This is a genomic window from Paenibacillus turicensis, from assembly GCF_050461185.1.
Lineage (GTDB): Bacteria > Bacillota > Bacilli > Paenibacillales > Paenibacillaceae > Fontibacillus > Fontibacillus turicensis_A.
Genome location: NZ_JBCMOR010000001.1, coordinates 1 through 230,686, shown reverse-complemented (window position 1 = coordinate 230,686; position 230,686 = coordinate 1). Strand labels below are relative to the sequence as shown.

Genomic DNA, 230,686 nt, shown 5'->3' with positions numbered 1-230,686 from the left:
AGCAGAGGACGATGATAAAATTGTAGGTTTTTCACATGTTATGATCCTTGAGCAAAAAGCAGTTAGTTGCTTAAAACCTCAATCATTACTTTATATTCAAGATTTAGAGGTTGCAGTTAATGAACGTAACAAGGGTATTGGGACACATCTTATGCAAGCAAGTAAAAGGTATGGTAAGGAAAGAAATGTTGATTTTATAAGAACTCAAGTCTTTCCTCAAAACATTGATGGCATGAGATTTTATGAGAGACATGGATTTTGTGAAATGATGAAAACAATTGAGTGTCAGCTTTGATCTAAGTAAATTAACTAAACTCAACAATTTTAAAAATAGCGGAGGTATCATGAAAACATTTAACGAAGAACAACTGGAAAATGCAGTCACCTTAATCTCTTCTACCATTACTAAATGTAAAAAAATGCAAGTTAAGTTTGTAGAGGGAACCTCTCAACACTCGCTCCTAAAAAACAGAATTAAAGCACTTTGCATTTCCAAAGCACTTATTTTAGGTGATAAAACAGATACAACAATAGCATATACAAATAAAGATTTGAGAGAAGCTTTACCACCTGTCGTTTCCATCATAAATAAGACTACTAAAGCACAAAGTAAATATGAACAAGGCACTTCACAATTTAACCGTCATGAACCTATAATTCAAGCTATGCTCATTGCAAAGGAATTTATAGAGAGCGAAATAAGTAACAATGAGGTAAACCATAGTTAAATATTATTTAGCTAGCAAGCTAGCAAGGTAAATTCGTTCATAGTTGGCCCCATGTTTGTTTTAACCATTGGGCAAATTGCTCCTTCTCCTCAAACTGTGGATAATGAGCAGAATTTTTATAAATGACAAACTCCTTTTTCGGCGCTTGGAGTGAGTCAAAGTATTCTTTTGCTACGTTTACAGATGTCATATAATCATATTGACCCATCACAAAATAGACAGGTATCTCTACTTTATCAACAATTCTGGTAATGTTATTTTTTGATTCTTCAGCTAACAAAATTTTCTGAGATAATGAAACGCCTTTTAGGTAGCGAATAACATCAAGCAAATTATACTCGGGATTAAAGAGAAACCCTTGGTAATAATCCATATTATCATCAATGAGTCTCGCCGCTCCGCCATATTTTCTAACCATATCTCTTGGCGTAAGCTGCTCCCCTTTTTCGATTGTGCCTCTAAGCTTTTCTAGTTGTTCTGCATCTTTTAGATTCCCTGCTAATGTTGCTTGTTCAATGGAATAATTCAAGCTATCTAACTCACTTTTTTGATGATCGGAAACCTGCCCAATTCCAATATAAGCAAAAAATTTGTCTGGTGATTTTTCAGCGGCCTTTATCCCAATATATGTACCAAAAGAATGGCCTATCAGTAGCACTTTTTTTTGTCCAAATTCCTTCGTAACATAATCTGTTAATGCCAATAAATCATCCACAAGCAAGTCTGAAGACAAGTTGGAATAATCCTCAAAAAAGTGATACGACTTCCCGCTTCCACGTTGATCATAGTGAACAATAGTAAAGTTTTTTTCAAGTAAATCTTGATATTTACGTACATAAGGAATTTCAGAGCTACCAGGACCACCATGAACAAAAATTACGATGGGATTCCGTCTATCCTCTCCTCTAATCATGACTTCATGATCAGTTCCATTAATCTTGATCTGCTTTAAAATACTTACGCTATGCTCTCCCGCAATTCGAGGTGTCCATGTTGGAAACACCAATCCAACTACGAGAAGTAAAATAATAATTAATAGAGTTAATTTGGTTATCTTTATATATTTTCTTTTTCTATCCAAATAGGACGACTCCTTAAACTAAACTAGTTAAAAATTTTAAATATACAGTTTATTTGGTTGGTTGGCTTATTAAATATTATATTGTTCTTATCAGAAAATCTACACCTAAAGGCACCTTCAAGGATCAAAGAACTCTTCTGCTCAGACCTCTATCCCATGTACAACCATCTCTACAATCACACCTTTCAAAACACGCTCATAGCAGAAACCACGCCAACAATCGTTGGCGTGGTTTCCATAGCTTCAATGGATTGCCATAATATACTAATCCCAGTAGGAATTTAGAGAATTCCTACTTGTTATACAGCCTATAAAGCAATACTGCAGCTTCTGCTTTGGTTGTGTATCCAGTCGGATTGATTTTACTATTGTTACCTTCAATCAATCCTTCCTTAACCATGGTCGTTACACTGTTCACTGCATAGGACGCAATTTGTGACTTATCGATAAATTTTTCTAATTCCTCTAGATTCGCCATCATACCTTGTCTATTCAACTTTTCTGCAATTTTCAAAGCTCTTTCTGTCAATACCATCATGTCTTGCCTTGTGATCTTGTTATTACTGCCAAATCTCTCGTTGTCTATTCCATTCGCAATACCAAGAGCTTTGGCAACAGCAATTTCATTATAGTAGTAAGCATTTTCCTGGACATCACTGAAGTTGCCATTTACTTTTGCAGTTAATCCAAGTGCCCTGACAAGGGAATAAAGGAAATCTGCTCTTGTAATATCAGATGACGGGTTAAACACATTGCCCTCTGTCTTAACGATATCCTTTGCTGCAAGTACTTCGATAGCATTTTTAGCCCATGCTACTTTTCCAAGATCCGTGAATGTTTTAGATACGTAAGCAACTCCATATTTATTGAAATGAGATGTTGTGAAGGTTACCGTATCAGTTTTGGAGTCATAGCGTCCGCTTGGTACTGTGGTTATATTTCCAACTTCATCAATGTACCCCACCACGATCCTTTCTGGATTCTTCAATTCGTCGTCCATAGTTGGCTTATATGGCAGGGATACAGTTACAGGCGCATTTGGATTGCTCCACACTGTTTCTTTTCCATCTACCTTAAGGGTTAACTTTATGAATGGTCTATCTCCGAGAGCCGCCTTCACCTTCGCTGAGAGTTTCGACTTGTCTCCCTTTTCCATTTCCAGTAGTACTTCCTTGCTGGTACTTTCAACAACACCACTCAACATGTTACCAGTTATTACGACTTTACCTAATTCAGTGGAAAGAGTGAGCTTATCCTCTTTTGTTCCACTTATCAGTGCGGCAACAGGCAAGTTTACTGCATATGAATTCACTCCTTGCTCCATAGGTATGTCTATGGTGGCTTTTTCCCGCAGTAATTCCTTTGCTTTTGCCAAATCCAGTGTCAAGAGTGATGTAGTTCCATTTTTCTTGGTCGGCTGAATAATTACCTTCTGATCCTGAACAACTGGTGCTGGTGGTGTTGGTGTAGGCGTTGAAGGTGTAGATGGATTTGAGGGATTGGACGGATTATCCGTCTTATTATTAGTTACTTTTATGGTGTAAGTTTTTACGATACCCTCCCCAACTGTTACCTCTATCTGGATATCGGTTACTGTACCAGGTGTCAATGAGATTGCTTCGGAAATTGCACCGCTGGCGACTATCCTACCGTTCACTTTAATCGTTGCCTTGCTGTTCGCCGCTGTGGCAGTCACATTAATGCTGTTAGCATCTTGTAGGGAAACATCGTATTGAGTATTTGTTGCGATAAAAGTCGGCTGGAGTGTTCCCTCACTCAGTGTCAAACCACTCAGGTTGGCATTCACACTACCGGGTGTATAGATTCCAAGATCGCCAAGATCAATTTCATTGCGCTGGATTTTTTCGTACTCACCTTCATAAAATTCATCTAAATATGAATGCCCAAGAATGAATCTGTCTGGATTCGCGGCTCCATAGTAGCCAGCATTGGCGTTGCTCTGGCTGTCAAACAGCACATAACTTCCCTGCCATCCCGAACCGTCTACACCCCAACTGATGATGTGATCAATATACGGGGCGAACTTGTCGAACATTTTATACAGCAATGCATACTGATAACCAAGGGCATCAGATTGTTTGACATTAAGCGTCGCGGGAGCAACTGCACCACCGCCAGGGGTCGTAGTCGGCATTTTAAGATCAAGCTCTGAATAGGCAATGCCGGACAAAAGCCCCTGGTCAACGAGAGAAGCATAGAGGGCTAGGGCATATTGGTTATCGCTTGCAAGGGTTTTTCCAATCGAATCATGTCCCTGAATCCCGATATCTTCGATCAGGGGTCTTCCGTCATATAGTGGATCGGAGAGCCAAGCGGTGTTAAGTGCATGAACCATATTGTATACAGTTCTCGCCTTCGTACGATTAGAAATGTCGTAATCGTTATAAGTCAGCTTGGGAGGAGTATTAACGATATAGGCGTCAATGCTGCCTTCGGTATCATTTCCATCCAGCTTCATATACTCGGGTAGATCAGCATAGTTGGCTTTATAAGCTGTAGCCATCTGGGCGTTTGGGGCCGCGATGTGCGCATATTTGAACAACAAATAAATGTAATGCTCAGAGATATCTCCACCAATTAAATCATCGGACATTGCAGCAAGCCAATTAGTATTTTTGAGTGTCTGTCTCCAACTGTTCGGGTCCTCAGGGATCGTTTCACTATGACGGCTTTCGTGAACCTCTTCATTGAGCACATCCCATGAATTGAAGGGGATTACACCTCGGGATACACTTGAGCCATATTTCGCATCTGTGGTCAGGAAGTGCCGCATCACATACATTGTGTGGTTAAATTGCACTCTTCTCGCCATTTCTTTGTCTACCTTAACCGTAGTTGTAACACCATTACCCAATCCGTAGTAATCCGTTGTGCCATTATATCCTAATGTAATGGTTGCAGGAACCATTTGCCTCATCCATGCAGGGGCCTGATTATACCATGCCAAAACATGGCCATGAGATTTGTATTGTCCAGGAGTTCCCGAATCCCTGATTGCTTGATAAGAGTTGGTCGGGAAACTGTATTCTCCTAGTCCAGGGGTGGTGGTTGCACCGCTCAGTGCCTCACCAGTGATGCTTTTTAGCCAGTTTGGTCCGCGAGGATGAGTGGCGTCAGCTTTGAGATTGTTACCATCAACAAAAATTTCATAGTGATTGGCTCTAGTTCCAGTTACTGCCCCGGTTCCAATCGTACCCACCATGAACTTGCCATTTTCCTTATTGTAAATATTTTTTAAAGGTGTTACAGCTCTTTGGTTATCCTTGTTGACTACACTAGGAAGTGGAATACCATTGGGATCAGGTTCCGTTATTTTGATATCGCCAACAAGAAGTGTACTGGTTTCTGCGGGGCGGCCGTTCTCGCCATGGAGCTCAAGAATAAAGTTAGAGGACATGCCTGCTGTAGCGGTAATACTGTGGTGCTTCCACAACCAGGTTTCACCCATATAGCTACCAGTCCAGTCGGGATTAAGGTTGTTGTACTCGTATTCTCTGAGGTAAGTATCCATATCAGTGCTTGCATTTCTGATTCTCCACCTCATAAATTTGCCTTGAGCACTCTTAGGATAGTACACATCAAAATCAATCGTTGCGCCTTCAGGGACATTTACACTTGGGGATAAAGGAGATTGAATGGACATTCCGCCGAAATTGCCTGTTCCGTTATGAACGTAATTGATCTGTAGCACATCAGCCTTGCCTTGGGAATCTGCAAAAGGATAAGGAATCATCTCGAACGTGCCACCAGCAAAGTCGACGGGAACACGGCTATCAAGTGGTGGGTTCTTTGCAGTCCAGTCATTGGTGGGCTCTGTAATTTTCACAGGTTGTTTACCAGAACCTGGATCAAGGCGGAAATAGGGATCTGAACCGTCAGATTTAATCCTACTAGTAAAAATCAGTATTGCGTCCTTAAGACTAGCTATAGCTTCTTCCGTGGGGGGAGTTGCATGACGTGCAAATTCAAGTGCATGATCAAGTTCCTTCAGCTCCTCAGCGCTCACCCAGGGGAAAGCTTGATTGACATCGGCGCCATCGTCAGACTGACTAACTTGAAGTGGGAATTCCTTGTTGCCAGCCTTTAGAGCCTCAGCTTGAGTAATGAGGTTATTTAGTTCAACTGACAGTGCATCTTCATCCGCAGTAGCCGCAGCAGGGATGGGAGCAAGCGTGAATATGGAGAGTAACATGATGACTACGAGAATGCGGGAGACGTTTATTAAACACTTTTCACCGTTCATCTTAGTTTTACTCCTTTTCTCAAGGCAACCTCTAAAATCTCACTTTAGAGCTACCCAATTTTTAATTTTCACCTTGTCTGACGATCAGTACACACCTCCCTCTGATGTTGAGAAATAGATTTTGTAAGCGCATTCATAAATAGAGTAGCTATGATGATTGATAATATGATATACAATCCTTATAATTAACTCCATGGATGGATTCCAGTTCCTTTGTATTTTTTTCGAAAGCGGTTACACCTCAATCTGTCTTGTCCAAGCTAAACAATGTTGCGTCTTTCCTTAAGTTGAAAAGGAAGTTTATCAAACTTGCAAAAATAACTTGGAGATGATTATGGACTACAAAGAAATCAATCCTCAAATACATTATTTCATCAACAGACGCTCTACTCCGTACTGGCTTATTGAAGATGCAACAACGAATTTTATTGATTTATCCTATTTCACAAGCGGGAAAGCTCTTTACAAAGTGAATGGCCAAGATGTTGAAGTCAATCAGGGCGATCTCATCTGCATTCCACAAAACAGTCGGCGAAGTGCAACTACGAATGCAAACAATCCGATAGAAAGCTTTGCTATTAATTTTCAATTGTATGATATTAAGGGGAATCATGTTGAGCTACCTTTCCCATTGGTAACCCATATTGGCTTCTCAGAAGAACTAATATCTTTATACACTGAACTGACAATGGTGTGGTTAAAAAAAGAACCAGGATTTGAAATCAAAGCTCGCGCATTGCTCTTGTTGATTCTTCATCAATATTTTAAGCGATTCTATTATAAAATTAACATTCAGAACATAGACAGCAGAATCCAGAAATCTATCAGATATATCCTGAACAATGTCCATAATCCGATCAAAGTAGAAGAACTTGCGAATATCGCAGGCGTAACACCCCCATATTTCGGGACACTTTTCAAAAAGTATACGGGTTCTTCTGTAAAGGAATATATTAATAAAATGAAGATTAGCAATGCGGAGAACATTCTTCTTAGCGGAGAGTTTTCTGTAATGGAAGCTGCATATAAATGCGGTTTTGAAGATATCTTCTATTTCAGCAAGCTATTTAAAAAAATCAAAGGATATCCTCCTTCCAAAATCCTATTGGAAAAAAAGATGACCAAATTGTCAGTGCCTCAACAAAACACTATATCTACTATGAAATAAAGAAGGTTGAAGTTCTCATAAATTTACTCATAAAAAGTCTAATAAGTAATAAGAAGATAACGCAATAACGTATCATACTTGATAATAATAATGCACCCTCGTTCACATAAAGGACTCAGTCCCATCAGTCTCTCAGCGAACAAAGGTGCTTTACTTTTATCTTCTAAGTCAGGAACAACTTAACTCTTTATTGAATTGAACTCATTAACTCATAAAAGTATTTGGATTCATGTGTCTTATTAAGATTATACCAAGCATCTAATGTGTTTGAAGAAAACACATCCAACGCTTTCAAGACATGCATACAAAATTCCAACGGAGCTATTCCAGATGCGGTAATCAGATTCCCATCTGTTACTGCTGACTCCATTTTGTAATACTTTTCGCCCTCATAATTGGGACAGATCATTTTAAGGTATTCCAAGTCATTGCTTGTATGCCAATGTGAATTTAACAAGCCTGACTGAGCAAGTCCCATTGTAGCCCCACAAATCGCTGCAACCAATATCCCTTCCTTTAAACACTTCTCAGCCATTTTTAAAATGGGTTGGTGCATTGCTTCTGTCCATGTATTTCCACCAGGTAAAATTAATACATCTGTACTTTCAATATTACATTCATCCAGTTTAATATCAGGCAAAATTTTTAATCCACCCATCGTGGTTACAGGCGTCTTATCAATTCCAACCGTCACTATTTTTGATGGAGCAAGTCCCTTTTTATAATATCGTCCTGAGTTCAGTTCGGCAGTTAAGTAGCCAATTTCCCAGTCTGACATAGTGTCAAACACATAAAGATATACCGTATTATTCATTTTTTCATTCATTGTTTCATTCGTTGTTTCATTCATTTTGTTAATTCTCCTTATAATCTATTTATCAAGGTATACCAACCCTCAGTCGATAATCAATGACTATCCTCAATATAAAACAACTTCACTGACACCTGCTGTCAGTGAAGTCATTAAAGTTGATAATATTCCATTAACTCTGATGCAATATCAGCAAGTTTTTCTCTCACACTCTGTGGTTCTATGACTTGAATGGATTTACCATAGGATAAGAGAAAATAGGGGACTTGATTATGAATTGATTTTTCCTCAAACAAAAAGATCGCTTGATCAGAAGTTCGCTCCTTCAGATGATGTCCTAAAAACCAATGCAAACCTAATTCATCCAACGCATCTGGTCTGCCTTTGATAATTAAAGAAATTAGCCCCTCCTTACCCACTAAATCAGGTAATAGGTTTTTCATAAAAAATTCTCGGGACGAAAAATTTTCGGGGCGCTTAAATATATTTTGCGTACACTTGATTGATAAAATCCGATCTACCCGAAAGCTTCTTATTCCATTTTTTAGGTGGCAATATGCAACCGTATACCATTTGTCGTTCCAGTAGACCATTCCATACGGGTCTATCATCCGATTTTTCGGTTGCTCATCATGACCCGAACGATAATCAATTTCTACCGACAATTCCTTTTCAATAGCCTGCTCTAATTCATTCCGCCAGCACCGGCTGAATAGAAGGGTTTATCGCATGGTTTATAACTTCAAAACCGGCTAAATGGTGGTTAAGTCTGCTCTCTTGTTCCTGATTCGAATACATTTTCAACTTTGTTGTTGCATTGTCTAATGCTTCACTCAAAGGGTATCCAGCTTCTTTTGCAAAAACAGCCGCTTGCAGGAGTGCCTTTTTTTCCTCCATATCAAATAGTAAAGGGGCTCTAATAAAATTATTAAGCAAAGTATACCCACCATTATGACCTGGGTCGGATATGATAGGCACTCCACTTGCACATAGCGCATCAATATGCCGATAAACCGTCCTTATATTGATTTCTAGCTTTTCAGAAATCTGCTTTGCAGTAATTTTCATGCCTGAATTCAGCATCCATAAAATTGCTAGCATATTATCGTTTTTAGCCATGACGTGCCCCCAAAAATCAAAATAGTTAATATAAAAATCTCGAGTAGCCGATAAAGTGGCAGCCCGAGATTATTACATACTTATATTTCATAGTGTCCATTTAATACACCACTGGGACTAGTATAGCATAATTTATATTATCAAAAATCAAGGGGGATTTAAATGATAATTGGAAATGAAGTTAATAGCGATGTAGTAAAAAGTTATCCGCAATATGTAAAAGAAGCAAATATAACACCGCTTATTTTATCCAAGATAGCCTTGCAGCAGTTAACGGCAACAGATTCCAGAGGAGATTCGCTCCAGATGGCAGCTACAAAGGCTGTCAATGCAATGAAAAATGAATATGGGCAAGGAGCCAGCACATTGGTAATGATATTTAATGCCAGCGGAGAGACACTAAGATATCAGGCCAATAAGGACTGGTCAGGCGAGACGGAAAAATATCCCTTTGATCTAACAATAGCTAATGGAGAATACAGCGTATTTTTGCATGTAAAGTCAGGAATCTTTACTGGCTCAGTGGGCTGCGTGGTTTTTAGAGGAGATTCAGGCTCAGACTTCTTGTTCGCTTGGGATAATCCATATATCGGAGACAATAGTTCTTATGTTGATGTTAAAAGCAAAGATTACTGGCCAGGTGTACAGCCATGGAGTGATGTGGAGAGCAAGCTGACATCATCAGGAATTAGTTCTAATACTGATAACGGCACGTTTGTTGTTAACTCGATGATAGGATTGGCTACGTCTCCCATCGCCCAATATACTGTTACTAGAAAAGCATAATTCTATTGAGGCACGAAAGACCTGCTATTTCTTAACTGAGGAATAGCAGAACCTTTCTTAAACTAAGGTCCATTTATACAGGAGTAATTTGCGCTTATAGATAATAAGAAAGGAATGGAACGAAGATGAACTATACCTTAGATTTTGATGATACTCAAGCACTGATTGATGCTCTGTATATCAATGAAGTGAACACCATAGAACGGTTCCGCTATAACAAACCACAGGCTCAGATTAATGATTTACAGAATTGTGCTAAGGCCTATGAAGAAGCTAACAATCTGCTGCAGATGGAGAAGCAACAGTCCGGGGAGAGCCAAGACAAACAAGACACACTGGTACAGGATATATGGAAGGCGGCTAGAGCAGGAGTTGTATTCTCCTATGAAACTATTAAGAATTTTAAACTTAGGGCGGAATATCTAAATAAAATAAGTCATTCAATTGAATTATTTGATTACCATCCTGAAACTGGGAGATTTAGAAATACCCATTTTGCTGATATTTTCGATCCAGAAGAGGACCTCTATGATATGATTAATAAATCTATCCAAGAGTGGGCGAAGAAAACATCAGATGTTTGGGGAAATGCGGCTGCATACAAGGAAAAAACATTTAATAATTTTATTGAAGGCAAGGAATATAACCTGGAATCGTATGTAGTGAGGTATGCAGGTAAGGATAAACTAAAGCTTTTATCATATATGCGGTATTTTGGTACTGCTGTAATTGTCTTCACACTAGGAGTTATCACCTGGCAATTAGTAGAAGCACAGGATAAAATACGAGCAGGAGCGGAGATTCTTGTAAGTGTGGGAGGAGCTTTAGGAGGAGGCCTTTTAGGAGAGGTGGGAGGTACTTTCGTATTTGGCTGGATCATGGAGGATCTCGGAGCTGTTATAGGCGGTATATTAGGGGGAATGGTTGGAGCCTTTGCAGGAGGAGTTGCGGCGGTATGCCTGTTTGATGCCATGATGGATGCCTTTTTTTACACACCTAAAGTTGGTAGGCTGACAGGCACTTTGTTCAGTGGTCCAATTATGTATGAACTCACACTGCCGGATAATACAACCTTATCTGGCAATTTAACAGGTAGCTTATGAGCTTAAGAGAGAAAACGGACAAATGCATCATGACAGATAGAATAAGCCAAATGCAAAGTGGACTGATTGGGCAACTGCATGTCTGATATGAATTTATAACCGGAAGTCCTTGGCACAACTTCTTTATCAGACGGATTGTCAAGCCAAGTTTTACAATCCGTCTCAAATAATAAGATCACCTAAATTAGAAATGGTAGACACTCAACAAAGTATCCTATTCGATTTCAGTTAAGAAACTATACCCATGAATTTTATACCCAATATTTTTATAAAACTCATGAGCACTTTCACGCTTTATATTGCTTGATAAGCTAACCTTATAACAAGATTTTTCCTTACATATCTCGATGGCATATTGCATCATTTTAGTACCAACCCCTTTGCCTTGAAGCTCAGATGATACAATCACATCCTCAATCAATCCGGTTTTTGAGCCCATATGTGCTAAATTGTCCATAATTGCAAGCGCAAAGGTTCCAACAATCTTGTTATCCAATTCAGCAACATAGATACTATAATCCGGGTATAATTTCATTTGCTCAAAAATTATCTTCGCCTCTTCCACAGACAATATCTTTCCGTTATCCATATCAGGCTGGGCGTATAACTGCAAAATTTGTGGTAAGTCAATAATCTCGGCTTTTCTAATAACCATGAGCTTCACTCCGTTTAATAATAAGATAATTTAATAATAAGATCGATGACCTGTCTTAATAGCTTCATTTATATTCCCTAGCAAGACCCTTAATATAAATTCTATCTTAAAATAGATTTTATTTAAAATAAAAGCACAGGTGTATTTTTATAAGACTAACTTCAAAATCAATTGAGAACATTTAAACGGATATCCCAACTTTGAGGGATTGAAGAGGGTTGACTTATATCATTATAATTCAGATATTGGATTGAGATTATAAATAGCGGCAGGGATGCCGAAAAGGAGGATGCATATGAATAACCAAACCTCAATGGCTCCGAAACGGCAAAAGGTCCGCTCTGACATAATAAATGAGTATGTACAATCGCCTGAGAAGCAGAGGAAGCTGTATAAAAAAACATTGTGGCTTGTTGTTGTCTCACAAATATTCGGAGGAGCGGGGCTAGCTGCGGGGCTTACCGTCGGAGCGCTACTGGCGCAGGACATGCTGGGCAACGACAGCCTTTCCGGACTTCCCGCAGCTTTGTTTACGCTGGGTTCCGCGGCAGCGGCGCTTATCGTGGGAAGGTTGTCACAGCGATTTGGGCGAAGAGTTGGGCTGGCAGCGGGATTTATAGCAGGTGGAGTCGGAGCGGCTGGCGTTGTGTTTTCTGCCCTTTGGGATCAAATAGCGCTGCTGTTTGTGTCCCTGTTGATTTATGGAGCAGGCACGGCTACTAATTTGCAAGCAAGATACGCGGGTACAGACCTGGCACTGCCACATCAGCGGGCTAAAGCAATCAGTACAGCGCTGGTGTTTACGACGATTGGCGCAGTAGCTGGTCCCAATCTGGTAGAGCCGACTGGCCGCATGGCGGCCTCCATCGGTCTTCCTGCTTTGTCGGGACCGTTTATTCTAGCGGCGGTTGCCTATTTGTTAGCGGGCCTGGTGCTACTACTGTTTCTTCACCCTGATCCGTTTATCGTTGCCAAGGCGATTGACGAAGGGGAAAGATTGAATAAAAGTTTGCAGGCGAAAGACGGAAAAGATCTTGGGGCGAAGGGAGGCCCAAGCCACCCTGAGAGTGCCCATAACCGAACAGGACTTATTGTGGGAACAACGGTTATGGTGCTGACCCAAATCGTAATGGTAGGTATTATGGTCATGACGCCCATTCATATGAAGCAGCATGACCATAGTCTTGGCGACGCGGGTCTGGTGATCGGTATCCATATCGCGTGCATGTATTTGCCTTCCCTGTTGACTGGCGTGCTGGTGGATAAGCTGGGTCGCACCTTTATGTCCTATGCGTCAGGCGTAACGCTACTACTGGCGGGCTTGACCGCGGCTTTTGCACCAGGCGAGTCCATGAGTTTACTTATTGTAGCGTTGGCGCTTCTCGGCTTAGGCTGGAACTTTGGCCTGATTAGCGGAACGGCGGCCATTATCGACTCCACAACGCCGAAGGTTCGTGCGAAGACACAAGGCACAGTCGATGTGCTGATTGCGCTAGCTGGGGCGTCTGGTGGCGCTTTATCTGGCATGGTCATGGCTGGCGTTGGTTATTCCATGCTTTCCCTAGCCGGAGGTTTGATGTCCCTGCTGCTTATTCCGGTCGTGGCCTGGTCATGGAGGAAAAACTCAGCTTCTCATTCTGAAAAGGGGTAAATGCTAATGTCCAAAATCAAAGGTGCGGTCAAAACAGAAATGCTCTGGATTCATTCTTCCCAGCATATCGTCAAGAGTCTTGCCCTTATCCTTGCCTGATACACATTTCTGACATTTACAGCCCTACCTCTAGAGTGGGGCGATATCACATAACCGCCTATAGCCAGCCACAACAAGCTGGTTATGGGCGGCACATATTCACGTTGCATTCATTTAAGGATGAAATAGCTAGCAGTTCATTTTTAAGGTGGGAAGCAAACATTTTATTTAGCTTTCGCTTTATTCGTAATGCTTTTCCATATAAGAAAGTGAGGAAGTATCATTGGTTGGTATCTTCATAACATTCTATTTCCTCTATGCTGCTCTCTTTTTACTATACTGCAATATACCAGTATACGCCGTAATTATCAACGACTTCAGCACAGCAGGAACTCCATGGAAGGGCCCCCAGCTCTAGTAGCACCGTTCCATCCTCCGCTAACATCTCATATGCCCTTTTTACTTCTTCTTCACTCTCAAAGTTAATCCCATAGCTCATAGTTGGGCGTGATCCTTCTAATGATGATGCCAGCATAATATTAACAAAGTTATCATTATGTGATTCACAGACAGCAAATATCTCCTGTCTATTTCTAAGTAATGAAGTATGCATGAATGTGCCATCAGGAAATTTCTCATAGTGTCCCAAGGTTAGTCCAAAAGCTTCTGTGTAAAGTGCTACATCTTCAATAGTATTTTTTATATATAAGGTTGCTCCTAGTTTCATCCTGTACATTCCTTCATTAATCAGATTTTAGATTTTATAAAAACGGACATATGAACCTAACTTGAATAAAGTTTCAAAGGTAATTCGTTGCTCTATCAGCCCTATTTTTTGTAAACGATTCCGAATTGGAATTTAGATACCTTCGTCATTTAGAACTGGAATTATACGACTACGTCAACTAGTTTAACAAGCATCGATTCATGAAGCGCTGGGATTCCTGACGCCTGTTCAATATCGCCAAGAAGCCCTTAAAAAAGTTGTCTGATTTAATGTTTACAATCCGCTTCTATTTGAAAAAGTGTTGAAGGAGTTGGAGAAAAAGCTCTCATTTCAATAAAAATATATCCGGATTGTATAAGGGAAAGAGGCATCTCCATGAGCATATCCCTCAGAGGAACGCCTGCAGATAATGCACCTTTATAAGTTTCGTTCCACTCTAAAGTCTGAAACGTTCTGACCTCAATGATCTTAAATGAAACAGACCTTACCATTCTCCATTAATATTATAACTCGATTCGCATTTAAACAAAACAAATGATCAGCTAGTAGCGAAGTAGTCCGTTATCTTTGATTGCCTTGACGCAATATTCAATCGAAAATGTCTTAGTGCTTGTAAATCATCATATATAGATTTTCGCTCAGCAGTTATTTCATAACGGTCAAGCTCTTCAAGCATATCATTTTATCATCATAGTATTTGTCTTCTCATTTAGCATTAAAGGATATTAAGTCTTACCTCCCCTAAAAAAGCTTTCCAAAATAACCACCTTAGCTTGGCAGCAAAAGTCACCTTCACTGAGGCCATTAAACCATAATATTTCTCCTTCATTGCTAACCTGATAGAAACATCCTTCATAATGGTCTTCTTTTGTAAATTTTTCTTATAAATAAATTTTGTATTTCAAATTCACCTCAATCGTTTATTATCTTAAAATATCTTCAAAAAACTCGACTGCGTATCGCCTTTTTATAATGTCATGGTGCTTTTGATTATAGTAATTACATAAGCAGCTATAACATGCAGAATCGCCATTACTATCATCACCACAATGACACTGCTTTACGATATCAAGTGATTTGTTTAACATATTTCTTAATTGGGTTTCATCCGCCTCGCCAATTCTTCTGACATGGCCAGCGCCTCCAGGTACTGTATCAAACAAGATGAAATTTGTCTCCCAAACACCATTATCTAGTTTATTGTAATGAAGTGTCCCTGATATATCATTACGTTCAATGCCTAAGTATTGGCTAACCCCCTCAAGAAGAGCATATACAATTGATAATGCCTTTTCCTTTTCTAAATAGCAGCTCAGAGACAAATAAGCTACATCTGTTTTGAATTTATGTCCAAGTGTTCGTCTATATAGTTTTTTATTTATACATGACTTGCCATAAGGATTGTTATGGTATTCCTTGTCAATAATAAAATTCTCTTCTTTATGTTTTTCATCAACCTTGGCATACCCACAAGTATCGCATACAAAGAAATTCGATGTATTGATAACAACCAACTCATCATTAGTTGTGGACTTAATTTTTATTATGTGATGATTAACCTTTAATTCTTTGTTCTCATTCTCAACAGTTTCTTTTTTATCACCAACGTAGTATATATCGCCTCTATAAGTACGCTCTGGTTTCTTTATAGTTGATTTATTAATCTGTGGACTAATGATAAAGCCGTATTCAGGAATGATAAAAGTATTATTCTTGTAGACTACTTCGCCACAGATCTCACATTTACCTATGAATCTGTTTTCATCTTCCGAAATATGACGTTTGATATTCAAGTGTCCACATTGCTTATTCGGACAAACCCCAAAATCATATAAATCCCAAACCTTGTTTTGTCCTGAAGGTCTCTTAACAAATTGACTCTTATAGATATCTCCATCAGCTATAACTTCTGATCCCGGTGCATACTCAGAAATGGCAATCATCAGATCTCTCTGCAATCTTAATTTTGATGATTTTCCAAAGCTATTACTGATTGCATTTTTATCAAAAGATGTAACCAACTCGACTGTATCAACTGGGAATCCGTATTTAGGGATAATGTTTTTCTTAGATAAGAAGGCCAGTATGTTCTCATTCTTTATTTTTTCAGTATAGTCATCAATCTTCTTAATATAGTCACCAACAGAATCTCCTTGTGCAGCTTTCTCAAGGGCTTCCTTTCGAAGTTTACCGAGTTCATCTAGTTCAATTATATATTGGCTGTAGACTCTTTCTAAAATACCGTCTTCCGATATCAACTCTTCCAACCAATTGGTAATTTCACCTTTAAGCTCAGCAGGCACAAACTCACAGATATATTCTTGAACGGTCTTTGGTAATTCTTTGATATACCTTAGTAAGAATTCATAATTTCCACCATCAAAGAATGTTCCTACATCTTTATATGTAGCTGAATAAGCCCTCCAGTATGATGCAATGATAGCTGCGTTCATATGGCGCTTCACGATTTTTTGATTTTCCGTCTTAAATTTTGGAGGATATATTCTTCCCTTTATCATTTTCACTGGTGCATTGAAATAAGTAAGATCATGAGAAGATAATCTGCAAAATGTAAGAGAATATGCAACAGAGTCTTTTCTACGACCCGCACGTCCTGCTCTCTGGGCATAATTCGCTGGCGTTGGTGGCATATTTTTCATAAAAACCGTTTCTAGTTCCCCAACATCGACGCCCATTTCAAACGTCGTAGAACAACTAAGTACATTAATATCTTTTTTAACAAACATTTCCTGATATTTTTTTGCAGTATCAGGGCTTAATTGAGCAGTATGTTCCTTTACTTTCATAGGGAAAATATCAAGTTCCAAATACTGTTTCCTGTAATGATTGTTTACAAAGTCTATTTCAAAATCGCATTCTGCAAGCAATCCGTTACATCGATTAGCTGGGCATGTATCACCAATATTGTTGGTCGTTAGTTTTCCACACTTGCTGCAAATATACCACCTTATTTCATGTGAGAATGACGTCTTGATTTTGAATCTTGAAATATCCATAACATATTGATCCGGTGCCTTTGCTACTAAGCAGCCTATCGAAATAAAAACACCGTCCCAAATTTTCTCTAGATATCTGTTCACCTCATCCTTTTCATCTTCTTTTAAGGTCTTTTTTATATAGTCAAATCTGACATTAGCATTGTTTGATGAAACCCATGATTTCCTGTAGCTTTTCTTCTTTTCTTCCTTGCTTAAGAACTTTGACATTGTGGACTCAATGCCTTTATAAATGTAATACTCTTTATCTGCTTTCAGCATGTCTTTAGCCAGCGGAAAATCGAACATACAATCTCTTTTAAAGCTGTTCGCCAATACTTTTTGTATTGTAATAGCATCTATCCCCTTGTATGCTCCTAATTGTGGGAATGCTTTTGCCTGATATTCAAACAAAATCAAGCCAACGCTTTCCAAACTATTCCTATCGTTGCTCGAAATTTCATATAGTATTGTCTTCCAAGCTTCCTTAAGTGAAGCATCTGCTTCAGTAATCTGATGATGCTCAAAGAGCCCTGCTAGTTTCTTTGCTGCTGCATTAATTTCTATTCCATCGGGCGATGCACGCTCCCCAATTTCTTTTAGCGCCTCTATAAACAACCTACGCCTAAGAATGTTGTTATAGGTAAAATCAAAATAGCTAGCAAAGTATGCTGCCTCTTGCCTACTATCGGAGAAAACCAATAATTGCTTCTCAACTCGATGTGTTAATACTTCTTTAACCGAGAGACTTCCACTTTCTCCAAAAAAATCGTCATCAATTTCATGAATAGCTTCTGATACTTCAACTGATTGTGCTGGAATTTCTTCATAAAGGCTTGAACCAATTACACTTGCAGCTGCTTCTTGGCCCAAATAAAACCCTCTCAAGACAGTTCCTTGGGTGTTGATCAAACCACAAGCTGCACATTTGTTAAGTACATTATTTCTTGGCACCAGTTCAACTACCTTAACAATATGCTCTTGTCCACAATCGCACATGTTTCCATTAACAATATTTGACTTCTCAATTTTCCCACATCTTCCGCAAAGATTGAAAATGTTTTCCTCATCATCGCCTATCGAGTCTTCGTCAATAAAGTTTTGATTTTTCACACTTTCAACCAGCATATAAAAGTCATTAATTCCTTTATTCTCATATTCCTTTTTTTGAACTAAATAGGAATCTTCGATTTTTGCTTCCAAATAAACATGCCCACAGTATTGGCATACAGCTATTTTATAACTCTTGAATTCCTTCCCACCAATATACGCCTTGTCTCTAGGAGTAATTGATAATTCTTTATTCAGGCCCAAAACAACATAAGCTCCTTCTAATGCCCTTATAAACATATGATATCTGGCATCGAGGAGCATTATATTCTTCTTTTCTGCCTTTCTTGCAACGGAAACAAAAGACACCAAATCTATTTCATTGACTTTTAACTCTTCTGATATTTTCTTAATGGTAACTGGCTCATTACTTAAGATCTCACGCATTCTGTAATAAAATTGATCTTGTATCAAAAAATCGTATAACAATTCTTGAACGCTGACAGCAGTACTTACAAATGAACTATCTATTGTCTGTAAAAGTGTTTGGATTTCATTGATAGTTGCTCCTCTATCAATTAGTTGATTGATTGAGATATAAATATCACTTCTATATTCCTTAGCTTCACTCGAAATAAATTTTGAAAATCTAAATGCACGCACAATGCTTTTCTCATCAAATGTAACTCCGGTACAAAGTCTTGTTGCAAAATCACAGATCTCTTTATTATCTTTCTCATCGCCGAGAGTAGCACTTGTTAAAATGAAGCGTATATTTTCACGAGTCGCCAATGTGTTTTTGAGTCTCCGAAGCAGCATCGCTACTTCTATCCCTGTTGCACCGGTATAAGTATGAGCTTCATCTAGAACAATGAATTTCCACTCATTTGAGTTATCTCCATGAAAAAAGACATTGTCTACCGGCCTTAACAGTAAATACTCCAGCATAGCATAGTTTGTAATCAAAATATGCGGTTGTCTTTCCTTCATTTGGTTTCTTGAGATTCTTTCATTAGGTAACGGCTTTTGTCCACTATTTAGAGACATGTACTTTGATAGTGCATTTTTATCTTCCTTTTCTGTTTCACCAGTATATGATCCAAAAGTAATTTCCTGATAATTCGCTAGCAATTCTCTCATTCTTTTTATCTGATCATTGGCGAGCGCATTCATGGGATAAATTATCAGCGCTCTTACACCATCGTTTAAAGAACCTTTTAGCTTTTGCTCCATTAGATAGTTGATGATAGGCAAAAGAAAAGATTCAGTCTTACCAGAACCCGTGCCAGTTGTAACAACAAGATTTCTTTCTTCCCGGATTTTTCTTATAGATAGCTCCTGATGTTTGTACAAGGCCCTTGTTAATAAATTCGGATTATCTCTATAAAGTGCTCTGAATTCATTGCTTAGTATATCTTCATCAATAAGTTGATTAATGCTATCACCAAATTCAAATGAGTCTGTGAAATCCAAGTATGGACCTTTTGCAAAAAAGTCTTTTTTCTCCAAATAGCTTTTAAATTGTTTCATGTAGTCGTTATCATCAATATAGAAAGTTGTTTCAATGTACCTTAGATATTTCTCAATAATATTCTCCGATGCAACCAGCGGGTTTAAGCCCATTTCACGCCACCTCACTATACAATTTCTAGTTCTACTGTATCAATTAATTTATAACGCTGCACATTATTCTCTTCTTCTCGTGGATTGATATATTTGGTTTTCACATCATATATCAGCCCGTCCTGGTCTTTATCTATAATCTCAAATGTCAGTTTGTCTGACTCCACATAAATTGGATTTAACAGGAACGGATTATGATTGGTGAAATACCATTCTCGCTCTTTGCCTGTATATTTATCTCTTATAAAATACATACCGGTAGCTTCATACAAACCTCTTTTTCTGGAAAACCTAATATCTTTCAGATAAAAATTTGATAGTTCGTATTTATCGTCCTCGATGTTACAATGCTTCCCTTTGAGCAGTTTATTCTTGGTGCATACAATAATGGGATCGCCAACGATGAAGGCTTCATGTGTCAATAAAATTCTTTCCGCATCTCCTCCAAAGAAATCATCCTCATTTAGCTGATAAATCTCAATTTCGTGTTCACTGTAATATAGTTTAATATCGCGATCCATGAGATGGTCATTATCTCGTTCTACATACTGCTTAATTACATTTCGCGTTGGTGTATGTATAATATCTACATGTAAATCGCCACTTCCAATGTATTTCCACTTAGCATATAGCCCTTGAATTACGTTAGTTTTATCATAGTAAGATACAAAAAAATCTTTTATGAATGGCTTGAAGTGAATTTCCGTAATACGTTCTTCTTTTCCATCTATTAGAACCCCAAGGGTCACGGGTTCTTGGTTTCTAACTTGAAAAAGGTGTTCAATTGAAAACTTATACTCGTCCCCAATCTTCTTACCTTGTAGCTTCTCATATGCTGCCCCTGTTATCACATGTAGTTGTTGTGATGAAAACTGGTGAGGGAACTTGACGTATAGCTTCTGCTCCTTTATCTCTTCCCACCAAACGTCATCATATCTACTTGAAACCGAGCTCAAGTCACCCAATCTCCACCTCAAGACAGGTATCTCTACAATTAGATGATAGACCACTGAATTATACTTAAATTTAATTCTAAAATTATCATCCAACCGGAGATTTACCTTTTGTGGGAACGAAGCACCTTGAAATTCTACGTTCTCCGCTTCAAGTCTGATTATATTAGCTACTTTCTCTTTATAGTAATACTTCTGGTCAAATTCATACCGCAGTGACCTTAAGATAAAAACTCTTTCATCTAGATAGATTCTATGACTACCTTTTTCTCGAATAACCACATGTGCCGGGATGTTGTCTTTTATTATGCAATCATTAATGCGAAAAAACCCAAGTTCATCTCCGCTGCCATCTGATACTAACTTCAGTTCACAATCAGCAATATCCTCCAATTGATAGTTCTTATTATTAATCGAGAGTATATAATCCTGTACAGTTTTCTTATATGGCATCCTCAACCTGATTTCGGGAATATCTAAATAAACGTCAAAAAGCGTCTTATTAGAGTCTTTTATTGTCACACCACAGTATTTCCTTTTAGTACATATCTCATTTCTCATAGCAGCAACATTCGTTGAAAGAATTTTGTCACCAATCAATAGCAACGATTCTTCATTAAGAAATACTGTCGATATTCTATAGTTCGCTACATAGGCAGTATCAATCTGAGCATCATCTGATAAAACCTCGGATTCAGCACTAGTAATGACCTTGATCGTATCATCTGTCAAATTTTTGGGCCGAACTTCATTTCCATCGAGATCAAAGATAATAAATTCTCTATTCAAGACATCATCAGATGAATAAATTATTTTACTGTCTGTGACAAGGCGAAATTCCAAATCTGAATAAAAGGCAGGCAAACAAACTGTAGCTTGTTCTGACTTGAAAAATAACCGACTTTTTGTCAATGACACCTTTTCTCTATGTATCACCGATCCATGGCCGAGAACCTCTAGGAAAATGTCCCTTTTAAAATAATCAGAATCTATAATTTGCTTTGGTATTTGCAAATATATCTTCCCTTGTTCGTAGTAATACTGAGCTTTATGGAATTTCTTAAATCGTTCAGCACTATGCTTTCTGCTTGCTGACCTTAGTAATCTCTCTTTAATTATGTAAATGTGTTTTTCAAAATGAATATCAAATCGGTCATTTTCTAAGTATTCAACAATATCACCATAATTCGATTGATTTATATAAAATAGAATTCTCTCAAAGATTGGTGCTACCACACTTGCAGCTTTAACAAATGCAATTCTGAACGCTTTGGGAAGATGTTGATTTGCAATCGTCATCTTTGAGCCCTGAACAATCAAGCTTATATCATCATCTTCTAAATATTTTGAGAACAGTCGATGCATATACTGAATAAGTTCCTCTACCTCTGCATCGATATAATCTTCTTCCAAGTCTCTAAAATACAAATCATGCAAGAATTCGAAAAACTTTGGCATACTTGCATTTGGTAGAATAGCGTGTGTAAAAATTGAGGTTACATAGCCTTTGTTCTTATTTCCGACATGAAAATATAAACCATTCTTCTTGCAAAAATTTTCGAATGAATTCTTACCAATTTTCATAGCATCAGATTCATCGATTTCAAGCCTTGTTGCAAACTCATTCCAAAACTGACCTTTTTGAAATTCATTAATGGCAAACCAAACAAGAGCAATCGAGATAATCGCTAATTTTTCATTTCTTGGAACGTAGACACTTTTATTAATGAGGTCTCCAGCAAAATTCATCAACTCACAATAAGATTCATCATCAATCTCAATGAGACCTATCAAGAACTCTTCTTTGTGATTTGATAACCCATCATTTATTTTGCTTATTAACCTTTCAACTTTCTCTGGTTTCACCATGTTATTCATCCCCTTTTAAAGTAGTGTATAGTACAGTAATTTCGCTATTATCATTCAGTAATAATCTTCTATATATTTTTACAAAAAAATAAGGGCACCCAAAATAAAACAATGCTTTATTCTACATGGGTGCCTTTCTATGTTGTCTATAAACTCAAGTTGTTCAAGATATCTCGCAATTTTATTAGTCATTCTTTAGAAAGTGTAATCTCCTCATACATCTTCTCACGTTGGATCCAACTCTTCATATCATACTTTAACTCCTTGTCATTCCAACTCGCAAGATTGATTTCTTTAGCCCGACCTTTTGCAAATTCTGATAACATACTGATATTTCCTTTAATTTCAAACTTATTTCTTTTACTCTAGCCTCTAAATTTTCGCTTGTCCTTGATAAACAGAGCCATCCGTGTTAAATGTCAGATTAAAGACCATATCTGATAGCCACTTTTTAAACGACGAATTGTCGTTAAATTGTTTAAATACTTCCATATTGTCTGACATGATATTGATGATAGCTTTGTTTAGGGCTTTGTCGCTTTCTATTTTTGCATTTTGCTTATCTGAGTTTTTCATAGCATTTTGATAATCTTTGTCCTTAGCAACCATTTCTGGAATCTCGGAGATACGCTTCTTGACTTGGTCGATGTCTTTCCATTCAATATTTCCAAATAGATCATTAAATTCTGAAAGGATATTGCTTAGCAAATCAAGCTCTGCTTCTCCCTTTCCACCACCTGCGCTAGTTGGAACCGGATCAATGTTATATTCCCCCTGATCTTCAAGAACAATAGACATAGCAGTCTGTGCCTCCACTCTGTAACTATCCAAGTCAATCGCTTCCAAAATCCCCGCAGACAAATCCTCTTCAATCGGCGCTGGTAGTTTGTGAACCAGTAGATTCAAGAAAATAGATAGTTTCTCCCAGTCTGCATTCCCATAAGGTAAAATGGCAGCTAAAAAACCATAGGTGCGAACAAAAACTTTGCACTTGCTCTTAAAATCAACTTGTCCATTTTCATCCAAATCTTTTTCATAGTTATGAGCACACGCATCAAGTATAGGATCCAATCGATCTCTATCTGCTCCATTAAGATACAGTTCAACCACTGAATTCACATGATAGTCCGTAAAAACATGATAGGTTCTAATGTCTGATTCCAAATCGTTCAATTTATCTGGATCCGTCACATCTGAAAGCACTGTGGTTGTATAGTACTTTTCAAAAGATTCCTTGATGGTATCCGTGTCGTTTGCAAAATCCAAAATGAACGTATCGTGTTTTTGAGGATGAGCCCTATTAAGCCTTGATAATGTTTGAACCGCTTTAATATCAGTCAATACTTTATCAACATACATCGTGTGAAGGAGTGGCTCATCATAACCGGTTTGGAATTTATTTGCCACTACCAAAATCCTATATGGATCTCTTTTCATACGCTTTTCAATTTCACTGCTGGCAAAACCATTGATAGAACTTTCAGTCACCTTTTTACCACCATAGTCATACTCTGCGGAGAAAGCTACAATGGCCTTGTAAGCGCTTCTACGTTTATGTAGATAGTTTTCAATTGCATAGTAATATTGAATCGCTCTTTCAATGCTACTTGTTACTACCATTGCTCTGGCTTGTCCACCAATTTTCCCTTTGGAAATCACATGGTCATAGAAGTGATCCATCATAATCTCGGCTTTAAGCTCAATGGCCTTTTCTTGTGATTCAACATACTTTCTCAGCTTCTTCTGAGCTTTCTTTTTATCGAAAAGAGGATCATCTTCAACGGTTTTTGCAATCTTATAATAGCTGTTGATTGGCGTGTAGTACTTAAGGACATCCAGAATAAAGCCCTCTTGCATTGCCTGCTTCATCGTATAGTTGTGAAACGGACTATGCTTGATTTTACTTTCTACTTCATAGGGTACACCAAACATTTCTAGCGTTTTATTTTTTGGCGTAGCTGTAAAAGCAAAGTAACTGGCATTCTTAAGCATCTTACGGCCTTCAAGAATACTATTAATCTTATCCTCCGTTGACTCTTCTTCTCCTTGCTCATAATCAGAAGAAAGAGCCATATTCATTTTGGCTGACATATTACCACTTTGGCTGGAGTGTGCTTCATCAATGATGATAGCAAAATTATTCTGACGATGAGCCGTCCCGATGTCATCAAGGATGTATGGAAATTTATGAACAATCGTTACGATGATCTTCTTACCATCTTGTAATAGCTTCCTCAAATCTCCGGACCTATCTGCATGGCCAACAGTATTAGCCACCTGCATAAATCCTTTGATGGTGTTTTTTATTTGCTTATCCAAGTTAATACGGTCTGTTACAACAATAATCGAATCAAAAACAGGCTTCCCAAATCGTTGCATAGAAACCAGTTGATGTGCCAACCATGCAATCGAGTTTGATTTTCCGCTACCGGCACTATGTTGTATCAAGTACTTATGCCCAACACCTTTCCCTAAAACATCCGCAAGCAGAGCTTTAACCACAGAAAGCTGATGATATCTCGGAAAAATCTGTGCGCGCTTGATTTTCTTTGTTTCCTCATCTTTTTCTTCGATGATTTGCGCAAAATTTTCAATGATATTTGAAAGTTCTAACTTGGTTAAGACTTCTTTCCATAGATAGTCTGTCTTTATCCCTGAAGGGTTAGGGGGATTACCCGCCCCTCCTTCATTACCTTTATTAAACGGAAGGAACCAAGATTTCTTACCATCTAGTTTCGTGCACATGGCTACTTGATTGTCATCCACTGCAAAATGGACCATACAACGGCCAAAGTTGAACAAAAGGTCTTTAGGATCCCTGTCCAACTTATATTGCAGAATGGCATCATCGATGTTTTGCTTAGTAAACCGATTCTTAAGTTCGAAGGTCATGAGCGGGAGGCCGTTTAAAAATATAGCAAAATCCAATGCCAATCTGGTACTATCCTTTGAGTACATTAACTGGCGTGTCACACTGAAAATATTCTTTTCATACAACACCTTCGCAGCTGGGTTATGTACCGATGGCGTCATATAATACATATCCAAAGTAACAGGGTAAATCTTAAACCCATTTCGCAAAACATCTATCACACCACTCTTAGCAATCTCACCTTGCAGTCGATTTAAAAACTTAATCTTGTTCGCTTCGATCCCCAAACCCAATTTCTCAAGCTTTTCATGCTGAGTTTCTTCAAGAAATCTAAACAATCTCGTTTCATCAACTGCATAGTCCCGATTATAGTCGCAATTTTTGCCTTCCTCATAACCAATAACTTCCGTCAAATGTCTGACAATAAGTGTTTCAAATCCTTTTTCTTTAACATTACTCGGCACTATTAATCACCATCCTCTGCTTCGAGAACTTCTTTGTCAATCAACTCTTCATCAAAATCTGTATTTTCAGCGATTTCATCTTTAGCCTCATCAATAACGATATTTCGAACATCTACTTTACCTGTTACTACATCTGAAATTAGGCTATTTTTGTATTCTTGGATTAACTCAATTTCCTTTTTGATTTTGACGATACTATTATCAAATGATGTGCTAATGTTACTTAAATAATCAACAATTCCATTCTGCTCACTTATCTGCGTTGGTAGATATATTTTTAGATTACCTATAAAGCTCCACTCTACCCTTGGCATTTTAGCACCATATGTAGAACTTGAGATTATATCAATTATTTTCTTTGATTTTAGAATATGCTCTATATACATAGGATTTATGTCTTTATTAGTTCTCAAAACTAGGAATTCTCCTGAGCAAACCCCATCAAAACAAGTAGTAATTACTTTTGCTAAGTATGGCCTCAATTTCCCAAATAGAATATCACCACACATAAATAGTTTTGCTTGGCTTTCAAACTGAAAATTTTCTTTTAAATTTATTAACCTACTTGACCAACTCTCAACATTTTCTAGTCCGATATATTGTAATCCATTATTATTAGCTGTATTTAAGCTAACATTTCTTACTATATTCTTAACTCTAAAACACTCCCAATGCTCAGGCACATTCCCAAACCATTCAATTCCAGATGGCTTCATCTTAACATTAGAATCTAAACCTTTTGTAACAGCTTCATTGATGATTACTTGTTTTTGCTCTTTTAGAACTGCAATGAGCTTTTTCTTTGCCTTGATGAATTTATTGATTTTTACCAATTGATGGTCAAGGTACTTTACAATCTGGTCTTGTTCTAGTTTAGGAGGAATAAAAAGATTTATCTTTTTAAAATCATCATATCTCATATCCCATTGTCCAACTCGAACACCATATGAAATTCGATTGTAAATTGTTTTATACTTTGGCGAGCGTAGTAATAAGTGTAAGTACTTAAAATTTATATTTCCTTTAATTTTACAAACTATATAAGCAGGACTGACAATGCCCTCATATTTTGAGATTCCAAGTGAACCCTGCCACATCTTCATTTTGTTTAAGACTAAGTAGCCTTTATCAACATATTTATAATTTGATAAATCTACGCTTTCAACATTATGGTTATCATCTCTAGAATTTTTTCTTACAACACCAAACTCTCTATAGACTGACAGTAATTCCAAATCATTACGAAGTCCGTATCTCTTATTGGACAATTCTGTAATTCCACGAAGGCTTATTTTCTCCCAATGTGCTGGGATAACTTCAAGCCAATCCATTCCAGTATCAATGTAACTTTCATAAGGTCTAAGCACATTATTTATCATCTTCTTAGCCCCCTATAATCTCATTCAATAAACCTTCAGTCTCAGCTTCTAAAATTTTAATATCTCTAACAATCTCATCCAACGATCTGAGCTTCACTGGTTTATAGAAATACTTTGTAAAACTGATTTCATAACCCACTTGTATTTTCGAAGAATCGATCCATGCATCTGGGGCGAATGTCAATACTTCATCCCTAAAGAACGCTTCTATGCCACCCTCGTGTAAAAGGGGTACCTGCTCTGTATCACGCAAATTGGTGTCAGGTTCATATTCAACAATCCCCTGATTAGTCTCGTATAGTCCGTAAAGAGGATTTGCTTCAACTTTAGCAGCTTTATGAATCTTCTTGATTACTCTCTCTGCGGATTCATCTACCTCAGCAAACTGGTTTTTAATAAAATTGATGCGCTTAGCTGGCAAATTCATGTTCAACTTATCGGCTGCCTCTTCTAAGGCTTTTACGAAAACATTGAAATCCATTACTGTACTGTAGTCAAACTGCTTCGCAACTTCATCAAGTAGTTTCATGACTAGCATATCATCTACTGCGCGACAACCTCCCATAAATTCCTCTAAATGTACTTGAGATAAATTCACCGAAAGTCTAAGCGGTCTTTCAACTGTAATCTTGGAGTATCCAAATTCCTCATTATTAAAAACCTTTGATTGTTCTGTTTCGTCAAAATTAAGCAGAATTTTCGTGATTTCAGCTCGTATTTCAGGTGTGAGTTCACAGTTTTTATTACCGAGATTTTTTCTGAGAGGAGATTTCATGGACGTTGCATCGATTAACTGTATTTTACCTTGTCTTTGGGCAGATTTTCGATTTGTAACAATCCAAATGAACGTAGCAATACCTGTGTTATAAAACATATTTTCTGGCAATGCCACTATAGCTTCTAACCAATCATTCTCGATAATATATCTTCTGAGATTACTTTCACCTTGCCCAGCGTCTCCTGTAAATAGAGAAGAGCCGTTATGAACTTCAACAATACGGCTTCCCAGCTCTGTATTGTGCTTCATCTTGCTAATCTTGTTGGCTAAGAACAGTAACTGTCCATCACTTGATCTTGGAATCATTTTCAACTCTGGTTCGTCTTTATGTGAAACTACAAAACGAGTATCAGAGATATCACCCTTTCCACCCAATCGATCCATATCCGTCTTCCAACTCTTCCCGTAAGGAGGATTTGAAAGCATAAAGTCAAAATACTTTGTTGCATGCTGATCATCTGATAACGTTGATCCCAGTTTAATGTTATCAGCCTGCTCGCCTTCACCTTTCAGAAGCATATCTGCTTTTGTTATGGCATACGTTTCAGGGTTGATTTCTTGTCCAAAAAGATTGATGGAAACCTGCTTATTGTGTTTCTCTGCAAGCTCTAGCAACCGATCTTCTGCGATGGTAAGCATTCCTCCAGTACCACAGGCACCATCATAGACAAGATAGGAGCCATCCTTTAGCTTGTCGACTACTGGCAAAATTGTCATATCTGCCATGAGCTCTACAACGTCTCTTGGCGTGAAGTGTTCTCCCGCTTCCTCGTTGTTTTCTTCATTGAATTTACGGATAAGTTCTTCAAAGATAACTCCCATTGTATGGTTATCAAGCCCAGGAAGCTTTACCTCGCCTTTGTCGTCTAAAACTGGATTAATACTGAGGTTCACAGTAGGACTAACAAACTTTTCAATGACAGCGCCCAGAATGTTTGCGTCAATCATGCGGTCGATTTGATTTCTGAACTCAAACTTCGAAAGGATTTCTTGTACATTCGGAGAGAAGCCATCTAGATAGGCGATAAAGTCTGCCTTTAACTGCTGATTTTTTGCTCTGGACGTAAGATCTCTTAATACAAATGGTGAAGAATTGCAAAAAGCTTGTCCTGCTGCACTGCACAAGCCAGCCGTCTGCTCAATAACCCCTGCAGCATCCAGCGCTTTTTTCATTTGAAGCACAGCTTCCTTAGTCGGTTCAAGCACAGCATCGAGCCTTCGAATAACCGTCATGGGTAGAATGATGTCTCTATATTTTCCTCTGACGTATACATCTCTTAAGCAATCGTCTGCAATACCCCAGATAAAATTCACAATTTGGTTGTAGGTTTGGTTATTCACTTGATTTCCTCCGTTAATCTATATATACATTTTCTTTTTTCAGTTTACATAATTTCCATAGTAGAATTATAACACGGCCACTGTCCTTTTGTATGGACAGTAACTTAAAATGCCAGTTCTTCCCCAATGTCGCCGCCAGTAATTTGATTTATGAATCTGGTTACATTTGATTTACAAATACTAAGTGATATTTTTATCTTCTCTTTTAAATACTCTTAGCCCTTCTTAATTTCTAGTTTCCTCTCTTTCTTAATTTGGGCATAAAAGAAGGTAATGTCATTAAGTCAATTAAGCGACTCAGAACATTACCGTCCGTCTTTATATATTAATCACTTACGATAGAATTCATTTTTGCCTTTTCTCTTTGTGTGTATGACCAAACATGATTTAATTCATAATCTAAATGTCTTAAAAAATCTAGATTCTTAATATGGATTTCTGTAGTAAGTTCTGAATGTTTCCACTCAGTGTATTAACCGCGTTGTCCAATGTCAAGTATGGATATTGTGTTGATCAGCAATAACTCTTATTTCATAAAACAGCGATCCGTTCCTCGCCAGTCGGAACAACTCTTTCGCCTTAGAATTTTGCAATGACGTTTAAATCGGTGGCGCTAATTGCTTCACATCCGTACTATACTCCTCTCCTGTAACATCAGATCGAGTATATTTCTCATCGAGTAAATCAATTAAATTCTCCACATGAATAAATGTATTCAAGACAATCTTGTCATTATTAAGTATAAATTTCCCTGACCATCGAGGTAATGTTTGTATTTTCTCCAATAAGATTTCGGCAGACAGTCTAAGAACAGCAGAATTCTTAATTCGCATCATCTTTTTAGCATATGTTAATTGGGTACGTTCTGCATATAGAGACAACTTTCCTAGGTTGTCTACCAAATCAATATTTTTAATCTTTTCAATAACGGTTATAGCGGAGTTCCTGATAAACGTTTCAAACCTGAAACTACGTTGCATTAATGAAATATCTTTAGTGACAATTTCATGCTCAATAATGAGTAAATGGACTTTCTTGGAAATCGGAAATAAAGGGAGGGGCATTTCTTTAAATACTTCTCCCTCCTGTACAGAAAGCCATCCTTTTCTTGATTTGTTGGGAACCGTAACCGCATATATATGTTGATAACCCCATATTTTAGTCTCATCTCGCTTAAACATAAACAAAAGTCCCTTTGCCTCTGGTCTATCATTCATACTAAATGTATCTAGACTATCAATAGAAGTATTTAGCATATTAAATGGGTGGTACGCATCAGTTTGCTCTATCACATAGTATTTATGCTGATTATCAGCAATTTTTTCTGCCATTGCATATTCCGCTTCGGGTGACAAAAACTCATTAATAATATACTCTGATATATCAGCCCTTATTATTTCCTTAAAATTTTCATGATTATTTAACCTTCTATTACGCGGGTCTCCTTCAAATAGTATCAAACGCTTCAATGCATCATTCTTCATAACTACAAATGCTTCAAATCCATATTCATTATTTTGGAATATTCGGTTGATGCTTTCAACCGTTCTTTCTCTAGGCATTATATCACTCTCCTTACTACAGATTTTTGTTGTAAATAAAATAGACATTATCTGCGATACGCTGATACTTAATTATCTTTTCCTCATCAATTTTTCCATAAGTAATACCTACAAGTTCACTATTTTTCATTGTAGAATCACTGTGTTCAGTAAACTTAAAATTAAATGTGCTGTATCCCAGCATAGCGATTACTGGATTTTGATAGTAAAGATTGGTTTTAAACATCAATACAATAATCATTAAAAATAAACAGATAAACACTAGAAAATTTCTCATTGAACCAACATCATCTAAAACAAGAGGCACAATAAAGGTGGTAAAAAAAATTAATCCCGCATCAGATGAATAGTGTACTATATTAATTTTATCTTCTATAAAATTTGCAAACTGTGCGCCTCTAAATAGATGCATTGAATACAAACTTACAAAAATCCATATTACACAAATAAAAATTACAATAAAAAGGAGAAATTTCTCATGTGTTACAGCCATTGAAATTGCAGTAAACTCCCGATTCCAAATCTGAATAAAGAACTTATGAATAAGAAAAATTAAGTCACTATCAAAATTTTTCAAAAGAAGTAAAACCATTAACGGCATAAATGACTGTAGAATCAATAAAAATCGTAATTTTTTATTCTCCTTCATTTGCCCCTCCCTCCTATGTACTAATGACTAGTTCTTTAGACTCATCATATCAAGTTTCTTAATTTTTTCCAATACTTCCAGAACAAAAGCTCTCATAAAAAAAGGCTAAGTCTCTTTAAAAAGACTCGCCATTAAATATCTCCACTATTAGTTTTTTTAATCCCTGACTAACAGTGAGCAGCACTCCACATGCATCGTATGCGGAAACATATCCACAGGCTGCGCCTCAAGTACCTTATATCCCCCATCCTCCAGCACACGCAAATCCCGTGCTAGCGTTGCAGGATTACAACTCACATACACAACTCGCTCTGGCTTCATTTCCAGAATCGTCTCTAGTAGCTTAGCATCACAACCCTTACGAGGTGGATCAACTACGATCACATCAGCTTCTACACCTTGTTCCTTCCAACGAGGGATAACATCCTCAGATGCACCAACTTCAAACTGCACATGGCTCATGCCATTTAACTCCGCATTCACGCGGGCATCCTCAATCGCCTCCGGCACAATTTCAACCCCATATACCTTTTTGGCATGTTGGGCTAAAAAGAGAGAGATCGTTCCGATCCCGCAATACGCATCAATGACGGTTTCATTACCAGTTAAACCAGCATATTCAACCGTTTTTTGATATAACAATTCTGTCTGTTCAGGATTAACTTGATAAAAGGAGCGAGCAGAAATGGCAAACTTCACGTTGCCAATATAATCATAGATCACTTCACGTCCCCATAAAACTTTTGTCACATCGCCAAAAATGACGTTAGTACGACGCGTATTCACGTTTTGGCATATACTTGTGATCTGCGGGATTTGCGAAGTTATCGCCTGTATCCATTCCTCTACCTTAGGAATCCGATCTCCATTGGTCACAAGCACCACCATGATTTCACCTGTCGTACGCCCTATCCGTACAACGACATGGCGCAGTAGTCCTTGTCCAGTTTCTTCATTATAAGGAGCGATACCGAGGTCTCTACCAATGTCTTTAATGTGAGCGATCACATCATCGTTTTGCTCATGTTGAATGAGACATGTGTCCATATCAATAATACGGTGTGAGCCTTTAGCGTAAAAACCACCAATAAGGGAGTTTTCTTGAGAGCTAAGAGAACTATGAGTACTACGCTCTGGTGCAACGCCAATCGGAACCTGTGCTTTATTGCGATAGCGCCAAGGCTCTGCCATACCAAGTGTAGGAAGGACCTTTATTCCCTTTGCCTCTTCTGAAGCTCCGTCTCCTAGTGATTCTTCTAATGATACGGTGGCTTCTAAAGTTAAACCCTTATCTGCGTCTTTACCTGTATCTAAATCTGTATCCAAATCCTTCGCCACAGATAGCTTCCCGATTCGCTCTAACGCATCAATCACATGCTGGCGTTTCCAGTCTAACTGGCCTTCATAACTTAAATGCTGAAGCTGACAACCTCCACATTGCTCATAGATATCACAAGGTGGAGTCACCCGTTCAGGGCTTGCTTGCAGTACATTAAGGAGCTTGGCATAACCATATTGCTTCTTCGTTTTAAGCACCTTAACCTCTACTTGCTCACCAGGTAGTGCACCTGATACAAATAACGTGTAACCCTCTACACGCCCTACACCTTCACCCTCATGATTCATCCCAATAATTTCAATAACACAGTTATCATTTTTAGCAACCGGTAAATCAGCAAGTACAGTATCAGAAACGTTAGAATTGTTAGAAACGCGGCTTGTCATCGTTTTAGCTTTATTTTTTACTTGAGCTTTCCCTTGAGTTTTCCCTTGAGTTTTCCCTTTAGTTTTTACTTTATCTTTTACTTTACCATTCGCCCTAGTTTTGGCCTTAGATTCTACTTTAGATGTAGCTTTCAAATTTTGTTCAGTATTTTGTCCCTGTCTTTTCGTAGCGTTTCCTGCATTTCCTACATTTCCTGTATTTCCAGCGTTTCTTTCGTTTCTAGAATTTCCTGAGTTCTCTGAGTTCCTTCTATTTCCTGCTTCATTTCCCCGGCGCTTATTCATGAAAAACTCTTCACTTCTTTCCTTAAATTAATTACATACAAAACCCCCGTCAAGCCTGACAGGGGATCATGTCATATTACTTCTATCATCTACACATCTATACGTGTATACATCTATACTATACAACGAGTGTTTTACTTCACCGTGTTAACCTTCAAGATATTAACTGATTCATTCAACCTTACATAAAAATACTTAAATGCCTAGGCAATACCTCAAATACAGCTGGCAACTCTCCACCTAGTTCCCCATCCACGTTGATTTCCACCTTATTAGGAGAGGAAACTTCCATACGATTAGTTTTAAGATAAATGACACGGTGATCATTAAAATGATCTCCACGCACAACCAAGGTGACAAGACGAATAAACTCTGCTAAATTACATTTTTTTACGGCGATGACATCAAAATAACCATCATCAATGGAAGCGTTTGGCGCAAGCTTCTCAAACCCACCAACAGAGTTACTATTGGCAATTAAGAAGAGCATAAATTCACCTGACATCTCTTCATAACCTTCTGCCTTAATAGTTAGATCAATCGGTGATAAATTGACCATTTTCTCAATGCCTTTCATGTAATAGGCATGTTGTCCAATCATCGTTTTCAAACGACTTGGCACCTCATAGCTAAGCTGAGTTAATGAGCCACCACCAGCAATATTTATAAAATAGCGATCATTAGCTTTACCAATGTCGATCGGTTTTGTATTGTTATTAATAATTAAATCACAAAAATCCTCCCATTTTTTCGGGATTCCTAATGCTCTTGCAAAGTCGTTTGTTGTGCCTAGCGGAAATACGCCTAGTGGAGGTGGGTTCTCTTTCCCTGCTAATCCATTAACGACTTCATTTAACGTTCCATCCCCACCCGCAGCGATAATAATATCGTACCCCCGCGCAACCGCAAGCTCTGCTTCTCGTGTCGCATCGCCTTCACTTGTCGTTGCATGACAAGATGTTTCAATTCCAGCTTGATCCAACTTCTCAAGAATATCTGGTAAGATCCGTCTCATTTCTTCTTTTCCTGAAGTTGGGTTATAAATCAACCTAGCTCTTTTCATATCCATATCATGCACGCCACCTGTTTTCAAAATATCAATGATTTAATTATATGAAATATTCGTACGAACATCCAGTCACATTACCAATTAATAAGAAATCAATTAATTTAGGCTCAAACTTGAAATTAGTTCTTGAACGCTAACCCAAACTAGCAAAGAGACAGAGCGATTCTGAAGGTTGTCTCTTAAAATCAAATTCCATCCATAAATAGACTTTAAAAAAGGAATATGATTTTAATACAATCGCAAGAACGCTCTGGATCGTAGCTACCAGACTCCTATCGTAGTCAAGTACTAATTTATAAATAGAGCCTTAATTTATATCCATATTATTTATATCCATATTATTTATCTCCATTAGTATTGTTAACCACTCCTAGCTATTTTGAGACATGATCAGCAATAAAAATATTAAAATATGATAAAACAATGAGCATAACAGTAATGCGGAAAACAAAGCAAACACACCTCAGCAGTAAGTGGAGAAAATCCCTTTTATACTTAGGTGTGTTATGTTTATACACTTTAGTTTAAATTTGCTCTATCTTTAATTCTTATTTCCTTCTTGCCCTTAATCTTAATGTTCTTAACGTCCCAAACGCTCCAACGTCATCTTGTACCCGTCATTTCCATAATTAAGACAACGCTTTACACGAGAAATAGTTGCTGTACTCGCACCCGTTTCCGCCTCAATCTGGTTGTAGGTATTCCCTTTACCAAGCATACGCGCAACCTCTAAGCGTTGGGATAAGGATTGAATTTCATTTACGGTACACAAATCATCAAAAAAAGTATAACACTCTTCAATATCCTTTAAGGTTAAAATGGCTTCAAATAATTGATCGATACTTTTATCATTTAGCTTCTTTAGCTGCACTGGATAATCATCCCCTATAAATAACTAGTACTATACCTCCATTGTACCTGAGCAGCATCCCCAATTTCAAGCATTAACGATTTCACGCTGTAAAGAATAACTGCCCAAATCCGCATTTGCCTAACAAAATCGGGTCATTCGTCCATACGTTTATCACTGCTCCAACATACAGTGTAATATACAAACGCCTATTCTATAGGAAAAGGACTGTGATAAAATGCCACATTATAATACGCCCTATCGCGGCGCAACACCACCATCCTATCCATCAGGTCAATATCCTGGAATTAATCATCCGGATGTGGGACTCGAGATGAAAGCTCAAGCTTCATCTATAACACCTTATTCACCTCAAGTGTATGGAAGTAGCTTTACCCCACCAAGCAGTGCACCTAATGCGGGAAAAAGCGGTGGCTTCTCCATGCCAAACATCAATGACATTAAAGGCTTTATTGAACGTATGGGTGGGGTTGAAGGAATCATTGCAACGATGGGAAAGGTTCAAAAGGTAATGCAGACTGTACAACAATTTGCTCCGATGGCAAAAATGCTTACAGGATTACTGCCAGGCGGTAGCAAAGGCTCTTCATCTGACGATGAAAGTGATTACTCAGAATACAAGCCACGTCGCAGACGTAAAAAAACGAAAAAAGGAGTGAAATCTAAAACGCCAGTAAAACGCAAAAAGCGGACTACTCCAGCAAAAAAGAAGCGTTAGAAATCTAAACCTTTCGTTTTTTTAAATCTAGGTATGCCACGTGTTTCACGTATTTCATGTATGCCCTAATATACTATGATTTACATGAATTACACCACTAGCATTATTTCGTTATCTACACAAAATATATTCATATGAGAATAGGGACGCCGCTCAAACTTTAAGAACGGTAGTCCCTATGTCATTTCATCCTATTTAAACCATCCACGACGAATAAACCACGTAATCATCCAAACCGTAAGCCCACCCATGATGGCAAGCACACTGACATAGCCATATTTCCACGTAAGTTCAGGCATATTGTAAAAGTTCATTCCATAAATCCCAGCGATTAGCGTCAAAGGCATAAAGATCGTTGTGATTACAGTGAGTGTTTTCATAATCGAATTCATTCGGTTTGAGTTTAAGGAGATATAGGAATCCCTTAGGTCTGCTGTCATTTCGCGATCACTATCAATCATCTCAGATAACTTCAGCAAATGATCGTAAATGTCTGAAAAATAGGCACGTTGTTCCTTTTCATTTTGGACATGCTGTGAATTTAATATTCGATACATCATATCGCGCATAGGGACAATCGTTCTGCGAAGCTTTAAAAGTCGCCCGCGTAGTTCAAAAACCTGCTTCATCAACAATTCAACAGACTCATGTGCGCCCCATTTTTCAAGCTCGTCCAGTTCATCTTCTATTCCATATACACAAGGAAAATATTGATCCACCAGTGCGTCTATAATCGTATAGGCCACGGTAAAGGGGCCATGGGTATGAAGCTTTTTATCATGACTCCGCTTCATCATTTCATTCCATGCCTCATTGACCTCCTTCACAGGAGCATGGTGATAAGACACAATAAAATTGTGACCAATAAACAAATTGACCTCAATGTTGGTTAATGAATCGGGCCTGATGGCATGAAGCACGAGGAATTGGTAGTCATCGTAATAATCAATTTTAGGTCTCTGCAAAACGTATAAGCAATCTTCAATGGCTAAAGGGTGGAAATTAAAAAAATCAGACAACAAGGCTGACTCTGACGGGGTAGGCTCACTAAAGTCTATCCAACTCCATAAGTATCGTGTTGTATCATGGATATCTTCAATCGGTACATCCATTTCAAGCTCATGCTTATGATTCATCGACAAAATTGAGATCACGCTTGCTCCTCCTCAGGCAATTCAGTTCAAAAATTTAATTCGATTTAATTCAGATTACATTCAAAAAAAGCCAATCGCTAGTCAATTGGCTTTCCCTTATAGGTTCTTAACTCTATTTTAGAATAATAACAAGTAAATTCCACCTGCTAATAAAGCAACAATTGGAATTGTAATTACCCATGCCACTACAATTCGACCTGCGACAGACCAACGAACTGCAGAGAATCGTTTTGCAGCACCTACACCCAAAATAGATGAAGTGATTGCATGTGTTGTACTTACTGGCAAATGAATCAATGTAGCACCAAAAATGACAGATGCCGCTGAGAGGTCCGCTGCAAAACCGTTAATCGGTTCAATCTTAAAGATTTTTGTCCCCATTGTTTTAATGATTTTCCAACCACCAATGGAGGTCCCTAACGCCATCGCTGTTGCAGCAGCTAGCTTAACCCACAAAGGAACATGCATCGTTTGCTGATAATTTGCGGTTACTAACGCAAAAGTAATGATCCCCATCGCTTTTTGCGCATCATTTGTACCGTGTGTAAACGATTGAAGTGCAGCCGTTACAACTTGCATGGAACGGAAACCTTTATTTACAGTATGCGGACTACGTGATGCGAAAATCCATTTAAGTAAGGTCATCACAATATAACCAATCCCAAACGCCAGAACTGGTGAAATAAGTAATGCTTCAATGATTGAAGTAAAACCGCTTAGATTTAGTTTTTCTACTCCAGCACCTACGTATACCGCCCCTGCCAATGCACCAATCAGTGCATGAGAAGAAGAGGAAGGAATTCCAAACCACCATGTGACTAAATTCCAAATAATTGCGGCTAACAAAGTTGCAATAAGAATCTCCAATCCATTATCAAGCTTTGTAGGGTCAGCGATACTTCCACCAATTGTTTCAGCCACACCTGTAAACATGATCGCCCCTAAAAAGTTCATCACTGCTGCTAGCATAATTGCTCGCCGAGGCTTCAGAGCTCTAGTTGAAACTGAGGTTGCAATTGCATTTGCTGTATCATGAAAACCGTTAATAAAGTCAAAACCAAGCGCCAACGTAATAACCAACAGTATAATAAATGTACTATCCATAACTATTTGCACAGATTGTTCTCTCTATAAAATCGATCCGCGCAATTCTATACCTCCCAAATAATTAAGAATTGCGCATGATGATGGACTCAAGCATATTTGCCACATGCTCACATGCGTCGGTTGTTGTTTCCAATCTTTCATAAATCTCTTTTTTCTTGATCAACAAAATTGGATCTGTCACTTTAGCGAATAATTCCGTAATGCACAGTCTTAACAGCTCGTCACCTTGGTTTTCAAGATCATTCAAACGGATTGTATATTCACGAATCGCTAGCAATTTCTTTTGAGACAATAAGTGAATTGCTTTTTGTATCTCATAAGCAGAAATACGCATAATTTCAGCGAATTTAGCGATATATTCATCAGGCTGGTCCAAATGATACATAACAAAACGTGTAGTTGTCGCCTCAAGTCCGTCAATGACATCATCTAGCGTGGTTGTCAAATTCATAATATCATCACGCTCAATTGGCGTAATAAACGTCTTATTCAATTCGACAATAATTGTGTGCGTATAGCTATCACATGTAGATTCAAACTCTTTCATTTGCTTGGCAAATTGCTCTACATCAGAAAAATCAGATACTTGTTGCGCGAAATAATCCGCAGCTTGTACAATCGTATCCGCCATATTTTCCAATGTTTGAAAGAAAATGTCCTTCTTCTTTGCTCGCATCTGGATAACCCCTTTACTTATGAGGATGTGGCTTCCAAAGCACTCTTCATCCTCTACTTAATTGTGTATGCTAACATGTGCTGTTAACATAACCTTGATTATCTTAACACATCTAGTTTACATAAAGACATAATGTCGTAAATATTTCACTTCATTTTGGCAAATTTTACGCTAGCACTATACAAAACATACTATAAAATAACAATATAATACAATATTTTTATATTTAAGTAATTATTGGATTTTGATATGACTGTTAAAATCAGGATTGTTCGGGACGATTAGGAAATGTGTTTTCCCAGGGTAAAGCGGCACCTCAACATTGTCTTTTACAAAACGAATCACATCATCAGCTTTGCGTATCCAGGTTCCTTTGTTAACCTTTCCATGCTGGAATAACATAGCATCTCCACCTAAATCAAGGTTTATACTTAATCTTCCAACATCATCCAATGTTTTATGATCTGCACCTAAGACGATAACATTCGTAGCACTTAACTGCTCTTTCGTATCTGCATCTTGGTGTGGCGCGTTATTAATAGATCGCTTATACGTTTTGCTTGCTTCATCATAGCTATAGCTAACTACATATTTTTTTAATTGAAACTTCACCTCAAATTGTTTTGCATATTCGCCTTGAATTTCCGTAGCTTCATCATGGAATTGATAAGTGGGGATTTCCTGATCCTCCATATCATATTTTCGGGAGTTTGCGCCTTCTATCAGCTTTTCCAAGCTAGTGTACAAATTATGCGGTGCCTTTCGTGATTTATCACGCCAAAAAAATTTGCTGGCATTATAGATCTCATCAAGATCAGCCTTTTTTTGCCTCTGTAAAATTGCATAAGCATCTTGACTACCACCGGCATGAGCAAGCACACCATGATAGCTTTCACCAAGCTCAATCATATAGGGACGAATGCTGCGCACTGGTCCAATTCTAGTGACCACATCCGCACTTTGATAAATCGCTATTAATCTTGTAAGCCCGCCTTCCGCTAATACTTCATAAATAATATCAGCCTCATTTAAACCCGCTTGTGGTCTAGCCTGAGGGGCATTATTCACCATGACCGTAATCGGACGACGGTGGGATGGCTCCGTGATGGATAACCCCGTTAAAGGGGCAGTATATGTAATTGGCGGTGGAGGCTCAGGCGTGTTAATCTGCGACTCTTCACTCGTATTATTAGGTGTTGGCGTAACGGGCTGAGATTTTTCATTGCTACTACAAGCAGGTATAAACAAAACACAGACCATCAGCGTCAACAAAATATATCCTTTTCCCTTAAACCATTTCAATATCATAATCCTCCATTATTGACATATTTGTTCCATTATACGATGTTTTGTCCTATTTTCCACGTAAAAAAACACAAGTTAATTAACTTGCGCGATTTTTAAAACTTTTTATAGTTTTTGTAAAGCCTTTAAAGGTATAACTTATCCTAAGACTCTAACAAAGAATAAAGGAATTAGGATAACTACTTAAGACTAACTAGTGCCTACCTCAGTTTAGGTGCTAAATCCTATAATTAGTGGGGACAACCAGCCCAGACTAGCGAAGGAACAGAGGGATTGCGGAGAAATGAAATGTGCGCCTTTAAAGTCCAATTACAACCTACATAAAATTAATTCTAAACAATTGGACTTTAACAGCGCTCGTAGCAACCCTCTGTTTCGTAGCAACCATCCCCACCGTTGTCAACCACTAACTTCCCTTATGGTTTCACCTCTAGCGAAGTGCTGAGGTAAAGTGTCCTGCGTAAGCATAACCTAAACTGTTTTTCTAAACTGTTGTTCCCCCCAGTTTAGGCGCTAAATCCTATAATTAGTGGGTGACAACCAACCCAGACTAGCGTAGGAACAGAGGGATTGCGGAGAAATGAAATGTGCGCCTTTAAAGTCCAATTGCAACCTACATAAAATTAATTCTAAACAATTGGACTTTAACAGCGCTCGTAGCAACCATCCCCATCGTTGTCAATTACTAACTTCCCTTATGGTTTCACCTCTAGCGAAGTGCCGAGGTAATCTTTCCTGCGTAAGCATAACCTAAACTGTTTTTCTAAACTGTTGTTCCCCCCAGTTTAGGCGCTAAATCTTATAATTAGTGGGTGACAACTAGCCCAGACTAGCGAAGGAACAGAGGGATTGCGGAGAAATGAAATGTGCGCCTTTAAAGTCCAATTGTACCTATACATAATTATTCAGAAACAATTGGACTTTAACAGCGCTCGTAGCAACCCTCTGTTTCGTAGCAACCATCTCCATCGTTGTCAACCACTAATTACGCATTTAGACCCTAAACTAAATCATCCAATTTTGCCACTCACTCTGCACCGACTCCAGCCCACCTAACCACGATTTTGTTTTATTAATCAATTGAGTACGATGTTCTGCAGCCGAATAAGTATGATCGCCTTGGAAAATAATCTCTTTATCACAACGTCCCTCTTGACGCATCCATAATACTTTTTGATACAAAAATGCATAATCAACTGGAATGTCCTCATCTGCTGTGCCGTGAACAACCAATACATCTCCAGCAAACTTTAGCGCTTCTTGTAGCGGCTGGTACATCCCTAAAGACTCAAAAAAAGTAGGAGTTAAATGATACCCTAAATAATCTGCACTGCCCTTTTTTATCGCTTGGTCATATACATCTCTGCCTGTGATTTTAACAATATCGTTAAACGGATAACCAACCGATGACCACAGCACTAAGTTTTTAACACGTTTATCTCGTGCCGCTGTGAGTAAGGCAATCATCCCCCCAAGGCTATGACCTATTAGGGAAACCTGTGTAGGATCGATGTCATCAATCCCTAGTCCATAATCGATGACCGATTTAGTTTGCGCAATCATAGAATCCACACTATGCTCCCCGTAGGAGCCACTGCTTTCGCCACAACCTATATAATCAAACCGAACAACTAAGCTTCCCTCTGCTGCTAGACTTCTTGCTGACTCGACAAACAGACGATTTACACCAATCCGACTCCCTACAAAGCCATGGCAAATGATAACGAGAGGAACACGTGCCTTACAACGTCTTTCAGTATGTCTCTTGTTAGTAGGATAATGAATACTAGCTGTAATTTGTTCTTCCTTATGTGCAATCACAATATGCCGTTCCATACTTTTTTCCTCCCTAACAGGACTCTATTATAATTAATCCGATAAATTTAATGTGAATTAGTTATAAGTAGTTTATCATCCTGAATAGGGAGGTGTCAATTCACTCATAATATTCCAAAAAATATTGTTTCGTTAAGCCTACGTCTTCTTTTCCATCTTCCCCTAAGTCCCCACTAAACTCAGTATCACTCTCAGCTTCAATCTCTTCCTCTTGGGTCACTAATTGTTCAACTTCACCTCTGCAATGACTATTTAACAAAAAGCGGCGAGTAGCTTCATTGTTTGGTTGCTCCATTTTATTTACTCCTTTCTAAGTTAAAGAAACTGCACAATCCTTCATTTCAGCCTCTTCTTAGTGTTGGAGTAAGTTAATGTTTTTATTCTTTCCTTTACTATCTCACCACCTTGCGTATACAACATTGTACCTATTTTGAGCTATCTTGTATTTTGAACTGTACCTGTGTTGGAGTTGTCTGGTTCATCTTGATAGTCTTGTCTTGATAGTCTTGTCTTGATATGTCTTGTATTGAATCGTATTGTCGTATGTATTTACTTTCATTGGCTTGTATCCCCTTGTAACCTTGTAATGATATAAACCCTGCATTATACTACTGCTAGTGCAATAAGCCATAATAAAGTCAATTAGGAGCGAAGCCTGTATGTCTCAATCCATGTCCATGCAAGATAAGATCACATTAATCACAGAAAAAATGTCTCCAGAAAATGTCGAACAATTTAATACGATTTCTGAATATATTCGGAACGCAGAAAGCAGTGTTACACCGCAACGACGCGAGAGTTTAATTTTAAGCATTGGTAAAGAAATCGTAAAATATCAAGCCAAGGGTAAATTAGCCACAGATTTATACGGTACTCATTTTGAGCAATTTGCTAAAACATTACTAGCAGATGTTGAACAGCGTAAGCCTCGAACGCTAAAGGATAAAATCAAATTTTATTTAATGATCCCTTGGGCAGCATTAACTATTTTATTTGCAATGTATACTGGGATGGGTTTCTTAAATAAATGGCGAAATGATGGAGGTTTAATTTCGATTAGCACTTCATTTTTATTTATGATTTGTGGGATTTCCGTGTTGCTTATATTAGTGGTCACTAAATTTTTGGAGCAACCTGTGGAAGAAAATGAAGAGGGTGAGCTTGCTCAGACTCCAGCAATAAAGCCATTTAATCTAAAAGCTTTAGGAACCTACATCGGAATAGCAGTCATTTTTGCTGGCGTAGGTTACTACCTATCAGCATGGTTACCAACCTTTACCCTTACACCATGGGCATGTCTAATGATATTCCTTGTGGGACTTTTAGGCTTTCGTATTTTTTTCCGTTTTAAATAACTAACATAGGGTTCTTGCGATCATGTTAAAACCAGATTTCTTATTATTTTATGACAGCTTGATGGTTGAAATCTGGATTTAAGAGATGAACGTTTCACTTCTCCAGAATCCCCCTGTCCCTCCGCTGTTTGGAGTATTGTCAACCACTAATTTTAATGACATACACCTCAAAAAAAACCCCTAACTACTGCAAACTCTTTTCAGAATTTAAAGTAGCTAGGGGTATATTTTATATATCTCTTACATCTCTAACTAGGTTAAATCTCTATATTATCCGTTTTTCGCGCCGGCCTGAAGCTTAACCATCACTTTACGACTGTATAATGCTAACACAAAGCATAACAATAGGACTGTAGCCGCCACAACATAAGGTAAATTAATATCGATATCAAATAAACCTCCAGCGATAATTGGTCCAATAATGTTACCTAAGCTCGTATACGCTGAATTCATGCCCGCCACGAAACCTTGATTTTCTCCTGCCATTCTCGACATTTGTGTTCCGACAGCAGGTCTTAAAATATCGATTGCTAAAAATACGGTAAAAGTCACAGCGACAATCATCCAAAAACCACTTACAAATAAAGTTAAGCAAATAAATAAGCCAGCTACTAGTAGGCAGGTTGCAATTACCTTGTGCTCCCCGAATTTATTAAGCAACCAACTAAATATGGTAAGCTGCACTACGGCACCACTAATTGAGCCAAAAGTAATAACAAACGCAATATCTGTGGGAGTAAAACCAAATTTATGATCCACAAACAACCCAAACACAGTTTCATATTCAGCCAAACCAAACGCCATAACAAAAACGATCACAAGGCTAATAAAATAAGGTTCACGATACGAACGTATTAACTGAGAAAATAAGCTTTCACTTTCACGAGTTGTATTTGAATTTGCTCTAATCTCCTCTCTCTTTGCCACAGTAAGCGATTCAGGCAAAATAAAGATCGTAATTAAAGCAGCCACAATACCTGCTACACCTGCAAAATAAAACGGAACACGAATACCAAACTCCGCTATATATCCACCAATTCCAGGCCCAATAATAAAGCCTGTCGTAATTGCAGCGTTGATAAAGCCCATCCCTTGAGCACGCTCTTCCCCAGTCGTTATATCCGCAACATAGGCCATAACCGCGGGCATAATAAATGCCGCACCGGCTCCCCCAAGGAACCTTGCAATAAACAACAACCAAGCATCATTAGCTAATCCAAACACAAATTCGGAAAGTGCAAAAATGAGTAAACCGATAATCATCATCTTTTTACGACCAATTTGGTCAGATAATCGACCAGACCATGGGGACACCAAAAATTGCGTTAATGAAAAGGCCGCAACTAGCAAGCCAACAATTTGACCACTGATGTGAAGCTCATTCATAAAGCTTGGCATAATCGGAATCACTAACCCTATTCCCATAAATGCGATAAAAATATTAAGCATGAGGAGCAGTAATGCGCCTCGATTTCTACGAAGTAAAGACATAAATTTCTATTCCCCCATTAATAAATTGCTAATTGGACTGACTAGACGGTCTACTTAAACTTAAAAAGAAACGCCGTTAAGAAGCTCCGGCGCGAATTCCATTTAATAATACAGACAAAGCTTGCCTATATTGCTGCTGCAATTGAGAAAGCGACATATTAGCCCTTGTCATTTCGTTCACCTTACCAATCCCTTCAAGCATCGCAGTAATTAATACCACATAATACTCAACCTCGTTAGGCGGAAAGTATTTTTCCTCCAGCGCTTCTTCAACGAGCTCACGACAAGCCTGTGAACCTAAATAACAAATTTCGAATAGACGTTGTTTAACATCTTCACTTATTTCTCGTCCACGTTCGAAATTTTCGATTTCACGAAGCAATGGATTTTGAAAATCACTAGCATAATATTGAGCAAATCCAAACCACTTTTCTTCAATGTTTGCAAAGCTGGTTTTCATTTGATTCCATTCATCAAGCCAACGCAACGTGTCATCCTTAATGACATAAAGGAATAGCTCCTCTTTGCTTGGGAAATGGTGATATAGACTCCCCTTGCTGACCTTTGCAGCTTCACATACCTCGTTCATCGTAAAGATACTATAGCCCTTTTGAATCACTAACTGAGAAGTTTTATCCAAAATTCTTCGCTTTGTTTCTTCTCCATCTGAACGTACCCGGTTCATACATACGCCCCCATAACTAGACCAATTGGTCCAATTATAACACAATATTTTTAATAGTGGAACATCCAATATCTACGATCTAAACTTTTCATATCTAATTTTATATTTATTTCTAGCGATAGCGTCCGCATTTAAAGTCCCACTTTTATCACTTCAAGATAAGTTATATAAAAAAGTAGGACTTTAACAGCGGTTGAAACCACTCTCTGCTACGTAGCCTCCCACCCCAAAGATTGTCAAGGACTGATTATTATATTGCGCCATATTATCTACCTATTTATGATCACTTTCAGCATTTTCTTTAAGCGGGGTAGGTGCTGAAACCTGATTTACAACAATAATCCCATCAAATTGTTCCTTTGGTACAAATCGCATCACATTTGAACTAATGACCTCAGCCGTTAACCCATCCTCAGATGCATAAATCGGCTCAAACATCCAAGCATTAAGTGCATCCTTTTGCTTATGTGCAGACAAATCTACAAATGTATTGTCATATCCACTTTGCATCATCGTATGTTCAAGACTACCCGTAGGACGAGGCTCAATCTTAAATGGCGTCATGGAAGTAATCGCAACGCTAGCTCCCTGATTCATAAAAAGCCCAACCACATACAATTGATCTTGAAGTTGATTATGCAATCGTTCTCCCAAACTGTTAAAGCTAGTGGTCCATTTTCCTTGCTCCAATATTTCGCCTTTAGATGTATTTTTAGATAAATGATCGTTATGTGCCCATAGTATGAATTTTTTGTCCTTATAAACGGTGTTCATTAAATATTGGAGATTGTTGAACATTAATTGATCACGGAATTCATAAGACGGCTTATCTTCTAAAGTGATCATACGTAAAAAGGAAATACGGTCATACATCGATCGAATCATGATATTAATCATATGTGGATTATCAGGATACAAGGCAGATAACTGCTTATGGTGATCCTTCATAAATTTAATACTTTTTTTGTACTCTGGTACATATTTGTTAATTAACTTTTTAGCTTCCTTAATGTAAGCTTGCTTATTTGAACTTTGCTCTAACGCACCGTTTTTATTAAGAATTGCATATAGCTCTTGTATAGCCTGCAAGTCCGTATCCATATAACTCTTTGCTTGCTGCTCATCCACCTTAGCTATGGTCTTACTAATAATATTAGTTAAAACGTAACTAGTAAATTGCATATCATAACCTGCTAAGTACAACGGATGATCGCCTTTAGCTTGCTCCTTGATATACTGGAACAACTCCAAAGTTTCTTCTGAATGCCATACAGGGAAAATAGAGCTACCCATCATTACATCTGCATCTAGCTGAGTGGCATTTTCAGATACAACCGCAGCATCTGCCATGCCCGATTCAAATGCAATAACATCATAACCAAGCTCCTCATGGAGGTACTTAATCATCGCAACCTTCACACTGCTATATTCCTTCACACGATGAAAGTTTTCTCCAAGGCTTACAACTCTTTTATCTTGCAAAATCGGCTTGAGAAAGCTAAAATCAACCGCTTCGTTAGCCTCAGTTATTGGAATGGGATGGGCATTTTTCTGCCACCATTCTGATGAAGCTTTGTCTTTATCTTGTGACGTCTGTTGTGCTTTTCCTAGTTCTTGTGTAGCTTGTGAAGTAGCTTGTTGTGTGACTTGGTTCTGATCTTGTGCTCCCTGTAGCTGATCCCTTGGGCTTGCAGAAACAACCAAAGGTGAAGACAGCAACGAAATACTTAAAATAGAACAAACAATAATTTTACTACTTATCCATTTGGAATTACTAAAAATCATAATTTAATAATCTCCTTTTCTGTTTCTCACCTCAACGTTCCTGATTAAATCTGCTCCTTGTGGCGAAGTAACCAAGATGTCGCATACAACATGCCAGCTATGAAGAAAAATTCTATAATAACCGAAGCCAAGCTTCCACTAAATTGACCATCAATAGTAAACACAGCGCGAGTGGTAGTACCTACTAGTTCAGAATCTCTTATAAAAAGGAATGGGGAGTCACTATCAAGTCCTAAGGCAGAAAGAATCATCATTTCTAATTTGTACAAAATGATTTGAATCACGAAAAATGCACCAATCCCTACCCATACACCGACTTTTCCTTTCATACTTGCTGCGATTGTAGTTGATAACACAATAGCGCAATACAAAAAGGTAAAAAATAAAATAAATTGTATTCCAATCGATACGCCACCCGAAAATGATATAGAAATGGAATTAAACACTCGGCTTAAGTCGCCAACATAGCTTAAATATATTAGAGTATGGATAAGCATAATAATTAGCAATACAAACTCAGCAGCGAGTCCTAATATTAAGCTAGATATCACATGCCAGATCGGTCTTTTTGGCACAAGTCTTCGGCTGTATGACTTAATATTTTTGCGATACGTATTCACACTCATAATCCCTAGCATCGCCCCAGTTAGCGCATATAACATCATGATAAGAAATACGATAATCACATCATCCCAATGACGTGTATTTCCGATGATTGTCACTGCACCCTGCAAAATGATAAGTAATGCAAATAGACTCGCAAATGTATTTAGATTACGTTTAAGGTCATATTTCAATAGCTTAAGCATTTTATGCAAATACCTCCTTGAACATATCATCCACACTTTTACCATGCTTAAGTCGTAAGCTCTCTACTTCCTCTTGCATGACAATACTGCCTTCACGAATAAATACAACCTCATCAAAAATCCGCTCAATATCCTTCACTAAATGTGTGGAAATAATCATGCTACTCTCTTCGTTATAAAACTCAAGGATCGCATCCAAAATCTTGTCCCTAGCGATCGGGTCAACGCCACCAATGGGTTCATCAAGCAAATATAGCTTCGCATCTCTAGACATCGCCAACGTAAGTTGTAAACGCTCATTCATCCCTTTAGATAGTGTACTCACCTTATCCATTAAATTTAAATTCATGAATTCAAGCATATTGGCTGCCTTTTCTTTATTAAAATCCTCATAAAAATCGTCGTAAAATGCGATGGCATCCTTTACTCTCATCCACGGTTCTGTTAACGGGTGGTCAGGCATAAATGAAATGCTTGATTTGGTTTCTAGCCCTACCTTAACTCCATTTGCATAAGCAGACCCGTTGGAAGGTTGAATCAGACCTGCTACTATTTTCATAAGCGTGCTTTTCCCGCTGCCATTTGTACCAAGCAGTCCAACAATTTTACCTGCTCCAATGCCTAAGTTGACGTCAGATAAGGCGTTTTTGCCCCGATACTTTTTGCTTATATTTTTTAGCTCTAACAAATGCTCTGCCATTTTTATCCCCCTCTTCAGAGAATCCTTCATTTCTCATTTTTCCTAATAAATTAATGGTTCAATTTTTCAGTTTTTCAATAGTCGAATCTTTGCGAGTTTATCCCGCATTTCTGTTTGTAGCAATCTCATCAGTACCTATCTCTGACCGACACTATCTTCTCTTAACGATCCTCCGCCGTACTTTCTGAAACAAGCTTCACAATCTCTTGCTCCGAAAAGCCCAAGTCCTTCATGCCATGAATAAAACCCTCTAACAATTCACTCGCCATTTCTTTTTTAATATTCATGATTTTATCTTCCTCACTTGTTACATATCTTCCTAATCCTCTTCTTGTCTCCACAATTTGCTCACGCTCCAACTCCTGAAATGTTCGCTGAATCGTATTTGGATTAATTTGTAGCTCTACTGCTAACTCTCTAACAGAAGGAATTTTATCTCCGGCTTTTAAGGTGCCCGTTACAATATCTCGTTTAATTTTGTTCATAATTTGCAAATAAATCGGTAGGTTATTATCAAATTCCATACTCACAATGCAGCTTGCTCCTTTCCTTGTGTAATGCTCCCATTACGAAACATCACGTTTTTTAAACGTAACAAAGCTTGCAGCAAGAAACAAGACAAGATATACAAATATTATTAATAAGGAGAAATTCAGTGACATCCCAGCAAAAACGGGTCTGGCGCCTTCTTTATACATACTTAAATCTAAGTTCGTCAGGATAAAAAATTTAGAGATTTCATATTTGGACAATAGGAGTAAAAATAAACCTTCGAAAGCAATTAAAGAAATACCTAACCCTATCGTAGCTGCTGAAGAGCGTGTTAAAATGCCGACCATAAAGGCGATTGTCGTATAAACTAATGTATAGACTAACGCATAACCTATCGTACTTCCGAGTGTACTCCATTGTACTGAACTTGTATTATAGTTTGTAAATAGAAATGCCGATGCCAACGTTAAGCCAAATGCAAATGCATATATAGAAAACATATAAAGCAACACAGTGACATATTTTGAAGCTAAAATTTTGGTACGACTTTGCGTGCGAATTAACAAAAATTTAATCGTGCCAGAGCTATATTCTGACGCCACAATGCCTGCAGTCCCAATAATAGTTAACATCGTTAAAAACGTGCCAAAGGTTTGTTTTGAAAAGGCACTACTCATATAAAAATGAAAATCAAGCTGTTTGCCCACTATAAAATAAGACACAATGCCTACAATGACAGTCACTATCGCATATGGAATAAAGAAGCTACGCTTTTTAAATAATTTGAGCCATTCATTAATGACTAAGTTGTTAAAATTAGACATGCATCTCACCTCCAGTCCATTTCAGGAACTCATCTTCCAACGTTTCCCGACTTTCTTGAATTCGATAAATGCCAATCCCTTGCGCCGCAAGCAAATGAACAAGCTTAGGAATTTCAGCATCTTGCATTTGAATCATGAGTTCACCATGCTCTGGGTCAACCTGTAGCACTGTCATATTTTGAGCACAATCAATTAATGTTTTTGTATTTACTAACTGATCTACACGTAAGCTTAGCTTAACATCTTCCCTTACTTGAGCTGCTTCACCTAACTGCTTCACCGTAACCAGCTTTCCTTGCTGAATTACAACAACCTCATTACACATAAGTTCGATTTCTGACAAAAGGTGGCTGGAGACTAACACCGCAAGTCCTTCTTCCTTTGCCGCTTTTTTCAAATAGTCTCTCATTTCACGAATTCCAGCAGGATCTAAACCATTCGTAGGTTCATCCAAAATAAGAATAGACGGTTTATGGAGTAAAGCTTGGGCAATTCCCAACCGCTGGCGCATTCCCAAGGAATACGTCTTTACTTTCTTATGCATCGCATCCTCAAGTCCCATTAATTTCAAAACTTCCTTGATTCTTAACTCTGTCACCCCTGGACTCATGCGCTGATATTGCTTCAAATTATCATACCCTGACATATAGCTATAAAACTCAGGATTTTCAATAATTCCTCCAACATAAGAAATTGCTTTTAAAAATGAGTTCCGTACACTATGACCATGAATGCGTACATCCCCTTCAGTCATTCCAATTAAACCAGCCATCATTCGAATCGTCGTTGTTTTCCCCGCCCCATTTGGACCTAACAAACCAACAATCTGTCCCTTCCTGATCTGAAAAGTCAAACGATCCACAATTTTACGTTTCCCAATTTGCTTCGATAACTGATCCACTTCAAGCACGATATCTGCATGATTAGCATGATGATGATCATTTACATTATTAACATTATTAATATCAATAGCACCATTTCGATGTCCATCATTGGCATTATTCACAAGCTTCAAATGGTTTGAATCACTTGATAACTTCCCAAACTCTAACTGTTTTTTCATACCTTCACCTCATTAGTATTACTGTTATAGTTAGATAGTACACTAGTATGTTGATATTGTAAAGTGAATAACATAAAAAAATCAATATTCAGGTGAAGAAAATTAAAGTATACTGTTTAAGGAAAATGAAGAGCGCATCTTATCACTCTACACTTCCACACACTATATTGCTTAAAGGATGCGTATGAAAGTTGAATGCTAACAAAGCTAGTTTACTTGTATTGCTCGTAACACTTGGATGGGGATCGTCCTACTTATTTATGAAGATGGGACTAGAATCTATGGGTGAATTTAACCTCATTGCTCTACGGTTTAGTCTCGCTTTTCTAATTGCTAGTGTTGTCTTCTGGAGACGTCTCAGACTACATTTTAACAAGCAAACGCTCCGGTATAGCGCATTACTAGGAATGATCTTATTTGGCGTCGTAGCCACTATTTTATTTGGTTTAAAGACAACTAGCACCTCCAATGCAGGTTTTTTAGTAGGCCTTACCGTTATTTTTACACCTCTCTTAAATAGGATTATGTTTCATAAGAAATTAGAGCAAAGTAAACTATTTGGTGTTGTATTAGCCATTGCTGGTATTGCACTGCTTACCTTAAACAATGAGTTAAGCATGCATCCCGGTGACATTTTATGTATCGCTGGTGGGATACTTAATGCGTTGTATATTTTAGTATCGGGGGAAGTGGTGAAGAAGACAGATTCGATTTCTGTAGGGCTTTTATCATTAGGCTTTACAGCGATTTACGGGCTTATCTTCTCATTGCTATTTGAGTCTCCAACCTTACCTCAGACATTGGATGGGTGGGTGGCTATATTAGCGCTCAGTGTCATATGTGGTGCGTTTTGCTTTATCGCTCAATCTATAGCATTACAATATATTAAGCCTGTTCAGCTTGGGATTATGTACGCCTTAGAGCCGTTATTTGCCGCAATATTTGCTTATAGCTTTGCTGGTGAGCGATTAACGCTACAAGGCTATTTCGGAGCATTACTCGTTATAACAGGGATATTAGCTTCAGAGTGGTTTGAACATAGAAAGAAACATAGGAAGGCAAAAACATATGTTATGGCTCCTTCCAACCTAGGTTCTGCAACTGTAGTCACAGGCGTAAAAAATGAATAATAAATGGTTTTAACTTACCTATTAATTAAAAAAACCAATACGACTGTCTTATCTAAAGGGACTGACCCCATAATAAGCTGTCTGTATTGGTTTTTTGTTACATCAGTACTTGACATTAACCCAAACTAGCGAAGAGACAGGGAGATTCTAAAGATTGTCTCTTAAAATCAAATTTTATAAGCAGAACCTTTAATTTCAACTAAATTAATAAGTTAAATAAGTTCAAGTCACGGTTCAGCTCTGTATAAGCAACACCGTATTTCTCCATTCGCTTAATTAGCGCAGCATAGTCATCCTTACATGAAAGCTCAATGCCAACCAGTGCAGGACCATTTTCCTTATTGTGCTTTTTCGTATATTCAAACCTTGCAATATCATCGTTAGGACCAAGCACCTTCTCCAAAAACTCACGAAGCGCCCCTGCACGTTGTGGGAAATTAACGACAAAATAATGTTTAAGCCCCTCGTAAATAAGAGAACGCTCCTTCATTTCCTGCATCCGATCGATGTCGTTATTGCCTCCACTAATGACGCATACGACTGTTTTACCTTCGATCTGCTCCTTAAATTGGTCTAGCGCAGAGACAGGCAATGCACCCGCAGGCTCAACAACGATCGCACTATCATTATACAATTCCAAAATCGTTGTACATGCTTTTCCTTCAGGTACAGTCACAACTTCATCTAATGTTTCCTTGCAAATTTCGTAATTCAACTGTCCTACACGCTTAACAGCCGCACCATCAACAAACTTATCTATTTGATCAAGGGTAACTACCTGTTTCTGTTTCAAAGCTTCCGTCATGGAAGCCGCACCTTCAGGCTCTACACCAATTACTTTGGTTGAAGGACTCATTGTTTTCATGTAACGTCCAACACCAGAAGCTAGTCCACCCCCGCCAATCGTCACAAATACATAATCCGCCGAACCTTCTAAGCTCTCCATAACTTCCATCGCAATCGTGCCGTTGCCCGCCACAATTTTAGGATCGTCAAACGGATGAATAAAGGCTTTGCCCCCTTCATCACACGCCTTCATCGCCTCCGCATAAGCATCATCAAACGTATCTCCAGTTAAAATCACTTCTACATTTTGCTGACCAAAACGTTTTACCTGCTTCACCTTTTGATTAGGAGTTGTACTTGGCATATAAATTGCTCCCTGAATACCAAGAGCATGACAGGATAATGCAACACCTTGGGCATGATTTCCCGCGCTCGCACATACAATGCCTTTTGCCAATTCTTCTGGCGTTAGACTCCGAATCATGTTGTATGCCCCTCTAATTTTAAAGGAACGTACCACCTGCAAATCCTCACGCTTTAAATACACTTTACAGTTATATTTTGCTGACAACGTCGCATCCAATTGCAAGGGAGTACGCTTTACAACCTCTTTAAGCACATGATGTGCCTTAATGATATCTTCCATTCCTACCGTAACATGTCCAGTCTGACTCATCTTCTCTGACTCCCTCACTTTTTATGCTGTATATGATTTATTGCTATATTGCCCATACTGTACAGTCAATTATAATTCCTTAAGTACAAAGGGATGAAGCCTCCTTACAATCGAGGCTCTCTTTATTTCTAGCTCTTCAGGTAACATAAGTTCCTTCCCTAGGTCACCAACCTCTTGATCACAGGTAAAGCCTGGTTGCTCTGAGGCAATTTGAAACAACAAACCACCTGGCTCCCTAAAGTACATCGCTTTAAAATAAACCTGATCCTCAATGCCAGTGTATTGCAAATGATTATGCTCAATCATAGCACAAAAATCCTCTTGCTCATATTGATTACTTGCTCGCCATGCCAAATGATGAACAACACCTGCCCCAAATCTACCCGCAGGCATGTTTTCCACATTGAGATCGATCACATTTCCTAATTCACCTTCTGCATAAAAACGAATAACCCCTTCTTCCTCGCCAATTAGCTGCAAGCCTAAAATCGAGGTTAACACTTCACTTGTTGCTTCACTATTTTTACTAAACAGCATCACGCCACCTAAGCCTTTAATGGCATGCTCCTGTGGAATACCACTAGTAGACCACCAGCTCACTGGACCTTGCTCACGTTCAACGATCTCAATAATAAGTCCAGAATTATCTGTAAAGGTAATATATTGCTCGCCAAAGCGTGTATTTTCCATGATTTTAATTTCAAACGATGCTAACCGCTTTCGCCAAAACAACAAACTACCAACAGGGACAGCAAAAACGGTCATCCCAACCTGTCCACCACCTAACATGCCTTGGGTGACCTGCTCCTGTGGCAAAAAACTAATGATCGTACCCGGACTACCTTCCTCATTCCCAAAAAATAAATGATACACATCAGGTGCATCATAATGAACCGTCCGCTTCACAAGTCTTAATCCAAGCATCCCTGCGTAAAAATCTACCGTTTCCTGAACATCATTCACCATTGCAGTAATATGATGTATTCCTAATGTAACTGGCACTTCCCTTTTCCCCCTGACTAACACAACTACTTTTATTATAAGGGAGTTTTGTGGAGATGTTAAACGGAGAAATAAAGCGGATGGAAAAAAACTACTATAACCACATAGCCTAAAAACAGCAAAATGTGATTATAAGTAGTCTTAGTCTTTTCCTTACTTTCTCTTCTTTTCCTTTTACACCAACGCCTTCAACGCAATATCACTACGCTGGTGCTTGCCCTCAAAGTTAATTTCCTTGGCAATCTGATACGCCTGCTCGCGTGCGGCTGTGATGTCCACACCTAATCCTACGACGCCTAGCACGCGTCCACCGTTAGTTACAAACTCACCCACATCATTTTTAGCTGTACCCGCGTGGAACACTAAACTAGCTGGATAAGCTTCCTTTACAGCTTCGAGTCCTTTAATCGGAACACCTGTTGGATAGGAAGCAGGGTAACCACCTGAGGCTAATACGACGCACACTGCGGCTTCTTTACTCCATTTAATTTCAACCTGATCTAATGTACCATTGATGGCAGCTAAGAAAATATCTACTAAGTCACTTTGTAATCTTGGCAAAACAACCTGTGTTTCTGGATCACCAAAACGCGCATTAAATTCAATCGTTTTAGGTGTGCCATCTGGCGAGATCATCAGACCAGCAAATAGTACTCCTCTAAATGGTCGACCTTCTGCAACCATTGCTTTTGCTGTAGGCTCGATAATGGTCTTAACTGCTTCTTCAATAATGAAATCGGAAATGTGCGGAAGTGGGGAATATGTCCCCATCCCTCCTGTATTTGGACCTTTATCCTCGTCATACACTTGCTTGTGGTCTTGCGCCGCTACCATGGGACGAACCGTTTCCCCATCCACAAAGGCTAAGATGGACATTTCTTGTCCCTCTAAAAACTCTTCGATCACGACTTGACTTCCAGACTCACCAAATACTTTATCAATCATAATATTGGATAAGGCTTGTTCAGCTTCCTCCATTGTAAAAGCGACCGTAACTCCTTTGCCCGCTGCCAAACCATCTGCTTTAATGACAACTGGCACAGGTCTTGTACGTAAATAAGCTAAAGCTTCCTCATACTGGTCGAACTTTTCATAAGCTGCCGTTGGAATGTTGTATTTCTTCAATAAATCCTTCATAAAGGTTTTGCTACCTTCAATATAAGCTGCATTTTTGCGAGGACCAAACACAGGAATACCTGCGGCCTCAAAGTGGTCTACAATCCCTTCAACTAAAGGATCATCGGGACCAATTACAACTAAGCCAATCCTTTTTTCTTGTGCAAATTCCACAAGCTTATCAAACTCTTTTACTTGAATTGGAACCAAGGTAGCAACTTCCGCGATTCCTGCATTTCCCGGTGCACAATAAATCGTATTTGCTTTAGGGCTCTTAGATAAAGCCCAGCAGATCGCATGTTCACGTCCACCGCCACCAACCACCAAAATATCCATAAGCGCCTCCTTATGATCAATCATACCTGCGAAAAAAGGCGCTAATAAGCGCCTTCCTGCCTGCCTACAGGTTAGCTTAATGCTTGAAATGTCTCACGCCTGTGAACACCATAGCAATCCCATGCTGATTAGCCATCGCAATCGATTCTTCATCCTTAATGGAGCCACCCGGTTGAATAATCGCAGTAATTCCTGCTTTTGCCGCCGCTTCCACCGTGTCACTCATTGGGAAAAAGGCATCGGAAGCCATTACACTTCCTGTAGCTTCTGCTCCAGCTTGCTCGATCGCAATTTTCGCTGCACCTACACGGTTCATTTGTCCTGCGCCAACACCGATGGTCATATTGTTTTTAGCTAATAAAATCGCATTTGATTTGACATGCTTCACTATTTTCCATCCAAATAAAAGCTGCTTCAACTCTTCCTCAGTCGGCTGACGATCGGTAACAACCTTTAAATCTTCCGCTTGAATCGAATGAATGTCGTTTTCTTGTACAATCATGCCACCATCGATTGAAGTCACAACAAATTGCGACTGACGATCCACTCCTGCTTGTAAATTTCCCATTTCAAGTAGACGAATATTTTTCTTTTTGGTTAAGACTGCTAATGCTTCCTCCGTAAAACCTGGTGCGATGACAATTTCCAAAAAAATATCTTTAAGCAAGTTTGCAGTATCTTCATCCACAATACGGTTTGCCGCTACGATACCACCAAAAATAGAGACAGGATCAGCAGCATATGCTTTTTCAAAAGCTTCTAATACACTTGCACCAACACCTACACCACATGGATTCATGTGCTTAACTGCAACTACAGCAGGCTCTGTAAATTCCTTCACGATTTGAAGCGCCGCATTTGCATCATTAATGTTGTTGTAAGACAACTCCTTACCGTGTAATTGCTTCGCATTGCTAAGTGTATCTTGTGCCGCTAACGGCTTACGATAAAATGCCGCTTTTTGGTGAGGGTTTTCACCATAACGCAAATCTTGTATTTTTTCATACGTAACTGTGTAACGTTCAGGTAGGGGATCACCGTTAACTTGTGACAAATAATCAGAGATTAATGCATCATAAGAGGCAGTATGACGGAACACCTTTGCCGCTAATGCTTTACGTGTATTTAAAGTCGTATCGCCGTCCGCTTTGATTTCCTCAAGCACCTTGCCATAATCTGCCGCATCCACCACAACACTAACAAAAGCATGGTTTTTAGCCGCAGAACGCAACATCGTTGGCCCACCAATATCAATATTTTCAATCGCATCCTCATAGGCTACGCCCGGTTTTGCAATTGTTTCTTGGAAAGGGTACAGGTTAACAACAACTAGATCGATGTAATCAAGCCCTAGCTCCTTCATCTGATTTTGATGCTCTTCGCTATCTCGAATGGCAAGTAGTCCACTATGAACCGCAGGGTGTAGCGTTTTAACACGACCATCTAAAATTTCAGGAAAACCTGTAACATCAGAAATGCCGATCACAGGCACGCCTTCTTTTGCAAGCAAGTTTTTTGTTCCTCCTGTAGAAATGACCTCTACACCTAGTTCTGCTAGACCACGACAAAATTCAACGATACCTGTTTTATCTGATACACTTACTAATGCTCTTTTGATTGCCACGCGACAAACGCCTCCCTAAAAAATCTAATTTAATCTATTATTTTGATTTAAAATGATTTATTTCCCGAGAAATATCGAAATGGACTACTTTTTGCTCTCATAAATACTTATCACTGCGAAATCAGTTGCAACGATAGACAAATTCACTGTTTTAATACTATTTTATGGCGTTAACTACTCACTTATTTTATCGTGACTTTACGCCCATCCAAGGTTACTCGTCCATCCGCAAACCATGACACCACTTTAGGATACAATGTCGTTTCAATGCTACGAATTTTTGATTCCAATGACGGCAACGTATCTTCGTCTTCAATCACAACCGCCTCTTGGGCAATAATCGCTCCAGTATCCATCCCGCCATCAACAAAATGAACAGTCACTCCGGTTAGCTTCACACCATAATCAAATGCTTGTCCAATTGCATTTAGCCCTGGAAAAGAAGGCAACAAGGATGGGTGAATGTTAATCATTTTCCCTGCATAACGCTCTACTAACACAGGGGTCACTAAGAGCATATATCCCGCTAAAACAATTAAATCAATCTCTCTACGCTCAAGCTCCGCCACAATTTCTAATTCATATTCACTACGATCTTTATAATCCTTTGGATTAAAAACAAAGCTATCTATATTTGCTTGGCGTGCTCGCTCCACTACGCGTGAATTTGGTTTATTGCTAACTAGCAAGCTTACCTCGCCGCGAATATTACCCTCTACCACAGCATTCACAATGTTTTGAAAATTACTGCCACTTCCTGAAGCAAACACGGCAATTTTGTAACGAGAACCCATTATATTTCAATCCCTGTGAAGGACACTTCACGATTTCCTTCTGTCACTTTGCCGATCACATATGGCGTTTCACCCGCATTAGTTAACACTTCAAGCGCTTTATCTACTTCATTTTCAGCGACGACAATAACAAGTCCAATTCCCATATTAAAGGTCGTAAACATATCCTTGTTGCTTACATTTCCCTTTTGTTGAAGTAAAGAGAAAATAGGTAGAATTGGCCATGTGCCATAGTCTACATTAACATTTACACCCTGGGGCAATACCCGTGGTATATTTTCGATAAAACCGCCACCTGTAATATGTGCCATCCCTTTTACGTTTACCTGCTCAAGCAAAGCCAAAACTGGCTTCACATATAGCTTCGTAGGTGTTAATAACACTTCACCTAATACTTCATTGTTAAGCTCTGGAATAGTATCGTGTAAGCTATAGCCATGATCCTCAAGCAACGTTTTACGAACAAGGGAAAATCCATTACTATGCACACCACTTGCAGCAAGCCCAATAACAACATCACCAGCACTAATTGTACTGCCATTCACGATTTTACTTTTATCAACTACACCTACTGTAAAGCCCGCAATATCATATTCCCCTTCGGCATACATGCCTGGCATTTCAGCAGTTTCGCCACCAATTAAGGCACAACCCGACTCTTGGCATCCGTCAGCGATCCCAGCTACGATAGCTTCAATTTTCGCAGGAATTACTTTATCGCAAGCTAGATAATCGAGGAAAAATAAAGGTTCAGCCCCTTGCACTACGATATCATTTACACACATCGCAACAGCATCAATGCCAATCGTATCGTGCTTATCCATCGCAAAAGCGATTTTCAGCTTTGTTCCTACTCCATCGGTTCCCGATACAAGTACAGGCTCTTCGTACTTTTTGTTGTTTAGTCCAAATAAAGCACCAAAGCCTCCTAAATCTGTCATGACCTCAGGTCTAAATGTCCGTTTGACATGGCTTTTCATCCGTTCTACAGCTTCATTTCCTGCTGCAATATCTACCCCGGCATTTTTATACGCTTCTGACACGAAAGGCACGCTCCTTTAGTTGGTTGAAAGTATTATCGAGACTTGATTAAAATGAGTGCTTACTACTGATAAGGAAGATGTTAGTAATCAGTACCTGACAATTTTTGTTGTACGTTGCTACGGTGCAGAGAGTGGCTTCAACCGCTGTTACGCTCCCATTTTCTTTTTAACAACTATTAAATTGATGAAAATGTGATCTTAAAGGCGGACGCTCTCGCTTCTCCACCATCTCTCTGCCCCTTCGCTAAGTTAGCTTATTTTCATGTACTTATTTTAATTAATCTTCTTATCCATTCAGATAAAAACCACTCATTTTAAATTCAAGTCTCTGTTACACTGATTGTGCTGTTATTATGCTTGATGGCAGTGAGTGTCTATGAGCATTATAATAAGAACTATTATTTCATCCCATTAACAACTACAGCCAAATTTTTCTTCTCCATCAAAATGGGTTTCGGTTGGGTACTCATTATCGAAGCAAGCCATACATAAGCCGCCTTTATAGTCACCCTTGTTTTCTCCACCCACGGCTTCGATCAAGCCTTCATTACTTAAAAACACCAAGGAATCTGCATTAATTTCTTTGCAAATCTCATCGATGCTTTTCGCAGAAGCGATGAGCTCCGCTCGATCTGGGGTATCAATCCCATAAAAGCATGGATTTTTAAATGGCGGTGAAGTAATACGTACATGCACTTCAGTTGCCCCTGCTTCTCGCAATAAATTTACAATACGACGAGAGGTTGTGCCTCTCACGATGGAATCATCAATCATGACGACCCGTTTGCCTTCAACGACACGACGTACTGCGCTCAGCTTCATTTTTACCCCTTGCTCTCGTAGCTCTTGGCTCGGTTGGATGAAGGTTCTGCCTGTATACTTATTTTTGATTAAACCAAGTTCATAAGGAATCCCCGTCTGTTCGGCATAACCGATTGCAGCGGAAATACTGGAGTCAGGCACACCTGTGACCACATCTGCATTCACAAATGATTCCTGTGCTAGCATTTGCCCCATCCGTTTACGCGCAGAATGTAAGTTAGAGCCATTCAATTCACTGTCAGGACGTGCAAAATAGATGTATTCCATCGCACACAACGCTTTACGACCTGCTTCAGTGTAACGATCTTCACGCATCCCATCCTTGTCGAGCACTAACATTTCACCTGGTAAAATATCTCGAATCGTTTCGGCACCTATCACTTCAAATGCACATGTCTCCGATGAAAATAAATAAGCATCGCCAAGTTTTCCTAGTGAGATTGGGCGTAAGCCGTTAGGATCGCTTGCTACAATGAGCTTGTCGTTAGTCATAATCAAGAAAGCAAAGCCACCTACAAGCTGACGAAGTGCATCCTTTGCCGCTTCCACAAAATCTTTAGATGATCTTGCAATTAAATGGGCAATGACCTCTGTATCACTTGTCGTCTGAAAAATGGAACCGTTTTGCTCTAATTCACGACGAATTTTAGGTGCATTTACGATATTTCCATTTGTCGCTACAGCTAAATCACCATCACGATATTTGAAAATAAGCGGTTGTGCATTTTGAACACGGCTGTCTCCGCTTGTTGAATAACGAACATGACCAATGGAACGGTTACCTTGGAGAGACGAAAGCTTATCACGGTCAAATACTTCCTTTACTAAGCCCATTTCCCGATGATAGTTAAAATTTACGCCATCCGATACACACATTCCAGCACTTTCTTCACCACGATGCTGTAAGGCATGTAGTCCATAATAAGACAACGAAGCGGCTTCGGGGTGACCAAACACCCCAAAAACGCCGCACTCCTCTTTTAACGTATCAAAAATATCGTCGCGCCCAGTACCTTCGTTGTAGTAATCACCAGTCCAGAGCGTATGTTTTACTTGATCAGACAGCGTGTGTTTTACTTCATGAGACATGGAATGACATCCTCCCAGACCTGCTTCAAGCCTGCAACTGGTCTGTTCAATGTAGCTGCACCGTTTACTTGTACCTCTAGTGTTGTCCCTGTCACTACACCAATGTTAGCAACTGGCACACCTCTGGAAGCAATAAATTGTTCAAGCTCTGCTGCCTGCGATGGGGATGCGGACAACAAAATACGGGACTGAGTTTCACTGAACAAAGCAACATCAGGACGAAGACTAGTTTCTAGTTGTACCTTAGCGCCAACATTGCCACTAATACAGCTCTCTGCAAGTGCAACAGCAAGTCCACCTTCTGCCAAATCATGAGCCGACTGCACAAGCCCTTGTTGAATTGCACCCAATACAGCTTCAAGTAGACGTTTTTCTGTATCCAAATCAATTTGTGGTGGACGACCTTCTGTTACCCCATGTACAACTGCTTGGAATTCAGAACCACCTAGCTCTGCCAAGGTATCACCCAATACCAAAATGACATCACCTTCGTTTTTAAAGCCTTGTGTCGTAATATGATTAACATCATGAACAAGTCCAACCATACCTACAACTGGAGTCGGGTAAATTGCACCCTTTGCATTTTCGTTATATAAGCTGACGTTACCGCCGATAACTGGTGTACTTAACACACGACAAGCCTCTGCCATACCGTCAACGGATTTTTCCATTTGCCAAAAAATATCACTTTTCTCAGGGCTACCAAAGTTTAAATTATCTGTAATCGCAAGTGGTTCTGCACCAGAGCAGACGATGTTACGAGCCGCTTCACTAACTGCAATTTTACCGCCCACCTCTGGATCAAGGTAAACAAAACGTCCGTTACAGTCCGTTGTCATCGCCAGCGCCTTGCGTGTGCCACGAATCGTCACAACCGCTGCATCCGAACCCGGCGCAACCGCTGTGCTCGTACGAACCATGTAGTCATATTGGTTATATACCCATGCTTTGCTTGCTACCGTTGGTGAAGATAACACTTGCTCAAGTGCTGTACCAAGGTCTTTAACTTCGTCATAACGAAGAGTATCTACCGTTGCATTTTGCTCATAGTATGCAGGCACTGTTGATGGTTTGTTATAGATCGGGCACTCATCTACAAGTGCAGTAACAGGCATGTCGCCTACAACCTCACCATGATGGATTAGCTTCAAGCGACCATCGTCCGTTACTTTACCCACCTTGGCACAAATGACACCCCAACGCTCAAAAATTTCTCTCGCTTGCGCTTCATCCTTTGGCTCAACTACAAACAACATGCGCTCTTGTGATTCAGACAACATCATCTCATAGGCAGTCATGCCTTCTTCACGTTGTGGCACTTGGTCAAGATATAACTCAAGACCGTTCCCTGCTTTACTTGCCATTTCAGCGCTAGAGCACGTTAAGCCCGCAGCACCCATATCTTGAATTCCGAGTACGATCCCTGTATCAATTAATTCAAGACAAGCTTCCATAACCAGCTTCTCCATAAATGGATCACCAACCTGTACCGCTGTACGTTTTGCTTCGGATTCTTCCGTTAATTCTTCAGAGGCAAAGGTTGCACCATGAATACCGTCACGTCCAGTAGGAGGACCTACGTAAAACACAGGATTACCTACCCCTTTTGCCACACCACGTTGGATTTTATCATGATCGATTAAACCTACGCACATCGCATTTACTAGCGGATTCCCTTCATAGCTCTCATCAAAGACAACCTCGCCACCTACAGTTGGAATCCCAATACAGTTCCCATAACCTGCAATCCCAGATACAACATGCTCGAACAAATATTTGGTACGTGGTTGATCTAGTTTCCCAAAACGAAGGGAGTTAAGAGATGCAATTGGTCTAGCTCCCATGGAGAAAATATCGCGAATGATTCCACCCACACCTGTCGCTGCACCTTGGTACGGCTCCACTGCGGACGGATGGTTGTGACTCTCGATTTTAAATACAACCGCTTGGTTGTCTCCAATATCCACAATCCCTGCGCCTTCACCTGGTCCCATGAGTACACGTTCACCTGTTACAGGGAAGCGACGAAGTAATGGTTTCGAGTTTTTGTAAGCACAATGCTCAGACCACATAACGCTAAATACACCAATTTCAGTGTAGTTGGGCTTGCGACCAAGGAATCCACAAATCAAATCATATTCGCTATCTGAAACACCCATTTGTTTGTAAATTTGTTGCTCCGCAATTTGCTCTGCTGTTGGTTCCTTAGCGGATACTTGCTGACTCATGGCGATCCCTCCAAGCTTGTAATATTGAAGTAAACATCAATTTTCCATCCTCTGATCCAAGCAGTGTATCGACTGCACGCTCAGGGTGAGGCATCATTCCTACTACGTTTCCTTGTTTATTTGAAATTCCTGCAATGTCCTCTAACGAACCATTAGGATTGTTTACATATTTAAAAAGAATTTGCTTGTTATCTTGCAATTCTTTTAATGTTGCGTCATCACAATAGTAATTGCCTTCTCCATGTGCAATCGGGATATTGATTTCTTGTCCTTTTGCATATTGAGAGGTAAACGGATTTTCATTGTTCTCCACACGAAGCACCGTATCATGACAACGGAACTTTAATGAAGTATTGCGAAGCAATGTTCCTGGCAAAAGCCCTGCTTCCGTCAAAATTTGGAATCCATTACAAATCCCTAAAATAAATTTGCCTTGCTCTGCCGCTTTAGCGACTTCATTCATAACAGGTGCAAATCTAGAAATCGCACCACAACGCAAGTAATCTCCGTAAGAAAAACCACCTGGAACTAAAATACAATCATAAGCTGACAAGTCAGTTGCTGTGTGCCATACATAATCAACGGGTTGTCCAACGGTGTCTTCTACTGCTTTGTAGCAGTCGATATCACAGTTGGAGCCGGGAAATACGAGTACTGCGAATTTCATGAATCAGCCCTCCAATTCAAAGCGATATTGTTCCACAACGGTGTTGGCAAGCAGCTTTTCGCACATTTCAGTGACTTTTGCTACTGCTTCTTCACGATTATCTGTATCTAAATTAATTTCTAGATATTTTCCGATACGAACACTGTCTACTTCATCAAATCCCATAGAATGAAGTGCTCCTTGTACAGCTACTCCTTGTGGATCTAAAACGCTTTGCTTGATCGTGACATAAACGGTCGCTTTAATCATAATCTCGTATTCCTCCTAGTAATGGGTGGTGGTTGCTGATATTACAAAATGATGGCTGAGAGTGCTGAGAGGGGGCTACGGGCAAAGGGTTGTTTCAAGTGCTCTTAAAAACTAATTTTTTATGATGGTATATATTAAGGTTAAAATTAGTTTTTTAAAGGCACCCGCTTCGCTTCTCCACAATCCCTTTGCCCTTCCGCCCCTTGCTTTCGCTCTCTCAGCAGAAACAACCTTTTTGTAAGCTCCAGCAGTTTATATGCTGTAGTTTATTTGGCTGTTGCTAGCGCAACCAGCAAGTGCAAGTTGCTGGTTGTGGCTGAGAGGGGGCTACGGGCAAAGGGTTGTTTCGAGTGCTCTTAAAAACTAATTTTTTATGATCGTATATGGATTAAGGATAAAATTAGTTTTTTAAAGGCACACGCTTCGCTTCTCCACAATCCCTTTGCCCTTCCGCCCCTTGCTTTCGCTCTCTCAGCAGAATCAATCTTTTGTATACTCCAGCAGTTTATATGCTGTAGTTAAGTTAGCATTTGCTACTAATTAATACCGCAAATGCTTCTGTAGCTTTCGCTTCAAGTTGCTTTACGCTGATGAGTGAGTTTACTTAACAACTGTAAACAAGCTTAATTTTCAGGTAGCTCTGTTTTAATTTTCTCTATCCTCAAACGTATCTAGCGGAGGGTCAATTGATTCTGGAAAAGCGTAGCGCTCGCCTTTATTCCCAGATTTCAACCCTGCTCAAACCATTAAGGAAATCTGGGAATAACAGCGATTGGAAGAACTTTTGACCTGACGCCCTTAGATTCCCTCTAGAGCTGCTCCCCTGTTAACCGCGCATAAATATCGCGATAGCGATTAGTCGTTTCCTCTACGACATGCGCTGGGAGTGGATCGGGCTTACTTTGCTTGTCCCAATCGCTACTTGCCAAGTATGCACGCACAGGCTCTTTATCCATGCTGTCAATTTCAACATCAAGTGCGTATTGCTCTCGCGCCCAGAAGCGGGAGGCATCTGGGGTGAAAATTTCGTCAATCAAAATGACTTTGCCATCAATAAGTCCAAATTCCAGCTTGCAATCGGCAAGAATGATGCCTCGTTTTTCACAGTAGCTACTAGCATATTGATACAACATGAGGCTTTGACTGCGAAGTTCCTCGGCAACGGCTAAGCCAACCATGTCAACCATAACTTCAAACGAAATGTCCTCGTCATGTCCAACATCATTTTTGGCAGCAGGTGTGAAGATTGGAGCTTCTAGCTTGTCGTTTTTGCGCAAGCCTGCAGGTAATGAAATCCCGTTAATTGCGCCCCCCTGCTGGTACTGACGCCAACCACCACCAGTAATGTAGCCGCGAACAACACACTCGATATCAATACGCTCTGCTTTACGGGTAACCATGATTCGATTTTTTAGTAGCTCTCGATATTGTGGCTTTATAATATGCTGTAGTTGGTCAATATCGGTATGAATGACGTGATTATCAATTAAATGCGTAGTTAGCTCAAACCAGTAAGCACTTAAGCGGTTAAGCACATTCCCCTTATCAGGGACAGCAGGGTCAAGCACGTAATCAAATGCAGAGATCCGATCACTTACAACAATTAAATAATGCTCTCCTAGATCATAAAGCTCACGTACCTTGCCCTTGTACAGCAATGGAGCATCGATCATACCTTCTGCTGTTGAAACTGCTTGTGAAGACAGCGACATCGTTAGGTTTCCTCCTTATGTTTTAAGCATGGATTAGAACATGGATGGGATACTTATGTTAAATTAAGCCTAACTTCTTGAAGATTGTATCCACATGCTTAAGGTGCCATGCAGGGTTAAAGGCATCCTCGATTTCTTCCTTGCTTAGTACCGAAGTAATCGCTTCGGTTTCTTCGACGATATCGCGGAACTGTCGACCTGTCTCCCATGCTTGCATCGCACGTGGTTGAACGGTGTCATATGCTTGTTCACGACTGTAACCTTTGTCGATCATTTTGGTCATTAGGCGTCCAGAGAATGGCACACCGAAAGTACGACCCATGTTCCGCTTCATGTTCTCAGGGAATACCGTTAAGTTTTTCACGATATTGCCAAAGCGGTTGAGCATGTAGTTCAACAGCATCGTTGCATCTGGTAAAATGATACGCTCTGCAGAAGAGTGGGAAATATCACGCTCATGCCACAGGTTCACACTTTCATAAGCAGACACCATATGCCCACGAATGATCCGAGATAAGCCTGAAATATTTTCACAGCCGATTGGGTTACGTTTGTGTGGCATCGCAGAAGATCCTTTTTGACCTTTTGCAAAACCTTCCTCAACCTCACGGAACTCACTTTTTTGTAATGCACGAATTTCTGTCGCAAATTTATCTAAGGAAGAAGCAATCAAAGCAAGCGTAGCTACATATTCAGCGTGACGGTCACGTTGTAATGTTTGGGTAGAGATTGGCGCTGCACTTGTGCCTAGCTTGCCACATACAAATTCTTCAACAAACGGATCGATGTTGGCATAAGTCCCCACCGCGCCAGAAATCTTACCGTATTGAACATTGTCAGCCGCTCTGCGGAAACGCTCCAAGTTACGTTTCATTTCCTCGTACCAAAGCGCCATTTTCAGTCCAAATGTAGTTGGCTCAGCATGAACACCATGTGTACGTCCCATCATTGGCGTGTCTTTGTAAGCAACTGCTTTTTCTTTTAAAATGGCTATAAAATTTACAATGTCTTTTTCCAAAATTTCATTAGCTTGCTTTAGTAGGTAACCTAGTGCTGTATCTACTACGTCCGTAGAGGTTAAACCGTAATGCACCCATTTACGTTCCTCGCCTAAGCTTTCAGATACCGCACGTGTAAAGGCGATCACATCATGACGTGTTTCTTGCTCAATTTCATAAATTCGATCCATATCAAATGTCGCTTTTTCTCTAAGTAATGCTACATCTGCTTTCGGGATTACACCTAGCTCTGCCCAAGCCTCACAAGCACAAATTTCAACCTCAAGCCATGCTTTAAATTTATTTTCTTCTGTCCAAATTGCTCTCATTTCCGGTCTGCTATAACGTTCGATCATTGGTTCTGATTCCTCCAAATGTTAGTTTGATGTATCCATAAAAGTGCTGCTTCTACATCTTTACACAGCAAGTTGATATGTCCCATTTTTCTTTTTGGGGCGGTTCCCTCTTTTCCATACAAATGAACCTTAGGTATAACGTCATCTAGCATTCCTACATGCTCAGTGTCTACAGAATGTAAAATTTCAGGTAGCCATTTTCCCGTTAGCAATCTAGCTTGAACTTCTTCCACATGCTCCCCAAGCACATTCACCATTACAACTGGGGTTAGCAATGCTGATTTTCCAAGTGGGAGATTACAAATGGCACGTACATGCTGCTCAAATTGTGACGTTGTACAAGCCTCCATCGTATAATGACCTGAATTGTGTGGGCGAGGTGCCAACTCGTTGACATATAGTTCCCCAGCTTCAGTCAGAAACAATTCGACGGCGAGTAATCCAACCATACCAAGCGATTCAGCAAGGTTAACTGCAAGTACATTTGCTTTTTCTAAAATATTTCCACTAACTCTAGCTGGAACAATCGAAGTATGCAAAATATTATTTATATGAATGTTTTCTGCAACAGGAAACGTTGAAATTTCACCATGTGGGCTACGCGCTGCAATGACGGATAACTCTTTAGTAAATGGTATAAATTGCTCTAGCACAAGGTCAGTCCCACTTTGGCTTAACTCTGTAAAGGCAGGTTCAATGTCTTCCTTTGCTCTAATCACCCATTGCCCTTTACCATCATAACCACCCGTCGCGGTCTTTAGCACAGAGGGTAAGCCAAGCTCATCCACAGCACTACGCAAATCCTGTAAATTTTGAATGACTGCATAAGGAGCAACCTTCACGCCTGCCGCTTCAATGGCTTGTTTTTCTCGAATCCGATGTTGCGTCGTATATAAAAGCTTACTACCTTGTGGCACATAAGACGACTGCTCTAGTAATTCAGCGACCTGAGCATCTACATTTTCAAATTCATACGTAATGACATCAGATACTTCTGCTAGCTTCTTAGCAGCGTCCTGATTGTGGTAAGCCGCTACAATCTGCCTCGCAACTTGTCCACAAGGTGACTCAGGTGTAGGATCTAAGGTCACAAAGCGATAACCTAAATTAGTTCCAGCTAGCGTCATCATACGGCCAAGCTGTCCACCACCTAATATGCCAATCGTAGAGCCAGATGGAATTGTTTTATGCTCTTTTTTTTCCTTTGTTTCCCTTGTCATACCGTTTCTCCTAACTGATCACTGCTGGCTAATACTTCACTCTTAATTTGCTCACGACGCGCATGTAGTCGCTTCATCACAGTTGGCTCAAACACACCAATCATTTGTGCCGCTAACAATCCTGCATTGATTGCACCAGCTTTGCCAATCGCAACCGTCGCAACAGGAACGCCACCAGGCATTTGCACAATAGAAAGCAGCGAATCTAATCCATTTAAAGCTGCGGATTTAACTGGTACACCAATGACGGGAACCATTGTTTTTGCCGCAACCATTCCTGGTAAATGCGCTGCACCTCCTGCACCTGCTATAATAACCTTCAGTCCTTTTTGTTCTGCCTGCTCTGCAAATTGAAACATTAAATCAGGGGTACGATGAGCAGAAACAACCTGCTTTTCATATGGGATTTCAAGCTCCTCTAATACTCGACAAGCATGGGACATCGTTTCCCAATCGGATGTACTGCCCATAATTACTGCAACCTGTGCTGACATGATTCAACCTACCTTTCGCTTCATTCAACCTGTAATGCTATTATGACCATCTCACGAACTGTCTTTTCTTTTAAAAGGCAACCAATAAAAAAATCCGGCAAGCTCTGAAAGATTTTATATTCTCAGAATTTCCGGATACGAATCGTTAATACGCAAGCTTTAACAGCCAAAGCTATAAAACTAAACAACTATACAGCCTATAGCTTTACATACGTATCAACTCGTAGTCCGAAAATTTACGGTAATCGGGTAGAGACTTCTGGGCCATATCCCCAGCTTTATACGAGGTACATAAAACGTTATACATCTTCACACATTAATATTAAAATAATGATCAGTATATAACATGTTATTATACATATTTTTTTGCATTTCGACTTTTTTCTTCTCTTATTCTAACAATTCCTTCCCGACTATGTCAACTAAAACACGAACATTTAACATACACATAACAATAATGTTCGTTTTTTCACCATGTATATTTTACTGCTGCAAAATAATGGGATTCCCTTTTACAGAGGGGGCTTGGTATACTTTATTAAATTAGCTAAACAATAAAATGAACTTTGATGGGTGGATCATAAATTATGAATGTAGTAGAGCAATATTGGAATGAGTATGCAAACAAAATGAATTTGAATATAGAGACGCCAGCGGCTTGGATGTTTGGAGATGGTTCAAAGGAAATGGGAGACGAGTTAGGACAGCTAGTTGTAAAAGGGCTAAAAACAGGCACCTGCTCTGCTCATTGTGTCTATGAATTAGAAAACGAAGAGCCACCTAAAGAAGGGCAATACGATATTGTATTAGATGGAAGTAACCAGCCATTAGCCATTATTCAATATACTAAGGTTGAACTAGTTAAAATGAATGAGGTCACCCCTGAGTTTGCCAAGTCGGAGGGTGAAGGTGATTTGAGCTATAAGTATTGGTATGAGGAGCATGTCAAATTTTTTACTTGGGAACTCGGGTTGTACAACCTTACCTTTAGTGACGATTTATTGCTTACTTGTCAGACGTTTAAAGTCGTAGATATTGCTAATCAGACAAGTCCAAGTAGTCCAAGTATCTAACTCTATTTAAAATCAGCACTTGACAATCTTTGGGGTGGGGAGGCTACGTACAGAGAGATTATTGAAGTATATTTTATGGATGTAACATGATTTTAAGAGACAACCTTCAGAATCTCTCTGTCTCTTCGCTAGTTTGGGTTAGCGTCAAAGTACTGATTCAGGACTGAGCCATAAATATTAAAGTAAATATGACTTTTAGAGACGACAGCAATGTCGTCTGTTTTATTTTTTGTGCCTTGACTTTCCCCTATAGGGGAAGCTCTATACTGCTAGTAGGTTATAAAAATAAGTTTAGATTACACTAGGGCGTGTCTGAAAACTCACTCAGGGTCATCTATTCCCGCCTTTTCGCCTCCTACTGCGTTACTTTTCCTTGACTTACCCCAGTAAGCCTGCGAAAAAGTGCCTTGTATGATGCGAAAATTCGCCAATATCTACTCCCTGCTGACTTTTAGACGCGCCCTAAATCAGATTGGATTGGAGGTTATATTGTGTTCAAAATCAGTGAGTTTTCTAGGTTGAGCAAGGTTTCCTTAAAAACGTTACGTTACTATGACCAGATTGGCATATTGAAGCCAAGTAAAGTCGATGACAATACAGGCTACCGTTATTATTCAGCAGAACAGCTGCTAGAGCTTAATCGGATTTTAATTTATAAGGAGTTAGGATTCACTTTGCCTCAAATTTCTCAGCTACTTCATGAGGATATTACGGTCGAACATATTCAAGGGATGTTTAGGCTCAAAAAAAGCGAAATTGAAACAATTATTGAGACGGAGCAAACCAAGCTTGCACGCATTGAGGAGCGTATGCTGCTGATTGAAAAAGAGGGGCAAGTGGAAACAGGGCAAGAAATTAGAATTAAAGCGGAAGAAGAAAAAAAATTCCTTTACCTAAAAGCACGCGGAAATGTAGATCATATTCCAACGTTGTTTGATGAATTTCAGCACTTGTTAAGCAATACGTACGAGCATTTAGCTCAGGGACCTCAGGTTGTTTTGTGGAGAGAAGTTGATGAAAAAGAGGATGAGTTTGAATTTGAGGTTGGTTATTTTGTAAGTGATTCCCTTACGTCCATCCCCCCTTCGCTTCAACTAAAAACACTTCCTGCTGAGCCGATGATGGCTACGATGGCATTTCCATCTAATGCAAATTTTGCAGGTACAGCTTGTGTTGATTTAGCGAAATGGATTCAGAAAAACAACTATCAGATCAAGGAAAATGAACCTGGACGAGAAATTTATTTACCGTTGTCTTCAATCCAAGATGCTCAGCTTATGGAAATACAAATTCCAATCAAAATTTAGGATTCAATATAATAATCAGTACTTGACAATCATTAGAAGGTTGGTAGCTACGATCCAGAGAGTTCTTACGATTGTTGTTAAAACCATATTCCTCTTTATTGAAGTCATTGTATAGGAGGAATCTGATTTTAAGAGACAATCTTCAGAATCTCTCTGTCTCTTCGCTAGTTTGGCTTAGTGGTCAAGAACCGATTTTAAGGTTGAGCCAAAATTTAATGATTAAAATTTTTATTGAAGTAATACAAAATAAAAAATATCTACTAGTTACTATTTATCTACGGAGGTATGGAGTGAATTGAAAAATAAAGGGATCATTTATATTTTGGCTTTAGCCATTTTTCTCATTGGAACGATAGAGTATATTATTACGGGTGTCATAGATATGATGGCAGTGGACATTGGTGTATCTACTTCAGAGATTGGATTATTTGTAACTGTATTTGCGCTTTCAGCAGCGATTATTGCACCAATTTTAATTACATTAACGATAAATATGGATCGAAAAAAGCTACTATTAATTACACTTGGTATATTTATTGCTAGTAACGCACTTATGCTAACAAATCTTTCTTACGAAACTGTATTGTGGGTGAGAATTATTCAAGGGGCTAGCGGGGGTATTACAACGGTAGTCGCTATGGCTGTTGCAACACGATTGGTAGAGCCAGAAAAAAGAGGGAATGCGATCGGTATTATTTTGATGGGGCTCAGTAGCTCGCTAGTGTTAGGTGTTCCAATCGGCACCTTTTTTAGTGAGATATTTGGATGGCGGTTATTATTTATTTTCATTGGCTTATTAAGCCTACTTCCATGGCTAATTATTTATAAAAAGGTACCTTCTATTAAAGAAGAGGAAAAATTTACGCTCAAAATGCAGCTAGCGATTTTAGGGAATCCCAAAATATTAACTGCTTTAGTGATTACATTATTATATATTGGTGGTTACGCTACACTGTTCACTTATATTACGCCTTTCCTGCAAGCGACATCCCAGCTTTCAATTACGCAAATTAGCGGCATTTTATTTTTAGCAGGTGTGTGTAGCTTTATAGGGTCAAAAATGGGTGGACAATTGGCTGATGCTAAAGGATCTAAGTTCACGATCATACTTGGATTACTGCTACAAGGCATAACACTGCTATTATTTGCAGTCGCAGGCTTTAATCTTGTTGTATTAATTATTGTCCTCATGATTTTTATGTTAGCAACTTGGAGTATTTCTCCTGCTCAACAGTTATATTTGGTTACACTAGCACCACAAAATCCAGACATTGCACTTAGCGTAAACACTTCATTTATCCAGTTTGGGTTTGCGTTAGGATCAGGTTTAGGCGGGCTTGTCATTAGTCAAACCTCTGTCCAATATTTGAATTGGGTAGGTTTAGCTGCGGTAGCTCTCTCTTTATTACTTGCGCTCTTGCTGTTCAAAAAAATGAGCAACACAGCTTCCGCAATCCAAAATTAAAGCTCTACCCAAACTGAAGACGCATAAATCCAAGCTTGACTGGGTTTCATAAATAAAATATACTAGCTTACATAAAGTAATTTAATTATATTTAGTTGGAGCGAGATATACCGTTTAACCCTTTATATGTTTTTATAGTGATCATCTAATTATTTGTTTAAATTACTTTTAGTTATGTAACAATAAGCTAGTTAAATTTTATTAACACATTCAATCTAATCCCTTTACGAAAGGTAGATGTTTTATGAAATTATTAGTCACTGGAGCAACGGGTCAGCTTGGATCCATTGTCGTCGAAACTTTACTTAAAACTGTTCCTGCGGATCAGCTTGCTGTAAGTGTACGTGATCCTAAAAAGGCAGAGCATCTGCAAGCTCGTGGTGTAGATGTACGTCAGGCTGATTTCACTTCTCCAACGTCTCTTGCTGCTGCCTTTGCAGGCATTGATAAGCTTTTACTTATTTCATCTTCAGATGGAGATCGTGTTGCACAACATACGGCGGCAATTGAAGCTGCTAAAACGGCCGGCGTTAGCTTCATCGTTTACACAAGTGCGCCAAATGCACAGGAAAGCTCATTTTTCCTCGTTAACGATCACCGTGCAACGGAAAATGCAATTATCGCTTCTGGCATTCCGTACTCCATTTTGCGTAACAACTGGTACTTAGAAAATGAAGCAGGCTCGATTAAAGGGGCTGCCGCAGGCGCACCATGGCTCACCATGGGTGGATCAGGCAAAGTAGGCTGGGCATTACGCCAGGATTATGCCGAAGCTGCCGCAAACGTGCTAACAGGCACAGGACATGAAAATAAAACTTATGAGCTTGCTGGGAAGCTTATTACGTATGATGAGCTTGCAGCAATTACCGCTAAAGTTTTAGGTAAAGATGTGCCAGTACAACACGTAGATGAAGCTACTTATTCCGAAGCAATGAAAGGGGCTGGCGTGCCAGAACCCGTCATTCCTTTCTTAGTTGGCGTTCAAACCGCAATTGCAAATGGATCACTTGCAGTGGATAGTAATGATCTTGAAGCATTACTTGGTCGCAAAGTAACTGCATTAAGTGAAGGTATCGCTGAAATTGTAAAAGGCTAAGACGGATACCCCCTCTAGCGAAATAATATAAATATAGCGGTTGCCCCAAGGAGATTCATTTCCAGGGGACAACCGCTTTTTCATGCCTTGAGCTCTATTTCACCACAAGGACAGGTACACGCGCATGCTGCACAACGTTATGGCTGACACTACCTAATACAAATTCACGAATTCCACCTAAACCACGACTACCAATAATAATGATATCATGACCTTTTTGCTTCGCATATTCTAAAATGGCTTCAGAAGGTGAGCCTTGAACAAGCTCTGTATGCCCGTTAATTCCCGCTTCCTCTATACGTCTAGTAGCATCATCTACCGTTTGCTGCGCCATGTCATAAAACTCCTGATGTACAGCTGGGGAAATGGGTACAAACCCTTCGGCTACATAAAATCTAGGGAAGTCATAGACATGGATTACGTCTAGCTTCACGCCGGGTGTTAGTTTGGTTAATTCCAACGCTTTATCTAGTGCCTTTTTACTCGCCTTTGAACCATCATATGCTACAAGGATTTTATCGAATAACATCGTAAACACCCCTTTTACAAAATTGAATCACTACTTCTTCACTATTACCCATAAATTCATTTTTTAAAGCATACCATCCTATGCAAGAAAACGACCCGATAACTCTTTACCATAAAAAGTATCCATATAAAATCGCGTTCAGTAGTAAAAGAAACGGAATCCCAATGCGAAAGCTAGCATGTTTTGTTTTATGCCTTTTGCTTTTCATGCCGATGAACGTGCCTGCTGCTCCACCAATCGCTGCTAGCAAAAATAGCGTTCGTTCAGGGATACGCTCTCGCCTTTGGCGAGCCCTTGTTTTGTCATCTGCCATCGCGATATAGGCAACTAGATTAATAAATATAAACCACAGAAGCAGACCCGTCTTCATGGCCTCCCCTCCTTTAGTTCTATTATAAATCGATCCTCTACTAAAATCGATGACATACTAACAAGAAAACACGCTATCATTCCAAACAAAACTGCTAGATTGAGTAATATTTTTATAATATATGAATCAATATCCTAATTATTGACAAAAATTTCTTTCTATGTTCCAATTAAATTGGATTCAAAATGCAGCTCTATTTAGAAATTAGTACTTGATAATGACTGGTAGCTACGATCCAGAGCGTTCTTGCGATTGTGTTAAAATCATATTCCTTTTATTGAAGTCTATTTATAGATGGAAGATGATTTTAAGAGACACTCTTCAGAATCGCTCTGTCTCTTCGGTAATTTGGGTTAGCGGTCAAGAACTAATTTCAAGATTGAGCCCAAAATACTAACTTAAAATATAAAAGATGGTTGGTGCATGTAGATGAAAAGGATATTTTTAGCCGCTCCATTTAAAAGTCTAGTAAACGAAGCCAACATTATGCAAGAAGAAGCCAAAGCTGAAATTTCAAATTTAATTGCTTATTTAGAGAACAGAGGCTATGAGGTTCATAATGCCCACAAACGTGAAGAATGGGGCAAGCAATTTATGACGCCACCACAATGTACAGAAATTGACTTTAATGAAATTAAGGCTTGTGATCTATTTATTGCTTTTCCTGGAAACCCAGCTTCCCCTGGTACACATATTGAAATTGGTTGGGCATCCGCATTACAAAAAAAGATTATTCTCCTTCTCCACAAAAATGAAGAGGATTATGCATACCTTATTCGTGGGTTACATACTGTAGCCAATGTCACTTACATTATCTATGACAATGCAGAACATTATTACGAGCAACTAAATAACTACGTTTAGGAGGTGTTTTCGTTGAAATACGCCAACCTTCAAGATGCTTATTTAGACAATCTACGAAATGTGTATGAACATCCTGAATTCATAAATAAGCCACGTGGAAACGTCAGCAAAGAAACATTAAATCTATCCTTTATCATTACGAACCCCATCGATCGATATTGCACAGTGAAGACAAGAAAAAGTAATATTATTTTTAACTTTGCCGAAGCATTATGGTACTTATCTGGTAGTAATGAGCTTAACTTCATTGAATATTACGCAAAAAATATGGCTAAATACTCCGCAGATGGATCGATATTAACTGGAACAGCGTATGGACCTAAAATATTTTCGTACGGCGAGCATCATATAAATCAATGGGCTAGATTAATAGAACTATTTAAAGAAGATAGAGACAGTAAAAGAGCATTTATTTCGATCTTTGATCCACATGAAGATTTGTCCCTTCATAATATCGATGTATCCTGCACAATTGGACTACAGTTTTTCATTAGAGAGGATGCCCTATTTTTATCCACCTTTATGAGAGCTAATGATGCCTATCGCGGACTGTTAAGTGATGTATTTTCATTTACTTTTCTCCAAGAGGTATTAGCTGCCCAGCTAGGGCTACAAGTAGGACACTATTGCCACAATGTAGCCACTACCCACATTTACGATACTGATTTTACAAGAGTTGAAGCCTTGTTAGCCACACCTCCCGAGGAGACTCACTCCTTTGAACTTCCAAGAATCCCCTCACAGCAAATATGGGAAAATATAAACACTGTTCTTCGTTATGAACAGCAATTAAGGGAAGGAAACATTACACTATCTTCAAAAGCAATCCATGACATCAGCGTTGCCCCCTATTGGAAACAGATTATTTTTTTATTTGCACTATATCAGCGTATTGTAAAAGAAAATTGTATAGATTTTGATCTGTTTCATAACTTGAACCCTTTATATCAATATTTGGTCCAAAATAAATGGGAAAATCTATTTAAGGAGATATCCAAAAATGGAAACGTCATGGAAAGATAAATCAGTTTCAGAACAATTTAATTTATACAACGATATGTTGGAGGATATTTTAGGCTTTCAATGTATTTTTAATCTCATTGAGCACAATCGAAATATACGTCACGTTTTAGATTATGGCTGTGGACCTGGGAAGGTTTCGGAAAGGTTAGCTCAGCGCAACCCACACTACAATATTTTTGCAGTAGATGAATCCCAAGAAATGATTGATATTGCTACATCTATAAGAAAACATGACAACATTAGCTATCACTGTATTCATAACAATAATCTAGCATTTATTGATTCTAATAGTATTGATTGCGCCATCATTTGCTTTGTCATTATTAATAACGCCCAGCGAAATCGAATTATTACGATGTTAGCTGAAGTTTATCGCGTGCTCAAACCAAAAGGGCAACTCATCCTACTAGATTCAAATCCAAATGCAACTGGCATTTCCTTCACTACCTTTACCAACGGAGAAAGGGGGATACGCTACCGCTCTGGGGATAAAAAGAAACAATTTCTTAAAGTGGAAGGTCAGCCTGATTTGATTTTGCACGATTGGTATTGGTCTAAGCAGGATTATATCGAATGGATATCGATGACTGGATTTGAATCTATTCATATTACAGAAGCAACCATTGGAAATCTACCACAAAAGGCAAGAGTCATGTATGAACAGCAATACCAATTTAATGATTGGGGAAATGAGATCACAGTACCCCCATTTATTGTGTTTCACGCCTTTAAATCTAGCTAAATCTAGTTAAATCTAGCTAATAAAATTTGAAAGGAGTCTATGTCATGAACAATAAAAAAATTCATTTATTTTTATTAAGTGTGGTAATGATTGTTTCGTTTGGTCTGTTTCCTTTTTCTGTTTTAGCCGCAAGTAACCAGCAGTCCCCAACTACGATTAACGTTGCATTATATGGGTATGTACCCGATACAGAGCGATTTGAGAAAACAGTGAAAAATGCTTGGAATGCGATCGAACCTAACGTCCAGCTTAACTTTGTCGATTGGGATTGCTATGAGGAAGAGCCTAATCAAAATTTAGATGTGTTTGTGTTTGATTCCATTTATTTGCAGCATTATGTGTCGGAAGGTTATTTATTACCCATCGCACCAAATGAAATTCAAAACAAGGATGATTTGCTTCCCTTTGCTCTATCAGGCACAACGATGAATGGTAACATTTATGCGCTCCCTCAAATCATATGTACGAATCTATTATATTATCGGAAAAATGATACTCAGATCCAAAACGTCAACACAGTGACTGATTTATATCAAATATTAGGAGATAGACAAAGCAATACAATTATTCCAGCTCCAAATGAAGGCTTATTATTTGATATGTCAGGTGGAACTACTAAAGTCTGCTTATATTTAGATGCACTCATCGATCAAACTGGACTTTATACCACTTATACGCAGCTCCCAACTACCTTTAAGCCACAGGTCGTTTCCTACTTGGAAATGTTCCAATCGATGGCTGGTAAAGCGCAAGCAAATTACTATCCAGATAACAATGATGCCTATATTAGAGGAAAATGGTTTTCAGAGGGGAAAGGTCGAACCTATCTAGGTTATACCGAAGCCATGTCTACGATGGGCGACTTTGTAAACGATATTGATTTTAAAACGATTTCATATAGCCGTTTTGACAATATTCCTATCTTTTACGGGGATGTGATTGGAATTAACGCAAATATTAGCACGGAAAAGAAAGACCTTGCAATTAAGTTAATGAACACAATTGGCGCGAAGGACACGATGGTAGACGCACTTTCTCCAGATCAAAACAACCTTTACCCTCAATATTTATTACCCGCTAGGGAAAGTGTATACGACACGATGAATGTAACTTATCCGATTTACGGTAAGCTTCGTACGATTGCAACCAATCCAGCAAATAAGCTGTTTTTAATCGGACCAGAAATTAACGAATGGATGCCAAATGCAAAATCAGTGATCAAGAATTTATTAAATCCAGCAAGCCCTGTCCCTACCTATTTGTCTAATCACGCGGCCTAATATTATACTATATTTTCCTTGATTTTAAATTATAGTATGATATTATCTAAGACAATTACAGATATGACACATGCGGGGGGACTACGTTGTAGTTGAGAAGGTAAAACCTGACCCTTTGAACCTGATGGTTAATACCAACGTAGGGAAGCAATCAAGTAACACTGTTACAGTGGCATAAGTGATACATTGTTATTTCTTATGTTGTCCTTGTATGTACAGGAGCTTCCATTTTCAATTTGGAGGCTCCTTTTTATTTTGTAAAACAAAGGAGGAAAAAAACATGAAAAAGGTGCTTAGTATCGCTGGGTCTGATTGTAGTGGTGGCGCAGGTATTCAGGCAGATTTGAAAACATTTTCCGCTCATGGTGTGTTTGGGATGAGTGTTATCGTGTCTGTGGTTGCCGAAAATACTAGCCGGGTCATTGATATTCAAGATGTATCCCCAGATATGATAAAGAAACAAATTGATGCTGTATTTGAGGATATTGATGTGGATGCTGTGAAAATAGGGATGTTGTCTACGGATGAATGTATGTTTGCTGTTGCTGAAAAGCTAAAGGAATATAAACCAGCTAACGTCGTTATTGACCCAGTGATGTACGCTAAAAATGGGAGTCCACTTATGGACCCCGCTGCCATTGATACGCTCATCAAAGTGATCATCCCACTTGCGGATGTGTTGACCCCCAACATTCCTGAGGCTGAAAAAATTGCAAATATGCAAATTTCATCGATTGCTGATATGGAAGCCGCTGCAAAAAAAATTTGTGAGATGGGCTGTAAAGGGATTGTTGTAAAAGGTGGACATGCCATTGGAAACGCGATTGATGTGCTATTTGATGGCAAGGAATTTCATTATTTTGAAACTGAACGGATTTCAACTAAAAACACACATGGCACAGGCTGTACGTTTTCATCTGCGATTGCATCACAGCTTGCTAATGGACACAGCATGAAGGATGCGGTAGCGCAAGCCAAGGCGTATGTAACCACTGCAATTGAACATTCGCTTAGCATCGGGAAAGGGCATGGCCCAACCCATCATTTCTATGACCTTTATAAGCATGGATTACGGAAAGAGTTAAAGAAAGAACTACAGCCTTTAGAAAAGGAATCAAAATGAGGAAATGATCATGCGGAATGAGAATGAGGGAATTAAAATGAACGTAGATTACACTCTTTATCTAGTAACAGATCGCAGGTTAATGAGCACACCAACCTTACCAGATGCGGTAGAGCAAGCGATTTTAGGCGGCTGTACGATGGTGCAATTAAGAGAAAAGGATGCATCGGCTTCTTCGTTTTTTAAGCTGGCAGAGGAAATTAAACAAATTACAGATCGTTATGAAGTTCCACTTATTATTAATGATCGGATTGATATCGCCTTAGCTGTTGGCGCGGCAGGGGTGCATGTTGGTCAAAACGATATCCCTGCCTCTGCTGTTCGTAACATCATTCCTCACAATATGCTGTTAGGTGTATCTGCTGCTTCAGTTGATGAGGCGATTCATGCACAACGTGATGGTGCGGATTATTTAGGGATTGGGGCAATGTTCCCTACAGGTACAAAGGACGATGCTAGAGCTGTGACGATGGACGAGTTACGTAAAATCAAACAAGCGGTAACGATCCCCATCGTTGCGATTGGTGGGATTAATAAACATAACATTGACTCCTTCCCCCCTATGAACATCGATGGTGTGGCGATTGTATCTGCGATTATAGCGGAGTCAGATATTAAAGGAGCGGCAACACAATTAAAGTGTCTCTTTCAACAGGAGGATCAGAATACACGATGAATTTTAAGGCAGCAATTTTTGATTTAGATGGGACTTTATTAGCATCCATGCAGGTATGGGAAAAAATCGACATCGCTTTTCTAACGAAAAGAGGTTTGCCTGTGCCTGACAATTATGTCAATGAGATTTGTGCACGTAGCTTTGAGGAAGCGGCGGAATATACGATTCATTTGTTTAATTTATCCGAAAGTGTAGAAGACATTGTAACAGAATGGAATGTGATGGCAGCGCATGAATATGCTCACAATGTTGGCTTGATGCCATTTACCCTTGATTATATTTTAAAATTAAAAGCCGCAGGGATTAAGATTGCTGCTGCAACTGGATTACCTGAAAAATTGTACAAACCTTGTCTTATTCAAAATGGAGTTTACGAGTTGTTTGATTTTACGTGTTCGGTTGATGACGTCAACCGTGGAAAACAGTACTCTGATATTTTTATTTACGCAGCTAAGCATTTGGGGGTGGAGCCCCAACACTGTATTGCGTTTGAGGACGTTTTACCTGCTGTACAAAGTGCAAAACGTGCAGGGATGATCACCTATGGTGTGTACGATCAATATTCCGCGCACCATGAGGAACAAATTAGAGCAATAGCAGATGGCTATCTGTATAGCTTCGAACATGCGCCGTTGCCAGCAAAATAAGTTTTGTAAAATATAAACGTTCTTGGATCTTAGGATTATCTCCTTAAATGAACCCAAGAACGTTTATTTCATTTGGCTTTCCCATTTTTAAAGTACGATTAGGTTATTTAGATTGTTTAGGTTATTGTGGTAGATACGGATAAATTATTTGTGTTTGATGTTGACGTAGATGTGACAACGAAGTTAACGACCTCTACCACAACAGATGCTCCAACGACTAATGCTGAATTGATCACTAAGCTAGTTGGGGTTAATGTGCTTAATCCCCCACGCTGCATAACGCCATTAATATACAAATTGTAATAGCCACTAGCAGTTGGAACAACAAGCCCTCCTGCTGGTACCGTTGTCCCACTATTATTCGTAAATCTAGTAGCAACAATCGTTGTGGTGGAGCCTAAAATATCACCAAGGACAATGCTAGCAATATAGCGATTCACTGTTGGTACCAAGGAAGTTGTGGTTGTTGTGCTCACACTACCGGTAATTGCACTCTGCACATTAAATTGCTGTCGTATAACCGGCATTCCAATTCCCCCTTACCAATAGCGTAATGATTATATATTATATGTGCTAAGAGGGCTATTCGCTTGGACTTTATACTAAAAATTACTAGATTAGTAGAAACGTTTAATAGCCAAATAAACAAATAAAAACAACTAGCCAGCCTTAGATGTAAGGTGACTAGTTGCTTGAAAATCATTAGGTTATATTAAGAACCTGTTAGATTAGTCGATACCCTGCTGGTAAAGTACCTGAGCTACGGATGTTACGAATCTGCTCTAAAGTTAGACGTTGGTTCGTAGAAATAATAGATTCTACATCATTACCTGAAATGAGATCATCCAAATCTGCTAGATTGGTGTTGCCACGATATACGCGGAAGTTACCTCTAAATCGAGTACGCGTAAACAAAACTAAAGTCGCGTTACTGCTTGTTGAGAAAAATCTTAAGCTTTCAATCCCATCTAAAATGTTATCTGTATCCCGAATTCCTAAGTTGCCTGTATAAATACGACTTGCCCCTCTAAAGTTTTCATCTGAATATACAGTAAGGCGTGGATAAGTTTGCGTACTAATTGCTTTTTTCTTCATAATGATTAAACTCCTCCTTGTCATGTTCTGAGATATCATATTAATCTCTTAATATCATTGTGTGAGGCAAACACTACCTTTCTTCCAAATTAAGTCATATGACTTCCCGAATCATGATAGGGAAATGTGTGATAAAATACACAATCGTAAGAACTCTCTGTATCGTAGCTACCACCCTTAAATATAAAAAGGGTTGCCTTCTATCACCTTAACGGTAATGAAAGCAACCCATCAAACGAGTCATCTTGACCCATCATTCATCATTTATCCTGTTTCTCTAACGCCGCCTTCAGCAAATCACCAAGATTAGAGCCAATTGTTTCTTTCTTAGCATATTGCTTCACAAGCTTTTGTTGCTCATGCTTGCTGACACGACCTGCGTCCTTTTTCATCGTTTCAATCACGCCACACGTTAAGCATTGCACATAAAGCCCTGCTTTGCCTTCCTTCATCTCCATCTTTTTATGGCATTGCGGGCAACGACGGTTAGATAATCGCTTCTCTCCAGAGCGCTTGTAGCCACAGTCATCCTTCGGACATACAAGCATTAAGCCTCGCTTCGATTTTTTCTCCAACATTCTAGTCCCACATTCAGGGCAAAAATGGTTTGAGACGTTATGTGCCTTATAGCTTGCATCACTTTGCTTCACACCAGCTACAAGCTCCTCTGCCATTTTACGAATACCTACAAGGAATGGCTCAGGTTTGCCTTGCCCCTTGGCAATCCGCTCAAGCTCTGCTTCCCATTTCGCCGTAAGCTGTGGTGTCCTTAAATCAGCAGGTGCAAGCTGAATTAATTGCTTTCCTTTCCCCGTTGGATGAAGCAGATTCCCTTGACGCTCAATCGTATCAGAATGAACCAATTTCTCAATAATATCTGCGCGTGTTGCTGGTGTGCCTAAACCATGCTTCTCCATTTGACCAAGCAAGGCTGCTTCTGTATAACGTTTTGGAGGTAATGTACGTCCTGGCTGTACCTGGCAACGTTTTACAACTACAGCCTCACCTTCACGAAGCTCAGGCAATAACCCAGCCTTTTCTTCCTCATCCTCGTTTTCATCGTCTTCCATCAACTGTCCGTCATAAACAACACGCCAACCACTTTCCTTCATCGTCGTACCTTTTGCATGGAGCTTTTCACCAGCAATTTCAAGCTCGACCGTAACCTGATCGTATTTTGCAGATGGATAAAATAGGCTTATAAAGCGACGCACGATGAGATCATACAGCTTGCGTTCTTCAGAGTTCAGGTTATTGAGAAGCACCGTTTGCTCTGTAGGAATAATGGCATGGTGATCGGTTACCTTGCTATCATCCACAACTCTTTTACCTAAAGCTATCGGCTTGCGTGCCACAGCCCCAGCACTTTTTGCATATGGACCAACAGATACACTTGTAAGTCGCTCCTTCAAGGTTCCCACCATATCAGAGGTCAAGTATCTGGAATCTGTACGTGGATACGTCACTAGCTTATGTTGTTCATAGAGCTTCTGTAGAACATTGGAGGTCATTTTAGCTGAAAAGCCTAATATACGGTTCGCATCACGTTGTAACTCCGTTAAATCATACGCTTGTGGAGGTGGCACAACCTTTTCATTTTTTTTCAGCTTTACAATTTTTCCGCTACGTCCATCTAACTTGCCTTTTAATGCTTGAACTTGTCCTTCATCAAAAATTCGTGCATCCCCATTACTGCCCCGCCATACCGCTTCAAAATTGTCCAGTTGGACGCGCAAAGTATGATACGGTTGGGATACGAAGCTTGTAATCTCCTGTTCACGTTGCATGATCATCCCTAAGGTTGGTGTCTGCACACGTCCTGCAGATAAAGGTGAGCCAAATTTACAGGTTAACGCTCTCGTTACATTTAAACCAATCATCCAGTCTGCCTCTGCGCGACAACGTGCGGAATGATATAGTCTTTCAAACTGCTGACCTGGTTTTAAGGAAGCAAAGCCATCCTTGATTGCTTTATCTGTCTGAGATGAAATCCATAGGCGCTTAAATGGTTTATTCCATTTGACCATATTCATGATCCATCTGGCTAATAGTTCCCCTTCTCTAGCCGCATCAGTTGCAACAATCAATTCACTAACATCTGCACGACGCATTAATTGACTTACTGCTTTAAATTGATGATTCGTTTCCCGAAGTACCTTGAGCTTCATATGCCCAGGTAAAATCGGTAAGTCCTCTAGTTCCCATTGTTTATATTTCTTATCGTAATCCTCAGGCTCTGCTAATCCAACCAAATGACCTAACGCCCAAGTGACGATATACTTTGGTCCTTCAAAATAACTTTTATGCTTTTCACGGCTACCCATGACACGGGCAATTTCTTTGGCAACCGACGGTTTTTCTGCTAACACTAAAATTTTCATGGATGTATTTGTGACACTCCCTTCATAAAGGTTTATTATATCATTTTTTGAGCTCTATTTAGAAATTAGTACTTGACTACGTTAGGAGTCTGGTACTACGCTCCAGAGCGTTCTTGAAGCTTATTATTTTCACTTTACAAAACAGGATTATGCATCCAATGAACCAAACCCATAAACATGCTAAAATAGTAAGAGAACTAATTCATTTATTATGCATTTTAGCTAGGAGGGCTTCGTATCGCTACAGTTAGACGGCTTGACACGGATTTAGATTTACAAGATGCACAAAATCGTAAGCTACCTATTCGGGTATTTGAAAATAACCACTATATAGAGTCAGGCAGTATTATATTGCGATTCACCACAGACACTGTCATTACCCAAAAAGGTGTGAGTGAGATCAGTTACCATAATCGGGATAGTTGTCAGTTTTTTGAGCTCAAAAGGAATTAAATTTACCCACCTTTAAAACGTTATGATCGTTTACGTGAAAGCTTTCTTCCGCTTGAAGGAGTTGTGTGAGCAGATGGGGGCGGTTTCCACTCCACTTCTCTTGTTTCAGGGGGCTGCTCTAATATCGTTTTTGCCTCCTCCCAATCTCTTTCCTTAAAATGATGAATGATATCATTAAGATCATCACGATCTAGCAACAATACATGATTAACCCCCGCCAAAATTCGGGCTGCCTCTGTGAACCTGCCTGACGTTAAAACAATCGCCCGTTGCGCCTTATAATAGCGCATTGAGCCATATATCTCTTGAACCGCACTAAGCCCAACTGGATTAGACACTGCATATCTTTTGGCTTGAATCACACATCGAAGTCCCCTCGTATCCTGAAATACAAGATCTGCCCCAAAATCTCTACTCGCCGTCGTTTTATATATTTCCTCATAGTCAAGCATAGTTAACAGACGGTATAAATATTGTTCAAACTCACTACCATCCTCCATCCGATCGATATCCTTAATGCTAATTTTATAGGGATTAGCGTCACTTAATTTACGCGCAAAATTAGATTTCCTCCACCTAAAAATAACATATACAAGTATAACCACACACACCAACAGCAATAAACCATAATAAAATAAAGGGTTGTCGTTAATCATCTGACGCTCCAATCGGAATTTATATATTTCATATATTTAATAAGGCTCTATTTATAAATCAGTACTTGCCAACGACTGGAGGCTAGAAGCTACAATCCAGATCGTTCTTACGATTGTGTTAAAATCATATTCCTTTGACTGGAGTATATAAATGGGAGAAATCTAATTTTAAAGACAATCTTCAGAATCGCTCTGTCTCTCCGCTAGTTTGGGCTCTGTTGTCAAGCACTGATTTCAAGATTGAGCCTTTAATAAATAGATTTATCTTTTCATTCTATTATATCTCGCTAACCTACTAAGCCAAAGCCACAACAAGCACAATGTACAACATAGCACAAACAACGCAACAATGATCAAATCAACCTCTATTAACTTTTCTACAATAAATAGGAATGAAATTCATGCTGTAGACCGAGAGTAAATCCTTCTGTGGCTGAATGTAACAGAACTTCTCACAATCTATACTCAATTTAAGAGAAAAAACGTGAGACAACGCTGAGAAAACATATAGAAATGAGGAGTGTATTATGATTTCATATTTTTTTAGAAGAAAGTACAATAAAAAGTACAATAAAACTAATGATGTAAATGTTGTGGAGCAGAATGCTAACCAAAAGATAGCTGACAAAAGCTTTGCTGAGCATCAGCTTCGCCTTTTAAACTACGAAACGTATTCAACTTCAAGAAAAATAATATAAACAATACTATAGGAGCCAATTTCGATGAAAACAAATAATTATAAGTTAATATTTCAGTATATATTATGGACCTTCCTCATCACTTATTGTTCATGGGGAATTCTAATCTTAGCTAGTCAAGTTGAATGGTTAAAATTCGGTTCACCTTTAGGCATGACGTTGTTAACACTTGGTGGGAACGCACCGCCAATTGTTACTTATTTTATTTTAAGACGGCAGGGTAAAATTACAGGCTTCAAAGCCTATATAAAGGAAGCCTTTGCAATTAAACAACCACTTCATGCATACATAGTCATATCTTTGCTCACCGCTACGTATTTTGGTATTCCTGCTCTTCTAGGAGGGATAACACCTAATTTCCCCGTCTACATTGCAATATTAACTATCCCTCTCATGATAATTGGAGGCGGATTAGAAGAATTAGGATGGCGTCTTCTCCTACAACCGCAACTTGAAAAGTCACTTGGATTCATAAAGTCAACACTTGTGACAGCTTGTATCTGGTCTGTATGGCATCTCCCCCTATTTTTTATTCAGGGCACAAGCCAATATAATTGGAATTTCGGGCTATTTAGCATTATGATTATAGGGATGTCATTTGCACTTGCCGTCATTTATCGAATGACTCAGAGTATCTGGTTATGTATTTTATTCCATAGTGTCATCAATGCTTTGTTATCCTCTTGGGAAATAGATGAAAGTTTTTTCATCAAATTAGCAACGACATTTGGTTTAACCCTAGTTGCCCTTAGCTTGTTATTGATAAGACGTAATAAAGCACGCTTAATACCCAAAAAATCCATCTAACGTATCGGAGAGATTATATATGTCATTTGCTGTTTCTATTAAATGGTTGCTAGCTCGTTTGTATGAACCAGATATCGTCATTATTGATTGTAGGTTTTGGATGAATGAACCCGCATTAGGACATCAAAAATATACTGAATCCCATCTCCCTCGTGCGGTTTACTTAGATTTAGACAAAGACCTATCTGCTCCAATCCAAGCACATGGCGGTCGTCACCCATTACCAGATGTAGCCTCTATGGTGAAAACATTTAGTAAAGCAGGGATTACACAGGAGCATCGGGTTGTCATTTATGATGATCAGCAAGGTATGGTTGCCGCTAGAGTATGGTGGATGCTTCAATATTTAGGACATGAAAAGACGTATTTGATGGAGCAAGGCTTCACGGCTTGGGAGCAGGCAAAGTTTCCTGTATCACAGGATCAGCCCATTGTTATTCCTGCCTCCTTTGAGCCAAAGGTTAACGATGAGTGGTTAGTAAGTATGAACGAGGTTGCTGATAACAACAACACATTTTCTGAGCAACAAGTTGTTCTTATTGATTCCAGAGAAAACCGCCGTTACCTTGGTCTAGAAGAACCAATCGATTCTAAAGCAGGTCATATCCCTGGGGCTATAAATTACTTTTGGAAGGATGTATTACAGGAGGATGGTAGCTTTAAAAGTAAAGAAGAGCTACAACAGCACTTTGCGGAGCTTATAGAAATAGTAAGAGCAAACTCATCAGACTCTAATGGCGATGTCTATGACACCCCAATTATCGTGTATTGTGGTTCAGGCGTGTCTGCATGCCCTAATATATTAGCGTTGAAGACTGTAGGATTCACGAATGTGAAGCTGTATGGTGGTAGCTGGAGTGATTGGATTTCGTATGAGGGGAATGAGGTGGTAGTTGGGGAAAAATGAAACTTAACGCGAGAATAAGTTAAACGCTTATCTTGGTTTGGATTAGAATCACCAAAAAAACAAAGGAGATACATAATGAAGAAACTAGCAATCCTACTCCTGACCTTTTCATTTATTTTAGCTGCTACTCCAGTCAATTCTATACAAGCAGCTTCAAAAACAACTAAAGTAAATAAAACTACTAAAGCAACTAAAAAGGCTGAGACGAGTATTTCCCCTGATACTGAGAAAGATAAGATCGTTACTACACCTGAATGGATCAAAGACATTGTTAATAAAAAGCCTATTGTAGTTAAAAATCCAGTAACCCGATCTCAGCTTGCCTCCCTTATAGTTAAGGCTACAAGTCAAACAGGAAGCAATACAACTAATACAATACAGGCTTTTAATGACGTAAATTCTACAAATCCAGTTAATACAGTTGTTGCACTTGGTTTTATTGATCCAAACAATTATCCAAATGGATTTAAGGGAAATACACCAGTAACTAGGTATGAATTGGCAACTTGGCTTTCTAATGGACTCGCTCAAGCAGATCAAAGTTTTGCAGAGGCATTAAAAGATATGACAGGAGACTTAGCTATCATTCCGCTTCGAGAATTTAACCTTGGTAAATTGGATAAGGGAATGTTTCCGGCAATTTCAGTTGTAATGGGTACTGGACTGATGAATGCAGATCAGAAAGGTGAATTTAGATGTGATGAAAAGCTATCAATAGAGGAAGTAACTAAGATTTTAGATAATTATAAAAAGGTAGCGACAAAAAAAGCGATGGACTTTTACGGTTTAAATGAACTTCGAGAAGTAGCACTAACTGGAACAAATATGGTAACCTCAGGCTATACATTATCTGTACATAATGTTGCAATGACAGGAAAGTTAGGTGGTAAATATAACCTCCCAATCTATTTTGACGATCCAGAGTGGACAGGTTTAGTCTCCAATCCAAATATTAAAGACTTTTATAATAAAAAAATAAAAGTTAGAAATAACATTGCTGATATATATGTACATAAGTTAATTTTTATAAATCATTATAGTGATACTTCTATATACCAAAATATGTTTTTTGGTAAAAAAATAGATATGGGCGGAACTTACGAGGACACCTGGTTATTCGCACAATACTCCTTTACATCTAATAAAGATAAGTTAAATCATAATAGTATAGGAGATTATACTACGCTTGATGCAGGATGGGGAATTTCAACAAAAGCTTCGGATATTTATGGGGTATTATCTTACCCACGTGATAGAGGATTAAATAACGTTATCATCCAAGGCGCAGGACCAACAAAACAAATTTATAATAAAGGGGAAGGCGAAACACAACTGTGGTCTAGGAACAGGGTTCATGGTGGTATAGGTATTTCCGTTCTCAGTGACAGGCCAAATTACGAGACGGTTTGGGGCTTTCAATCAAAGCATTTATATACAAAGTAAGCTTTAGACTAGATCGACCAGATGAACATAAATAAGCGCGAAGATAGGTCACATTGTCCCTCCTTCGCGCTTTATATTTATGAAAATCTTTAAAAGCTTGAAAGCTCATCTTGGTATCTTTGAGATATTTAACAGGATAACGATATCAAATAACGAAACGGCCGCTCCAAGTACATTCCAACGATTCATCCACGTAAAAGTAATGAACTCCAGTCCTAAGATAGAAAAAGCGGATAATTCAGCCAGGGGTACAGTCCACTGCAAACGTAGCAACAGGAATCAGGGGGCCAATACACCCGAAAAGATATTTATCGTATACAAAATTAACGGAATAACAGGATAATTGGAAAAATAGTTTTTCACCGCTTCCCCGTAATTTTTAGCCGTATAATAGTCCTCATTTAATCCAAGCATCATAAAATAATCATTGCATGATATAATAAGCCGCGGAATTACCCTCAAATACTAAAACATTCCCCTCTACTTTGTACCAGTTAACGTCATAATTACCAACATTGGTGGTCTGAGGTTTTCCATAAAGAGCAACAATATCTTTATATTTCCCAATATCGAAATTGAAATTCCGCAGGGTAAGCAAATATGAGTTTGGACCCGTAGCAATGTTAATAAGCTTACCATCCTTGAAAATTAAATAAACTCCGCCAGAAACATAAGCAGTTACTTCTTCTGATGAACGCTGTGTAGGCTTGCCATTTTCCATCACATAGTAATTACTCAGATTTGCTTTATTATCAGGAACAAAAATATCAGGTTGGGTGATAACATCTTTTTCTTCTAAATCTTTGGAGAAGAGATGTAAACTTCTCTCAGTATAACCTTCACTATCAATTATGTTCAGAAATCCACCTGCCATGCCTAGCTTTGTATTTAACATCTCCAATTGAACGAAGGTCTGCCCTGCCCAATTCAGCACAGTGGCATCCTTATTTGAGATTGTCATTATATATTTGTCTCTGTTTATGGTAAATCCATCTGAATTTTGAGTAACTTTGGCATCTACAGCTTTAGCAAAATCATTCACTTCTACGTACCATCTGGTGCCATACGTTAAAAACAGCCCTTGACCGGAATAATGAACCTGCTTTCCATTCACAAACATCTGTGGTGGAGTCTGCAAGGTGACTAGCTTGGACTGAGAACCCACATACCTACTCTCATCAGATTGAACTTGTTCAACAATATTCAAGTTACGCGTCACAATTCCTGTTGGTAAATGAAGATAATAATCTTTGTAGTCTTTAGAAAATAGGAAAATCGAATCACCAACTTCTTCAAAGAACCTTCCATCCATATCAGGAATCTTCCATACAACCTTCGCCGTTTTTGTATCCACAAATATAAGATTTTTTTCTTTACCCTTTTTTTCACGGATTAAAATATATTTTTTGTGCTTTGTGATTTCCATCGTACTCGAGACATCATTTCGAGACAGTACCTTGTAGCCCTTTGAAGTACGGTAGCCAACTAGATTTCCCTTACCGTTTGGATTAGGATATTCAACAAATGTAAATGCCCCAACTTTTTCCTCCTTAATCTTACTTGGCACAAATGAAAAGTAATCTTTAGTTCTAGTTCCATCCGGATGCAAAATCATAGATGCAGATATATAATTACCATTGGAAGTAGAAAAGTAAGACTCATTAGCTGCAAGTTTTTTAGGTTTACTAGGTACCTTAGTGTAATCTATATAGCTTATTGTCCCTTTTTCCATGTCCACCCTAGGAGGTTCAGCTGTACGAAGCAGTAATTTATTCCCACTCAGAGAATATATCTGATTTTGTTTTTTATCATAATCTCTATATGAATTCCTATCTATAATGGCATAACCGCCAAACTTCTGATAAAGGTAGAAACCCATATTGTCATTTCCATTTGTCTCAAATTTGTTCAAAATTGTCAGAAGGTTACGATTAATATCATATTTATATAAAATATTGTTTTTATGTACTTTATACTTCCCCTTCACATCCGGTTTCTTATCTCTTGTTACATTGCAATAAGTATTTAAAGCTTGGGGGCCATCCAAGTCTATAATATGAGTATCGTAACTACTTTGCGAGCAATTAAAAAAAGTTTTAGTCAAAGAAGGATCATCTTTTTCTTCTGCATCTTTTGAATCCTGTGCTTCTTTAGAGACCGATAATGCCTGCTCAGGAAATTCATGAACGATCTTTTCTATATTTCCATTGTCGAAATCAGTCTTTAACACGACAACTTGAGGAATTACTCTTGCTTTCTCCTGCTCATATTTAAATTGAAATTGAACTTCGGTACTATAGCGTTCCTGCGCTGCTTCTGTACGTTCTGCTATTTGGGGTATTAAATAGCTTAAGAGAATAACAGCGGTCATAATTGAAATTTTCCCCACAATACTTCTGATTTTCCTCATCATGCTTGTGCTCCTTCACATACTAGATTTCATAAAATTACCTTCTTTATTAGTATAAAGGAAGTTGATATAATTAAATATGAAAAATATAGATAATAACATAAAAAATCACATTTTAAAATAGTGAAATTTTTAAATCATCATGTGAGATCAAATATAAGTCTATGTATGGAGGAACAACCAGATGCCTGACATTATTTTAGAAAATGTTACAATTACTGCGGAGCAAAATGAAGACGACTATAATCAAGTTTGCAATAAATTATATGAATATAATGTTCGAGCAACAAACGGAATTTTAAAAATTCCAGGAAAAGATATCAATTTATATCTTAAAAATAGCTTAGGCGAAATTGTAGGTGGTTTATTTTGTGAGACATGGTCTTACGGCTTATATCTTGATGTTTTTTGGATAGCGGATGAATACAGAGGTAAAGGATACGGAAAGATTATGCTTTCAGAAGCTGAACGAATCGGACAAAAGCTTGGGTGTACATTTGCACACACATGCACTTTTTCCTATCAAGCTCCTGACTTTTATAAAAGCATGGGATACGAAGTTTTTGCCATTAACGATGAATATCCAGAAGATATAAAACAATTTTTTCTAAAAAAGAATTTTTAATAGCTAGTGCAATCAATATTTTTTAATGAACTAAAATAATTTAAGACCCTTTCGCGAACTGTCAAACAGTTGCAAAAGGGTCTATTTTTTAGGATTTATGCTATTTCTCAGCTTCCACAGCATTACCCGCCTGTACAACAGTCGCTGAGCCACCTGTAAAAATAGAATTAATATTCTCAAGTGAAGTAATGACCGCCTTGCTTCCTGGGCGACTCTCCACAAATGAAATTGCCGCTTCCACTTTAGGCAACATACTGCCTGGTGCAAATTGATCCTCGTTAATCCAATTTCTCAACTGGTCTACAGTAACTTCTTCTAGCTTCGCTTGGTTTGGTTGATTGTAGTTCACATATACGTTATCTACACCCGTTAAAATAAACAGATAATCCGCTTCAACCAAGTTCGCTAGCTTGGCGGATGCGAAGTCTTTATCGATCACCGCTTCAACACCTTCGTAACCATTGGCTACTTTTTTCACTGGAATACCGCCACCGCCGGCAGAGATCGTAACATAACTATTTTCGATCAATGTTTTGATAATCGGGTATTCTACGATCGTTTGTGGTTTCGGAGAGGGTACGACTTTTCGATAGCCACGACCAGCATCCTCCACATAAGTTTCTCCGTTTTCTGCAGCTGCTTTTTCTGCTTCCTCTTGGGAAAAAAATGGACCAATTGGCTTAGTTGGATTAGTGAAGGCTGGATCATTTTCATCCACCACAACTTGGGTGACAACAGATGCCACCTGCTTATTTAGTCCTGCTTCAACCATCGCTTCGTTCATCGTATTTTGTAGCCAATAACCGATGCTTCCTTGCGTCATGGCTACACATGTATCAAGTGAGAGCGCTGGGTTTTTGTCAGATTGAGCTATCGCTTGCTGCAAGAGCAAATTACCCACCTGAGGCCCGTTACCGTGGCTAATAATAAGCTCGTGTCCCTGCTTGATCAGTTCCACTAATTGCTTACTTGTATGACGTAATGCCTTCATTTGTCCTTCTGTTGATGGATCATCACTTAAAATTGCATTACCACCCAAAGCCACTACGATTCTTTTTCCCATCGCTACCCCCATCTTTCTTATTTACTCTTCTTCAACTTAAATACCTTATGAATTAGCGTAGGCAAAAAAGTCTCCTTTTAAAATTAGTATAAACGCTTTCATTTAGCCAAAAAATGAACACTGTATATAAAAACATCGAGACTTTTGTGCACTTTAAATAAAAGAGATGACCTTAGTTTGTGATATGTTAATAGTAAAGAGATGTAGGAGTTTATAATGAAAGGTGCTGAGAAAATTGAGTAAGGGTTTTGCCTATGAAAGCGCTACGATTCCCGTTAATGTAATTGATGGGCAACAATTGTATGGAACCTTTTATCACCCAAGTAAAAACGGAGCCTATAAAGGCACTATTCTTTATTTTCATGGTGGAGGAATGATTTTTGGACATAGGGAAGATTTGCCACAGCCTTATATATCTTTGCTGACTGAAAACGGCTATGGTCTACTCGCTCTCGATTATTTGCTCGCTCCTGAAAGCAAGCTTCCCGCAATTATGAAAGGGATTAGCCAATCCATTGATTGGTTCATTCAGGAAGGAGCAACTGCTTTAAACCTTGATCATGCCGAGTACTATCTCATGGGACGTTCCGCAGGCGGATATCTGGCACTGTATCATGCGGTACATGCAAGTACTAAACCACGTGGGGTCATTGCATTTTATGGTTACTATACACTAAACGATGCAAGCTTTAACGTACCTAGCCGCTATGCGCTCCAATATCCGCAGGTTTCCGATCAAATGATGGATAGCCTTATTATTAATCAACCAATTGCATCAGAGCCTTCTAAGCAACGTTATCTGCTCTATCTTGCAACACGTCAGCGTGGCAATTGGATTCCATTTATTTCTGGCAATCAACAGCAAAATAAAGATTATAATTTAACAAAGGAACAATTAGCTACACTACCAGCAACATTTATTACTGCTGCAACACAAGATCCCGATGTACCTGTCAGACAATCAAAAATGCTGCATAAATTTATACCTGAAAGTGAACTACATCTTGTGGAATCGATGGAACACGACTTTGATCGTACACAGGTGGATGGGCTAGGGATAGAGATCTATTCAACATTAGTGGAATGGCTAAATAAAAACTAATTGGATTCCGTTTTTTATAAAGAGATGGGGGACTTCATTAATGCAGATTGATTTTTTTCTCACTTTACAAAAGGTTTCTGTCTTATTTCTCTTGATTGTGATTGGATTTGTTGCGGGGCGGCTTAATTTAATTAGTGAAAAAGGCCAAAAGGATATTACGCAGTTGGTTCTTTACATTACAATGCCAGCGACAATATTTTCAGCAATGCAGCTTAAAATGAGCGAAGAACGTTTAAATACCTCTTTTACGATTGTTGGGATTATGATTTTTTGTTATTTCTTTATGTTCACTGTGGGATGGCTATTATCTAGGAAATTAGCGTTATCCAACGATAAAAAAGATGTCATTCTTACTGCCTTACTGTTATCTAACACTTCATTTATGGGATATCCTATCATTCAAAGCTTGTTAGGAAAAGAAGCGTTATTTTATGCAGTGATTGGTGCAGGGTTTATATTTGAAATCGTCTCATGGTCATTTGGCGTTTTTTTCATCTCCAGAAATGGAACGGGAACCGCTACATTTGATTTAAAAAAGGTTTTAATTAGTCCAGGAATTCTTGCCATTTTATTTGGTTTAGTCTTTTTTGCATTCCAGTTACCTGTTCCAGAGCCACTTGACAGTGTCATTCATATTGTAAGTCCAGCTACCTCTCCTTTAGCGATGATCGTAATTGGTTTAATGCTGTCTAGAAGCAACATTATGGAAGCATTTAAAAACAAATATTTATATTTAACCGCATTTTTTAAATTACTTTTTGTCCCACTTATATTGACGTTTGTTCTAAAAAGTATTGGCTTAACTGGCCCCGCGCTAATAATTCCTATCTTGGCAGTCTCAATGCCTACTGCGTCATATGTCGCTATGTTCAGCGGTAATTATGGCAACGATGCTAAGTTCGCAAGCCAAATTGTCTTTGTGTCGTCGTTAATGTCCATGATTTCCATTCCAATAGTCACCTTGTTCTTGTAATACTTGTAACAAGATAAAATTCTTTGAGAACAGTTAATGATATGGATAAAAAAGAGCCGAAGCGTAGGTTGTGAACTGTGTACGTAAGATGAACACTTTGCAAAAAAACACCCTCTTACAGGTCACATTTCATTGATCTTCCTTCGACTCTTTTATTATTATAGTTTTATTTTATTCTGGCTCAACACAGAAATCGGTTCTTGACAAGCTTTTTCATTATACCTGAATTTCATACCGATCACGAAGTACAGACAAGTGATGTAACTCATGTCCAGCGATAACACAGGCAATGGAACGAGCAGAGGCTGGATAATTGTTAACTATTCCTTTACATACCCATGCTTCAGGACTAAGATGACGAAGCATTACAATTGTAGAATGTCGCACAGCCTCATATTCTTCAGCAAGATCATCAATCGTGTATGCTTCGAAAGGATGCCCTGCCATAAATAGATTCTCTTCATAACCTGGAAGCGGTGTAGTATCCCCTCTTGCGATACGAAGTAAACGAGTACTCATAATCCGTTCATTATCAATAAGATGGCCAAAAACCTCTTTGACACTCCATTTTCCTTCGCCATAACGATAGTTCCCTTGTTCCTCTGTCAAAGAGCGAATAACTGCACTCACTTTGTCAGCTTGCTGCTCCAATATTTCAATGACATTACCTTCAGGGACAAGGCCAATGTAACCTTCATAGAAAGAAGCGTATTCTTCTTTATCTGGTCTTTCGTACATGTTTACCTCTCCTTTGCAATTAATTTTGATTTTTTAGTGTACTTAACCACGTCTTGGAGGCAGGTAGCTACGATCCAAAGAGTTCTTCTCATTGTTGTTAGAATCTCTTTGCTAGTTTGGGTTAGCGGTCAAGTACTGATTTCAAGATTGAGCCTTTATTTTACCATTCTTTTTTGACAAGCAGAAATAAGAAATCAATAAAAAATCAGAGCCTTAAATATTTTAAATTTTTAAAAGGAAATATGTGGAGTATGTTGAAGTTAATCGCTAGCATTTAATTCAAATTTTAAGGAGGAAGAGAATGAGCCTAAACGTAGAGCAATTACATCTACAAATGAAAGACATATCAGGATCAAAGTGGAAGGACGTCAGAGCTGAAGAGCTTGATATTGATAATGTCAGCTTGGCTAAAACCAAAATAAATAACGTAAATATGAGTGAACTGGCATTACATGATATTAATATGACTAAGAGTAAAATCTCGGATGCAAACTTAAGCCATATCGTTATAGATCATGTCCATCTGTTCGGAACAGAGTTCCATAATGTAGTTCTTCCTATGGAGGGTGATGGGAATTATAATTCTGAGGGACAATATAAACCGATAATCTTTCAAAATTGTAACCTTAAAAATACTCAATTAAAAAACTGCAATTTATCAAATGTTGAGATATCGGACTGTGATATTACTGGCTTAAAAATAAATGGGATTTTAATTTCCGATTTATTGAAGGATAAATAAATAACTAAAGGGGATGTCCTTAGCCATTTTTAATGACTCTGAGGACATCCCCTTCTCAATTCACTTTGTTTAATTCAGCTTATTTTTTATTTATCTATTTTATCTTACCTAATCATAAATCATTTTAATTTTTTAAATTATTAGCACTTCACGAACACGCCTGGGAATTCAGGTGTAACTTGATCTTTTTGAGAGTAGATGATGTGACCACGCAAAATAGTTGTATCAATCTGCGCACCAATCTCACGACCGATATAAGGACTAATTTTGTTGCGGTACTCTAGATCTTCCGCTTTAAGTGTATAAGGTGCATTTGGCTTAATCAAAACAATGTCGGCATCCTTGCCTACACTAATCCGTCCTTTATTCGTAATACCGAAGCGATCCGCTACATTACTTGCAATAATACCTGCAAATTGTTGAAGTGACATGCCACGTTTTTGAACACCTTCGTCAAATAGAACATCCACATTGTTTTGAAGTCCAGAGATTCCACCCCATGCTTCAAATGCATTTTCTTTATCTTTTAGATCAGGTGTACATGGAGAGTGGTCAGAAGTGACGAACTCAATTTCACCTGCCAACAATTTTTCCCACATACCATCTTGGTTTTGTTTATCACGAATTGGAGGAGAACATTTAACAACTGGACCGATACTATCCAATTCATCTGTATGGAAATACATATAATGTGTACAAGTTTCACATGTTACATCAACGCCTTCTTGTCTAGCTTTCGTTACAGCTTCAACGCCTTCTGGACAAGCAACGTGACAAATATGGATACGGCATCCTGTTTCTTTAGCGAAAAGAATTGCACGTTGAATTGGCTCAACTTCTGTAAATACTGGACGGGTTTCAACATATGCTTTTAGTGTTTTCTCACCATTTTTGTAAGCAATCTCACCTAATCTATCGGTAATTGCAGCATTTTCAGCGTGGATAGCTAAAACTTTTCCAGTTTTCGCAATTTGCTTCATACCTTCATACAACGAGTAGTCGTCCACGTTCATGAAGTCGCCATCAATCGAACGGTCACCACATGTTGCCATAAAACATTTATATGCGATTACGCCACCTTCATCTAGCTCTTGAATACCGCCTTTAGGAAGAGAGTAAGGCACTAATCCGCCAAAGGAATAAACGTCGGATCTCAACTTTCCTTCTCCAGCAGCATATTTAATTTTGAGAGACTCTCCATCTGTTGTAGCAGGAACTTGGTTTAAAGGCATTTCTAAAAATGAAGTTACTCCACCTTTTGCAGCGGAAGCTGTTCCAGTTGAATAGCCTTCCCATTCATCACGGTACCCGCCACCTGGCTCTGTAATATGAACGTGAGCATCAATCATTCCTGGGCTTACAATTAAGCCAGTAGCATCTATTACTTTGGAGCCTTCTAATTGAGAGCCGATTGCAGCAATCACGCCGTCTTGAATACCAATATCTGTTTTAACCTCTCCGCTATCCAAAATAACAAGACCGTTCTTAATCACTAGATCATAAGTCATCTCATATTCCTCCAATTTGATTGTAGTTTTTAAATCAATTACAGATCACAGATTTTGTATAACAGCATCTCAATTATTTGGCGATACTTTCATCAAAATCCAATATATAATAAATGCGGATACAAATCCTGCAATCCAAGCAATGTCAGAAAGGAACGAAAATGCTGGAACAAATTGTCCAATTAAGGATAAAACCAGTCCTGCAATCGTTGCAATATAAGCTTTAACGTTGACGCTATTGTAAATGCTACGATTAGTTGCTTGATCATTTTCATCATAATATAACTGATCCAAATCAATTTTTTGTCTTTGCACAAAATAATAATGAACGATCATTACACCTGCAACTGGACCAAGTAAAGCTCCAATTCCATTCAAGAATACGATAATTGCGCTACCGCCAGACATGAAACGCCATGGCATAATCAAAACACTGATCACTCCAGCAATAATTACACCCTTACGATAATTGATCGATTTTGGGAATAAAGCGGCTAACTGATAACCCGCAGGAATGATATTACCTGTAGCATTTGTTGAGATTGTTGTCATCAAAAACACTAAGGTTGTTAATAGTATGGCAGGAAGACTATCCCACTGATTAATGAAATCCAAAACACCATTACCTGAAGTAGGTGCTCCATAATGAATGGTTCCACCAATAATAATGAGAACAGCCATGATTGCGAATATGAAGTACCCAACAAAAAAGCTTCCGATTTGTCCAACAGTTTGTGCTTTCTGAGATTTTGCATTTTGTGTAAAGTCAGAAACGCTTACGCCCGGTGCTGCCCATACAGCAAGCACGGATGCAATTACAATTAAATATCCATAAACAGGATTAATTGCAGTGGCTTCATTCATTTTAAAATTTAAAATATTTCCGATACCGCCACCTACATTAACCGCCCATACAGTCATCGCGCCAAAAACGATATAAATAATTGGACTTAGTACAGCAGTAAACTTATTAAGAATTCCACCACCACCTAGACCAATTGCCATATTCGCTGCCCAGAAGATTACAAAGCTGATTAATTCAGGTACAGAAATACCAAGAATATTTGCACCCGATCCAATTTCCAAATATGCAGGCCAAATCTTACCTATCAAGATTGTTAATGCAGCAGCCCCTACGTAAGTCTGTACTCCAAACCAAGCTATTGCTGCCACACACCCCCGTAGAAATCCGGGTAGTTTAGCGCCCTTACTTCCATAAGCTGAACGTAGATGTATCGCAAAAGGAATTCCGTATTTAGTTCCTGCTCGGCCGTTAATAACCATAAACAAGGAAAGTACGATCCCACTAATAATCGTTGCAAAGATGACGTTAATCGGTGACAAGCCTAGCAATAAAAAACCGACTACAGCCGCATAATTAGGGATGTTATGAATAGAACCCATCCAGAGCGTAAAATAATTCATTGCGCCCATATTTCTTTTCTCTGGGGACTTAGGCAAAATGTCTTCGTTTTTATATCCCCGTTGCTGATACACTTCGATATTGGTCTCAATAACCTGATTCAAAATGTTGACCTCCCTAAAAACCAAATTTTACAGTAACCACAAACCTCTAAGTTGTAATGCGGCTTTCTGTTGGTATTACCCTATAATAACAGACCGTAAGCATTTTTTTCACTTAGATATTGGCTCACCTCTTATTTTGTCTTTAATTTTAATGTTCTATATTAAGTATAAATGAAACCGCTTACATCATCATTGTAAAATTGAACAAAACGTAAGTATGTTTTTGTTTAAACTGCACATCTACCTTTTGAAAAATAATTGATATAATTAAAAAATTTCGGTCAAATACGGTTAAAATCCGTATTTGACCGGGCATAACTTCCATTTCAGTTATGATAAACCATATTATAAAGTTTTATTTATTAGCGTGGTAAACATCCAGTGCTGCTTTAACCGCTTTGCCCACTTGAATAGGCGCATCAAAGTAAATGAGAGCTGCTTCTAATGCACCCAATACTTGCAGTACATTCTCTCTACGGCTGCTATATCCCATATTACCGATTCTCCAAATTTTCCCTTGTAAATCACCGAAGCTTCCAGCAATTTCAACCCCAAACTGCTCCAGCAAAAAGTCTTTAACACCATTAGCATCGATGCCTTCTGGAACAAGGATAGGTGTCACTGTAGGAATTTTTGAGTCTTCATTTCCATATATACCAAGCCCCATCGCCTTAACTCCAGCGACAATCGCTTTATTATTTAAGGTGTGGCGTGCATACACACGATCAAGACCTTCTTCAAGCAAAACACGTAAGCCTGTATGAATACCATAAATCATAGAGGTCGCCTCTGTATGATGGTTGATTCGATTATTGTTCCAATAATTAATCAACTGACTCAAATCCAAATAGTTACTTTGAATGAAACGCTCGTTACGTTCTACTTTACTAAGTCCTAATTCTTTCTGATAGCGTGATTCAATGATTGCTTGGGCACGCTTATTAAATGTAATAAGAGATAAACCAGACGGTACACTGACACATTTTTGTGAACCAGCAATGGCAACATCAATGTTCCATTCGTCCACTTTGATCTCCACGCCACCGTAAGTAGCTACCATATCCACCACAAATAAAACATCGTTTTGACGGCAATATGCCCCAATCTTTTCTAACTGTTGAATTTGAGCATTTGCTGTTTCTCCATGTACCATCGCAACAATTTTAGGCTGAACCTCTTTAATCTTGTCAATCACTTCCTGTTGATCAAAAGGGGTCTCCCAATCTTTTTCCAGCATAATAATATCTGCTTGTGCACGCTCTGCAATTTCAGCCAATAAATACGCAAAGCGGCCATAGGCGGGAATTAATACTTTATCACCTGGCTCAATTAAAGCAATCATAGCTGCTTCAATTCCAGATCGGGACGTTCCATCAATTGCAAATGCCTGCTCGTTAGTTGTACCGAACGGAGCTTTGATCATTTCTTTCACTTCGTCCATGATGGATAAGAAGGCTGGATCAAATTGTCCAAGGATCGTATGGCTCATTGCGCGTAACACTTTTGGGTGTGCTTCTACGGGTCCGGGTGTCATAATCGTTCTTTGTGGGATATCTATTTCTTTAAACATGTTAAAAATTCACCATCCATCCTCAATTTATTGACAGCCAACAATACAGCTCTGTGGCAGACATGTTATACTTAAATAATTGTTATACTTTATAATAATAAATACTTTGAATTCTATATAGGCTTACAGAAAGGATACAGATATGACGACAATAGCCGACATTCTAAAGCTTCCACGCTACTCAGATCTAAAATTACTAACGAATGCAAATTTAGTCGATACACATAAAACGATAGAAAGCGTAGAAATCTCTGAAACGCCTGATATCGAATTCTACATTCCTGCTAACGTTTTACTTCTAACTACAGCAATGACGTATGCAAACGATCAAGACGGATTAATTCCGTTAATTGATTCTTTAATTCGCGCCAAAACGATAGGTCTCGGGATTAAGACAGGGCGATTTCTTGGTAAAATAAAACCCGAAGTTATTGAATACGCGGAGAAGGTTAATTTCCCATTATTTGAAATTCCCAATACCTACTCTCTTGGCTCGCTGATGCATCAATTGTTAAATAAAATCTGGGGCACACGTTATGAAGAAATTTCCTTCGCCTTAGATATTCAAAAAAGATTTTTTAACTTATTGATCCAAAATGCGACGAATCAAATTGTAATTAACAAATTAAGCCAGATCGTCAAAACACCGATTATTTTGCTGAACCCATTTAAAGAAATCATGGATTACTCCAAACATTTCAATCTTTCCAGCAATCCTGCTCAGCATTATGTGAACGAGATTGTGCAAAAAATTGAGCAAATCCCTAAAGAACGAGATTCCTTTATAATCAAAAATCCAAAAGGACACGAAATTCAGGTTTCACTTGTCCCAATTCGGGTTCATACCTATTTTCCACATTATTTGGTGATTGTGAATCCTGAACAAATTCCTTATCCAATCTCCAGCTTTGCCATTGATCAGGCCGCAATGGTGTTATCGTTCGTTCTCTTTAAAAATGAGAAAGTATCAGAGTCACAACAGTCGATCGAAACCGAATACTTTAAAGAACTAATCGACTATCATTCCAGTTCAAATTCGCCAGTACGTGCTTTTGAGCTAAATGTAAAATATGGCTACGTGTTGTCCAATTACTATCAGGTTGTTCACGTGTTTGACGAAGCAGCACTAGATGATACATTGCTTAATCTAAATCAAGAGGAACGCTTAGTCCTTGCATCACAATGGCTGCAAAAACATATATCCGAATACTTTAGTAACGGATTAGTCATTTTCTTTAGCGTTACCAAGGAAACCCTCATTTTAATCCAACAAGAGGTTGAAGATTTAGACGAAAAATTATTAGATATTCGCAATCAGCTACATGAAACCTTAGATATTCAATTGATCTTTAGTGTCGCAAACCCGTACACCGATTGGAAACGAATTAACCAATCTTATACGGAAGCTAAGTTAGTCTTTGACGAACGTAGAAGTAAGCATCAAGCTCAACCGATCATCCATTATAAAGATAAGGGTATGGTTCAATTGTTCCATCACCTTGAAAAAAATGATGTGCGCTTTTTCTGTGAAAACATTCTGAAAGATTTCGCTTATCCTAAAGAACCTGTGTTAATTGAGTTACGCAAAACATTGTCAGTGTATTTAGGTGCACAATGCGAAATTGCTAGCGCAGCCTCTGCTTTATTCGTGCATCGTAATACCGTAAAATACCGGATTCTTCGTTGCGAGGAAATACTTGGTCACTCCGTCAATTCACCAAGTCATTCCCTGAACTTACGTCTTGCACTTGCCCTTAGCGAGGAAAGCTATTAAATAAAAAGCATTGAAGATTGAATCGCGAATAAGCTGTTGATAGCTATTACGATTCAACATTCAATGCTTTTATTCAGTTTGCAAACGCCCCAAGTCCTTCATAACGATTGTAATGAATATCGTCAGACTCAAGATAGCGGATAATGGATTCAGGAATGTCCACACCCTCCTTGAGATGCTTGCTATAACGCTCTTGACTACCTTGACCTGGGTATTGAACACGACTGAACCCAGATGCTGGCTTAATCTCATTTAACTCCTGCATTGTCTGAGAAATATATTTTTTAAATAATTCAAGACCAACAAAACGCTCAGGATCGATAAGAATGTAAATCTGACCCAAATTACGTCCCTCATGCAAATTATGATACATGGAGCTAACTTCCTTACCAAATGGCAATCCAAGCAACACACCAGATAAAATATCGACCATCATCATTAAGCCGTAACCTTTTGGTCCAGCGATTGGAAGAAGCCCATTTACTTCATTTGGATCTGTTGTTGGCGCGCCATCCTTATCGACCGCCCACGTATCAGGGATAGATTTCCCTTTGGAGCGTGCATCAAGAATTTTACCCCATGCTTGGACCGTTGTAGCCATATCAAAAACCAATGGCTGATCACCATCACTTGGCGCACCAAAAGCAATCGGATTTGTTCCGTAATATCTTTCCGCACCACCAAATGGTACAACCATCGGATCGGATTGACACATAGCAATCCCAACTAAATTTTCTTTAGCTATTTTGCGCATGTAATAAGAAAGCGTTCCAGTATGACCTACTTTGGAAACACCAACGACAGCTACGCCACTTTCCTTCGCCATCTTAATGGCAGGCTCCAACGCTAAATTTGCAGCATAATGCCCTTGCGTATTATCGCCATGATAAATCGCAGAGCTTGGACCTGTCTGCTCAAAATTAAGCTCAGGCGTAACATTAATCCCGCCTTTATTAATTCGCTCAGCATAATATTCAACACGAACAGCACCATGGGAATGGACACCACACAAATCAGCATACACGAGATGATTTGCGGTTTCTTCCGCCTGTTCGTCTTTTAATCCTGCTTTAACCAGCTTGTTTTTAATTAGTTCATGCAGTTGTTCACCGCTAACTCTAACTACTTTTTCTTCTGTATTTGACATTTTTACAGCCCCTTTCTCAGTGTTTACACACCTGGGTTACGATTTGCGTCTTTGGAATACACATAAGCCAACTTCTCTTTGCGATCTGTTGAATATGCAGCTTGAGGTACATAAGAGGCCATAAAGATATAGTCGCCTTTTTCAACAGGATACCAATTGTTGTCAAGGTTGTACATGCCTTTACCAGAAAGGATATATGCACCATGCTCCTGATAGTGTGTTTCAACATAACCGTGACTTGCAGCAGGTGAGAATTCTAAGATGTGCATATTCATATCGAAACCTAAATCATCGGTAGGTAGCAAATTCCAGAACAAAACATCACTCATACCTTCATATTCAATTGGTGTAATGTCAGCACGATTACCTACAACTTTGTGTGCTTTGTGTCCTTCGATTGGATCGTATTTACGTTGGTACAAAAATGCTTCAGTCATTTCAGTTTGCCCATTTTCGAAATACATCTTTTCATTGACTGGGAAAAACGCATAACCGCCATCTGTTAATTCATGTTTCTCATTGCTATCGCTTACAATTAATTTTCCAGAAATAACATATACAAAGGTTTCGATCCCTTCGCCACCAAAGCCTAATGTGTTTTTGCCGCCTTCTTGAAATTCAGCGATAAAATCAGAGAAGCTTGCTCCGATACGAGGTGAACCTAAAATACTAATTCTTGTGTTTTCAAAGCCTGGTACAACATTATTCACTAAACCATCATGTGGCAAAATAGCGTAATTATTTTTTTTAATGACTGCACGCGATGTTAACAAGCCGTCTAAATAACCGACATTATTATTTTTATAACCCATGTCTAATCGTTCCCTTTCTAAATAGGATTACAGCCAAAATTACTGCTTTAATTAATTGTAAGCACTTAACTGATAAGCGCCTAGTTTCAAAAGCTACAATTCTTGAAGCAAAGTTGTTGATGATGAACAAAGCATGAACAAATTTTTAGAAAATCACCTCTTATAAAAATGCCCATTTTATTAAAAAATTAATATAAATATAATTAAAAGTTGACCCTTCTACAATTTACTAAACGTAAATGCAAAAGGGTCTTTTTTTGATTTTGTGTATTATATTAGTTTACAGCTCCGACAGGGCTCGCCTGTACAACCGTTGCTGAACCACCAGTAAAGATGGAATTAATGTTTTCAAGTGAAGTAATGATCGCTTTGCTTCCTGGGCGACCTTCTACAAATGAAATTGCTGCTTCAACTTTAGGTAACATACTACCTGGTGCAAATTGTTCTTCGTCAATCCATTTATTCAATTGATCAACAGTTACTTCTTCTAGCTTTTCTTGGTCTGGTTTATTGTAGTTAACATACACGTTATCTACACCTGTCAAAATAAACAAGTAATCCGCTTCTACCAAGTTTGCAAGTTTCGCAGATGCGAAGTCTTTATCGATTACAGCTTCAACACCCTCGTAACCGTTGGTAACTTTCTTCACAGGAATACCGCCGCCACCTGCAGAGATCGTAACATATCCACTTTCAATCAATGTTTTAATGATTGGATATTCAACAATAGTTTGTGGTTTAGGAGATGCTACAACTTTACGATATCCGCGACCTGCATCCTCCACATACGTTTCTCCGTTTTCTGCTGCTGCTTTTTCTGCTTCCTCTTGAGAGAAAAATGGACCAATTGGCTTCGTTGGGTTAGTGAAAGCTGGGTCGTTTTCATCTACAACGACTTGGGTTACAACAGTTGCCACTTGCTTGTTTAGACCAGCTTCAACCATTGCTTCGTTCATTGTATTTTGTAGCCAGTAGCCAATGCTACCTTGTGTCATGGCTACACAAGTATCTAGTGACATTGACGGATTTTTGTCGGATTCAGCTGCAGCTTGTTGCAACAATAGATTACCAACTTGCGGGCCGTTACCATGGCTAATAATAAGCTCATGTCCCTGTTTAATTAATTCAACCAATTGCTTACTTGTATGACGTAATGCTTTCATTTGTCCTTCTGTCGTTGGATCATCAGTTAAAATTGCGTTACCACCTAATGCGACTACAATTCTTTTTCCCATAATTGCCTCCATTTTATCTTGTTGTCTGTTGTTTTAAAAATGTAAGAACACCAACTAAACTATCGTTTCCAGAAGTTGCTCCATAAGCTTGAATCTTTTTTATTGCTTCAATAAGCTGTTGCTCATTTTCGGTTAAAATCGCTGTGCAAAGTTTAATCCACTGCACATTAACATATCCATCAAACAGCGCCTCATAATAAGCCAAACTAACATCTGTTGTTGAACGGTGCTGCAACTGCTGCTTCACGAGGTTTTTCAAGAAGCTTCCACTCCCCGTGATGGCTTCAAACAATATCATTCCTTGTAATAAATCATCGCCAGAAGGTGTTAAACCAACTCCTGCACCAATTAAAGAAGAGACTGTGCTTGTGGAAATTAAACTAACAAAATTATTGTACAGTGGTGTTAATTGCGATGAAGCAAAACCTGACTGCGTCCAAACATCCGCTTCTTCAAGATGATGTAATAAACCACTTTTGCTTATTTGTTCTTGTGTTACATGTGGTATTGATAAATCTATACTTTGAATCGACGGGAATATTGCGGTTGTGACGAGAGGACGAGTATAACAGGTAAAAGTTAAACTAAGCTTTTCTTCTGAACTAGAAAAAAACGGGCTTATTTTGACTGGATCACCAACTGTCAATGCGGACTGAATAAGATCAAGATCAGCGGTGTTGATTGCAAACCCAATCGCGGATAAGCTCTCTTCATTTTTTCCAACGAACAGTAAAGAATCATTATATTTCAGGTTGAATCCATTCGAAAAAATCGAATGGATTCGTGCCTGAATACTTCCTTGTTGTAAAATCAATTGTCGTACATATGAGCTTATATAAGCTTTTTCAAATGTTAGACTGTGATTGTTCATCGTTTACTTGAATTATTCTTCAACTTGAATGCCTAAAGATTTTGCATAGGCAATCAAAGCTTTTTCGAAGCATACTAGTGGTGCTCTCACTGTACCTGCACCGATTTGACCCACACCTGCTTCTTTGTGCGCAATACCTGTATTGATGATTGGCGTAATGCCGGTTTCCACGACTTTACGAATATCGATACCTAGTGTTGCACCCTTGAAGTTCCAGTTCGGAATCGCCCAAGTTGGGTTATTTGTAATGGAAATACGTTGCATTTCTTCGGAAATCTTTTGTGCATCGTCTAAACCACTAAGTCCAACAAAGCGCGTTACCCCTGGTGCTGCGATCATGGCCATACCACCGACACCTACAGTTTCGGTAATGGCACTGTCCCCGATATCTGGGTTAGCCAATTCTGCGGAATAACCAGTGAAGTACAAGCCATCTGGTGTATTTACAGGGCCTGTAAACCATTCGTCACCTAATGCACTAATACGTACACCAAAGTTTTCGCCGTTACGTGCCATGGTTGTAACCACGCAACCTTCTTTTACTTTACGTGCATAATCAACCATTGCTTTACCGGTTGCCATCATAATATTCAAGAAGAACTGATCGGTATTCGCCAAGAACTGAATCACGTCTGCTTTACTTTGTTGATCGATATCAAGTGTTGTAATCGCAGGTGTAATTTCTTTTAAGAATACTAGGGAAGCTGCAATGTTACGTTGGTGGAACTCATCACCCATACCAATCGCACGTGCGATCATTACGTTTAGGTTCAAGCCTTCTTCAAACGTTCTTAACGCTTGACCAAGCACTGGACCTAACACATCACGCATCCATTTCAAGCGGTTAATTACATTTTCGTTATTTGCACCAAAACGAAGTACTTCGCCGATGCCTTCGTTCATGATGCAATAGCCTGTTGTACCGTCTGTTTTGTTTTCGACGATAAACACAGGGAAGTTTGCCGTTGTGATTCCGCCCATCGGTCCAACTGCACCCACATGGTGACATGGGATGAAGGTCACTTCGCCATTTTCAAGCTGACGACGTGCATCCTCTTGATCTGCTGCCCAACCTTCGAACAACATCGCACCAATTACAGAACCTTGCATTGGGCCTGTCATGTTTTCGTATTTAATTGGAGGTCCTGCATGAAGTACAACTTTTTCACCTGTGTTCAGTTCAGGAATAACTTCCTTCGCTAGACGTGCATCCACCAAGAACGGTTGAGATTCTAAGTAACGTGCAACGATTTTATCGTTTGCTGCGTTAATTTCTTCTTCACGTTTCTCAAGTTCATTTAAGATCCGGATCAATTTTTGGTTACCGCCTGCTTTTGGACGCCAGTTGAACTGCAATGCTTTACCACCAAAGTTCGTGATCGATTCCGTGAAGCTTGAAATCCCGATGTTGATCACTCTTGGTACAGTATTCAATAGCTCAAGCACTTTTTCGCTTGGTGTTGGTACAGCGATTTTAGCATCCGTGTAGTCCACGCGACCTTTATCTGCCACTTGAAGCTCATGTCCCATCAATTTAAGTGCCAAACGAATCGCACGTGCATTACTGCTTTCCACGATTACGCCAGCATCCTTCAAGGTTTGAACTGCTTGTGCATAGTTTTGCGGGTCACTTTCTGTCCCTACAACACTACCGATGACATACAATTGACGACCTGTCGCTTTTGCTTCGTCGAGTGCCGCTTTAATACTTGGAGCTAACGCGCCAGCCATGTCCGCATGTGCACCATAACCAAGCACCACGTCTACCAAGATGATGCCAGTCGTTTCGTCTTTTAATACTTCTTTTAATTTATTCACTCTGACTTCAGGGTCGATCATCGGGTGTGGTTTACCTTGAGTGTAAACATCGTCACCTAGATCCATCACTTGGAAGCCTTGGGTATTTAAAATGTAGCCTTCTTCGCCTTTCACGTTCGCAAGACCAAGTGCATCCGAAATCAAGGTTGCCGCTTCGCTCGCTAATGTACCGCCTGAATACAAGCCTTTAACTGTTTTTCCTTCAGGAAGGGCTTGATCCACTACGAATTCGATTGGCTCGTTATAGTTCGCTTTTACTTCGTCGCCGTTCGCAAGATCTACAGCAATTTTCGCTGCTTCTTCAAGCGTATACGCAAGAGATACGTTACCAACATGCGCTTCTGGTTTTTCGCCTAAGAACAATGCCACCACTGGTTTAGACAAGGATTGCAACAATTGCATCACATTGTCACGCACTTTTTTAGCTGGTGGTTTAGAGATGACCAAGATCACATCCGTTGGCGCATGTTGCTCAAGCGCAACCACTGCATCAATCATCGTCCGTGCTTGTACATCTTCCTTCAGGTCACGTCCACCTGTACCGATCGCATGCACCACACCGCCGCCTAAACGGTCGATAATTGTAGTTGCTTCTTGAATCCCTGTACCAGATGCTGCCACGATTCCGATGTTACCTGGGTTGGTTACGTTCGTGAACGCAAGTGGAATGCTGGACAATACGCCTGTACCACAGTCAGGACCCATCAATAGCAAGCCTTTTTCATGCGCTTTTTGTTTCAAACGCACTTCATCTTCAAGGCTTACGTTGTCACTGAATGAAAATACGTGTAGACCTGAGTCTAACGCTTTTTCAATTTCACCCGCAGCATAAATTCCTGGGATGGAGAATAACGCCAAGTTGGCATCTGGCATAGCATCTAGTGCATCCTTCCAGTTATCTACGCTAGATACGCCACCTTCTTTTTTGTTTGAAGCTAAGTTGCTGAGGAAGTGCTTCACTTCTTCAATTACAGCATCAAGTACGTCTGCATTGTCGGATTCAACGACAATCGCCATATCGTTAGCGCCTGCGCCTTGAACTTCATCCGTGAATAGGCCCGCTGCTTTTAAAATGTCTTTGTTGGCATCCGTCGCCATCATGACCTGACCTTGCTTCACGCCATCTAATTTATTAATGGAATTTGTTAACAACATTAAGTTAATTGAATCTTGATAATTATTTTTTTGAACTACAGAATGTAACATTAAAAAAGCCTCCTTTGTAACATTTAGTATAAACGCTTTCATCAGGCCAAAAAAGGAGCATTTTATATAAAAACGCTAATACCTTTTGTGCACTTTGAACAACACACACCTTAACATACTCTACTGTATTTTTCCCAAACACCATTTTTCAATCCATTAATAGCTTTAAAACCATAAAAGAAAACAGGACTATGGATTCTATTAGCTAGATCTTCTAGTCCTGCATCTTTATAAAAATTTTGATTAAGCGCGCTTAGCTTTCGCGGAAGAAGTAGCTACACTAATCATAAATACTATTGTACCTACTAACAAGATAATCGCACCGATATAAAATCCCCATGTGCCTGAACCTGTTTTATCGATAATGTAACCTGTTAAAGCTGGTGCCACAACAGAAGAAGACATACCGAAGAAGTTAAATACGCCAAGTGTAGATGCAACGGATTTAGAGTCTGCTTGGTCTGTAATGTAAGAAATCAATACAGGGTCAACAGCTAATTTACCTAAGAAACCGTAAAGTAACAACACGCCTGCAAGCAAGCCAGCATTTGGTACAAACACAGAAACTGCGATCAAAATAAAGGATGCAATTTCAAGGCCGATAATGATTTTTGGCTTGTTGTGCTTCATTTTGTCAGACAAGTTAGCAAAGAACAATGCACCCGGTACAGCAGCAACAGCGATCATAGAAGTGATCAAACCGATCATTGAACCTTGAATACCACGCTCTGACTCAAGGAATTTAGGCAACCAAGTTACGATCAAATAATATGCGTAGCATGTTGAGAAATACAGCAAATAGGAAGCCAATAATTCTTTACGGAACAAACCTTTTTTAGGAGCATCTGTTGAAATTGTAGGATTAACGGTTTGCTCATTTTTAGCAACTTTTGCTGCTTGAACATTTGGATTATGTTTTGGCGCATTGATAATCATCACTGCGAACCAGATTACCAAGAAGATAACTAGTCCAGAAGAGATGAATACCATTGTTTGCCAAGGCAAATTCAATTGTTTAACGATAAAGGAAGAACCTGTCATCCCTAAAATCAAACCTAGTGCAGAACCGGAGTTTACAATCGCTGTTGCAATCCCCTTTTTCTCAGGTGGAACGTGTTCAGCTGTAAGTGAGAATGCTGCACCATAATAAGTACCACAACCTACACCCGCTAAAACGGAACCTAAATAAATCATCGTTAAGTTACTAGCAAAACCAATGGATAATATCCCCATTGCAAATATAATAAAACCTGGAATTAATACTTTTTTCTGTCCAAATTTATCTACGAGGATACCGGACGGAATCTGCAATGCTGTATAACCAAAGAAATAACAAGAAGCAATCAAGCCCATAGCCGCATTTGTATGCGTTCCAATCGTACCTTGAATTTCAGAATAGATCGGAGAAAGCATGGACCGATAAATCCAGATGATTGCCCAACCCATACAGAATGTAAAGACGATTCTTTTCCAGTAATTTGGAGGGTATATGCTTGTATTTTGACTTTGAGACATCTTTACCCAACTCTCTATTTTAATATGCCAAACGTTTTAGTGCTTCAGCTAATGCTTGTACACCTTGTTGAATATCAACCGCTTCTGTATGCTCAGCAGGGTTGTGACTAATTCCATCAATAGAAGGAACAAAAATCATACCTGTTGGAACACGTGGAGCAAAGATTTGTGAATCATGTCCTGCACCAGAATGCATTACTTGATAATTCAAGTCATTATCTTTACATACACTTTCGATTGTATCAATAATTTTAGCGTCCATCGGAACTGGTTTCTCGTTCATCCAGTTATCGATTTCAATCTCGATGCCCATTTTGTCTGCAATTTCTTTCATATCAGCTTCAATTTCTTTAGTGAAACGAGCTAATACATCAGCATCCGTATGACGGCAGTCCATGGAGAACAATGTTTCACCTGGAACGACGTTTACTGTATTTGGCTTCGGCTCAACTCTACCGAAAGTTAATACAAGTGGATTACCTTCTGCTTTTGCTTTGTCAATACTTTGTGTAATGATACGAGCCATACATTCTACTGTATCTTTACGGTATTCCATCAAGGTAGTACCTGCATGGTTAGCTTGCCCTTTTAGCACAATTGTATACCGTTTTTGACCAACGATCGCATTCACGACGCCTACTTTTTTACCGGTATTCTCTAGGAAGTTACCTTGCTCAATATGCAGTTCAAGGAATGCAGCGATTTTATTATGCTGTGGTTCACCTTGCATAAAGTCAAATCCAGCTTCACGCATAGCATCAACAAATTTTACACCTTGAGCATCTGCGATACCTTCAACGTCTTTACGATCTGCAATCCCGAAAATATTTTTCGAACCCCAGAAAACATACGGAAAACGGGAACCTTCTTCTTCAGCCATCGAAATAATTTGCAATGACTTTTTAGGTTTCCCTTCGGTTTCTAGTAGTCCCTTCACTGCCATGTAGCCTGCCATAATGCCAAGCTGTCCGTCCAAACGGCCACCTTTAACAACCGTATCGACGTGAGAACCTGTAGCAATAATCTCTTCAGGCTGTTCAGTACCCTCAATGGTTGCAAATAGGTTACCTACCGCATCAAACTCAACCTTCATACCAAGCTCTTCAAACTTTTCTTTTAAAGCTTTTTGTGCTTCAATCCAAGATTTGCTATAAAGCAATCGAGTTGTCCCAGGACCTTCGACATCTGATATGCCCGAAATCCAGTCCATCAAGTCATCGATTGTTTGCGGTTCAATTCGGATCACAAAGACCACCTCATTTTTCAAAGTTTATATTTTTTAAGCTACTACCAGTATAAATATAACCGCTTTCAATATCATTGTTCATTTAAACAAAAGGTTACAGCTCTTTTGTTTAAAATGCACATGTAATATGTTAAAATATACGCATTTTCGACAAAAAAATATCCAGTCAAATGGGAGTAAAATTCCCCATTCAACTGGATCAAACGGATTAACACTTAAAATGCGCAAAAATTTATTGAAAACTGCGTTAAATCAGTCCATTACTGGATTAATTTGCAAACGCTCCAAGCCCTTCATAACGGTTGTAATGAATATCGTCTGACTCAAAATAAGAAATAATTGATTCAGGAATATCGATACCATCTTTAAGATTTTTCACATATTGCTCTTGGCTGATTTGTCCAGGATATAGGACGCGATCAAAACCTTTAGCAGGCTTAATTTCATTCAGTTCTTTCATGGAACGTGAAATATACTGTTTGAATAGTTCTGCACCTACAAAACGCTCAGGATCAATAATAATAAAAATCTGTCCTAAGTTACGTCCCTCATGCAAATTGTGATACATAGAGCTAACTTCTTTTCCAAATGGCAATCCAAGTAAGACGCCGGATAAAATATCGACCATCATCATCAAACCATAGCCCTTTGGTCCCGCAATTGGAAGAAGACCATTTACTTTGTTCGGGTCTGTGGTCGGAGCACCGTCTTTATCCACTGCCCAAGTATCAGGAATCGATTTTCCTTTGGAACGTGCATCAAGGATTTTACCCCAAGCTTGTACAGTTGTCGCCATATCAATGATCAATGGATTTTCACCATTGCTCGGAGCGCCAAATGCAATCGGATTTGTTCCGTAATAAGTTTCTGCACCACCAAATGGCACAACCATCGGATCAGACTGACACATAGAAATTGCGATTAAATTTTGTTCAGCAATTTTTTTAACATAATAGGATAACATGCCAGTGTGGCCTACTCTGGATAAACCAACGACTGCAACGCCACTTTCCTTCGCCATCTTAATCGTAGGCTCCAATGCTAAATTTGCAGCATAGTGTCCTTGCGTATTATCCCCATGGAAAATCGCGGTACTTGGACCTGTTTGTTCAAACTCAAGCTTAGGCTCCAAGTTAATTCCGCCTTTGTTAATTCGCTCTGCATAATATTCAACACGAACAGCACCATGTGAATGAATACCACTTAGATCAGCGAAAACAAGGTGATTTGCTGTTTCTTGAGCTTGTTCTTCTTTTAAGCCTGCTCTCATCAGCTTTTTTTTGATTAATTCATGTAGTTGTTCACTGCTTACTCTAACCATTTTTTCTTCGGTAATTGGCATTTCTATTTATCCCCTTTCTCTGCGTTTACACGCCTGGGTTACGATTTGCGTCTTTGGAATAAACGTAAGCTAATTTTTCTTTACGATCTGTTGAGTACGCAGCTTGTGGTACATAAGATGCCATAAAGATATAGTCGCCTTTTTCAACAGGATACCAATTATTATCGAGGTTATACATTCCTTTACCTGAAAGGATATAAGCCCCATGCTCCTGATAATGTGTTTCAACATAACCGTGACTTGCAGCAGGTGAGAATTCTAAAATATGCATATTCATATCGAAACCTAAATCATCAGTAGGTAGCAAATTCCAGAACAATACATCACTCATACCTTCATATTCGATTGGTGTAATGTCAGCACGATTACCTACAACTTTGTGTGCTTTGTGTCCTTCGATTTCATCGTATTTACGCTGATACAAAAATGCTTCGGTCATTTCAGTTTGCCCATTTTCGAAATACATCTTTTCGTTGACTGGGAAAAACGCATAACCGCCATCTGTCAATTCATGTTTCTCATTGCTATCGCTTACAATTAACTTTCCTGAAATAACATATACAAAGGTTTCGATCCCTTCGCCACCAAAGCCTAATGTGTTTTTGCCGCCTTCTTGAAATTCAGCGATAAAATCAGAGAAGCTTGCTCCGATACGAGGTGAACCTAAAATACTAATTCTTGTGTTTTCAAAGCCTGGTACAACATTATTCACTAAACCATCGTGTGGCAAAATAGCGTAATTATCTTTTTTAACAACTGCACGTGAAGTTAACAAACCATCCAAATAGCCAACATTATTATTTTTATAACCCATGTCTAATCGTTCCCTTTCCGTTAATAAGACTACAGCTCAAAAAACACTGTTCTTAATTAATTGTAGCACTTATCTGATAGGCGACTAGTTTCAAAAGCTACAATTCTTCTTATTTTATTGTTTAATGTGAACAAACACAGTTAGATATCTCGCACAAAATTTTAAATATTTAAATGCTAACCAGATTGGTTAGTCTGCTAAAAAATGTACATTTCTAAATGTTGTCAATTTGGGCATAAAGTTAAATGCATGACGGGAATTATACAAAAAGTTATATTAAATAGAGGAGTTTCAGAGGCATAGTAATTTCGAAGTTTGTTGTTAAATATTTTTAGATTCCTGCCAGTTTTAAAAGCTTTTTTGAAGTATTTGCATTTCTAATTGTAACTTTACTATTCACTGAAGAACTTGCAATTTTCGACCATCTTGTTTTGGAAAAATTTTTCAAAGAAGCAGACCAAAAAATGACATTTCCATAGTGACTTACTCTTTCATACTCTAATTTTGGATTACCAACTGCCTCATATACTTCTTCTACACTAGTGGGGGAGATTACAAAAATAGCATTGTCATATATATCTTTATTATCAGTATCCCACCAATCTGGGGAATTATTTAAGGTATCTGATAATTTTTTTGCTGATACAACTGTAACAGATATATTCAATTTAAATGTATTCGCTATTGCGAATTCACTTATTTTTTTCAATTCACTTTCATTATTTATATCGCTAGAAAAAATAACATTTCCACTGTTAATATAAGTAATAACATTTAAAAACCCAACTTCCTCAAAAGCAACTTTCAAGGCTGGCATAGATATTTTGTTTTTACCTCCTACATTTATTCCCCGTAAAAGTGCAATATATCTTTCCAACATTTCCGCCTTCTCCCTCTTTATTTATATGAAAATTATATCACATATACATAAATACCAGGTTACATATTATCTAAAGTAAGGAGTAAAATAAGGTATATATATGGCACGATTTACCCTTGCCTCATTAATTTTAATATGATATCATGAAGTAAGCGTTAACATATATAACATCTCCTTTAAGGATTGTTACTCATTGGAATCATTCTCTTTGAGGCATTACCTGTATGTATTAGGTATGTCTTCAAGGAGATTTTTGCGTTTACAACTCTAATAAGGAGCTACAATTATGAAAGCGACCAAGAAAATAAACAACAATGTAGCTATCTGCGTAGATAACAACAATAAGGAATTGATCGCCTTTGGTAAAGGAATCGGATTTCCGCCAATGCCTTATGAGATTAAAGACCTTAGCGCCTTGACCATGACCTTTTACCGAATTGATAAACGATTTTATGATTTGATCGAAGACATCCCTGAGCAAGTGCTTGAGGTGACAGCACTAATTGTTGATGAAGCCCGTAAAACGCTGCTCTCTCCCCTCAACCCCAATTTGCTAATTGGTTTGTCGGATCATATTAACTTCGCAGTAATTCGCTTAAGGAAATACAAAAAGATGCAGATGTTATTTTCTTATGATGTAGAGCAACTATATCCAAAGGAAACGGCATTAGGGCGTTTTGCAGTCCAATTAATTAAGCGAAAGCTTGGCATGGTTCTTCCAGAGAGTGAGATTACAAATATTGCGATGCATCTTGTTAATGCAAAGGAAGAAAAAGAGCCTGAAACCGAAGGCCCTGACACTGAAATGGTCATTTCTGAGGTTGCTAAAATGATTGAGGGATATTTTCAGATTGAGGTAGATCGTAACAGCTTTAATTACAATCGATTCGCGATGCATATGAGATATTATCTGAAACGTATCAAAGAAGAAGCACAGTTTATGAATGATAATAGTGCAATTTTTGATGCAATGAAGGAAAGCAATCCAGAGGTATACGATTGCGCTCTTATCATTAGCGATTTTATCGATAAAACTTTGCAAGCAGAGACAACAAAGGACGAGTTCCTATATTTGATGATGCATATTTATCGTATCACTAAAAATAACAACATCTAACTCTATCACTAACTTTAACATTTAAAATCTAACATTTAACTTTAGCATGTAACATTAAACATCTAAATATTGTGGATTGTTACCCAACTATGGGGCATTACCCAAAACTAATATGAGTGTATACTCGTATGGTTTTGGGTTTTTTTATAAAATTTATGACTTCTAAGGGAGGAACTACAGATGGCAAAGCAGGAGCAAATCAGAAAAACAGCAGAACAAATACTCAACGCCGTTGGTGGTAAAAACAATGTTGGGCATGTCACCCATTGCATGACAAGACTTAGATTTAATTTGAAGGATGAAAGCATCCCTAATCAGGAAGAAATCAAGAAAATCCCTGGTGTAATTGGTGTGATGGATGCTGGAGGACAATATCAAATTATTATTGGACAAACGGTGGAACAGGTCTATAACAATATTGTACAGATTGGAGACTTTAAACAAGATTCACTCCATACTGAGTTAGGTCAAGGTCAGAAGAAGAAAAAAACAATAGGTTCAATTGGAAAAGGTATTCTTGATGGACTCGCAGGGTGTTTAACACCACTCATCCCATTACTTATGGCTGCGTCTATGTTCAAGCTTCTCGTTGCTGTGCTTGGACCTTCTATGCTTAATGTGATTAGTGAAGGTAGTGATGTTAGTATATTGCTAACCTTTGTAGGCGATGCTGGTTTCTATTTCTTCCCTATCATCGTAGGTTACACCGCAGCTAAAAAGTTTGGAGCTACACCTGTTATTGCAATGTTCCTAGGAGGCATCATGCTTCATCCTACATTTGTAGACATGGCGCTAGAAGGGAAAGCATTTACTGTGTTTGGGATTCCTGCACAGGTTCAGAACTATGGTAGCAGCATTTTGCCGATTATCGCCTCTGTATGGGTAATGTCCTATATCGAGAAATTTTTCAAAAAATATTTACCTACAACGATAAAAACGATATTTGCACCTGCTTTAACCATCTTTGTCATGCTGCCTATCTCGTTAGTTGTTCTAGGTCCTGCTGGGGCTTGGGTTGGGGCTTATATTTCCAAAGGGTTGTTAGGCATGTCAGACCTTGGATTTGGTTTTGTCGCTGTCGCAATCATCGCTGCATTATGGCAATTTTTAGTTATTAGTGGTATGCATCTAGTGATGATTTCTACCTTGATTCTCGTTATGTCTCAAAATGGACAGGAATCACTAATTCTTCCAGCTGCGATCGCATCAAGTATGGCTGTAGCAGGAATGTGTCTTGGTGTAGCACTTCGTATGAAAAACAAGGAAGAGCGTGCTTTAAGTTTCAGTTATCTAATTGCTGGTGCGATCGGTGGAGTAACAGAGCCAGGAATGTATGGTCTTGCTATCCGCTTTAAACGTCCATTCATCGGGTTAATGATTGGATCGTTTGTGGGTGGACTATATGCAGGTCTTACTAAAGTAACAGCTTATGCTCTAATTCCAGTTGCTAACGTTCTATGTGGATTAAGCTTTGTAGGGGGACCAACAGGGAATCTTATTAATGGGATCATCTCCATGGTCATTGCCTTTATCGTAGCGGCTATAGCAAGTTACTTCTTAGGGGTTAAGGAAGAAAACCCATCTACTAAAGAGGATGATAAAAAGGAAAACATCGTTAATGCGGAACCAACAGCATCTGAATCAAATAATCATATTGAAGCTGTGCAGTTAATGAATACGAATTTAAATAGTAAGATGAATGACACAGCACTGTATGCTCCTTTATATGGGAAGGTCATCCCACTAAAGGAAATTGGAGATGGAGTATTTTCAGAAGGTGAGTTAGGACAAGGCTGTGGCATGGAGCCATCTAAAGGAGAGTTATATTCCCCTTTTGACGGAGAAGTTATGGTTATTGCTAAAACAAATCACGCCATTGCATTAAAGAGTGATCATGGGACCGAAGTTTTAATTCATGTTGGATTGGATACGGTAAAATTAAAGGGACAAGGCTTCCAGCCATTAGTCAAAGTTGGGGACAAAGTGAAGACTGGACAGTTACTCATGAAATTTTCAATTTCAGATATCGAAGCGGCTGGTTACTCCCCAACTACGGCGATTATTATTACGAATACTGACAGCAGTGTTGGAAATCCGATACTTTACAATGGGGAAAAAACACCCTCAGATCCTATCATGCATTACTAATAGAGGAGGTACATTACTTTGCAAAAACTACTAATACGTGCGGATGATCTTGGTTATTCCGAAGGTGTAAACTATGGCATAGCGAAAAGTGTCATTGATGGACTTATCGGAAGCGTTGGAATTATGACCAATATGCCTGCCATCGAGCATGGGCTTAAATTGTTGGAGGGTATTGAGGTTTGTTTGGGACAGCATACAAATATTTGTATTGGCAAGCCTTTGACTGATCCATCTTTAATTCCAAGCATTACGAATGAAAATGGCGAATTCAAAGCGTCCAAGGAATATCGTGAGGCAAAAGACGATTTTGTGGTGCTAGAAGAAGTCATTTTAGAAATTGAAGCTCAATATGAACGTTTCATCGAGTTAACAGGTCACCAGCCAAGCTATTTTGAAGGTCATGCCATTGCGAGTGATAACTTTTTTAAGGGCTTGGAGCTCGTGGCTCAAAAGTATAATTTGAAATATTCACCGTACTCATTAGGGGGCTTTATCCCGATCAATGGGAAACAAGTTGAAATTAGCATGGATGCCATGAAACCAAACTACGACCCGTTTGAAGCATTAAAGAATTTTGTAGAACAAAGAAGCACCGTTAACACCAACGACAACTACCTGATGTTTATCTGTCACCCTGGTTATTTGGACGGATACATTTTGAAAAACTCTTCCCTTACTATACCAAGAGCATTAGAAGTAGATATGTTATGCGATCCAGCCACATTACAGTGGTTACAAGAAAAGGGCGTTGAACTCATCACGTATCATGATCTTTAAAAGTAACGTCACTTAAAACACAAGGAGCCCAATCCACCAGCAACATGGTAGATGGGCTCCTTTGTTAATTCTAAACTTAATTACTTGCAGTTACATGAATATTGTCAATATTCGGTCCTTCTGTGCCTGTAGTCACTACCTTAAATGAGTTCATACCTTCATTCATTGGAACTTGGATGGTTGTTTCCCCCCATGTTCCCCAGTGTCCTGTTGCTGTAAATGGTGCATTATTAATCACTTTAGTTCCATTTACATAAACATCTAAATATCTTGTTCCTGTTTCTAAAGCATAACGGAAGCGAACATTTTTCGTTCCTGCTACCGCACAATAAATGTTATCCCATTGAATAGAAGCATCTGTAACACCAATAAAATTGACAAAACTAATAGGGTTAGCTTCATCTGTTTGTTCTACAATAGCATTCACTAATGTAGTATCCTTCTCGGCTTCGTAAGTTGTACCCGTATTACCCGGATTTCCAGGGTTTCCTGGGTTTGTATTTCCAGCGCCTAAGTCCGCTACAAATGTTGTTACACTTTGTGCAGGCAATTGTGCTGTAAAGCCATTATTAGTTACATTAATATTAGCATTTGCAGCTAAGTTTCTATTGCGATCAGTTACCCATGAAGATACGGTTGATGCTGAACCATTTTGCAATGTAATATTTTCAGAGGTAGCCCAAGTATTTCTATTAATTGCAACAATAACAACTTTGTTATCGCCTTTGTATGCAGATACAAAAACGTTGTTTTCAGGTGTTTTCGTTGCATCTACACGTTTGTAGCCTGGGCGAACAAATTTAGAGAAGTGTGCCATATTGTAGCCACGTTTAGTAATTGTGCCGTTTTCAGCCATTGGGCCATATCCTCTACGAATATACCACCATACATAAGCTTCAAAATCTGCTTCTACCATTGCATGGTGCATATGATAGGAAATATCTAATGCTTCTGGCCAACGGTTACCTGAATCCATATCACTATTAGGATAATAAACTTCTGTCATCCAAAGACCTTTACCTTGTCCTTTTTGTTTAAATAAAGGATAAGCAAAATCTTTAAATTGAGTTCCATACGTATGTGCACCAAGGATATCCATATTTTTCAATGCTTGAGGATCATTTAAAATTGGATCAGAGAAATTTTTTCTATATTGGAATGATTCAGGTGCAATTACGCGGTTATTAATAGACCCTGCATTTTCCTTCATAAAACGAAGAATTTCGTTTGGCGTCCACCATGTCCACTCATGTGCATAGTCAGGTTCATTTTGAACTGAAATTGCGTACAGGTTAACCCCGTTATTTTTCATAAAAGTGTCAAACTCATTTAAATATTGTGCATATGCAGCATATTTATCATATTTAAGACGTTTGGCATTTTGGCCATTCATATTAAAGTTTTCGACCATATCACTTGGCGGATTCCAAGGAGATGCAAATACAATTGCACCTTTCGCAATTGCTGCTTTGGCTGTAGCAACTTCTTGCTGCCAATTGCTTTTATTCTCATGAATCGGAATTCTTAGTATTGAAAATCCAAGCTGATTAGGCCCATTGCCAAACGCAGTTTCACGTTGTGCAGCGGTTAGATCTCCAATCCAAACCGAGTGGTTCATCCCTCCAAACCCCTGAATTCTTTGTTTCTCTGCCGCTAAATTAACGGTAACGTTCCCTGCCGCTTCTGCCTTAGGCGACATTGGGATGGTGACTAGCGGTAATAACGTAGCCACTGCTAACATTGTAATAAATGACTTTTTTATGCGAGAAAACATTAAAAATTCAACTCCCTTTTCTATTAATTTATTAAACTCGTAATGATAATATAATATTTTCCATTAAATATAAATAATTCCATAGAACTAAATAGGAATTATATTAAAGTAAAATTTTAGAAATAAAAGATTACTGGATATAAAAATAATCAAAATCTACAAGCCCACCTGTGGTCTTCGTAGCATAGTTAAACAAAGCAAATCGATATCCCATAAAATGTGGCATCGTATAGGACATTTGCAGGGTGTTGCCAATTGAAGTCCAATTTGTGCCGTTCAAGCTATAAGCAAAATAGGCTTTATCGGTTTGATTGGTGAAATCACACATCACTCTCAAATAAATTCGGTTTTGAGTTAATGGTACACTAGCCACCTCATTCATTGTCCCAGAGCTAGCATTTACCATTACAATCGACTTGGCATTGCCTGATACCTTCACACCAACAAATCCATACTTCGCTTGAAAAGCAGCAAGCCCTGCATAGTCTCCATCCTTCATTCCAGATGTCTCCATTGCGATGATGCCCGTGCTTTTTGGACCAAACGTTCTTTGTGTCAAAGTATTACGCGCTTCAAGGATGTTTTTGCTGACTTTCCCATTTTTAATACGCATAAAACCATTTCGCTCTGATAATGACCAATTTTGAGGGTCAGGATTATGGTTCCATTGCCAAACCTTAGAAAGCGTTGCACTATTAAAATCATCGGAAGCGTACACCTTCTTGGCTGGATAACCATCAGCAGGCATATTCATCGTAAGCGGAACCTTACCGTTAACTCCAAACACTGGCCATTGATCAGACCAGCTAACAGGGACCAAATACGGAATCCGCCCTACTGCACCACTGTCTCTAAATAGTAAGCCATACCATGTGCCATTTGGCGTATCAACAATACCACCTTGAGCAATCCCTGAGTCACGTAAGGCAACACGCCCTGTATAATGACCTGTTAAGCTATCGGCACGATAAACGAGCTGGGTACGCCCTTGTCCCGAAGGCCAAGCGATAAGAAACACGTAATATTTTCCGTTTATTTTCTGAATGTGCGCACCCTCAGCCTTAACGATCATGCTAGAACCTGCAACTTGACTTGCATTTGGAATTAGCACTTGATTCATTCCACCAGACTTCAGACCTTTCGCATCTGCAGTCAATTCAACGATACTAATATTGTCATTACCATGAACAAGGAAGGCGCGTCCTTGATCAAACAATAACGAAGGGTCATGATAATAACCGCCAATACTGTATGATGTCCATGGACCATTTTCAATATTGTTAGTTTGGTAAATGTACGTTTTTCCCGTTGATAATGAAGCAAAGACGACATAATAAATATTGTTATGATAACGCAAGCTACTCGCCCAAGAACCACGACCATATTCATTTTGTCCGTTACCTAAGTTAAAAGAATTCGTATTGGCAAGGGTATCATACACATAGTTCACCGTTTCCCAGTTCACTAAATCGTATGATTTCATAACAGGTAAACCTGGGCTTAGATGCATCGTAGTACTCGTCATATAATAGGCATTGCCAACTCGGATGACATCGCTATCTGGAACATCTGCATAAATAACAGGGTTGTTAAACGTTGCTGCGGAGGCGTGACCTGTTGGTAACGATGCCAAAATTAGTGGAAAAAGCATGAATAATATCGCAATTTTTTTCAAAGTCCTCTTCCTTTCTTGACTTTTCCTTCCGTATGCAGCAACTCAACATATTAGTAATTCAACACTCCATCAAAGAGTAAGCGCATACATAAATACTATAATGAGTACTCCAGATAGTCGATATATGCATCCCAAGTGCCATTATCTGTAGTTACAACCAACTTCACCTCTTGTGCACCTGTAAGATGCTTTACATTAGTTAAGGTTTGCACTGTTGGCGTTGTACCTGTGAAATAAAACGAGCCTACATTTTGTCCACCAATGAGTAGATCCACACGCGCTGTATTATTGTTGTTGGATGCACCACGTAGTGAAAATTGATGGGTATCAAAGGCATAATATTGATCATAGGCAACGCTATCATCATTTCCGTATAAAGCAACACCATTAAAAGGATTGCTAATTACGCCAGCATAAGTTCCACTGATTCTCATATTTTCCGCTTCCACTCTCGTTACGTCTGGATTCGGATTCGGGTTTGGATTAGGATTTGGATTTCCACCAGCTTCGTTAGAAAACTGCCAAGAATCAAAGTTAAATAAGTTTCCGCCGCCACTACCAGTAAATACAAGGAATAAACGGTGGACGCCTTTAGCATTAGAAATGTTAGTTTCAACTTCTCTCCAGTTTTGTGCACCACCAGTAGAAGGAACATTTAGAGTACCAACAAGTGGACCCGTAGGGCTATCCAAACGGACTTCAATTTTTCCTCCAGCTGTTGTTGCAGCAACATTAGCCTTAAATTTCGTTGCACCTGCAGAACCAAAATCAACATTACTAATTCCAACCCAATCCCCATTGTTAATATTTGTTACATTTTGGTTGTTGAACGGGCCACCAGTAGCACGACTATTTTCTGTTGTAATCCCTGCTTGCCAAGCAAATGTCTCCGCTTCAACTCTTGTATAAGGATTGAAGTTCGCAAGCTGAGCTACCCCTTGCATGTTCCCTTGTACTTCTTGGATCGTTCCGTTAGCATTATGCGTTAATTTATTAATGTGAGGAGAACGGTACCCTTTGCCATCACCCAATTGATTTTTAGCTACAATTTGTGAATGGTATACAACATACCACTGATTATTGAAGTTAAATACAGCGTGATGGTTATTACCGCCTACTCCAAAGAAAGCCCAAGGATTTTTAAGGAAATGACCTTCGTATCTAAATGGTCCCATCGGACTATCACTCACCATATATCCGATCTCACCAGCAGGATATTGAGGTGGGTGTGTGCCAGAGAAGTTAAAGCAGTAGGAGTAATAATATTTGCCGTTATACTTATGAATCCCTGAATCCTCAAACAGATATGGTGCATCAATCGTCACACCACTGCTTGCAAGGCTGATCATATCATTGCCTAATTTAATGACGCGTGCTGTTTTTGGATTTGCGATCGATGCTGGGTCTCTATCATTGGGTATACCACCACCCACATACAAATAACCTGTACCATCATCATCCACTAGCACTGCTGGATCAAACAACCAATGAACCCCTGACATTCCAGGCGTGCTGTGTGTAATAAGTGCGCGACCTAAAGGATCAGACCAAGGTCCAATCGGAGAATCGGCAGTTAAAACACCAATACCTCCACCGCTATTCGCAAAATACAAGAAAAACTTATCTTTACCATTTATGGTCTTCTTAGCTGCGGCAGGTGCCCATGAAAATGAAGCCCATTTTGCAATCCCTTGGCCGTTATTTAAATTGTTTGCTCCTGCGACTGGAATATCTCCATGATCCGTCCAATTCACCATATCTGCGGATGAAATGACACGTACCTTAACCAGCTTGCTAAAGTCATTATCCTTGATTGATCCATTGTTGTTATAAACAATATCATCACCAGACATGTACACATAAACTCTACCGTTATGCACCAAAGCATAAGGGTCCGCCCCAAACTTATGATCCATGAGCGGATTTGCATTACCAGGAGTTTTCGCAATAGGTTGATTAGCTGCATGTCCTATTCCCATAGGTAAGCCTGAAAATATGAGTACAAATGCTAATAAAGTTATCAATCGTTTACGAATCACACAAATCTCCTCCAATTTGGAATTTAACTACATTTCCAATTGCATAACGGTACAATTCATGATGGTAAGTGCTATTTTTTAAAATCTGTCTAGCTTAAAAGAAAGCGGTTACAAACTAATCATGCAAAGATTATTAATCTTATACGGACGTCCCCCTTCCAATAGTACTTCAAATAAAATCTATGGTTGAAGACAAGCCTGACCCTCACTTAAAAATTTAAATATTCAAGCTTGTTCATAAACCCTAACTAATTAGTAAACGTTTTCATAAATCAATATTTTTGTATGGTTAAAAAATTTTAACCTTATCACCTAATATAGTAACATATTTCCAAATTAATACAATCTATTTTTTTACATTTTATAAATTTTGTAGATTAATCGTATAATTTAGTACTAGACAAATAAAAAAGACCCCCGAAAATAGAATTTTCGACAGTCTCACTCTACTAAACAAATTATAAATAGTTTAGTCCTCAGACAAACCAATTAGTTCACTTATCGTAACAAAACGATAACCTTCAGCATGAAGTGCCTCCACCAAAATAGATACAGCCTCCACCGTGTTGGTGCGATCACCATATCCATCATGGAAAATAAATACACTACCGGCTTCAGTCACTTCCTTTGTTTGAGTCACCATGAAGTCAACACTTGGCTGTGGCTGTTCCCAATCTCTAGCCCCAGTGTTACAGGCGCTAACCATCGCATATCCAGCGTTTGTAGCTAGCTCAGCGATACTTGTATTGATTTGAAAAAAGGGAGGTCGGAAGCTAGACGGTGATTTCCCCGTTAATTTGCGGATACGATCATCCATCCGCTGTAGCTCTATAGTCGCTTCCTCCAGAGATAGTGTAGTTAAATCAGGATGGGAATACGTATGATTGCCAATTTCATGACCTGCCTCATACACCTCTCTAGCAATTTCTTCGTTTGCATCCATTTGCTCACCAACCATAAAAAATGTCGCCTTGCCATTCACTTTACTGAAAATATTTAAAATTTGTCTAGTAAACTGTGCATCTGGACCATCATCAAACGTAAATGCTACCACCTTATGCTTTGTAGGAATCTTCTCTATTAATTTTACCAATGTCGTTGTTCCTTTCTATATTCCTATTTCTTAAAAATTAATTGAACGAAATGATACAAATCATTTTTCCACACAGGCCAATCGTGTCCGCCCTGCTCTTCATACCAAATATGCGGAACATCATGAGCCGCCAAATATTCGTGAGTTCGATCACTAACATGCTTTAACTCATCATCCAATCCGCAAGACAACCACAGTAAATCAAGCTTTGTTGCTACTTCATGAGGCTTAGGTACAAGCTGCTCAGGTGGCAATGTATTAGGTGCAGATGAAAAAGCGCCAAGCCATGCAAATTGGTCAACGTGGTGAAGTCCAATATTTAAGGTTTGCCCACCGCCCATAGACAAGCCTGCTAAAGCACGATGTTTACGATCAGCAAGAACAGAATAATTAGCCTCTATATGTGGAATTAAATACTCTAGTAAATCACGTTCAAACCGACGAAAGCCTTCAATCTTATCTGGTGCAAAATGGTCCTCTTCTGCACGATCATTTTGCGCGGCACGTCCATTTGGTAACACAACAATCATAGGCTCGATAGCTTGCTTGGTATATAATTGATCCAAAATATGCTGTGGTGTGCCGTATTTATACCATTCCTCTTCATCCCCGCCAACTCCGTGCAGTAAGTAAAGCACATTATATTTTGTCTCACTATTGTAGTGTGGGGGTAAATAAATTTTAGCTGCGCGTTCCTTGTTTACTACGCCTGAAAAATACGTAAAGTCCACAACCTGCCCCTGCTCCAAATTACTTTGTGGCTTATCAAACCCCGCTGGGGCTGGATGTAGATGTGGATTATAGCTCATATTCAATTCGATACATCCTCCTTTTTTCTTAAAATGCCTCATACTTTAACGTTGTTTTGGCTTGCAACAATTACCTCTATGAATGCGATTACATAAAAAACTATATTTAGTTTACCACCATTTTCCTGAATTTGTTCAGGTTAAAAAAATAAAAGTAGGCTACCCCTAAATAGAGTAGCCCACCACATTTATCCTTTAATTGCGCCTGCAATCATACTATTTTGAACCTGCTTATTTAATAGTAAGTAAATGCCTACCGTTGGAATCGTGGTAATCATAAGTCCTGCCCCAATGATCCCCCATTGTGTAATATAAGTACCAACCATTGACATCATCCCTACTGTTAACGTCTGGAATTTAATGTCATTAATAAAAGTGACGGCAAACATAAGCTCATTCCAGCACGATAAGAAGGTGAAGATAGCTACTGTGGCGATCGCCGACTTAACGAGTGGCAGCACGATGAGCAGAAATGTTTTATACACCCCACAGCCATCAATTACAGCGGCTTCTTCTAGTTCGCGTGGTATCCCTTTAAAAAAGCTTCCTATAATAAAAACGCCCATCGGAATTCCAAATGCAACGTAAGGAATAATTAACGCCCAATAACTATTTAATAGGCTTAAATTTTTTAATACCATAAATAGTGGCAACAAAGCAGCATGGATTGGGACCATCATCCCAAGTAAAATCATCGTCATCGTGGCATTACTTAGCTTCCACTTCATTCGGGTAATGGCATAGCCCGTCATCGATGACAAAATTAAGACGAGTACAATCGAAACGGTGGTGACAAACACACTATTTAAAAAGTAACTGAACACATGCCCTTCCGACAACGCTCTACTATAATTGCTCCACAAAAATTGCTTAGGGAAACCTAACACACCACCGCCAAAAATTTCGCTATTGTCTTTGAGTGAGAAAAAAGCAAGCCAGATAAGCGGATAAACCTGAATAATGGCAACGATGATTAGAAAAATTTGTAGCAAAATACCGCCCACTGAGATCGATCGTTTTGGCAACACGCCTGTGGCTGAGTCTACTTTTGCATTTGTACTTACACTTGTATTTTTATTAGCAGTAGGATTAGTTTGTGTCTGTGTTTCTATATCTGGATTTGTACGCATGTCCCTCCCCCTATTCCGTCTTGAAAAATTTATTGATGAGGATTGTAAATACCAAACACTCTAAAATAATAAATACAGAGATGGCACTACCGTAGCCATATTTGTACGTATCAAAAATCGTCATATACATGAGGGTACTTGGCACCTCAGTCGTATAGAAAGGCCCGCCTGCGGTTAATACGTAAATCAAATCAAACACTTTAAAGGCACCTATTACAGAGAAAATGAGACATACTTTTAAAATAGGGCGCATCAGTGGGATCGTAATGGAAAAGGCGGTGCGAATACGTGAGGCGCCATCCATTTTTGCAGCTTCAAAAATATCTTTAGAGATCGACTTTGCCCCTGCATACATGAGCAGCATATGATAGCCGACATATTGCCATAGTGTAGGAATAAACGAAGCTGCAAGTGCGGTTTTCTTTTGCCCTAACCAATCCTGTGCCCAACTGGATAATCCGATATTTTCTAATAACGTGTTTAATAGACCATAATCTGCATTGTAAATTTTGCTCCATAGTTGCGCGATAACGACTGTCGAGATCAAAACAGGGATAAAGTAGACGGTCCGATAAAAGCCTTCCCCTTTAACCTGAGAGGCTAAAATTAATGCAAGCAACAAGGAGATCGGTAATTGAATAAAAATCGAAGCAGCTGCAAATAAAAGTGAATTTTTAATTGAGTTAATTACTCGCGGGTCCTTCATCATTGCTACGTAATTGTCTAACCCAATAAACGTGCCTTTGCCAACGCCATTCCAATCCAACAAGCTGTAATAACTAGATACAAAAATAGGAATAAGTACGATGGCAGAAAAAATGATGATCGTAGGCAATACAAAGATCGCTATCGTTGTTTTTTTTGAAAATACAGTATTCATGATTGTCCTCCTTTTCAAGAGAAAGCCAGGGACTTCTCCCTGACTTTACCCTTGCCCTAGCACGTTCTTTCCATAGAACTTACAGCGTATAGAGCTTGGCTTTTAGATTTTAGAGCTTCGAAATTACTGCTTAGGTTTTGGAGCTTACAGCTTCAGCTCCGTTGGCTTCGATTGTGCCATTTGCTCACAAAATTGCTCAGGCGTAATATCACCAGCTAATAGTTGTGCAATTAAGTTTTTATGTGCTTCGGCGGATTCGGCTGGAAGAATATTGTCCCACCACCCGATAAAGGAGGTTGCCGTTTTCATAATTTCTGCACTTGATAAATCAAGAGAAGATAAGCTTGATGTGTCTAATCCATCTGTTTTCCAACTCGGAAGACCTGCACCTGCTAAAAAGCCTTGTGTCCCTAACTGTTCGCTTAGATATTTCAAAAATTCAACAGCTTCTTTTGGATGTTTTGTTTTACTACTAATAAAAAATCCGTCTACCGCGCCACCAAATATTTCTGTGGCTGTTCCTTTACCATCTTCAAAAACAGGGAAAGGAATAACCTTTACATTCCCTTTGGACGCAGAGGCAGGGTCTTCAATCCCCGCATTAACCCAGTTTGCTTGGAACATCATGGCACCATTGCCTGCATTAAATGCACCTAACATTTCATCATAGCTCATACTAAACATACTCGTGTTAAATGCACCTGCCTTCGCAAGCTCCTGCATTTTTGTTGCCGCCGCCACGAAATCAGGTGAATTCCATTTTGACGGATCTTTGAACGCTTCGATTACTGCGGCATTTCCAGCTTGGCGCATCGCAATAATGTCATACCAATACATACCAGGCCAACGATCCTTTTCTCCTAGCAATGCAGGTGTAATTCCGGCTGCCTTGAGTTTTTCTACTGCATCTAGCAACTCTGAATAAGTTGTAGGTATTTTGGCGCCTGCCTTTTCAAATAACGCTGTATTTACATATAAATTTGCGATATGCGTGTACACAGGTAATGTATATATTTTTCCGTCTGTTTCTATCGCCTCTGCCATACCCGCACCCATTTTGCTCTTAATGTTATCATCTAGATAGCTTGTAATCTCCAATACATTTTGTGATTCGATATACGGCTGCATAAAGCTACCGCCACCCATACCATAAAATAAATCAGGGGCTTCACCTGCGGCAATTGAGGTTTTGATTTTTGTTTTATATTGCTCTCCCGTTGTTCCTACGCGTTCCACTTGAATATCAGGGTGGTCTTTATTCCATTGAGCAACGATCTCAGGCAATAATTTGGCTGAAGGATCTGTATTACCAACGGATTGATCCCACAGAGTCAAGCTTACCTTACCGCCACTATCCCCTTTTTTATCGTTGGAGGAGTTGGATGAGCATGCTGCTAGACTACCTACTAAACCCACCGCTAAAACTACAGTTAACGTCTTTCTTAATAGCGCTTTCATTTCTATATAACCTCCCTATTAAGTTTGCTAGCTCTAATGCCTATTGTAGGGAAGAGGGAACATCATCTCCATGCAAAATACGAACATCAACTTTTAAAATTCAAACATCTCAATGCGATGATCAACTTACTTTTACTTACATTCTCTTATAGTCATCGTTTTATTTAAAATTGCGCACACTGCGATACTCATTCATCGATCTGCCAATGCTTTTCTTGAACAAAACGCTAAAATAGTGTGGGTCTGGAATACCTACCTGTTCCCCAATCTCATATCCCCTTAAATCAGTTTGCTTTAGCAATAATTCCGCTTTTTTCATACGAATTTGCGTTAAATATTCTACAAAGGTCTGTCCTGTTTCCTTTTTCATCAGTCGTCCCAAATGACCTGGTGAAACATAAAAGTGTGCCGCAGTACTCGCCAAGCCTAAACTAGCATCACTCAAATGTGCCTCTAAATAGGTCTTCACCTGATGGATCAAATTATTTTCCTGTGGCTGAATTTTTTCAAAAATCGCATCCGCGACCTCTTTCACATACGCTTGCAAGGCTGGGAGCAGTTCTGCTAACTGATTAGCACTTAGAATCGATCCAATCATTTGCCTATCAAATGCAACCTCACTTATAAGCTGCTGTTCATTCGCTGCACGTTGGCATTCCATAATGATATCAATCGCTACCATTCGGAATTGAGCTACACTTATTATGGCGCTATCAAAAATAGAATGTAGCTGCTTTGTTGCTTGCTGCGAATCCCCCATTGAGATATGAAATTGGAGCTGCTCTAGTACTTTAGGGTCTGACTGATAGGAAGTGTCCATCACTTCCTGCAACTGCTTCAATTTGTGTTGATCTAGACGCTCTTTCTCTATTTTTTGACGTAATTTAGAAGTAACTTGAAGCAACTCATCAGGGCGAATCGGCTTTAAAATAAATTCAAACACCCCAATTTTAATGCTTCTTCTTGCATACTCAAACTCATCATGCCCTGTAACAACAACGATTTTAATATGAGGATATCTGGCAAGTACTTGTTCACTAAATTCGATACCATCCACCTTCGGCATATAAATATCAGTAAAAATAATGTCAGGTTGCAGCTGCTCCACAACTCCCATCGCTTCCTCAGCATTAGCTGCCTCACCAACAATTTCCATTCCTTGAGCTTCCCAATCAATCCTCATCCGTAGCAGGTTACGAATTAAATGCTCATCATCGACAATTAAAACTTTTAATTTCCCCATCAATTTTCCCATGACATATCTACTCCATTCGGAATCACTATCGTAATGGTTGTGCCTTGGTTATGTTCACTATCTATTAAAAACAGACCCTCATCCTTATAAAAAATACGTAAACGCTCCATCGTTCCCCATAAGCCAAAGCTTTGAATTTGTCCTTTTCGTTCTGTTTTTAAAATTTGTGTAATTTCAGGCTTTGACATGCCGATTCCATCATCACTAATACATAACTGTACACCTTCTTGCAACCCACTCTGCTTTCTATCTAAGGGCATCACTGTAATTCTAATCTTCCCTTTTCCCCCTTTAGGCCGAATTCCATGATAAATACTATTTTCAACTAAAGGCTGTAGGACAAGCTTAGGAATCAGTGCAGAGCTACAACGCGCATCAATATCAAATTCCACCTCGAACACATCTCGATAGCGCACCTGTTGAATTATTAAATAATTTCGTACCATTTCTATTTCTTCGCCGATTGTAATGACCTCGCGTCCTTTACTCACACTCAGGCGATAATAGCTCCCAAGTGCGTCAAGCAGCTCAACGACTTGATCATTTAAACCTGACAACGCTAATGAGGTAATCGAATCTAACGTGTTGTACAAAAAGTGTGGCTTAATTTGCGCCTGTAGTGCACCTAACTCTGCCCTGCGAATCGTATTTTGTTCCTCGATCATTTCGGCAACCATCTGTTCAATTTGCTGAATCATATCGTTATAGCCGATAAAAAGCTGTTCGAACTCGTAGCTACTTAACTCGACATTTACTTTTCTCAAATTACCGCTTGGTGCTTTATTCATCGCTCTCAATAGCTTATGAATCGGTTTAATAATGCTGTTGGAAATAATAAAGGAGCTTACAAAAAATACGGTTCCATTTACGATTAATAAAAGAAACATGACTAGCACAAGCATTTTATTTCTCGTATCTACAAAATCATAAGGATTTAAGCTAATAAACTTCCAATGATCACTCTCATCGATTAAAAAAGAGGCTGTGTATTGCTGTGTCTCCGTATTTAGCGAAAAAAAGCCAGAGTCACTTTGCTGGAGTTCTGCTTCTAAACGTGGTTTGTTTTCTGCAAGCACATCCTCAATCGGAGTGTGAATTTGCTTTTCATTTGAAGCATTCGCCACAATAAGCTCATTATTTTCATCTAGAATTGCCACCTGAAAAGAATCTTCGCCAAGTAAATTGGCATAAGCTTGGGCAAACGACTCTACTTTAATGTTTATGACAAGTACCCCTAATTGTGAAGTGTTATCTAAATCGCGAATTAAGCGAATAAAGGATACAAACTTATGATTGTCATCTCTCCCATTTAATTGCAAAAAATATTTTCCTTCATTCGCAATCGCACGCTTGTACCATGATGTCTCCTCTACATCCGCATCCACAAAGGTCGGTAATTGCTGTGTCCCTACAGAGAGGCGATGTCCACCATTATCAAACACATACACGGAGTCGATAATTGGAACCGCTTGCATTAGATTATAAATATAAGAGCTAACCTGACCTTGTGCCTGCAAATTACTATAAATGTCACCTTGCCTTAACAAGCCTTGTAAATTGGGATCAGAAAAAATCATTTTAGAATAATTGTTCACATTTTCAATCATTAGATTGATATTGGTCTGAATCGAGGTAATGGTCTGCAATGACGTCTCATTAATTTTCCTTTGGGCTGAATTTGTAGAGACCTTGTCTAACACAATATAGCTAACAACAACGGTAAATAAAATAATTAGAAAATAGGCAAATGGGATTTTAAATGACAGCTTTTTGAATTTACTTCCCATCCATAATTTAGCTCCTTTTAAGCTACGTACACTTTGCTTTTCATACGTTATCACCTAATCTTCTCACCCTCACTTGTTCCCTTTTATTTGCGTTACCTTCTATTTCCTGTTGTTTACGTTTATACATCCTTTATTTCATTTTAACAAGCTATGGTGATAGAAATTTTGGCACTAAATGAAAATTAGTGGTTGTCAACATACGAAAGAGGAGCTACGGTCCAGAGAGTGGCTTCAACCGCTGTTAAGATCCCATTTCTTTTTAACAGGTATCAGATTAGTTAGAAATGTGACCTTAAAGGCGGCCGCGTTCGCTTCTCCACCATCTCTCTGTCCCTTCGCTGACCTGGGGTGATTGACAACCACTAATTTAAAATAAAGAGCCAAAATTTTAGATGAAATTTTTTAGAGAAAGGGGTTGAAGTTGACGCGATGATAGCTGATACAATAAAGTTATAAATTTCACTTACTAAATCAGGAGGTGTATAAATGGCTGAGCTACTGCCCATTAATCAGGTATCAACCCTCACATCAGTTACGAGCCGAACTTTACGCCATTGGGAAAGTGCTGGACTATTTAAGGCGACACGCGATCCCCAATCTGGCTGGAGGTTATATGACAGCAATGCACGACAATGCATCCGAATTACAGACTTATTAAGACGACTAGATGTTCCTATTAAAGATATTAAGGAGGTGATCACAAACAAAACAACCGATGCCTTAAAGGAAGTTTTAGGCAAGCAGCTAGGTAAATTAGACACCATAGACGCAGATTTACAGATTCGCAAGCAATCTATCGCAGCAATAATAGAAATGTTAGATCAGGAACCCATTTTAACGCTAGACTCGATTGAAAACATTTTGCTCCCGAGTGCATTAGAACGAAAAAAGCATACGATGACTAAAATTCAAGGAGGATTAGAAATGGAAAATATGAAATCTAAATATGGCGAGGTACAATTCGTTAACCTGCCACCGATGAGAACTGCTGCTTATTCTTATGTAGGGGTTGAACCAGAAGATAAGGCGTCTGCACCCGTCCTTGCATGGATTAAGGAGAAGAGCTTAGAAGGGACGATGCGTTTGTTTGGCTTCAATACAGAGCCGTACCCAACAGAAAATAGTCCTGAATATGGCTTCGGATATTGTGCATCGATTCCAGAAGGCATTGAAATTCCAGCTCCGTTATATGAAATGAGATTACCTGGTGGGACTTATGTCGTCATTAGCGAATATGAAGGAGATCCTAGCTACGGCTGGAAAAAGGCACAGGTAATATTACAGGATGAAAAATTTGAATGGGAATATGATAACAGCAGACACCCTGGTTTAGAGGAGCATATCGCGCGTGGGGATGGTAAAGATACCTATTATATTCCAATATTAATTCCGGTTAAAAAAAGAAACTCCTAAATGGAGTTTAAACAAAAAATAAAATATATGTTTCAGCTGAATTAAAATTATAAAGGAAAAGAGCATGAAGATCAATCGACGCCTTTCACAGACTTCTCTTCCTGCTCTTTACTAATCTTATTTTAAACTTTTTTATTGCAAAACTACGACATCACCTGGCTTCAATCCACTAATAATCTCAGTTTTATCCCCTGACTCGATTCCCGTCTTAACTACACGTTGCTCTGACTGGCCATTTCCTTTATCAAGGAGAACATATGGCTCTTCTTGATCGCGCATAACTGCAAGACTAGAGACGACAATGACATCCTCCTTACGCAACGTCTCTATGTTTCCTTCTAGGCTAACTCCTCCAAATAGCTTAGGATCAGGCTTCAGATCAATCACGATATCAAATTGGGAGGCTTGCTTCAAATCTACATCTGAAGACTTACGTGCAAACTTAGAAATTTTGCTTACCCTGCCTGTAAACATAAGCTCCTTTTGTGCGGACATTTGAACCTGCGCAGGCATACCTACCTTCAGCTTAAACATTTCTTCTTCACCAACGATAGCAAGAAATTGTATTTTGGATGTATTGGTAACACTTCCGATCAGTTGCCCTTCATTTACCATACGTGTTTTATTGTCAATGTCAGTCAATTGAAACACACCTGCACTAGGGGCACGCATTACCGCTTTATTGAGCGTCTCTCTTTTTCGTTGTAGCTCCTCTTGCTTCAGCAAAATCGCTTGTTGGTTAAGTTCATTCGTAAGACGTTTCCCCTCACGATCGGCAAATGCCTTTTTACGCTCCTCCTCACTGCTGCCCAGTGCCTCACTATCACTATTTTGATTCAAGCTCACCTTAGTTAACTCATAATCTATTTTTGATTTCTTAATTTCACTTTCTAATTGCTTTAATTCGCTTTGCAGTGTCGTTGTGTCCAGCGTAAATAATACATCCCCTTTGTTCACCTGCTGACCGTTTTTCACATGCCATTTCTTAATGTTGCCTGAATAGGGCGCAACAATATCACTTAATTCCGTATATACCGATTTGCCTTTAACCTGTACAGTTTGTGTCAACGTTTCCTTCGTCACCTCAAACGTAATCGGTGCGTCAGCCTCTACCAGTGGCTCGGACGCAGGTTTTAGCTTCCCATACCCCCAATAGCCCACACCCGCAATCAGAACACCAGCGATCACAATTTTAATCCACTTTTTCATTGCTGTAGTTTCCCTTTCCGATAAAAAATTAATTTGATTTGATTACACTTAAAGCATTCGTACGCGAGGCGCTAATCGCGGGGTAGATCCCTGAAACGATCCCTACCAATACAGCAAACACAATGCCTAATGGAAGTACTGAAAACTGGATAATGACAGTCATTGGACCATTTTGCTGATCCGCCATTTGACTTGATAGGAGCGCATTTACACCCCCAATGGAGGCAAACGCAATTACTACGCCAACTACACCCCCAAATAGTCCTAACAACGCGGCTTCCGTAATAAACATATTGCGGATTTGCCATAAATTTGCACCCAGCACCTTCATCACACCAATCTGCTTACGTCGCTGATGCGTTGACATAATCATTGCCACAATAATCGAGAGGGAAGCAAGCAGCATGATAAAGCCCCCGATTCCAAATGCAGCCTTTTGATACATTGCTAGTTGACCTTTCATCGCTTCCTCTTGGAACAAATTCGTTTGTGTATTTAAGGTTAACTTTTTAATTTGTGCCTCTACCTGTGCAACATAACGCTTATCCGACACCTTTATCATTGCTGAATTATAGCGATTTGCAGCTTTACTATCTTGTTGCAGGCCTAATTCATATTGAAGTGTAAGTGCAGTTTCGATCGGTACATATATTTTTTTATCATATTGTGCATTTTCATCACTCATCGTCGAGGGTTTAGCTAACTCACCCGTTACACGCAAAGAGCCACTTAGCTTCCCTTTGCCTGGATTGGAGAAATCCTCATTACGAAACTGAATTCGTTGTGATAACAGGTTATCTTGCTGTGAGTTCATTTCAGTAAACTTCTGCAAGATTTCATTGTTATATGGATCACTATTTAATTGCTCCATCATTTTCATAACTTCCTTCTGATTAATCAATCCAAATCTCGATCCATAGTTGGCTACGGCTGTTCTACCATTACCAGAGCCACTTCCTTGCGTATATTTATTTCCGAACCCATGTAACGTTTCCAGCTCTGTTCCGATCACCTCAACATAACCGCTACGCCCATCTGCCAATACCATTTCCAATTGATCAAGCCTAAGCTGGGGAGAAACTGCGGCTACATGTGGAAGTCTACGAATGATTTTAATTTTTTCGGCTGTTAAAGCGCCGCGATCAAACTTCGAGCTCTGACTTTTACTGCCTGAACGTATCCCTTCATTTGGCGAGACCGTAATTTCATCCATTTTATAATTATCATTTAACGTTTTTTCACTATAGGTTTGTACAGATTGTCCGACACTTAGGGCAATGATCATGGCTGCTGAACCAATCGATAACCCAAGTAAACACAACAAGGTCACTATTTTTCTACGAATAATTTGACCCCAAGCCATACGTAATACATCCCAAATTCTCACGATCATTCTCCTTCGCTACGCGCTTACTCCGAGGTCTCCTCCTCAAATAATCGTCCTTGCTGTAATCTAATTATTTTTTGCATCTGCGCTGCCACCTCAGACTCATGTGTAACAATGACAAAGGTGGTGCCCATTTTTGCATTTAATTGCTGTAGGATTGAAATAATTTCTTCCTCTGTCTCCGTATCTAAATTCCCCGTTGGTTCATCTGCAAAAATAACCGAAGGCTCTGTAATAAGCGAACGCGCGATACTGACCCGCTGCTGTTGTCCCCCGGATAACTGTGAAGGGAACATTTCCGATTTTTCCATCAGTCCGACCTGCTCCAGCAATTCTAGCGCTTTACCTTTACGTTTAGCAGGACTAATCCCCATAAATACAAGCGGTAACTCCACATTTTCACGAATCGTTAAATTAGAAAGTAATTCATACGCCTGAAAAATAAAGCCAATATGACTTCGCCGAAATTCGGCTAACTGATTTTCACCAAACTTTACGATATCTTGGTCCGCGATCCATATTTCTCCCTGATCCGGCTTCATCAAGCCTGCCATCAAATTAAGCAAGGTGGACTTCCCTGACCCAGAGCTACCCAGCAAAGCTACCATTTGCCCCTTTTCAATCGTAATATTAATATTTTCAAGCACTGGTACGATCTCTTGTCCATTTTTAAAGGCATGATACAACTGTTTTACCCGAAGCATGGCTAGTTTTCTTCCCTTCCTGCTAGAGACATTTCATCTGCTATGTACAGGTTTATTATAGATTCGAAATGTTTCCGTCTTGCTCTAAGATGTATCCAACTTGTAACATGTCAGCATAAAAAAACTTGCACAAAAGCAATAAAGCTTCCATGCAAGTCAAGTTCTAATATTTAATTAATCTACTACCAGACTTTAAATGTAAAACGATATAGCTCACTCGCATCCATCGAGCTTCCACCTACGAATAGGTTATTATCGAACCAATTCATTTTAATAAAATCCTGAATGTTACGATAAATGACAGTATCTGCTTCGAAAGTATCGCCTTTCAAATAAGTAACATGAAGTTCATTACTTCCTTTTTGATTATCTAATATTTGCAGATACGCTAGACGTGAGGATTGGGCATCTAAATCAAAGCCTAAAATATTCCCCTTTTTAAGTAATTTCAATTGCTTTTCCCGTTTGTCATATAAATACAAGCCATAACTATTGTCCACTTCACCTAATAAAATAATATTGCCATCAGCTAGCAGTGAAACTTGATCGATTTGCTGCATATCCACCAACATTTTATCATCATCATTGTTATCTTGATTGGCTTGAATTGGCATCTGATATAGTTGTACATGGTTTTGGGCTGTATAAGCTGTGAAATACATTTGATATTGATTGCTATCGATAACAAAATGATCCGGCAGGAACATGTCCTCACTTATTTTAATATTTCCATTGTGCTTCGATATACGAGCTCTAATTTCTTCTATACTGGCTATGCTTTGTTCTTTCCCTGTAGTTAATTGAACTTCCTTAATGTATTTCTCATCAAAACCAATATAGGTATCGTTACGAATAAACTGTCTGTTGAAAAACTGTTCCTTCCCTAGCTGCTTCAGCTCATTGCTTTTCCAGTCATATGCATAGGCATGATAATCATGCTCACTCGATCCATATTTTGTAAATATAGCCTGTGTTCGATCTGGGGTAATCGTAATTCCATACCCTGTATTTTGGGTAATGTCCTTCACCTCATTATCATTCATCCGAAGCAAGGATAACTTAATTCCAGTAAAGGAATCCTGCATTCTATTTAGCAACACCGTGTTATCATCGGCGATAGAAAAGTTATAGATTGGAAAGGTGTTCCGTTGCTTCGTCACAGATTCAATACGAAAGGACGTATTTGGAGAAGCAATTAACGCTCCATTGTCACGTTTCTCTGACAGCACGACTAACCTCGTTTCATTGTCTCTTCCAAAGAATCGATTTACGCTATACAAACCTGCAACAAATATGATCAATAATCCTAACAACACCAGTGCATTCCGTTTAGCTCCAAGCTTATTGCAAAGCGTTCTCATATCCCATAGTTTCCTCATAATCGGCGCTCAGGTAAAGTCATTCTCACTTCACTACCTCGGTTTAAAATACTCGCCATTTTTACTTTACCTCCGTGCTGTTCAATTGTATTTCTAACAATCGACAAACCAAGCCCTGCACTGCCCTTTTCCTCTCGATTCACATCATTTTCCCGATAAAATGGCTCAAATATTCGCTCCAACGCCTCTTCACGAATGCCCTCACCTTGATCTCGTATGCTGATCACAATCTCATTACCTAACCGAAAGGCACTAACCTCAATCAACGAGTTAACGTATCCATACTTAATTGAATTATCGAGCACATTGATAAAAGCTTCTTTTAATTTATGGGCGTCTCCCGTTAAAAATAAGGGGCCTTCAATTTCACTAACAACTGTAATATTATATTTTGCAGCTTTAATCGACATATCATCACAGGTTTCCTGTAAAATGCTAGACACATCGATAGTTTCAAAGCGAAAGGTGTGCCCTGGTGCGGCAGCAGCCGACCTCTCTAAAATATCGACCACCATCGTGTTAAGACGACGACTTTCATTAATGATGTAATTAAGCCCCTTTTCAAAAAAAGCTTGATCACTAAAGCCGTTATCTCGCAAAATTTGTGCATACCCTAAAATCGTAGTGAGTGGCGTCTTTAGTTCATGTGTCACATTATCAAAAAAAACCTTGCTGCGTTCCTGAACCTGTTTAACCTCATCCCTTTCACGTTGAATGACATCAATCTGCGTTTTAATGTGTTGGATCATATTTGAATAGCTACCTGCTAATTGTCCGATTTCATCCCGTGTGTGCACTTGGATATCCGCGTTCAAGCTTCCTTGACCAACCAGCTTGGCATGCTGTGTTAGCACCCGAATTGGCTTAGTTATACGCCCTGAAATAAATATTGAGCCTAAAAACACAAAAATAAATATAACGATCGCAAACAAAGTAATCGTATCTTGAAATTTAGTGTGCTGTAGGAGTAATCCCGAATAATCCTTTTCTAAAGAGACAATCGCAATGACCTTACCCTCTTCTAGTAAAGGGACAGATAACCGCGCTGTAACATGTCCATTGTTCATCGTGGTACTATACGCCACCTTCGCCTTGGCTGCGGCTTCAAGATCCTCGCGATAGATCATGGCGTGCTTATTATCCCCTTTGCTATATTTGAAAGAGGAGGAATCTGGCCGATATACGTTTACCGCACCCCCAACGGAAATTCCGATCTGCTTTTCAATCTCATTCACTTCATTTTCAATACTATTTTCATTAATTCTTTTATTCAGTAAAAGGAAATATTGATTAATGGCAATATCCAAATTCACTTTGGACTGAACCATATCCTCATCCACTTCACGGTAAATATTTTTTTCACTCAATTGATTAAATGCAATCAGCATCGCCACAAAACCAATAAAAATAATGACCGAAAATAACACAACCATCTTAAATTGAATGGTCCATCTCATGTCTGCACCTTCGTATCCAGCTTATAACCGACCCCAAACACCGTTTCGATAATTGATGTCGCATGATGATCATGATCTAGCTTTTTCCGTATTCGCTGAACATGAATATCTACGGTACGTGTATCCCCTGCAAATTCAAAGCCCCATACTTTATCCAGTAGCTCTGAACGGGTAAATACTCTGCGATCATGATCCACTAAAAACAGAAGCAAGTCGTACTCTTTATTCGTTAATAAAATACGTTCTCCGTCCTTCCACACTTCACGTTCATCCCTATACACCTCAACATATTTGCCAATGCGCGTAACCTCTCGTTCAGGCTGTGGGGGAAGTTCAGTGAGTAACCCAATCCGACGGAAAATAGCACGAATACGTGCCACGACCTCGCGGATATCAAACGGCTTCGTAATATAGTCATCTGCCCCGATTTCCATGCCAAGCACCTTGTCTAACATATCTGATTTGGCCGTGATCATAATGACCGGTATTTTTGTTGTAAAGGAGAGCTGTCTGCATACATCAAATCCACTCATATCAGGCAACATCAAATCTAACAATACTAAGTCAGGCTTGTGCTGCTTAACGTAGTGAAGACCCCGTTCCCCATTCGCTGCTTCTATAACTAAAAACCCTTCTTTTCGTAATGAATAAGACAATATATCCCGAATTGATTCCTCATCTTCAATAATTAATATTTGTTTTGGTTTCATCGCTTTTGTCTATCTCCTGTCACTTAGGTTAAACCTACTCACCTATCATTTTGTATTCTAGCAAACAACTTGACTAGCCCTAACAGGTAAATGTTACAACTCCGATACAAGTAAGAGAGTTTTAGATACATCACCTACATAAAATAGAGTTCATATAGCATGTTCATATTTCTACACAATAGAGTAAGGGGTAGCATCTTAAATGAATCCACTTGATATTAAACAAGCCTATAGTCGATACAAATTTGAACTTAATCAATATATTTACGGTTTATTGAAACAGCAACAAGACGCTGAGGACCTAACTCAGGAGTGCTTTGTTCGTTTAATGCGATATAAATTAAATGTTCCAGAGGAACGTCTACTCTATTTTCTAAAAAGGGTTGCTCGTAATCTCGTTATTGATTTATATCGAAAAAGAAAGTATGAATTTCTACGTAATTATAAACTTCAAGTGCCGACCTATCATAGTGATATTTCCCAACTAGAGGTTGGGGAAGGCGTGACAGATTTAATGTCACATATAAGTAATATCGAGCACCAAAAAGTTTTAAAACTTCGTGTGATTGATGGCTACTCTATTAAAGAAACCGCTCAGCTTATGAACCGTAGCGAAGGCATGGTAAAATCATCTGTATTTCATGCAGTAAATAAAATTAAGGCAAACATAATTTAATCTTAGTAACAAGGATCTATCTAAAATTAGTAGGCTATAAAAAAAAGCATCTCTTAACTACTCTTGAAGAAAGAGAGTAAGGATGCTTTACAATTTTTCTCTATTTTCGCTACTTTTCGTTACTTTTCACTACTTAATCCTACACTACTTAACAACAACTAGAACCTGATTCGCACCCATACGCTCTAATACACGGTAACCTTCTTCTGACGCTGTAGCAATTCCGTCCCGATTCGGACGGCAAAAGCCATTTTCCACACAAGTGCCATCGTCCCGTACTAGTAGCTTTCCAAGCATTCCGACTGCCACCCATTCTGGTCGATCGATTCGGGAAGTATACGTCTGGGAAGCATCAAAATCAGGGTTGAGTACCGCCATTTTCATTATATTATGCTCCATAATCGTATGGCCCTGCTCATCCTTCTCTTCTGGGATTTGAACATCTTCATATTTGACTCTACCCCACTCATCTACAGCATATTTCCCCTGCCAATTTAAATGATAAGCCCCTCCAATCACGGACGGTCTTCCGCTAGTAATTCCCAAAATATAGTTGTCCTCATCTGTTGCTATTCGGATTTTTTGTTTGTCTGAAGTGACAAAATAACCTGGTTCCAAAGGGAGCCCGTCTACCGTCTCGAACATCTCGGCATAATCCGCTGCAGGGGACATCACTGTACCGTCAATATACAGGTTGCCTGTGGCGCCTTCTAATACTGCAGCGAGAGCAGGAACAGCTAATGTTCCGTTGGCAACATGCCATGATCTAGGATATAAGGTTTGACCAGAAAAACCCATAATGTGCGAGAATTCATGAGCAGCAGCAGCAATAGTACTAGCACCTTCCGTATGGGAGTATCCCCCTAAGGCTTGTGTAGATGCTCCTTCCGCATGAGAAGCCATTCCACTGGCAACACTAAATTGCCCCTCGGCATGGGAGTTTGTCCCAATAGCTTGGGTATTATAACCCTCTGAGTGAGAATCATTACCTATTGCCTGTGTACTCCACCCTTCTGCATGACTGGCAAGGCCTGAAGAGACTGTACCATAGCCCTCCCCATGGGAATAATCATTTGAAGCTGTTGTACTACCTCCTTCCGCATGGGAGGCACCTCCTGAGGCTGTTGTACTAATGCCCTCCGCATGGGAATAATACCATGAGGCTGTTGTTTTATAGCCCTCGGCATGAGATATGACGCCTGAGGCTATCGATAAAGATCCTTCGGCGTGAGACGCATCACCTGAAGCAGTCGTAAAGCTGCCTTCGGCATGCGAGGAACTACCACTTGCAGATGTGCTAACTCCTTCCGCATGAGAGACGTCCCCACTTGCAAAAGAATTCACACCTTCGGCATGCGCTCCCATACCCCCAGCGTTGCTTCGCAAGCCCTCCGCATGGGCACCTTGCCCCCCTGCAATCGTCAAAAACCCTTCAGCATGGGCACCAATTCCCGCGGCAATGGAAGCATTGCCTTCCGCATGGGAAGACTCCTCTGTCGCTTGTGTTTGGTACCCTTCCGCGTGCGAAGCCGCTCCCGATGCGTTACTAAAGCTTCCCTCTGCATGCGCTGAGGTCGCTAACGCATTAGTCTGGTAGCCCTCCGTATGTGAAGCCATACCTAATGCTGTTGTATCAATCCCCTCCGCAGTAGAGCCATATCCTGATGGATTATTATTGATATTATTTTCCATTATAATTCCTCCTTTTTCGTTTACTTTTTCAGTTTATTCTTAACGAAAACTGTCGGAACGGCATATTTACGCAGTTATTAGTCCAAGCATATGTACAAAAAACAAAAAACACTTAGCTTATTTTGCTCAAGCTTAAGTGTTTTTGAGTAGCCTATTTTTGCTCGTATTTGAGCTATTTTATAAAAAAGCCCTTCAACTCAATGAATTTATTGTTAAAGGAAAGTAGAATATTTCACTATTCTGACTACTTAACAGCAAATATAATTAAAATCTGATTCTCACCCATACGCTCCAATACCCGATATCCCTCTTTTGACGCTGTAGCAATTCCGTTTCCGTTTGGTCTGCAAAAGCCATTATCCACACAAGTGCCATCATCCCGCACTAGTAGTTTACCAAGCATTCCAACTGCCACCCATTCTGGGCGATCGATTCGGGAAGTGTACGTCTGGGAAGCATCATAAGCAGGATTAATGACTGCCCTTTTGATCACATTAGGCTCCATCTCCATCATAATATGACCTTGCTCATCCTTCTCTTCAGAGATTTGAACATTTTCATATTTGACTCTGCCCCACTCATCTACAGCATATTTGCCCTGCCAATTTAAATGGTAAGCCCCCCCAACTACAGAAGGTCTTCCGCTAGTAATCCCCAAAATATAGTCGTCCTCATCTGTTGCTATTCTGATTTTTTGTTTGTCTGAAGTCACAAAATAGCCCGGTTCCAAAGGGAGTCCATCTATAGTCTCGAACATTTCGGCATAATCCGCTGCGGGAGACATTACTGTGCCGTCAATATACAGGTTGCCCGTGGCACCTTCTAGGACTGCGGCGAGAGCAGGGGCAGGCTGTGTCCCGTTGGCAACGTGCCAAGAGTTTGGATATAAGCTTTGACCATAAGTGCCCATAATATGGGAATAAGGATGATTACTAGCAACTGTGGTATAAAACCCTTCGGCATGGGAGTAATTCCCTAATGCCTGTGTACCATCTCCCTCTGCATGGGATATAGCTCCTGAGGCTACGGAAAACTGTCCTTCTGCATGGGAAAAGTCTCCTGAGGCCACTGTACTGTTGCCTTCCGCATGTGCACCACTTCCTGATGCCTCTGTAACTATCCCCTCCGCATGGGCAGTATTTCCTGTTGCCTGTGATCTTCCTTCGGCATGGGAATATCCCCCTGAGGCTACTGAGAAATACCCCTCCGCATGTGAATAAATCCCTGAGGCTACGGTACTGAATCCCTCCACATGGGATATCGCTCCAGAAGCTAAGGATGACTGACCCTCTGCATGGGAAAATTCCCCTGAGGCCTCTGTACCGTATCCTTCTGAATGAGCTGCATATCCAGAGGCCTTTGTAACCACACCCTCCGCATGGGCAGTATCGCCTGATGCCTGTGATCTTCCCTCTGCATGGGAAAATCCCCCTGAGGCTACGGATAAATACCCCTCCGCATGAGAATAAATCCCTGAGGCTACGGTACTGAATCCCTCTGCATGAGATACTAAACCTGAGGCTACCGAGGATAGTCCCTCGGCATGAGAATACTCTCCTGATGCCTCTGTACCGTATCCCTCCGAATGGGATACAGATCCTGAGGCCGATGACTGTCCCTCGGCGTGGGAGGCAGATCCTAAGGCTACTGATGACCGTCCCTCGGCGTGGGAGGCATCTCCAATTGCTGATGAACTAATTCCTTCCGCATGCGCACCATTTCCTGAGGCTACGGATGACTGTCCCTCTGCATGGGATGCTACTCCTGAGGCTACGGATAGACTTCCTTCCGCATGCGAAAACGTTCCAGTTGCTCGGGTCTGACTTCCCTCCGCATGGGACGAATCGCCAATTGCAGTAGAACTCGTTCCTTCCGCATGTGCACCATTTCCTGAGGCCTGTGTACTGTTTCCTTCCGCATGGGATGCTACTCCTGATGATACGGATAGACTTCCTTCCGCATGTGAAGACGTTCCAGTTGCTCGGGTCTGATTTCCCTCCGCATGGGACGAATCACCAATTGCAGTAGAGCTCGTTCCTTCCGCATGCGCACCATTTCCTGAGGCCTGTGTACTGTTTCCTTCCGCATGGGATGCTGCTCCTGAAGCTACGGCTAAATGGCCTTCCACATGAGATGCATCACCTAGAGCAGTCGTAAAGCTACCTTCAGCGTGCGATGAACTTCCGCTTGCAGCCGCTCCCACACCTTCCGCATGGGACGCATCTCCACTTGCAGAGGAATTGGCACCTTCGGCATGAGCTCCCACACCCCCCGCATTGCTTCGCAAGCCCTCTGCATGAGCTCCTTGTCCCCCTGCAATTGTCAAAAATCCTTCGGCATGAGACCCAATCCCCGCAGCAATTGAGGCATTGCCTTCCGCATGGGAGGACGCCTCCGTCGCCTGCGTTTGATAACCTTCGGCGTGCGAAGCTGCACCTGAGGCATTACTAAAGCTCCCTTCCGCATGCGCCGAGGTAGCTATTGCATTAGTTTGATAGCCCTCTGTATGGGAGGCCATACCAATCGCTGAAGTTTCAATTCCCTCTGCGGTAGAACCATAACCTGAAGCATTATTATTGGTATTATTTTCCATTAAATTCCCTCCTTTTTCGCTTTCTTTTTCAGTTTATTCCTTACTAAAAATGTCGTAACGGCAAACATACGCGGTTATTAGTCCAAGCTTATGTACAAAAAAACAAAAAACACTTAGCTTATTTTGCTCAAGCCTAAGTGTTTTTGAGTAGCCTATTTTTGTTCATATTTGAGCTATTTTACAAAAAAAACCTTTTAACTCATTGAATTTATAGTTAAAGGAAAGTAGAATGTGTCACTATTTTGACTACTTAACCGCAAACATAATTAAAATTTGATTCACACCTGTACGCTCTAATACTCGATAGCCCTCTTCTGACGCTGTAGCAATTCCGTCCCGGTTTGGACGACAAAAGCCGTTTTCCATACAAGTACCATCATCTCGCACTAGTAGTTGACCTAATAATCCCACAGCCACCCATTCTGGGCGATCCATTCGGGAAGTATACGTCTGTGAAGCATCAAAATCAGGGTTGATTACTGCCCTTTTGATCAGAGTAGACTCCATCATCACACGGCCTTGTCCATCCTTCTCTTCAGGGGTTTGAACATCCTCATATTTGACTCTACCCCACTCATCTACAGCATATTTCCCCTGCCAATTCAGATGGTAAGCCCCTCCAACCATTGACGGTCTTCCGCTAGTAATTCCCAAAACATAGCTGTCCTCTTCTGTTGCTATTCGGATCTTTTTTTTGTCTAAAGTTACAAAATAGCCCGGTTCCAACGGGAGTCCGTCTATGGTCTCGAACATTTCAGCATAATCCGCAGCAGGTGACATTACTGTGCCGTCAATATAGAGGTTGCCTGTGGCGCCTTCGAGGACCGCGGCGAGTCCGAGCGCCGTAATTGCTGTTCCATTGGCAAGGTGCCATGAGTTTGGATATAAGCTATTACCGTAGGTACCCATAATATGAGAATAAGGATGATTATTAGTAACCGTGGTATAAACCCCGTTAGCATGAGAATAACCTGCATCAGCCACTGTAAAATATCCCTCGGCAAACGAACTAGTTCTTGTGGCAGCTGTAAGATAGCCTCTTGCATGAGAAAAGGCTCCTGATGCCACTGTTTGAAAGCCCTCCGCATGGGAATTATACCCTGATGCCACTGAAAAAATCCCCTCGGCATGAGACGCATGTCCTGATGCCACTGTATTACTGCCTTCCGCATGGGAAGCAACTCCTGATGCCACTGTATAACCGCTCTCTGCATGGGCAAAATTGCCTGAAGCCACTGAGCCAGAACCCTCGGCATGAGAATAGTTCCCTGATGCGACGGATAAATTACCTTCGGCATGAGAGATTTCGCCTGTAGCCCGTGTAGCATAGCCCTCGGCATGAGAGTAATTTCCTGAAGCCACCGTGTTATTTCCCTCTGCATGAGATACAACTCCTGAGGCAACGGATAAATGTCCTTCCGCATGTGACGTCTCACCTGATGCAGTCGTGAAGCTACCTTCGGCATGCGTGGAACTTCCACTTGCAGCCGCTCCTACTCCTTCCGCATGCGCGGCATCTCCACTTGCTGAGGAATTGACACCTTCTGCGTGGGCTCCCACACCGCCAGCATTGCTTCGTAAGCCCTCGGCATGAGCACCTCTTCCACCTGCAATCGTCAAAAATCCTTCCGCATGCGCGGCATTCCCAGCAGCAATCGACGCATTTCCTTCGGCATGGGAAGACTGCTCTGTCGCCTGCGTTTGATACCCTTCCGCGTGCGAGGCCGCACCCGATGCGTTACTGAAGCTCCCTTCCGCATGCGCCGAGGTAGCTATTGCATTAGTCTGATAGCCCTCCGCATGGGAAGCCATCCCTATTGCTGCTGTATCAAGTCCCTCCGCATTTGAGCCGTAGCCTGATGCGTTATTATTGGTATTGATATCCATATCATTTTCCATTATATTTCCTCCTTTTTCGTTTCTATCTTCAGTTTATTCGTAACGAAAAATGTCGGAACGGCATATACACGCGGTTATTTGACCAAGCTTATGTACATAAAAAATAAAAAAACACTTAGCGTATTTTGCTCAAGCTTAAGTGTTTTTGAGTAGCCTATTCTTAACAGCAAATACAATTAAAATCTGACTCTCACCCATACGCTTCAATACTTGATAGCCCTCTTCTGACGCTGTAGCAATTCCGTTTCCGTTTGGTCGGTAAAAGCCATTATCCAATTTCTAGTAATATACTCTATGAAAACGCTTTACTAGAGAACACGGATAATAGACTAAACTATAAAAAAATCCCTCGCCCAAATAAGAGAGCAAGGGATACCTTGATTTTATCTGAACAGCACCTTAATCTGATTGGCGCCTATTCTCTTAATGACTCGATAGCCCGACGAGGCAGCTGTTGCAATCCCGTCACGGTTAGGACGGCAATATCCATTTTTAACGCAAGTACCGTCGTCTCGCACTAATAGCTTACCAATTAATCCGACTGTCACCCATTCGGGACGCTCTATCCGAGGGACATAAGAACGAGAAGCATCAAATTCAGAGTTTAACACTGCGGCTTTTAGCTTAGTTCCTATTAACGTATCCCCTTGTTTATCCTTCTCATCCAACAGTGGTACTTCCTCATATTTGATACGTCCCCATTCATCTGTCACATATTTACCTTGCCAATTTAGATGATGTGCCTCTCCTACCACAGAGGATCTACCGCTAACAATACCCAATACATAGTCATCCTCCGCAGTCACTCTTCTAATCTTCTCTTCCTCCAACGTTACGAAATAGCCCGGTTCCAAAGGTAAACCGTCGATGGTCTCAAACATCTCCGCATAATCCGCAGCAGGTGACATCACTGTGCCGTCAATATACAGGTTACCTGTTGCACCTTCGAGGACTGCGGCAAGTCCAGGGGGATCAACTGGACCTCCATTGGCAAGATGCCAGGAGACTGGGTATAGGGTCTGACCATTACGTCCCATAATATGAGAAAAAGTATGCTCTGCCAATATCGTAGTTCCTTGCCCCTCTGCATGACTGGCAATAGAAGCAGCAGTGGTACCACTACCCTCTGCGTGTGAATATAATCCACTAGCAACACTGTATGATCCTTCGGCATGAGTGTGTCTTGCAGTAGCTTTTGTATTATATCCCTCAGCATGCGCTGATTCCTCACTTGCTTCAGTAGCTAAGCCTTCCGCATGGCTAGAATGACCAGTAGCTTTTGAGAGGTAGCCTTCTGCATGCGAAGCAACACCACTTGCTATAGTTATATGACCTTCTGCATGAGCATTTCTATCTGAAGCAATGGTACGATCACCCTCTGCATGAGAATAGATTGAACTTGCTGTAGTTTGAAATCCTTCCGCATGGCTAGATAAACCTGAAGCAACGGTCGCACTCCCCTCTGCATGAGAAAATAGCCCCGAAGCAGTTGTGCTGTTCCCCTCTGCGTGAGCCCCAATTTCAGCGGCTACTGTTAAATGTCCTTCGGCATGCGCACCATCACCTAGAGCAGTTGTAAAAGTGCCTTCAGCATGTGAAGCCTCACCACTTGCAGCTGCCCCCACGCCTTCCGCATGAGATGCATCTCCGCTTGCAGAGGAATTTGCACCTTCGGCATGAGCACCCTCTCCACCTGCATTGCTCTGCAAACCCTCCGCGTGCGCACCTCTTCCTCCTGCAATCGTCAAAAACCCTTCAGCATGAGACGCAATTCCCGCAGCAATAGCGGCATTGCCTTCGGCATGGGAGGATTCCTCCGTTGCCTGCGTTTGATAACCTTCCGAGTGCGAGGCTGAACCTGATGCATTACTAAAGCTCCCTTCGGCATGAGAAGAGGTGGCTAGCGAATTAGTCTGATACCCTTCTGAATGGGAGGCCATCCCTATTGCTGAAGTATCAAGTCCCTCCGCATTAGCACCATAACCTGAAGCATTATTATTGGTATCATTTTTCATTATTTTTCCTCCTTTTTCGTTTGTATCCTCAGTTTATTCCTAACGAAAAATGTCGGAACGGCATATATACGCGGTGATTTATCCAAGCTTATGTATAAAAAAACAAAAAACACTTAGCTTGTTTTTGACCAAGCTGAAGTGTTTTTTTGAGTAAATTATTTTAACCACAATCTGACCCTTTTTATAAAGAAGGCCTTCAACTGATTGGATTCTAGTGAAAATCTGATAGAATGCGAGGGTTTCTTGTGTGGAAATTCTAACTGATGACTATTTAATAACAAATATAATTAGAATTTGATTACTACCCGTTCGCTTCACGACACGGTAGCCCGACGAGGCAGCTGTTGCAATCCCGTCACGGTTAGGACGGCAATATCCATTTTTAACGCAAGTACCGTCGTCTCGCACTAATAGCTTTCCAATTAATCCGACTGTCACCCATTCAGGACGCTCTATCCGAGGGACATAAGAACGGGAAGCATCAAAATCTGAGTTTATCACTGCTGCTTTTATCGTAGTACCTATTACCGTATCCCCTTGTTCATCCTTCCCATCCAACATCGGTACTTCCTCATATTTAATACGTCCCCATTCATCCGTCACATACTTACCTTGCCAGTTTAAATGATGGGCTCCTCCTACCACAGAGGATCTACCGCTTACAATGCCCAATACATAGTCATCCTCTGTAGTCACTTTTCTAATCTTATCTTCCTCCAACGTTACAAAATAGCCCGGTTCCAAAGGTAAACCGTCGACAGTCTCGAACATTTCAGCATAATCCGCAGCAGGTGACATCACTGTGCCGTCAATATACAGGTTACCTGTTGCACCTTCGAGGACTGCGGCAAGTCCAGGGACACCACCAACCACATCTCCATTGGCTAAATGCCAGGAGATCGGGTATAAGGTTTGACCATAACGTCCCATAATATGAGAAAAATTATGCTCAGCCAATACGGTGGTTCCTTGCCCCTCTGCATGGCAGGCAGTAGAAGCAGCAGTAGTATTTCTCCCCTCTGCATGAGAATAATTCCCACTAGCAACAGAGAATGATCCTTCGGCATGTGCAGCATTCGCACTAGCTTTTGTCGAGAATCCTTCACTATGAGCATCTACCCCACTAGCTTCAGTGAATGCGCCTTCGGCATGAGATCCAACCCCACTGGCTTTAGTTCCTGTGCCTTCGGCATGGGTATATCTATTTGAGGCAATCGAAACCCAGCCCTCCGCATGAGCGTAATTTCCACTAGCTATCGTTTTTAATCCCTGCGCATGAGCGTACTCTCCACTAGCTACCGTTTGTAATCCTTCCGCATGGCTAGATGGACCTGAAGCCACTGTCGCATTCCCCTCTGCATGGGAAAATAGCCCTGAAGCAGTCGTGCTGTTTCCTTCGGCATGAGCCCCAATTTCAGCCGCTACCGTTAAATGGCCTTCTGCATGAGATGCATCCCCCAACGCGGTCGTGAAGGTACCTTCTGCGTGGGAGGAAATCCCGCTCGCAGCCGCTCCAACTCCTTCGGCATGGGCGGCATTGCCGCTTGCAGAGGAATTGGCGCCTTCCGCATGGGCACCCTCTCCCCCTGCATTGTTTTGTAATCCCTCTACATGTGCCGCTCTTCCTCCTGCAATCGTCAAAAAACCTTCCGCATGAGACGCGATTCCCGCAGCAATAGAGGCGTTACCTTCGGCATGGGAGGATTCCTCTGTCGCCTGTGTTTGATAACCTTCGGCATGAGCGGCTGAACCTGAAGCATTGCTAAAGCTCCCTTCGGCATGCGCCGAGGTGGCTAATGAATTAGTCTGATAGCCTTCTGTATGCGAGGCCATTCCAATTGCTGAAGTGTCAATTCCCTCTGCTGTTGCACCATAACCTGACGCATTATTATTGGTATCATTTTCCATTTCATTTCCTCCTTTTTCGTTTCTATCTTCAGTTTATTCGTAACGAAAAATGTCGGAACGGCAAACATACGCGATAAAATGTCCAAGCTTATAACAAAAAAACACTCAGCTTTTTATCGCGCAAGCTTAAGTGTTTTTTGAGTAACTATTTTTTCATGTCTAGTCTATTTTATAAAAAAATCTTTCAACTTAGTAGATTTGTAGTGAAAGTATAATTAAGATATTGGTGTATTTAGGTATTTGAATATTCTAACTACTTTACAGCAAACATAATTAGAATCTGATTAGCACCCGTTCGCTTTAATACTCTATAGCCCTCCTCTGACGCTGTGGCAATTCCGTCCGCATTGGGACGACAATATTCATCCTCCACACAAGTGCCATCATCCCGCACCAATAGCTTACCAAGTAATCCGACCGCTACCCATTCAGGACGATCCATACGAGAAATATAATCACGTGAGGCATCATATTCTGGATTGGAAACCGCTATTTTTCTTATAGTAGCCCCCATAATCGTGTTCCCTTGCTCATCCTTCTCTTCGGGGACTTCCATGTCTTCATATTTAACACGTCCCCATTCATCTACAGCATATCTACCTTGCCAATTCAAATGATAGGCGCCTCCAATTATAGAGGGTCTTGCACTAGTCACTCCTAAAATATAGCGGTCTCCTTCTGTTACTATCCTAATCTTATCTTTCTTGGAAGTGACAAAATAGCCCGGTTCCAAAGGTAAGCCGTCTACCGTCTCGAACATTTCGGCATAATCCGCAGCGGGTGACATCACGGTGCCGTCAATATACAGGTTTCCTGTGGCACCTTCTAGGACTGCTGCGAGAGCAGGAGCAGGCTGTGTTCCGTTGGCAAGGTGCCATGAGCCAGGGTATAAGGTTTGACCACTATATCCCATAATATGAGAAAAACTATGAGAAGGAGCAACAATTGTAAGACCACCTTCTGCGTGTGAATAAATCGCAAAAGTTTGCGTATAAATTCCCTCGGCATGACTAGCTGTACCTGATGCAACTGTTTGAAGGCCCTCTGCGTGGGCTGAATAACCTATAGCTTGTGTAGTTGCTCCTTCCGCATGCGCTGTCGTCCCATCCGCAATGGTAAGGTACCCCTCTGCATGGGAATAAATTCCGGATGCAATGGAAAAATTCCCTTCGGCATGGGACGCATCACCTGAAGCAGTCGTAAAGTTGCCTTCGGCGTGTGCATAGTTTCCGCTTGCAGCCGTCCCTACTCCCTCCGCATGAGACGCATTACCACTTGCAGAGGAATTAGCACCTTCGGCATGGGCACCCACGCCTCCAGCATTACTTTGCAAACCCTCCGAATGTGCGCCTCTTCCCCCTGCAATCGTAAGAAAACCTTCCGCATGTGCGGCATTTCCCGCAGCAATCGAAGCATTGCCTTCCGCATGGGAAGACGCCTCCGTTGCCTGCGTTTGATACCCTTCTGCGTGCGAGGCTGTACCCGAAGCGTTGCTAAAGCTCCCTTCGGCATGTGCCGAGGTGGCTAGCGCATTCGTCTGATAGCCTTCTGTATGCGAGGCCATTCCGATCGCAGAAGTTTCAATTCCCTCTGCTGTAGAACCATAACCTGATGCATTATTTTTGGTGTCATTTTCCATTACTTTTCCTCCTTTTTCATTTGTATTCTCAGTTTATTCCTCACGAAAAATGTCGTAACGGCATATATACGCGGTTAAATGTCCAAGCTTACAACAAAAAAACACTCAGCTTTTTTTGCTCAAGCTTAAGTGTTTATGAGAAAACTATTATTCCTATTTACGTGGCTATTATTTTTTGGGAAACTACTCTACTTCACAACAATCAAAATCTGATTCGCCCCCGTTCGCTTTAATACCCGATAACCCTCTTCTGATGCTGTTGCAATTCCATCCTCATTCGGACGGCAAAATCCGTTCTTTACACAAGTGCCATCATCTCGTACCAATAACTTACCAAGCATTCCAACTGCCACCCACTCTGGGCGATCCATTCGTGAAGTATACGTCTGAGAGGCATCATATTCTGAATTGACCACCGCTACTTTTCTTGTACTCGCCTTCATAATGATATTTCCCTGCTCATCCTTCTCTTCAGGTATCTCAACATCTTCATATTTGACGCTTCCCCACTCATCTACTTCATATCTACCTTGCCAATTCAAATGATAGGCACCACCAACTATAGAGGGTCTTGCACTAGTCACTCCCAAAATATAGCGATCCCCTTCTGTCGCTACCCTAATTTTGTCTCCATCAGAAGTAACGAAATAGCCCGGTTTTATAGGGAGTCCGTCTACCGTTTCAAACATTTCCGCATAATCCGCAGCAGGCGACATTACTGTGCCGTCAATATAAAGGTTGCCTGTGGCACCTTCGAGGACTGCGGCGAGTCCAAGCGCTGTAGTTGCTGTTCCGTTGGCAACATGCCAAGAGTTCGGATATAAGCTTTGACCATAGGCACCCATTATATGGGAATAAGAATGGTCAATAGTAACTGTCGTATTTCTACCCTCTGCATGGGAGTAGTCTCCTGAGGCTACTGTGCTTTCTCCCTCTGCGTGGGATACAACACCTGAAGCTAGGGATAGACGTCCCTCTGCATGAGAGTAATTCCCTGAGGCTGCTGTGCTTGCTCCCTCTGCATGGGAGTAATCCCCCGAGGCTACTGTTGCTCCCCCCTCTGCATGAGAATAAACTCCTGAAGCTGTTGTGATAGATCCCTCTGCATGGGAGTAACCTCCCGAGGCTACTGTGGTTTGCCCCTCCGCATGGGAATAACTCCCTGAGGCTACTGTGCTTTCTCCTTCTGCGTGGGATACAACACCTGAAGCTAGGGATAGACGTCCCTCTGCATGAGAGTAATTCCCTGAGGCTACTGTGCTTGCTCCCTCTGCATGGGAGTAATCCCCCGAGGCTATTGCTGCTCCTCCCTCTGCATGAGAATAAACTCCTGAGGCTCTTGTGATAGATCCCTCTGCATGGGAGTAGTCTCCAGAGGCTACTGTTGCTCCCCCCTCTGCATGGGAATAACTCCCTGAGGCTGCTGTGCTTTTTCCCTCTGCATGAGAGTAATCTCCCGAGGCTGCTGTGCTTTCTCCCTCTGCGTGGGATACAACACCTAAAGCTAGGGATAGACGTCCCTCTGCATGGGAAAACGTACCAGTCGCTCGGGTCTGATCTCCTTCGGCATGAGACGAATCTCCAATTGCAAATGAATTGGTTCCTTCCGCATGAGAAAACCTTCCTGAAGCGACCGTAGAAGCACCCTCTGCATGAGAAATATATCCTGAAGCAAGTGTACTAGAACCCTCCGCATGGGATGCATATCCTGAAGCCACTGTACTATAACCCTCTGCATGGGAAAAATCCCCTGAGGCCTGTGAGTTCACTCCCTCAGCATGGGCACAATATGATGAGGCTACTGTGCCTACCCCCTCCGCATGAGATCCTTCTCCTGAGGCCACTGTGCCACTGCCTTCTACATGAGAAGCGTTCCCTGAGGCCTCTCCACTTAAACCCTCCGCATGGGAGTAAATTCCTGATGCCTTTGTATTGTATCCCTCGGCATGGGAATAATCCCCTGATGCCGAGGTATTATTTCCCTCGGCGTGAGACACAACTCCTGAAGCTACCGATAAATGTCCCTCCGCATGCGCAGCGTCTCCTAAAGCAGTCGTAAAGCTACCTTCTGCGTGTGAAGCACTTCCACTTGCCGCCGCCCCAACTCCTTCTGCATGCGCAGCATCTCCGCTCGCAGAAGTAGAAGCGCCTTCCGCATGGGCGCCCACACCACCAGCATTGCTCCGCAAGCCCTCAGCATGAGCTCCCTGCCCCGCGGAAATCGTCAAAAACCCCTCCGCATGCGCACCAATCCCCGCAGCAATGGAGGCATTACCTTCCGCATGAGACGACTCCTCCGTTGCCTGCGTTTGATACCCTTCCGCGTGCGAGGCTGTACCCGATGCATTACTAAAACTCCCTTCGGCATGCGCCGAGGTGGCTATCGCATTAGTCTGGTAGCCCTCTGTATGGGAGGCCATACCAATCGCTGAAGTTTCAATTCCCTCGGCAGTCGAACCATAACCTGAAGCATTGTTATTAGTATTATTTTCCATAAAAATCCCCCTTTTTCGTTTTCTTTTTCAGTTTATTCCTTACTAAAAATGTCGTAACGGCAAACATACGCGGTTATTAGTCCAAGCTATGTATAAAACAAACAAAAAACACTTAGCTTATTTTTGCACAAGCTTAAGTGTTTTTAAGTAACTGTTATAAATAATTTATTTTATTGTCCCATTCTTATATTACTTACCGTCTTAGATTGTAATGAAAATTGGGAATACAATCGTTCGCCACCTTGACCTGACGGGGATTGGGGTACAAACCCGACTTTGACTGTATCTTGAACGGGTAAATGGAAGTATCGCACCATATCGTATTTCTTCCCATCTACAGAATAATGAAAAGCAAAGGATTGCCCTACTCGTGTCATTTGTAGCCACATTTCATTTCCCTCTACGTTGTTGCCATTGGCATCATCCGACATCCCATTAGTCACGACACTCACCACTGCATGTGTATCAAATTCGGTATATTCAAAGCATAACTTCGCCCACAACTCCAAATTATCCATTACCATAATGGTGGCTGAGTCATAGACATCCTTGAATTCAAGCTCCACCTTAACCTTCATTACAAAATCGCCCGTTACTTCTGTAAAGAAAAAAGGAGCATTTGTACGTGACTCAGGCGTTCCCGTCTGGGAAGATACTTTATGACTGCAAAAGAAGTCACTTTGCGGTGGGGCATACATCATCATTTTGTCATCTTCGAATCTAAGGTCACTTTCATTAAGCCACTTGAAATGCTCGAAATCGATTTTTTTCATAACAAGCTCCTCCTCTATAGCTACAAAGCTCTCTCGTAAAAAGATAGCACTACAAGGTATAATATACCATCAAATCTATGCCTCTAAAATATACTTCTAAGGTAAGAAACTATCAAGCTTGCAACAGATGCTCTAAAATTGCGAGCGTAGCTAGTTTTCTACGTTGCCATGCAAACATTAATTCATAAATATTTAATCGTTGAATCATTGGGTTTTATATCATATTAAGTTTTATTACTTTAAAATCGCTTACAAATATTGACTTTATTCTCATGGATCGTTTAAACTCTAGTTAATTGTAATTTATTACAAAAATACTAATATAATTATAGAAAGGTTGATTTTATGAAAAAGAGTACAATTTCTGCTGCAATCGCTTTCACGTTACTTCTCTCTGTCCCTGCTGCCATTTTACAGCCTGTTGGAACCGTTGTTGCCGCTGATGCATCAGGTACAACTGCTAGCATTTCGGATATTGTAAAAAACCAGCTTTCTAATGGGGGTTGGCGTAAGGATTACAAACAAACTAGTGGCGAATGGGCTAAAGCTACCATTGATAACAAAGCTACTTATACTGAGATTAGAAGACTAGCAGCTGAATTCAAAAAAACTAATAATAAAACATATTCTAACGCTGCAATAAAGGGAATCAATTTCCTTTTAAATATGCAATATTCTAATGGTGGCTGGCCACAAGTATATCAAGGCTCAGGTTATCATGCTCATATCACTTACAATGATCAAGCTATGATTAACGTCATGATTTTATTAGACGAGGTTGGTAATAGAAAAGGCGATTTCTCTTTTATCGATAGTAATTTAGCAAATAGAAGCAAACAAGCTGTCAATAAAGGCGTAGATTGTATCTTAAAAACACAAATTGTTTCCAAAGGTGTATTAACCGCATGGGGACAACAGCATAATGCTAGCAACCTTGCCCCAGCTGGTGCAAGAGCATATGAAGTACCATCCATCACCTCTTCTGAAAGCGTTAACATTGTTAAATTCCTTAAAACTAGACCAGCCAACAGCAGAATTACCGCTTCAATCAAGGCAGCGGAAAACTGGTTTAAATCTGTGCAAATTACAGGCATTCGTGTAGAAAAGAAAAATGGGGACGTTGTTGTAGTTAGCGATCCAAGCAATAAAACACCAATTTGGGCTAGATTTTATGAAATTAACACCCATCGCCCAATCTTTGTGGGACGTGACGGTGTCGTAAAATATAGACTCAGCGATATTGAAAAAGAACGTAGAACAGGTTATACGTGGTACGGAAATTGGCCTTCAAAACTGTAGAAGTCAGCTTAATATAAGTTTAATCTATTAGTGTAAAAATTTAGCACCTTGTAGTGGAATAGCATACAAGGGGCTAAATCATTTTCTGTATTTTCCTTCTCTTACTCTATATAAATTAATGGTTGGCAAAAGCCCAACTAGCGAAGGAACAGAGGGATTCTGGAGAAGACCTTAAAATCAGTACTTGACAGTAAGCAAACATAGCGGAGGGGCAGAGAGATGGTGGAAAAGCGATAGCGACCGCCTTTAAGGGCACATTTCTATCTATTCTCATACCTGTTATAAAAGAAATGGGACCTTAACAGCGGTTGAAGCCACTCTCTGCAACGTAGCCTCTTCCCTCATAAAACTGTCAAGCACTGTGCCAACCCCTAATTTACTCACTTCACTTGTATTTCCTTTTCACATAATCAAGATATTGTGATCGGGTTAAAGCTCCTGTCTCTTGGCAGAACTCATCGTACGTAATATCATCGGAAAAACCAAACTCTCTAAGTACTTGCTTCCACTCCTGTTCATACTGAGGATGAGTTAAGGCTTTTTCGTTTACCCGTTCAGAGGATGGGGCAAAACTCACTGGTGAGATGCCTGCAGATACACCATGATTAAGAAAATTCCAATCAGGTTTAAAGGTGGTTTGCTCCTCAGGCTTAAACACTGTACCTAGCCCCCAGCTTAATCGATACATACGTTCCTTGCCGTAGTTCAAGCTAGGTCCATATCCAACTGGAAAAACAATATCCTCTTCCTCTAGCTCTTTATGATAGATTCGTTCATATCTTCCACGTAAAAAGTAATCGTCCATTACGATTTTTGTTGACTCAGATAATGGAGCCGCAACAATGTCCTCTAATGAAGGTGAACGCTCCGTAGTTTTCCATAAATAAGGTCTCACGAACAGTGGCATCGTCATTACATTTTTCCAAATACTTTCTTCTATAAATAAGTTATCCTTCTCCATGTCACGCAGATTGCCAATCACTAATACATACCCATAAGTAAATAAATCAAGCTCCACTCTAAAAATATCTCCAGGCACAGCATGATAACCTTGATTTTTCATATGTTTTAAGCGGTTTAGCTTCTGCTCATAATCTGGAGGTACCGTTGTAGGAAAATGAGCTAACCATGCTACAATTTCTTCCTTACTGCTCAAATGCTCATATCCTGAAAAAGGCAAGTTCATACTATTCCGTGAATTATACGCAGTAATGTAGCCCTGACCATGATCCCTTGTTATTCCAGTCGAGAAGGTGACTCCATCTGCTTTGAAGCTAGACACACTTGTATAATTCAGTTTTTTTTCTTTGCCTCTGTTTGTTTTAGGCAACACAAAGGCGCGTTCTCGAACCTTGATGTCCACATCCTCTTCCTGATAAGATTCAGGTGAACTTGAAATTCGTTTACGGATCACATCGCCATCAAAATAAACATAATAACCTTTCTTTAGCTCTACTAAATCCCAAGAAGATTGAACCAATTCAAGACCTACAAATGGACGAATTTCATTACTAAGCCACTGCCACTGCTCCAACTCAACATCCCCTCTGGTAGTATGATTGATTTTGGTGTATGCCACCTAAGAAGCATAGTTAACAATGATCGCTTCTCTTGAGACCTCGTCATACGCAATCCAAATTTCATCCCCAACAGCAACGCCATAAACAGGTTCAATCGATTGCTCAATCGTGAACAAAATCCCTGCACGCTCGACTGTAATATGAGCATACGGCCGCTCTCCAATTGTGCCTGAATATGTCACATCCACAACCTTTGCCCCACCTTGCTTTCCTTTCAGCAAACGAACCTCTTTCCTGAAATCCTCATTTCTAAAGCTCACTGGCAATGGTAAACCTTCTTGTAATGGCATGCCTTGGGGTACAAACAAGCTGTTACTTTTATTTAAACGTACGGGTCCTTCTTCCACTAAGACATCCACTAACATCAACTGACGATTTTGAATCGTAATGGAGTACTTATCAATTCCTACAATTTTACCTTGTAGCTGAACCATGTTACTATCCTTGTTATATAAGGCACGACCGTAGCTACGAATTCGTGTTAATCCATTTACGATAAGGAGTGTCGCCTGCTCACCAATTCGATATTCAAATCCAATAGGCTGAACGACAGGCACAGCATACTTTTTACCTGCCGCATTAAAATGCAGGAGCAGTGCTCGCCCACGCCCAATCGAACCAAACTTCTCAATTTGCTCTAACACCGCATTATTAATTTGCTCACTTTGTTCACCCTGTGCAGCTTTCCCTCTTTGTGAATTACCTGAAGGCATTGTATCCTCGTCTGTGAGAAACATCGCACGATTTCGTTTACGATCATAGCTAATCACTACAGAATCGCCAATACTCCCCGCATTTAAGAAGGAAATGACTTGTTTAATCTCTACTGTTTTTAATATACCTTCATCCTCAAATTCAATTGTAAATAACACCTGTGGTCGTTCGTTGACGTATAAGCCCGTTTCCTTCATATTGATGATGGTCCCTTGGCATACGACACCTCTGGCTAGTCTTCTCATACGACTTCTTCTTGTTAATCCTGGTACTATAGCTATACCTAATACAAAAAATAGCGTTAGGGCAACCCAACCAACCCAATTAATAACCAAGGCATTCCAGCTAGATAAATAGTTTAAGAAGCTTTCTAAAGAAACACTCGCAACTTTATAATTAATCCACTTCTGAGCTTGCTGCTCTGTAACTTGCTGTGTTTGGTTATTTGCTACATTCATCACGCCCGCATTTTGCCCTTGAATGTTGTAATACAGCCATTCACTTTTATAATTTTTAAAGAAAGAAACCCCTGCTTTGTCTAAATCACTGTATGCAAGCGGAGCAACCAATGGAGTTACGTCTGTCATTGCTCCCGATTGTGTATTTACAATATAACCAAGTGACTTGCCCTCTAGTTTATCTTCAGTCGTCGATCCCAGCATTAAAACCTCATCTTGATTTAAAGTATAGATGATCGCATTATACAGCGGTTTTGGCGTAGCAACACGCGCTCCCCATTTCTGGGTCACTGTATTAAAATATTTAGGTTGTGATGGAAAACCTCCGTCCACCCCAATTCGTTTCGTCTGGTTTATTTTAAATTGTTTCTTAAACTCTGATTCTGCTCTCTCGCGCCCTGTAAAGGTATTTTCATTTTTTTTCTGCAAGGTGACTAACGGAACCTGCTTATCGTTTAAAATGCCACTTATGTATGCTACCTCATCATTGATTAAGCTAACTTCAAATATTGGAACCGTGGAGCCTTGATCCTGTAAACCATTTACTAGACGTATCCGTTCAGGTCGTACGGGTAGTAAATCCCCTTTTTTTAGAATCGCCTTCTCCAGCTTGCCATCCCTAATTTGTGCCACATACATTTCATTATTAACGGTATCTCCAGCCAGAAACAATCTATCCCGCCACGCTCTTATATCTGAGCCTAAAAAGGTTGGAATTAGAAGCTCTCCTTGTGAAATCGTAGCGATCTCCATACTAGGATCAATCGTTTTGACCACTAGCTTCTCTTCATCCCCATAAGTTGTAAGCACTAGTTTATTTTGCTGATATGCACCTACCACCTGTTTATGGACATTAGAAGGCATCGTTGTTGTTTTTAAAACTTCCCCACTTTTAGCGTCAATAATATTAAGATCAAGGGACCCATGTTCCCCAGCTCTCAACACCGCAAGTTTATTCCCTTCATCAAAATAATATATTCCACTTAAAGCTGGCGGTCTTTCATTCACGTTATTTATTTCAGAACTATAATCCCGCCATACCATAATGCTTAAAAATATTACAGGGAATAACAAAATAAATTTCATTAAAAAATTTCCAATATTTTTCATATTATTTTTCTCCTTCTCTCTAATCCAAAAACGATAGATACGTGAATAAACAAGGTAATTATACCCACTTTACATAAAACTAAAAATAGGAAAATGAAACAATAATGTGCTAATGCAATTTTTGTGTTCGTAATACTTTTACCATGTTCAGTATATTTTTCCTTTGCTAAAGTAAATGACAGGAAGCAGCACACGCTTCTTCTTATCATCAGGCTATTGCCATCCTTCCTTCTAATTAACCCTTAATCTAATAGGGTGGCAGACTTCCAGATGACGCAAGCAGGCTATCGCATTTCTTCCTTCTATAAAACATTAGGCGTTCAGAGATGCGGGTTTCCTGCTTGTGTATTACTTATTAAGGAGGTGGCCATATTGTCCACCAAATCAAACATGAATACGATGTACAATGAAATTTACTTACAACAGCAACTAAAATGGATCATTGAACCAAGTCAACATCATGTTCCTGTATCCTACTTAGCGTCTGCGATTAAAAATATAGAGGGACTTGGCTTTACCTTTTCTAAACCATTAATTGAAGCCTTACGAACATTATCTATTCCTAATTTTATAGCAAATTATCGTTCTATTGAAGCACAGCTTAAAAGGATGGTTAAGGCAAACTACAAATACAAGCCGATGTATCCAAATTTTCCTGAGCAAGTGATGGAGATGGATGAAGCCGAGCTTTACTTGAATGCAATCTATCATTACTATACGCTACTAATGCCAGATGAAGAAGCCATTGATCCGACATGTGCACACGAAATCAAAACAGCTAAAATCAATGATACAAAGGTACAAAACGCTCGTAATTCAGAAAATAAAGAAAATAATAAAGAGAAAGAGAAATTAACTAAAAAGAACTTACGTATGATTGATCTAGGCCATCTAGAGCAATTTTATGAAATGATTCAGCATTTAATGTCAGCTAAAACCTCCATTTCCCCAGGGGACAAGGAGCTTATAGAGCTTATTATTATGGAGGAACAAAATGTAGCGCAGCTATTACCTTCAGAGATTCCTTTAAAAGAAAATGTAGCCTTTATTGCAGGACTGTTATTAAAGTACGGGAAAGCCGATGTCGCTTATATTGGCTGCTATTTTAAAACAGCAACGGATGTGCTTCGCCTAGCGGTAGCCTTATCAGAGGGCGATGTCAGCTTAGCCGACAACACTAAATTCCGCAAATTCAAGCGCTCAGAGCGTAGACTGCTGTTAGGTTTATTGAATCAATGTCATGAGCCGCTAGAAGATATGCTTAGATATAAAGAGCGCTGGATTCGTTTAGGCGAAATTATCCATCCTTCGGAATATAAAAAGCAGTATCCACAAAGCGCAGAAGCCTTTGATTCTATTCGTAATGGACAAAAAATAGTAACGTTTCGTACTGAGGTTGAGCAGGCGCTTCGCTATCATAACACCGTAGGGGCAACCTATCTTTTAGCAGAACGTCCTGGTGAATTTGCTCGCCGTCTTGATCATTTGCTTCGTACACATCCTTCGCCAGATGAAGTCGTCTTTACCTTTAGCCTCATTGCTAAGGAGGTTTCTACACCTGTATTGCTGCAAGTTATGACCCACTTTAACCATAGAAATCATGCGCCTAAATGGCGTACCTTTTTCCCAAAAGGGAGTGTCGGTAAAGCGATAGCAATTCCCAATACATTACCTAAATTAACACAAGCGATCTGTTCAGAAATCGTTTCTTTATGCCAGCAGGTGCTTATTGAGCGCTTCAGTACGCTTGAGCCTTTAGGGAAGGTATTTATTGCAGATTCATTACAAAAACATCATGTTCCTTTCGGAATGCGTTCTGCAAGTAAATCGCTCCGCACATTAACGAGAGGAAGTCGCATTGCGATGCCTCAAGGTAATACGATTCGCTTTTTCTTGTGGTGGAAGGAAGGAAAAATCAATGGTACGCATAGTGGGCGTGTAGATATTGATTTGTCCGCCATTATGTATAATAAGAAATGGGAATATATGGAGCATATCTCTTATACCAACCTTCGTTCTTCCCAGTACAAGGCATATCATAGTGGGGATATCGTCTCTGCCCCTCAAGGCGCATGTGAATTTATTGATATCGATATTGATTCTGTTCTGCAATATGGTGGCCGTTATGTCGTATCCTATTTAAATTCATTTACACTCCAAGCATTTTGTGACTTGCCTGAATGCTTTGCTGGATGGATGATGCGAAGTAAAACGGACTCTAAAGAAGTGTTTGATCCTAAAACCGTCGTAGATGTGATTGATTTAGCGGCAGATACACAAATTGCAATTCCTGTTATTCTTGATTTGTTCAAGCGAGAAGTCATTTGGTGTGATCTTGCACTTCGTAGACATCCTGCTTATTACAACAATGTCGAGGGGAATTTAAAGGGAATGATGGCAATTGGGCAAGCGATGACGTCTGTGGTGAAGCCTAATTTATACGATTTGTTCCAGCTGCACGCTATAGCAAGAGGTGAGGTTACAAGCAATATTGAAGAAGCCAACACTATCTTTTCAATGGATGAGGGTATTACCCCTTTTGACACAGGTACTATTGTTGGGCAATATTTATAAGGAAGAGCTTCGTCATGAAGTTCTTCTTTTTTTGTTTTATATGTTTTGCACGTAAGGATGCAGACAAAAACACCAAGCGGCTCATACAAAGAGCCAAGATAATTCTCATGGAATCTCTTGGCTCTTCTTTATCTACTCATATTTTTTGCTTCTGTAAATAATGATACTATCTGACCTATAGATGGCTGCCACCCGTTGCGTCCAAATTGTGTCCCGTAATAAAGCTCGCCTTTTCGCTCGCCAGAAAAGAAACAATCTCTGCGATTTCTTCCGGCTGCCCTTCTCGTCCAAGTGCGCTCATTTCCGCTGCGTTCTTCTGGCCTTCAGCTGTATGGAGCCAGTCTGCAGTCGAATCCGTGTCGATGATCCCAGGCATCACCGAATTGACAGTTATCCCTCTCTTACCGACTTCTTTCGCTAGCGTAAATGTCATTGTATTGATTGCCCCTTTAGTCATGCTGTACAGCATCATGTGCGGAAAGGCAATTCGGGTGACACCTGAAGAGATGCTGATGATCCGCCCCTGGTCTTCCACCTTCTCCAGCAACGATTGGCTGATAAAGTATGGCGCTTTTACATTAGCATTGAAGAGCAGGTCGAACTCCTCAAAGTCCGCTTCCGCAAACCCGTTTGATGTTGCATGTCCGGCGTTATGGACGATGGTATGAAGAAGTATGCTTGTTTGTGCCAGTTTATCATTAACTCTCTCAATGAACTTCTGGATTTCTTGTGTGGTGTTGAAATTCCCTTGGATTAGGTCACTCTGTCTGCCTAAAGCATGAATGTTTCGTTGAACTTCTTGTATTTGTTCCAGGTTCTGATTATAATGCAACAGCAGGTGAAAGCCATCCCTCGCCAATTGGATGGCAATCGCTTTTCCTATCCCTCTTGAAGCACCGGTGACCAGTGCGTACTTCGTCTTTTTCATTCTCTATCGCCTCCTAGTAACGACTATAAGGTTTTCCCTAAGGGAAAGGTCAACTAGGATTAGCTGATTGGAATAATAAATTCGGAAAAACGGTTGGTAGAATACAGGAAATCGTCCGAATTCAAGATTCGTTCATAGACAAAAATGGTAGGAAATTCTCGTTGAGATTTTTCCATAAGATTCAAAATCTTTAGTGTAGATTCTTCCTGGTAAGGATTCACTTCGTATCGGAAAATCTGTGCGTTAAACCCAAAGTACAACAGGGGCACCCCCAGCTCAAAGTTTTGCCCCATTCCTTGAAAAGCCACTGCCACTGGAATTGCCTTCCCATCCTGTATCCGATACTTGATTATCCGCTCGTTTTGCGTTGCATTATTCTCAGCTAGTAATTTCTCTGCTTCATTAAGGATGACACAGATATTCTCATTCATTAACACCGGTAGTTCCGTTACCTCTATAGCAGGAACATAGCTAGTTTCCTCTGCAGCTAAACCATCCAGATCTCTTGTCAGTTGTTTTAATTGCTCGATTGCTCCCGTCGCCTGAATGATCTTCTGCTCTTCTGCTTTTATCTTCTGTTCAATTAGGGTTTGAATTTCATCCTTATCTAACTGTTCATCAAATACCTGTTTGATCTCTTTCAGTCCAAAACCAGCTTGTTTCAACAGCCGAATCCGTTTGGCAGTCAACAATTGATTCTGATGGTAGTAACGATAATCTGTTTCAGGGTGCACAAAAGCAGGAGATAAGAGGTTTTGTTCGTCGTAGAGGTACAACGCCTTTCTGGAGAGACCCGTTAACTTGCTGAAATCATTAATTAAAAGTAACCCTTCATGCATCAATTATTTCCTCCTCGTCATAGTTTCTACCTATTATATTGTTTGGAAAGGAATATATCAGTTTTCATCAATTAAACAAGCACAGGAGCACTTATATTATTATTTATTTTATTTTTTTAAGTGAAAGTTAAAATTTTTCTATGCTTAATACGTTATGTATATAACATCCTCTCATTCAGAATCCTAAAGGACGTGATTTTATGAAGAAGAAATTACTTTATTTGTTAATGACTTCGTTTATTATTGTGTTTGTGACTGTATCGTATTTTAAAGTTCAGGTTAATATGGAAAATAAAATTCAACAAAATATTGCGGAGCTTGAACAATCGATCTCTGATTTGGCGTCTACACCAGTTGGCTTAAGTTCTAGTCCCTATGACTATATTAAGGATAATCAAGCTTTTGAAAATATAGTTGAATTAGGAAAACCCGCATTACCTAAGCTAAAAAAATTACTTAAGCAATGTGATAAGCATGGTTTAATTGAAAATATTTATGCAATTGCAATTGATAAAATTAAAAATGAAACATGAGGCTAACAAGTATTTGTTAAGTCTTTATTAATGGTTGATAGCCTCATGTTCCCTGCTTTCCACTCATCCGCTCCTGATGGCGTACGCCCCATTCATGCATCGCTTCTAAAATTCCATTTAATGTTTTTCCGTATTCAGTAATTGAATATTCCACCTTTGGTGGGACTTCTGGATAAACCTTGCGGCTAATCAGTTCCTCTGCTTCAAGTTCTCTAAGCTGTTTGGTGAGCATTTTTTGTGTTATACCAGGTAATTTCCGTCTTAGCTCACCAAAACGCATGATCTCCTCCTCCATTAGATACAATAAAATAATTGGCTTCCACTTTCCGACTAACACCTCTAAAGCATTCTCGATTTTGCAGAACTCAGGATTTCTGTTGACCATATTAAGCACTCCCTCCTAATAGTTTCTTTAAGGATACTATAGCACATTTTTTATACTACTTACATTTTTATAGTTAATGAAGTATAATGAGTACATAAATAATTTCTGAAGGAAGTGTTAAGCATGACTTTCCCACAACAGCAAGCATTCGAGTTTGGTATATATACATTAGGGGATCATCTCCCACACCCTATTAGTGGTGAACGAATTTCAGTACAGGAACGAGTTAAGCAAATTATTGAAATGGCTAAGCTTGCCGAGCAAGCAGGTGTTGACTTTTTTAGCGTTGGTGAAAGCCATCAGGACTATTTTGCAACACAGGCTCATACTGTGGTGTTATCCGCGATTGCACAAGCGACTAGCAAAATTAAAATCGGTAGCTCGTCTACGATTATTAGTACGCTTGATCCTGTACGCTTGTATGAAGATTTTGCAACGATTGATTTAATTTCAGAAGGTCGAGCCGAGATCATTGCAGGACGTGCTTCGCGTGTTGGTTTATATAAATTACTTGGCTACAACTTAAACGATTACGAAGAGTTGTTTGAAGAAAAATTTGATTTATTGCTTAAAATAAATGAACAGGAGTATATCGACTGGAGTGGCTCTTTCCGTAAACCTTTAAGAAATGCACATGTGCTCCCTCGTCCTCAAGCTGGAAAGCTACCAATTTGGCGTGCTGTTGGTGGAAGTACAGAAAGTGCAATCAGAGCAGGGCAAGCAGGCGTACCGATGTTTATGGCTCATCTTGGCGGGCCTGCAGCAGTATTTAAACGCACCATTGATGCCTATCGGGAGGCAGCAGGTGAAGCAGGTCATGATGTGGCACAGCTTCCTATCGCCACTGCTGGATTTTTTTACGCCGCAGAGACCACACAACAGGCACTTCAGGAGTATTACCCTCATATTAATGAAGGAATGAAGCTCACGAATGGACGTGGCTTTCCGAAGCAAAATTTTGCCCAAGGTGCAGATTCACGTGACATCATTAACGTAGGTAGCCCGCAACAAATTATCGAAAAGCTACTCTACCAGCACGAGTTATTTGGCAATCAGCGGTATACAGGGCAATTAGATTTTGGTGGTGTACCATTTGATAAAATTATGAAAAATATCGAGATCATTGGAACAGATATTATTCCAGCTTTACGTAAATATACAGCTAAGGAGAATCAATAAATTTAAAATAAAGGAGAATGCGCGATGAAGATCACCTTGCTTGTAGGGACTGTTGTTGGCTCTAAGACAAATACAGCCCTTTCGATCATGAAGGAATATGTAGAAAAGCAATTTAGTGACGAGACCTCTCATGTTCAAGTTATTAATTTAGCAGATTATGAACTACAGTTTAGTGATGGACGGAACTATTTGGAATATGAAGGGGATACGGGTTATGTAACACAGCAGTTAATGGACTCTGATGTCATTATTTTTGGTACACCGGTATTTCAAGCCTCCTTACCAGGAACATTAAAAAATATTTTTGACCTGTTACCTCCACAGGCTTTGCTTGGTAAAGTGGTGGGGATCGTGGTTACCGCTGGTTCAAGCAAGCATTATCTCGTTGCAGAGCAACAGCTCAAACCTATTTTATCTTATATGAAGGCACAAATTGTGCAAACCTACGTATTTATCGAAGAGAAGGATTTTGCACAAAAAACGATTACTAACGATGATGTGTTGTTCCGAATGGAACGACTTGCAGAGGATATTAAGCTCCAAGCAGATTTGTACCAAGCGATTCAAGCAAAAAAAGATGAACAATATGGTTTTTAAGGAGTACAGTTTTTGATCATATTATTTAAAAAAGCACTGCTGAATGAAAAGATGAGACTCCATCTACTTCGTTAGCTGTGCTTTTTTATTTATCTTTTGCTACTTTTACTTTACCGAGAAATTGACATCAAAACTTCCGCTGGCATCTTCACCTATGACTTTTATTTGATATTTGCCACTTTGTTCTGCCTTAAACTCCACATCATCTGATGCGTTTGATTTAAAATCCTTAACAAGCTCTTTCTCAGGATTAAATAATTGAATAAACAACTTGCCACTTGTCACCTCGGAAGTATACTTTATTTTCAGTATCTCCCCTTGCTTTAAATTAACTTTTTTATCTTCAGTCCCAGTAAATAATTTAAACGAACCATTAATTGAATTTGAAGTGCTGTTACCTATATACAACAATCTTCGATCGCAACCAGTAATGACAATAACTAGGGTCAAAATCAGTAAACTAATCAACTTGCCTAATTTAATTTTTCTCATACACTATCCTCCCATATCAAAATCTTGATCCCCATTAAAATTTTTCTTGATTCCTTGGTTCCCCTAATTCCTTGTACTCCCTTACGTTTATGCATCTAAAGTTTTCATTTCAAAAAGAGATGATGAGAATACAATAGTATAAGTTCAATTTTTCACAAATAATAAAAATCACAAAAACCATTTATCTTTTAAGGTACTCCCTATTGTTTACCTCAATTGTTGGTGCTCTTTTTTAATTTTATTTTGGGCTTGGTTAGCATGTAACTATGAACAATCATCGCACAGATTTCTTCCTCTGGTACGGTACCATCTAAAATAATTGAATTCCAATGCTCTTTATTCATATGAAAAGCGGGGACTACTGCGGTGTACATTTGTCTGTGCAAGTCTAATAACTCAGGCTCACCCTTTACATTGATCCAAATATTCCCTTGTCTCTCAAAAATACATGCAAACATCTTTTTATTCATTCCATGACGTATGACAGCCCAATTACTATCATGAAATGGGTAGTCCTCATATGTATTTTCTAGGGTTAAGCAATATTCAATTACTTCTTTTCGTAGCTTCATCCTCATACATCCCTTAATTTTTTTAAAATACTTCAATGTAAGTATAGGTTAATTTCACTCCAAAAACAAACTGACGTTCGCATTTAATCTTTTATATTCATTTCAAAGATGGTAAACTTTTCATATCATTTAGGTGAGGAACTATTTAAAATCATATTCCTTTGACTGGAGTATATAAGGCTCTGTGTCAAGCACTGATTTCAAGATTGAGACCTTATAATTAAGCTAATTGAGACAAGGAGCAACCGTTATGAAAACCTTATATAGACCAGTAGGATCACAGGAAATGAAACTTATACTAGAGCTTGACCTAAAGGCGTTTCCTCCACGTTTGCCTGAACAGCCTATCTTCTATCCTGTACTGAATCAAAAATATGCTACACAAATTGCACGGGATTGGAATACTAAGGACCCTTTTTCAGGGTATGTTGGATTCGTTACTCGATTTGAGGTGGCTAGCCCATTCATTGATCAATATGAGGAGCAGATTGTAGGGTCGAAGCAACATCATGAATTATGGATTCCTGCAGAGGACCTAGCTGAGCTAAACCTCAATATTGTAGGGCGAATTCAAACTATAGATGCCTTCTACGGGGTACAGTATACAGGGCATGATACTAAGCCGCGTATCCCCATTTTTGAGAACAAAGGGGTTAATGAACAATTTTTAATTTGGAAAAACATCTTAGATTATAATGCTATGGATTTTTTTTGCGAAATTAGAGAACACAAGCATTCGATTTATATGAACTATCGCTATTGGCAACAAGCAGATTTTAGTCAACAAGGGGTGACAGAACAAGAGAAGCTAGATGTTCTTCATACGATGAAACAATATTGGGAAGAACATTTCCCTTCACAAAAACCACTTTAATCCCGATAATACTTTAGAACTAGTTTCGCGCTACTTTATAACTATCATCATGCAAAAGGAGATTCAAACAAATGAAGAAAAAGGTTTTGTCTGTTTTAAAAAAGGGAGGGTTAGCATTATGTGCAGCACTGCTCACTGTCACGCTAACAACTATTTCTTCGGGTTCAGCCCAAGCCGCTGCACCGATTAAGAAGCAAATTGGTTTATTGGATGCTAAAAGTAATCAAACCTTTATTCCAGTGGCTGCTTTAAACCAGTTTCCTGATGTAACGGTACAATGGATTGCTAAGCAGAAAAAAATTATTATTTCACAAAATGATAAGACCCTCACATTTACAGTCGGGAGCAAATCGGCACAAAATAATGAAGAAGCGATTACGCTCAAAGAAGCGCCATTTGTAGAAAATGGAGTTACCTACATACCTGTTGCACCATTAGGACAAGCATTTGGTTATTCCGTAGCATGGAGTAATACATCCTCCTCTATTTCTATCGGACTAGGCGATGCTAATGTAATATTACCCGTGGCTAAGAAGGGGCAATTTACGGCAAATAGTAAACCTATTACTAACGAGCGTAAAACATTCAAGGTGAAGTCCAAATCATTTTCTGTACAAATGGTTACCGTTTCATTATTACATCCTAAAATCCAGCTTGACATCGCTTTAGCAGGAAATGAGATTGGTAAGGTTGAGGATTTAAGCAGTATTGCTAAACGTAACAAAGCGATCGTAGCGATTAATGGCACATTTTTTGATGCATACACGAAGGAAAGCTTTAAAACCCCTTACGGATATATCGTTCAACAAGGGGAGCGCAAACATTATGGTGACAACCGATCTATTTTTACCTTTGATTACAATTCATTCGCTAACGTTATTCATGAAGATGAATATAAAGAGAAGATGGAAGCGGAACAAATCAACGGTGCAATTCAAGCAGGTCCTAGACTGATCGTGAACGGGAAAGTTGCCTTAGATGTGAAAAATGAAGGCTTTAAAGACCCCAAAATTTTAACAGGTGGTGGCGCTAGAAGTGCACTTGGGATTACAAAAGATCACAAGCTCATTTTGATCACGACAGGTGGGGCAACGATCCCTCAGCTTGCCGAAATCATGAAGCAGGCAGGCGCATATCAGGCGATGAACTTAGATGGTGGCGCTTCAAGTGGGCTGTATTATAACGGCAAATATTTAACAAGCCCTGGGCGTAAAATTAGTAATGCGATCATTGTGAAATATCAATAATAGTATAATGGATGGAACATAAAAAATTGAACATATAAAAACAGCAGACTACAAGGACCATTTCCCTAAGCCTGCTGTTTTTTTAACTGTAAAATAACTTATAAGAAGTACATATAAGACCTTATATTATTTTGCTTGAACATATTCCGCAGATTTGATTCCTGCTTGACGTCCAAAAATGATGATTTCAGCTACAGAGTTACCACCGATACGGTTTTCACCATGTAATCCACCAGTTACTTCCCCTGCTGCAAATAAACCAGCAATCGGTTGACCGTCTTTATTTAACACTTCTGTGTTTGTGTTGATTTTAATACCACCCATTGTATAGTGAATTCCTGGTGCGATTTTGATTGCATAATAAGGTGCACCAGATAAGTCATTATCCATTCCTGTTGTTCTATCAAATTCACTATCTTTTTTGTCCTTCACTGCTTTGTTCCAAGTGTCCATCGTTGCTTTTAATTGATCCGCAGGAACATTAATTGCTTTTGCTAAATCTTCAATTGTGTCACCTTTTACAACAAAGCCCATTTTGTCGTATTGCTCAATTGCTTTTACGCGAGATTTTACACCTGAATCAAACACTAAAGTTGCTGCTTTTTCAGGTAATGTATTAATAGCTGCTGTTACTTTATCACGTGTATTCAATTCATTTACAAAACGTTTACCTTCATTAGAAACCATAATTGCGCCTTCACCACGTACAGCTTCACCAATCAAATAAGACTTATCTTGTTGTACGGTTGGATGCACTTGAATTTGATCCATATCCACTGTAACCCCACCAAGCTTTTCAATCATTGTAATCCCGTCACCAGTGCTACCTACTTGGTTTGTAGTTACTAAGCCTTTTAGATCTGGTCTAACTTTAGCAATTAAATCAGCGTTTGAACCAAATCCACCTGTAGTCACTACTACTGCTTTTGCAGTAATCGTTTTTTCATCTTTTTGGTCAATAACGACTTTCACACCGTTTACTTTACCGTCTGCTTGTGTAATTTCTTTTACATCTGCATTTACAAACAATGGAATACTTTTTTCTTGTACATTTTTCACTAAACCAGTTACAAGATACTTACCTACTGCGGAACCATCTTCAGGACGGTGAGTACGTTTTTCCTTCATCCCACCTGTAATGGTAATGTTGTTTAATTTGATGCCGATTGAATCTAACCAGTCAATTGCGCTAGCAGAGTTGTCTACAAAGAAACGAAGCATTTCTTTATCGTTTGTATTGTGACCCCCAGCTAAAGTTTCTTCATAAAATAAATCGTTTTTATCTTCAATCCCTTGTTCTTTTTGGAATTTCGTTTGTGAAGCATTCATACCAGAAGAAGATTTTGTAGTATTCCCACCAGCTACTGGCATTTTTTCAAAAATAACAGGGTTTAATCCTTTTTCCTTTGCTTCAAGTGCAGCAGACATACCCGCACCACCTGCACCAACAATAATAATATCGTAATTATCTTTTAATTGGTCAATTGGAGTATATGAAGCTTGAGACGCACCTGCAACCGAATCTTCCTTTTTCTCCTCATTTTTCGTTTGTGGTTCATTAGCTTTCTTGTCGGTATTACTGCTACCACTATTTCCACATCCTGCAATAACAAGAATCATGGAAAGAAGGAGTGTAAATAGGACCGTTGTTTTCTTTTTCATTTTGTATTTGCCCCCTTGTGCATTATTTCACAATATTATTATAGTAATAAAGTTCACTATATTAATAGCTTATTTAATTAATAAAATAGTTTTTAAACTAATGTAAGCAAAGTCACTACGAAAACCCCTTAGCCAAACAATGACTAAGTGCTCCGTAACATCTTTAATGGCGACTTAGTTTTTGCTAATAGCTAAGGGGTTTTTGCTTTTGCCTACCTTCTTTTATCTATCTTTTTACGTCTACCTTTTATATCTCATTTCTGCTATTTTCTATCTCTATTGTTTCTATCTCTACTATTTCTCTTTCTCTACTTTATGTTTTATCTCATTGGTGCAAAGTCGCTAACCTCAGACAAAATAGTATCCATTGTTGCAACCACCTCTGGGGTTAAGTTTACCTCCAATGCCTTCACGTTTTCTTCAATTTGAGAAGGACGGCTTGAGCCGATAATAGCGGAGCTCACAACAGGTTGGCGTAATACCCAAGCTAGTGCTAGCTGTGACAAGGTGCATCCCATATTATTTGCTACATCCATTAGCTTAGCTACACAGTTCAACACATCTTCACGTAGGTAGCTGTTAATTACCCCATTCGTTTGCTCATTAGCCGCTCTACTATTTTGCGGAATTTCTTGCCCTGGCTTGTATTTACCCGTCAACACCCCTTGAGCAAGCGGTGAAAATACGACTAATCCAACACCATCCTGCTGACATTGTGTAATTACATTTTCCTTTTCAATGTAGCGTTCAAACATATTGTAGATTGGTTGATTCGAAATTAATGGGCGTAAGTGCAACCGCTTACTAATTGACGTTGCCTCTGCAATTTGCGACGCAGACCACTCGCTTACACCAGAATATAAAATTTTCCCCTGTATCTTGAGATCATCTAACGCTCGAAGTGTTTCTTCCATTGGTGTGTCAGCATCGAAGCGATGACATTGATATAAATCGATATAATCTGTGCCTAATCTTTTCAAGCTCGCTTCACATTGCTCCATAATATGCTTGCGTGACAATCCTCTGTCATTTGGTCCACTTCCTTGTGGAAAAAACAATTTTGTAGCAAGTACATAACTGCTGCGAGGGTAGGATTTTAAGGCGTTCCCCATTACCTTTTCCGCTCCAGCATATGAATTAGAGGTGTCGAAGAAATTAATGCCTAACTCATACGCCTTGTGAATACATGCCTGTGCCGTTTCCTCTGCGGTTGCCGAGCCATACGTTAACCAACTTCCTAGCCCAATTTCACTTACTTTAAGTCCACTGTTTCCTAGACGTCTATATTTCAATGCAATCACTCTCCTTCAGATTTTGTACCAAGTTATTTCATATACAGGTTTGCGTGTTAAAGTCGTACATTTGTATTGCTCAATCTAATAATAGGAGTTAAACTAAGCTTTAAGTCAAGCACCATTCTCTGTAGAGAGGAGAATTTCTGTGGAGTTTACAATTAAACAGGTTGCAGAACGTACAAAACTCCCCCCTTCAACCTTACGTTATTATGATAAAGAAGGGCTTATGCCTTTATTAAAAAAGACGGAATACGGTACACGCAAATACTCTGAAATGGACATCTGCTGGCTTGAATTAGTATGTTGTCTTAAGGATAGTGGCATGTCTTTAGATGAAATCAGAGCATTTATGACATTGTGCTTAGAGGGCTCAGCGACATGTGAAGAGCGGAAACATTTGCTAGAAGAGCATAAGGACAAAATTTTGGATCAAATTAATATGCTAAATCGTAGTTTGGGCATCATCAACTATAAACTAGAGCATTATCAAGAAATAGGTACGTTTCATATTGATACACATTAAGAGATTTAATTAATGATTTAAAATGTTGAGTAGTGGAAAGTGGGATATACATGCCTTGGTGCGAACCCCAAGCTCACATGAAAACCCGGCTCCTCCGCACCTCAAGCCCCATAAGGGATTGTAGCGTTTTGGTCATTTTTTAGGTATAATTAAAACGCTTACATATTTCCTTCGCGCTTTTGCGGCTTAAATCCCTTGTGGCACAAGGGGTGAAAAGTGCCGCTGTCGCACTCTATGTGAGTGCGTGGATTGAAATCTCCTAATCAATATCAATTAATTTAATCCACACAAGTCGCACTCTATGTGAGTGCGTGGATTGAAATAGGGTTTCGGCAGCTTGGCTATTTTGAGTCATAGTCGCACTCTATGTGAGTGCGTGGATTGAAATCTTTGAAAAAGTTAATCATGTCATCCCACATACTAAGTCGCACTCTATGTGAGTGCGTGGATTGAAATCTTTACCATTTCCTACTCTCGTGCTTATAGTGCTGTCGCACTCTATGTGAGTGCGTGGATTGAAATCCAATTTAAGCGGCGTAGTATGATTGCATCAGGCGCGTCGCACTCTATGTGAGTGCGTGGATTGAAATTGGTGTTGGTTTTTGATTGTTTTTTTCAACTCTAGTCGCACTCTATGTGAGTGCGTGGATTGAAATCGAGGATAACAAAGCCCTCTTTTACGTATTGTTTATGTCGCACTCTATGTGAGTGCGTGGATTGAAATATCATCTTACGCGGCTGAAACGTACCCGTCGGATGTCGCACTCTATGTGAGTGCGTGGATTGAAATATTATAATCACCATCCCAACATTATTAATAAATAGTCGCACTCTATGTGAGTGCGTGGATTGAAATAAAAGATATAGTTGCTCCTATTTTATTTGAGATGTCGTCGCACTCTATGTGAGTGCGTGGATTGAAATCTTAAATCGCTTATAGTCATAAGCTTTGGAGCATGTCGCACTCTATACGAGTGCACAAATTAAAATAGCAACAGCCTCCACTGAATCTCTCATGACAATTCAGTGGAGGTTGTTGCTATGAATTTCTGTACCCTATAAAGTTTAAAATCAATCTTCATTACATATTACTCACCACAATAACCGCTAGCACAACCACCATCAATGTTGTCCCAATCCCAGCAAGTACATTAATAAATCTCTGCGCTTTTAATCTATCTTTGAAAATTTTCACAAGCCCAAAGTAAATAAGTAAACCAACGATACCACCAACGGTATTGTTAATAATATCTGTAATATCAGATGCACCTACACGCAAAATATATTGGAAGACTTCACATAATAAGCTGACTAAAAAGAATAGGAAGATCTTACTCCCTGCCGACCATTTTGGACAAAGGATTCCTATGTAAATGCCAAGCGGCATAAAAATAATGACATTCATTATGATTTCACTGAAATCTAACTTGTTATTAAGTACAAGCGATTCGTTAAATGGGATTAGATTGATACTCCTCATGAGACCTAGATCCTCAAACGATAAGCTTAATTTAAATAAAATAATCCACACTAATGCAATTAAATAAATAGTAAAGAGAAGCTTGGTCACTTTCGTTACTTTGTCTTTCATTTTGCGCCTCCTACAGCTAATTAAATATAATCCCCTTAGATCACATCATAAAATAGGCTCTGTATAACAAGCGTATCTTGATGTTGAACATAAGGGGATTCCTTTTCATATCTCTAAATTTTATCTCTTTGTAACTCTTTCTATATCTCTATATTTTCTATCCGTTTTTTATTTTTTGCCCCTAATTAAACAATCCCTTTAAAGCTGTAGAGGCATTTTTTTCTCTTACCATCGTATATGCTTCTTGACCATTTTTAAGCTTTAGGGCTACATAAAATACTTGCTCACCACGGCTTTCAAATGTACGACTATTGCGGTTTAAAATCTCAGAAATAATAGCTTTATCCTCAACAGATATTTTTTTTATATCTTTCATTTTTACCTTTACATCATCTTTATGAGGATAAGTATATCCTGGCGTTTTTATAGAGACCAAAGCAATATCCGCAGACTCGACTTGTTCTGGTGTGACTTCAATACGCTCTGATAATCCTTTTTCCTTTAACCAAACACGGATCTTGTCAAAGCTAGACTTAATCTCACCTGACCAATCATTGCTATCATAACCATGACTCATTGAAATACGGGCTATTGGAGCAATATCATTTGATTTTAAACTTGCTGGCTGAGATAAAATCTCTTCCTTTAATAGCTTTTTAAACTCCTCCATTTCCTGCGGGTCACTGATTACAATTATACGTTCGGGTATCAACTCTGAGGTTAAAGTAATACTTCTAATTACATAATCAAATTCATACAATCGATTTTCATTATATTTGTAAGCATCTGTATTGTAGACTGCCAACAGCTCTTGTTCAAATTTGCTTGTTGGGAAATTATAATTTCTAATTAACTCTCCCCCATCCTTAAGCTTATAACGGATAGAGATCATCTCATTTCCTTTTGCCTCATATCTACGGCTAGGTGTTGGGAAATCAGTTTCAATCAGTTTCTCATGTAATTGATGAACTGCACTCATATACACTGGGTCATTAGAATATTGCTTTGCCTCCCTTCCCGTCCTTGTGTAATTATCCAAATAAAAATAAGGATGCCCCATACTTACACTCTCGATTTGCGCTAAAGCAGGAACTTTACTTGAGTAGCCATTCCAACTTGCAACAGGGATATACAACATCAGCACTGTTATAGTTCCGTAGATTAAAACTCCTTTGGATAAGACACGAAATGGAACTAGCCATGTTTTCAGAAGAATCATTTCCGCGAGTATTAATCCTATTAATCCACCAATGATAGAACCTACCACAGTCCAAGCAGATATCCAATTCGTCCACTGGATTGAAAAATATTCTTCCATAATTAACGCTGACCCAAGCATCATCACAATCCGAAATAGGGGCTTTAAAAATTTAAAAGCTATCGCTTGTGTCGCATTTTCAACCTGACGAAGCTTATATAAACCAAAAGATAGGGCTGTAAATAAAATAGTTAGACCAAAATAAATTAACAATAAAGTTAAGTCTGGCGCAGGATTCCCTAAATTAGTCATATAAATAAAGGGGGATATCACTGCATTGTCAAAGCCTAGTCTATCAGCTACATAATACCCTTTTAAATAGAAGGATAAATGCTCTTTAATTAAAGCACTCATTAATGCTGGAAAGATCAAAAACGCATAAGTAACAATTCCTTGTAGGATCGATTGCCCTATACATACACCTACAAATACGGTGAAGCTGAACATAAATAAAGTAAATATGCTAACAGCTAAACCCCATTCTAAAATGATTAAACCAGAAAATTCATAATATAATGTAGTGACGGATGATAATATGGCGGTAAATCCTGCAACAATCCAAATCGGGACTAACAGCATAATAATACCTGAAATTAGATTTGTGCTTAAAATATGCTGTCTCCGAAGGGGTAAACTATGAATTAAGATTGACTGCTTATTCGACTGAATATATCGAAGAATAAAAATACCCGCAAGTACAGGGAAAATTAGAATCATTAGCCCTTGGCCTGAACCATTTACTTCAAATAAACTTGAAATCGATATCCGATTTTCAGCTGTTCTCCCCAACATATATAAAGGCGAAACAAATAGTAAAGCTAGCAAGTATAAAACACTAATCCAGCCATGTTGCCTAAAATTTTGAATGAGGATGCTGCGATTACAATATAAGCGGTGTGACGTCATAACCTACATCCTCCATTTCATAAATGAATATTTCCTCTAACGTTAATGGTAAAATATCTAGCACATAAGGTTTATAGTTTTGAAATTGTGCTTTGATTTGTTCTCGCTCACCTTTTGCAATGTACAACACAATACTCCCCCTTCGCTCTGAATGTAGTAGGTTGAGCTGTCCTTGTATGGCATCTGCATCCTGTGGGTTACGAAAGGCAACTTGGATTTTGTGTGTATCTGCCTTGAGATCATCCAATTCCTTCTCCACAATCATTTTTCCCTTATGCATAATCCCGACATGGTCGCACAAATCTTCAATTTCCCGTAAATTATGTGAGGAGATGAGTACAGTGAGTTCTCGATCTGCTACCTCTTGGAACAATAAGTTTTTAATTTGCTGACGCATCACGGGGTCAAGTCCATCAATGGGCTCATCCATAATAAGCAATTCTGGATTACAGCTTAACGCTAACCAAAAAGCTGCTTGTCGTTGCATCCCTTTAGACATACGATGTAGTTTTTGCTTCGGATCCAGCTTAAATATTTGACCAAGCTCATGGAAACGTTGCTCACTCCAATGGGGGTAAATCTGCTTATAGAAACTACTCATTTGTAAAATTGATGACTGCGGAAAAAAGTACGGTGTATCCGCCATAAACATGATCTTCCCTTTTAACTCTATGTTCTCAAATACATCCTGCTTATGAATTTGAACGCTACCATTGTCTGCGCGATATATACCTGCAAGCACCTTCAGCAAGGTTGTTTTGCCCGCGCCGTTAGAGCCTAACAGGCCATAAATTGAGCCTTTTCGTATATGAAGACTGACTTCATCTATAGCTCGCTCTTTATCAAACGATTTAGTGAGCTGATTAATTCGAATCATGAGGACCCTCCTTTTCCTTCTCTTTATCTTTATCTTTATCTTTGTCTTTTTCGTTGTCTTCTTTATCTGTGTGGCTTTCCTGCACTTGCTTTAACGCAGCTTCAAAAGCTTGAGCGACATCCTGATGATTTAATCCCGAATAGCTTGCTTCCGCAATCAGCTTCACAAATCCAGCTTGTAATTGTATCAACATCTCTGAATTTTGCCCTCCCGTATATTCAGCCACAAAGCTTCCTTTTCCTTGCATGGAATAAATATAGCCCTCTCGCTCCAGCTCTCTATACGCCTTTTGAATTGTATTTGGATTCACTGTGAGTTGGGTTGATAAAGTACGTACAGATGGCAACTGCTCATCCACCTGAAGTACGCCATATACGATCATTTCTTTAATTTTATCCATCAACTGCTCATAAATCGGCTTCCGACTCCGTACGTCAAGTTCAAACATGTTGTCCCTCCCTTCTCTTATTGTGAAATAAGTGTATTAACTGTATTACTATTATTAGTACAGTTAATACACTTTGTCAATAAAAATATGTACTCCTCTTGATTAGATAACATACATACCAACTAAAAAAAGACGGCTAAAGGCACATAATCTGTACCTTTACCGTCTTACTTTTTTTAAAATTAGGGTTATTACTTTCCCATTAGGATTCTTCATTTTTTTGAATTTTAGAAGGGTTGTTTATTTTATAAGCAACAGGATGCTTTGTTAACTTTTTAGCTACAATTTTAGCCTCAAATGTGAGTACGTCACCGACTTCCAACTCCTGTTTTTTCATGGTGGCACTATGGCTTGACCAAGCTTCGCCAATCAATAGCTCAGGTTCAATCACCTTCACCTCTTCGTAAATAATCACCTCATCCTCACTTTCCGAGAAGTGATTCGGAACCGTTGTAAACTCAGCAACCTTTGCACTCATTTTCACCTTGTCCACAGGTAATTCCAGCTTGGGTTGCTTCGCTTTTTTAACCTTACCTTCCTTGGCTTCCTTAGTTTGTTTTGGCTTAATAATTGGCTCCAAGGATGCTATCGAGGACTCATCATCTTCTGGAAAGCTAATATCAACAACACCCTCTAAAGGCTCTACAGATGTGTCCAGAAAATTTTCAATTCCTTCCTCTGTCTTAGCGACTGCATCTAAATCAATCTCAGCAGCTTCATCACTTATCGCTTCATCATCTACTGTTTTATGGCTGATTACTTCTTCACTAATTCCTTCATCACTAGTTGCCTCATTATCCCTTGATTCACTACCCGTCGTAGTGTTTTTATTGCCATAGCTCGCCGCCTGCATTTCCTTGAGATAAGAAGGATGAATGAGGTGAAGTCCGCCTGTCTCCAGTTTAATAACTGTCGTAATGTCATCCACATACCCAACAATTTCACAAGCTATATTTTTCCCTGTCCCTTTATGATAAAAAGCTTTCATTTTTGTTGCTTTAGGGGTGACTAAGCCCCATTCCTTACATTTATCTATCGCTTCCGCTTCATCTTCAAATGCAATATAATCACTTGGTGTAATCCATAATGGCTTTGACATGGAATCATAATCCCACCTTTCTTCGTTATTTTAACATGTTTACATACTGAACTAAATATACAGTGGAGCTGATTTAAACTCAAAACTTGAGAAATCACGTCTAAACATGATACTTTAGTAAGTAAGCATAATAAAGTAACAAATATGAACGACTATTTATTTGTATGTATTTTTTTACACTTAGAGGAGCTGAAATATGTTTATCCTGATTGGTCTTGTTTTTCTACTTATTTATGGGGTTCTCGTCTTTTATATCGGCTGGAGTGGCTGGCGATGGATGAGACCTGTTGTATCTGCGAGATTTAAGCTATTTTATATCGTGATCATTTCATTTCTTGCTATATCATTAATATTAGGCAGAGTATTTGGGAGCATTTCCATTTTGTCGATGATCGGCTCCTATTGGTTAGCGGTGTTCTCATTACTACTACTATTGTTGCCTATTGCACATCTATGTATTTGGTTATCTCGGTTAACCCCACTGCCTAGACATCGCGTACAAAAATGGGTGGGATTTATTACGTTAGCAACCTTACTGTTGTTACTTGGATACGGTTCCTATCAGGCGTACAATCCAGTTGTAAGGGAGTATAACCTGCATATTAATAAAAAAGTGGATGGGTTAGACCAATTAAAAATTGTGATGGCATCTGATATGCATTTTGGTCTATTATCAGGCGAAAATCATGCTAAGCGGATGGTATCTACGATTAATGAGCTACAACCTGATCTTGTATTATATCCTGGAGATATTATTGATGATGATTTAGATGCGTATCGTAATCGTGATTTTGTAAAAATCTTAAGTGGTGTAAAAGCCAAATACGGTGTCTTCGCTTCACTTGGCAATCATGATAAATACGATGGTCCTATTCAGAACATCATCGATACACTGAAGCAAAGTAATATGTCTGTATTGTATGACGAGAACATTACGATTAACGACCAGTTCACCCTAGTTGGACGCAAGGATCGTACAGAAAAGGATCGCAATCCACTTTCCTCGCTAATGGCAGGCATTGATAAGTCTAAACCACTTATTTTGTTAGAGCATCAGCCGTATGAGCTAGACCTTGCAAATGAAGAAGGGATTGATCTTATGGTGTCTGGACATACACATCGGGGACAAATTGCACCTGCTCATCTCATTACGAAGGCAATTTACGAAAATGACTGGGGTTATTTACAAAAGGGTAATATGCATTCAGTTGTCACCTCAGGATATGGATTTTGGGGACCCCCTATTCGTCTAGGGAGTCGCTCAGAAATCGTACAAATTAATATTACATTTGGTGAAGACAATATTTAATTTCGATTATACTTTGTAATAGGCTTAGTAAATAAAGCAGTTGCTTCTAGCTGCTTTATTTTTTTGTTTTAGGAAACAACCCAACAAGCAGAGCTACACCAAGCCAACACATTATCATAATAAAAATATACTTTATACCCAAATATAGTGGAAGTAATGTCCACTGGTATCCATTCAGATATAAAGCTAGACCAATAGCTAATAAGCATCCTGTTCTAATGGTTACTATAATTTTCCTCTTCCTTGTGTGTTGTGTAATAAATCTCCGTTCTCCTTGTGCACATTTTTTCACAAAAAATATGAGATATAACCCTAACAATAAAGCTAAAATAGCCGTAATTAATAAATATGTATTTCGATGTGAGGTCCTATTATAATGTCCTTTTGGCTTCTCCCCCGTTAAATATTCTAGCCATTCATTATAGATCGCCTCTCTAAGCTCCGCACCATTTTCACTGTTCGTCAAAATAACTAGGCCCTCTAAATCAGCTGGGACATAACCATAAAATGAATGCCAACCCCGATTATCACCATTGTGATAAAGAAGCCTTTTTCCCGTTGACAGTGGTTTAACAAAAATACCTAGAGCACTTCCTCCCAAAACCGGCTGCTGCATTTTAGATATAAGCTCATTAGAAATAAATTGTGTTGGTGCTTCTGCACTTGTATTTCCTAATCGCATACCCTTGATCATAAATTTCATCAGATCCTGTGTAGTCGTAAATAAACCCGCAGCAGCTTGCTCTGTGAATCGATATTGGGGTATCTCATTATTAAAATAGCCGTATGGAGTTGCCAATTGTCTCTCTACCCTTGAGAACTGGAAGGAGCTATCCTTCATGTCTAAAGGATCTAATATATATTTTTGCATGTATAACTCAAAGGACATCCCCGTTACCTCTTCAATTACAAGCTGAAGAACTGTATACCCGCCACCAGAATAAATAACCTCTGTACCTGGCTCTGTCTCTATAGTAACTGGATTAGGTGATGAGCCTTCTCCTGATAAGGACTGTTCTAATGAAGGAAGCTTATTAGCTAAGCCAAGATATCCATGGACGCCTAATCCTGCTGTATGACTTAATAGCCTTTGAACGGTAACCTCTGCATGATTGAAGGGCGATTTCGGTAAATGCCATCGTGTCAAATAATGATGTATAGGTTGATTCAAGTCTAACTTCCCCTGCTGCACAAGTTGCATAATTCCCAAGGCAGTTAAGCTTTTAGAGATTGAAGCAGCTTGAAAGGCAGTATTGGATGTAATCGTCTGCTTGTCCTTAAGGTTTGCATAACCATAGCTTAAATTATAAGCCATTTTACCGTTATGAATGATTCCAATAGTTACGCCAGGTACACCATATTTGTCCTGTAATTCTGGGACAAGCTGATCAAGCTGCCTTTTAAATTGCTCAGCTGTCACATTACCTACGTTACCTGCTGAGGCATACACATTTGTAGCCCCCCAATAAAAGGCTCCTAACAAAAAGGAAAATGAAATTATGAAATAAATAAAGGATTTTTGATATGTATGAACTATTTTACTCTTTATCACTGCTTCCTCCTGTGCCACAATCGTCATACTTTAGGGTAATACTTTAGGTAAGCATACTTTAATTGATAGCAAATTGCCCTTCATTGACATGACAAAAAATAAAGTAACCTTACATTATTGTCATAAGGACAAGAAATTAAGTTAAAAAAAGATGCATAGTAGAAAAAATCTCTCAGTACCATGCATCGATGCAAATCAAACTGTATTCACTTAAAAATATTTTTTTCAACATAAAAATGTTATTCCGAAGGGGATTGGTTTAACAATTTAATTAAATCTACTAATTCTCTTGCTGAAGATGTGCCATAGCTAAGTGCTGTATCGTTCTTAATAAGTTCATCTAGCACGGTTTGAATTGGAATCAACTTCACGGATGAATTCTGAATATGCTCCAGTTCATTTTCATCCTTCACCTTCCCATGCACAAACCAATACTCCCATTCTACACCTGGAACAAGGCTTTCTCTTATTTTACGTTTTTTATCTGAAGTGAATTTAATTTCTGTCCATGCCTTGACACTTGTTTTTAAGCTGTCTGAGTTACGTAGCTTGGAGCTAGTTTTAGACTTCACACCTAGCTTTTCCATTTGTGACTTCGTTAGCTTGCTAATATAAGTGACAGGACGAACACTCACCTGTACTTCGCAATGCACATATTGCCAACCTGTTTCTTCATGATAACGAACTGCAAGGAAGCTAATCTCATCAAGCTTGTCTTTGATCCCTCTGATGGTGAAATAACCATTTTTGGAAAGCCATTCTTCCACCAAAGCTTCTGCCTGTAGCGCCATTATTATTCCTCCTTATACGTTAACGTTGTATTCATGAGACGAAAATATATTTTCATTTACTATTCGCTATTTTTTAAAATTTTCCTTTAGATTTCTTTACTACTTGTAGTGATTTTTATATTTACTTATTATTCTCCTCATGATACTTTGACTATAGGATATAAATACTCAATTTGTCTCAAGGAGTTGAAAGATATGTATAACCTATACCATGTATGTATCGGATATGTGCAGAAAGCTCTTCATGCAAAGCCTATATTAAGATGAAGGCGATACTTTGCATGAAGTAACTTAACACCATCGCCACTTCATTCTTGGTAAAAGCTTTGTACCTTATTGCACTTTTAAAATAAGGAGCTGGCAAGAATGAAATATTTGAAAGCAGATGAGGTTTTACCGACCAAACTTCTAGCGGAACTACAAAAATATGTTCCGAGTGGTTTGTTATATATTCCTACCCCTAAGAAAGACCATAAAAAGTGGGGAGAAGCAACAGGTAGCCGCAAAATTATAGCCAATCGAAATGTTCAGATTAAGCAACGCTTCAAAGCGGGTGAAGGAATAGAACAGCTTTCGAGTAGTTTTTATTTATCCGTAGAGAGCATTAAAAAAATTGTATATAGTAAATAGACAAAATAAATAAATAATAAGTGAAGCCTGATAGAAATTAATATTTCTGTTGGGCTTTTACTTATTTGAGGTTTTTCGCTATTTAGGTAAAGTATATTTAAAAATAACCTTTACATATTTTTGGCTCCTACATTGTTCCATAATGTTGTTATCCAATAATTATGGAGGTTTTGTTTATGCAAATTCATTTTAGAAATAACTGCAAAATCGTTAACTTTGGTGAGGACTATTATAAAATTAGAGACTTTCTCTTAAAGCTAAACCAACCCAACTTTTCTTTTGGCAGATGGGATTGGATGGTTACACATAGTGACCTTGATCAATCCGCAATAAGTAAGATTGGAGTATGGGAGCATGATTCAGAAATCGTGGCACTAGCAACATTTGATTGTGAGCCTGGGCAAAGCTACATTTATACTCTAGACGGCTACAAGCATTTAAAGCCAGAAATGTTAACTTATGCACAGCAACATTTGTGTACGAAGGAGAAATTTGAAGTTTTAATTTTAGACTCTGACTATGAATTTCAAAATAGTGTGGCTACTGCTGGCTTTATCGCTTCACAAGGGAAACAAGAAGAGGCAATTTTACCTATCGATTCACATCCATTAAGCTATAGCTTGCCGGATGGCTTTAGAATCACAAGTATGGCAGAAAATTATGACTTGACTCAGTATGGGAGTGTTCTTTGGAGGGGTTTTAACCATGAATTAGATGGAGAAGGACCTTTTAATCCTTCTGAGGAGCAGTTGATTGCTTTACAAAATGAGATGAAACGCCCTAATGTAAATCTCGATTTAAAAATAGCCGTTGTGAATGCAGATGGGGAGTTTGTAGCCTATTGTGGGATGTGGTACGATCCTCAGTCCCAATATGCCGTCGTTGAACCTGTTGCAACTGATCCAAACTATCGTAGACTTGGTTTAGCAAAAGCAGCAGTGTTAGAGGGCATTCGGAGATGTGGGGCGCTTGGCGCAAAAGAAGCCATCGTTGGCTCCACGCAGCAATTTTATTATAGTATTGGTTTCCGTCCTTATCAGACCTCTAGCTGGTGGATAAAAAAGTGAGGTTAACAATATAAATTATACATGAAATTTTCGAGTAGCTAACAAACATAAAACAAGCCTCTAATTCCACTTGTTTAAGGTGGCTTAGAGGCTTGTAGCTTTTTAAATTACTTTTTAAATCACGACAGTCAACAAGTCATCTTGTAGGTTTACCGTTTTCTTATCGGTCTCAATAACATCAAGATAATTAGCAGTGTTAGAAACAATGACTGGTGTTGTTAAAGTGTACCCTGCTTCTTTAATTGCCGCCATGTCAAATTCCATTAGTAATTGACCTTTTTTAACGGTATCTCCTTGTGCTACTTTCGCAGTGAAGTGTTTACCTTTTAGTTTTACAGTGTCTTTACCCACATGGATCAGAATATCTACCCCGTTGTTGCTTGTTACGCCAATGGCATGACCAGAAGAGAACAAGGAGGTAAGTACACCATCTACTGGTGAATATACTTTTCCTTCGCTTGGCTCAATGGCAACCCCTTTACCCATAGCACCAGAGGAGAAAGCTTCGTCTGTAATTTCACTCAAAGCTTTTACTTCACCTTTAATTGGGCTACTAATTGTTTCTTGTGTAACTAGTGTTTCACCTTTTGTAGGACCATTGTTGTTCGTTGATTTGTTGTCTGTTTCTTCGTCATCCTTAAAGCCTGCAAAAAACATCATCAAGAATCCTAATACAAAGCTCACTACAATTGCGATAATCGCGCCCCATAGGTTCATATCTATACCTTTAGGACCAATATAACTCGGAATACCGAAAATACCTAAACCACCAATAATGTAACCTTTAACACCAAATCCGCCAATAATACCTCCACCTACTGCGGCTGCAATACAGCTTATAACAAATGGTTTCTTTTTAGGAAGCGTAACCCCGTAAATCGCTGGTTCAGTAACTCCAAAGATACCGGAAATAAATGCTGGGATTGAAATTGATTTTAGCTTTTGATTTTTAGTTTTCAACAGAATTGCTAACACTACACCGATCTGTGCAAAGGATGCACCAAATGTCGCAGCCAGAATCGGGTCATTTTTTAATACAGCAAGGTTATTCAGTGCGATTGGCACAAGTCCCCAGTGTAAACCAAAAATAACGAAAACTTGCCAGAAGCCACCAATTAAAATACCTGCTACAACAGAGCTTAAGTTATAAACCCATAACAATCCTTGTCCTAGCAATGTACCTGCCCATGTCGAAATTGGACCAATCACGATTAAAGATAACGGAACAATAACTAGCAATGTAAAGAATGGAACTAAAAATGTTCTAACTACACTCGGAACTACTTTTTTAAACATGCCTTCGAGCTTAGAACCAACATAAGTTGAAATCAAAATCGGAATTACGGTTGATGAATAACCCATCAAAATAACTGGAATCCCTAAAAACGTAATATATACTGGAGATTGGAAAATCGTGCCTTCAAACAACGTGTATAACGGTGTATTTGAGGGATCCATTAGACCTGTGAACGAAGGATACACAAGACTCGCACCAATCGCCATCCCAATAAATATGTTCATATTAAACTTCTTCGCTGCAGTATATCCTAAGAAAATTGGGAAGAAGTAGAATAGACAGTCACCAACTGCGTTCAAAATTTGATAAGTACCATCTGTTTTGGTTAACCATCCCAGTGCTTCAAATAAAGCGTTAAAACCTTTAATCATCCCTGTCGCGGCAAGTACACCTAAGGTTGGTGCAAATACACTCGAAATGATATCGATAAAGCGGTTAAACAAGCTCATTTTTTCTTCAGAGCTATCATTCTCCACTGAGCCATCACTGATTCCAGCAACACTTGTTACTGCTGCATATACTTCTGATACATGATTCCCGATAACAACCTGATATTGACCACCACTTTGAATTACAGTTACGACACCATCCATATTTTTAAGAACATCTGTATTTGCCTTACCTTCGTCTTTTAGCTTAAACCGTAAACGAGTTACACAGTGAGTTAAGCTATTTACGTTTTCTTTGCCACCAACATTGCTTATAATGCTTTTGGCTAAATCCTCGTATTTCATAGGAATCCCTCCTGAAGTAATAATGCTACTTATAATATTTTATAAAAAAGGCGAAACCATACATTTCAGACCAATGACTTAATCTGAAAGGTGGTTTCGCCTGCGTTACCAGTAACGATCCGTTATTTTATTTAAGTGTCAGTTTCCGTGTCCCGATGAGTAACCCGATGTACATGAATGGTGAGGTATAACTTCTCATCGTCTGACAGTTCAACCTTTAAATACTTTTCGATTTTAAGCATACAGCTATAAGCCTTTTTATATTTCGCCTTGACCTGCTTTAGCAAAAAATCGTCTAGGGAATTCACTTTCTCCCTTTTATTTAAACGCTGAAAGAAAAATTTCAAGTGGGTTACAAATCGCTCATAGCTGATCGATTTTTCATCAATCACAATATTGTAAGAATACTTAATGATATTAAATATATCTTGTATTTTTTCAGCTTGTTTAGCAATATCAGCGATTTTTCCATTGTGGCTGTTCATCTGAGCATTAATGAAATGCATCGCGATGTTGCCCGCCTCATCCTTCGACAATTGCCTACCTGTCATTTCTTCAATAAATTCAAGCGCTTTGCTTCCTACTGCATATTCTTTAGGATAAAACTTCTCAATTTCCCACAATAACGGATTAACATTGATAAAGCCTTGGTCCAACAGTTTAAATGCATTATTGATATGATCTGTCAGGGAAACATAAATATAATCGCTCAAATGTACATCTAAAATATTTTTTGCATATTCAATAATGTCATAACATAACTCTACATATTCTGAAGGTACATCCTCTAGCAGTAATTTGAATTTTTCCGAAGCATCCTTTTGCTTGAGAATAAACACTTTTTCGATTAAATCTTGTTGGACTAGGTCACCTGCACTTTTTTTAAATGCAATTCCACGTCCCATCACAACAAATTCATCTTTATTTTTATCCTTTGCTATGATCGCATTATTATTAAACACTTTCTCGATAATCATTTGAGCGCCCCCCCTTTACCTATTATTCGTTTTAAGGATAGGATTTAGACATTGGGCGTAATCACGTTTGCACACCTTCAAAGTCAACTTTAACCAAATGATGAAAACGTATACATTGTAATGCGGACAAATAATAATTTTCATCTACTTAGCCATTTACACATCACACACCCCTCGGCAAAATGTTTACCGGTTAAACCTGTACGGCATATATCAGGGATAAGAAAAAAGGCAAAACCCAAAACATGTTTCATTGTGAACATGCCCTGGGTTTTGCCTTTTCAGTAACAATCCCACACTTAGATTACCACTGTTTTTTTTATTTGGCAAGCATAAATGTGTGCGCTTCCATATTTTTTTTGATACTCACTACTTTAAGGCGAATTTTAGACCCTAAATTGGAGATATTCAGGAAGATGGAAGAGGGTTTCCCTCCTCCAGTTCATTATTAATTATTATTCTCCTCCTACTCGTAACCCCAACTTTGTCCCTCTTTCCTTTACCTTGCCAACTACTTGTATTATTGCCATCACAACTGAGACCACAAACAAGACTGTAATGGACACCATCGGGGAGGTGGTGCTAGCCACTGTAACAAAAACTAACGTAGATAACGGGGCAATGCCAACAAGTATTGTATTAATAATCCCAATCGAAGTGGCTAGATTTTCTCTAGCTACAGCACCTACAATCCATGCAGAGAGCTTCGGGATCGACACGCCAACTAAAAATCCAACCGGTATTAGAAATACACATATAATATAAATATTTTGTAGAAATAAGGTTACAAAAAAACAAACTAGTGCAACAAGACAGCTAAAGGTAATACTTTGGAGGTTATAATTTTTAAGCATTGGTACGCCAAATACTCCACCTACAGACATACTTACCGTGATGACAGCACCAACAATTGTGACAGTTAAACTATACGAAAAAATGATTAGATTTACATTACCAGCAATCATCATTTGCAAAATAGGTGTAATACTAGATAATGCCGTGTTAAGCATTAAAATGGAGATGATGATCGGTAGCAATTGCTTTTCTTGCTTTAAATATTTGAAGCTTTGCTTTAACGCTAAAAGGTATCCAGTAGATTGCATAGACTCGGCTGATTGGCTAGATTGGACTATGTCATCACATTTTGGGAGTTGCCTTCTATACAGAGAGTTATTGGTCTTGAAAAAAAATAGCAAAATAAGCACCGATATAAAAAAGGTCGAAGCATTGATAAAGGCTAATTGGGCATAAGAAGCAATAAATAATAAGCTAACCCCGATAAACTGAGCAATCAAGCCAACAATTTGGGCAATTCCTGTCATAAATCCTGATGCAATAGGGTAATCCTTTTCTCCAGTCACTTCTACTGTTAAGGGTGTCGTTAAGCCACTGGAGTAGCTACCTAATGTATCAGACACAAAATTTAATATGACCGCAATGATTAAAATAGTCCACTGTGATAGCTCTAGCGTAAAGGTCAAGCCAATAATGAGATACATAAAGCTACGGGCTATACCTGAAATTAACAAGTATCGACCTCGATTTACGGTAGAATCCGCCTTATACCCTGTAAAGGTAGATAACAAAGGAGGAAGTAATTCTGAGATCGACACTAGACCAATCGCAAGATTGGCATGCTCAAATGTACTTACAAACGTAATCAAAGCTAAATAGTAAAGCTTATCACCAAAAACAGAAAAAATATTAGCTAAAGACAGTTTTCTAAAGCTAGCATTTCTTAAAAATAAATGCATCATCATTCCCCATTTCCATCTTGTTTTCATTCTCGTTTTTTAAAATTAACATCATTAATAAAAATTGTGATATTATTTTCGTATACGAAAATGATAAAGACACTTTTCTGTAGATGTAAATGATCTAATATGGAGGAATACAGGTGGAGATTGGAAAAGCATTAAAGCATTTTAGAACAATGAAAAATTTACGGCAAGCAGACTTTGTGCACGGGGTTGTTTCTGTTCCTTTTTATTCTAAGGTGGAGCATGGGGAGCATCGTATTAGTGCAGAGGATTTGTTTGATATTTTGAGCAAAAATGAGATTCCCATCGAGACGTTTATGAATGTTATTGCCTCCTATCAGGTTGAGGATCATGAAGCACAAATGCGCCAGCTCATATATCAGCATTTCTATAATGGGGATATTAAGGCGTTAAAGAAGCTACTAAAGGATACTCAAAGCACAAGCCTTCCTACCCCATCCTTATGGATTGCTCAACTAAAAACGACGATTGCAAATTTAGAAGGAACATTTACACAATTGGAGCAGGTCGAAATTGACCTTATTTATGAAGAGATCATTCGCATAGAATCGTGGACACCCTACTCATTAATGTTATTTGCCAACACGTTATATTTATTTCCTTTTGAAAGGGCAACCTTATTGATCCAAACTATACTACGTCCGAAGACATTACAGCGGCTAAATAAGGATAACCGAAGCAAGCAAATTATTTTAACAATTTGTTTAAACTATATTGCTTTATGTATAAAGCATCATAAACAAAATGAAATAAAACAGCCCTTGCAAGTATTGAGGGATGCCCCTAACCTGCCTGAGCTGTTTTTTTATAAAGTTATGGCTTTATTTTATGAGACACTATTGCAAAATGATCGATCAAATGAAACATATCATGTAAATCGCGGGAATTCTGATAACATTAAAATGATCACAGATTTATTCCAGCGTGTAAATATGTCACCATTTGCAAAATCACTGATGCAATATTACGAAGATTATATTAAGGAATAACTATTGGATTGGCATGAAGGCAACCTTCCAAATACCATCTTCATCCTGAACCATTTGAAAACCGGCATCCTTATCGCCATCTTTTTCATATTTAATATAACCTTCATAATCACTAGTAGACACAAAGGAACCTTTTTCAATGTTTTTAAAAAGCCGTTTGCTGTTTTCTAGCTCATTAGCAAGACTCGATTTATCTTGTTTTTGTAGATCTTGCTCATGCTCTTCCTTTGTCCATTGCACATGTCCCTCTCTCGTCGTATAAAGGAAATACTGCAAATCATGTTGCTGGTCAAAGCTCGCCTGAACATACAGCTTGGCAACACTAAGTGGTTCAAGTCCGATTAGCTTTTGCTTATCTAACTTTTGAAGCAGTTCATCATAAACTTGTTGCTCGGATTCAGTTAATAAGCTACTTTCTAGATTGTTAGTTTGGTTAGTGTCAGCATGGTTATTGTTAGCATCTTTGCTGTTAGTACCGCTAGTAGTAGCATCGCTAATAAACGCTCTTACCTTTTCGGCAATTTCTTTAAAATGAGTACGATGGACGTAATGTCCTGCTTCTAATAGAACCATCTCTCCATGGTTAGATTGCTTCACTTGCTTCTCATGCTCAGGAATCCAACGATCTGTTGCTGGATTGTTAGCTTGCACAAAAAATAATAACGGTAAATGATTAGGAAAAACTAACGTTTCAGCGGCAGTAAAGTTAGCATTCATATGCTCTGCTTCGTTTAATTGCGTATTATTATACATATTTTTGCGGATCAAAATATTGATTTGCTGTTTTGTAGCTTCATCATAAGGAAGTCCCTCATATTGGTCGTCTGACAGCTTTAATTGAATACGATGGAAACCCAAGTCTCGGAACCATTTAATTGGAGTTGTCACCGATGAGTCAATTTTCTGTTCTTCTTTTAGCGCTGGAACACTGCTATCTAAGCCTACAAACGCTTTTACTTCATTTGGATACTGATTCACATAAGCTAAGCTATAAATGCCAGAAATCGAATGTCCCATCAAAGTATAATTGTTAATTTTCAAGCTCTGTAATGCCTCATGAATTTCACTTACGATGTTTGCCGTGGTACGTTCTTTATCGGCCTGATCACTTAAACCATATCCAAACGGTTCAACCACAACCACTTTATAATGAGGGGTTAGCTCATCGATCAGTGGCTTAAAATCAAGCACAGGGGAAGCTGTTCCAAATCCAGGCAACAAAACAATAGTTTCCTCCCCCTGTCCCCCAATAAACACATTCATCTTTTTGCCATCTACAGCAACCTGCTGACCATAAGGCTCCAGCCTTTTTTGCTCTGAAGCGGCACTAATTTTATTAACTGCAAACACGATAGCTATAAAAAGTAAAATTGCTATGACGATACCTGCGATAACTTTAAGCAATATATTTACTACTTTTTTTGCCTTTTTCCCTCTAGAAGTTCCCTTATCTGCTGTGTGAATCAAATGTAATCAACTCCTGTTATAACAAGTATATTAACCTATCAGGCTGTTATGTAAATGCTACAGACTTATTTGCTTAAGGCTATTATTTAAGCTTACCGAACAAGGATGTTCTCTAAATGACGACAATATGAACAGAATATGAACTAGGATAAAAAAATAACGCACCCCCACAGTGAAAATCAATTCACATTCCTCCAGTAAGACTTAATCTTAATTGGAAAATGCTCATGATGTATCGTGGTGATGCGTCGATTATGGTCTGTTTTTTGTTATTTACATTATAGTGAAGCTGCTGTAGCTAATGCCATTTGAATCATATCGTTAAAGGAGGTTTGACGTTCCTCAGCGGTCGTTTCTTCTCCTGTAATAAGATGATCACTTACTGTAAGAATTGCTAGGGCATGTACACCAAATTTAGCCGCCAAGGTGTAAAGTGCAGTCGTTTCCATTTCTACGCCAAGTACGCCGTAATCCATTAGCTTTTGGACATAGGTCTTATCATCACGATAAAACATATCTGAGCTAAATACGTTACCTACTTGCAATTTAAGCCCTCTCGCTGTACCTTCATCATAAGCTGCCTTCAGCAAGGAGAAATTAGCGATAGGTGCATAATCAAAGCCACCAAAGATGTGCTGATTCATACTTGAATCCGTACAGGATGCCTGTGCTAAAATAACATCTCTGACGTGTACATCCTTTTGCATCCCGCCACATGTTCCAACGCGAATTAAGTTTTTCACTTTATATTCAGAAATTAACTCGTTTACATAAATGCTAATAGACGGAACGCCCATGCCTGTTCCTTGTACAGAAATCTGTCTGCCCTGGTATGTACCAGTAAAACCTAACATGCCTCGAACCTGATTGTAGCACGTTACATCCTCTAAATACGTTTCCGCGATATATTTTGCACGTAACGGGTCTCCCGGAAGCAAAATTGTATCTGCAATTTGTCCTTGTGTAGCTCCAATATGAACACTCATGTTGGTACCTCCTTAAATTTTGCTTGCTTTACTAGCTAGCCGTGTTAAATTACTGTTGTTAATTTACCTTGAGTTGCGTTGTTTAATCATGTCAATAAAGGCTTGAATCGTGCTAGTTAAATAAATATCCTTGCGATGAATAAATACCGTCGTAATTTTGCGATAAGATGCAGGAACTGGGTGACAGAAGACAGCGGATGAATCCGTTAGATGAGTGACTGCGGTTTTTGGCAAAATCGTTAAGCCAATACCAGCCTGTACTCCAGCTAATATCATATCAAATGTACCAAATTCCATGATCCGTTTAGGAATAATACCTGCATCCTTCAGCCAGCCTTCTAGCTTTTGACGGTACCCACATCCCTTATTATATAATAACATGGGCTTTTGCGTAATTTCTTCTAATGAAAAATGTTTACTTTTAGAGACAAGCACAAGCTCCTCCTGAATGACCTCATGCTGTTCAATGAATGGATGCTGAATTGGTCCAGTTACAATGGCACCATCCAGCTCACCACCTAATACCTTTTCAATTAAATGATTGGTAACCCCACTTTGTATTGATAAATCCACATCTGGATATTTACTACAATACTGGGACAAAAGCGTTGGAAATATACTCACCGTTTCTACAACACCAATATCCATAATGCCCGCAGGCTGTGATGTACTGTGAAAATAACGTTGCATTTCATCAAAGGCGGTTAAAATCGTTTTGGTATATTCCAACAACCGTTTGCCTTCACTATTTAAACTAACTCCCCGTTTATGTCGATCAAATAATGGCGTCTTTAGCTCTTTTTCTAGTAGCTTAATTCTTGCTGTTACATTGGACTGCACATAAGACATCTCCTTGGCTGCCTTGCTAATACTTGCATGGTTCGCAACCACCTGAAAAATACGTAAATCATTAATATCCATGCTACTTCCTCCCTTACTCACTCCCGTTTCTATCTAGATATCATCATAAATGATTAAACAGATCATTTTCAATCATTTTACAACTGTGATTTATTTCCTTATGATTAGTTGCAGGTCTTCAAATCGGAATAAAGTTAACAGGAGGAAGCACAACAGATTATGACATCAAGACGGCTTATTTTAGGGGCGATTTTTTGCTTAATTGCAAGCATTTCATGGGGGGCAATGTTTCCAGTTGCACATGTGGCACTAGCGCATATTGACCCATTTTATTTTTCATTTATTCGGTACCTCGTTGTAGGGATCATTTTAGCGGTCATATTAGGATTAAAGGAAGGAAAAAAAGCATTTCGCTTAGAAAAAAGAGGGCTTATGCTAACGTTTTATGGCAGTATGGCCTTTACGGTTTATAACATGTGTGTGTTTATGGGGCAACATATGGCAGGGGAATCGGGACCCATCTCTGCTTCAATTATGGAAACGATGATGCCGATGATCTCTATTGCTTTTTTATGGATCACAACGAAAAAGGCACCTCCATTTTTTACGATTATTAGCATTGTGATTGCTACGCTTGGTGCATTTCTAGTTAGTACTCGTGGGGATTTAACCTTTTTCTCGAATGCTGCTCAAAATGTGTTTCCACTTTTATTTATTTTTATTGGTGTAGTTGGCTGGGTTATTTATTCTATGGGAGGTTCACGTTATAGTGATTGGTCAATCCTTCGTTATTCGACATTGACTTGCTTGCTTGGCTCCTTGGTTTCCTTTGTCATTATTAGTATTGGTACAGCTATAGGTGTGCTGAATATCCCTACCCTTCAACAGCTAGGAACCATTAAATATGAAATGAGCTTTATGATCTTATTACCTGGCTTAGCGGCTTTATTATGCTGGAATGCAGGTCTCAAGCTGTTATCACCAATTAACGGAATTTTATTTATTAACTTTGTACCTGTAACTACGTTTTTAATTATGGCACTGCAAGGTTATCATATTAATATGTATGAATTATACGGCACATTGCTGATCATTTTTGCTTTAGTCTTTAATAATTTTGCGGGTCGTAGAAGCCATGTCCTCCAGCCTAAGGTGATTAAGCCTCAGCAAATGAGTGCGTAAAAAAGTTAAAATAAAACCGTTCTTTAGCTTAGGTTCGTATATCAGAACATACCTACTGCTAGGAACGGTTTTTTATTGTTTGTGCAAATTCTACACACGTTAAGATGATGCAATGAGTTATACAAGATAGCGTTTTAAATGGTCAATCATCATCTGCCAACCCGCTACCGCATCCTCTTTATCGCTATGTGTAAACCCATGATAGGAGTTTTCAAAGCATTTATACGTAAGTTCCACACCTGCCTCAACCAGCTTATCTCTAAATCCCTCTTCCTCTTGGAGCAAGGAATCGTGACCTGCTGTTAAAAGTAACGTTGGTGGGAATGTTTTCAAGTCATTTAGTGGTGCATACAAGGGTGATACTAATGGATTTAGACGTTCTTCTTTTTCCATCGTATAGCAAGCATCAAACATTCTAGCCATTTTAGGAGGTATTGCTCCCTTTGGTTGTGGCTTTGAATAAGCATCACTATGTAAATCTAGCGGAGGATAGTCCAAAATAATACATTTGAGATTTAGTTCAGGTTCAGGCGCAAGTGCATCCTTTAAGCAAATCGCCGCAGTAAGATTCCCCCCTGCACTATGTCCACCCACCGCAATATTTTCAGGATCAATCCCTAGCTGATCGGCATGTTGCTTCGCATATTTCACGACTGCATAACATTCATTAAGCGCCGTAGGAAATACAACCTCTGGTGAAAGGCTGTAATCGATACTAATAATTTTAACGTTGGCTTGGTCGGCCACATTCATTAAGTAGGGATCATCCATCTCAGGACTACCAATTACAAACCCCCCACCATGGATATTAACAAATAAAGGAAGCTTTTGTTCTGACTCCATATTGTAAGTAAGTACTCTAACTTGTCCTACTTCTGTTGGCAAAAACAACTCCTTGCCTGCTGGTTTTTTGCTTGCATTACTACCTGCAGGAGAAAAGGAGGAGACTAGTCGAAATAATCGTGCCCTTTTCTTCAGTTGCTCTCTGGAGTATGTTTTTTCCTTTGGAATTTTTTTATTTCCAGCCATTTTTCACAACCTCCATTGTATAGTTAAGGACTAAATTTTATTTATTTTAATCTCTATTTTAATTTCTATTTATTTCCACTCCTATTTATATTCATTTTAATTGTTTTCGTTTTTTTGGCTTCTCAATTTCTTGTTATACAATCTCAAACTAATATAATAGAGCAATATGCAAACAACTAAAGCTCCATTTCGATACGATGAGTAAGCATCCATAAACCAAATAATTGACATGCTTACTATAAGATATACGACGGTCATTAATAATTTAACTATATTCATCCAGTTCCCTCCTATCATCTAGTCAATTCATTATACAGGGTTTACCTTCACCGTAACCCCTTTGCCACTCTGCTGAATGCCTGTTTCCTTTTTCCCAAATGGAGCAAGCTCCTTTAACAATTCCTCTAGCGTTTCCTTTGCCTTGATGCCTTCTTTGCCTTTGGCTGCGATAACAATTTGTACAGGTTTTCCCGCTTCTAGCATTTTAATGGCTTGTCTCTTCTTTGTATCTAAATCATGCTTTTCAATATTAGCAGTCAACCTAATCTCCTTCACCTTCACTTTAGAACCTTGTGCTCCAGAACCCTTGTGAGATTGTTGATTTTGCTTTTGTTTTGACTGTTGGCTTGTTTTCTCTTGCTTCGCAGCTCCCTTTTTCATCAGCTTACAAGGAGGTGGACTAGACATTAGAGAAATACATACTAGATCTGTTTTATGCTTACGTGCTAATTCAAGCGCATCTGTGGTACGCATAATACCTAAGTCCTCTCCGTTGATGCCTGTTAGCTGAACCTCACTCACTCGAATTTGTTCATTTATAATCATAAGTAACACTCCCTTAACACAAACTAGTTTCTAACTTCTAAATAATGGGTACATCTACTTTAGCCATTTATATTATTGTTATTATAGTACACTAATCGTCCTGTTGGGGATAACAGGCTTTATTTACAACCTTTCATTCATAGAAATACTTAATATTTACATAATATTTTAGGCTCAATCTTGAAATCAGTGCTTGACAACCACCCCAAACTAGCGGAGAGTCAGAGCGATTCTGAAGATTGTCTTTATGATTTTAACACAATCGTAAGAACGCTCTGGATCGTAGCTTCTAGCTCATGTCATTGTCAAATACAGATTTATAAATAGAGCCATATTTACAAATCTAATATCAAATGATGGAGGTTCAACCATGCCTGAAAGTTTAATGAAGCATCTTACCTATGGCAATACAGCAATCATTCACCAATCGCAATTTGCTTGTCCACTCCCTCGTGTAGGCAATGACCAGCCTTTATTTATTGTTCCAGATGATAATATTTCTGAAATGCTTGAAATGTATATGGAAGAAGGAGAACATGAGACGTTAGCACAATATGTCGCACAAGGAATAGAGCAACTTGAATCTTTAAATAAGCTTAAAGTATTTCGACAAATCGCTGACTCCCACTTTCAATTCTGGGACTTACCAGAAGAAGAAAAAAACGTAGCTAATCTTTCATTTGATGACATCTACAGTATTTTCCGTAAAGGCTGGGATTCAGAATTAGTAGATGAAACGATCATCGATAGTGATCCTGTTTCTGAAACTCTTGAAGATCAGGAGTGGTTCCCTAATCCCATTGAAGGAGATTGCATTTCACTCCAGCTTCCGCTCTCAGAGAGCTATTTAAGTCCTTTATGGGTCCCTATGGGAGGATACAACGAATGCCCAACACCAATTATACAAGCGGCTATTTTTAGGGAATGGTTTACCCAATATGGGGCAGTACCCATTCTTGTTACAGAGAGTAGCTGGGTGCTTCAAGTGGACCGTACACCACTAAATGGTGAGGAAGCCTTGGCGTTGGCACGAGAGCATTTTGTCTTTTGCCCGTATGTGCTTGAAACTGGGGATTCACTAGGCCAATATGCTGACTACTTAAAGAAACAAAAAATTTGGCACTTCTGGTGGGATTGAGGTTAGATTACGATGAAAACAATCGAACAGTTTTTAACAAGTAACTGGTATCAAGCGGTATTAACTGAAGTGATACAGCTTAAACCTCATATCAAGTTTGTTGACCATGCTAGTTATGAAGCTGATTTTCTAATGACCTCCTTTAAAGAACGAAACCATGTTCTTCATGACTTTAATACATCAATACCAACAGAAGAACAATGCGTGAATTGGCTAATGGAACTTTACAACGACGAGAAGGAGGACGTCATGTCTTACGTTGTGGCGCGCTTAACCTTTAGTGAGCAATTAGATGATGATCCAGATGGACAATTTCCAGAGGGTGAAGAGCTTGCTGAAGGGGATCGTTCCGAGGTTATTGAGGTTTTAGGCTTTGTAAGATCTGTGATTGCAGATACGATGATTGAATATGATTTAGTCAAAAATCACCCTAAACAACTAACCGCATACTATAAACGTACACGCATTCCAGGTGCAGCTAAATTTTCATCTCAAATTAAAAAGCTGTATGCTTCAGTGGTGGAATAAATAAATGTAGCTAGACAAATGAGTTGTAAATAGGAGTTATAAATCAGAAAAAAGCGGCTGCTGTGCCGCTTTTTTTATTTTCAACGAGTTCATAAGGACACGATCACCGATGATAACATACACAGCTAGTAATATGATCGTTGACCATCCCAATGGATTGCATAAGTGCATAAATTGTAGTTGATCCCACAAATTTAAAGCCAAGCTTTTTCAAATCCTTACTAATTTTATCTGACAAAGGTGTGCTTGCTGGAACCTGCTCAATGCTTGTCCACGCATTCACAAGCGGTTTATGATCTACAAATGACCATAAATAATGATCTAATGAGCCATATTTGTCACGCAGCTTGAAATACGCCTTGGCATTGCTAATTACAGCCTTAACCTTGAGCTTATTTTTTATTATCCCATCATTTTGCAGTAACGCTTCCACTTTATCCTCATCATAATGTATGAGCAGGTCTGGATCAAAGTTATCAAAGGCTTCACACAAAGTGTCCATTTTTTTCAAAATTGTAAACCAGCTAAGTCCCGCCTGCTTGCCCTCTAAAATGATCATTTTAAATAGCTGCTTATCATCATGTACAGGAATTCCCCAATGCTCATCATGATAGTTTTGTTCAAGCTCACTTTTAGTGGCCCAGTCACACCGAGTAACCTCTGTCAATTTAATCTCTCCTTATTTCAATTTAGCTCTCTGTCATCCTCTTTATTCTAGAGTCGTTTGATAGTTTAAAGTATCTATCTATTAGTTAAAATTTATTAGTTATAATCTATTAGATCCCATCTATCGTATTCATCTCAGCAACAAACTCATTGCTTTTAGCTGTCATCTCAATCCAAGCAGGTCTAAAACCACTTGTGATCGCATTGCGTACCGATTTAATATTTGACCATGCCGCACAATAAAAAGGAACCTTCCCGCGTTCTAATATTTCAATGGCTAAACGACTCGTTAATGCAGATGCAATGCCTTGTCTACGATAGTCAGGGTCTACATCCACCCCAATCTGCCACATCGTATCACAGTCTGCTGAGCATGCAGCTAACCCAATCAACTTTTCACCGTCATAGGCACCCACACCTAACATATCTAAATGCTTACGTTTTTCACATAATGCATTACTCCACTGATCTAAATACAAATCAGTAAAATGCTCTGGAAGTAAAACCTTCAGTTCATACTTACTAGGCGTTGGAGTTGCGTGAAGAGCTTGTAGATCAGGTAAAAAATACTCCGCCATATGGCAAATTCGCATATTTCGCTTTTGAAGCTCGTCATTAAGGATGTGCATATTAGGTGTCTCAAAGCAATGATAGTCTTTATACTTATCTAAGTAAGCCTGTACAACCTCTTTGATCTCTGTATTTACCGATGCAACGATATTATTACCATAAGATACTAGATTACAATAAAATGGTAGCTCTAAATATTTTCTAGCCTCTGCATTTTTAGCAGATTCTACAATCACATTATCACTACGTGTAAAATCTAGTTCGTTACAATTTGCATCAATCGCAGATTGAGTCATAGCAATTTTTAAAATTTCTTGGTTTGTCATGTTTGTTAGTTTCCCCATATCTATTATATTTCCCCTCTCTCCCACACTATAACTTTAAAGCCTTACGATGCTCTATATGAATGCCAATATGTCCAATCCCCAAGAGAATCACAGCAAACAGTAACCATACTACTTGACCATAAATACCTAATAAAAAAAAGGCAATGATAGGTAGTGTCGCCCCTACAACAGGGATACCAGCATAGGAGCTATAAAAGTCGGCTAATGTTTTGCTGCTTCTAAAATAACGAATCCACCACAATTCGTACATCAGCATAAAAATGACGGCGGCGACAAGCCAGATCGTCCAGAGCGACCACCCTTGCACATTAAAATCCGAAAAAATCAGGACAATCGTACTCACTAAAGCTTGACCTATACGCTCTAGCCACACAAGGACTTTATTTTCATCTAATGTGGGTTTGGATGTAGATTTATCAGTTGCATAAACTATATTTGGGATAAATAGCATAAGCAGAAATAAAAGCCCGATATATGAAAAACCAAAGTGCCCCAATACTTAGCCTCCCTACCTATAAATAAGCCCCAAAATAAAACTCAACCTTTTGTTTATCATAACGATCTATTCCAAGCCATGAATCTACAGATACAAAATCTGTTCCTCTACCACGTTCAGGCCCAAGTCGCTCCTCTGAAGCTAATATACCTGCAAATCCCCATACCTCCATAAGCACATCACGCTCATTTTGATTTGAAGGCAATACATCCTTCCAGCGTTTCTCTAACTTACGTGCAGTATCCTTCTCCGCACAGGCCTCTACCTCTGCCAATAAATTTTTGAGAATCTGAATATCAGCAGGAGTCACTTCTACGGGTTCTTCCTTTGCCAACAGCTCTAAATCCATCCAGCAATACAGTAGCCAGTTCAAGCGAACGCCACCCCATTTTACACGCTCAAAGTTTAGTATATTAATATCCTCATTCACCCATACGTCTTTCGACATCAGCTTGGCATCGTTACAATAAAAGCAATGACTATAGTTAGCACGCTCCAGCCACTTATCATCGTAATTGTGTTGGATTAATGAGGCTGTTAATTCGTAACTAGATAAGCTGCTCCGCAGATATACCTTTCTAGTGGATAAACTATGCAAAAAGGCTGAGGCTACCTTTTCCTTTGTAATTTCGTGTTCAAGCAAATACCGGATTCTCGTTACACATTCATCATGGGTCATCGTAACAGGATCGAACATAACTCCCTTACTTTTAGCATATTCGAAATCTTCCCCTTGAAAAGGTGATGAATTCCCTCTAGGCTTCCATCCTTGCGCAGACCAAAACGTGGTTTGTAGTATCTTTTTAGCTTTTGCGTCCATCTTAACCTCCGATTATATTAAAATTTTTGTTATTTACATTGAGAATGATTATCATTATAATAAGTTAGACGATATGCTTGGTTACCTCAATTGGCAAAACTTTCTATGAATCTACTATAGCTAATAATCAAACATCTTATCAACTTAAATTCAAGTTTTAACACTCATTATAGAGAAAAAGGAGCATTGTTCATGTCTAAACTTTTTAAAGGCAAGCTGTTTATAATTTCTGTAGTCTGCATCATGGTATTAGCTGCTTGTTCACCAAGCACTTCATCAAACACTTCATCAAACAAAGAAAACTCGACGGAAGCTACCAACCAAGAAAGAGTAATTAAAACTGTGATGGGCGATGTTAAAATTCCTGCTCACCCTAAAAGAGTGGTGGTTCAATATTTGATGGGTGATTTATACGCAATGGGCATTACGCCACTAGCTGTATCACAGGTGAACAAGGAAGCCGCATTTAAAACACTTTCCGCCAACTCCATTGATTTAGGTTTCCACACAGAGTGGGGTCAAGAGACGGTATTAGCTCAAGATCCTGACCTCATTATTATTATTGAAAAAGAAAAGTATGATATGTATTCTCAGATTGCGCCTACGATATACATTCCTTATGACAATGATATGACGATGGAGAATCGTCTAACCTTGTTAGCTGACATCTTTAATGAGCCACAAAAGGCTAAGGATGTGATCAGCAACTTTAATCAAAATATTGAACAGGCGAAAGCGAAACTAAAAGCAGCTGGCTTATATGATAAAACAATAACCATTATGGGTGGTGCTAAAACACCGTATGTTTCTGGGAAGAAATATTCAATCGGTGCTTTGTTATATACAACATTGGGTCTTAATCCACCACCAGCTGTGCAAAAGGATGTTATAGACAAGGACAAATATTGGGGAGACATCTCCATGGAAGTTATTGATAAATATAGTGGAGATTACATCGTTTATTTAGAGGAAAGTGATCAGGAGATTGCTACTCAGCTAAGTGGCGACGCGATCTGGAACAACTTAGAGGCAGTAAAAAACAACAAAATTGCTAGAATTAACAGTAAAATGGCTTGGTATGCAGACGTTTATACGGTTAATGCTGTGCTTGATTCCCTCGTAGATCAGCTTGTGAAACTAGCTAAATAACGAGTTCACTTTATTCAAAGTTACACTATATTCAGCTAGAGTAATGGTTGAGTTATTATGATATATAGGACGGACTAAAGACTGATCTCTATCTAACAATAGAGGTCAGTTTTCTGTTAATTTTCCCTTTAACATTACTGCTAGCTGTCGGTATCGAGTTCCATCGTAGGCAGCATTAACTGCGTCCTCATCCATTTCAAGCCACATATCCCCGTCTACTAGCTTGTACATATCATGTAAAGTCACCTCCATACAAGCAGGGTTAGTTGCCACTAGCTCCATTGGGGTGGGGTCATCATCCCAGTTAAATTCGTTCACAAAGGCATGTAAAATTTCAGGACTATTTATAGTTTTCACTTTGTCACAAATCGTAGTTAGATTTTCTTCATATAATAGCTCGTCCACAATCTCCTGTTCTTGTGGCGTTAGCTTAGATCTCACCGATCCCTTTGTGGCAAGTAGCATATCTGCAATCGTTTGATTGTTTTCTTTAGCATAATACCAAGCCGTTGCGGTGATCCCTTTGGGCGAATCAAGCTGAACACCATGCTCTAATAGCAGCGAGATGGCTTCCTTTTGCTTAAATTTTATCGCCTTTTTTAATACACTATCCCCCAGCCTATCCTCCGCTTCCAAATCTGCTCCCTGCTCAATAAGAAATGCAATCGTTTCAAGCGGCATACGGTAGGTTAAACACAACATAAGTGGTGTTCTACCCGCTTCATCCCGTTCGTTTATATCAAGTATTTTCACAGCTTCATATACTTGATTTACATCTTTTGTCTTACATATTGATAACCAATCCATATTAAAAACCACCTTTGGGCGTATTCATATATAATATATTTAATACTAATATATTTTATAGCGGGAATTCCATAGGAACATTAGCTTATCCTTGTATCATTTAGAGCCATTAAAATAAACGAGGAATTAAGTGTGTCAACTTCAAAAAGGGAGAGATTAAAATGACAGACAAACATGATGAAAATGACAATATTAACGCAAATCATGACTTAGGCCAGGAAGAAGTGCAAGCCCCCGGTTGGGATGCAATAGATGAAGCCGTATATCACTTATATGGTGATCAACAACCTAAGCATTATGGAACGATGATCCCCTATATGCTTGGTGGTGAAGACCCTTTAGATGGGATCAGTGTGTTTGAAGCCAGCGCTCCTTTTCCACATTGGCATTTTGTTACGTATGGCTTCTCAGAATTATATGAAAAGGAATCCAGTAATCTTGAATATAGCGGCTATGGCTTCGAGCTTACGTTTCGTTTACGAAAAAATAGTGATGAAGCAGAACCGCCTGCATGGGCATTAAACTTGTTGCAAAATATGGGGCGTTATGTGTTTAATAGTGGAAATATTTTTCGTTCTGGCGACTATTTAAATGCCAATGGACCTATTTGTTTAGGCTCTGATACAGAGCTTAAAGCGTTAGCTTATATTAGCGATCCTCAATTACCTCCAATGGAAACGCCAAATGGGCAAGTTGAGTTTATTCAGATGGTCGGGATAACCATAGAGGAGTTTGAAGCGATGCATCTTTGGTCAGGAACTGCGCTTCTACAAGCCTGTGAGGAGTACATGCCTTTATGGGTTACGGATTTGGACCGCTCTTCATTGATTTCTATTCCAGCAGTTAGCCAAGCTGTAGAGCAAGGTATATTGTCGGATGGATCAAGTACTGGTTATTTATTTATCGAGAAGCTTTCATGGAATTCTGCTGTAAATCATGCGCCTAGCTCTCCAGCGATGCTTACGATTGGAGCGAATCAAGCGATTATTTTAGGAAAAATGCTCCAAGGCCGTATTTTAAAGGGACGAAATCTCACCTTGTCTAACAAAGACCATTCAATTGTTTTAGAACCAGGTGAACAACCACAAGTTATCGAAGAAAATGACTTTGTTCGCATTATATTAAATCATGAATTAGTAAATGAGTTGCTTCCTAAACTACAACCTATCGCAAATCAATTTACAGTACCTCAATTAAATGGGCTTTTATTTAATATCGAACTTTCTTACATTAAAGACCAGGACGGGAATGTAATTGAAACGATTGGGTAACTTATATAGTCGTCGTGGTTGGTGGCATCACCAATAAAGTATGAAGAAGGAGAAAAACTACGCCAATGTCCAAACGAGGAAAAAAGGTTCTAATCATCTTGTTAACGCTTGGTTTCATAACCTCTCTAGGTACAAATGTATTTTTGTATAACGCAAATTCATACAATAGAAACTCAGCAGATTACCTAAAAAATCAATTCAATTCAATGTTATCTCAGTATGAAAAAGGCATTATATCGACTTCAGAAGAAATTATATCCTTGATAGAATCTGGGATAGATCAAAAAAAGCTTAGCCGCAACGACCTATTACTCTTATACAAAGTCTATGCTGACTTAGATGAATACCAGCGAACCTATGCCTATTATGTACAAAACTATAACTCACCTGATGGCAAAAAAGTATTCCCGTTAGACACAAATGAATCCATTATCCTTAACTATGCACCTGGTCTTATCTACTTCAATTCAAGTATTGCTATGATTGGGCAACTAAGCATGCAAAACAGTTCTCATTCTGAAGTCGTTATTACTAACGAATTAGAAAAACGTTTAAAGCTCGCAATTGAAATCCTTAAGCTTAATAAAGCCGTTTATGAGAAATACATTACTCAAGACTTCGACTCATGGTCAGATGAGGCAGTGTTACCTCGTTTAAAATTACAACAGGAGCTACTACAATTATCTACAAAACTAACTGAGCTTGATGTAGAGCTATCCAAATTAAATAATTAAATTGTAAAAACGATTAAGGCTCTATTTAGAAATTAGTACTTGACGTAGAAGTCTGTTAGCTACGATCCAGAGCGTTCTTGCGATTGTGTTAAAATCATATTCCTTTTTATTAGAGTCTATTAATGAATGGAACTTGATTTTAAGAGACACTCTTCAGAATCGCTCTGTCTCTCCGCTAGCTTGGGTTAGCGGTCAAGCACTAATTTCAAGATTGAGCCTATAATTAAACTTCTAATTTACACCCCACTCCAACGCTTATCATGTCGGATATGAATGCCAAATTGATCTAACACCTTCATCACCTGATGGGTAACAAGGTCATCAATGCTTTGAGGCGAGTTATAAAACGATGGCATTGGAGGTACAATGCTAACCCCTAGCTTGGCTAGCTTTAACATATTCTCTAAATGAATCGCATTAAGTGGTGTTTCTCTAGGACATAAAACTAACTTGCGTCCTTCCTTCAGCATCACATCTGCAGTACGTGAAATCAAAGAATCAGAATACCCATGTGTGATTGCAGCCAACGTCTTCATACTACACGGCATAATAATCATACCGTCATTAAGAAATGAGCCGCTGGAAACCGAAGCACCTAGATTAGCATTGTCATACAATACATCTGCCAAGCCTTCTAAATAATCTAGCTTGTACATCGTTTCAACCTCTAGATTTGTTTTAGCCCAATTGCTAATAATGACATGTGTCGTAACATCAGGTTGTGCTTTAAGCACCTCTAATAGTTTAACGGCATAAATCGTGCCCGTTGCTCCTGCAATACCTACAACGATATTCATAGTCTTACCCAGTTCCCTTGACGGAATACAGGTTCAATTGTTCCATCTGGCAATTCACCGTCAATATTTAATTGGGCAGAGCCAACCATGAAATCCACATGTGTAAGGCTAACATTCACGCCACGCTCAAGTAATTCCTCTTCGGTTAGCTTAGTTCCGCCTTCGATATTAACAGGGTACGCACTTCCTAATGCAAAATGACAGGAGGCATTTTCATCAATGCCTGTATTGTAGAACACACGATTCATTCTTGAAATTGGAGAATCATGAGGCACTAATGCTACCTCGCCTAAATGGGATGCCCCTTCATCTGTTGCTAATAACGCTGTGAGATGCTCACGTCCAGATTTTGCATCGTATTCTACAACCTTGCCATCCTTAAATGTAAATGTAATCCCTTCTACAAGACAGCCATTCAAATTTAGTGGCATCGTACTCGTTACAGTTCCGTTCACACCTGTACGAAGTGGCATCGTATAAATTTCTTCTGTTGGCATATTCGCAACGAAATAATGACCTGCACCATTATGATCGCCCCCACCTAACCATAGGTAGCCTTCTGGCAGTTCAACATGTAAATCTGTGCCAGGTGCAGTATAATGTAAGCTCTTATAACGCTTGTCATTCATAAACTGCTGACTCTGCTTTAAGTAAGCAATATGCTCCTGCCAAGCCTCTACAGGGTCGCCTTCACCTACACGGTTCATTTGGAATACGGCTTTCCACATCGCATCAAGCTGCTTGTCCTCAGGGACGTCTGCGAAAACCTTTTTAGCCCAAGCCTTCGTTGGTGCTTTAATTAAAGACCAGCTAATAATATTGTTTCTCGTATATGGCTGGAATTTTTGACGTGCAATAGCCGCTGCCTTCACTGATCTTGATACTCTTGTTGGATCAATCCCTGCAAATAACTCCGGATCAGGCACTTTTATATGTAATAAGGCTCCGCCCGCTTCTGCCAACTGCTCCATTTTATCGGCTTGCCATTTCGGATAATATTCAAACGTGTCTTCAGCCGCCTTCTCATAACGAAGCTTCGTAATCTGCTCATCAATCCAATCGACCTCAACAAATTTTGCCCCTGCTTCATATGCCTTTGCCACGATCAGACGCGTGAATTCAAATGTTTCAATTGGTGCCTGCACAAGTAATAGCTGTCCTGGCTGAATATTTACACCAACCTTAACGACCAACTGTGCATATTTATCTAATAAAATATCAAAATTATTGCTCACTTTTTCTCCTCCTCTAAAGCCCTATGCTTCTATTGTAGCTTAAAATCAAATAAACACGAAATTTGGTTACCGCTCTATTAGGCTTATCATTAGCCCGTTTTTATTTTAGCACATTGTATTAAATAAGAAAAACGAGTATACTTTAGCTATGCCTAAAATTGTAGATCATGAAAAACAACGTCAACTTGTCGCTGATGCTGCTATACGATTAATCAAAAAAGGAGGATTAGAACACGCCACTGTGCGGAATATTGCGGTTGAAGCTGGATTATCGGTGGGCTCAATGCGCCATTACTTTTCCACACAAGTAGATTTGTTTACTTTTTGCATGAACATATTTATTGGGCGTGTGCAAGAGCGAGTTGGGAATATGCAGCTTGGGAATGATCCCTTTACGGGATTACAGGCTATATTAATAGAGTTTTTACCCTTTGATGAGGATCGAAAAATGGAGATGGAGGTTTGGCTTTCTTTTACTGCAAAAACATTAGTACATCCGGAATTACAAGCCGTTAGTGAGCAAATGTATGAGGGCATTCGGGGTGTGGTCAAATTTGTGTTAGAACAGCTAGTCGCCTATAAGCTAGCAAAACCTAACTTAAACCTAAACTTAGAGACCTATAAACTAAGTGCTTTAATGGATGGGCTGGCTGTTCACTTAATTACTCAACCCGAGCACGTTACCCATTCCATGGCTGAACAAATCATAAATGAGCATTTACACAGCCTATGTATATAAGTTTGTAATTAAAGAATCTTAACATCAACGAAGGGGGCAAAAGATGCTAGCAATTATTATCGCATGTGAAATTTTATTTTGGGTATTTGTTTTAGCTGGATTAGTCTGTCGATATTTGTTACGTATGCCAAAGCTAGGAGCGCTCTTACTATTTTGTACACCAATCATTGATATTGTCCTATTAGTAACAACCAGTCTGCACTTAAAAAATGGGGCTACAGCGGATTTTGTACATGGACTTGCCGCTATTTATATCGGTGTATCTATCGCTTTTGGTCACTCTATGATCAAATGGGCAGATGTACGTTTTGCACATCGTTTCGCCGGTGGACCAGCCCCGGTTAAGAAGCCAAAGTTTGGAGCCGCCCATGCACGTCATCTAAGAATAGGCTGGCTACAGCATTTATTAGCATGGGTCATTGGTTGCTTATGCCTCTACGGCGTAATTTGGTACGTAGGTGCGCCTGAACGAACAGAGCCATTAAAGCAATTTTTTCAAACTTGGACGATGATACTTGGTATCGATTTTCTTATCAGCTTTAGCTACACGTTATGGCCTCGTAAGGAAGGATCTGGCTCTCAAAGTGGATAAAAATAACCCGAGCTATTTACGACATTCTACACAGGACTCAGTCCTTTAGAGTATCGTAAATCAGTTCGGGTTTTTTATTACTAACTTTATTATGTTTGCATCACAATAACAAAATTAAGATTGCACTAATACTGGCTCAGCATAAGCATTTGCCAATTGGCGAATTTTCTTCTTCACTACCTCAGGTGGTTCTACCTTAGGTGCAGATGGATGAAGCAACCATGATTTCACAAAATGAGTATCAGAAACTTGATACAATGGCGGCTCCTTCTCACGATCAATATTCATTGCATATTCACTACGTAATGCAAAGGCATCTCCTTTAGGAGGATGAATTAAATCCGGTGGTGTACCAGGAATTGCCGTTAACATATCATCATGTCCTTCCAAGCTAGGCATAGATGCTAATAAGCCCCAAGTATAAGGATGACGTGGATCGTAGAAAATTTCCTCTGACGTTCCGATTTCGACAATTTGACCTGCATACATTACAGCTACACGATCTGCGATATTTGCCACTACACCAAGATCATGTGTAATGAAAATAATCGAGGTTTCTATTTTTTGCTGTAAATCCTTCATTAAATCTAAAATTTGAGCTTGGATTGTAACGTCTAGTGCTGTTGTAGGCTCGTCCGCAATTAACAGCTTCGGATTAGCAGCAAGTGCCATTGCAATCACGACACGTTGACGCATCCCTCCACTAAATTCATGTGGATATTGATCTACACGACGCTTAGGATCAGGAATCCCTACAAGTCCTAGCAGCTCAATTGCACGTAAATAAGCGGCATTTTTATTCATGTTCTCGTGGGTAACTAACACTTCCATGATTTGTTTGCCTACCTTCATCGTTGGGTTCAACGATGTCATCGGGTCTTGGAAGATCATACCGATTTCCTTACCGCGAATTTTACGCATTTGATTTTCGTTTTTACTAATAATTTCCTGACCATTAAAAATGATTTGACCACGTTTATATTGACCATGCGGCTTAGGTATAAGCTTCATTATCGCTTGAGAAGTCACACTTTTACCAGATCCGGATTCACCAACAATCGCTAGTGTCTCCCCTTTATCTACGTGAAAGCTGACACCACGAATAGCTTGAACCTCACCGCCATGTGTTTTAAATGATATCGCCAAATCCTTTACTTCTAACAAATGTGTCATATTCCACCTCCAAACTCATGATACTAAATCATCATACATACTAATATATCATTAAATACGTCTAGATTTCCATCCTCTTATCATAGTTCATACAATAATAATATTTGCTACTTTTCCATAAAATTGTCTAGCGTGCTTCACTAGTTCTAACTAAGCCTAACAATTTGCGATAATAAAACGCAGCATCCTTATATTTTCGATTTTCCTCCGATACGATTGCAAGTAACTCATACAACTGCTCTAGCCGTAATCTTTGTTCTGATTGTTCAAAATAAGGTAAGCATTCCAGACTATATTTAAGAAAAGACTCAGAATCCCCTTGCGATAAAGCAAATTGAGAACAATAGAAAAGCTTTGCCATCGCTTGATCTTGATTTAATGTCTCTCCATTTAACCTGTATAACACTGCCCCTAGTTCTCCCCAGTTTTTTTCAATATAAGCAAGCTCACCACGATAAATTAATAAGGTAGACTTCATTGCCTGCTGAATAACAGCAGATCTACTAGCAAGCCACGCCTCATAATCGTCAATTTCCGCCAACGCCTGTTCATTTTGTCCCAGCATCGTTAACATTACAATTCGATTATTAAAAATGATACTTTGCAATTCTTCTGTCTCTTTTGCATTATGAAGATGATGTTCTGCTTTTGTTAATGCCATTAACGCATCTTGATACATTCCTGTCGCAAAGCAATTTCCACTATGGGCAATATAGAGAGAAGATAATCGATCCTCACGATTATTCTCAGCATTATGCTGCAATAACTGTTCAAATATATGATAGGCTTGCTCATGTTGGGTATTATGCACACTTCCCTCTAATTGTAAGCTACGGATCATATACCAAACATCACTTCCTATCACAAGCTGCGGCTCCAATTTACTTGCACAACGTAATAGCTCACCGTATTCATTTTGTGCCCGATGATTATATATTTTATAAAATAAGAATGCCTTTTTTAAAGGAAACGGCAGCTTAAGTTCATTTTTGTAAATATATTTATGCAAATAGAAATCTAAATAATGCTCATGAATATACTGATATGCCGCCACATCGCCAACCTGCTGGTAATAAACGGCTTTCATTAGTGCAACGGTGAGTTCCACTATTAAGGCATCATGATGATCATCAAACAAAATAATGTTTTGCTCTGCTTGCTCTTTGAAAGGTTTTGAAAACTCCATAAATATATACTCTGCTTGCTGTATTGCTTCTTGATCTTGCTTAGATGCATTTGTAATATATGAAGGCTTCACACCAAGACGATGAGCCACCGCTGCCCCAAGATCATTTTGTAACGGATAGCGGTCTGCTAAAATGTTGGCAAAATGCGTTCCTGTAACAAGTCCCTCTACCAGTTGCTTACGTGTTATGTTTTTTTTCTTACATAGAAACTCAATGCGTTCTTTGAGCATCCCTCTTCCCCCACACACACTAGATTCTTTGTTTATCATACAAAAATATAACGTTGTCGCGAATTCACCCAGACGTATGATGTTTGCACTAATCGGCTAAAGACAAGTCCTTAGGTGGACGAGCCTCCTACTTTATAGATTGCAAAGAACCGTCTCTGTTTGAGCCCAAACAAAAACTAATTTATAGAAATCGTTCATCAAGTTGTAATAAAAATCACGTTTGCAATGCCTTTGTTGTGCTATATTATGAATATTCAAAGATTTGAATATATGGAGATTAAAAAATATGAATCAGAACCAAACAATTCAGCAATTTAAAGCTGATTTTTTCAAAGCATTATCTCATCCGATGAGAATCCGTATTCTTGAGGTGTTAAGTGAAGGCGAGCAAAATGTGAATGAGCTTCAGGCCATTTTAGGCTCAGAGGGTTCTGCAGTATCTCAGCAGCTTGCTGTTCTTCGTGCTAAAAATTTAGTTAACAGCGTGAAGGAGGGAACTACAGTTGTTTATTCTCTTCGTGATCCACTCATTAAGGATTTGTTAGATGTAGCGAAGCAAATTTTTAACAATCACTTAATTGAGTCGATTTCACTACTGGAAGGGATCAACAAGGAAAATTAGTTTATTTTCAATGTAAAGTATGTTTATTTGTTTACCTATCTCCCCGTCACTGTGCGGGGAATCTTTGTGTGCATTGCTTAGACATGATATCTGCATTGCACACACATTACAGTAGAACTTCACTATGATCAGAAAAGAAGGTTTTCGAAGAATGAATTGGCGCGGTCGTTATCTAAACTATAATGCGGGTAAATTTCGTAAAGATTTAATTTCAGGATGTATTGTTGGGATCATTGCAATTCCACTTGGTATGGCATTCTCCATCGCATCTGGGGTAAAGCCTGAATATGGCTTATATACCACCATCATTGCAGGGATTCTGATCTCACTATTAGGCGGGTCAAAGTTTCAAATTGGTGGGCCAACAGGTGCATTTATTCCAATCTTGCTAGCAATCGTCTTGCAATATGGGTACGAAAATTTATTAATTGCTGGCTTTTTAGCAGGGATCATTTTGGTGCTAATGGGTGTATTTCGGCTAGGTGCCTTAATTAGATACATTCCACGTCCCGTTACGATTGGATTTACAGCAGGGATTGCGGTTACTATTTTTAGTGGTCAAATTGGCAATTTTTTAGGGCTACGCGGCCTAGAACGACATGAATATTTTTATTACAACATGGCTGAAATTGTAAAACGCATCTCTTCCATAAACGTATACAGCATCATTACAGCAGGTATATGCTTAGCGGCATTATTAATCACCCCTAAATATTTACCAAAGGTTCCAGCGTCACTCGTAGGCATCCTGCTATCAACAGCCGCTAGCATTTGGTTATTCCCTGGTAAAGTCACTACTATCGGTTCATCCTATGGCGCTATTCCAGGTGGCTTACCACAACTTCACAGCCTTGATCTCAGCTTATCTAATATATCCTCAATGCTCCAGCCGGCTTTAATTATTGCCATGTTAGGCGGGATTGAATCGCTATTATCTGCCGTTGTTGCAGATGGCATGACGAATAGTAGACATAATAGTAACCGAGAATTAATTGGGCAAGGTGTTGCCAATATCGTTGCTCCTTTATTTGGTGGTATTCCTGCCACAGGTGCCATCGCAAGAACAGCAACCAACATTAAAAACGGTGCGGTTTCCCCCATCTCAGGTATTATCCATGGCGTCGTTGTTTTGCTTATTGTCGTTTTATTTGCGCCTTATGCCTCGAATATTCCATTAGCGAGCATGGCTCCAATTTTGATGATGGTCGCTTGGAATATGAGTGAGCGTAAATCGTTTGCTGCGATGTACAAAACACGCAGTGGTGATACAATTATTTTGTTAGTTACCTTCCTGCTGACTGTATTTACAACTTTAACGACTGCGGTTGAGGTAGGGTTAATATTAGCTGTCATTTTATTTGTAAAACGAATGAGCGAGGCACTTAAAATTAATCAGGTATTACCTGACCACTCCAGATTGCATGATAAAGTAGAAGCACATGTAGTAACTGAAGATCATAATTGCCCGCAGATCGGTATTTTTAATGTGGAAGGTCCATTATTTTTTGGGGCATCAGGCCCTTTTGAAGATTCACACCTACATTCTGCTGGACACAAAATTATTATTATTAGAATGGGCAAAGTACCCTTTATGGATACGACTGGCGAGGCCAATTTTGCAAGCCTGGTTAAAAAACTTCAAGCTAGTGGCATCAAGCTTGCCCTTACAGATATACAGCCTCAGCCTTTAGCTTTATTACAACGGACGGGCTGCTATAATTTGATTGGTGCAGAGCAATTTTATAAGCATACTAGTGATGCCTTAGCCTATGCTTTAAGTCAGATTAAAAGAAAAACGTGTCTGGGTTGTGAGCATTTTGCTTTTAGGGAATGTAAGGCTCTTAGCTCAACTCAAGATGCAGATCATAAGGTTCCACTACGGGGCGCAGGTGCTGAGGTCGTTACTCCATCTTAATCTTAATCCTAATTTTGGCTCAATATAATAATCAGAACTTGACAATGTTTGGAGTAGGAGGCTACGTAGCGGCTTTTCCACCATCTCTCTGCTCCTCCGCTTAGTAAGCCTATTGTCAAGTTCCGATTTTTAAGGTGAGCCTTGATCTTCACAGAAAATAGTATAAATAAGAAACCTGTCTTGCGGATCCGCTGAATTATGAGCAAAGACAAGGTTTCTTATTTATTTTAAGGTTAGATTCACTGCTATACATAACTTAACAAGAAAATGCCAAAACTAATCCATAATATACACATAATAAACGTTAAAACAAACTGTACAAATTATATAAAACAGCTAATAAAAAGGAGTTTTTAACTATGTTTTTATTATGGTCGTTATTAATTGGCGGGAGTATCGGGTGGTTTGCAGGGATCATCGTAGGTAGAGATATTCCGGGTGGGGTTATAGGTAATGTGGCGGCAGGTTTTGTTGGTGCTTGGATTGGTAATTTATTTTTAGGAAGCTGGGGGCCTGTGCTAGGTACACTATATATTTTCCCAACGCTGTTAGGCGCAATCATATTAGTGCTTATCGTTAGCCTAATTATGAGTTCATTGTTACGTAGTCGCTCTTAAAATAACAATCACTAAAAAAGAAGCTACCGAGGGATTATTATGAAAATAATCCCTCTCCTACGTTACGGACGCACCTTCCTCGCGAAATTCTGACGGGGTCATACCCGTAATTTTTTTAAATACTTGCGTAAAATATCGTGGGTCCTGATAACCAACCAGTGGTGCAACCTGATACACCTTGACATTGCTATTTTTCAAAATGTATTTTGCCTTATCCATTCTAATCTTAGTTAAATATTCTAGGAAAGTATAACCTGAAACCTGCTTAAATAACATACAGAAGTGACTAATACTTAGATCGATAAGCTCTGCCACCTCTTCCATGCTTAGATCCTTATGATAATTGTTATGAATATAATCTTGAGCTTTTGCGATCACAGTTTCAACATTTTCTTTATTGTGATTGGTTAACCCTTCATTGATCCATTTGCTAAAGTTTGTTTTTAGCACCTGAATCATTTCGACCAACGTTCCTTGTGATTGTAGCTCCTGAAGAAGCCCCTCTAATGACCATTCCAACAACAAATTTAGTTGTTCAAATTGACGATAGATCACTACCGTTAAACGAACAATAATACCTTCAGCCATAACTTTTGATAAAGCTTGTTTTTCAATATAGGCTTGGAAATCATTTAGCAACGCTAACATTACTTTTTCGTTTAATGTACGAATTGCTTCCAATATATCATTTTCTAATTTTTTAGGATATTTCACTTCAGCCTGCTGTAGCTCTGCCTCTTGATGCGCAGCTTGATCTATTAAAACAGCTTCAGTACCAAGGTAAAAACGCTTATACAACGCCTTTGTTGCACTAGCATAAGCATGACTAAGCTGATTTATTCCACTTACATTCAAACTAAAACCAATGGAGCATTGGAGCTTCGTATTGGCTTTGATCTGTTGAATGATATCTGCACCTAATGCTTCTTTCTGCTTGTGAAGAGAACCACGGAACAACAAAATCCATTCTCCTGTATGGAAAGGGAACACCGTTAATCCATCATGCGTTATCGACCACTCTTCAAGAATGTTACGAATAGCAAATAGCCATAAACGTTTTTCCTCCATTGCCCATTCGTCATTTAACTTCAAATAATGGTCCAATTGCACCACAGCCATAAAATATTCTTGTTCAAGCTCACTATTTTCAAGCCAAGCTAGCTGCTGAAGTGGAGGAGCTCCACCCTCAATAAATTCAGCAATCATCCGCTCCTTAGCAAGCATAGACAACACATTCACAGAATGAAGCAAATGATCATTTTCAATTTGCTTCTCTAAATTAACTTTCGCACGTTTAATCATTTCTATCAATTCTTCATGATCAATTGGCTTTAGCAAATAATCAAAAGCACCTTCACGTAATGCTTCTCTCGCATATTCAAACTCACCATAACCACTTATAAAAATAAACAGCCGTTTAGGATTATCAGATAATACCCGCTTCATTAAAGTGATCCCATCAATCCCAGGCATACGAATATCACTAATAATCATATGTGGGGATAGCTCATTAACCATCGCTAGCGCCTGCTCTCCATTTCTTGCTTCACCAACGATCGAAATATTAAGCTCTTCCCATGGAATGGCTACCTTCAAGCTTCTCAAAATTATAGGTTCATCATCAACAAGAATGACACGAAAAGGTTGGTCTAATTGGTTCATCTTTCCTCCCCCAATGCTATCTATTGTATTACGGAAGAGCATTTTCTCGTTGCTTCCAATAATCCAGCGATGAAGATTGAAGTGCGGCTAGCGCCTGCTCTGCATTCATCTTGCCCTCAAACATTTCTTCAATCACTTTCAAAAAGGACTTTTTCACCTCAGGCGATAACACGTTATCATAAGGTACAAACGTACCCTCACTATGCTCCATCACATTCATGACCTGCATAAAAATAGATCCGGTTTTTGTTGAATCAAATGGAATTTTTACCGCGGGAATACGTAATCCTGCATACACAATTTGACTTTGTACCTTGGTGCTAAAAAAGGATTGAAGCAACTTTAACGCAGCTTCCTTTTGCCCTTCCTCTAACGTAGAGGATACACCAATACCAATCGTATATCCCCCAGCCATCGATCTTGGACTATCACGCTTTAGTGCTGGAAACGGAATGACACCTACCTTTTCACGAAAGCTAACGTCAACATTTTCATCTTGAAATAAGTTAATATCCCAATTCCCATTCAAATACATTGCAGCTTGCCCTGATGTAAATGTCTCTATAGCTTGCTCCGTTGATAAAGTATTTGCCGAGGAGCTAAAGGCGCCTTCCGCGATCCAGTGCTCTAATTGCTTAAAAGCAAGTAAATATTGATCATTTAAATAACTGATATGACCCTGCTGAACAATTTGTTCAAACACTTTAGGTCCTGCGTAGCGATCCATTAAATAATGCGCAAAAATTGCAGCAGGCCAACGATCTACATTGCCTAGAGCAAATGGAGTATAGCCATTTTTCTTCAAGGTTACAATCGCCTCATTCAGCTCCTCGATCGTAACTGGCTCTTTAATCCCCAGCGATTTAAAAATGGTGCGATTATAATATAAAGGCTCGGCGTTCCCTTCGATGGGTAATCCGTATATTCGCTCATTAAACGTCCATAACTGCAAATCCTGAAAGGAATTAGACCAGCCATTGTTATGGACAAAGTCAGTTAAATCCATTAACCGATTGCTACGAGCATAAGGTTCAATTTCAGCTCCACCAAACAATACAAACATATCTGGAGGTGTGCCAGTCACCATTTCACTTTTTAACTTTTGTTCACGATGAACCGTCTGATCCATACCTTCAAAGCTGACCTTCACATTCGGATTGTCCTTTTGAAATTGTTCAATAATACGTTCAAATATTGCTAAGATCGGTTTATCATGCTCCTTGGTCCAAAAGTGGCGAAAGGTTAGCGTAATTTTCTCATCCTGTACTTCCTCCACCATATCAGAGCTTTTTGGTATCACTAACAGCAATAAAGCGCCTACAACCCCAACTATAATGAGTACTAAAATACCCCAGCCCCAATTCCTTAACCATCTCATCGTCTCTCCCCCTTCATGGAAGTATTTTGGGTATTCGAATTGAAATCGTTGACCCAAAACCAGGGGAAGAACAAATCATAATGCCATAATATCCTCCGAATTGAAGATGTAAGCGTTCATGCACATTTTTTAAGCCTACCCCATTTTCACGATACTTTTTTAAACTGCCATCATTTTTCTCCCATAAAAGATCTAACGTAATTGGATCAAAGCCAGGTCCATTGTCTATGACGTGAATAAAAATATCATTAGATGCTTCTCTCGCAACGATCGCAATTGAACCTTTTTGCTCCATCGGTTCGATGGCATGATACAATGCATTTTCCACAATAGGCTGTACAATTAACTTCTGCGTCATAAAATATTTCAGTGAATCAGGTATATCAATTTCATATGAAAATTTATCTTCAAAGCGATATTTTTGAATATCCAAATAATGGCGAACATGCTCAAGTTCCATAGTTAATGGGATTAATTCTTGATTTTCACTAATACTTATACGTAGCAGCTTTCCTAGTGAAATGACCATTTTGCTAATGTCTCTATTTCCATGTATAACGGCTAAAGAATTAATCGATTCTAAAGAATTGTAAATAAAATGAGGATTAATTTGCGCCACCAATGCACGTAGCTCTACTTCCTTCTTACGGGCTTGCTCTGTCTGCACCTGTTGAATTAGTTCATTGATTTGTGAGCTCATTAAGTTGAACCCGTCAATTAACATGTCTGTTTCATCGTCAGCTCTACGCTTTGATTTAATAGGGACAAAAATCCCTTGCTGTACTCGCTTCATTCCATTTACAGCACTAATAATACTTTGTACCATTCTTCTTATGAAAAAGCGATCAAATAAAAATGCAGCGATCAATGATACGATTAACAATATTGCTGCAATATTTCGAATCGAAACGGACTCGGATGTAATGAGTTGCTTGGGTGTGATTGCTACTAAATACCATCCTTTGTTATGTGACGGCAAATACGTAATTAAAGATTTTTCACCTAAATAGCTATCTGTATAATAGCCTTTACGATTGGTATAGTTTTCTCTTAAAAATGGAAAATTGCTTTGCTCCCCAATGTGTTTTCCAGATTTATCAAAAACAATGTTACCTTCTTTATTTACTAATAAAATATCACCTTGCTTAAGTGTTGCTGCTTCCCAAAATACCTGCTCCAAAATATCGGGTTTAATGTAAATGACAGCGATCCCAATATTCTCTAAAGAATAATAATCTTTAATCACTCTAGCCTGAATCAGAACTGGTTTCCCCGCCAAAGATGAACCATTTTCCCCAGGGCCTATCCAGATTGGACGTCCCTCTGCTGCCTTCACTCTTTGAAACCAGCTCTGTGTGCTTAATTCTTTAAATGTCATTGCATCATTATATTGATATAGCAAACGATCATTTGAATAAATGCTAAATGACGTAATCATGGGATGATTGATAAGATTGTTAATTTCCTGTTTTGTTTCATACGTAACCATAAAATTTGTTTGCTTCAGTACCCGCTGAATAACAGGCTGTGTAATTGCAGAATTTGAAATGGCTGTTAGTTCATTTAAAGCATATTTCAACTTGCGGTCGCTATCCATTAAAGAGATCCAATAAAAGTTGTTGGACCTTTTCTCCATCGCATTTGAAAAGCTGTAATAGGACACTGTCCCCATTAAAATTACAGGTATAAACACAAGAAGAATAATAGCAAGCAAGATTTTTCGCCGGAGTTTCAAGCGTTAATACCCCTCCCTCCACAATCCATCCTCTAAGCTTATTATTCTTCATTTGTTTAAGAAATCCTTGCCTATTTCCAGAGGACTTCCATGTATTTTTTAGCTCTTAATTGCACCACTCGTTAAGCCTGCAATGATCCAACGGCTAAACAATAGGAATACGATCAATAACGGCAAGGTTGCGGTAAAGGTCGCGGACATAATCATACCAAGATCAAGTCCATCCTTATTAGTGAACAATTGCTGCAATGCTAACTGGATCGTGTAATGTTCCTTATTTTTTAATACAACTAATGGCCAAAAGAAATCATTCCATACGTTCATGAAATTTAAAATTCCTAATGTCGCCATCGCCGGCGTCACAACAGGGATTGCGATATTCCAAAAAATACGGAAATGCCCTCCGCCATCAATCCGTCCTGCTTCGATTAATTCAGTATGAACTGCGGATGAAATATATTGTCTCATCCAGAATATACCAAATGCATTAACCATTGCAGGTACAATTAGTGCTTTATAAGTATCTATCCATTGTAGCTTTGCCATAATAACATATAGTGGCAATACGCTTAATTGTGCAGGTACAAGCATTGTTGCAATAACAAATACAAACAATACCTTTTTTAAAGGGAATTCATATTTGGCAAATGCGTAACCTGCTAATGTACAAAAGAATACAACAGATAATGTAACGGCTGTAGCTACAATAAGTGAGTTCCCTAATGCAGTAAAGAAATCTGTTCGATCTAATACACGCTGAAAGTTATTGAAAAATTCTCCACCGGGCTTCAATAGTGGCGGAACATGAAATGCACCTGTTTTATCATTTGTAGCAACAACAAACATCCAATAAAAAGGGAATACGGACAATAGCCCGCCTAGGACCATGAACACCCAAAAAAAGACTTTTCCCACCACAGGCACATCATCTGGTTTCCGACGACGCGTTTTTTCTACATTTGCTACTGCATTCATCAGTTGTTCCCTCCTGATTCTCCGCCCATACGGCTTGAAATAAACATATTAAGAACAGAGAAAATTATGGTTGCAAATAGTAGTAGAACCGCAGATGCCGCAGCTGTACCAAAAAATCCATTACTAAATGCTTCATTATACAAGTACGTTACCATCGTAACCCCTTCTTGACGTGTCGCCCCAGTTCCTGATTGTCCAAGGAATACATATGGTTCAGTAAATAATTGCAATGCCCCGATTGTTGAAACTAACGTTACGAATAAAATAAACGGTCGTAATAGTGGGAATGTAATATAAATCATTTGCTGCCATCTGCTTGCCCCGTCAATTTTAGCAGCCTCATATAAATCAGTTGGAATACTTTGCAGACCAGATAAAAAGATAATTGCGTTGTACCCCATCCAACGCCACATTACCATTGTAGAAATCGCAATTTTAACGCCCCACCACCCCGAGTTGAAGGCGACATTTTCTAGTCCCATCGTGTTCAAAATCCAGTTAATCATTCCGTTGTTCCCGAACATCGTACTAAATACTAATGTAACGGCAACGATAGACGTAATATTTGGCATAAAATAAATAATTCTAAACGTTTTTTTGAAGCGATTTAACGCTGAGTGCAACATAATTGCAACAAACAAGGCAATGATTAATTGTGGCAAGGTCCCCATCACTGCCATAATTAACGTATTACCAAATGAAATCCAGAAGGTTGGATCATCAATAACAAAGGAATAGTTCTTTAACCCAACATACTTCATCGGGTTTAATGCATCCCATTTAAAAAATGATAAGTATATAGTAAATACGATTGGATATAGTCCAAAAATTGAAAATAAAATAAAAAATGGTGAGATAAAAAAATATGCCGTCAGTCGACTTTTTCTCGTTTCATTTAAAAAAGGGCGCTTATTTTTAACCGGGTCCCCTAAGCCTGCGGCAACTGGTTCAGCCATTGATGCATGCACCTCCAAACAAGTAATAAAAAGAACTTTTAAGTTACATTCAATAAACTTAACAACCTCAAATTCACAAGAAGAGCGTACCTTCTTGCGAATTTGAGGAATACATCTTTCTCAATTTAACTAGCTACGTTCCGCTAACTTTTTAGCTTGGTCAATAGCATTGTTCCATTCTGCAGTTGGGTCAGCTTTTTTCTCTAGCACGTTTTTAAGCGCATTTTTAAAGAATGTATCTGTTTGGTCATGTAATGGACCATAATATACTGGTTTTACACGAACCGCAGATTTAGAGTATTCTTTTGCAATCGCTTGACCGCCAAAGAAATCGTCGCCTTTCAAGAATGCAGGATCTTCATATAATGCTGGAATTGAAGGGAATAAGCCACTTTGTTCAAACGATTTTAATTGATTATCTTTATTGTCTAACCAAGCAATAAACTCATAAGCTTCTTTTGGATGTTTTCCTTCCTTCGGTAATGTTAAGAAAGAACCTCCCCAGTTCCCTGCACCTTCAGGAAGCTGAGCAATTTTCCATTTACCTGCTGTATCTTTAGCATTTCTAATCGTTCCTGCCATCCAAGCTGGTCCAAGCATAACGCCAAATTCACCATCGTTAATTGCTTTGTTCCATTCTGGAGACCACAGCTGATAGTTTGCAATCCAGCCTTCTTGGATACCTTTAACTGTGAAGTCGTATGCTCTCTTGATTTGAGGATTTGTATCACCAATAAATGCACCATCTGCTTTATTGAAATAAATTTGATCTGGAGATTGGTCACGTAATCCGTTAAATACTAAATCTGTTAAATCCGCAAACGGCTTACCTGTTTTTTCTTTGAATGTTTTAGCTACTTGAGCAAATTTATCCCAAGTATCAATTGCTGCTGAAAATTGGTCTGGATCAGAAGGTAATCCAGCCTTTTCTATCAAATCCGCACGATAGTAGGCTACTGTTGGACCAATGTCTGTAGGCAGACCTAATTGGAAGGTACCATCTACAGAAGTGGCTTGCTTCCATTTCCAATCTAAATAGTTACTTTCAATGTCTTTTGCGCCGTAGTCATACAAGTTGTAGAACTTATCTTGTGCACTAATAAAACGCTCCATGAATGCGATTTCAAGCATAAAAATATCAGGAGCACCTGAGCCAGCAGATAATGCTGTAGTCAAGTTGTTGTGATGTGCAGTTTGGTCAGAAGTATTTTGGAACTTGAATGTAACATTTGGATGAAGACTTGTGTATTCCTTTGCAAGCTCCTCATAATTTGTAGTTCCTAATGACCAAAATGTAAGCTCAACCTTTTCATCCTTTGGCGTTCCTGTGTTTGTTGAAGCACTGTTTTCAGGCTTCTTTGGATCATTACTTGATTTACTATTCCCTCCACATGCTGCTAGTGAAGCTACCATCAGTACTGCAATTAACAATACTGCCCATGATTTTGCATGTTTCATTTACTTTCTAACCCCTTTCTATCACGTTTATGTTTTCTTTATCAGTCTAAAAGAAATACTTATAAATTTTGAGGGGACAATAATGCGAAATACAGTTTGAATTTTTATTCCAATTTTTATTCCTAAATATATAGACTTGTAATAGACTTCTGATTAACTTTTTAATAATTGAATTATTTAATAGTTTATGTTAACCTAAAAAAGAACATATGTTCCTATTTATTTTTAAATTAGTAACGCTTAATACTGTACAGTGTGTTGTATTAGAGTAATTTAAGGAGGAAATGTATGAGTAATGGTAATAGTAATATTAATAGATTAGATATTAATGAGGATTGGGCTCATTCTGGTGTTGTTGAGGCTGGAGGTTTTGCATTTTTAAGTTAATGTGCTGGAAATATAGGTCAGCCAATTGAAGCTCAAATTAATGGCGCATTTGATCATCTAGAGAAGAGATTAAAATTAATAGAATTAAATTTAGAAGCTGTTGTTAAAATTGATTGTTTATTTAGAGATATTTGGGATATTCCTTTGTTGGAAAAGGTGCTTAAAGAAAGGTTTAATCATAAATACCCTGCTCGAAAATCAATCCAAACTGAATTTGCACATCGTGGCGGTCAAGAGGGACTTTTATTTCAGCTTGACGCAATTGCCTTTAAAGGTTAATAAGTTAGTTAAAATTCAAAAAAAGAGAACCTCTTACCATACAACGGCAGAAAGATGTTCTCTTTAACTATGATTCTTACTTCACTTTTAACTTTTAACTTTTGATTTAAATTATTCTTTATTAATTTGGCTCAATCTTAAAATTGGTAATTGACAATAAGCTAACGAAGCGAAGGAGCAGGGAGATGATGGAGAAGCGAACGCGCCAGCCTTTAAGGTCACAATTTCATCCATTCAACACACGTTATAAAGAAAATGGGTCCTTAACAGCGGTTGAAGCCACTCCCTGCTACGTAGCCTCTTACTTTATAGATTGTCAAGAACCGATTTCTGTGTTGAGCCTAATTTTGTTAATAAGATTAATTACATAAGCAGATGAAATATTTATACTATAATAAGCCTTGAATTTCCCCATTATCATCCAAATATATTCGCTCCGCTGCTGGTGTCTTGGGCAATCCTGGCATCGTCATTACTGTTCCCGTATACACTACAATAAACTTAGCACCTGCTGAGACGGAGATACCATTTACTTGTACTGTAAATCCTGCTGGGGCACCAAGCAGCTTAGGCTGATCTGAAAAGGAATACGGGGTTTTCGCCATACAAACAGGCATGTTTCCATATCCTAATTGTTCGGCATCCTTGATTTGTTTGATTGCTTTTGCCGAAAACTGTACATCTTTACCACGATAAATATCGGTTACAATTTTCTCGATTTTTTGTTGAATACTTAATTCTAGATCGTAAAGCGGGTGGAACTGAGTTACAGTTGTAACTTCAGCTTCAGTAATTGTTTCAACCACTGCATTTGCTAAAGCAACTCCACCTTGGCCCCCATCAGCCCATACATTGGAGACTTCCGCGTGGATTCCTAATTCATTACAATATTGTACTAGAAAATTGATTTCTTCTTTGGAATCAGTAGAAAAGTGATTAATAGCTACAACGACAGGTACTCCAAACTTTGCAATATTTTCAATATGTCTTTTCATATTAGCCAAACCACTTTGAAGTGCCTCTAAATTAGGCAACTCTAGTTCAGTTTTAGCAACTCCACCATTATATTTTAGTGCCTTTAACGTTACAACAAGTACAGCGGCAGATGGGGTTAAGCCAGACTGCCTACATTTAATATCAAAAAACTTCTCTGCACCTAAATCAGCACCAAATCCTGCCTCAGTCACGACATAATCTGCAAGTTTAAGCGCGATTTTTGTTCCGAGCACACTACTACAGCCATGCGCTATATTTGCAAAGGGGCCACCATGGACAATAACAGGTGTTCCTTCGATCGTTTGCACTAAGTTAGGCTTAATGGCATCCTTAAGTAACACTAACATCGCATCCACAGCCCCAATCTGAGCTGCTGTCACAATTTCATTACTGAAGTTATAACCAATCCAAATACGACCTAATCGATCCTTTAAATCTTCCAAGCTCTCACTAAGACATAAAATAGCCATAATTTCAGATGCCGTCGTGATCATAAATCCAGATTCATGTGTTGAACCATTGTTATCGCCTAAGCCAATTACAATTTGCCGTAGACTACGATCATTCATATCTAATACACGTTTCCACATAATACGCTTTGGATCTATACTTAAGGTGTTACCATGGAAAATATGATTATCAATCATAGCTGAGAGCAGATTATGAGCAGAGGAGATAGCATGAATATCACCAGTAAAATGTAAGTTAATATCCTCAGATGGCTCAATTCTTGCTTTATTATCGCCTGTCGCTCCACCCTTCATTCCAAAGCAAGGCCCCATTGACGGCTCACGTAGCGCAGCAATCGTACGTTTCCCTATTACATTTAATGCCTGTGATAAACCAATTGTAGTTAAGGTTTTCCCTTCACCAGCTGGCGTGGGATTCATCGCTGTGACAAGAATAAGCTTACCATTAGGCTGTGACGCATAATCATCCAATATGGATAAATTAATTTTACTTTTGTAAGAACCGTATAGCTCTAATTCTCCCTGAGGTATTCCAAATTGTTGTGCAACATCAATAATTGGCTTCATTCCTGTTCCCCTTCCAGATAAAACATTCTCTGTCGTAGTTAAATCTAAACATTATTAATAAAAATAGGATTTACAATAAGATTAACCATTAGCATAACGTAATTGTACATGAAACCTTGATTCGTGAATATGTCATTTTGCGCATTAACCTAAAAACTATGTATGAATATGCAATTAACACTAAATCAAATACTAAATCAAATACTACATCAAATAATTTAAAATACAAAAAAACCACCACCGGATCATCGGCAGTGGTTCTTGTGCTT

The 230,686-nt window shown here is 39.2% G+C and carries 186 protein-coding genes, 4 pseudogenes, 1 CRISPR repeat array and 2 riboswitches (1 of these 193 cut by a window edge); of the genes and pseudogenes, 57 read left to right on the top strand and 133 right to left on the bottom strand.

The window, feature by feature from the left end; genetic code table 11:
- Positions 1–295 carry the 3' portion of a GNAT family N-acetyltransferase gene (locus ABE099_RS00950; RefSeq protein ID WP_430026702.1) on the top strand. Its footprint begins 167 nt before the window's first position, so 295 of the gene's 462 nt are visible here — the last part of the coding sequence; the start codon falls outside the window, past its left edge; the stop codon is at positions 293–295.
- A gap of 49 nt (positions 296–344) precedes the next feature.
- Positions 345–728, top strand: a complete 384-nt coding sequence (locus ABE099_RS00945; protein ID WP_430026701.1) for a hypothetical protein — start codon at positions 345–347, stop codon at positions 726–728.
- Between the two features lie 37 nt (positions 729–765).
- Here ABE099_RS00945 and ABE099_RS00940 read toward each other — a convergent pair whose 3' ends face one another.
- The gene (locus tag ABE099_RS00940; protein WP_430026700.1) at positions 766–1,809 is read right to left on the bottom strand and encodes an alpha/beta fold hydrolase; all 1,044 of its coding nucleotides are present in this window, start codon (positions 1,807–1,809) and stop codon (positions 766–768) included.
- A gap of 292 nt (positions 1,810–2,101) precedes the next feature.
- Positions 2,102–6,073, bottom strand: coding sequence for an S-layer homology domain-containing protein (locus ABE099_RS00935; RefSeq protein WP_430026699.1), 3,972 nt, complete (start codon positions 6,071–6,073; stop codon positions 2,102–2,104).
- A gap of 334 nt (positions 6,074–6,407) precedes the next feature.
- Here ABE099_RS00935 and ABE099_RS00930 point away from each other — a divergent pair, with 334 nt between their 5' ends.
- The gene (locus ABE099_RS00930) at positions 6,408–7,241 is read left to right on the top strand and encodes an AraC family transcriptional regulator (protein WP_430026698.1); all 834 of its coding nucleotides are present in this window, start codon (positions 6,408–6,410) and stop codon (positions 7,239–7,241) included.
- Positions 7,242–7,428: 187 nt separating this feature from the next.
- On the opposite strand, the gene ABE099_RS00925 is transcribed toward ABE099_RS00930, so the two are convergent.
- Positions 7,429–8,055 carry a type 1 glutamine amidotransferase family protein gene (locus tag ABE099_RS00925; RefSeq protein ID WP_430026811.1) on the bottom strand — a complete coding sequence of 209 codons (627 nt, stop codon included), beginning with the start codon at positions 8,053–8,055 and terminating at the stop codon, positions 7,429–7,431.
- Between the two features lie 149 nt (positions 8,056–8,204).
- A pseudogene (locus ABE099_RS00920) lies at positions 8,205–9,171 on the bottom strand (helix-turn-helix transcriptional regulator).
- A gap of 162 nt (positions 9,172–9,333) precedes the next feature.
- Between ABE099_RS00920 and ABE099_RS00915 the strand changes: the two are divergent.
- Both ABE099_RS00915 and ABE099_RS00910 read left to right on the top strand, forming a co-directional pair.
- Complete coding sequence (locus ABE099_RS00915; RefSeq protein WP_430026697.1) at positions 9,334–9,957, top strand: hypothetical protein; 624 nt, start codon at positions 9,334–9,336, stop codon at positions 9,955–9,957.
- 125 nt (positions 9,958–10,082) lie between these two features.
- The gene (locus ABE099_RS00910; protein ID WP_430026696.1) at positions 10,083–11,060 is read left to right on the top strand and encodes a hypothetical protein; all 978 of its coding nucleotides are present in this window, start codon (positions 10,083–10,085) and stop codon (positions 11,058–11,060) included.
- A 214-nt stretch (positions 11,061–11,274) separates the two neighbouring features.
- Here ABE099_RS00910 and ABE099_RS00905 read toward each other — a convergent pair whose 3' ends face one another.
- Positions 11,275–11,715, bottom strand: a complete 441-nt coding sequence (locus ABE099_RS00905) for a GNAT family N-acetyltransferase (RefSeq protein WP_430026695.1) — start codon at positions 11,713–11,715, stop codon at positions 11,275–11,277.
- Positions 11,716–12,028: 313 nt separating this feature from the next.
- Here ABE099_RS00905 and ABE099_RS00900 point away from each other — a divergent pair, with 313 nt between their 5' ends.
- Positions 12,029–13,366, top strand: a complete 1,338-nt coding sequence (locus tag ABE099_RS00900) for an MFS transporter (RefSeq protein ID WP_430026810.1) — start codon at positions 12,029–12,031, stop codon at positions 13,364–13,366.
- A gap of 373 nt (positions 13,367–13,739) precedes the next feature.
- Here the strand turns inward: ABE099_RS00900 and ABE099_RS00895 are convergent, their stop codons facing one another.
- The 12 genes from ABE099_RS00895 to ABE099_RS00840 all read right to left on the bottom strand — a co-directional run bounded on the left by ABE099_RS00895 (position 13,740) and on the right by ABE099_RS00840 (position 35,618).
- Complete coding sequence (locus tag ABE099_RS00895) at positions 13,740–14,132, bottom strand: VOC family protein (RefSeq protein WP_430026694.1); 393 nt, start codon at positions 14,130–14,132, stop codon at positions 13,740–13,742.
- A 923-nt stretch (positions 14,133–15,055) separates the two neighbouring features.
- Positions 15,056–19,801 carry a DEAD/DEAH box helicase gene (locus tag ABE099_RS00890; RefSeq protein ID WP_430026693.1) on the bottom strand — a complete coding sequence of 1,582 codons (4,746 nt, stop codon included), beginning with the start codon at positions 19,799–19,801 and terminating at the stop codon, positions 15,056–15,058.
- Between the two features lie 14 nt (positions 19,802–19,815).
- A complete protein-coding gene (locus ABE099_RS00885) occupies positions 19,816–22,623 on the bottom strand; it encodes a hypothetical protein (RefSeq protein WP_430026692.1) in 2,808 nt (935 codons plus the stop codon).
- A gap of 188 nt (positions 22,624–22,811) precedes the next feature.
- On the bottom strand, positions 22,812–22,949 hold the full coding sequence (locus tag ABE099_RS00880) for a hypothetical protein (RefSeq protein WP_430026691.1): 138 nt from the start codon (positions 22,947–22,949) through the stop codon (positions 22,812–22,814).
- Positions 22,950–22,995: 46 nt separating this feature from the next.
- Positions 22,996–25,959: a type I restriction endonuclease subunit R gene (locus ABE099_RS00875; protein ID WP_430026690.1), complete on the bottom strand. Its 2,964-nt coding sequence runs from the start codon at positions 25,957–25,959 to the stop codon at positions 22,996–22,998.
- 2 nt (positions 25,960–25,961) lie between these two features.
- Positions 25,962–27,338: a restriction endonuclease subunit S gene (locus ABE099_RS00870; protein WP_430026689.1), complete on the bottom strand. Its 1,377-nt coding sequence runs from the start codon at positions 27,336–27,338 to the stop codon at positions 25,962–25,964.
- Between the two features lie 4 nt (positions 27,339–27,342).
- A complete protein-coding gene (locus tag ABE099_RS00865) occupies positions 27,343–29,457 on the bottom strand; it encodes a type I restriction-modification system subunit M (protein ID WP_430026688.1) in 2,115 nt (704 codons plus the stop codon).
- 599 nt (positions 29,458–30,056) lie between these two features.
- On the bottom strand, positions 30,057–31,019 hold the full coding sequence (locus tag ABE099_RS00860; protein WP_430026687.1) for a DUF4868 domain-containing protein: 963 nt from the start codon (positions 31,017–31,019) through the stop codon (positions 30,057–30,059).
- A gap of 16 nt (positions 31,020–31,035) precedes the next feature.
- A complete protein-coding gene (locus ABE099_RS00855) occupies positions 31,036–31,668 on the bottom strand; it encodes a hypothetical protein (RefSeq protein ID WP_430026686.1) in 633 nt (210 codons plus the stop codon).
- Positions 31,669–31,824: 156 nt separating this feature from the next.
- On the bottom strand, positions 31,825–33,393 hold the full coding sequence (gene rlmD / locus ABE099_RS00850; protein ID WP_430026809.1) for a 23S rRNA (uracil(1939)-C(5))-methyltransferase RlmD: 1,569 nt from the start codon (positions 33,391–33,393) through the stop codon (positions 31,825–31,827).
- A gap of 466 nt (positions 33,394–33,859) precedes the next feature.
- The gene (locus ABE099_RS00845) at positions 33,860–34,741 is read right to left on the bottom strand and encodes a diacylglycerol kinase (protein ID WP_430026808.1); all 882 of its coding nucleotides are present in this window, start codon (positions 34,739–34,741) and stop codon (positions 33,860–33,862) included.
- A gap of 586 nt (positions 34,742–35,327) precedes the next feature.
- Positions 35,328–35,618, bottom strand: coding sequence for a YerC/YecD family TrpR-related protein (locus ABE099_RS00840; protein WP_210088235.1), 291 nt, complete (start codon positions 35,616–35,618; stop codon positions 35,328–35,330).
- Between the two features lie 217 nt (positions 35,619–35,835).
- Between ABE099_RS00840 and ABE099_RS00835 the strand changes: the two genes are divergently transcribed.
- A complete protein-coding gene (locus tag ABE099_RS00835; RefSeq protein ID WP_430026685.1) occupies positions 35,836–36,336 on the top strand; it encodes a hypothetical protein in 501 nt (166 codons plus the stop codon).
- Between the two features lie 191 nt (positions 36,337–36,527).
- Here ABE099_RS00835 and corA read toward each other — a convergent pair whose 3' ends face one another.
- The 6 genes from corA to ABE099_RS00805 form a co-directional block, all read right to left on the bottom strand.
- On the bottom strand, positions 36,528–37,490 hold the full coding sequence (gene corA / locus ABE099_RS00830) for a magnesium/cobalt transporter CorA (RefSeq protein ID WP_430026684.1): 963 nt from the start codon (positions 37,488–37,490) through the stop codon (positions 36,528–36,530).
- A 117-nt stretch (positions 37,491–37,607) separates the two neighbouring features.
- Entirely contained in the window at positions 37,608–38,594 is a 987-nt protein-coding gene (locus ABE099_RS00825) for an inorganic phosphate transporter (RefSeq protein WP_430026683.1), read from the bottom strand.
- Positions 38,595–38,658: 64 nt separating this feature from the next.
- The gene (locus ABE099_RS00820; RefSeq protein ID WP_430026682.1) at positions 38,659–39,273 is read right to left on the bottom strand and encodes a DUF47 domain-containing protein; all 615 of its coding nucleotides are present in this window, start codon (positions 39,271–39,273) and stop codon (positions 38,659–38,661) included.
- 234 nt (positions 39,274–39,507) lie between these two features.
- Complete coding sequence (locus ABE099_RS00815; RefSeq protein ID WP_430026681.1) at positions 39,508–40,575, bottom strand: DUF3048 domain-containing protein; 1,068 nt, start codon at positions 40,573–40,575, stop codon at positions 39,508–39,510.
- A gap of 1,008 nt (positions 40,576–41,583) precedes the next feature.
- The gene (locus ABE099_RS00810; protein ID WP_430026680.1) at positions 41,584–42,414 is read right to left on the bottom strand and encodes an alpha/beta hydrolase family protein; all 831 of its coding nucleotides are present in this window, start codon (positions 42,412–42,414) and stop codon (positions 41,584–41,586) included.
- A gap of 100 nt (positions 42,415–42,514) precedes the next feature.
- On the bottom strand, positions 42,515–42,709 hold the full coding sequence (locus tag ABE099_RS00805) for a hypothetical protein (RefSeq protein WP_430026679.1): 195 nt from the start codon (positions 42,707–42,709) through the stop codon (positions 42,515–42,517).
- Between the two features lie 364 nt (positions 42,710–43,073).
- Here ABE099_RS00805 and ABE099_RS00800 point away from each other — a divergent pair, with 364 nt between their 5' ends.
- On the top strand, positions 43,074–43,769 hold the full coding sequence (locus tag ABE099_RS00800) for a DUF1129 family protein (protein WP_430026678.1): 696 nt from the start codon (positions 43,074–43,076) through the stop codon (positions 43,767–43,769).
- A gap of 270 nt (positions 43,770–44,039) precedes the next feature.
- Here the strand turns inward: ABE099_RS00800 and ABE099_RS00795 are convergent, their stop codons facing one another.
- From ABE099_RS00795 to ABE099_RS00760, 8 genes are all read right to left on the bottom strand, one after another.
- A complete protein-coding gene (locus ABE099_RS00795; RefSeq protein WP_430026677.1) occupies positions 44,040–45,260 on the bottom strand; it encodes an MFS transporter in 1,221 nt (406 codons plus the stop codon).
- Positions 45,261–45,336: 76 nt separating this feature from the next.
- Positions 45,337–45,945, bottom strand: coding sequence for a TetR/AcrR family transcriptional regulator (locus tag ABE099_RS00790; protein ID WP_430026676.1), 609 nt, complete (start codon positions 45,943–45,945; stop codon positions 45,337–45,339).
- Between the two features lie 273 nt (positions 45,946–46,218).
- On the bottom strand, positions 46,219–47,730 hold the full coding sequence (locus tag ABE099_RS00785; protein ID WP_430026675.1) for an erythromycin esterase family protein: 1,512 nt from the start codon (positions 47,728–47,730) through the stop codon (positions 46,219–46,221).
- Between the two features lie 44 nt (positions 47,731–47,774).
- Complete coding sequence (locus tag ABE099_RS00780) at positions 47,775–48,539, bottom strand: hypothetical protein (protein ID WP_430026674.1); 765 nt, start codon at positions 48,537–48,539, stop codon at positions 47,775–47,777.
- 1 nt (position 48,540) lies between these two features.
- Positions 48,541–49,239, bottom strand: a complete 699-nt coding sequence (locus ABE099_RS00775; RefSeq protein WP_430026673.1) for an ABC transporter ATP-binding protein — start codon at positions 49,237–49,239, stop codon at positions 48,541–48,543.
- 161 nt (positions 49,240–49,400) lie between these two features.
- The gene (locus ABE099_RS00770; protein ID WP_430026672.1) at positions 49,401–49,769 is read right to left on the bottom strand and encodes a GntR family transcriptional regulator; all 369 of its coding nucleotides are present in this window, start codon (positions 49,767–49,769) and stop codon (positions 49,401–49,403) included.
- A 36-nt stretch (positions 49,770–49,805) separates the two neighbouring features.
- The gene (locus tag ABE099_RS00765; protein WP_430026671.1) at positions 49,806–50,555 is read right to left on the bottom strand and encodes an ABC transporter permease; all 750 of its coding nucleotides are present in this window, start codon (positions 50,553–50,555) and stop codon (positions 49,806–49,808) included.
- Positions 50,548–51,618, bottom strand: a complete 1,071-nt coding sequence (locus tag ABE099_RS00760) for an ABC transporter ATP-binding protein (protein WP_430026670.1) — start codon at positions 51,616–51,618, stop codon at positions 50,548–50,550. The genes ABE099_RS00765 and ABE099_RS00760 overlap by 8 nt, the downstream gene beginning before the upstream one ends.
- 191 nt (positions 51,619–51,809) lie before the next feature.
- Here ABE099_RS00760 and ABE099_RS00755 point away from each other — a divergent pair, with 191 nt between their 5' ends.
- Positions 51,810–52,748, top strand: coding sequence for a DMT family transporter (locus ABE099_RS00755; RefSeq protein WP_430026669.1), 939 nt, complete (start codon positions 51,810–51,812; stop codon positions 52,746–52,748).
- 199 nt (positions 52,749–52,947) lie between these two features.
- Here the strand turns inward: ABE099_RS00755 and ilvA are convergent, their stop codons facing one another.
- The 14 genes from ilvA to purE all read right to left on the bottom strand — a co-directional run bounded on the left by ilvA (position 52,948) and on the right by purE (position 69,960).
- The gene (gene ilvA / locus ABE099_RS00750) at positions 52,948–54,210 is read right to left on the bottom strand and encodes a threonine ammonia-lyase IlvA (protein WP_430026668.1); all 1,263 of its coding nucleotides are present in this window, start codon (positions 54,208–54,210) and stop codon (positions 52,948–52,950) included.
- Between the two features lie 69 nt (positions 54,211–54,279).
- Positions 54,280–55,212 carry a VOC family protein gene (locus tag ABE099_RS00745; protein WP_430026667.1) on the bottom strand — a complete coding sequence of 311 codons (933 nt, stop codon included), beginning with the start codon at positions 55,210–55,212 and terminating at the stop codon, positions 54,280–54,282.
- A 174-nt stretch (positions 55,213–55,386) separates the two neighbouring features.
- A complete protein-coding gene (gene purD, locus ABE099_RS00740; protein WP_430026807.1) occupies positions 55,387–56,664 on the bottom strand; it encodes a phosphoribosylamine--glycine ligase in 1,278 nt (425 codons plus the stop codon).
- A 76-nt stretch (positions 56,665–56,740) separates the two neighbouring features.
- The gene (purH, locus tag ABE099_RS00735) at positions 56,741–58,288 is read right to left on the bottom strand and encodes a bifunctional phosphoribosylaminoimidazolecarboxamide formyltransferase/IMP cyclohydrolase (RefSeq protein WP_430026666.1); all 1,548 of its coding nucleotides are present in this window, start codon (positions 58,286–58,288) and stop codon (positions 56,741–56,743) included.
- Between the two features lie 182 nt (positions 58,289–58,470).
- Entirely contained in the window at positions 58,471–59,082 is a 612-nt protein-coding gene (gene purN / locus ABE099_RS00730; RefSeq protein ID WP_430026665.1) for a phosphoribosylglycinamide formyltransferase, read from the bottom strand.
- A complete protein-coding gene (gene purM / locus ABE099_RS00725) occupies positions 59,082–60,125 on the bottom strand; it encodes a phosphoribosylformylglycinamidine cyclo-ligase (RefSeq protein WP_430026664.1) in 1,044 nt (347 codons plus the stop codon). The genes purN and purM overlap by 1 nt, the downstream gene beginning before the upstream one ends.
- Before the next feature lie 411 nt (positions 60,126–60,536).
- Entirely contained in the window at positions 60,537–62,036 is a 1,500-nt protein-coding gene (purF, locus tag ABE099_RS00720) for an amidophosphoribosyltransferase (protein WP_430026662.1), read from the bottom strand.
- A complete protein-coding gene (purL, locus tag ABE099_RS00715; protein WP_430026660.1) occupies positions 62,021–64,264 on the bottom strand; it encodes a phosphoribosylformylglycinamidine synthase subunit PurL in 2,244 nt (747 codons plus the stop codon). The genes purF and purL overlap by 16 nt, the downstream gene beginning before the upstream one ends.
- Positions 64,242–64,931, bottom strand: coding sequence for a phosphoribosylformylglycinamidine synthase subunit PurQ (purQ, locus tag ABE099_RS00710; protein WP_430026658.1), 690 nt, complete (start codon positions 64,929–64,931; stop codon positions 64,242–64,244). Before purQ ends, purL begins: the two co-directional genes overlap by 23 nt.
- A 3-nt stretch (positions 64,932–64,934) precedes the next feature.
- Positions 64,935–65,180, bottom strand: a complete 246-nt coding sequence (gene purS, locus ABE099_RS00705) for a phosphoribosylformylglycinamidine synthase subunit PurS (protein ID WP_430026657.1) — start codon at positions 65,178–65,180, stop codon at positions 64,935–64,937.
- 809 nt (positions 65,181–65,989) lie between these two features.
- Complete coding sequence (locus ABE099_RS00700) at positions 65,990–66,892, bottom strand: phosphoribosylaminoimidazolesuccinocarboxamide synthase (protein WP_430026655.1); 903 nt, start codon at positions 66,890–66,892, stop codon at positions 65,990–65,992.
- A gap of 58 nt (positions 66,893–66,950) precedes the next feature.
- Positions 66,951–68,246, bottom strand: a complete 1,296-nt coding sequence (gene purB, locus ABE099_RS00695; protein WP_430026654.1) for an adenylosuccinate lyase — start codon at positions 68,244–68,246, stop codon at positions 66,951–66,953.
- Positions 68,243–69,466: a 5-(carboxyamino)imidazole ribonucleotide synthase gene (purK, locus tag ABE099_RS00690; protein ID WP_430026652.1), complete on the bottom strand. Its 1,224-nt coding sequence runs from the start codon at positions 69,464–69,466 to the stop codon at positions 68,243–68,245. Before purK ends, purB begins: the two co-directional genes overlap by 4 nt.
- Positions 69,463–69,960: a 5-(carboxyamino)imidazole ribonucleotide mutase gene (gene purE, locus ABE099_RS00685; protein WP_430026651.1), complete on the bottom strand. Its 498-nt coding sequence runs from the start codon at positions 69,958–69,960 to the stop codon at positions 69,463–69,465. Before purE ends, purK begins: the two co-directional genes overlap by 4 nt.
- Before the next feature lie 204 nt (positions 69,961–70,164).
- Positions 70,165–70,266, bottom strand: a riboswitch (purine riboswitch).
- Between the two features lie 281 nt (positions 70,267–70,547).
- On the opposite strand from purE, the gene ABE099_RS00680 reads away from it, so the two are divergent.
- From ABE099_RS00680 to ABE099_RS00665, 4 genes are all read left to right on the top strand, one after another.
- The gene (locus tag ABE099_RS00680) at positions 70,548–71,033 is read left to right on the top strand and encodes an ASCH domain-containing protein (RefSeq protein WP_430026650.1); all 486 of its coding nucleotides are present in this window, start codon (positions 70,548–70,550) and stop codon (positions 71,031–71,033) included.
- A gap of 491 nt (positions 71,034–71,524) precedes the next feature.
- A complete protein-coding gene (locus ABE099_RS00675) occupies positions 71,525–72,340 on the top strand; it encodes a MerR family transcriptional regulator (protein WP_430026648.1) in 816 nt (271 codons plus the stop codon).
- A 295-nt stretch (positions 72,341–72,635) separates the two neighbouring features.
- Entirely contained in the window at positions 72,636–73,805 is a 1,170-nt protein-coding gene (locus ABE099_RS00670) for an MFS transporter (protein WP_430026647.1), read from the top strand.
- Positions 73,806–74,049: 244 nt separating this feature from the next.
- Positions 74,050–74,901, top strand: a complete 852-nt coding sequence (locus ABE099_RS00665; protein WP_430026645.1) for an SDR family oxidoreductase — start codon at positions 74,050–74,052, stop codon at positions 74,899–74,901.
- A gap of 94 nt (positions 74,902–74,995) precedes the next feature.
- On the opposite strand, the gene ABE099_RS00660 is transcribed toward ABE099_RS00665, so the two are convergent.
- Positions 74,996–75,430 (bottom strand): universal stress protein, encoded by a 435-nt coding sequence (locus ABE099_RS00660; protein ID WP_430026643.1) that lies wholly within the window; start codon positions 75,428–75,430, stop codon positions 74,996–74,998.
- A 106-nt stretch (positions 75,431–75,536) separates the two neighbouring features.
- Positions 75,537–75,800 carry a DUF1294 domain-containing protein gene (locus tag ABE099_RS00655; protein WP_430026642.1) on the bottom strand — a complete coding sequence of 88 codons (264 nt, stop codon included), beginning with the start codon at positions 75,798–75,800 and terminating at the stop codon, positions 75,537–75,539.
- 429 nt (positions 75,801–76,229) lie between these two features.
- Here ABE099_RS00655 and ABE099_RS00650 point away from each other — a divergent pair, with 429 nt between their 5' ends.
- The 7 genes from ABE099_RS00650 (at position 76,230) to ABE099_RS00620 (ending at position 82,155) form a co-directional block, all read left to right on the top strand.
- Positions 76,230–76,664 carry a nucleoside 2-deoxyribosyltransferase gene (locus ABE099_RS00650; RefSeq protein WP_430026640.1) on the top strand — a complete coding sequence of 145 codons (435 nt, stop codon included), beginning with the start codon at positions 76,230–76,232 and terminating at the stop codon, positions 76,662–76,664.
- A 12-nt stretch (positions 76,665–76,676) separates the two neighbouring features.
- Positions 76,677–77,687 carry a thymidylate synthase gene (locus ABE099_RS00645; RefSeq protein WP_430026639.1) on the top strand — a complete coding sequence of 337 codons (1,011 nt, stop codon included), beginning with the start codon at positions 76,677–76,679 and terminating at the stop codon, positions 77,685–77,687.
- Positions 77,665–78,429 (top strand): class I SAM-dependent methyltransferase, encoded by a 765-nt coding sequence (locus ABE099_RS00640; protein ID WP_430026637.1) that lies wholly within the window; start codon positions 77,665–77,667, stop codon positions 78,427–78,429. The genes ABE099_RS00645 and ABE099_RS00640 overlap by 23 nt, the downstream gene beginning before the upstream one ends.
- Before the next feature lie 44 nt (positions 78,430–78,473).
- Positions 78,474–79,709 (top strand): thiamine pyridinylase, encoded by a 1,236-nt coding sequence (gene bcmE, locus ABE099_RS00635; protein ID WP_430026635.1) that lies wholly within the window; start codon positions 78,474–78,476, stop codon positions 79,707–79,709.
- 64 nt (positions 79,710–79,773) lie between these two features.
- Positions 79,774–79,873: riboswitch (TPP riboswitch) on the top strand.
- Positions 79,874–79,989: 116 nt separating this feature from the next.
- On the top strand, positions 79,990–80,832 hold the full coding sequence (thiD, locus tag ABE099_RS00630) for a bifunctional hydroxymethylpyrimidine kinase/phosphomethylpyrimidine kinase (RefSeq protein ID WP_430026633.1): 843 nt from the start codon (positions 79,990–79,992) through the stop codon (positions 80,830–80,832).
- A 10-nt stretch (positions 80,833–80,842) separates the two neighbouring features.
- Positions 80,843–81,508, top strand: coding sequence for a thiamine phosphate synthase (thiE, locus tag ABE099_RS00625; RefSeq protein ID WP_430026631.1), 666 nt, complete (start codon positions 80,843–80,845; stop codon positions 81,506–81,508).
- The gene (locus ABE099_RS00620; RefSeq protein WP_430026629.1) at positions 81,505–82,155 is read left to right on the top strand and encodes an HAD family hydrolase; all 651 of its coding nucleotides are present in this window, start codon (positions 81,505–81,507) and stop codon (positions 82,153–82,155) included. Before thiE ends, ABE099_RS00620 begins: the two co-directional genes overlap by 4 nt.
- A 116-nt stretch (positions 82,156–82,271) precedes the next feature.
- Here ABE099_RS00620 and ABE099_RS00615 read toward each other — a convergent pair whose 3' ends face one another.
- From ABE099_RS00615 to ABE099_RS00600, 4 genes are all read right to left on the bottom strand, one after another.
- Positions 82,272–82,682, bottom strand: coding sequence for a DUF4183 domain-containing protein (locus ABE099_RS00615; protein ID WP_430026627.1), 411 nt, complete (start codon positions 82,680–82,682; stop codon positions 82,272–82,274).
- A 196-nt stretch (positions 82,683–82,878) separates the two neighbouring features.
- The gene (locus tag ABE099_RS00610; protein ID WP_430026625.1) at positions 82,879–83,250 is read right to left on the bottom strand and encodes a hypothetical protein; all 372 of its coding nucleotides are present in this window, start codon (positions 83,248–83,250) and stop codon (positions 82,879–82,881) included.
- Between the two features lie 260 nt (positions 83,251–83,510).
- Complete coding sequence (locus ABE099_RS00605) at positions 83,511–85,631, bottom strand: DNA topoisomerase III (RefSeq protein WP_430026623.1); 2,121 nt, start codon at positions 85,629–85,631, stop codon at positions 83,511–83,513.
- A 473-nt stretch (positions 85,632–86,104) separates the two neighbouring features.
- Positions 86,105–86,740 (bottom strand): restriction endonuclease, encoded by a 636-nt coding sequence (locus tag ABE099_RS00600; RefSeq protein ID WP_430026621.1) that lies wholly within the window; start codon positions 86,738–86,740, stop codon positions 86,105–86,107.
- A 722-nt stretch (positions 86,741–87,462) separates the two neighbouring features.
- Here ABE099_RS00600 and ABE099_RS00595 point away from each other — a divergent pair.
- From ABE099_RS00595 to ABE099_RS00585, 3 genes are all read left to right on the top strand, one after another.
- Complete coding sequence (locus ABE099_RS00595) at positions 87,463–88,245, top strand: CPBP family intramembrane glutamic endopeptidase (protein WP_430026619.1); 783 nt, start codon at positions 87,463–87,465, stop codon at positions 88,243–88,245.
- Positions 88,246–88,264: 19 nt separating this feature from the next.
- Complete coding sequence (locus tag ABE099_RS00590; protein WP_430026617.1) at positions 88,265–89,152, top strand: sulfurtransferase; 888 nt, start codon at positions 88,265–88,267, stop codon at positions 89,150–89,152.
- A gap of 75 nt (positions 89,153–89,227) precedes the next feature.
- Positions 89,228–90,595, top strand: a complete 1,368-nt coding sequence (locus ABE099_RS00585; RefSeq protein WP_430026615.1) for a hypothetical protein — start codon at positions 89,228–89,230, stop codon at positions 90,593–90,595.
- A gap of 424 nt (positions 90,596–91,019) precedes the next feature.
- Here ABE099_RS00585 and ABE099_RS00580 read toward each other — a convergent pair whose 3' ends face one another.
- The gene (locus tag ABE099_RS00580; protein WP_430026613.1) at positions 91,020–93,008 is read right to left on the bottom strand and encodes a hypothetical protein; all 1,989 of its coding nucleotides are present in this window, start codon (positions 93,006–93,008) and stop codon (positions 91,020–91,022) included.
- A gap of 181 nt (positions 93,009–93,189) precedes the next feature.
- Between ABE099_RS00580 and ABE099_RS00575 the strand changes: the two genes are divergently transcribed.
- Complete coding sequence (locus ABE099_RS00575; protein WP_430026611.1) at positions 93,190–93,630, top strand: GNAT family N-acetyltransferase; 441 nt, start codon at positions 93,190–93,192, stop codon at positions 93,628–93,630.
- Positions 93,631–93,730: 100 nt separating this feature from the next.
- On the opposite strand, the gene arcC (ABE099_RS00570) is transcribed toward ABE099_RS00575, so the two are convergent.
- The gene (gene arcC / locus ABE099_RS00570) at positions 93,731–94,693 is read right to left on the bottom strand and encodes a carbamate kinase (protein WP_430026609.1); all 963 of its coding nucleotides are present in this window, start codon (positions 94,691–94,693) and stop codon (positions 93,731–93,733) included.
- Positions 94,694–94,928: 235 nt separating this feature from the next.
- Between arcC (ABE099_RS00570) and ABE099_RS00565 the strand changes: the two genes are divergently transcribed.
- Positions 94,929–95,795, top strand: a complete 867-nt coding sequence (locus tag ABE099_RS00565; protein WP_430026608.1) for an alpha/beta hydrolase — start codon at positions 94,929–94,931, stop codon at positions 95,793–95,795.
- Positions 95,796–95,835: 40 nt separating this feature from the next.
- Positions 95,836–96,768 carry an AEC family transporter gene (locus ABE099_RS00560; protein ID WP_430026606.1) on the top strand — a complete coding sequence of 311 codons (933 nt, stop codon included), beginning with the start codon at positions 95,836–95,838 and terminating at the stop codon, positions 96,766–96,768.
- A gap of 216 nt (positions 96,769–96,984) precedes the next feature.
- On the opposite strand, the gene ABE099_RS00555 is transcribed toward ABE099_RS00560, so the two are convergent.
- Positions 96,985–97,506 carry a DinB family protein gene (locus ABE099_RS00555; protein WP_430026604.1) on the bottom strand — a complete coding sequence of 174 codons (522 nt, stop codon included), beginning with the start codon at positions 97,504–97,506 and terminating at the stop codon, positions 96,985–96,987.
- 301 nt (positions 97,507–97,807) lie between these two features.
- Here ABE099_RS00555 and ABE099_RS00550 point away from each other — a divergent pair, with 301 nt between their 5' ends.
- Positions 97,808–98,248, top strand: coding sequence for a pentapeptide repeat-containing protein (locus ABE099_RS00550; RefSeq protein ID WP_430026603.1), 441 nt, complete (start codon positions 97,808–97,810; stop codon positions 98,246–98,248).
- Positions 98,249–98,388: 140 nt separating this feature from the next.
- Here ABE099_RS00550 and allB read toward each other — a convergent pair whose 3' ends face one another.
- From allB to ABE099_RS00535, 3 genes are all read right to left on the bottom strand, one after another.
- Positions 98,389–99,756: an allantoinase AllB gene (allB, locus tag ABE099_RS00545; RefSeq protein ID WP_210088288.1), complete on the bottom strand. Its 1,368-nt coding sequence runs from the start codon at positions 99,754–99,756 to the stop codon at positions 98,389–98,391.
- A gap of 69 nt (positions 99,757–99,825) precedes the next feature.
- On the bottom strand, positions 99,826–101,283 hold the full coding sequence (gene allW / locus ABE099_RS00540; RefSeq protein WP_430026601.1) for an allantoin permease: 1,458 nt from the start codon (positions 101,281–101,283) through the stop codon (positions 99,826–99,828).
- 355 nt (positions 101,284–101,638) lie between these two features.
- Complete coding sequence (locus tag ABE099_RS00535) at positions 101,639–102,853, bottom strand: pyridoxal-phosphate-dependent aminotransferase family protein (protein ID WP_430026599.1); 1,215 nt, start codon at positions 102,851–102,853, stop codon at positions 101,639–101,641.
- A 142-nt stretch (positions 102,854–102,995) separates the two neighbouring features.
- Here ABE099_RS00535 and ABE099_RS00530 point away from each other — a divergent pair, with 142 nt between their 5' ends.
- The gene (locus ABE099_RS00530; protein ID WP_430026597.1) at positions 102,996–104,627 is read left to right on the top strand and encodes a PucR family transcriptional regulator ligand-binding domain-containing protein; all 1,632 of its coding nucleotides are present in this window, start codon (positions 102,996–102,998) and stop codon (positions 104,625–104,627) included.
- A 73-nt stretch (positions 104,628–104,700) separates the two neighbouring features.
- On the opposite strand, the gene allD (ABE099_RS00525) is transcribed toward ABE099_RS00530, so the two are convergent.
- The 11 genes and pseudogenes from allD (ABE099_RS00525) to ABE099_RS00475 form a co-directional block, all read right to left on the bottom strand.
- Entirely contained in the window at positions 104,701–105,774 is a 1,074-nt protein-coding gene (gene allD, locus ABE099_RS00525) for an ureidoglycolate dehydrogenase (RefSeq protein ID WP_430026596.1), read from the bottom strand.
- Positions 105,775–105,797: 23 nt separating this feature from the next.
- Positions 105,798–106,586, bottom strand: a complete 789-nt coding sequence (gene allE / locus ABE099_RS00520) for a (S)-ureidoglycine aminohydrolase (protein ID WP_430026594.1) — start codon at positions 106,584–106,586, stop codon at positions 105,798–105,800.
- Positions 106,587–106,861: 275 nt separating this feature from the next.
- Positions 106,862–107,821, bottom strand: coding sequence for a carbamate kinase (gene arcC, locus ABE099_RS00515; RefSeq protein WP_210088293.1), 960 nt, complete (start codon positions 107,819–107,821; stop codon positions 106,862–106,864).
- 13 nt (positions 107,822–107,834) lie between these two features.
- Complete coding sequence (locus tag ABE099_RS00510) at positions 107,835–108,635, bottom strand: DUF2877 domain-containing protein (protein WP_430026592.1); 801 nt, start codon at positions 108,633–108,635, stop codon at positions 107,835–107,837.
- Between the two features lie 69 nt (positions 108,636–108,704).
- A complete protein-coding gene (locus ABE099_RS00505; RefSeq protein ID WP_430026806.1) occupies positions 108,705–109,964 on the bottom strand; it encodes a DUF1116 domain-containing protein in 1,260 nt (419 codons plus the stop codon).
- Positions 109,965–109,994: 30 nt separating this feature from the next.
- Positions 109,995–111,716 (bottom strand): annotated as a pseudogene (fdrA, locus tag ABE099_RS00500) (acyl-CoA synthetase FdrA); the annotation flags it as partial.
- A gap of 243 nt (positions 111,717–111,959) precedes the next feature.
- On the bottom strand, positions 111,960–113,162 hold the full coding sequence (locus ABE099_RS00495) for an MFS transporter (protein ID WP_430026590.1): 1,203 nt from the start codon (positions 113,160–113,162) through the stop codon (positions 111,960–111,962).
- Between the two features lie 88 nt (positions 113,163–113,250).
- Positions 113,251–114,477, bottom strand: coding sequence for an allantoate deiminase (gene allC / locus ABE099_RS00490; protein ID WP_430026588.1), 1,227 nt, complete (start codon positions 114,475–114,477; stop codon positions 113,251–113,253).
- Between the two features lie 268 nt (positions 114,478–114,745).
- Positions 114,746–115,819 (bottom strand): ureidoglycolate dehydrogenase, encoded by a 1,074-nt coding sequence (gene allD / locus ABE099_RS00485; protein WP_430026586.1) that lies wholly within the window; start codon positions 115,817–115,819, stop codon positions 114,746–114,748.
- Between the two features lie 25 nt (positions 115,820–115,844).
- Entirely contained in the window at positions 115,845–116,633 is a 789-nt protein-coding gene (gene allE / locus ABE099_RS00480) for a (S)-ureidoglycine aminohydrolase (protein ID WP_430026584.1), read from the bottom strand.
- A 331-nt stretch (positions 116,634–116,964) separates the two neighbouring features.
- Positions 116,965–117,513 (bottom strand): DUF1697 domain-containing protein, encoded by a 549-nt coding sequence (locus ABE099_RS00475; protein WP_430026582.1) that lies wholly within the window; start codon positions 117,511–117,513, stop codon positions 116,965–116,967.
- 286 nt (positions 117,514–117,799) lie between these two features.
- Between ABE099_RS00475 and ABE099_RS00470 the strand changes: the two genes are divergently transcribed.
- From ABE099_RS00470 to ABE099_RS00460, 3 genes are all read left to right on the top strand, one after another.
- Positions 117,800–118,630 (top strand): PRD domain-containing protein, encoded by an 831-nt coding sequence (locus ABE099_RS00470; RefSeq protein WP_430026580.1) that lies wholly within the window; start codon positions 117,800–117,802, stop codon positions 118,628–118,630.
- A 180-nt stretch (positions 118,631–118,810) separates the two neighbouring features.
- Positions 118,811–120,778: a beta-glucoside-specific PTS transporter subunit IIABC gene (locus ABE099_RS00465; RefSeq protein ID WP_430026578.1), complete on the top strand. Its 1,968-nt coding sequence runs from the start codon at positions 118,811–118,813 to the stop codon at positions 120,776–120,778.
- Positions 120,779–120,796: 18 nt separating this feature from the next.
- Positions 120,797–121,555, top strand: a complete 759-nt coding sequence (locus ABE099_RS00460; protein WP_430026576.1) for a ChbG/HpnK family deacetylase — start codon at positions 120,797–120,799, stop codon at positions 121,553–121,555.
- A 76-nt stretch (positions 121,556–121,631) separates the two neighbouring features.
- Here ABE099_RS00460 and ABE099_RS00455 read toward each other — a convergent pair whose 3' ends face one another.
- From ABE099_RS00455 to ABE099_RS00405, 11 genes and pseudogenes are all read right to left on the bottom strand, one after another.
- Positions 121,632–121,982 (bottom strand): carbohydrate-binding protein, encoded by a 351-nt coding sequence (locus ABE099_RS00455; protein ID WP_430026805.1) that lies wholly within the window; start codon positions 121,980–121,982, stop codon positions 121,632–121,634.
- Positions 121,983–122,069: 87 nt separating this feature from the next.
- Positions 122,070–123,296: pseudogene (locus ABE099_RS00450) on the bottom strand (hypothetical protein); the annotation flags it as partial.
- A 163-nt stretch (positions 123,297–123,459) separates the two neighbouring features.
- The gene (locus tag ABE099_RS00445) at positions 123,460–124,980 is read right to left on the bottom strand and encodes a glycoside hydrolase family 43 protein (protein ID WP_430026574.1); all 1,521 of its coding nucleotides are present in this window, start codon (positions 124,978–124,980) and stop codon (positions 123,460–123,462) included.
- Between the two features lie 119 nt (positions 124,981–125,099).
- Positions 125,100–127,043 carry a carbohydrate-binding protein gene (locus ABE099_RS00440; protein WP_430026572.1) on the bottom strand — a complete coding sequence of 648 codons (1,944 nt, stop codon included), beginning with the start codon at positions 127,041–127,043 and terminating at the stop codon, positions 125,100–125,102.
- 469 nt (positions 127,044–127,512) lie between these two features.
- Complete coding sequence (locus ABE099_RS00435; protein WP_430026570.1) at positions 127,513–128,136, bottom strand: polysaccharide deacetylase family protein; 624 nt, start codon at positions 128,134–128,136, stop codon at positions 127,513–127,515.
- A 23-nt stretch (positions 128,137–128,159) separates the two neighbouring features.
- Positions 128,160–128,945, bottom strand: coding sequence for an alpha/beta hydrolase (locus ABE099_RS00430; RefSeq protein ID WP_430026804.1), 786 nt, complete (start codon positions 128,943–128,945; stop codon positions 128,160–128,162).
- Positions 128,946–129,133: 188 nt separating this feature from the next.
- Complete coding sequence (locus ABE099_RS00425) at positions 129,134–130,075, bottom strand: carbohydrate ABC transporter permease (protein WP_430026569.1); 942 nt, start codon at positions 130,073–130,075, stop codon at positions 129,134–129,136.
- 10 nt (positions 130,076–130,085) lie between these two features.
- Positions 130,086–130,955 (bottom strand): carbohydrate ABC transporter permease, encoded by an 870-nt coding sequence (locus ABE099_RS00420; protein WP_430026567.1) that lies wholly within the window; start codon positions 130,953–130,955, stop codon positions 130,086–130,088.
- Positions 130,956–131,099: 144 nt separating this feature from the next.
- Positions 131,100–132,413: an extracellular solute-binding protein gene (locus ABE099_RS00415; protein WP_430026565.1), complete on the bottom strand. Its 1,314-nt coding sequence runs from the start codon at positions 132,411–132,413 to the stop codon at positions 131,100–131,102.
- A 160-nt stretch (positions 132,414–132,573) separates the two neighbouring features.
- Positions 132,574–133,668: a response regulator transcription factor gene (locus tag ABE099_RS00410; protein WP_430026563.1), complete on the bottom strand. Its 1,095-nt coding sequence runs from the start codon at positions 133,666–133,668 to the stop codon at positions 132,574–132,576.
- Complete coding sequence (locus ABE099_RS00405; RefSeq protein ID WP_430026561.1) at positions 133,656–135,509, bottom strand: sensor histidine kinase; 1,854 nt, start codon at positions 135,507–135,509, stop codon at positions 133,656–133,658. Before ABE099_RS00405 ends, ABE099_RS00410 begins: the two co-directional genes overlap by 13 nt.
- 432 nt (positions 135,510–135,941) lie before the next feature.
- On the opposite strand from ABE099_RS00405, the gene ABE099_RS00400 reads away from it, so the two are divergent.
- Complete coding sequence (locus ABE099_RS00400; RefSeq protein ID WP_430026559.1) at positions 135,942–136,868, top strand: MerR family transcriptional regulator; 927 nt, start codon at positions 135,942–135,944, stop codon at positions 136,866–136,868.
- A 132-nt stretch (positions 136,869–137,000) separates the two neighbouring features.
- On the opposite strand, the gene ABE099_RS00395 is transcribed toward ABE099_RS00400, so the two are convergent.
- The 6 genes from ABE099_RS00395 to ABE099_RS00370 all read right to left on the bottom strand — a co-directional run bounded on the left by ABE099_RS00395 (position 137,001) and on the right by ABE099_RS00370 (position 143,714).
- The gene (locus ABE099_RS00395) at positions 137,001–138,077 is read right to left on the bottom strand and encodes an efflux RND transporter periplasmic adaptor subunit (protein ID WP_430026557.1); all 1,077 of its coding nucleotides are present in this window, start codon (positions 138,075–138,077) and stop codon (positions 137,001–137,003) included.
- 28 nt (positions 138,078–138,105) lie between these two features.
- A complete protein-coding gene (locus ABE099_RS00390) occupies positions 138,106–139,464 on the bottom strand; it encodes an ABC transporter permease (protein ID WP_430026555.1) in 1,359 nt (452 codons plus the stop codon).
- Positions 139,465–139,487: 23 nt separating this feature from the next.
- A complete protein-coding gene (locus tag ABE099_RS00385) occupies positions 139,488–140,168 on the bottom strand; it encodes an ABC transporter ATP-binding protein (protein ID WP_430026553.1) in 681 nt (226 codons plus the stop codon).
- Positions 140,169–140,350: 182 nt separating this feature from the next.
- Positions 140,351–141,547 (bottom strand): hypothetical protein, encoded by a 1,197-nt coding sequence (locus ABE099_RS00380; protein WP_430026551.1) that lies wholly within the window; start codon positions 141,545–141,547, stop codon positions 140,351–140,353.
- Complete coding sequence (locus ABE099_RS00375) at positions 141,544–143,004, bottom strand: ATP-binding protein (RefSeq protein ID WP_430026549.1); 1,461 nt, start codon at positions 143,002–143,004, stop codon at positions 141,544–141,546. Before ABE099_RS00375 ends, ABE099_RS00380 begins: the two co-directional genes overlap by 4 nt.
- Positions 143,001–143,714 carry a response regulator gene (locus ABE099_RS00370; protein ID WP_430026547.1) on the bottom strand — a complete coding sequence of 238 codons (714 nt, stop codon included), beginning with the start codon at positions 143,712–143,714 and terminating at the stop codon, positions 143,001–143,003. The genes ABE099_RS00375 and ABE099_RS00370 overlap by 4 nt, the downstream gene beginning before the upstream one ends.
- Before the next feature lie 202 nt (positions 143,715–143,916).
- Between ABE099_RS00370 and ABE099_RS00365 the strand changes: the two genes are divergently transcribed.
- Positions 143,917–144,390 carry an RNA polymerase sigma factor gene (locus tag ABE099_RS00365; protein WP_430026545.1) on the top strand — a complete coding sequence of 158 codons (474 nt, stop codon included), beginning with the start codon at positions 143,917–143,919 and terminating at the stop codon, positions 144,388–144,390.
- A gap of 144 nt (positions 144,391–144,534) precedes the next feature.
- Here the strand turns inward: ABE099_RS00365 and ABE099_RS00360 are convergent, their stop codons facing one another.
- The 8 genes from ABE099_RS00360 to ABE099_RS00325 all read right to left on the bottom strand — a co-directional run bounded on the left by ABE099_RS00360 (position 144,535) and on the right by ABE099_RS00325 (position 159,404).
- Complete coding sequence (locus ABE099_RS00360) at positions 144,535–146,082, bottom strand: peptidase G2 autoproteolytic cleavage domain-containing protein (protein WP_430026543.1); 1,548 nt, start codon at positions 146,080–146,082, stop codon at positions 144,535–144,537.
- A 244-nt stretch (positions 146,083–146,326) separates the two neighbouring features.
- Positions 146,327–148,675 (bottom strand): peptidase G2 autoproteolytic cleavage domain-containing protein, encoded by a 2,349-nt coding sequence (locus ABE099_RS00355; RefSeq protein WP_430026542.1) that lies wholly within the window; start codon positions 148,673–148,675, stop codon positions 146,327–146,329.
- A gap of 246 nt (positions 148,676–148,921) precedes the next feature.
- Complete coding sequence (locus ABE099_RS00350; protein ID WP_430026540.1) at positions 148,922–150,574, bottom strand: peptidase G2 autoproteolytic cleavage domain-containing protein; 1,653 nt, start codon at positions 150,572–150,574, stop codon at positions 148,922–148,924.
- A 383-nt stretch (positions 150,575–150,957) separates the two neighbouring features.
- A complete protein-coding gene (locus ABE099_RS00345; RefSeq protein WP_430026538.1) occupies positions 150,958–152,589 on the bottom strand; it encodes a peptidase G2 autoproteolytic cleavage domain-containing protein in 1,632 nt (543 codons plus the stop codon).
- Between the two features lie 267 nt (positions 152,590–152,856).
- The gene (locus ABE099_RS00340) at positions 152,857–154,497 is read right to left on the bottom strand and encodes a peptidase G2 autoproteolytic cleavage domain-containing protein (protein ID WP_430026536.1); all 1,641 of its coding nucleotides are present in this window, start codon (positions 154,495–154,497) and stop codon (positions 152,857–152,859) included.
- Between the two features lie 253 nt (positions 154,498–154,750).
- A complete protein-coding gene (locus ABE099_RS00335; protein ID WP_430026534.1) occupies positions 154,751–156,136 on the bottom strand; it encodes a peptidase G2 autoproteolytic cleavage domain-containing protein in 1,386 nt (461 codons plus the stop codon).
- A gap of 188 nt (positions 156,137–156,324) precedes the next feature.
- Positions 156,325–158,631 carry a peptidase G2 autoproteolytic cleavage domain-containing protein gene (locus ABE099_RS00330; protein WP_430026532.1) on the bottom strand — a complete coding sequence of 769 codons (2,307 nt, stop codon included), beginning with the start codon at positions 158,629–158,631 and terminating at the stop codon, positions 156,325–156,327.
- A 170-nt stretch (positions 158,632–158,801) separates the two neighbouring features.
- Complete coding sequence (locus ABE099_RS00325; protein ID WP_430026530.1) at positions 158,802–159,404, bottom strand: DUF1349 domain-containing protein; 603 nt, start codon at positions 159,402–159,404, stop codon at positions 158,802–158,804.
- A gap of 345 nt (positions 159,405–159,749) precedes the next feature.
- On the opposite strand from ABE099_RS00325, the gene pelA reads away from it, so the two are divergent.
- Positions 159,750–160,703: a pectate lyase gene (pelA, locus tag ABE099_RS00320; protein ID WP_430026529.1), complete on the top strand. Its 954-nt coding sequence runs from the start codon at positions 159,750–159,752 to the stop codon at positions 160,701–160,703.
- 385 nt (positions 160,704–161,088) lie between these two features.
- Here pelA and ABE099_RS00315 read toward each other — a convergent pair whose 3' ends face one another.
- Positions 161,089–162,237 (bottom strand): immunity 26/phosphotriesterase HocA family protein, encoded by a 1,149-nt coding sequence (locus tag ABE099_RS00315; RefSeq protein WP_430026528.1) that lies wholly within the window; start codon positions 162,235–162,237, stop codon positions 161,089–161,091.
- A 45-nt stretch (positions 162,238–162,282) separates the two neighbouring features.
- A complete protein-coding gene (locus ABE099_RS00310; RefSeq protein ID WP_430026526.1) occupies positions 162,283–164,565 on the bottom strand; it encodes a hypothetical protein in 2,283 nt (760 codons plus the stop codon).
- 390 nt (positions 164,566–164,955) lie between these two features.
- On the opposite strand from ABE099_RS00310, the gene ABE099_RS00305 reads away from it, so the two are divergent.
- A complete protein-coding gene (locus ABE099_RS00305) occupies positions 164,956–167,139 on the top strand; it encodes a TerD family protein (RefSeq protein WP_430026524.1) in 2,184 nt (727 codons plus the stop codon).
- A 175-nt stretch (positions 167,140–167,314) separates the two neighbouring features.
- Here ABE099_RS00305 and ABE099_RS00300 read toward each other — a convergent pair whose 3' ends face one another.
- Both ABE099_RS00300 and ABE099_RS00295 read right to left on the bottom strand, forming a co-directional pair.
- Positions 167,315–168,067: an SDR family NAD(P)-dependent oxidoreductase gene (locus tag ABE099_RS00300; protein ID WP_430026522.1), complete on the bottom strand. Its 753-nt coding sequence runs from the start codon at positions 168,065–168,067 to the stop codon at positions 167,315–167,317.
- A gap of 59 nt (positions 168,068–168,126) precedes the next feature.
- Positions 168,127–168,906, bottom strand: coding sequence for a MerR family transcriptional regulator (locus ABE099_RS00295; RefSeq protein WP_430026520.1), 780 nt, complete (start codon positions 168,904–168,906; stop codon positions 168,127–168,129).
- Positions 168,907–169,106: 200 nt separating this feature from the next.
- Between ABE099_RS00295 and ABE099_RS00290 the strand changes: the two genes are divergently transcribed.
- Entirely contained in the window at positions 169,107–169,439 is a 333-nt protein-coding gene (locus ABE099_RS00290; RefSeq protein ID WP_430026518.1) for a hypothetical protein, read from the top strand.
- 43 nt (positions 169,440–169,482) lie between these two features.
- Here ABE099_RS00290 and ABE099_RS00285 read toward each other — a convergent pair whose 3' ends face one another.
- A complete protein-coding gene (locus tag ABE099_RS00285) occupies positions 169,483–169,824 on the bottom strand; it encodes a winged helix-turn-helix transcriptional regulator (protein WP_430026516.1) in 342 nt (113 codons plus the stop codon).
- Between the two features lie 123 nt (positions 169,825–169,947).
- Here ABE099_RS00285 and ABE099_RS00280 point away from each other — a divergent pair, with 123 nt between their 5' ends.
- Together ABE099_RS00280 and ABE099_RS00275 are read left to right on the top strand one after the other, a co-directional pair.
- The gene (locus tag ABE099_RS00280) at positions 169,948–171,003 is read left to right on the top strand and encodes an LLM class flavin-dependent oxidoreductase (protein ID WP_430026514.1); all 1,056 of its coding nucleotides are present in this window, start codon (positions 169,948–169,950) and stop codon (positions 171,001–171,003) included.
- A 24-nt stretch (positions 171,004–171,027) separates the two neighbouring features.
- A complete protein-coding gene (locus tag ABE099_RS00275; RefSeq protein WP_430026512.1) occupies positions 171,028–171,600 on the top strand; it encodes an NADPH-dependent FMN reductase in 573 nt (190 codons plus the stop codon).
- A gap of 105 nt (positions 171,601–171,705) precedes the next feature.
- Here the strand turns inward: ABE099_RS00275 and ABE099_RS00270 are convergent, their stop codons facing one another.
- Positions 171,706–172,092, bottom strand: a complete 387-nt coding sequence (locus tag ABE099_RS00270) for a hypothetical protein (protein WP_430026510.1) — start codon at positions 172,090–172,092, stop codon at positions 171,706–171,708.
- A gap of 212 nt (positions 172,093–172,304) precedes the next feature.
- Positions 172,305–172,664 carry an MmcQ/YjbR family DNA-binding protein gene (locus ABE099_RS00265; protein ID WP_430026508.1) on the bottom strand — a complete coding sequence of 120 codons (360 nt, stop codon included), beginning with the start codon at positions 172,662–172,664 and terminating at the stop codon, positions 172,305–172,307.
- Positions 172,665–172,914: 250 nt separating this feature from the next.
- Here ABE099_RS00265 and ABE099_RS00260 point away from each other — a divergent pair, with 250 nt between their 5' ends.
- The gene (locus ABE099_RS00260) at positions 172,915–173,538 is read left to right on the top strand and encodes a hypothetical protein (protein ID WP_430026506.1); all 624 of its coding nucleotides are present in this window, start codon (positions 172,915–172,917) and stop codon (positions 173,536–173,538) included.
- 71 nt (positions 173,539–173,609) lie between these two features.
- Positions 173,610–174,785 carry a phosphodiester glycosidase family protein gene (locus tag ABE099_RS00255; protein WP_430026504.1) on the top strand — a complete coding sequence of 392 codons (1,176 nt, stop codon included), beginning with the start codon at positions 173,610–173,612 and terminating at the stop codon, positions 174,783–174,785.
- Positions 174,786–174,911: 126 nt separating this feature from the next.
- Here ABE099_RS00255 and ABE099_RS00250 read toward each other — a convergent pair whose 3' ends face one another.
- Positions 174,912–176,447 carry a flavocytochrome c gene (locus ABE099_RS00250; RefSeq protein ID WP_430026502.1) on the bottom strand — a complete coding sequence of 512 codons (1,536 nt, stop codon included), beginning with the start codon at positions 176,445–176,447 and terminating at the stop codon, positions 174,912–174,914.
- Positions 176,448–176,767: 320 nt separating this feature from the next.
- Positions 176,768–177,739, bottom strand: a complete 972-nt coding sequence (locus ABE099_RS00245; RefSeq protein ID WP_430026500.1) for an aldo/keto reductase family protein — start codon at positions 177,737–177,739, stop codon at positions 176,768–176,770.
- Between the two features lie 148 nt (positions 177,740–177,887).
- On the opposite strand from ABE099_RS00245, the gene ABE099_RS00240 reads away from it, so the two are divergent.
- Positions 177,888–178,265 carry a MerR family transcriptional regulator gene (locus ABE099_RS00240; RefSeq protein WP_430026498.1) on the top strand — a complete coding sequence of 126 codons (378 nt, stop codon included), beginning with the start codon at positions 177,888–177,890 and terminating at the stop codon, positions 178,263–178,265.
- A gap of 224 nt (positions 178,266–178,489) precedes the next feature.
- A CRISPR array of direct repeats spans positions 178,490–179,189; the repeat unit is 32 nt; unit sequence GTCGCACTCTATGTGAGTGCGTGGATTGAAAT.
- A 157-nt stretch (positions 179,190–179,346) separates the two neighbouring features.
- Here ABE099_RS00240 and ABE099_RS00235 read toward each other — a convergent pair.
- From ABE099_RS00235 to ABE099_RS00215, 5 genes are all read right to left on the bottom strand, one after another.
- Complete coding sequence (locus ABE099_RS00235) at positions 179,347–179,856, bottom strand: VanZ family protein (protein ID WP_430026496.1); 510 nt, start codon at positions 179,854–179,856, stop codon at positions 179,347–179,349.
- A 181-nt stretch (positions 179,857–180,037) separates the two neighbouring features.
- Entirely contained in the window at positions 180,038–182,020 is a 1,983-nt protein-coding gene (locus tag ABE099_RS00230; protein WP_430026495.1) for a hypothetical protein, read from the bottom strand.
- Positions 181,995–182,897, bottom strand: a complete 903-nt coding sequence (locus ABE099_RS00225; RefSeq protein WP_430026493.1) for an ABC transporter ATP-binding protein — start codon at positions 182,895–182,897, stop codon at positions 181,995–181,997. The genes ABE099_RS00230 and ABE099_RS00225 overlap by 26 nt, the downstream gene beginning before the upstream one ends.
- A complete protein-coding gene (locus ABE099_RS00220; protein WP_430026492.1) occupies positions 182,884–183,345 on the bottom strand; it encodes a GntR family transcriptional regulator in 462 nt (153 codons plus the stop codon). The genes ABE099_RS00225 and ABE099_RS00220 overlap by 14 nt, the downstream gene beginning before the upstream one ends.
- Before the next feature lie 202 nt (positions 183,346–183,547).
- Positions 183,548–184,444 (bottom strand): hypothetical protein, encoded by an 897-nt coding sequence (locus ABE099_RS00215; protein WP_430026490.1) that lies wholly within the window; start codon positions 184,442–184,444, stop codon positions 183,548–183,550.
- A gap of 196 nt (positions 184,445–184,640) precedes the next feature.
- Here ABE099_RS00215 and ABE099_RS00210 point away from each other — a divergent pair, with 196 nt between their 5' ends.
- Positions 184,641–185,753 (top strand): metallophosphoesterase, encoded by a 1,113-nt coding sequence (locus ABE099_RS00210; protein WP_430026488.1) that lies wholly within the window; start codon positions 184,641–184,643, stop codon positions 185,751–185,753.
- Positions 185,754–185,808: 55 nt separating this feature from the next.
- Here the strand turns inward: ABE099_RS00210 and ABE099_RS00205 are convergent, their stop codons facing one another.
- Together ABE099_RS00205 and ABE099_RS00200 are read right to left on the bottom strand one after the other, a co-directional pair.
- Entirely contained in the window at positions 185,809–187,332 is a 1,524-nt protein-coding gene (locus ABE099_RS00205; RefSeq protein ID WP_430026486.1) for a serine hydrolase domain-containing protein, read from the bottom strand.
- Between the two features lie 212 nt (positions 187,333–187,544).
- Complete coding sequence (locus tag ABE099_RS00200) at positions 187,545–188,096, bottom strand: hypothetical protein (RefSeq protein ID WP_430026484.1); 552 nt, start codon at positions 188,094–188,096, stop codon at positions 187,545–187,547.
- Between the two features lie 366 nt (positions 188,097–188,462).
- On the opposite strand from ABE099_RS00200, the gene ABE099_RS00195 reads away from it, so the two are divergent.
- Together ABE099_RS00195 and ABE099_RS00190 are read left to right on the top strand one after the other, a co-directional pair.
- Positions 188,463–188,726 carry a CD3324 family protein gene (locus ABE099_RS00195; RefSeq protein WP_430026482.1) on the top strand — a complete coding sequence of 88 codons (264 nt, stop codon included), beginning with the start codon at positions 188,463–188,465 and terminating at the stop codon, positions 188,724–188,726.
- 176 nt (positions 188,727–188,902) lie between these two features.
- On the top strand, positions 188,903–189,793 hold the full coding sequence (locus ABE099_RS00190) for a GNAT family N-acetyltransferase (RefSeq protein WP_430026480.1): 891 nt from the start codon (positions 188,903–188,905) through the stop codon (positions 189,791–189,793).
- A gap of 114 nt (positions 189,794–189,907) precedes the next feature.
- Here the strand turns inward: ABE099_RS00190 and ABE099_RS00185 are convergent, their stop codons facing one another.
- The 3 genes from ABE099_RS00185 to ABE099_RS00175 all read right to left on the bottom strand — a co-directional run bounded on the left by ABE099_RS00185 (position 189,908) and on the right by ABE099_RS00175 (position 194,558).
- Positions 189,908–191,824 carry a beta-glucoside-specific PTS transporter subunit IIABC gene (locus ABE099_RS00185; protein ID WP_430026478.1) on the bottom strand — a complete coding sequence of 639 codons (1,917 nt, stop codon included), beginning with the start codon at positions 191,822–191,824 and terminating at the stop codon, positions 189,908–189,910.
- A gap of 131 nt (positions 191,825–191,955) precedes the next feature.
- The gene (gene licT / locus ABE099_RS00180; RefSeq protein WP_430026476.1) at positions 191,956–192,801 is read right to left on the bottom strand and encodes a BglG family transcription antiterminator LicT; all 846 of its coding nucleotides are present in this window, start codon (positions 192,799–192,801) and stop codon (positions 191,956–191,958) included.
- Between the two features lie 455 nt (positions 192,802–193,256).
- Entirely contained in the window at positions 193,257–194,558 is a 1,302-nt protein-coding gene (locus ABE099_RS00175; RefSeq protein WP_430026475.1) for an MFS transporter, read from the bottom strand.
- Between the two features lie 140 nt (positions 194,559–194,698).
- Between ABE099_RS00175 and ABE099_RS00170 the strand changes: the two genes are divergently transcribed.
- Positions 194,699–195,571, top strand: a complete 873-nt coding sequence (locus ABE099_RS00170) for a hypothetical protein (RefSeq protein WP_430026474.1) — start codon at positions 194,699–194,701, stop codon at positions 195,569–195,571.
- A 489-nt stretch (positions 195,572–196,060) separates the two neighbouring features.
- On the opposite strand, the pseudogene ABE099_RS00165 reads toward ABE099_RS00170, so the two are convergent.
- The 3 genes and pseudogenes from ABE099_RS00165 to ABE099_RS00155 form a co-directional block, all read right to left on the bottom strand.
- Positions 196,061–197,038, bottom strand: a pseudogene (locus ABE099_RS00165) (alpha/beta fold hydrolase); the annotation flags it as partial.
- Positions 197,039–197,316: 278 nt separating this feature from the next.
- Positions 197,317–198,024, bottom strand: a complete 708-nt coding sequence (gene deoD / locus ABE099_RS00160; RefSeq protein ID WP_430026472.1) for a purine-nucleoside phosphorylase — start codon at positions 198,022–198,024, stop codon at positions 197,317–197,319.
- Positions 198,025–198,087: 63 nt separating this feature from the next.
- The gene (locus ABE099_RS00155) at positions 198,088–198,945 is read right to left on the bottom strand and encodes a LysR family transcriptional regulator (RefSeq protein WP_430026471.1); all 858 of its coding nucleotides are present in this window, start codon (positions 198,943–198,945) and stop codon (positions 198,088–198,090) included.
- A 159-nt stretch (positions 198,946–199,104) separates the two neighbouring features.
- On the opposite strand from ABE099_RS00155, the gene ABE099_RS00150 reads away from it, so the two are divergent.
- On the top strand, positions 199,105–200,067 hold the full coding sequence (locus ABE099_RS00150) for a DMT family transporter (RefSeq protein WP_430026470.1): 963 nt from the start codon (positions 199,105–199,107) through the stop codon (positions 200,065–200,067).
- A 117-nt stretch (positions 200,068–200,184) separates the two neighbouring features.
- Here ABE099_RS00150 and ABE099_RS00145 read toward each other — a convergent pair whose 3' ends face one another.
- Both ABE099_RS00145 and infC read right to left on the bottom strand, forming a co-directional pair.
- Entirely contained in the window at positions 200,185–201,096 is a 912-nt protein-coding gene (locus ABE099_RS00145; protein ID WP_430026469.1) for an alpha/beta hydrolase, read from the bottom strand.
- Positions 201,097–201,405: 309 nt separating this feature from the next.
- The gene (infC, locus tag ABE099_RS00140; RefSeq protein WP_430026467.1) at positions 201,406–201,921 is read right to left on the bottom strand and encodes a translation initiation factor IF-3; all 516 of its coding nucleotides are present in this window, start codon (positions 201,919–201,921) and stop codon (positions 201,406–201,408) included.
- Between the two features lie 370 nt (positions 201,922–202,291).
- Between infC and ABE099_RS00135 the strand changes: the two genes are divergently transcribed.
- The gene (locus ABE099_RS00135) at positions 202,292–203,059 is read left to right on the top strand and encodes a DUF4253 domain-containing protein (protein WP_430026465.1); all 768 of its coding nucleotides are present in this window, start codon (positions 202,292–202,294) and stop codon (positions 203,057–203,059) included.
- A gap of 12 nt (positions 203,060–203,071) precedes the next feature.
- On the top strand, positions 203,072–203,587 hold the full coding sequence (locus ABE099_RS00130; RefSeq protein WP_430026463.1) for a hypothetical protein: 516 nt from the start codon (positions 203,072–203,074) through the stop codon (positions 203,585–203,587).
- Between the two features lie 103 nt (positions 203,588–203,690).
- Here ABE099_RS00130 and ABE099_RS00125 read toward each other — a convergent pair whose 3' ends face one another.
- From ABE099_RS00125 to ABE099_RS00110, 4 genes are all read right to left on the bottom strand, one after another.
- Positions 203,691–204,254 carry a DNA-3-methyladenine glycosylase I gene (locus ABE099_RS00125; RefSeq protein WP_430026461.1) on the bottom strand — a complete coding sequence of 188 codons (564 nt, stop codon included), beginning with the start codon at positions 204,252–204,254 and terminating at the stop codon, positions 203,691–203,693.
- 109 nt (positions 204,255–204,363) lie between these two features.
- Positions 204,364–205,149, bottom strand: a complete 786-nt coding sequence (locus tag ABE099_RS00120; RefSeq protein ID WP_430026459.1) for a GNAT family N-acetyltransferase — start codon at positions 205,147–205,149, stop codon at positions 204,364–204,366.
- Between the two features lie 46 nt (positions 205,150–205,195).
- Complete coding sequence (locus ABE099_RS00115; RefSeq protein ID WP_430026457.1) at positions 205,196–205,666, bottom strand: hypothetical protein; 471 nt, start codon at positions 205,664–205,666, stop codon at positions 205,196–205,198.
- 16 nt (positions 205,667–205,682) lie between these two features.
- Positions 205,683–206,486, bottom strand: a complete 804-nt coding sequence (locus tag ABE099_RS00110; RefSeq protein ID WP_430026455.1) for a hypothetical protein — start codon at positions 206,484–206,486, stop codon at positions 205,683–205,685.
- 192 nt (positions 206,487–206,678) lie between these two features.
- On the opposite strand from ABE099_RS00110, the gene ABE099_RS00105 reads away from it, so the two are divergent.
- Positions 206,679–207,635 (top strand): ABC transporter substrate-binding protein, encoded by a 957-nt coding sequence (locus tag ABE099_RS00105; RefSeq protein ID WP_430026453.1) that lies wholly within the window; start codon positions 206,679–206,681, stop codon positions 207,633–207,635.
- Positions 207,636–207,740: 105 nt separating this feature from the next.
- Here the strand turns inward: ABE099_RS00105 and ABE099_RS00100 are convergent, their stop codons facing one another.
- A complete protein-coding gene (locus ABE099_RS00100; RefSeq protein ID WP_430026451.1) occupies positions 207,741–208,442 on the bottom strand; it encodes a DUF4274 domain-containing protein in 702 nt (233 codons plus the stop codon).
- A gap of 161 nt (positions 208,443–208,603) precedes the next feature.
- Between ABE099_RS00100 and ABE099_RS00095 the strand changes: the two genes are divergently transcribed.
- The gene (locus ABE099_RS00095) at positions 208,604–209,713 is read left to right on the top strand and encodes a suppressor of fused domain protein (protein ID WP_430026449.1); all 1,110 of its coding nucleotides are present in this window, start codon (positions 208,604–208,606) and stop codon (positions 209,711–209,713) included.
- A 260-nt stretch (positions 209,714–209,973) separates the two neighbouring features.
- The gene (locus ABE099_RS00090; protein WP_430026447.1) at positions 209,974–210,447 is read left to right on the top strand and encodes a hypothetical protein; all 474 of its coding nucleotides are present in this window, start codon (positions 209,974–209,976) and stop codon (positions 210,445–210,447) included.
- 236 nt (positions 210,448–210,683) lie between these two features.
- Here ABE099_RS00090 and ABE099_RS00085 read toward each other — a convergent pair whose 3' ends face one another.
- Positions 210,684–211,244, bottom strand: a complete 561-nt coding sequence (locus ABE099_RS00085; RefSeq protein WP_430026445.1) for a UbiX family flavin prenyltransferase — start codon at positions 211,242–211,244, stop codon at positions 210,684–210,686.
- Positions 211,241–212,479 carry an aminopeptidase gene (locus tag ABE099_RS00080; RefSeq protein WP_430026443.1) on the bottom strand — a complete coding sequence of 413 codons (1,239 nt, stop codon included), beginning with the start codon at positions 212,477–212,479 and terminating at the stop codon, positions 211,241–211,243. The genes ABE099_RS00085 and ABE099_RS00080 overlap by 4 nt, the downstream gene beginning before the upstream one ends.
- Positions 212,480–212,627: 148 nt before the next feature.
- Here ABE099_RS00080 and ABE099_RS00075 point away from each other — a divergent pair, with 148 nt between their 5' ends.
- Both ABE099_RS00075 and ABE099_RS00070 read left to right on the top strand, forming a co-directional pair.
- The gene (locus ABE099_RS00075; protein WP_430026441.1) at positions 212,628–213,218 is read left to right on the top strand and encodes a TetR/AcrR family transcriptional regulator; all 591 of its coding nucleotides are present in this window, start codon (positions 212,628–212,630) and stop codon (positions 213,216–213,218) included.
- A gap of 43 nt (positions 213,219–213,261) precedes the next feature.
- Positions 213,262–213,810 (top strand): hypothetical protein, encoded by a 549-nt coding sequence (locus ABE099_RS00070; protein ID WP_430026440.1) that lies wholly within the window; start codon positions 213,262–213,264, stop codon positions 213,808–213,810.
- Positions 213,811–213,924: 114 nt separating this feature from the next.
- On the opposite strand, the gene ABE099_RS00065 is transcribed toward ABE099_RS00070, so the two are convergent.
- Together ABE099_RS00065 and ABE099_RS00060 are read right to left on the bottom strand one after the other, a co-directional pair.
- A complete protein-coding gene (locus ABE099_RS00065; protein WP_430026438.1) occupies positions 213,925–214,983 on the bottom strand; it encodes an ABC transporter ATP-binding protein in 1,059 nt (352 codons plus the stop codon).
- A gap of 127 nt (positions 214,984–215,110) precedes the next feature.
- Complete coding sequence (locus ABE099_RS00060) at positions 215,111–216,400, bottom strand: XRE family transcriptional regulator (protein WP_430026436.1); 1,290 nt, start codon at positions 216,398–216,400, stop codon at positions 215,111–215,113.
- 286 nt (positions 216,401–216,686) lie between these two features.
- Between ABE099_RS00060 and ABE099_RS00055 the strand changes: the two genes are divergently transcribed.
- From ABE099_RS00055 to ABE099_RS00045, 3 genes are all read left to right on the top strand, one after another.
- Entirely contained in the window at positions 216,687–217,022 is a 336-nt protein-coding gene (locus ABE099_RS00055; protein ID WP_430026435.1) for an ArsR/SmtB family transcription factor, read from the top strand.
- 151 nt (positions 217,023–217,173) lie between these two features.
- Positions 217,174–218,937, top strand: coding sequence for a SulP family inorganic anion transporter (locus ABE099_RS00050; RefSeq protein WP_430026433.1), 1,764 nt, complete (start codon positions 217,174–217,176; stop codon positions 218,935–218,937).
- A 359-nt stretch (positions 218,938–219,296) separates the two neighbouring features.
- Positions 219,297–219,554: a GlsB/YeaQ/YmgE family stress response membrane protein gene (locus ABE099_RS00045; RefSeq protein ID WP_430026431.1), complete on the top strand. Its 258-nt coding sequence runs from the start codon at positions 219,297–219,299 to the stop codon at positions 219,552–219,554.
- A 57-nt stretch (positions 219,555–219,611) separates the two neighbouring features.
- Here ABE099_RS00045 and ABE099_RS00040 read toward each other — a convergent pair whose 3' ends face one another.
- The 6 genes from ABE099_RS00040 to ABE099_RS00015 all read right to left on the bottom strand — a co-directional run bounded on the left by ABE099_RS00040 (position 219,612) and on the right by ABE099_RS00015 (position 227,718).
- Complete coding sequence (locus tag ABE099_RS00040; protein ID WP_430026430.1) at positions 219,612–221,216, bottom strand: response regulator; 1,605 nt, start codon at positions 221,214–221,216, stop codon at positions 219,612–219,614.
- Positions 221,217–221,244: 28 nt separating this feature from the next.
- The gene (locus ABE099_RS00035) at positions 221,245–222,594 is read right to left on the bottom strand and encodes an ABC transporter substrate-binding protein (RefSeq protein ID WP_430026428.1); all 1,350 of its coding nucleotides are present in this window, start codon (positions 222,592–222,594) and stop codon (positions 221,245–221,247) included.
- Positions 222,595–222,607: 13 nt separating this feature from the next.
- Positions 222,608–224,329: a sensor histidine kinase gene (locus tag ABE099_RS00030; protein ID WP_430026427.1), complete on the bottom strand. Its 1,722-nt coding sequence runs from the start codon at positions 224,327–224,329 to the stop codon at positions 222,608–222,610.
- 99 nt (positions 224,330–224,428) lie between these two features.
- Positions 224,429–225,304, bottom strand: a complete 876-nt coding sequence (locus tag ABE099_RS00025; protein WP_430026425.1) for a carbohydrate ABC transporter permease — start codon at positions 225,302–225,304, stop codon at positions 224,429–224,431.
- Positions 225,304–226,260 (bottom strand): carbohydrate ABC transporter permease, encoded by a 957-nt coding sequence (locus ABE099_RS00020; RefSeq protein WP_430026423.1) that lies wholly within the window; start codon positions 226,258–226,260, stop codon positions 225,304–225,306. Before ABE099_RS00020 ends, ABE099_RS00025 begins: the two co-directional genes overlap by 1 nt.
- A 129-nt stretch (positions 226,261–226,389) precedes the next feature.
- The gene (locus ABE099_RS00015; RefSeq protein ID WP_430026422.1) at positions 226,390–227,718 is read right to left on the bottom strand and encodes an ABC transporter substrate-binding protein; all 1,329 of its coding nucleotides are present in this window, start codon (positions 227,716–227,718) and stop codon (positions 226,390–226,392) included.
- A 399-nt stretch (positions 227,719–228,117) separates the two neighbouring features.
- On the opposite strand from ABE099_RS00015, the gene ABE099_RS00010 reads away from it, so the two are divergent.
- A complete protein-coding gene (locus tag ABE099_RS00010) occupies positions 228,118–228,384 on the top strand; it encodes a RidA family protein (protein WP_430026803.1) in 267 nt (88 codons plus the stop codon).
- Positions 228,385–228,773: 389 nt separating this feature from the next.
- On the opposite strand, the gene ABE099_RS00005 is transcribed toward ABE099_RS00010, so the two are convergent.
- On the bottom strand, positions 228,774–230,417 hold the full coding sequence (locus ABE099_RS00005; RefSeq protein ID WP_430026421.1) for a formate--tetrahydrofolate ligase: 1,644 nt from the start codon (positions 230,415–230,417) through the stop codon (positions 228,774–228,776).
- Positions 230,418–230,686: the final 269 nt, after the last annotated feature.

Bases quoted from the DNA above. Each gene is read 5' to 3' on its own strand.
- ABE099_RS00945 (WP_430026701.1), top strand. From the start codon at position 345: ATGAAAACATTTAACGAAGAACAACTGGAAAATGCAGTCACCTTAATC.
- ABE099_RS00935 (WP_430026699.1), bottom strand. From the start codon at position 6,073: ATGAACGGTGAAAAGTGTTTAATAAACGTCTCCCGCATTCTCGTAGTC.
- ABE099_RS00930 (WP_430026698.1), top strand. From the start codon at position 6,408: ATGGACTACAAAGAAATCAATCCTCAAATACATTATTTCATCAACAGA.
- ABE099_RS00925 (WP_430026811.1), bottom strand. From the start codon at position 8,055: ATGAATAATACGGTATATCTTTATGTGTTTGACACTATGTCAGACTGG.
- ABE099_RS00915 (WP_430026697.1), top strand. From the start codon at position 9,334: ATGATAATTGGAAATGAAGTTAATAGCGATGTAGTAAAAAGTTATCCG.
- ABE099_RS00910 (WP_430026696.1), top strand. From the start codon at position 10,083: ATGAACTATACCTTAGATTTTGATGATACTCAAGCACTGATTGATGCT.
- ABE099_RS00905 (WP_430026695.1), bottom strand. From the start codon at position 11,715: ATGGTTATTAGAAAAGCCGAGATTATTGACTTACCACAAATTTTGCAG.
- ABE099_RS00900 (WP_430026810.1), top strand. From the start codon at position 12,029: ATGGCTCCGAAACGGCAAAAGGTCCGCTCTGACATAATAAATGAGTAT.
- ABE099_RS00895 (WP_430026694.1), bottom strand. From the start codon at position 14,132: ATGAAACTAGGAGCAACCTTATATATAAAAAATACTATTGAAGATGTA.
- ABE099_RS00890 (WP_430026693.1), bottom strand. From the start codon at position 19,801: ATGGGCTTAAACCCGCTGGTTGCATCGGAGAATATTATTGAGAAATAT.
- ABE099_RS00885 (WP_430026692.1), bottom strand. From the start codon at position 22,623: ATGGTGAAACCAGAGAAAGTTGAAAGGTTAATAAGCAAAATAAATGAT.
- ABE099_RS00880 (WP_430026691.1), bottom strand. From the start codon at position 22,949: ATGTTATCAGAATTTGCAAAAGGTCGGGCTAAAGAAATCAATCTTGCG.
- ABE099_RS00870 (WP_430026689.1), bottom strand. From the start codon at position 27,338: ATGATAAATAATGTGCTTAGACCTTATGAAAGTTACATTGATACTGGA.
- ABE099_RS00860 (WP_430026687.1), bottom strand. From the start codon at position 31,019: ATGCCTAGAGAAAGAACGGTTGAAAGCATCAACCGAATATTCCAAAAT.
- ABE099_RS00855 (WP_430026686.1), bottom strand. From the start codon at position 31,668: ATGAAGGAGAATAAAAAATTACGATTTTTATTGATTCTACAGTCATTT.
- rlmD (WP_430026809.1), bottom strand. From the start codon at position 33,393: ATGACAAGCCGCGTTTCTAACAATTCTAACGTTTCTGATACTGTACTT.
- ABE099_RS00845 (WP_430026808.1), bottom strand. From the start codon at position 34,741: ATGAAAAGAGCTAGGTTGATTTATAACCCAACTTCAGGAAAAGAAGAA.
- ABE099_RS00835 (WP_430026685.1), top strand. From the start codon at position 35,836: ATGCCACATTATAATACGCCCTATCGCGGCGCAACACCACCATCCTAT.
- ABE099_RS00825 (WP_430026683.1), bottom strand. From the start codon at position 38,594: ATGGATAGTACATTTATTATACTGTTGGTTATTACGTTGGCGCTTGGT.
- ABE099_RS00820 (WP_430026682.1), bottom strand. From the start codon at position 39,273: ATGCGAGCAAAGAAGAAGGACATTTTCTTTCAAACATTGGAAAATATG.
- ABE099_RS00810 (WP_430026680.1), bottom strand. From the start codon at position 42,414: ATGGAACGGCATATTGTGATTGCACATAAGGAAGAACAAATTACAGCT.
- ABE099_RS00805 (WP_430026679.1), bottom strand. From the start codon at position 42,709: ATGGAGCAACCAAACAATGAAGCTACTCGCCGCTTTTTGTTAAATAGT.
- ABE099_RS00800 (WP_430026678.1), top strand. From the start codon at position 43,074: ATGTCTCAATCCATGTCCATGCAAGATAAGATCACATTAATCACAGAA.
- ABE099_RS00795 (WP_430026677.1), bottom strand. From the start codon at position 45,260: ATGTCTTTACTTCGTAGAAATCGAGGCGCATTACTGCTCCTCATGCTT.
- ABE099_RS00790 (WP_430026676.1), bottom strand. From the start codon at position 45,945: ATGAACCGGGTACGTTCAGATGGAGAAGAAACAAAGCGAAGAATTTTG.
- ABE099_RS00785 (WP_430026675.1), bottom strand. From the start codon at position 47,730: ATGATTTTTAGTAATTCCAAATGGATAAGTAGTAAAATTATTGTTTGT.
- ABE099_RS00780 (WP_430026674.1), bottom strand. From the start codon at position 48,539: ATGCTTAAGCTATTGAAATATGACCTTAAACGTAATCTAAATACATTT.
- ABE099_RS00775 (WP_430026673.1), bottom strand. From the start codon at position 49,239: ATGGCAGAGCATTTGTTAGAGCTAAAAAATATAAGCAAAAAGTATCGG.
- ABE099_RS00765 (WP_430026671.1), bottom strand. From the start codon at position 50,555: ATGTCTAATTTTAACAACTTAGTCATTAATGAATGGCTCAAATTATTT.
- ABE099_RS00760 (WP_430026670.1), bottom strand. From the start codon at position 51,618: ATGAAAAAACAGTTAGAGTTTGGGAAGTTATCAAGTGATTCAAACCAT.
- ilvA (WP_430026668.1), bottom strand. From the start codon at position 54,210: ATGAGTCAGACTGGACATGTTACGGTAGGAATGGAAGATATCATTAAG.
- purD (WP_430026807.1), bottom strand. From the start codon at position 56,664: ATGGATATTTTGGTGGTTGGTGGCGGTGGACGTGAACATGCGATCTGC.
- purN (WP_430026665.1), bottom strand. From the start codon at position 59,082: ATGGGTTCTCGTTACAAAATTGCCGTGTTTGCTTCAGGAAGTGGCAGT.
- purF (WP_430026662.1), bottom strand. From the start codon at position 62,036: ATGTCTCATGAAGTAAAACACACGCTGTCTGATCAAGTAAAACATACG.
- purL (WP_430026660.1), bottom strand. From the start codon at position 64,264: ATGAGTCAGCAAGTATCCGCTAAGGAACCAACAGCAGAGCAAATTGCG.
- purQ (WP_430026658.1), bottom strand. From the start codon at position 64,931: ATGAAATTCGCAGTACTCGTATTTCCCGGCTCCAACTGTGATATCGAC.
- purS (WP_430026657.1), bottom strand. From the start codon at position 65,180: ATGATTAAAGCGACCGTTTATGTCACGATCAAGCAAAGCGTTTTAGAT.
- ABE099_RS00700 (WP_430026655.1), bottom strand. From the start codon at position 66,892: ATGTCGCTGTCTTCACAAGCAGTTTCAACAGCAGAAGGTATGATCGAT.
- purB (WP_430026654.1), bottom strand. From the start codon at position 68,246: ATGATCGAACGTTATAGCAGACCGGAAATGAGAGCAATTTGGACAGAA.
- purK (WP_430026652.1), bottom strand. From the start codon at position 69,466: ATGACAAGGGAAACAAAGGAAAAAAAAGAGCATAAAACAATTCCATCT.
- purE (WP_430026651.1), bottom strand. From the start codon at position 69,960: ATGTCAGCACAGGTTGCAGTAATTATGGGCAGTACATCCGATTGGGAA.
- ABE099_RS00680 (WP_430026650.1), top strand. From the start codon at position 70,548: ATGAATGTAGTAGAGCAATATTGGAATGAGTATGCAAACAAAATGAAT.
- ABE099_RS00665 (WP_430026645.1), top strand. From the start codon at position 74,050: ATGAAATTATTAGTCACTGGAGCAACGGGTCAGCTTGGATCCATTGTC.
- ABE099_RS00660 (WP_430026643.1), bottom strand. From the start codon at position 75,430: ATGTTATTCGATAAAATCCTTGTAGCATATGATGGTTCAAAGGCGAGT.
- ABE099_RS00655 (WP_430026642.1), bottom strand. From the start codon at position 75,800: ATGAAGACGGGTCTGCTTCTGTGGTTTATATTTATTAATCTAGTTGCC.
- ABE099_RS00650 (WP_430026640.1), top strand. From the start codon at position 76,230: ATGAAAAGGATATTTTTAGCCGCTCCATTTAAAAGTCTAGTAAACGAA.
- ABE099_RS00640 (WP_430026637.1), top strand. From the start codon at position 77,665: ATGGAAACGTCATGGAAAGATAAATCAGTTTCAGAACAATTTAATTTA.
- bcmE (WP_430026635.1), top strand. From the start codon at position 78,474: ATGAACAATAAAAAAATTCATTTATTTTTATTAAGTGTGGTAATGATT.
- thiD (WP_430026633.1), top strand. From the start codon at position 79,990: ATGAAAAAGGTGCTTAGTATCGCTGGGTCTGATTGTAGTGGTGGCGCA.
- thiE (WP_430026631.1), top strand. From the start codon at position 80,843: ATGCGGAATGAGAATGAGGGAATTAAAATGAACGTAGATTACACTCTT.
- ABE099_RS00620 (WP_430026629.1), top strand. From the start codon at position 81,505: ATGAATTTTAAGGCAGCAATTTTTGATTTAGATGGGACTTTATTAGCA.
- ABE099_RS00615 (WP_430026627.1), bottom strand. From the start codon at position 82,682: ATGCCGGTTATACGACAGCAATTTAATGTGCAGAGTGCAATTACCGGT.
- ABE099_RS00610 (WP_430026625.1), bottom strand. From the start codon at position 83,250: ATGAAGAAAAAAGCAATTAGTACGCAAACTTATCCACGCCTTACTGTA.
- ABE099_RS00605 (WP_430026623.1), bottom strand. From the start codon at position 85,631: ATGAAAATTTTAGTGTTAGCAGAAAAACCGTCGGTTGCCAAAGAAATT.
- ABE099_RS00600 (WP_430026621.1), bottom strand. From the start codon at position 86,740: ATGATTAACGACAACCCTTTATTTTATTATGGTTTATTGCTGTTGGTG.
- ABE099_RS00595 (WP_430026619.1), top strand. From the start codon at position 87,463: ATGAAAACAAATAATTATAAGTTAATATTTCAGTATATATTATGGACC.
- ABE099_RS00590 (WP_430026617.1), top strand. From the start codon at position 88,265: ATGTCATTTGCTGTTTCTATTAAATGGTTGCTAGCTCGTTTGTATGAA.
- ABE099_RS00585 (WP_430026615.1), top strand. From the start codon at position 89,228: ATGAAGAAACTAGCAATCCTACTCCTGACCTTTTCATTTATTTTAGCT.
- ABE099_RS00580 (WP_430026613.1), bottom strand. From the start codon at position 93,008: ATGATGAGGAAAATCAGAAGTATTGTGGGGAAAATTTCAATTATGACC.
- ABE099_RS00575 (WP_430026611.1), top strand. From the start codon at position 93,190: ATGCCTGACATTATTTTAGAAAATGTTACAATTACTGCGGAGCAAAAT.
- arcC (WP_430026609.1), bottom strand. From the start codon at position 94,693: ATGGGAAAAAGAATCGTAGTGGCTTTGGGTGGTAATGCAATTTTAAGT.
- ABE099_RS00560 (WP_430026606.1), top strand. From the start codon at position 95,836: ATGCAGATTGATTTTTTTCTCACTTTACAAAAGGTTTCTGTCTTATTT.
- ABE099_RS00555 (WP_430026604.1), bottom strand. From the start codon at position 97,506: ATGTACGAAAGACCAGATAAAGAAGAATACGCTTCTTTCTATGAAGGT.
- ABE099_RS00550 (WP_430026603.1), top strand. From the start codon at position 97,808: ATGAGCCTAAACGTAGAGCAATTACATCTACAAATGAAAGACATATCA.
- allB (WP_210088288.1), bottom strand. From the start codon at position 99,756: ATGACTTATGATCTAGTGATTAAGAACGGTCTTGTTATTTTGGATAGC.
- ABE099_RS00535 (WP_430026599.1), bottom strand. From the start codon at position 102,853: ATGTTTAAAGAAATAGATATCCCACAAAGAACGATTATGACACCCGGA.
- ABE099_RS00530 (WP_430026597.1), top strand. From the start codon at position 102,996: ATGACGACAATAGCCGACATTCTAAAGCTTCCACGCTACTCAGATCTA.
- allD (WP_430026596.1), bottom strand. From the start codon at position 105,774: ATGTCAAATACAGAAGAAAAAGTAGTTAGAGTTAGCGGTGAACAACTG.
- allE (WP_430026594.1), bottom strand. From the start codon at position 106,586: ATGGGTTATAAAAATAATAATGTCGGTTATTTAGACGGCTTGTTAACA.
- arcC (WP_210088293.1), bottom strand. From the start codon at position 107,821: ATGGGAAAAAGAATTGTAGTCGCATTAGGTGGTAACGCAATTTTAACT.
- ABE099_RS00495 (WP_430026590.1), bottom strand. From the start codon at position 113,162: ATGGGTTGGGCAATCATCTGGATTTATCGGTCCATGCTTTCTCCGATC.
- allD (WP_430026586.1), bottom strand. From the start codon at position 115,819: ATGCCAATTACCGAAGAAAAAATGGTTAGAGTAAGCAGTGAACAACTA.
- allE (WP_430026584.1), bottom strand. From the start codon at position 116,633: ATGGGTTATAAAAATAATAATGTTGGCTATTTGGATGGTTTGTTAACT.
- ABE099_RS00475 (WP_430026582.1), bottom strand. From the start codon at position 117,513: ATGTTGGAAAGATATATTGCACTTTTACGGGGAATAAATGTAGGAGGT.
- ABE099_RS00470 (WP_430026580.1), top strand. From the start codon at position 117,800: ATGAAAGCGACCAAGAAAATAAACAACAATGTAGCTATCTGCGTAGAT.
- ABE099_RS00465 (WP_430026578.1), top strand. From the start codon at position 118,811: ATGGCAAAGCAGGAGCAAATCAGAAAAACAGCAGAACAAATACTCAAC.
- ABE099_RS00445 (WP_430026574.1), bottom strand. From the start codon at position 124,980: ATGCTTTTTCCACTAATTTTGGCATCGTTACCAACAGGTCACGCCTCC.
- ABE099_RS00430 (WP_430026804.1), bottom strand. From the start codon at position 128,945: ATGAGCTATAATCCACATCTACATCCAGCCCCAGCGGGGTTTGATAAG.
- ABE099_RS00425 (WP_430026569.1), bottom strand. From the start codon at position 130,075: ATGCGTACAAATCCAGATATAGAAACACAGACACAAACTAATCCTACT.
- ABE099_RS00420 (WP_430026567.1), bottom strand. From the start codon at position 130,955: ATGAATACTGTATTTTCAAAAAAAACAACGATAGCGATCTTTGTATTG.
- ABE099_RS00415 (WP_430026565.1), bottom strand. From the start codon at position 132,413: ATGAAAGCGCTATTAAGAAAGACGTTAACTGTAGTTTTAGCGGTGGGT.
- ABE099_RS00410 (WP_430026563.1), bottom strand. From the start codon at position 133,668: ATGGGAAAATTGATGGGGAAATTAAAAGTTTTAATTGTCGATGATGAG.
- ABE099_RS00400 (WP_430026559.1), top strand. From the start codon at position 135,942: ATGGCTGAGCTACTGCCCATTAATCAGGTATCAACCCTCACATCAGTT.
- ABE099_RS00395 (WP_430026557.1), bottom strand. From the start codon at position 138,077: ATGAAAAAGTGGATTAAAATTGTGATCGCTGGTGTTCTGATTGCGGGT.
- ABE099_RS00385 (WP_430026553.1), bottom strand. From the start codon at position 140,168: ATGCTTCGGGTAAAACAGTTGTATCATGCCTTTAAAAATGGACAAGAG.
- ABE099_RS00380 (WP_430026551.1), bottom strand. From the start codon at position 141,547: ATGAGGAAACTATGGGATATGAGAACGCTTTGCAATAAGCTTGGAGCT.
- ABE099_RS00375 (WP_430026549.1), bottom strand. From the start codon at position 143,004: ATGAGATGGACCATTCAATTTAAGATGGTTGTGTTATTTTCGGTCATT.
- ABE099_RS00370 (WP_430026547.1), bottom strand. From the start codon at position 143,714: ATGAAACCAAAACAAATATTAATTATTGAAGATGAGGAATCAATTCGG.
- ABE099_RS00365 (WP_430026545.1), top strand. From the start codon at position 143,917: ATGAATCCACTTGATATTAAACAAGCCTATAGTCGATACAAATTTGAA.
- ABE099_RS00360 (WP_430026543.1), bottom strand. From the start codon at position 146,082: ATGGAAAATAATATCAATAATAATCCATCAGGATATGGCTCTACTGCG.
- ABE099_RS00355 (WP_430026542.1), bottom strand. From the start codon at position 148,675: ATGGAAAATAATACCAATAATAATGCTTCAGGTTATGGTTCTACCGCA.
- ABE099_RS00350 (WP_430026540.1), bottom strand. From the start codon at position 150,574: ATGGAAAATGATATGGATATCAATACCAATAATAACGCATCAGGCTAC.
- ABE099_RS00345 (WP_430026538.1), bottom strand. From the start codon at position 152,589: ATGAAAAATGATACCAATAATAATGCTTCAGGTTATGGTGCTAATGCG.
- ABE099_RS00340 (WP_430026536.1), bottom strand. From the start codon at position 154,497: ATGGAAAATGATACCAATAATAATGCGTCAGGTTATGGTGCAACAGCA.
- ABE099_RS00335 (WP_430026534.1), bottom strand. From the start codon at position 156,136: ATGGAAAATGACACCAAAAATAATGCATCAGGTTATGGTTCTACAGCA.
- ABE099_RS00330 (WP_430026532.1), bottom strand. From the start codon at position 158,631: ATGGAAAATAATACTAATAACAATGCTTCAGGTTATGGTTCGACTGCC.
- ABE099_RS00325 (WP_430026530.1), bottom strand. From the start codon at position 159,404: ATGAAAAAAATCGATTTCGAGCATTTCAAGTGGCTTAATGAAAGTGAC.
- pelA (WP_430026529.1), top strand. From the start codon at position 159,750: ATGAAAAAGAGTACAATTTCTGCTGCAATCGCTTTCACGTTACTTCTC.
- ABE099_RS00310 (WP_430026526.1), bottom strand. From the start codon at position 164,565: ATGAAAAATATTGGAAATTTTTTAATGAAATTTATTTTGTTATTCCCT.
- ABE099_RS00305 (WP_430026524.1), top strand. From the start codon at position 164,956: ATGAATACGATGTACAATGAAATTTACTTACAACAGCAACTAAAATGG.
- ABE099_RS00300 (WP_430026522.1), bottom strand. From the start codon at position 168,067: ATGAAAAAGACGAAGTACGCACTGGTCACCGGTGCTTCAAGAGGGATA.
- ABE099_RS00295 (WP_430026520.1), bottom strand. From the start codon at position 168,906: ATGCATGAAGGGTTACTTTTAATTAATGATTTCAGCAAGTTAACGGGT.
- ABE099_RS00290 (WP_430026518.1), top strand. From the start codon at position 169,107: ATGAAGAAGAAATTACTTTATTTGTTAATGACTTCGTTTATTATTGTG.
- ABE099_RS00285 (WP_430026516.1), bottom strand. From the start codon at position 169,824: ATGGTCAACAGAAATCCTGAGTTCTGCAAAATCGAGAATGCTTTAGAG.
- ABE099_RS00280 (WP_430026514.1), top strand. From the start codon at position 169,948: ATGACTTTCCCACAACAGCAAGCATTCGAGTTTGGTATATATACATTA.
- ABE099_RS00275 (WP_430026512.1), top strand. From the start codon at position 171,028: ATGAAGATCACCTTGCTTGTAGGGACTGTTGTTGGCTCTAAGACAAAT.
- ABE099_RS00270 (WP_430026510.1), bottom strand. From the start codon at position 172,092: ATGAGAAAAATTAAATTAGGCAAGTTGATTAGTTTACTGATTTTGACC.
- ABE099_RS00265 (WP_430026508.1), bottom strand. From the start codon at position 172,664: ATGAAGCTACGAAAAGAAGTAATTGAATATTGCTTAACCCTAGAAAAT.
- ABE099_RS00260 (WP_430026506.1), top strand. From the start codon at position 172,915: ATGAAAACCTTATATAGACCAGTAGGATCACAGGAAATGAAACTTATA.
- ABE099_RS00255 (WP_430026504.1), top strand. From the start codon at position 173,610: ATGAAGAAAAAGGTTTTGTCTGTTTTAAAAAAGGGAGGGTTAGCATTA.
- ABE099_RS00250 (WP_430026502.1), bottom strand. From the start codon at position 176,447: ATGAAAAAGAAAACAACGGTCCTATTTACACTCCTTCTTTCCATGATT.
- ABE099_RS00235 (WP_430026496.1), bottom strand. From the start codon at position 179,856: ATGAAAGACAAAGTAACGAAAGTGACCAAGCTTCTCTTTACTATTTAT.
- ABE099_RS00230 (WP_430026495.1), bottom strand. From the start codon at position 182,020: ATGACGTCACACCGCTTATATTGTAATCGCAGCATCCTCATTCAAAAT.
- ABE099_RS00225 (WP_430026493.1), bottom strand. From the start codon at position 182,897: ATGATTCGAATTAATCAGCTCACTAAATCGTTTGATAAAGAGCGAGCT.
- ABE099_RS00220 (WP_430026492.1), bottom strand. From the start codon at position 183,345: ATGTTTGAACTTGACGTACGGAGTCGGAAGCCGATTTATGAGCAGTTG.
- ABE099_RS00215 (WP_430026490.1), bottom strand. From the start codon at position 184,444: ATGTCAAAGCCATTATGGATTACACCAAGTGATTATATTGCATTTGAA.
- ABE099_RS00210 (WP_430026488.1), top strand. From the start codon at position 184,641: ATGTTTATCCTGATTGGTCTTGTTTTTCTACTTATTTATGGGGTTCTC.
- ABE099_RS00205 (WP_430026486.1), bottom strand. From the start codon at position 187,332: ATGACGATTGTGGCACAGGAGGAAGCAGTGATAAAGAGTAAAATAGTT.
- ABE099_RS00200 (WP_430026484.1), bottom strand. From the start codon at position 188,096: ATGGCGCTACAGGCAGAAGCTTTGGTGGAAGAATGGCTTTCCAAAAAT.
- ABE099_RS00195 (WP_430026482.1), top strand. From the start codon at position 188,463: ATGAAATATTTGAAAGCAGATGAGGTTTTACCGACCAAACTTCTAGCG.
- ABE099_RS00190 (WP_430026480.1), top strand. From the start codon at position 188,903: ATGCAAATTCATTTTAGAAATAACTGCAAAATCGTTAACTTTGGTGAG.
- ABE099_RS00185 (WP_430026478.1), bottom strand. From the start codon at position 191,824: ATGAAATACGAGGATTTAGCCAAAAGCATTATAAGCAATGTTGGTGGC.
- licT (WP_430026476.1), bottom strand. From the start codon at position 192,801: ATGATTATCGAGAAAGTGTTTAATAATAATGCGATCATAGCAAAGGAT.
- ABE099_RS00175 (WP_430026475.1), bottom strand. From the start codon at position 194,558: ATGATGCATTTATTTTTAAGAAATGCTAGCTTTAGAAAACTGTCTTTA.
- deoD (WP_430026472.1), bottom strand. From the start codon at position 198,024: ATGAGTGTTCATATTGGAGCTACACAAGGACAAATTGCAGATACAATT.
- ABE099_RS00155 (WP_430026471.1), bottom strand. From the start codon at position 198,945: ATGGATATTAATGATTTACGTATTTTTCAGGTGGTTGCGAACCATGCA.
- ABE099_RS00150 (WP_430026470.1), top strand. From the start codon at position 199,105: ATGACATCAAGACGGCTTATTTTAGGGGCGATTTTTTGCTTAATTGCA.
- ABE099_RS00145 (WP_430026469.1), bottom strand. From the start codon at position 201,096: ATGGCTGGAAATAAAAAAATTCCAAAGGAAAAAACATACTCCAGAGAG.
- infC (WP_430026467.1), bottom strand. From the start codon at position 201,921: ATGATTATAAATGAACAAATTCGAGTGAGTGAGGTTCAGCTAACAGGC.
- ABE099_RS00135 (WP_430026465.1), top strand. From the start codon at position 202,292: ATGCCTGAAAGTTTAATGAAGCATCTTACCTATGGCAATACAGCAATC.
- ABE099_RS00130 (WP_430026463.1), top strand. From the start codon at position 203,072: ATGAAAACAATCGAACAGTTTTTAACAAGTAACTGGTATCAAGCGGTA.
- ABE099_RS00120 (WP_430026459.1), bottom strand. From the start codon at position 205,149: ATGACAAACCAAGAAATTTTAAAAATTGCTATGACTCAATCTGCGATT.
- ABE099_RS00110 (WP_430026455.1), bottom strand. From the start codon at position 206,486: ATGGACGCAAAAGCTAAAAAGATACTACAAACCACGTTTTGGTCTGCG.
- ABE099_RS00105 (WP_430026453.1), top strand. From the start codon at position 206,679: ATGTCTAAACTTTTTAAAGGCAAGCTGTTTATAATTTCTGTAGTCTGC.
- ABE099_RS00100 (WP_430026451.1), bottom strand. From the start codon at position 208,442: ATGGATTGGTTATCAATATGTAAGACAAAAGATGTAAATCAAGTATAT.
- ABE099_RS00095 (WP_430026449.1), top strand. From the start codon at position 208,604: ATGACAGACAAACATGATGAAAATGACAATATTAACGCAAATCATGAC.
- ABE099_RS00085 (WP_430026445.1), bottom strand. From the start codon at position 211,244: ATGAATATCGTTGTAGGTATTGCAGGAGCAACGGGCACGATTTATGCC.
- ABE099_RS00075 (WP_430026441.1), top strand. From the start codon at position 212,628: ATGCCTAAAATTGTAGATCATGAAAAACAACGTCAACTTGTCGCTGAT.
- ABE099_RS00070 (WP_430026440.1), top strand. From the start codon at position 213,262: ATGCTAGCAATTATTATCGCATGTGAAATTTTATTTTGGGTATTTGTT.
- ABE099_RS00065 (WP_430026438.1), bottom strand. From the start codon at position 214,983: ATGACACATTTGTTAGAAGTAAAGGATTTGGCGATATCATTTAAAACA.
- ABE099_RS00060 (WP_430026436.1), bottom strand. From the start codon at position 216,400: ATGCTCAAAGAACGCATTGAGTTTCTATGTAAGAAAAAAAACATAACA.
- ABE099_RS00055 (WP_430026435.1), top strand. From the start codon at position 216,687: ATGAATCAGAACCAAACAATTCAGCAATTTAAAGCTGATTTTTTCAAA.
- ABE099_RS00050 (WP_430026433.1), top strand. From the start codon at position 217,174: ATGAATTGGCGCGGTCGTTATCTAAACTATAATGCGGGTAAATTTCGT.
- ABE099_RS00045 (WP_430026431.1), top strand. From the start codon at position 219,297: ATGTTTTTATTATGGTCGTTATTAATTGGCGGGAGTATCGGGTGGTTT.
- ABE099_RS00040 (WP_430026430.1), bottom strand. From the start codon at position 221,216: ATGAACCAATTAGACCAACCTTTTCGTGTCATTCTTGTTGATGATGAA.
- ABE099_RS00035 (WP_430026428.1), bottom strand. From the start codon at position 222,594: ATGAGATGGTTAAGGAATTGGGGCTGGGGTATTTTAGTACTCATTATA.
- ABE099_RS00025 (WP_430026425.1), bottom strand. From the start codon at position 225,304: ATGAATGCAGTAGCAAATGTAGAAAAAACGCGTCGTCGGAAACCAGAT.
- ABE099_RS00020 (WP_430026423.1), bottom strand. From the start codon at position 226,260: ATGGCTGAACCAGTTGCCGCAGGCTTAGGGGACCCGGTTAAAAATAAG.
- ABE099_RS00015 (WP_430026422.1), bottom strand. From the start codon at position 227,718: ATGAAACATGCAAAATCATGGGCAGTATTGTTAATTGCAGTACTGATG.
- ABE099_RS00005 (WP_430026421.1), bottom strand. From the start codon at position 230,417: ATGAAGCCAATTATTGATGTTGCACAACAATTTGGAATACCTCAGGGA.